The organism is Paenarthrobacter sp. NPDC089322 (assembly GCF_040684895.1).
Lineage (GTDB): Bacteria > Actinomycetota > Actinomycetes > Actinomycetales > Micrococcaceae > Arthrobacter.
Map to the genome: position 1 here is coordinate 57,672 of NZ_JBFBGW010000002.1, position 230,686 is coordinate 288,357.

Here is a 230,686-nt window from a genome sequence, read left to right on the forward strand (position 1 = left end):
ATTGCTCCCGCCGTGAACATGACCACCGGCGAAATCCTTGAATCTTAGCTAGGGTAAGAACTTGACCGGTGGCCGCACAGCCGCCGGTCAGGGCGTGCCTGCTTCCGGGCGGGGAAACGCGTGTGACAACTACTTTCGAAGGAAACGGGGACCACTGATGGACGAGGCAACGGCAGAATCCGGCACGGAGCAGGACGGCCTCACGCCCGTCAAGCCCGCGGAGGCGGAACTGCTGGTGGTCACCGGTATGTCCGGGGCCGGCCGTAGTACCGCATCGGATGCCCTTGAGGACCACGGCTGGTACGTCGTGGACAACCTGCCTCCGCAGATGCTGGGAACCCTGGCCGAGATCGTCTCGCACGCGCCGAAGTCGATTCCCAAACTTGCCGTCGTGGTCGATGTCCGCAGCAAGGATCTCTTCACTGATATCCAGACTGCGCTGGGTGCCTTGAGCGCCAGCGGCATTACGTTCCGCGTGTTGTTCCTGGATGCGAGCGACGACGTCCTGGTCCGGCGATTCGAGCAAGGCCGCCGGCCTCATCCGCTGCAAGGCGGCGGACGCATCCTCGACGGCATCGGCATCGAACGCGAAGTTTTGCGGGAACTTCGGGAGCATGCGGACGTCGTGCTGGACACCACCGAGTTCAACGTCCACGGCCTGGCCACGGCGATCACCGAATTGTTCAGTGACACCGGCCCGGTGACGCTGCGTCTCAATGTCATGAGCTTCGGTTTCAAGTACGGACTGCCGGTGGACGCCAACTTCGTTGCGGACGCCCGGTTCATCCCCAACCCCCACTGGGTACCGCAACTGCGGCCACACACCGGATTGGATGCGGACGTCAGTGACTACGTCCTGGAAGCCAACGGCGTGCAGGAGTTCGTCGACCGCTACGTCCGCGCGTTGGAGCCGGTCCTGGACGGCTACCGCCAGGAAAACAAGCACTATGCCACGTTGGCTGTGGGCTGCACGGGTGGCAAGCACCGCTCGGTGGCGGTCGCCGTCGAGCTTTCAAAACGCCTTGCCCAATATCCACGGGTCACCGTGACCACAACCCACCGCGACCTGGGACGCGAGTAATGGGGGTTCTCACGGGACCACTGCCGCTCATTCCGCCGAAAGGCGTCCCCGGTAGCCAGCAGCACAAAAGCCCGTCAGTGGTGGCGCTCGGTGGTGGACACGGCCTTGCGGCTTCATTGTCCGCCCTTCGGCTCCTCACCTCCGAACTGACGGCGGTTGTCACGGTAGCTGACGACGGCGGATCTTCCGGGCGCCTGCGCGACGAGTACGGCGTCCTCCCGCCCGGAGACCTGCGGATGGCACTGAGCGCCCTTTGCGACGATACGGATTGGGGCAGGACGTGGCGCGACGTGATGCAGCACCGTTTCACTGCGGGGAACGCCAAGGGCGGTTCGCTGGACCACCACGCCATGGGAAACCTGCTCATCGTGACCCTATGGGAGTTGCTCGGGGACACCGTGGCGGGACTGAAATGGGCGGGGGCGCTCCTGGGTGCCCGCGGCCAGGTCCTCCCGATGTCCAGTGTGCCTCTGACCATTGAAGGCCAGGCCCGGGTGGAATTACCCGGGGGAGGGCATGAACTCCAAACCGTCCGCGGGCAAGCGAAATGCGCAGTGGCGGGAAAGCTGGAGGAAGTCCGTCTCCTGCCCGAGCATGCGCCGGCCTGCACCGAGGCACTTACGGCCATCGAACTGGCAGATTGGGTCATCCTGGGTCCTGGATCCTGGTACACCTCGGTGTTGCCCCACCTGCTGCTGCCGGAGCTCCGGCAGGCTCTCGGCGAGACCACAGCCAAGCGTTGCCTCACCATGAACCTCGATGTCGAGACGAAGGAAACATCGGGCATGACGGCGGCGGACCATCTGGATGTACTGCGCAAGTACGCACCGGAATTCAGCGTGGACGTCGTCCTCGCCGATCCCAGCGCCGTCCAAGACCTCAAGGCCTTCGAGAAAGCGGCAGGGATGATCGGTGCTGAAGTGGTGTTGGGTAGAGTAGGGGCTTCGAGGCGCCGCCCCATCCATGATCCACTGCTGTTGGCAGCGGCCTACCACGATATTTTCGGGAACAGTTAGGAACACACACGCGATGGCACTTACCGCGTCGGTCAAGGACGAACTGTCCCGGCTGGACATCAAGAAATCTTCAGTACGCAAAGCTGAGGTTTCGGCAATGCTCCGTTTCGCAGGCGGCCTGCACATTATTTCGGGACGGATCGTCATCGAAGCCGAGGTGGACCTGGCCTCCACGGCCCGCAGACTGCGCGCCGCGATCTCGGAGGTCTACGGGCACCAGAGCGAGATCATCGTGGTGTCAGGTGGAGGCCTCCGCCGGGGCAGCCGTTACGTGGTTCGGGTTGTCCGGGACGGCGAGGCCCTTGCCCGCCAGACCGGCTTGCTGGATGGCCGGGGGCGCCCGGTGCGGGGCCTGCCTTCCGTTGTCGTCAATGGCTCGGCCGCGGACGCTGAAGCCGTGTGGCGCGGGGCGTTCCTGGCCCACGGTTCACTCACCGAACCGGGGCGCTCTTCCTCGCTTGAAGTGACCTGCCCGGGTCCGGAGTCGGCGTTGGCGCTGGTAGGTGCTGCCCGGCGCCTCGGCATCCAGGCAAAAGCCCGGGAAGTTCGCGGCGTGGACCGTGTAGTCATCCGCGACGGTGACACCATCGCAGCCCTCCTCACCCGCATGGGCGCACACGATGCACTCATGGTCTGGGAAGAAAGACGCATGCGCAAGGAAGTCCGCGCCACAGCCAACAGGCTCGCCAACTTCGACGACGCAAACCTCAGGCGCTCCGCCCAGGCCGCGGTCGCTGCGGGTGCGCGGGTTGACCGCGCCTTGGAAATCCTGGGGGATGACGTCCCGGAACACCTGAAGTACGCAGGGGAACTCCGCGTGGCCCACAAGCAGGCGAGCCTTGATGAACTTGGCCGCCTCGCCGATCCGCCCATGACCAAGGACGCCATCGCCGGCCGGATCCGCAGGCTCCTGGCCATGGCGGACAAACGCGCCGTGGATCTCGGCATTCCGGGTACGGAGGCAAATGTGACTCCTGAAATGATGGACGGGTAGTTCCCGCCCCTAGAATCGACAACGTGCGGAGGAAATACTGCAATGCCGCAGCGGGTTGTTCCGGTGGAGGCAGGACCAGGCTTCTTCCCCAAGGATTTCCGGCTGGCTTGCCAGCCGGATGGATAGTACGAGAGTTACCAAACCGGACTTCGGTCCACGACATTGGAGGATTTCGTGACAGAGTACGTTCTGCCCGAGCTCGGCTACGACTACGCAGCACTTGAGCCGCATATTTCGGCAAAGATCATGGAGCTGCACCACAGCAAGCACCACGCCGCTTACGTTGCAGGTGCCAACAACGCCCTCGCGCAGCTCGCCGAAGCCCGTGAGAAGGGTGACTTCGCCAACATCAACCGTCTTTCCAAGGACCTCGCGTTCCACACCGGTGGCCACATCAACCACTCCGTTTTCTGGAACAACATCTCCCCGGACGGCGGCGACAAGCCCGAAGGCGAGCTCGCAGCTGCCATCGATGACGCTTTCGGTTCTTTCGATGCTTTCCGCGCGCAGTTCACCGCCGCGGCCCTCGGCCTGCAGGGCTCCGGCTGGGCGTTCCTCGCTTACGAGCCGATCGGCGGCAACCTCGTGATCGAGCAGCTCTACGATCAGCAGGGCAACGTAGCCGTAGGCACTACCCCGTTGCTGATGCTGGACATGTGGGAGCACGCCTTCTACCTGGACTACGTCAACGTCAAGGCCGACTACGTCAAGGCATTCTGGAACATCGCCAACTGGGCCGATGTCGCCAAGCGCTTTGAAGCCGCCCGCACCAACGCCACAGGCCTCATTGTTCTGTAGCTTGTGAGGTTGGATTCACGCCAATGTAACAAAAGTCACATTTTCAGTGAATTCGGACCAAATGCTGGAAAGCCTGCCCCCGCAGTTGCGGGGGCAGGCTTAGTTAAACGTAAGATGGATCACGGAAGGCGGTTAGCCTTCAGCAACGTGGCTGGTCGCCCTCCGATCTGATAATCACCTCTGCCCAATGACGTGCGGGGTCTGTTGGTTGGAATATTTATCCGACTCACTAGGCGTGCTTGCAAGAGCACCAAGGAGATTGACACACAGTGACCACCCGTATTGGTATCAACGGCTTCGGCCGCATCGGCCGTAACTACTTCCGCGCAGCACTGGCCCAGGGCGCAGACCTCGAGATCGTCGCAGTGAACGACCTCACCAGCCCTGAGACCCTGGCCCACCTCCTGAAGTACGACTCCGTCGGTGGCCGCCTGACCCAGTCCGTGGAAGTCCTCGATGGAAACCTGGTCGTCGACGGCAAGTCCATCACCGTTCTGGCGGAACGCGATCCCGCCAACCTCCCGTGGGGCGAGCTCGGCGTCGACATCGTCATCGAGTCCACCGGTTTCTTCACCAAGGCTGCAGCGGCGCAGAAGCACATCGACGCCGGCGCCAAGAAGGTCCTTATCTCGGCACCTGCCAGCGACGAAGACATCACGATCGTCATGGGCGTCAACCACGAACTCTACGATCCCGCGGCACACCACATCATTTCCAACGCTTCCTGCACCACCAACTGCCTCGGCCCGCTGGCCAAGGTCGTCAACGATGCCTTCGGCATCGAGCGTGGCCTCATGACTACCGTGCACGCCTACACGGCCGACCAGAACCTGCAGGACGGCCCCCACGGCGATCTCCGCCGTGCCCGCGCTGCTGCCATCAACATGGTTCCCACGTCCACCGGTGCCGCCAAGGCCATCGGCCTGGTCCTCCCGGAGCTCAAGGGCAAGCTGGACGGCTATGCCATCCGCGTACCCGTCCCCACCGGTTCCGCCACCGACCTCACCGTCACTGTTTCCCGTGAAGTCACGGTTGAAGACGTCAACGCCGCCATCAAGGAAGCCGCAGAGTCCCAGCTCAAGGGCATCCTCAGCTACACTGACGCGCCCATCGTTTCCTCCGATATCGTTGGCGACCCCGCTTCGTCGATCTTCGACGCCGGCCTGACCAAGGTCATCGGCAACCAGGTCAAGGTTGTTTCCTGGTATGACAACGAATGGGGCTACTCGAACCGCCTCGTCGACCTCACGGAGCTTGTCGCATCCAAGCTGGGCTAGGGTAGACACATGACATCTCACACCCTCAACGAACTCATCGCTGAAGGTGTCCGCGGGCGGTACATTTTGGTCAGAAGTGACCTGAATGTGCCGCTCGACGGCTCTACAGTGACCGATGACGGCCGCATCAAGGCCTCCCTGCCGGTCCTCAAGAAGCTCTCGGACGCCGGTGCCCGTGTGCTCGTAACCGCCCACCTTGGCCGCCCCAAAGGAACCCCCGAGGAAAAGTACTCGCTGAAGCCAGCTGCAGCCCGCCTGGCGGAACTCGCGGACTTCAAGGTCCAACTGGCTGACGACACCGTTGGAGACTCCGCCAAGGAGCTCGCAGCAGGCCTGCAGGATGGCGAAGTCCTCGTTCTTGAAAACGTGCGCTTCGACGCCCGTGAAACGAGCAAGGACGACGCCGAGCGCGGAGCCTTCGCCGACGAGCTCGTTGCCTTGACCGGTGACAACGGCGCGTTCGTGGACGACGCTTTTGGCGCAGTCCACCGCAAGCATGCCAGCGTTTACGACGTCGCCACGAGGCTGCCGTCCTTCCTCGGCGACCTCGTGCACACCGAGGTCGAGGTCCTGCGCAAGCTCACTACGGACACGCAGCGCCCGTATGTCGTAGTGCTTGGCGGGTCCAAGGTCTCGGACAAACTGGCTGTCATCGACAACCTGATCGGCAAGGCAGACACCATCCTCGTTGGCGGCGGCATGCTGTTCACCTTCCTGGCTGCTGATGGCCACAAGGTAGCCGGCAGCCTTCTTGAGGAAGACCAGATTCCCGTAGTCCAGGACTACCTCAAGCGTGCTGCCGACGCCGGCACGTCGTTCGTGATTCCCACGGATGTCGTGGTGGCCAGCCGCTTCGCGGCGGACGCCGACCATGAGGTGGTGAAGGCTGACGCCATCGAGGAAAGCTCGTTCGGGACGTCCGGCATTGGCCTGGACATCGGCCCGGAATCCGCGTCCGCATTTGCGGCGCAGATCGAGGGTGCCAAGACCGTCTTCTGGAACGGCCCCATGGGAGTCTTCGAGTTCGAGGCATTCTCCGGTGGTACCCGGGCCATCGCGCAGGCCCTGACGGATACCGTGGCCTTCACCGTCGTCGGTGGCGGGGACTCTGCCGCAGCGGTGAGGACCCTCGGTTTCAACGACTCACAGTTCGGCCACATTTCCACCGGCGGTGGCGCCAGCCTGGAGTACCTTGAAGGCAAGGAACTCCCCGGCCTGAGCGTACTGGACCGCTAAGCAAGCAATCGGCCGGCAGGGCGCACGCGCGTCCTGCCGGCTGTTCCATTTATCAACGCATTTCTTTGGAGTTCATGTGACTACCTCTGCCAACGGCAACTTTGTCCGCAAGCCCTTCATCGCAGGCAACTGGAAGATGAACATGGACCACGTCCAGGGCATTACCCTGCTTCAGAAGCTTGCGTGGACCCTCTCGGACGCCAAGCACGATTACAGCCGCGTCGAGGTGGCAGTGTTCCCGCCATTCACGGATCTCCGCGGTGTGCAGACGCTCGTGCAGGGTGATGAGCTCGAGGTCGTCTACGGTGGCCAGGACCTGTCCCAGTTCGATTCAGGGGCTTACACGGGCGACATCAGCGGCCAATTCCTCAACAAGCTGGGCTGCGCCTATGTCCTGGTCGGCCACAGTGAGCGCCGCACTATCCACAACGAGTCCGACGACGTCCTGAACGCCAAGGTCAAGGCGGCCTTCCGCCACGGTGTTACTCCGGTGCTCTGTGTCGGCGAAGGACTTGAAGTTCGCCAGGCAGGCAACCATGTCGAGCACACGCTGGCGCAGCTACGTACCGGCGTTGAAGGTCTGACCGCCGAGCAAGCCGCGGACCTCGTGGTCGCCTACGAGCCGGTGTGGGCCATCGGTACGGGCGAAGTAGCTGGTCCCGGCGACGCCCAGGAGATGTGCGCCGCCATCCGCGCCGAGCTCGCGCAACTTTTCGACGAAACTGTTGCTGCAAGCACGCGCCTCCTTTACGGCGGCTCGGTGAAGGCGAACAACGCCGCGGCGATCATGGCTGAAAGCGACGTTGACGGCCTGCTTGTCGGTGGCGCCAGCTTGGACCCCGCCGAGTTTGCTAACATTGTCAGGTTCGAGAGCCACCTCGTTAAGGACTAGTCCGGCTCCCGTTTTCCGCTACTTCGAAAGGCCGTCGTGGACGTTCTTCAAGTTATCCTGCAGATCCTGCTGGGCGTGACCAGCCTTCTGCTGACCCTGCTCATCCTCCTTCACAAGGGACGTGGCGGCGGTTTGTCCGACATGTTTGGTGGCGGAATGAGCTCGGGTTTGAGCTCCTCCGGCGTTGCTGAGCGGAACCTTAACCGCTTCACGATCATCCTCGGCGTGACCTGGGGCATCGTGATCATCGGCCTCGGCCTCATCATGCGCTTTACTTCCGGCGGAGACTCCTAGCCTCCAGCGGGGCTCCCCAACATTTCCCGACGGCGGCACCATGGAATAGTGCCGCCGTCGAACCCCTCGCATTAGACTGGCCCTGTTGGCCGTAAGGCCTACGGGCCGTGACGGCCGACCACCGAGTCGCTAGGGGTTCGAAAATGGTTCATGGCACGCCTGGTTACCGTGGCACCCGTGTGGGTGTTGCACTGGGTTCCGCTCCGAAAAATCAGAGCGACCATAGCGATGCTGACCAACTGCCGCGGATTCGTGTTCCCTATTGGTGCGCCAAGGGACATGAGACGCGGCTTGTTTTTCTTAAGTTGCCTGACGATCAGATACCAAGGAACTGGGACTGTCCCAAGTGTGGCCTTCCCGCGTCAAGGGAGCCAGGGCACGCTGCGGCAACCCGGCCCGATGATGAGCTGTACAAGTCCCACCTGGATTACGTTAAAGAACGGCGCTCCAGCCAGGACGCGGAGATCGTCCTGGCTGGAGCGTTGGAGCGCCTACGCGCCCGCGGGGTCCTTCCGGACCAATTGCTGGGGGACACGTGACGCGGCGTTTTCGTCAATAAGCCACAACGTCCGTGAACGGCCGGCAGGGCCCGCTGCGGGAACCTGAACAGGATTGGCTCCTGCCAGGGCCAGTCCCACGGCACCGGCCTTGTCCTCGCCTGCCACCACCATCCAGATCTCTTGTGCCGTGTTGATTGCCGGCAATGTCAGTGAAATGCGCGACGGCGGCGGCTTGGGGGAGTTCTCGACACCCACCACGGTGCGGCTCTTCTCCCGGATAGCGGCCTGTTCAGGAAACAGCGAAGCAACGTGGGCGTCGGGTCCGACACCCAGCAGGAGGACATCGAAACGCGGTAGGTTGCCGGCCTCTTCCGGGCGATCGTCGGACATATCTGCCGCGTGTTCGCTTTCGGCCGCAGCTTTGAGACGGGCTGCATAGTCAACGGCAGCGTCGTCGGCTGTTGCGAAGTCATCGGATGAGCCGGGTTGGTGGACCCGCGCAGGGTCCACCGGCAGGTGCGACAACAATGCCTGGTAGGCCTGGCGGGTATTCCGGTCATCGCTATCCGCAGCGACGAACCGTTCGTCACCCCACCAGAAATTCACCCTTGACCAGTCGACGGCGGGAGCGGCGGCAGAGTCGGCCACCGCCTTCAGGGTGCCGATTCCGACGGTTCCGCCGGTAAGGACCACTGTGGCCTCGCCGTGTTTGTCCTGGACATCCACAAGCTTTGTGATGAGACGGGCAGCTATCGCCGCCATCAATACTTTGGAGTCGGGATGGATGCTTACTCTGGGCTCAGCGTGCACTGGTCTGGACTCTCCTCTGGCTGGTAAGTGGCAGTCCCATCGTAATCACTTCACCAAACACTTCGTCCGGATCGAGCCGGCGCAGTTCCTCGGCGAGGCAATCCTTCAGGCTGCGTCGCGGCAGGGTGATCCGCTGGGCAGGCTGACCGGGCTGCGTCAGTTCGGCCACGGAAAGCCCCGGGCGGAAGAGCTGGACGTCGCCGCTCGCGCGCGTCAGCCGCACGCGACGAATGCCGGTACCGGCCGGGTCCGCGACGATCGTGACCGGAGCCTGGAGCGCAAGACTCAGCCATGCTGCCAGGAGCAGTGTGCTGGGGGAGTCCGAGGCGCCCTCCACGGCCACGGCCGAGACAGGATCCCCGTCGACTTGGTCAAATACGGCTGCGAGTTGCATGCGCCAGTTCGTCAGGCGGGTCCAGGCGAGGTCGGTGTCGCCGGCTTTGTAGGTGGCGCGGATGTTCTCCAGTGCCTGGGCGGGGTCGGGCTCGTTCGCGGAGTCCGTGATCCGTCGGTGCGCGATCCGGCCGATGGAGGTTTCGCAGGCACTTTCGGGGGCGCCATGCGGCCACCACGCCACGATCGGGGCGTCGGGCAGCAGGAGGCCCGCGACCAGGGACTCGCTTTCGTGGGCCATTTGGCCGTAGCCGCGCAGCACGATCACCTCGGACGCGCCGGCGTCACCACCGACGCGGATCTGCGCATCCAACCGGTCCGGTGCTTCAACGCCTGCGTCTGCGAGGACGATGATCCGGCAGGGGTGTTCCCGGCTGGCTTCGTTCGCTGCCTCGATGGCGTCTTCTTCCTGCCCGGATTTGGTGACGACCACGAGGGTCAGCACACGCCCCAAGGCGATCACGCCGCCCTGTTCGCGCAGGGACATGATCTTCTTGGAGATCTTGGAGGTGGTTGTATCAGGAAGATCTACGATCATGGCCTTCTCCAGGTTCGTCCGTCACGGGCCAGGAGTTCATCGGCCGAGACCGGTCCCCAACTGCCCGGTGCGTAGGGTTGCGGTTGTTCATCCAGCCCGGCCCAGTAATCCTCGAACGGGTCCAGGATCTTCCAGGACAGTTCCACTTCCTGATGCCGCGGGAACAGCGGCGGCTCACCGAGCAGGACGTCCAGGATCAGCCGCTCATACGCTTCCGGGGAGGACTCGGTAAACGAGTGCCCGTACCCGAAGTCCATCGTCACATCACGGACTTCCATCTGCGTGCCCGGGACCTTGGACCCGAACCGGATCGTCGCGCCCTCATCGGGCTGAACCCGGATCACCACCGCGTTCTGGCCGAAGTCGTCCTCCCCATGGTCGCGGAAGAGCAGGTTGGGGGCGCGTTTGAAGACCACGGCAATCTCGGTCACGCGACGGCCCAGGCGCTTGCCGGCCCGCAGATAGAACGGCACGCCGTTCCAACGCCGGGTGTTGATGTCCACCCGGATCGCGGCGTAGGTCTCGGTCTTGCTGTCGGCGGGGATGCCGTCCTCGTCCAGATAGCCAAGGACTTCCTCGCCGCCCTGCCAGCCACCGGTGAACTGCCCGCGGGCCGAATGCGTCGAGAGGTCCTCGGGCAGCTTGACCGCGGCGAGGACCTTTTCCTTTTCCGCACGCAGGTCATCGGCGTTGAAGGAAATGGGTTCTTCCATCGCCGTGAGCGCCAGCAACTGCAGCAGGTGGTTCTGGATGACGTCACGGGCAGCACCCACGCCATCGTAATAGCCTGCACGGCCGCCGGTGCCGATGTCCTCGGCCATGGTGATCTGGACATGGTCCACGTAGTTCGCGTTCCACAGGGGCTCGAACAACTGGTTCGCGAAACGCAGCGCCAGGATGTTCTGGACAGTTTCCTTCCCCAGGTAATGGTCGATGCGGAACACTGCATCGGCCGGGAACACCGATTCGACGATGTCGTTCAGCTGCCGCGCGGACTCAAGATCATGCCCGAACGGCTTCTCAATGACCACACGACGCCACTGCCCGGGCTTGGCCTGCGCCAGGCCATGCTTGGAGAGCTGGCGGCAGACCTGTTCGAACGCCTTCGGGGGGATCGAGAGATAGAAGCCGTGATTGCCGCGGGTCCCTCGTGTTTCATCGAGCTCGTCAAGGACGTCGCCGAGACGCTCGAAAGCGTCGTCGTCGTCGAACTCGCCCTTTACGAAGCGGATACCGGAAGCCAACTGCTCCCACACCGCTTCGTCGAACTTCGTCCGGGCGTGTGCCTTAACGTTCTCCCGCACCTCGGCCGCGAAATCTGCGTTATCCCAATCGCGGCGGCCGAAGCCCACCAAAGCGAAGCTCGGCGGGAGCAGGCCGCGGTTGGCAAGATCATAGACCGCAGGCATGAGTTTCTTCCGGGCGAGGTCGCCGGTGACTCCGAAGAACACCAACGACGACGGCCCTGCAATTCGGTTCAGGCGGCGGTCCCGCGGATCCCGCAAAGGATTCCGCAGGCCCGCGCTCTTCCTGCCGATTTCAGTTTCTGGCATGTTCGGTTTTGTGCCTTAGCTTTCAAGAGCGCTGGCCTGCCCGGCCAACGCAGCGACGACTTCCTGGAGCTGGGCAACGCCAGCGGCACGCTCGGTGAGGTGCAGGCGCAACACGGGACGACCGTGGCCTTCGAGGACCTGGGCATCGCCCGAGGCCTGTGCAGCGATCAGCTCACCGAAGGTGAAGGGCCGCTCCGGAATTTCGAGGTCGGTGGATGACGCAGCGGTGATCTGCAGGAAGACGCCGATGGCGGGGCCACCTTTGTGGAACTGGCCTGTCGAATGCAGGAACCGCGGTCCCCAACCGAAGGTCACCGGACGGCCGCTGACAGCAGCCAGCTCGTCGCGGATTCCCTCCAGGGGAGCATGGGAAATCCGGTCCAGGTATGCCTGGACACTCAGGTATCCATCAGTGCCAAGCTGTCCCAGGAGAGCCTGGACAGCCTCCGCAGCGGTCGAGGCGGAACCCAGCCAGTCGCCACCGCGGACTTCCACCACGCCGTCGGTAAAGTTGGCGGGCGTGGGTTCCGGCCGGGCATCCAGCAGACCGCGGGCGGCTACCTTCGCTGCCTCGACGTCGGGCTGGTCGAACGGATTGATGCCCAGAAGACGGCCGGCAACGGCCGTGGCAAACTCCCACACGAACATCTGCGAGGCCAGGCCGCCAGCGACAGCAACTTCGTTTTCACGCAGTTCGACGTCGGCGTCCGCACCTACCAGCCGCACCACCAGGACGTCGTCGGCACCCTTAAGGGCCTCCGGCGAGTCCGGTCCGGCGACGACCGGGAGGACACCCGTGCCCAGCTTGCCCGTGGATTCGGCGATGAGTTGCTCTGCCCAGTCCGCGAAACCGACAATCCCGGAGCCGTCCTCGGCAATGACGATCTTGTTCCGCAGCGGATTGGTACCTCCCAAGGCAATCCCCAGTGCCAGGCCGATGTTGTCGTTGGAATCCTCATTGAGGATTTCGGCGGCTTCTTCCGCTTCATCTAGGAAGGCTTGGATGTCCACACCGGCCAGGCCACAAGGAACCAGGCCGAAGGCGGTCAAGGCAGAGAACCGACCCCCGACGTTCGGGTCGGCGTTGAAGACAGCGCGGTAGCCCGCTTCACGGGAAGCCTTGTCCAAGGGCGAACCCGGGTCAGTCACGATGATGATGCGGCTCTTCGCATCGATACCGGCGTCGTTGAACGCCTTCTCGAACACGCGGCGCTGGGAATCAGTCTCCACCGTGGAACCGGACTTGGAAGAAACAACGATCGCCGTTTCCTGCAACCGGTCAGCAAGGGCCGCACTGACCTGCTCGGGGTCGGTGCTGTCGAGCACGGTCAGCTCGACGCCGGCGGTGCCCGCGATGACCTCGGGAGCCAGTGAGGAGCCGCCCATGCCGCATAGGACGATGTGGGAGACACCTTCGGCCCGCAGTGCATCACGCAACTCCAGGATCCCTGCCACCAGGGGCTGCGAGACTGCCGCTGCCTCTACCCAGCCCAACCGGATAGCAGATTCCGATTCCGCGTCAGGGCCCCACAAGGTGTGATCCTTCGCGAAGATCCGGGTAGCGATCTTCTCATCGACCAAGCCGTCAATGTGCTGGGCAATAGCCTGCTGCGCGGCACCGCTGGCGTCGTAGCTGATTGTGCTCATGTGGGTTAGGAAGCCTTCCGTGCAGTGGCGAGGGCGCCTTCGACGTCGGCCAGGAGTTCCTTCCAGCTGGCCACGAACTTCTCCAGGCCCTCGGATTCGAGGAGTGCGACGACGTCGTTGTAGGAGACGCCCAGTGCTTCGAGCTTGTTCAGGACCTCGTTGGCTTCTTCGTAGGTGCCGCTGATGGTGTCACCCGTGACCACACCGTGGTCGAACGTAGCGTCGAGGGTCTTTTCCGGCATGGTGTTAACCACCCCGGCGGCAACGAGCTCGGTCACGTAAAGAGTGTCCGGGTAGGCCGGGTCCTTTACGCCTGTAGAGGCCCACAGGGGTCGCTGCGGGAGGGCGCCGGCCTCTGCCAGGACTGCCCAGCGTTCCGTGGAGAACAGCTCTTCGTAGACCTGGTAGGCCAGGCGTGCGTTGGCAACACCTGCCTTGCCCTTGAGGGCTTTGGCTTCCTCGGAACCGATGGCGTCGAGGCGCTTGTCGATCTCGGTGTCTACGCGGGAGACGAAGAACGAGGCCACGGAGTGGATCTTGGAAAGATCGTGTCCGTTATCCTTGGCCTGCTCCAAACCCGACTGGAAAGCGTTGATGACCGCGCGGTAGCGCTCGAGCGAGAAGATCAGGGTCACGTTGACGCTGATGCCGGCCGCGAGGGTGGCCGTGATGGCTTCAAGGCCTTCCAGGGTTGCCGGGATCTTGATGTGGACGTTGTCCTTGTTGACCTTGCCGTACAGGTGCTTGGCTTCGGCGATGGTGCCCTCGGTGTCCCAAGCGAGGCGGGGGTCCACCTCAATGGAGACACGGCCGTCCACACCGTTGGTGGCAGCGGCGATCGGAGCGAAGAGATCGCAGGCGTCGGCGACGTCCGTGGTGGTGATTTCGAAGATTGTCTCTTCAACGCTGGCACCGGCGGCTGCCTGCGCCGCGATGGTGGCGTCGTAGTCGGTTCCTGCAGTAATGGCTGCGTGGAAGATGGACGGGTTGGTGGTTACGCCGACCACGTTCTTTTCCTCGATGAGCTTCTGCAGGGTGCCGGTCTCAAGGCGGTTGCGTGAGAGGTCATCCAGCCAGATGGAAACGCCGGCGTCGGAGAGCTGCTGCGTGGGAGTGGTAGACATGTGATTTCTCCTGTAATGGGGTTTCAGACTGTTATGCGTCTGCGAGGGAGTCTTTGGCTGCGGCGGTGACGGCTTCGGCGGTGATGCCGAATTCGTTGAAGAGCCGCTTGTAGTCCGCCGAGGCGCCGAAGTGTTCCAGGGAGATCGAGCGGCCGGCGTCGCCGACGAATTCCCTCCAGCCCAGGGCCAGGCCGGCTTCGACGGACACTCGTGCCTTGACCGTGGCGGGGAGTACGGATTCGCGGTAGGACTCGTCTTGCTTCTTGAACCACTCCACGCAGGGCATGGACACCACGCGGGTGGGGATGCCTTCGGCTTGGAGTGCTTCGCGGGCGGCGACGGCGAGCTGGACTTCGGAGCCGGTGCCGATCAGGATGACCTGCGCGTCCACGGTGGCCCCGTCCCGGGAGGCTTCGGCCAGGACGTACCCGCCCTTGGCGACCCCGGCGGTGGAGGCGAAGGTGTCGCCGGTGGCGTCGCCTTCGCCGCGGGCCCAGGTGGGGATGTTCTGGCGGGTCAGGACAATGCCGGCGGGGTTTTCGTGGTTTTCCAGCATGGCCTTCCACGCCGCGGAGACCTCGTTCGCGTCACCGGGGCGGATGACGTCCAGGCCGGGGATGGCACGCAGGGAGGCGAGTTGTTCCACGGGCTGGTGCGTGGGGCCGTCTTCGCCCAGGCCGATCGAGTCGTGCGTCCACACGTACAGCGACGGAACACCCATGAGCGCGCCGAGGCGGATGGCCGGGCGCTGGTAATCGGAGAAGATCAGGAACGTGCCCGAGAACGCACGGGTCCTTCCGGCCAGGGCGATGCCGTTCACGATCGACGCGGCGGCGTGTTCGCGGATACCGAAGTGCAGCACCCGCCCGTACGGGTTGCCCTTCCACGCCTCGGTCGAACGCGAGGCCGGAATGAACGACGGGGACCCTTCGATGGTGGTGTTGTTCGACTCGGCCAGGTCAGCGGAACCGCCCCACAGTTCGGGCAGGACCGGGCCGATCGCGTTCAACACCTTCCCGGACGCGGCACGGGTGGACACGTCCTTGCCGGCCTCGAACACCGGCAGGGCAGCGTCAATACCGACCGGCAGTTTCTTCGCTTCGATGCGCTCCAACAAAGCAGCACCGTCCGGGTTGCCCTGCTGCCATGCCTCGAACTTGGCCTGCCAGGAGGCACGGGCCTCGGCGCCGCGTTCAACCACCTTGCGGGCGTGCGCCAGGACCTCCTCGTCCACCTCGAAGGACTTCGCCGGGTCGAACCCGAGCACACTCTTCAGCGCGGCGACTTCCTCAGCCCCCAGGGCCGAGCCGTGGATCTTGCCGGTGTTCTGCTTCTTCGGCGCCGGGTACCCGATGATGGTCCGCAACGAAATGATCGACGGCTTGGTCGTTTCGGCCTTCGCCGCCAGCAGCGCCGCGTACAGTTCCTGGACGTCCTCGACGTACTCGCCGGTCCGGGTCCAGTCCACCCGCTGGGTGTGCCACCCGTACGCCTCGTACCGCTTCAGGACGTCCTCGGTGAACGCGATGTCGGTGTCGTCCTCAATGCTGATGTGGTTCTCGTCATAAATCACCACGAGGTTGCCCAGTTCCTGGTGCCCGGCCAAGGACGACGCCTCGGACGTGACGCCTTCCTGCAGGTCACCATCGGAGGCGATCACCCAGATCGTGTGGTCGAACGGGGACTCGCCGGCCGGGGCGTCGGCGTCGAACAAGCCACGCTGGCGGCGCTGCGAATACGCGAACCCAACCGCAGAGGCCAGGCCCTGGCCCAACGGTCCCGTGGTGATCTCCACACCCGCGGTGTGCTTGTACTCCGGGTGACCCGGCGTCAGCGAACCCCACGTCCGCAAAGCCTCCAGGTCCTTCAACTCCAACCCGTACCCGGACAGGAACAACTGGATATACAACGTCAACGACGTGTGGCCGGGGGAGAGAATGAACCGGTCACGGCCAATCCACTCCGGGTTCTTCGGATCATGACGCATCAGCTTCTGGAACAGCAGGTACGCTGCCGGACCCAAGCTCATCGCCGTGCCAGGATGGCCGTTGCCAACCTTCTCCACAGCATCAGCAGCCAACACACGAACAGTGTCAACAGCCTTCTTGTCCAGATCGGTCCATGACAGTTCTTGCTCTTCCAAATGTGGCACGAAAACCGAGCCCCTCTCTGTGCTGACGGCAGGCGTGAAGACACGGCACGCAGGAAGCTCAGGATGGCGCCCGCTGCAATGTGTCTACCAGCCGTTCACCATTGAAACGTTGATCTCTCATCCAGACGCACGGATTTCCGAGAATACGGTTTCCCGGATTGTCGACGTGTGCTGTTCTGGTCAACAGCTTAGCCCCAAACGTGTCGTGGGACTCAGGGAATCCCACTTACTGGACAGAATTTCCCTTATATGAATCACGATGGCGCCGTGAAGGAGTGAAGTTTTGGAAACATTGGCGTATTTTGCGGACATCGGCGCGCATCCGGCCACGGTATGATATCTGGAGGCCAGCAGCGATTCATGCGCCCGGTTCCAGGACCGCACCGCTGCGAGAACCCCAGAGCATAGAACAGAGTGACTGCCGCCGTGAGCACAACCGACACGCCCCTCAACGCGTCCCCGGCCCGGGGAAGCATCGGAATTTCCCGTAAGTTCAAGGCGTATCTGGCTCTCACAAAGCCCAGGGTCATTGAGCTGCTTCTGGTGAGCACCCTGCCCACCATGATCTTCGCCCAGCGCGGTTTCCCCTCCATTGGCCTGATTCTTGCAACGCTGGTGGGCGGCGCTTTCGCTGCAGGCAGTGCGGGCGTTTTCAACTGCTACATCGACCGCGACATCGACAAATTGATGCACCGCACCGAAAAGCGCCCGCTTGTCACCGGAGAAGTGACCCCTCGTGAGGCCCTTGTCTTCGCTTGGGTCCTGGGCGCCGCGTCCATAGCAATACTTTGGTTCGGAGCCAACCCGCTGTCCGCATGGCTTGGTCTCGGCGCGATCGTGTTTTACGTCGTCATCTACACGATGATCCTTAAGCGCCGAACCGCACAGAACATCGTCTGGGGCGGTGCAGCCGGTTGCTTCCCGGTCCTGATTGCCTGGGCCGCCGTTACCAACACCGTCGAGTGGCCCGCGATCGTCCTGTTCATGGTCATCTTCCTCTGGACGCCCCCGCACTACTGGCCTCTCTCCATGCGCTACGGCGAGGACTACCGCAACGCCAACGTGCCCATGCTCGGTGCCATTGCAGGCGCCAAGGTGGTTTCTGTGCAGGTGGTCCTCTACGCGTGGGCCATGGTTGCATGCTCGCTCCTGATGATCCCTGTTGGCGGTGCCGGCTGGGTCTACACCATCGCCGCCGCGGCTGCAGGTGCCTGGTTCCTTTACGAGAGCCACGCCTTGTACAAGCGCGCGCAGGGCGGTGACGTCTCCAACAAGGGCGCCATGAAGGTCTTCCACGGATCCATCAGCTACCTGACGTTGCTCTTCATTGCCTTGGCAGTGGATCCGTTCGTCGGTTCGCCAATCATCGGCGGCTAGCCTCAGACGGCTCCCCCCCAACGATAAGTACGACGTCGGCGCTCGCACGAGTGCCGACGTCGTACTTTCTACCCCCAACCCTCGCTCACCAAACGCCCCTTTGGGCTGATCCCCTCTCCCACTGCGTGGCGGACAAAGGCCTGAAAGTGGCACGGGCCGGCCTGTGGATACGGATAGGAACTGTTCCGAGGAGCGCAACTGCTGGGTAGGGCGTGCCGGACAGATCGGACGGGAACATGACGTGGCCGATGCCACGACGTGGGTCGCCCGGCCTACTTGAGGGGGGCCGACTTCGCCAAGTCCGCGGCGTTGGTCGCCGCACTCATAAGCAGGGCAGCGCCGAGCATGTGGGCGCCCACCAGGAGGGCCGGAATGCCGTTGTAATACTGGGTGAACCCGATAACGGCCTGCAACGCTGTCACGGCAAGCAACAGGTAGGTACCGGTGCGGAACGGGCCCGCGATCCGATGCCGGACCACGAGGTACACCGCAAAAACAGTACCCGCGGTGATGAGGTAGGCCGGAATGGCGTGGATGTGGGAAAAGAGGTCCCAGTCGAGGTTGTTGCGGGGCGCGTCCGCGTCTCCGGCATGGGGACCTGCCCCGGTGACAACTACCCCAAGCATCACAGCGATGGCGGAGAACGCGGCAACGGCCATCATGACAGGACGGGCGACGGAGGGCAGCGCCGGCAAGGACCGGTTCATGAAGTGGCCGGTCCTCCCGAATGCACGGTTTACCAGCAGAGTCGCGAAGACGACCAGGGCCATGGACACCAGGAAGTGCAGCCCGACCACCCACGGGTTGAGTCCGGACAGGACCGTAATGCCGCCAATCACGGCCTGGGCCGGGATGCTGGCGAGCAGTCCGACTGCCAGCAGGAACAGGTCACGCCGCTCTTTGCGAAGGTTCCACAAGTACACAAGCATGAGTGCAGCCACTGCGGCCAGTGCGAAGGTGAGCAGACGATTGCCGAATTCGATGAATCCGTGGATGCCCATTTCCGGCGTGTTGACGAGGGAGTCAGCCGTGCACCGCGGCCAGGTCGGGCAGCCGAGGCCCGATGCGGTAAGGCGAACGGCACCGCCGGTGACAACCAGGACTGTCTGGCCGATGAGCGAGAGGACAGCCAGACGGCGGATGGTCCGGTTGACCTCGGTCGGCAGCTTTGATGTCAACCGCTGGACGGTCTTCGGTAGGCGTGATGCCGTGCTCACAGTTTCTCAGTCCTCAGTTCTTCTTGTTTGGTCAGTTCCACTTGAACCAGCGAATAGCGGCAGCGCCTGCCAGTAGGGTCCACAGCAGTAGCACCAGGACTCCGGCGAGGGGGACGGCGCCCGTAAGGAATGCATCCCGCAGTGCCTGCCCGAGCGCTCCGGACGGAAGGAAGTGGACTATGCCTTGCGCCGCTGCGGGGAGTCGTTCCGCAGGAACCACGATGCCACCCAGCGCACCCAAGAGAATCCACAGCAGGTTGGTGATAGCCAGGGTTGCTTCCGGCCGCACCGTTCCGGCCACGAGCAAGCCCAGTGCCGTGAAGGCTGCGGCGCCCAGGACAAGCAGCCCAAGACCCGGAAGCCATGCCTCCGGCCGCGGCTGCCAGCCAAGCAGTCCCGCCACCACGCCAACTACCAGTACTTGAAGGAGCAGCACCACGAGTACAGCCAGGATCTTGCCCGCAATGAGTCCACCCCGTCCCAGCGGCGTGGTGGAAAGGAACCGCAGCACGCCATAACGCCGGTCAAACCCGGTCGCGATACCTTGACCGGTAAAGGCCGTGGACATGGCACACAGGGCCAGGATTCCGGGGGTAGCAACGTCAACCCGGGAACCCCCCAGGCCATCCAGCAGGGGAGTGACTGTAAGTCCCGCCAAAGCAAGCAAGGGCAGGACAATGGCGAGAATCAACTGCTCGCCGTTACGGAGCATCGCGATGGTTTCGTACCGGCCCTGCTGGAGTATGCGCCGTGGCAAGGAAGCGGCACCGGCGGGAGCGGAGAGTAGCTTGCTCATCGGAGGTCCCTTCCGGAAATATCGAGGAAAACATCTTCCAGGCTGCGAGCCTCCAGCCGCAACGAGGCCGGCATGATGTCCCGCTCCGCCCACCAGGCTGCCAAGGAGGCAAGATCCTGGGGAGTCATGGAGCCCGTCACGGAGTAGCTGCCGGCCCGGGTCTCGAGGACTCTCAGGCCACTGCCAAGGACACCGGTGAAGTCAAGACCTGCGGGGGCGTCGAAATACAAGGTCCTGTCAGTGATGTCTGTTGAATGGTCTTGCCGCAGGAGCTCTGCGACTGTCCCCTCGGCGACGTTGTGGCCGCCGTCGATGATGTAAACGTAATCGGCCAGCCGTTCGGCGTCGTCCATCAAGTGCGTGGTGAGCACGATGCCCATGCCAGCGTCGCGGAGTTCAGCGATCAGCTCGAACACTATTTGCCGCGACTGCGGATCCAGTCCAGCGCTGGGTTCGTCGAGGAAGAGGATTTCGGGACTGCCCACCAATGCCGCAGCGAGGGCGAGGCGCTGTTTCTGGCCGCCGGAAAGGCGTCGAACGGTGGTCCTGCTGAACTGGTTGATCCCAAGACGCTCCACCAGGGCGTCGACGTCCATGGGGTTGCGGTACATCCCGGCGATGTGACGCAACAGCGGGAGCGGCCGGGCCGACGGCGGGAGGCCGCCGTCTTGGAGCATGACACCTACGCGGGCCCTGAGTTCGGCGCCCGCGGTGTCCGGATCGGCGCCGAGCAGCGAAATGCTGCCTGCGGTCCGCTTTTGAAGACCCTGCGCACATTCCAGGGTGGTGGTCTTGCCGGCGCCGTTGGCTCCCAGGAGCGCCGTGATCTGTCCCCGCTCGGCGACCAGAGAAAGGCCACTGACCACCCTCAGCATTTTGCCGTCCAGGGAGGCCAGGGGGCCAACGTCTTTTACGAGTCCGTCTATGGTGAGGACTGGGGAGTCGGGGGATCGCACCACAGTATTCTACGGGAAGTAGTACGGTCACACTTGGCCGGAGCTAAGGTCAGTCTTGCCTTACTGGAGGCATGAAACAAATTACGACATGATTGTGTTGTGTATTCCATGAGCAGTCCAGTTTCCATGCCCTCAAAGCGGCATGCTGCAGCGGCGGAGGCCCTCGTAGCTTCGCCTGCGCTGCCGGACGCCGAGGACCGCACACGCGACCGCGTCCTGAGCGCAGTGTTGGAGAACGGTCCTGTGAGCGCGGCTGAGTTGGGCGACCTGCTCGGTTTCACCCCCGCAGCGGTCCGCCGCCACCTGGATCACCTCGAACGCAACGGCGTCATTGAAGTCAAGCGCGTGGCCAAGGCCGGAGCAGGTGCGGGGCGTCCCGCCCGCCGGTACGTCCTGAGTTCGCAGGGTCAATCCAAGCTCGGCGACGACTACCTGAATATCGCAAGCTCCGCGCTTCGGCGCCTTCAGGAAATCGCCGGCGAAGAGTCCGTGCGGCAGTATGCCGAGGAACGTTTCAGCGAACTCGAAAAGCGCTACACACCGGAGGTGGAGGCAGCAGGAGAGGACATCACTGCCCGTGCCATGGCTTTGTCCAAGGCCCTGAGTCGCGACGGCTATGTGGCCTCGGCCCACTCCATCCAGGCCAAGGCACCATTGCCCGCCGAGTTCTCCAGCGTCCAGCTCTGCCAGGGACACTGTCCCATCCAGCAGCTCGCTGCGGAGTTTCCGGTTTTTTGCGACACGGAGACCAAGGTCTTCTCCCGCCTGGTTGGCGTCGATGTACGGCGTCTGTCCACGCTGGCGCAAGGCGGTCACGTCTGCACCACCCATATACCTACCGGGCGACCAGCTGCCACGGCATCCCCAGATACCGCCGAGCAGCCCGGAATCCCGTACCAGGAATCAAACAACCAGCAAGAAAGGCCGTGATGACGGGTCAATTAGCTGAAGGAACAGCGGAGAAAGCGGTAGCTGACGGCACTGTGATCTCGGAGATTCTCGAAAAGAATCCCGAACTGCACGGTATCGGCAACTACGAGTACGGCTGGGCCGACAAAAACGATGTGGGCGCCAACGCCCGTCGTGGCCTCGACGAGGAGGTCGTCCGGGACATCTCCTCCAAGAAGAACGAGCCCGAATGGATGCTCGACCTTCGCCTCAAGGGCCTGAAGTACTTCGACCGCAAGCCCATGCCCACGTGGGGTGCAGACCTCTCCGGCATCGACTTCGACAACATCAAGTACTTCGTGCGTTCCACCGAGAAGCAGGCTGCAACGTGGGAAGACCTGCCCGAGGACATCCGGAACACCTACGAGAAGCTGGGTATCCCGGAAGCTGAGCGCAACCGGCTCGTTGCCGGCGTGGCCGCACAGTATGAGTCCGAGGTTGTGTACCACCAGATCCGTGAGGACCTCGAAGCGCAGGGCGTCGTCTTCCTGGACACTGACACTGCGTTGAAGGAACACCCGGAGATTTTCCAGGAGTACTTCGGCACGGTCATCCCGGTGGGCGATAACAAGTTCGCTTCGTTGAACACCGCCGTTTGGTCCGGTGGTTCCTTCGTGTACGTCCCGAAGGGCGTCCACGTCGAGATCCCGCTGCAGGCCTACTTCCGTATCAACACGGAAAACATGGGCCAGTTCGAGCGCACGCTGATCATCGCCGATGAAGACTCCTACGTGCACTACATCGAGGGCTGCACCGCCCCGATCTACACGTCCGACTCGCTGCACTCGGCAGTTGTGGAAATCGTCGTGAAGAAGGGCGCACGCGTCCGCTACACCACCATCCAGAACTGGTCGAACAACGTCTACAACCTGGTCACCAAGCGTGCCATCTGCGAAGAAGGCGCCACCATGGAATGGATCGATGGCAACATCGGCTCCAAGGTGACCATGAAGTACCCGGCCGTCTACCTCGTTGGCGAGCACGCCAAGGGTGAAACGCTGTCCATCGCTTTCGCCGGCGAGGGCCAGCACCAGGACACCGGTTCAAAGATGGTGCACATTGCTCCGAACACCAAGAGCTCCATCATCTCCAAGTCCGTAGCACGTGGCGGTGGCCGCGCCGCGTACCGCGGCCTGGTCCAGGTCCGCGAAGGCGCCAAGCACTCCGCCAACACGGTCCGTTGTGATGCCCTCCTGGTGGACACCATTTCCCGCTCGGATACCTACCCGTACATCGATATCCGCGAGGACGACGTCGTTCTGGGCCATGAGGCAACCGTTTCCCGCGTCAGCGAAGAGCAGCTCTTCTATCTGATGTCCCGCGGCATGCCGGAGGACGAGGCCATGGCCATGATCGTGCGCGGCTTCATTGAGCCGATCGCCCGTGAACTGCCCATGGAATACGCCCTTGAGCTGAACCGCTTGATTGAACTTCAGATGGAAGGATCCGTCGGTTAACAATGACTGATATCACTACTGAGAAGGCACGCATCGGCGCGCCTTCGGCACAACCGTTTATCGACGGCTTCACCGAGGAAGGCGAGAACCTCTCGCCGATCAACACCGGTTCAAGCACGACGACGACGCAGCCTTCCGCTGGTCCGCTCGCCGGCGCTTCGGCCAAGGGACATTCGCACGGCGGCGGCGTCGGCGTTCCGGACAGCTCCCGCGCCGGTCGCCTCACGTCTTACGAGTTGGATGCCTTCAAGGCACTGACGGGCCTCGAAGAAGACTGGCGCTTCACGCCGCTGCGGCGCCTCCGCGGACTCCACACCGAGACCTTGGAAGGTGCAGCTCCGGCAGTTTCTGTGTCCGCGCCTGAAGGCGTCACGATTGAAACTGTGGGCCGCGATGACTCCCGGATCGGTTCCGCCGGCATCCCGGAAGACCGCGTCTCCGCCAATGCATGGGCCCACTTCAAGGAAGCCACCGTCATCACCGTTCCCGCGGAAGCTTCCCTGGAGTCCGAGGTCACGGTCACGTTGGCGGGCGCCGGAGCGGACGCTTCAGCCCAGCACATTGTGGTCGTCGCCCAAAAGTTCTCGAAAGCTGTTCTCGTCCTCTCCCACGAGGGTTCTGCAGTGGTCTCCGAGAACGTCGAAATCGTCCTTGAGGACGGCGCCGAGCTGACCGTTGTTTCTCTGCAGGAATGGAATGACGACTCCGTTCACGCTTCCTCGCAGCAGGCCAAGATCGGTCGCGACGCCAAGTTCAAGCACATCGTTGTCAGCCTCGGCGGCGACCTCGTGCGTGTTACCCCTACCGCCCGCTTTGCCGCCCCCGGCGGCGAGGTGGAACTGTTTGGGCTGTACTTCGCCGATGCCGGCCAGCACCTTGAGCACCGTACGTTCGTTGACCACGCCCAGCCCAACTGCGTGTCCAACGTCCTCTACAAGGGTGCGCTGCAGGGGAAGGGCGCTCACACCGTATGGGTGGGCGACGTCCTGATCCAGAAGCAGGCTGAAGGCACTGACAGCTACGAGAAGAACCAGAACCTCGTGCTGACCGACGGCTGCCGCGCGGACTCCGTTCCTAACCTTGAGATCGAGACCGGCCTCATTGAAGGCGCCGGACACGCGAGTGCGACCGGCCGTTTTGACGACGAGCACCTGTTCTACCTCATGGCACGCGGCATCCCGGAAGACGTTGCCCGCAGGCTTGTGGTCCGTGGCTTCCTCAACGAGATCATCCAGAAGATCAACGTTCCCGCCATCGAGGAACGTTTGACCGACGCCGTTGAGCGCGAACTCGCCGCAACGGACAACTAGCCAGAGGCAGTCAGGACAACCATGAGTGAACAACCCCAAGGCGAGCTGGTGTGCAGTGCCAATGACATCCAGGTCAAGCAGGCGCTGCGCATCCTGATCGATGACTACCCCGTAGCGATCGTGAAGGACTCGATGGGCGAAATCCATGCCATCGGGGACACCTGCTCCCATGCGGACATCTCGTTGTCCGAAGGCGAGGTGGAAGGCTGCGCCATCGAGTGCTGGGGACATGGTTCCCAGTTCGACCTGCGCAGCGGACAGCCCCTCCAGTTGCCTGCCTACGACCCCGTCCCTGTCTTCGCCGTCACCATCGATGGAGACGACGTCTACGTGGACGTGACCAACGTTGTGAACGGCGCCCCGGTCAACAACTACTGAGCGCCCAGTACCGCCAGACTTACGAACGGAAAGAAAGAAGAGCATGTCTACTCTTGAGATTAAGGACCTGCACGTCAGCATCGAGACGGAGCAGGGCACCAAGGAGATCCTGAAGGGCGTCAGCCTGACGATCAAGACCGGTGAGACCCACGCCATCATGGGTCCCAACGGTTCGGGCAAGTCCACCCTGGCTTCGACCATTGCCGGGCACCCGCGTTACACGGTGACCAGCGGCAGCATCACCCTCGACGGCGAAGACGTCCTCGAGATGAGCGTGGATGAGCGCGCCCGTGCAGGCGTGTTCCTTGCCATGCAGTACCCGGTAGAGGTACCGGGTGTCACCATGACCAACTTCCTGCGCACCGCCAAGACGGCCATCGACGGTGAAGCTCCTGCGCTCCGCACCTGGACCAAGGATGTCAAGGCTGCCATGCAGCAGCTGCGCATCGATGCCGACTTTGCACAGCGCAATGTCAACGAGGGCTTCTCCGGCGGCGAGAAGAAGCGCGTCGAGATCCTTCAGCTCGAGCTCTTCAAGCCGAAGTTCGCAGTCCTGGACGAGACCGACTCGGGCCTCGACGTCGACGCTCTCAAGGTTGTGTCCGAGGGTGTCAACCGTGCCCACGCAGAGGGCAACATGGGTACCTTGCTCATCACCCACTACACCCGCATCCTGCGCTACATCAAGCCCGACTTCGTACACGTCTTCGTTGACGGCAAGGTCGTGGAAGAAGGCGGCCCGGAGCTCGCAGACCGCCTTGAAGAAGAGGGTTACGACCGCTACGCCGCAGGTGCCGGTGTGGCCGTTGCTCCTGCCGTACAGGCCTAGTTAGGATCGTTCCATGACCGAAATCAACGCGGCGCGTACCAGCCTCGAGGATGTCGAGGAAGCGCTCAAGGACGTCATTGACCCGGAACTCGGCGTCAATGTAGTGGACTTGGGCCTGCTCTACGGCCTGAAGTACTCGGACGAAGACGGTGCCCTCCTCATTGACATGACGCTGACGACTGCGGCTTGCCCGCTGACGGATGTACTTGAGGAGCAAGTGGGCAAGTCCCTCGATGGCATCGTGGATGATTGGCGCCTGAACTGGGTGTGGATGCCGCCATGGGGTCCGGAACGGATCACCGACGATGGTAAGGACCAGATGCGGGCCCTCGGCTTCAACATCTGACCACCGATCTTTGCCCATCGGGGCACCAAGAAATGGTTCCCGGCGCTCTGCCGGGAACCATTTTTTGTGCCCGGGATGCCGCTTGACCACCGGGAACACCTACACTTCAGGTCCGGCCCGGAGTAGAATCCCGCCATCTAGGCGCAGTCGCCACCCCTTTCGGTCCCCTGACCCGGGAGGGCGGCAGTGTCTACTGGCTGGGGAGTGGCCGCATAACTGCGCTTTAGGTGCTGCTAATATCACTACTCGTTGATCAGAGGCACTCCCATGAAAGCCAGATACGCCATAACAGGAGTTATTGCGATTGCCACCGCGGGACTCCTGGCCCCACCCGCGTCGGCGGCTCCTCCAGCAGGTAGCCAGCTCTCCGGAGCCATCTTCACCACGGATGCCAGCGGTGAACCGGTGAACCTGAACATCTATCCGACCAAAGAGTCCGTTTACCTGAATGGCGGTCCCGGCATCAACGCCCCGGATGATGCGGCCGGCCTGCCGGCGGGAGATTACTACTTCCAGGTGACCGACCCGTCGGGTAAGGAGTTGCTCTCCTCGGACGACATCAGTTGCCGGCAGTTCACTGTGAACGGCTCCGGCGTCATCGTTGGCGTCGTCGATACGAACTGTGAACATGCAACCGGCGCCGACGGTGAAGACGGCGGGGCCACGGTCCAGCTGTTCCCCTACGACGACACCCCCAACAACGGCGGCGTTTACAAGGTCTGGGTCACTCCGGTTGATCAGTATGACTGCGATGCCGCCGGGAACAAGAACTGCTTCGTTCCGCGCTACAGCAAGGTGGACAACTTCAAGGTCCGTCACGAACTGATCGTTGAAATCGATGTCCGGTTCTTCAAGAACAATGTTGCCTTGGATGGCTATGCGGCCGAGTGGACCGACACCAACGGTGCAAGCAACATCAAGTTCTCGGAGTGGGACCCGTCCGTCAACGCATACCACGAGGCACACTTCGAAGCCACAGAACCGGGCCGTCATTCGGTCAAGGTAACCAGCCAGGACGGCTGTGCCTTGTCGACCGTGACCGCGCCGGACGGTTCGACGGCAAAGGTCAGGGGCAATAGCTCTGTTGTCACCTTTAACGTTGCCAACCACACGAGTGGCGCGCACACCTACTGGGTTGACGTCACCTGCAAGTAGTTAAACGAACCGGCCCGGACTGAATTGGTCCGGGCCGGTTCCATGTCAGGTGACGGGCAGAGTCCTAGGGAGCGGCGACACCAAAGGTGTCACACTTATTGATGTCTCCGGTGGAATACCCCTGATAGAACCATTTCTGCCGCTGCTCGCTGGAACCATGGGTCCAGGACTCCGGCGAAACGCGACCCGTGGCTGCTTCCTGGATCCGGTCATCGCCGACAGCGGAAGCAGCGGACAAAGCGTCCTGCAGGTCCTGCTCCGTGAGGGGGTCCAGGAATGGCTTGCCGGTCGCCGGATCAGCCTGGGTGGTGGCGTGCCGCACCCACAGGCCTGCAAAACAGTCCGCTTGGAGCTCCACTCGGACGGCACCGGATTGCGGCCCTTGAGGGTCCTGCTGTGCCTGATCCAACGTCCCCAGGATGTTTTGGACGTGGTGCCCGAATTCGTGCGCAACCACGTACTCCTGGGCAAGCGGTCCCCCCGATGAGCCAAAGCGGGTCACGAGATCGTCGAAGAACCCCGGGTCGAAATACGCCGTGGTGTCAGCGGGGCAGTAGAAAGGCCCCACCGCACTGGTGGCCGAGCCACAGCCGGTGTTCGTAGCCTGGCTGAAGATGACGGTTTCGGGCCGGGGATATTGGACGTTGTAGTCGGCGAGGTAGTCCGGCCAGAACGCGTTGAGGCTGTTGACCGTACCCAGGATCCTGCAGTCGAGGCGCTTGTCCGCATCGGCACCGGTCTTGCACTCCTGCACACCGCCAGTGGCGCCGCCACCTTCGACGGCGGGTGGCTGGCCACCGCCGGTGAGGTCCCCGAGGATATTCGGGTTGACGCCAAGCAGGACGAGCAACAGCGCGACGATGCCGCCGCCAATCCCGCCGCCGATCTTCGTTCCGCGGCCGATGCCACTGCCACGTCGGTCTTGTACTTGGGATGGATCGAGCTGTGCACCGTCATTGAAACTCATACAGCCAGAATAGACGTCACCATTGGTGACCGGTGGCGGACACTGCCGTAAAATTGGCTGGATGCCTTTCCTGGACAAACTGCAGCTCTGGGCCGACGAGTACCCTCACGACACCGCCGTCGTTGTAGGCAGCCGTCGGCTCAACTGGGCGGAGCTTCGCGATGCCGCAACGGGCCATCTCAGCGCCGCCGCTGCCACAACTGTGCTCGCCGAGCCAAACTCTGTCGGCTTCGTCGGGAAGTATGCGGCGGCCGTGGCGGGGGAGCGCCGCTGTGCTGTGCTGGATCCACAGTGGCCCCAGGCAATGATCGACGAAGTATCCTCACGAATTGTCCAACCGGTCATCGCGACCGGGGACGAACTGGTGGATGGCGATCCTTCCAGCACTTTCCTGATTGGCCTGACATCCGGAACGACCTCCGTGCCCAAGGCCTTCACACGTTCCCGCCGATCCTGGCAGGTATCGTTCAAGGCTTCCATTGAGTTCTTCGGGCTCACGCGGGACGACCGGACCCTCGCACCCGGTCCGCTGTCCGCCTCCTTGAATCTCTACGCCTTGTCCGAATGTCTGTATGCGGGCGCCGCCTGCCACACGCTCGAGAGCTTCGATGTCGGCGACGCCCACGCAGCCATTACGCACGACGGCATTACCCGACTGGTCCTGGCCCCTACGATGCTGCGTTTGCTCAGTGAGCGCGGTCTTGCGGGAGACGTGGACGCTTCCGGAATCCGGAGCATCATCTGCGCCGGTTCCAAGCTCGATGGCCGTACTCTGGAAGCCGCCCGCCGCTGGGCACCCAACGCAGCCATTTACGAGTACTACGGCGCCTCGGAACTCAGCTTCGTTTCCGGAACAAGGCTGGCTGCCGGTGAACCTTTGGATATCGGTGGCACGGGAATCGGTGCTCCTTTTCCCGGGGTGGAGCTGAGAATCCTGGATGATTCCGGCCGTGTACTCCCGGACGGAGCCCACGGGAACATCAGCGTGCGCAGCGGCATGGTCAGTAACGGCTATTTGTGGGGCGACGACGGCCAGGCCCTGCGCTGCCTCGATGGTTGGTACACGGTGGGCGACCAAGGCTATATGGACAACGGCACCCTGCACATCCTGGGTCGCAGGTCAGACATGATCATCACCTCCGGCAAGAACGTCTATCCGCACGAGGTCGAGCTGGCGTTGGCTTCCGTGCCGGGCATTGAGACCGCAATTGCCGCAGGCGCCCCGGACGATATCCGGGGCCAAAAGGTGATTGCCGGCGTCGTACCCGCCTATGGGGCCGTGACGGCAACGCAACTCCGCACCGGCCTGGATGGCTTGTTGGCGCGGGACAAGTGGCCGCTGCAGTACTTCGTACTTTCCGAGGTGCCCATGACGGACCGCGGCAAGGTCAGCCGCAAAGTGCTTTTGGATTGGATCAAGAACCACGACGCGCGGGCCAAACCCCTTGGCTAGCATCCGTCAGGCGGTAACAGCGCGCGACGAATCCCGCCAGCCAGTGATTATTGCAGCGCGCAGGTCGCCGAACTGCCGCGCGAACGGCCAGCTCAAGCATCTTCGCGCGCCCGGGCTTTTGGCCCCTGTCCTGGCTTCCTTGCTGGATTCGACCGCTGCCGACCCTGCCGACGTTGATGACGTCATCATCGGAAACGCCGTTGGTGGCGGCGGCAATGTTGCCCGCTTTGCCGCGCTGGAAGCCGGACTGCCCGTCACGGTTCCGGGCATCACAGTGGACCGCCAGTGCGGATCAGGCCTGGACGCCATCGCTTTTGCGGCTCAGCTCGTCGCGGCGGGCGGCAATCCATTGTTCCTCGCCGGCGGTGTGGAAAGCATCAGCACCGCTCCAGCGCGCGCCAACAGAAACGACGACGGCGGCCTGGACTTCTATTCGAGGGCGCCCTTTGTGCCGCTCGCGTACGGCGACCCGGATATGGGCGTCGGCGCGGAAAACGTTGCGGTCACGTTCGGCGTCAGCAGGGAACGCCAGGACGAGTACGCGCTCCGCAGCCATCAGCGCGCACTGGCTGCGGCCGCTGCCGGCAGGTTTGTGGACGAGATCGTTCCGCTGCAGGGCACGGACCACCTTGTAGACGCAGACGACGGCCCCAAGCCTTCGCTGCGGGCGCCGCTGATGGCAAGGTTCCCGGCTGCGTTCGTCCCCAACGGTACTGTCACCGCAGCAAACTCGTGCTTCGACGCGGACGCTGCCTCCGCCGTCGTGATGACGTCCGTGGAGCGGGCACGGGCCATGGGCGCGATCGACGGGTTGCTCGTCCTGGGGTGCAATACCAGGGGAGTGGACCCGCGACTTCCGGGGATTGGCGCCGCGCATGCCGCCGAACGACTGCTGAAGGGGCATGGCGTCAGCGTGGATGGCGTGGACCTTTTCGAGTTCAACGAGGCTTTCGCTTCACAGACGATTGCATGCCTGGACCACCTTGGAGTCGATCCTGGGCGGGCGAACCTTGAGGGCGGAGCCTTGGCTTTGGGTCACGGTTATGGTGCTTCCGGGGCTGTTCTGGTCACGCGCCTCTTTGCGCAGTCAAGGAACCGGTACCGGGAGTCGGGCCAAGGATCGCTTTGCCTTGCGATGATCAGCAGCGCAGGCGGCATGGGCACGGCCGCACTCCTGCAGCATGCGCGCTTCCAACCCGGCTGATCCGTCACTCCGCAGTGTCCGGTTCCTCAGGCTCGCCGAGTCCGCGTGCTGCCAAGGCGTCGCCGGTCTGGCGGGCGTAGGCAACCGTGCTGATGAAGACGGGAAGTACGAGGGCTCGCGGATTGCGTTCCAACCCGCGTGCCCTCGCCGAATCGCGAACGTCCGAGAAGGCGCCGGCGATGAAAGGGATACTCCTGAGCATCACCGCGATAGTGAGGGCGAAACGCTCAGGGTCGGCGCCCAGGCGACGGAAGGGGCTGGCGAGGGCCACTACTCCATCCAGCAAGTCCTGAACCGGAGTTGTGGCGGTGAGCACGGAGGCCGCCACCACGCACACCAGAACGTTGAGGACAATGCGTGCAGCTGTGGGTCCGCCCAGTTGCCACCACTGGAACAACCCGATCACCACGAGGATGGGTGCCACCATCCCGATGGCACGGGCTAGCCGCCGCGCTCCGGCGCCACTCATCAGGAAAAGACTGCACACAACGGCCAGGACCGCCAGCGAAACAGTCCACTCCACGATCAGGAACGACGCAGCACCGCACGCAGATACCACGAGGAATTTCAGCCACAGCGGAGTGCGGTGGATCAGCGAACTACCCCGTACATAGTTGGCCAGCAGGAAACCCTGGCCCCTCACTTCGACACCCGTCCGTCCGGCGCGTCGCCCAGCGCAGCCTCGCAGAGTGCCTGGTAACGGGCGACGCCCTCCGCTGCTCCGCCGTCGAACGCGATGCGGCCGGATTCAACCACGAGGACGCGATCCATATCCAGTGCAAGGTCCAGATCGTGGGTGGACATGATCACCTGCTGGTCCAGCCCGGCGATAGTGCGTCTCAGAAGCTCACGGTTCCGGAGGTCAAGAAGCGTCGATGGTTCATCCAGCACCAGGACCTTTGGGTTGACGGCGAGGACCGCTGCCAAGGCGAGAAGCTGGCGCTCCCCGCCGGAAAGTTCGTAGATGCTTTGGTCTGCCAGATGCAACAGGCCGAACCGGTTGAGGACTGCTTCGGCGCGGGCAGCACGCTCTTTTGCGTTTTTCACTGAACGGCGCAGCGATAATTCCACGTCTTCCCGGCCCGTGGGCATCACCAGTTGCGACAGGGGATCGGTGAAGACGAACCCAACATTGCCCCGGACACGACGCACGGCTGCAACAGTGTTGTCCCCGTGGACTTCCACCGTCCCCTCGCTTGGTTCCACCAAGCCGTTGAGCAAGCGGAGGAGAGTGGATTTACCGGAACCGTTCGCGCCAATAACCCCAATACGCTGCTCGGTGAGGTGCAGGGAGACGTCGTGCAGCAGGGTCTTCGGCGTGTCGCTGCCATCGATGGCAACCCGTACCGCGACCCTGCTGAAGTTGATTGAAGCCATGTACTGATTTTCCCCGCTGCGCCCCGCGATCAGAACTTCTTGACCCTGCGCACCAAGACATCCGGGAAGGCCTTGTGGAGGGCTACCGCAATCAGCACAGCCAGAACGTTCTTCAGGATGTCGCCGGGGTAGAACGGCAGATCTGCCAGAAAGGCCTTGGGGAAGTCCAGTTTCGCGTTGACCATCATGCCCAGGATGCCGAGGCCGTGGATGATCACGACGCTGCTGGCCATGGCCGCCCCGAAGAGCAGGACCGCCCTGTACTTGTTCGTCGTACGAATGATCAACGCGGCCAGGTAGCCCGTCGCCGCTGCCGCGAGGGGGAATGCGATGATGTAACCGGCCGAGGGCGTAGCGAGGATACCGAGACCGCTGCGGCCTCCGCTGAAGATCGGCAGGCCGGCAAGGCCCAGCAGGACATACAACCCCACGGCGGCAAAACCGCGGCCCGGCCCCAGCACGAGGCCGCTCAACATCACCGTCAACGTGACAAGCGTGATCGGCACGCCCAGGGCACCAACGGGAATCCCGGGAATGATTGACGACGTCGCCACGAGGGCTGCGAAGACGGCGACGAGGCCGAGGTCAGTGGCGTTCCAGCGGCTGCGCGAAGAAGTAGTGCGCTCCGTGGCGGAGTCGGTCTGGCTCATGACGGGTCCTATCAGGAGTGGTGCGATGCGATGGAATAATCCCCCTTGTCGAGGATACGGAGCCCAACAGGGCCCGATTTTGGAGCCTCTCCACAAGTGCGCCGGGCAGTTTTTTGGCGCGTAGGTACAGTTTTGCCCAACTCCAGGTGGTGTCAGCCCGTGGTCAGTGTGCCGGTAGACTTGAACAGGCTGTTCTCATGGCCGTCCCCGCCGCATCGTTTGGACCACCGGTCCCTGCAGGCGTTCCCCATTGAAAGGCATGACCCGAAGTGATTACCGTCCAGGACCTCGAACTCCGCGCCGGCGCACGCCTGCTTATGGACCAGGTCAACTTCAGGGTGGACAAAGGGGACAAAATCGGCCTCGTGGGCCGCAACGGCGCCGGTAAGACCACCCTCACCCGCGTTCTCGCAGGCGAGGGCCTGCCTGCGGGCGGCAAAGTGACCCGCAGCGGCGAGATCGGTTACCTGCCGCAGGACCCGCGTACCCCTGACATGGAGCAGCTTGCCCGCGACCGGATCCTGTCTGCTCGTGGCCTCGACATCGTGGTGGGCAAATTGAAGAAGGCGCAGGCGGAGATGTCCAGCGAGGACCCGGCTGTCCAGCGCAAGGCGATGAGCCGCTACGACCGCTTGGAAGCTGAATTCCTGGCCGGCGGCGGATACGCTGCTGAAGCGGAAGCTGCTGCGATCTCCTCCAACCTTGCCCTGCCGGAGCGCATCCTCAACCAGCCGCTCAAGACATTGTCCGGTGGCCAGCGTCGCCGTGTCGAGCTGGCCCGGATCCTCTACTCATCCGCGGAAACACTGCTGCTGGACGAACCCACCAACCACCTCGATGCCGACTCCATCACGTGGCTGCGTGACTTCCTCAAAAACCATCAAGGTGGACTGATCGTCATCAGCCACGACGTCGAACTGCTGGAAGCAACAGTCAATAAGGTGTACCACCTGGACGCGAACAGGGCCCAGATCGACTACTACAACATGGGCTGGAAGCGTTACCTGCAGCAGCGGGAAACCGATGAACGAGCCCGCCGGCGCGAGCGTGCCAATGCAGAAAAGAAGGCCCAGGTCCTGATGGACCAAGCCAACAAGATGCGGGCCAAGGCCACCAAGGCTGTTGCTGCCCAGAACATGGCCAAGCGCGCCGAAAGGCTCCTTGGTGGACTCGAGGCAGTTCGCGAGCACGATCGCGTGGCCGCGCTGCGCTTCCCTGATCCCTCACCGTGCGGCAAAACACCCTTGACTGCCGAAGGGCTTTCAAAGTCCTACGGATCCCTGGAAATCTTCACCGATGTGGATCTCGCGATCGACCGGGGCTCCAAAGTCGTCATCCTGGGCCTCAACGGTGCCGGCAAGACTACGCTGCTGCGCATGTTGGCCGGCGTGGACAAGCCCGACACCGGTGACATTGTGCCTGGCCACGGACTCAAAGTGGGCTATTACGCGCAGGAGCACGAAACCCTCGACCACGACCGCACCGTGTTGGAAAATATGCGATCCTCCGCACCGGACATGAAGGACGCCGAAGTCCGTGGAATTTTGGGTTCGTTCCTGTTTTCCGGCGACGACGTCGACAAGCCCGCCGGCGTGCTCTCCGGTGGAGAGAAAACACGCCTGGCACTTGCAACGATCGTGGCATCCAGCGCCAACGTACTGCTCCTCGATGAACCCACCAACAACCTTGACCCGGCCAGCCGCGCCGAGATTTTGGGTGCACTCAAGAACTACACCGGCGCTGTAGTCATGGTCAGCCACGACGAAGGCGCAGTCGCCGCCCTCAACCCGGAGCGCGTCGTGCTGCTTCCGGACGGCGTTGAGGACCACTGGAACGAGGACTACCTGGATCTGATTACGCTGGCGTAAACAGTCGTCTACGTCCGCTGCGCGGCGCCTCTGCGGCAGCTAACGAACTCTCAGCGGCTCTGCGCTGGTGATGCGTGCCAGGTCCTCATAGGTGATCGAGAACATGGAGTTGTGGTCGCCGGCTCCTGCCCAGAGGACCGGGTGTTGCTCCAGCGAGAAGTCCAGCAGGGTCCGGATTCGCTGCGGGTGGCCAACGGGGGCTACTCCGCCGACTTCCTGGCCGGTGTGCTTGAGGACGAAATCTGGCTTCGCGCGGCGGATCTTCCCGGTTCCCAGTTGACCGGCAACCAGTGCGGTGTCCACCCTCGCTGCTCCACTGGCGAGGATCAGCAGTGGTTCTCCATTGAGCTCGAAAATCAGGCTGTTCGTGATGGCCGCGACCTCGCAGCCGAGGACTGACGCTGCGGCGGCTGCGGTGGGCACCTTCTCACTGAAGGTGCGCACGGTGTCCGTCGCGCCGGCCGCGATCAGCGCAGACTTCACGTTACGCACGGGGTCCGGAATCACATCAATATCCTTGGGCATCCAGGATTGCGTCTTCCTCTTCTTCGGATGTGGGCCGCTTGTTCTTTCGTTGGGCGGCAACCCGCCGCTTGGACGGACCGGCCGCAGTCATGATGCCATCTTCCTCGTCTTCTTCGGCATCGATGGCAGCGTTGCGGGCTTGCTGCCGCGCCGCATATCCGAAACCGATGAACATAAGCACCCCGAACGCGAACCACTGCAGCGAGTAGGAAAGATGGGTGCCCTCCTCCGTAGCCGGTTTCGGGAACGGGGTGGGCATGGGCTGGACCGCAGGATTCTCACTCGCCAATTGCCCGTACGCCCCCGTAGCAATGGGGTAGGGAAGTTCCTCGGCAAAGCCGGGAAGATCAATCGAGGCGAGCTGCCCGTCCACGGCGCCACGGTCCAACTTCGGTTCTGACGGCTTGAGGCGGGCAACCACGGTGACTTCGCCTTCGGGAGGCGCCGGAACGACGTCGGGACGTCCCGGCGTATTGTTCCCGATCGGCAGCCAGCCGCGGTCAATGACCACCGCTTCGCCGGTGGCCAGGCGGAAGGGCACCACGACGTCGTAACCCGGCTGTCCGTTCAACGGCCGGTTCCGCACCACCCGCTGGCCCTCGACGTCGTACGTGCCCCGCAACTCAACCTGGGTCCACTCGCGCTCGGGATCCATCGATGCGAACTGGTCCTTAATGTCCTGGAAGGGGACCGGTGTCGCGGAATAATTGCTGATGACCCGATCGATTTCAGCCAAAGTCTCTGCCCGCCGGTCCATCTGCCAACGGCCGAGGAACACACATGCGGTGGCGAAAATGAGGGCAAGGACGAAGTATCCCAGCCACTTGCTGGAGAAAAGGAAGCGATACATTCAGTTGCCCTCACCAACGGATGCTTCGCCGGCCTCGAAGGGGACAGTTTCCTTCCAAAGTCCGCGGGTTTGGAGGTAATCCTCAAGCCAAGGCCGGTGTTCATCGCAGGACAGCCACACTTTGCGGCGCTCGGGCGCGTGAATGCGTGGGTTGTTCCACAAGAGTTGCCAGTCGGCTCCTTCGCGGCAGCCCTTACGTGAGCAGACCGCCGCGCCGATGGCGCGTTCGGACTCCTGGGCGCCCAGCCCCGGGCCGCCAAGGTTAAAAATGTTCATGAAGCCGCCCGTTCGTCGCCGGGATCGCCGGCCTTCGTTGTTGTTGCATCATTCATGCTGCCGGCCTGTCCTGCGGGCGGCTCGTCCTCGACTATTTCGCCTTGGAGAACGGTGACATCGTTCGATGCGTCCTCTTCTTCCGGATGGCTGGAACCCTCGATTTCCGCCGCTGCCACGTCGTCCAGCAAGGACTCACTGTGGTCCTCGGCTTTGTCACTCCCGTTGGCGATGACAACAGCTATCCAGGGGAGAAAGACAGCGCCGGCTACAGCAATGATCTTGAACCAGCCATCCACGACGAAGATCAGGATGATGCAGACCATACGGATGCCCATGGCCACTGCGTATTTGATTATGCGATCGCGCATGTCTTCCGAGTGCGCCGCCGCGGCATCCGTAATGCTGTGTACCTCGGGGTCGCTGGAAACAGCGTCCGGATCCCCGGGCACCTGCTGCAGGGGACTGTTCTTACGTGTCACAGCTGAATCATCACACTCCAAAGGCTTGCCTCAATTCTCTCACCAAGGCGGTACCGGCCCAAACCGCGGAATGTGCGGTTACCGACGAGTTGATCTACACCGCGGATAAGATCAAGACAGGAAATCCCCTTTCACAGCGGCTCACCCATGCCGCAGATCCTGGAGTCAAACTATGTCTGAAGCAGTATCGACTGGCCGCAGCGTGCTCATCACCGGCGGCAACCGGGGTATCGGCCTTGCAATCGCCGAGTCGTTCCTCGCCAACGGCGACAAGGTGGCGGTCACCTACCGAAGTGAAACCGAACTGCCCGAAGGCATTCTGGGCGTGAAAGCCGATGTCACCGATGAGGCTTCCATTGACGAAGCGTTCAAAGTCGTCGAAGAAGCCCACGGCCCGGTGGAAGTGCTGGTGGCCAATGCCGGCATCACCAAGGACACCTTGCTGCTGCGCATGAGCGAGGATGACTTCACTTCGGTGCTCGACACGAACCTCACCGGCGCGTTCCGCGTGATCAAGCGTGCGTCCAAGGGCATGATCCGGCTCCGTAAAGGCCGCGTTGTCCTGATCTCCTCGGTGTCCGGCCTGTACGGAGCCCCCGGCCAGATCAACTACTCGGCATCCAAGGCCGGCATGGTTGGCATTGCCCGCTCGCTGACCCGCGAACTGGGAAGCCGCGGTATCACCGCGAACGTGGTCGCCCCGGGCTTCATCAACACCGACATGACGGCCGAACTGCCGGAAGAGACCCAAAAATCCTATCTGGCCAATGTTCCTGCCGGACGTTTTGCCGAGGCCTCCGAGGTCGCCGACGTCGTTCGCTGGGTGGCCAGCGACGAGGCAGCCTACATTTCCGGCGCAGTCATCCCTGTCGATGGTGGCCTCGGGATGGGCCACTAGGTCCCGGCATCTCACGGCGCCGAGCACTTTTTGTGTGGGCCCGACAACGGATTTTCCCCATGCCGCTGGCATGATGGAAGCCGAGCCCACGGAATTTGGATGAAGTGAACAAAAGGAGCACGAATGGGAATGCTGGATAACAAGACCGCGATCGTCACGGGATCATCCCGGGGCATCGGCGCCGAAGTTGCCAAGATCCTCGCAGGCGAGGGTGCCGCCGTCGTCGTCAACTACCGCCAGAAGGCGCCCCGCGCGAACAAGGTCGTGGCAGAGATCCAGGCTGCCGGTGGGCGCGCTGCCGCCGTAGGAGCAGACCTCACCACGGATGAAGGTGTCCACGCCCTCGCGAGCACGGCCATGGAGGAGTTCGGTTCGCTCGACGTCCTGGTCCTTAATGCGTCCGGTGGCATGGAGTCCGGCATGGAAGAGGGCTACGCCCTCAAGCTCAACCGCGATGCCCAGATCAACATGCTCAACGCAGCCGTGCCACTCATGCAGGAAGGCTCGCGCGTAGTGTTCGTGACCAGCCACCAGGCACACTTCATTGATTCCGTGCCCACCATGCCCGAGTACGAGCCCGTTGCCCGGAGCAAGCGTGCCGGGGAAGACGCGCTCCGTGCGCTTCTTCCCAACCTCGCGGACAAGGGCATCTCCCTGGTTGTTGTCTCAGGCGACATGATCGAGGGAACGGTGACGGCGACGCTGTTGGACCGCTCGAATCCGGGAGCCATCGAGGCGCGTCGTGCTGAGGCAGGAAAGTTGTACTCCGTGGAAGAGTTCGCCGCGGAGGTCGCCAAAATGGTCACGGCAGACGTGGAGTCCGGCCATACAGAATATGTTGGCGGTGCCGACTACTTCGGCAAGACCGCACAGTAGGTCAGTGTTCGACTCAATGCGGCCCGGGACTTCGGTTCCGGGCCGCTTTGTGTTTGCGGCGACTCGTGGAATTAGGTGACATTTCCATAAAGATTGGATTTTCTGCGACACGAATTGCGAAAACCTGTTTCATTGATCGTGATTTGGCAAGGTGTTCATAATTCTGGTTAACTCTGAAAGTCGCTATCTCCGGTAATTCCCACGGATCTTTCGGGCGGCAATTCATGAGTTGCGTTCGCGGACCGCCTGCGCATTACTGTGAACCAGGAGATTCTTTGGACCTGCTACTGCATGCTGATGACATCCATGCATCCTACGATCAACGCCGGATCCTCAAAGGCGTCGGCTTTTCCCTGCATCGAGGGGAAATCCTCGGTCTGATCGGCACAAATGGTGCCGGCAAAAGCACCCTGATGGGCGTATTGGCCGGATCCCATCAACATAACGGCGGTCGAATGACGTTGGCGGGAGAAAACTACGGGCCGGACTCCATGGAGGAGGCCCAAGCCTGCGGTGTTGGTCTCATCCCCCAGAATTTCCGGCTTGATCCCGGCCTCACCATCGCCCAGGCGATTTTCCGTGGAACATTTCAAAGTTCAAAGCCGCATGCTGAACTTCGCGCGCAGGCGGCAGCCTTGATCACGCAGGTGGGCGTCGACCTGGATCCCGATATGAAGGTCGGACAACTGGTACGCGCCGAGCAGACACTTGTGGAAGTTCTCAGGATGGTCGCTGAAGAAGCACAGCTGGTGATCATGGACGAGGTGGCTGCCTCGCTGCCGGACCACGACGTGGCAGTGCTGCATAAGGTTCTGCGAATGCTGACCCGCCAGGGTCGGGCAATCATCTACATCACGCACAGGCTGGACGAAGTACGCTCCATCGCCCATCGGATTGCCGTCCTAAGGGAGGGCAAGGTCCACAGGGTCCTCGACGCCAACCAAACCGACGTGGACGAATTGGCTTTCCTGCTGCTCCAGAAACGACTTGAAGGCACGTCCCGGCCCACCGAGCTGGCACCAGGCGGGGAAGCGCTGCGCGTGGCCAACCTTCGCGTGGATGAAAGCGTCCGCGATGTGAGCTTCAGCGTGGCCAAAGGAGAAATATTCGGTCTGGTCGGAACGCATCGATCCGGAATCTATCCCTTGGTGGAAGCCCTTGTTGGCCTGAACCCCAGCACCTCCGGACACCTCTACGTTGGGGGCGAGGAAGCGGTGATCAGGAACCAGCAGGATGCCCAAAAATTGAAGATCGGCTTCCTGTCAGACACAGCGGACAACCTTGGCTCCGAAGCGATCAGCATCGTCAATGGCCTGGACCAAACCCTGGATTCAGCGTCCGACAGCCTGCAGGATGAAGTCATTCAATTGCGTGGTGTCATCGAACTCGTGCGCCGCATGCGGATCAACACCACCAACATCCACAGCACCATGACCACCCTGTCCGGTGGCGACCGGCAGAAGGTCCAGCTGGCGAGGTGGATGACCGCTGGTTGTGACATTCTGATCCTGAGCCACCCAAGCCGCGGAATCGATATAGGTGCCAAGGAAATCGTCTACAGGATGCTGCACGAACTCAGCCAGACGGGGGTTGCCATCATCCTCCTGTCATCGGACCTGTCAGAGCTGGTTGGTTGGTGCCACCGTATTGGTGTGATGCGGGACGGCGAATTGGTCTCCATCGAAGCCAATGCGAACACGAACGAAGACGTCCTGGTGCACCACATGCTTGGCGACAAGTTCGAAGCGGACCGCGGACAGGCCCGGCGCCTCAAAGGCTAGTCCCCAACGTAAAAGGGGTGGTCGCTGCACACGGCGACCACCCCTTTTCATGCTTGGCCGGATGTCAAATGGTGATGCCCTTGGCCAGGTTCTTGAGTTTGTGCCGGGCCAAAGCAAGATTCGCGTACGTCCTGTCGAGCACGAGGTATACGAATAGGCCCTGTGACCCTGTGGAGTTCAGGACGTTGATCAGGTGGTATTGGGAATCAAGGGTGATCAGGACGTCCTCGATATCGCCGTTCAGACCAAGGTCGGCCATGGTGCGCAGCTTGGCGCTGACGACGTTGGAGTTACCGGCGGCTGCTACCCCCAGGTCGAAACCTGGACTACCGCCCTGCGCCAATGCCATGCCGCTCGTGTAGTCGACGACCGCTGCTCCCGTGGCGCCTTCAATGGACAGCAGCTGCTTCACCGCTTCATCTAGAGAACTCATGCTGGACCTTTCCTTTGCTGTTGTGTTGCCGGTGGTCCTGGCAAAGTGTTCGCTGCCGTCATCCGGGGGCAAGGGAATCATTAAGTCCAATCCCCAGTCACCCGTAGCCCGCTGTGGTGCGGCGACAATCCCCTGCCCGTCACCGAATATCTCCTGTAGTGCGATGGGCGGCTCGTCCGGAGATTCCGGTGGGATTCCCATTGGCTCGAGCCCCACGTGGCGTTTCCACCATTTCCATGAGTGCTGGGAAATGCTCACTTTCTTCCTTCGCGCCATTTCAGTCGGCAGCCACGTTTGCAAAGCAACGCCCCGGTGAAAAATCACCAGGGCGCCGCAGATCCACCGGCCAGTTACACAAATAAGTGGCCGGAATCCCGATTCATGACGTTGTTCGGACTAACGAATTCCAGCTCACACGTTGGCTATATGCCGCACAGCGTCGAGGTAAGGCATGTTGATGGCAGCATCGGCTACTTCACGCACTGCGGGCTTCGCGTTGAATGCAACGCCGATTCCGGCCGCGCCAAGCATGTCGAGGTCGTTGGCGCCATCGCCCACGGCGATCGTGTGTTCCAGGTCGATGCCTTCCGCTGCAGCCCACTCCCGGAGGTACTTCTCCTTGGCTGCCCGGTCGATAACCGCACCGAGCACCTTGCCTGTCAACGCGCCGTCGACAATTTCAAGCTCGTTGGCGATCCAGTAGTCAAGGCCAAGCTCATCGGCGATCGGCCCCAGAATCTGGTTGAATCCGCCGGACACGACAGCCACAACGTGGCCCGCCGCCTTGAACGCGGCTACGAGTTCTGCCGCGCCCAAGCTGAGGCGCACCTCCTGGCGTACAGAGTCGACGACGGCGGCAGGCAGACCCGCGAGGACGGCAACCCGGGCGTGGAGGCTCTGGGCGAAGTCCAGTTCGCCGCGCATGGCCGCCTCGGTGACCGCCGCGACTTCCTCGCGCTTGCCGGCGTAGGCGGCCAGGAGCTCAATAACTTCCTGCTGGATGAGCGTGGAATCGACGTCCATGATGAGGAGCTTGCGGGGCGCTTGGCGCAGGGCTTCGGACACGATGGCTGTGTCAACACCGGTCAGGCCCGCGTCGGCTACCTTGCGGCGAAGTGCTGTGAGGTCGGCTGCCGTCTCCGCATCAACAGTGAGGCCCGCGGTGTGAACGCCGAACCGGTTGTCACCGGAGTGTGATTCCGATGACATTGTTGCACCGGCGCCAGCCAGCAGGGTGCGGACGCTTTCCAGCGATTCCGGGGACAAATTCACGCCATAGCTGACCGCAGCCAAGTTCGAAGTCATGGCCTCAATCCTATCGAGTGCAAGTCATGCCCTCGAATTCGTTTCATACCGGCAAATGGGCAGAACAGCCGGTTATCAGTCACATGCCTTTTTGTCCTAGTGTCTACTGCTATGAGTGATGTTCTGGAGATGGCTTCCGTCAGCGTTGTCCGAGGCAAGAAGACCCTGCTGGACAAGGTGGACTGGCAAGTCAATGAAGGCGAACGCTGGGTCATCCTGGGACCGAACGGCGCAGGCAAGACCACCCTTCTCCAGATCGCGGCCGCACGCCTTCATCCGAGCAGCGGCAAGGCCGGAATCCTCGACGAAGTCCTTGGTCGGGTCGACGTCTTCGAACTGCGTCCCCGCATCGGCCTCTCCTCGGCAGCTTTGGCATCACACATTCCGGAACACGAGAATGTCCTGAACGTCGTCGTGACCGCCGCCTATGGCGTCACCGGCCGCTGGCGCGAAGGTTATGAGCGCGACGACGAGCGGCGCGCCTTCGCGTTGCTCAACGACTGGGGGATGGGTCCGCTGTTAAACAGGACGTTTGCCACGTTGTCGGAGGGTGAGCGCAAGCGGGTCCAAATTGCCCGTGCCCTCATGACGGACCCCGAATTACTGCTCCTGGACGAACCGGCCGCGGGCCTGGACCTTGGCGGCCGTGAAGAACTCGTGCACAAGCTCGGTGAACTCGCGAGCGACGAAGCAGCTCCGGCGATGGTCCTGGTGACCCATCACCTTGAAGAAGTCCCCCCGGGCTTCACCCACGCGATGCTCCTGCGCGAAGGGGGAGTAGTGGCTGCCGGTCCGATCAAGGATGTCCTGACGGACGAGCACCTCAGCACCACCTTTGGCCTCACTCTCGACGTCGCAGAGAACGGCGGCCGTTACACGGCCACTGCCCGCCGCTAGGCAGGTTCGGTCCTTACCCGTGGAGATCCTTAGCAGCGTCCTGGTCTTTTTTGCGGGCTTGTGGGCAGGCACCATCAATGCGGTGGTCGGCTCCGGCACGCTCGTTACTTTCCCCGTACTGATTGCCTTGGGCGTCACTCCGGTAGTCGCCTCCATGAGCAACGCCATGGGGCTCGTTGCCGGCAACGCGTCCGGAGCCTGGGGGTATCGCCGCGAGCTTGCCGGCCGCGGACGGCAGTTGGCAAAGCTCCTCCCCGCTTCGCTTCTTGGGGGCATCACAGGAGCCTGGCTGCTGCTGCACCTCCCGGAGAAAGTCTTCCACTATGTGGCGCCGGTCCTGCTGGTCCTTGCCCTTTTGATGGTGGTATTCCAGCCGCGGCTTCAGTCCTGGGTCCGCAGCCGGGAAGAAAACCCCGAGCATGCCCTTCGTGACCGTAGCCACGGCATCCTCTTGGTGGTGCTCGTCTATCTGGCCGGCGTCTACGGCGGCTACTTCGTTGCTGCGCAAGGCATCCTGCTGGTGGGAATCCTCGGAGTGTTCCTTACCGGCACCATGCAGAACGCCAACGCCATGAAGAACATCCTGGTGTTGGGCGTCAACATGGTTGCGGCGGTGTCCTATTTGGTCTTCGCCTTCGACCGCATCAACTGGCTTGTGGTGCTGCTCATCGCAGTGAGCTCCACCATCGGCGGCCTGGTGGGCTCCAAGGTAGGTCGAAGGTTGTCACCCCCCGTCCTCAGGGCAGTGATCTTCACCCTCGGAATCGTTGCCCTAGGCTTCATGATCGCCAATCTGTTGAAATGATCCAGCCGTGACTTTTCACTATCTGGAATCCGCTGACGACCCGCGGGTTACGGACTACACCAGTCTTACCGACGTGCACCTTCGCAAGCTCCGTGAGCCCGAGGAAGGAATGTACATCGCAGAGTCCTCCCGGGTACTCCGGAGGGCGTTGGCGGCAGGCCACCAGCCACGCTCCTTCTTCCTTGCCGAAAAATGGCTGGACGATCTGCGCGACGTCTTCGAAGAGTACCCCGACGTTCCCGTCTTCATTGGCAAAGCTGCACTCCTGGAAGAAATCACGGGCTTCCACCTCCACCGCGGCGCCATGGCCGCCATGCACCGGCCCGCACCTGTCCCGCTCCGTGAACTTTTGGCCAAGGCGGCCCGCGTTGCCGTGCTTGAAGACATCGTCGACCACACCAACGTCGGTGCCATCTTCCGCTCCGCGGCGGCGCTCGGCGTAGATGCCGTGCTCGTTTCGCCACGCTGCGGTGACCCGCTGTACCGTCGGAGTGTCCGCGTCAGCATGGGCACTGTCTTCCAAGTACCGTGGGCGCGCCTGGAAAGCTGGCCGGGGGACCTCAACGTGTTGCACGAAGAGGGCTTCACGGTGGCAGCCATGGAGCTGACCGACGATTCCCTGGACCTTGATGAGGTAGCTGCCCGCCGGATCCCGAAACTCGCATTGGTGCTGGGGACGGAAGGCGCCGGCATGAGCGCAGGCACGCTTGCCGCCGTCGACCTCGCCGTCAAGATTCCCATGCGCGCCGGCGTGGATTCCCTCAACGTTGCTGCCGCCTCGGCGGTGGCGTTCTGGGAATTGCGGCCCAGGGACTGAGCGCTTCGGACGGACCGTCAGTGCCGGTTAGTTTCCGATGAGGGTTTCAGCTATGATTGGTTGTTGGCCCGGCCACTTGAATTGATATTCGGCGGCAAAGGACCACCTCCATTCATACCTGGCAGCTGGCAAAATCCAGTTGCGCGAACAAAGGTCCCATTATGAAGTCTGATATCCACCCGAAGTACGAAGCTGTTGTTTTCAACGACCTGGCTTCCGGCGTCAAGTTCCTGACCAAGTCCACCGTGTCTTCTTCCAAGACCATCGAGTGGGAAGACGGCAACACCTACCCGGTCATCGACGTCGAAATCTCCTCCGAGTCCCACCCGTTCTACACGGGCAAGCAGCGCATCATGGACTCCGCAGGCCGCGTCGAGCGCTTCAACGCTCGCTTCAAGGGCTTCGGCGGCAAGAAGTAATCCACTTCTCCCCAAGTCTTATCGAAGGCCCGCATTGCCTGATTCCGGCAATGCGGGCCTTCGCCTTTTCCGGCAAGATGGAACCCATGACTTCGCACCCGGCCCAGGAAATGCACGACCACGGCACCCGGCTTCACGGGGAATACAAAGTTCCCGGGGGCAAACTGGTGGTGGTTGACCTGGACGTCCATGATGGCCTGTTGGCCAATGTCTCGGTCAGCGGAGACTTCTTCCTTGAACCTGATGAAGCGCTGCTGGATATCAATATGGCCCTGACGGGGTTGGCTGTAACCTCATCCGCCGCCGATATCGCAGCAGCCGTGGGTGCGGGGCTTACGGACGGTGCGGTGCTGTTCGGTTTCTCCGCAGAGGCTGTAGCCGTGACCGTTCGCCGTGCCTTGTCCAAGGCAACCGGCTGGGCCGATCATCAGTGGGACATCATTCCGCCCTCCGTGCTGCCCACGCCGGTTAACGTTGCCCTGGACGAAGTCCTCACGGAGGAAGTCGGTGCAGGGCTTCGCAACCCTACGTTGAGGTTCTGGGACTGGGAAGAGCCGTCCGTGGTCATCGGCAGCTTCCAGTCCGTCCGCAATGAAGTGGATCCGGAGGGCGTTGCCAGGCATGGCATTACGGTTGTCCGGCGGATCAGCGGTGGCGGAGCGATGTTCATGGAAGCCGGCAACTGCATCACGTACTCCCTTTACGTGCCCCAAACGCTCGTGGACGGGATCAGCTTCGCCGACTCCTACGCGTTCTTGGACGCCTGGGTCATGGCAGCCCTGGAGAAGCTGGGGATATCGGCCTTCTACGTGCCCCTCAATGACATTGCCACCGATCAAGGCAAGATCGGGGGAGCCGCCCAGAAGCGCCTGGCCAACGGCGGGATGCTGCACCACGTGACCATGAGCTACGACATCGACGCCGACAAGATGGTGGACGTCCTCCGGATAGGCAAAGAAAAGCTTTCTGATAAAGGGACACGGAGCGCCAAGAAGCGTGTGGATCCGCTGCGCCGTCAGACAGGAATGGCACGGGCCGCCATCATCGGTGCCATGCAGGAAGTCTTCACCGAGCGCTACGGGGCGGTTGAGTCCGCGTTGACCGAGGCGGAGTTGACTGAGGCACGGAAACGGGTTGATGCGAAGTTCGGCACGGAGGAGTGGCTGAACAGGGTCCCCTAAGCCTTGGCCGCTTGGGCCGTCAACGCCCGCATCAGGTGGCTCCGCTGCTCGATGACAATGCGGCGAAGTGCCCGGGGTGCATCGGCGTGGTCATGCAACCACTTGTCCGTCCGCAGCAACACCGGGTGCCCTGCCGGTTCGGTCCCTTCGTCCAGATCCTGCGTGCCCGGGAATAGACCCCGCACGATCCTGCCGGCAATCTCGATGCTGCGCTCCGCCCAAACGTGCTCCAGGCATTCGAAGTACGGCTCTATATACGGATGCAGCATGGATGCGGGGGCAATGGTGAATCCGGTGATGGTTGCGCTGAGGATTTCGTTGGAGAGCCCAGAAGAGTTCACGGCTGCGTCCCAGGCCGCGGCCTTGACGGCGGCATCCGGCCGTGCGGCCGCCGCCGTCGCATGTCCTTCCCGCCCCGACGCCGTCCTGTCGGAAGCGAGTTCGGCATCCAGCTCAGCCAAGGAAGCCTGTCCGTGCGCTGCCAGCGCCTGCCAAAGACCCCACCGAAGTTCAGCATCAACGGCCAAGCCGTCAATCACGGTACTGCCGTCCAGGATGCCTCGAAGCAAGGTGAGTTCACTATCCCCATGGCGCGATACGTCGGACAACGTCCGTGCCCAAGCCAGTTGCTGGTCGGATCCCGGGGCTGCTGCGAGCAATTGGGATGCAGCCACGGCCAGGAAATCTTTACGGACGCCGTCCCGGATGGCCGCCGGAACGTACCGTTCAAGGGCGCCTGCTGCGTTGCCGAGCACGTTGGACAGTACGCCGATGCCCGTTTCCGCCGGTGCGAAACGTTCGACGGCGGCGATGTACCGTGCCGCGGGGCTCACGCCATCGCGTGCCGAATCCCAGAGGGCAGTCCAACACAGGGCGCGGGCCATCGGGTCCTTGACTTTGTCGAGCGAAGTCCGGACGGTTTCTTCCGAGGCTTCGTCCAGCCGGACCTTGGCATAGCTAAGATCGTCATCATTGACCAAGAGCAGCGCCGGGCGCGGTTTCCCTGCCAATTCACCCACAAGAGTGCTCGGACCGGTTACGTCCATCTCGATGCTTTCCCGGCGGATGAGGTGTCCGGCGGTGTCGGGATCGTACAAGCCCAGGCGCATCCGATGGGGACGGAGTTCCTGCTTTCCGGTCAGGGGGTCAATGGCATCCTGGCGGAGGGTCACTGCGCCCATCAAGCCGCCATCCTCAACGATTTCCGCTGTCAACGTTGAGATGCCCGCCGTCTGGAGCCACTGCCTGGCCCAGACGGCAAGGTCCCTTCCGGAGGCGGCGCCAAGGGCTTGCAGAAGATCTTCCAGGGAGGTGTTGCCGAATTCGTGACTCCGGAAATACTGGCGTGAGCCCTCGATGAACGCCTCGAATCCCACATAGGACACCAACTGCTTCAGGACCGACGCGCCCTTGGCATAAGTGATGCCGTCGAAGTTTTGTTTGGCAGCTTCAAGGTCGGGAATGTCCGCCACGATGGGGTGGGTCGTGGGCAATTGATCCTGTACGTAGGCCCAGGCCTTGCGTTTGTTGGCGAAGTTCACCCACGCCGTATCCCAGTCAGTAGCGCGGTCCACCCCGAGGGTTCCCATGTAGTCGGCAAACGATTCCTTGAGCCACAAGTCGTCCCACCACGTCATGGTGACAAGGTCGCCGAACCACATATGGGCCATCTCGTGCATGAGCGTATTGGCGCGGCCCTGGTATTGGGCGTCGGTGGCCCGCGAAGCGTAGACGTACTTTTCGGTGAAAGTCACCAGTCCGGGATTTTCCATGGCGCCAAGGTTGTACTCCGGCACGAACGCTTGATCGTATTTCCCCCACGGATAGGGGTAATCGAAGAGTTCGTTGAAGAACTCCAAGCCGTTCTTCGTCAGCCTGAACAGTTCGTCGGCATCGAACGAGTCCGAGAGTGATGCGCGGCAGTAAAGGGCCAGCGGCACCTCAAGGTTGGTGCCGTCGTCGAACGTTTTGCCCCAGTGGTCCACCGCCTTGAAGTACGGCCCCGCGAGGATGGTGGTGATGTAGGTGGACATCCGCTTGGTGGTGGCGAAGTCCCACCGCTGCGCTTGGGCGTCGCCAGGGACAGGGGAGCGCGATACCTCATGTCCGTTGGAGGCCACTTCCCAGCCGGACGGCGCGATGACATGGAAGGTGAATTCAGCCTTGAGGTCGGGCTGCTCAAAGTTGGCGAAAACGCGACGACTATCGGCCGGTTCGTACTGCGTGTAGAGGTAGCACCGGCCGTCGGCGGGGTCCACGAAACGATGCATTCCCTCGCCGGACCTGCTGTACAGCGCGGTTCCGCTCACCGTCACCTCGTTCTCAGCGGCGAGGCCTTCAAGGACGATCCGGTCACGGTCAACCACCCTTGTGACATCCAACGGGACGCCATTGAGGACAACGCTGTCCACGCCGCCGCTGATGAAGTCCAGGAAAGTGGCCGACCCGGGCTCGGCCGAGAAGAGGATGGTGCTGGTGCTGGGGTATCCGGCGACTGCGGGATCTGCCGCGTCGCGGACATCAAGCGTGACGTCGTAGCTTTGGGTGGTAATCAGGGCTGAACGGATGGCAGCTTCGTCGCGGGAAAGATTGTGATTCGACACACAGCTATCTAATCATGATCCACGCGGCGCACAGGCCGAGTGTGGCGATCAGCAGCCAGGAGCCCAAAGCAACGATCATCGCACGGCCGCCCGTATGGATCAGGGTACGCACGCGTACGGCCGAACCCAGGCCGAACAAGGCTGTTGCCAGCAGGATGTCCTGGAGGGCCGCTGCAGCTTCAAGCACCGCGGGTCCCGCCCAGCCCATGGTCCGGATCCCCACCATGGCGATGAAACCAAGGACAAACAGCGGGATGATGGGCGGAAACTTCCCGTCGGCGTCCGCTTGGTTGGCGCGCCGACGCACGTGGAGAAGCCGCTGCTGGAGCCCCGCCGCTGCCGCAATGGGCGCGAGCAGGACCACCCGTGTCAGTTTGACGACGACGGCGACCGCCAGTGCCGCTGGACCGGCGGTTTGCGCTGTGGCGACCACCTGGCCTACGTCGTGGACGGACGCGCCGGTCCACGCCCCGAACTGTTCAGGTTCCAGGCCGAGCGGGTGCATCAGGAGCGGCAGGACGCCGATCGCCAAGGTCCCGCACAGCGTCACCAGGGCGACCGGAAGGACCGTGTCCTGATGCTTGATCCGACGCACAGCAGCCATGGCTCCAATGGCGGACGCGCCACAAATGGAAAACCCCGTGGCGATCAGGAGGGCGGCCTCGCCGGGAAGGCGCAGCACGCGGGCGAGCCCATAGGTCCCGGCGAGGCTCAGCAGCACCACGCCCGTAATCAGGAGCAGCGCCAACCAGCCCAGCCCCAGAACGTCACCCATGCTGACCTTCAACCCCAACAGGACGATCCCGGCACGCATCAAGTGCTTCCCGCCGAAGTCCAGCCCGGGACGGGCACGCCCCGCAGCCCACACGGCAGTCCCCGGTATATTTGCTGAGAGGAGCCCCAAAGCCACAGCAAGCGTCATGGCCGGAATGGCCGGGATGAGCGCATGGATGGTGAAGGCAAGCCCCGTCGCGGCGATGCTGAGGACCACCCCCGGCCCCAGCCGTCTGAGCTGGGGCACATAACTGTTGAAGGGCATGCGTCAACCCTGCCGGATGAGGGCACGGATTGGCGAACCGGGCTACCTGCGAAACTGCGACACAATCAGTGCGAAATGCGCTCGACCCAAAAAGGTGATTGTCTAATTCCCATGTCTGACCTCTTCCAGGATTACTCAGAGGCCGCTGCACGCAGCGGTGCCTACGACGAGATGTTTGCCCCGGGCCACGTGGCCCGAAGATCCTACGGTCAGGTTGCCGGCGCCCTGCGGGAACTTTCCCTGGCGGATGTCACGGCCCGCGCTGACTCCATGGCGCGTACCTTCCTGGACCGGGGCGTCACGTTCGACTACGCGGGGGAGGAACGGCCATTCCCCCTGGACATCGTTCCCAGGGTCATTCCCTCGGACGAATGGGATGTCCTGGAACGCGGCGTCGCCCAGCGGGTCAAGGCACTCGAGGCTTTCCTCAACGACGTCTACGGGCGGATGGCGGTTGTCACGGACGGGGTGATCCCGCGCCAGTTGGTGACGACGAGCGCGCACTTCCACCGCGCCGTCCATGGTTTCGAACCGTCAGGCGGCGTGCGCGTCCATGTTTCCGGGATCGACGTCGTCCGCGATGCGGCCGGCACGTTCCGGGTACTTGAGGACAATGTCCGGGTTCCCTCCGGGGTGAGCTACGTGTTGGAGAACAGGCGGGCCATGGCAAAGGGCCTGCCCGAAGCATTCGGCCAGCAGCACATCCGGCCAGTGGAAGAATACCCCCGCCGGCTACTGTCTGCGTTGCGCAAGACCGCGCCCGCGGGCGTGGACGACCCCACGGTCGTCGTCCTGACCCCTGGCGTCTTCAACAGCGCATACTTTGAGCACACCCTCCTCGCCGGGCTCATGGGCGTGGAACTGGTGGAAGGACGCGACCTCATCTGCCGCGGCAACCGCGTCTACATGCGGACCACGGCCGGAGAACAGCGAGTCGATGTCATCTACAAGCGCATCGACGACGACTTCCTGGACCCCCTGCAGTTCCGCTCCGATTCCATGCTCGGTTGCCCCGGGCTCGTCAATGCGGCCCGAGCCGGGGGAGTGACCATTGCGAACGCCGTCGGCAACGGTGTCGCAGACGACAAGCTCGTGTACAGTTACGTGCCTGACCTCATCCGGTACTACCTTCACGAAGAGCCGATCATCGCCAACGTGGACACCTTCCGGCTCGAAGAAAAGGAGGCCAGGGAACACGTCCTGGACCGACTGGAGGAACTGGTGGTCAAGCCCGTGGATGGCTCCGGGGGCAAGGGCCTCGTCATTGGTCCGGACGCGTCCAAGGAGGAGCTCGATGCCTTGCGCAAGCGCGTGATTGCCGATCCCCGGGGTTGGATCGCCCAGCCCGTGCTGCAACTCTCCACGGTGCCCACGCTTTCCGGTGACAAATTCGGTCCCCGGCACGTGGACCTTCGGCCCTTTGCCGTCAACGACGGCGACGACGTGTGGGTCCTTCCGGGCGGACTCACGCGTGTGGCGCTCAAGGAAGGCTCACTCATCGTGAATTCGAGCCAGGGTGGCGGCTCCAAGGACACATGGGTGGTGGCTAACTCGCCGCAAATGCCGGCGGAAGTCATCCCGCGCCAGTCAGTAACCGTTCGTGAGCAGGTCTCCGTGTGGCCTGTGGAAAGCAATTGGCGGGACCGCCAGTCGGAGCAGCAGCAGTGAACCGGGAAACCCCCCATGCACCACGTAAAGGAGGCACAGTCCAATGCTGAGCCGTATTGCCGAGTCACTTTTCTGGATCGGACGCTATGTAGAGCGTGCGGACGGCACCGCAAGAATCCTGGACGTGCACCTGGAACGCTTGAACCACTTGCCTTTGGAGGAACAGCGCAGCGTCGCCCGGGAACTCCTCGCCGTCATGGGCGCGAAACCCCAGAATGAAGAGTTCGGCCTGCCCGAACTGCTGCATGCCCTGGCCTATGACAAGCAGAGCGCGTCATCGATCGCAGGATCCTTGGGCGCTGCCCGCGAAAATGCCCGCAGGGCACGGGAGACAGTCTCGCAGTCGCTTTGGGAGAGCTTGAACACCACCTATTACGGACTCAACCAGCACCGCAAGGACGTTGTGGGAACGTACAGGTTCTGCAACTGGGTGCTTGAGCGGACGGCGATGGTGAGGGGCCTGGCCGATACCACGGTGAGCCACGATGAGAGCTGGTTGTTCATGGTGCTTGGACGCTCGCTGGAGCGCGCAGACATGACGGCCCGCATGCTGTCCACGCGCGACGTCCAGTCCGCCGGGATGTCCTGGGTCAACATGCTGCGCTGTGCCGGGGCCTACGAGTCTTTCATCCGCACCCGGCGGGCAGCTTTCGGCGATCAGCACGCGGCAGAGTTCCTCCTCCTGGACCGGTTGTTTCCGCGGTCCATCGTGTACGCCCTCCGCGACGCGGATGAGTGCTTGGCCAAACTGGATCCGTCAGCACAGCGCGTCGGCTTCATCAACGATGCCCGTCGCATAGTGGGGCAGGCGCGGACCTTCCTTGAGTTCCACCGTACGGACGACCTCATGTCGGAACTGCCTGAGCACATGGAACGGGTGCAGAAGGCAGTAACCCAGGCGTCCGACGCAATTTCCCGTAAGTACTTCAATCAGGCCGATGAGCATGCCTGGGTGGGAGAAGTTTCATGACCCGGCTGAGCATCGTCCACAAAACGGCATACAAATACAACCGCCGCGTGACATTGTCCTACAACGAGGCCAGGATGACTCCGCTGACAGATGGACAGCAGGTTGTGCTCGAGTCCTCCTTGAAGGTGTCGCCCAACCAGGCTTCCGTCAGCACCTACAGGGACTATTGGGGCACCCGTGTCACTGCCTTCGACATGCAGATGCCCCACGAGAACCTCGAGGTCCTTGCTACGGCCACCGTCGAGGTCCACCGCGTGGAACGTGTAGCCAGCGAGGACGACATCGTCGGATGGGATGTGCTGTCCTCAGGGAAGGTCCAGGACGAATTCAGCGACTGGTTGCCGCAATCCCGTCTCAGCGGGCCCGGAGACGAAGTCCTTGGCATTGTCCCGGGGGTCGTCGACGGCAGGAACCCGCACGAGGCAGCGCTGGCAGTCTTCTCGTGGATGGCCGGCGAGATGACCTACATGAAAGGCACCACCGGCGTCACCACCAATGCCGAGCAAGCGTGGACGCAGCGGCAAGGCGTCTGCCAGGATCTTGCCCATCTCGCGATCGGCTCATTGAGGAGTTGTGGCATCCCTGCGCGCTACGTGTCGGGTTACATTCACCCCAGGTCCTCGGCGGATGTCGGAGAAACTGTAGCTGGCCAGTCGCATGCATGGTTGGAGTGGTGGGACGGTGAGTGGCGTAGCTGGGACCCCACCAACCACAAGCCGGCCGGGGACTACCACGTGACTGTGGCGCGGGGACGGGACTACCGGGACGTCCCGCCGTTGAAGGGTATCCTTTCAGGCGGCGGTGGTTCAGGACTGTCCGTATCGGTGGAAATCACCCGGCTCGCGTAGGAGCCTAAAAGACCAATGGCCCTTTGGAGTTTTCCAAAGGGCCATTGCTGTGAGCCGCGCCGATTTACCAGGGGGAGGGCTTGTAGTCCTTCAGGAAGACGCCATACTGATCCTCGCCCCGTTCGCCCATGACGATGGGGTCGTATACACGCGCGGCGCCGTCCACCAGGTCCAGTGGCGCGTGGAAGCCTTCTTCCATGAGGCGAACCTTGGTGTAGTGGGGGCGTTCGTCCGTGATCCAGCCGGTATCCACAGCGGTCATCAGGATGCCATCGGATTCCAGCATTTCCTGCGCGCTGGTCCGGGTCATCATGTTCAATGCCGCCTTTGCCATATTGGTGTGGGGGTGGCCCGGTCCCTTGTATGCTCGGGAGAACTGGCCCTCCATGGCCGAGACGTTCACGATGTACTTACGGCGCGCAGTGGACCGCTTCATCGCTTCACGCAACCGGCTGACCAGCAGGAAGGGAGCGGTGACGTTGCAGAGCTGCACTTCGAGCATTTCGAGGGGATCCACCTCGTCCACCACTTGAGTCCAGCTGTTGATCGTGGCCAGGTCCGGCACGAGCCCACCGGCGTCGATCGCCGTACCGGCTTCGATCCTGGCCAGGGAAGCCGAGCCGGTGGAGAGCGCCAACGAGGTGATCGCATCGCCTGCAAGGACAGGATGCTCCGTGACGCTGCTCGCCAAGGCCAGGGGATGCTTGTCGTGCGCGTGGCCGAAAGTGACGAGCTCTGGACCGCCGTTGCCTGCTTGCAACGCGGGCGGCAGCGGCTCGTCCTCGGCATCTACCAAAGGCTTGTAGGCGTTACCGGAGCGACGAACGGTTTGGGCGGCATTGTTGATGATGATATCCAGGGGACCGGCCTCGTTGAGGGAGTCTGTCAGGGCCATCACCTGGGCGGGGTCGCGGAGGTCTATGCCGACGATCCGCAGCCGGTGCAGCCACTCTGCAGAGTCTTCCATCGCGGCAAAGCGACGTGCCGCGTCCTTGGGGAACCGGGTAGTAATGGTGGTGTGCGCGCCATCCCTGAGGAGCCGGAGGGCGATGTACATGCCGATCTTTGCCCGGCCCCCGGTGAGCAATGCCCTTCGTCCTGTCAGGTCCGTCCGGGCGTCCCGCTTGCTGTGGCTGAACGCCGCACATTCCGGGCACAGCTGGTGGTAGAAGGCGTCCACCTGGGTGTAATGCTGCTTGCAAATGTAGCAGGGGCGTGAACGGATCAGGTGGCCGGCAATTTCTCCCGTTGCTGATGTGGCCAGCTTGTTGCCGCGCGTTTCATCATCGATACGGTCGGGAGCTGCAGTTGCGGTCAGCGCAATCACGGCTCGATCGGCTTCTGCGATCTGGTCACGTTTGGTGACCCGGCGATGCCGCTTGACTGCCTTGAACATCTTGCCCGTGGCACGGCGGACTGCGATGTAGTCCGGGTGCTCCTCGTCATAGACGTGGATCGTGGTCAGAACCTTGAGGCAGGCCTGGATCTCTTCAGGCGTCAGATCGGTGGAGCTCATTGACCTGATTTTACAGCCTTGGGAGCCTTGGGCCTGCCTCCGGTTCTGCTAGCGTCCGGCTCCTTGCGATGCTGTGTCGACCACCCGGGCCTGGATACCGGCGGCCACCTTCTCGGCAGAGTCGCGGATGGCGGGGTCGCCCTGGGTTGCTGCCTTGACTGCCTCCGGCAGGCTGCGGCGATACTCCGCGGACAACGCGAGTTCCGCTTCGTCCGGCTCGGGAACAACCTGCCCCTTGGCAAGGACGGTGATGCCGGATTCCGTGACCTTGTAGCCCCTGGCCTTGTCCAACGCCGGATCAAGGCCGATCGCGGCCCCTGCCGGAACCTTGACGTTCTTGTCCAGGATGGCGCGCTTGATCACGGCGCCTTCGCCGACGCGGACCTTGTCCATCAGCACGGAGTCCTGAACGCGGCTCCCGGATTCCACAAAGACGTCGTTCGACAGTACCGAGCCCTCAACGATGCCGCCGGAAATTACTACACCGCTGGCCACGATGGAATCGAGGGCTGTTCCAACGGTGTTGTTCTCGCCGCGCACGAACTTCGCGGGCGGGGAAATGCTCTGGCGCGTGTAGATAGGCCATTCCGAGTTATAGAGGTTGAAAATCGGGACCGGCGAAATGAGGTCTACGTGGGCGTCGTAGAAGGAGTCGATAGTACCCACGTCGCGCCAGTAGGTGCGGTCCCGCTCGGTAGCGCCCGGGATGTCGTTCAGGGTGAAGTCATAGACTCCGGCTTCGCCCTTGTCCACGAAGTAGGGAATGATGTCCCCGCCCATGTCGTGCTTGGTGTCCAAGCGCTCTGCGTCCACATGCAAAGCCTCCACAAGGGCGTCGGCATTGAACACATAGTTACCCATGGAGGCCAGGAATTGCGTGGGGTCGGCGGCCAGGCCGGGAGTGCTGGCAGGCTTTTCCACGAACGCTGCGATCTTTTGGGGATCGTTCTGGTCGACTTCGATCACGCCGAATTGGTTTGCCATGTTCAGGGGCTGGCGGACGGCTGCCACGGTCGCTTTGGCGCCGCTCGCAATGTGTTGCTCCACCATCTGCGAGAAGTCCATGCGGTACACGTGGTCGGCGCCGACGACTACTACGATGTCCGGGGCGTCGTCATGAATAAGGTTCAGCGATTGGTAGATGGCGTTGGCGCTGCCCAGGAACCAGCTCTTGCCGACGCGCTGTTGGGCGGGCACGGAGGCTACGTAGCGGCCCAACTGCGTGGACATCCGCCAGGTCTCGGAGATATGGCGGTCAAGGCTGTGCGATTTGTACTGCGTCAGGACCACGATTTTCAAATATCCCGAATTGACCAGATTCGATAGTGCAAAGTCAATAAGTCTATAGCCGCCGGCAAACGGAACGGCCGGTTTGGCCCTGTCCGCCGTCAACGGCATCAGGCGGTTGCCTTCCCCGCCTGCCAAAACGATCGCCAATACTTTCTTCAACGCCATGGTCATAGCTCCCCGTACGTCTTCGTAGCCCCCAAAAGTCCGATTTTCCGGACTCTTTCACACTAGAACACATAAGCCGGAACGACTACGTTGGGTAACGTGCGAATAGACATTGTGACTAAAGAATTCCCTCCGGAAATTTATGGCGGTGCCGGTGTCCACGTGGCCGAGCTCAGCCGCGTGCTGGCAAAGCACGTTGACCTTCACGTCCGGGCGTTCGGGGCGCCACGGGATGAGGACTACCATGGCGCCACGGTGGCGTCGTACGGTACTCCAGAGGACCTCGGTGACGTGAACGCCGCCATCCAGACCCTGGGTGTCGATCTGCGGATCGTTCCGGATATCGCGGGAGCGGACCTGGTCCACTCGCACACTTGGTACGCCAACATGGCCGGACACCTCGCTTCGCTTCTCCACGGCATTCCGCACGTGCTCAGCGCCCACAGCCTCGAGCCGCTGCGTCCGTGGAAGGCCGAGCAGCTCGGCGGCGGCTACGCACTGTCCTCGTGGGTCGAGAAGACTGCCTATGAAGCCGCGGCGGCCATCATCGCCGTCTCGGATGGAATGCGCCAGGACATCCTTCGCAGTTACCCGAACGTCGATCCCGCCAAGGTCCGCGTCGTTCATAACGGCATCGACGTGTCCCTGTGGGAGCGGGACGAGGAAGACGATGCCATCCGGGCCTTGGGCATTGATCCTGCCAAGCCCAGCGTGGTGTTCGTGGGCCGCAACACCCGCCAAAAAGGCGTTCCCTACTTGCTGCGCGCCGCGTCCAGCCTGCCCGAAGACGTACAACTGGTCCTGTGCCTCGGCGCTGCCGACACTCCCGAACTGGCAGCCGAAACAGCCCGCCTCATCGAGGATCTGCAGAGTAAGCGCGAGGGTGTGATCCTCATCGAGCGGATGCTTCCCCGCCGCGAACTCATCCAGGTACTGAGCCACGCCACGGCTTTCGCTTGCCCCTCCATTTACGAACCCCTGGGCATCGTCAATCTTGAAGCAATGGCATGCGGTGCCGCAGTGGTGGCCAGTGCAACCGGCGGCATCCCGGAGGTTGTCCAGCATGGCGAGACGGGGCTTCTGGTGCCGTTGGAGCAGGTCACCGATGGGACCGGCACCCCGCTTGACCCGGAGAAGTTCGTCAGCGACTTCGCCGCGGCTCTCAACGACGTGGTTGCCAACCCCGCCAGGGCGCGCGAGATGGGGGCCGCCGGGAGGCGGCGCGCCGAGGAGCACTTCTCCTGGGAGTCCATTACCCAAACAACACTCGAGGTCTACCGTTCGGTCCTTAACTAAACATTGAGCCCGGGATATCGTCCCGGTAGCAGTACCAACAACGACGGCGTCGCCCCCTTAGCGGGGACGGCGCCGTCGTTCTTGCAAGACTTCCGCAAGAATTCACCGCTTGGTCATCCGGTGCTGCTAGCGGGAGTTTGCAGCCTTCAACGCCAGCAAAGACTTCTCATCGGCCGGGGCGGAACCACTGGCACGTTGCTCACGGAAATGCTCCCGGGCTTCGTCCTGGCGTTTCGCTTCCGCCCCCGTGGCGATCGCCGCGCGAAGATGCTCCGGTCCATAGCCGAAAGCGTCCACCAAATGCAGGGCGTGGGGGCGGATCTTGACCAGCAAGCGGTTGATATAGGTGCCTACGGTTCGGCCGCGCTGCATGGAGAGGCGACCGTTCATGAGGTACCAGGACAGGTGCTTTTCGATGAGCGACAGCCCGAACAGGTCGCGCAGCCAGGTGAGAACCTGCTTGGTACCTTGGTCCGGAACCACCGCAAGGGCCTCCGTGAAGGCTTCCCATTGAAGAAGCTCCGCGTGTGCCTGAGCAGCTTCGATGAGTTCGTGCTGATGCTGGTTGAACAGCGCCGCTGCCTGGTGCTGGGGCAATTTATTGGCGCCCTTCAACGCCGCGCCTACCTCGGCAACCATGGACTGCACACGATCGGCAAGCAAGGTGCGCTGGCCTTCCTCGTCGCGCAATGCCAAAGCTGCCTTCTGCACTGACCCCGTATCCGCCACGAACTGCGCCACTTGGCGCAGACCTGTGCGGTGCAGGGCAACACCCGCAGCCTGGTCCACCACGTAGCGGGCCAGCACGCCGAAATCAGCGCTGCGGAATTCCTTGGCGTAGTCAGCCAGCAGTCTCTTGGCCACCAACTGAAGAAGCACGGTGTTGTCGCCCTCGAAGGTCACGTAGACATCCAGGTCTGAACGCAGCGAAGCGAAGCGGTTCTCGATCAGGAATCCTGCGCCGCCGCAGGCCTCCCGGCATTCCTGCAGGGTGTCCAAAGCGTGCCACGTGCTCAGCGGCTTAAGGGCGGCCGCGAGCGTCTCCAAGTCCTGGCGGTCGGCGTCGGTGTCATGCGCGCCGGAGAAAACGTCGTCGAATTTCTGCAGGAGTTGTTCGTGCGCAAAGCCGGCGGCGTAGGTGGTCGCAAGCCGCGTAAAGAGCCGGCGCTGATGGCGCTGGTAGTCCAGCAGCACCTCTTCGTCAGTGGCGGAGGAAGCGTTGAACTGGCGCCGCTCGGTAGCGTAGTGAATGGCAGTCTTCAGCGCTACCTTGCTCGCCGCGACGGCTGCCCCATCCAAGGAGACGCGCCCCTGGACCAAGGTTCCGAGCATGGTGAAGAAGCGGCGGCCCGGGCTCGGGATGGAGGACGAGTACGTGCCGTCCACCGCGACGTCGCCATAGCGGTTCAACAGGTTGGTGCGGGGGATGCGCACCTTGGTGAAATGCAGGCGGCCGTTGTCAATGCCGTTGAGTCCACCCTTGATTCCGTCGTCTTCACCGCCGATACCCGGCAGGAACTCTTTGGTTGCCGGATCACGAAGTTCCACGTAGAAGGCGTGGACGCCATGGTTCACGTTCCTGGTCACAAGTTGGGCGAACACCACGGCAGCCAAGCCGTCGTTTGCTGCATTGCCGATGTAGTCCTTCCATGCAGCCCGGAAAGGCGTATCGATAACGAACTCCTGGCTTGCTTCGTCGTACGTCGCGGTCGTGGCAATGCTGGCCACATCGGAACCGTGACCGGTTTCCGTCATCGCGAAGCAGCCGGGTATGTCCAAAGCCATGATTCCGGGGAGCCATTTATCGTGATGCTCCCGGGTCCCCAGGTGCATCACTGCGGAGCCAAAGAGTCCCCATTGAACGCCCGCCTTGATCTGGAGTGACGGGTCAGCCGTGACGAGTTCCTCGAAACCCGCGATGTTGCCGCCGTGATCGTCCGAACCGCCAAGCCTCGCGGGAAATGCGCGGTGCACGGCGTTGTTGTCCACCAGGAACTTCAATTGGCCGAAGACACGTTCGCGGTGTTGGGTATGGGTGAGTCCTTCAATCTTTTGCACCTCGGGACGTCCCGCCAGGCTACGGGCCTGATGCCGGACGCTTGCCCACTTTCCGAGGAGTTGTTCGCCGAGCGCAGCGACGTCGACCACCGGTTCGCCGCTGTTGCCTTGGAACCCGTTCTTGCCTGCCACGGCGTCATCGCGCCCGGCAGGTTGCCGGGCTGATGATGCCCGGTCCACTACTTCAGTCATGTTGTTTCCTTCGTTGGTTCCTACAACTGATGGGTCATTGCTGTCAGGTGGCGCCCTTGAGTGCGGGGGCTATGCCCAGGCAGAGCCAGTCTGTGATGTGTCCGGCCATGGTTGCCTGGTCCGGTTTTGACGACGACGCCGGGCTGCCCAGCCACATCTCACCGGCATTCCGGACCAGACCGATGGCGGCCGTAGGCCAGTAGTCGATCAAGGCCTCGTTATCGGCACCCAGGTATTGCCTCATGGGAGTAGCCAACATCTCGCTGATTTGCTCGAAGAAGTTGCCCAAAGCTCCGGAGGCTGCGAGGGCATCCTGGGCGGACGCTTCCCCTGGAGACAGCCGCGTAATGAATGCATAGACGTTGGGACTGGATTCGGCCATTTGAAGGTAGGCGGACACCATGGCGAACAACCCTTCCCTGGGCGTCTGTGCGAGCTGGGCTGCTTCCCGCATGCGACGCTGCATTTGCCCCAGCACCACCTCACCCATGGCCTGCTGAAGTCCGGCCTTGTCACCGAAGTAGCGGTAGTAGACGGATTTCGAAGTGCCGGCCGCGGTGGCGATGTCCTCCATCGAAGCATCGCTGCCGAGTGCATGAACAGCCTTCCGGGCCGCCTTGATGAGCTCCCTGCGCCGTTCTTCCCTGTGGTTTTGCCATCGCGCAGCACGCCCGTCAACCACCTCAACCGGGGCGCCGCCCGCAGCAGCGCCGGGAGCTGCGGAGTAATCAGGGAAACCCTTACTGGCAGTGTTCACGATACCCAGCGTATCAGGTACGCTGGGTATCAGTAACTGGCATTGACCAAAGGAGACAGCCATGGCTGCAGACATGACCAGCGTTGGCGGGCCGGCGAACGGCGCACGCCCGCTCCGCCCGGCAGTTATCGTGGGTGGCAACCGAATCCCCTTTGCCCGAACAGGGGGGGCCTACACCAAGTCCTCCAACCAGGACATGCTTACCGCAGCATTGGACGGGCTGATCGCCCGCTTCGGGCTCCAGGACGAACGGATCGGCGAAGTTGCGGCCGGTGCCGTACTCAAGCACTCCCGGGATTTCAACCTCACGAGGGAAGCCGTCCTGGGCTCGGCGTTGTCGCCCGAGACACCGGCCTACGACCTCCAGCAAGCATGCGCCACCGGACTGGAAACCGTCCTCGGGTTGTCCAACAAGATCAAATTGGGCCAGATCGAATCCGCCATCGCCGGGGGAGTCGATTCCGCCTCGGACGCACCCATCGCCGTCAGCGAGGGACTGCGCCAAATCCTGCTGGACTTGAACCGCGCCAAAACCCCGGTGCAAAGACTCCGGATCCTCAGCCGGATCCGTCCCAAGGATCTCGCCCCCGACGCCCCGAACACCGGTGAACCCCGGACCGGCCTGTCCATGGGAGAACATCAGGCAGTCACCACTGCCCAGTGGAACATTTCGCGCGAGGCACAGGACGAACTTGCCTTCAACAGCCACCGCAACCTGGCCGCTGCGTACGACCGGGGTTTCTTCGATGACCTCATGACGCCCTACCGCGGGCTTGGCCGGGACTCCAACCTCCGGGCTGACACGACGCTCGAGAAGCTCTCCACGTTGAAGCCCGTGTTCGGGAAGAACCTTGGAGGGGAGGCCACCATGACGGCAGGCAACTCCACCCCACTTACCGACGGGGCGTCCACGGTTCTGTTGTCCAGCGAGGAGTGGGCTGATACCCACGGCCTGCCCAAGCTTGCCACGGTCCTCGACGGCGAGGCGGCCGCTGTTGATTTCGTCCATGGCAAGGATGGCCTCCTTATGGCCCCGGTTTTCGCCGTACCCCGTCTGCTTTCCCGCCATGGGCTGACGTTCGAAGACATTGACTACTTCGAAATCCATGAGGCTTTCGCCGGCACTGTGCTCAGCACCCTGGCAGCATGGGAAGACGAAGAGTTTGGGCGGACAAGGCTCGGACTTGACGGTGCGCTGGGCAAGGTCGATCGGGCAAAACTCAACGTCAACGGATCGTCGTTGGCGGCGGGCCATCCCTTTGCCGCCACCGGTGGCCGGATCGTGGCCTCGTTGGCAAAGATGCTGCACGAGAGAGGCAGCGTGGACGGCCGGCCCGCGCGCGGCCTCATCTCGGTATGCGCTGCCGGCGGGCAGGGCGTGGTTGCCATTCTGGAAGCGGCTTAGGGGAGTCATGACAGACAAGTACATCGACCTTGTGAGCCAGGGCCTGGGGAAGAACGTGGCCAAGAAGCTCGGCCTTCCCCAGCCTGTTGTGCTTCGGCGCCATCAGCCCGGCGCACCACTCGTCGAGGGCCCTGTCCTGGTTAACGGAGACAGCGTCGGCGCCGACGACCTCGCCACGACGCTTTTGGGCTGGGGCCTGGATGTCCGCCGAAACGCGCTTCCCAAGGAGAAGCTCGGTGCCATCATCCTCGTCATGGATGCTGTCCAGCACCCCGAAGACCTGGGCAAGCCGGTGCTGACGGTGGGTGCATCGTTGCGGGACCTGGCTCCCAACGCCCGAATCATCACGGTGTCCAGGACTGCCCACTCGGCGTCGACGCCCGCTGCAGCGGCCGCGCGGCAGGGCATTGATGGACTACTGCGTTCCCTGGCCAAGGAGCTGCGGGCAGGTACTACCGGCAACGGCATCATTCTGTCGGAGGACCTGGCCACCACAAGTCCCTCCGTCCTGGGCTCACTGCGTTTCTTCCTCTCGGGCCGATCGGCATACGTGGACGGCCAGTTCCTGACGGTCACGGGCCCGTCCGGCAGCCTGCCGGCCGACTTCGACAAGCCCCTGGCCGGCAAAGTCGCCGTGGTCACAGGGGCGGCCAGGGGCATCGGCGCGTCTATTGCCCGGACGCTGCACCGCGACGGCGCGAAGGTTGTAGCCGTGGATATTCCTGCAGCGGGGGACCATTTGGCAGCAGTAGCCAACGAGGTCCACGGGACAGCGCTCCAGCTGGACATCAGCCGCGAAGATGCCGGGCAAAGGATCATAGGCCACGCAGTGGAACGCCACGGCAGGCTCGACATCGTGGTGCACAACGCGGGGATCACCCGGGACCGCCTGCTGGCGAACATGGATGAAGGCCGCTGGCAATCGGTCATTGCGGTCAATATCGCCGCACAGTTGAGGATCAACGAAGCTTTGCTGGCATCCGAACACTTCAAGGCGTCACCCCGGATCGTTTCGGTTGCTTCCACCAGCGGCATCGCCGGCAACAGGGGCCAGACGAACTACGGGGCATCCAAAGCGGCCGTGATCGGCATGGTCCGTTCCACAGCGCCGCTGATGGAACCGTGTGGCGGAACCATCAACGCCGTGGCTCCCGGGTTCATTGAAACGGAGATGACAGCGCGCATGCCGCTGGCCATCCGGGAAGCTGCCCGAAGGGCTAATACGCTCAGGCAGGGCGGCCAGCCGCAGGACGTGGCTGAAGCCATCGCTTTCCTTGCGAGCGACTCCGCCGGCGGCATCTCGGGCGAAGTCCTGCGCGTCTGCGGACAGCAATTGGTGGGAGCATGAGCCAACCCCAGCCGGTCATCCTCGGGGAACTGCCCTCACTGTCCAAGCTCTACGTCAATGCGGCCGCAACCGCTGCCCGGCGACGCGTCCTTGGTCCATCAACCGGTAAACAGAAGCTTCCGTCGGTCATCCATGAGGTTCGTGGGGTCCGGGCGGACGTGGGAAACCTGACTGCCTACCAGCACTTGGTAGGGGAGACGGCAAGCGATGTCCTTCCTGCCGGGTTCATCCACGCGTTGGCCTTTCCCGTTTCCATGAGCGTGATGAACCGTGATGACTTTCCCCTTCCTCTGCTTGGCATGATCCATCTCAAGAACCATGTAGAGCAGCGTGCACCCGTCCTGTTTACGGAGGCCCTCGATATCCGGTCCTGGACGGAAAACCTCTCGGGCCACCGTGCAGGCACGCAGGTGGACATCGTGGCAGAGGTCCGTTCGGGCAGCTCAACCGGGGACGTCCGGTGGCGGGGAGTTTCGACCTACCTCGCCAAAGGGGTCTTCCTGCCCGGTATCGACAAGGCGGGCGGCCCCAACGGCGCCGCCGGGTCCAAGGATTTTTCTCCGCCCGTTCCCACAGCACTGTGGAAACTGGGATTGGACACCGGCAGGAACTATGCCGCGGTGTCAGGCGATTTCAATCCGATCCACCTGAGTGTACTGTCCGCCAAAGCATTGGGTTTGCGCGGTTCGATTGCCCACGGCATGTACCTTGCTTCGCGGGCATTGGCTGATGTCGGTGCGGTCAAGTCCGATGCTTTCACCTGGGATGTGGCTTTCGAGGCGCCGGTGTTCCTCCCTGCACGGGTGGCGCTGGATATCGCCACCGTGCAAACGGACGACGGCGAGTGGGGGCGTTCGGATTACGTAGCGTGGAACCACCGCAGCGGCCGGCGACATTTCAGTGGAAGCGTGGCATCACTGGGCTAAGCAGCAAAATACGTCCAACAGGGCTCTCCCATGCTGTTGACCGGACAGCTATTCTCTTGGCAAGACCCGGAAATGAAGTGGACGGTGGACCTTGAACGACATCGGTTTGTGCGTTTCCACCTACAATCGTGTCGAGGACCTGAAGAGACTGCTGTCCAGCGCAGTGCGGCAAGTCCCGCCGATACCGATCCTTGTGTACGACGACGCGTCCACCGACGGCACCGCTGAAACAGTTCGGAAGCACTTTCCGGAGGTTCGCCTCATCGTTGGCCAGCGGAACGTTGGGCTCATTGCCGCCCGGAACATTTGCCTCCGGGAAGCGTCCACGCCTTTCGTGATCATCCTGGACGATGACGCCTACTTCACATCCGTCCACACAGCCCGACAGACGCTGGACGACTTCACGTCACCCGGCATCGCAGCAGTCGCCATCCCGTTCAAGGAGAACGGTTCCCTCATGCAGGGTGATACCTCCGGCCACTGCGTCGAGCTGGCGCGCAGCTTCATAGGTGCTGCGCATGCGCTGCGCCGGGATGCGGTCCTGGCCTGCGGCGGCTTGCGTGAATCCTACAGGTTCTACTGTGAGGAGTCGGATGTCTCCATCCGCCTGCTGGCAGAAGGCTACGTTGTCCGGCACGGCACGGCGGACCCTGTCGAACATTGCCCCAATCCTGACCGCGAACCCCTCAGGCGCCGACAAATGAGATGGCGAAGTGAGCTTCGGTTCAAGTGGTACCACTCTCCGGCGGTGTTGCTCGCCCCTGTGCTCATGGGTCACACGGGTCGTCTCATCATCCGCAGCAGGCAATTTGGTGGACTGAAGCAGTCGATCAGTCTCGGAGTCAACGCGTGGAGGGATGTTATGAACTCCACGGCCGAACGAAACGGTGTGGATCTTGAGGTGTATGCGTTGTGGAGACGGCTGGCGAGGACGCCCCGCCTGACCTTGGAGGGCGTTGAGGACAAGTTGGCGGTCCGTCGTGATCGCGAAAGGGTATCTCCCTGAGACGCACGACAAGTACTGCAACAATGTGACCAAAGTCCTAAAGGCTCTAACGGTCAGATCACAGAACAACCCGACAAACAGCCAAGGCCTGGAATCCGTGGATTCCAGGCCTTGGGTTCGTGCGCGGAGGGGGACTTGAACCCCCACCCCCTTTCGAGGACTAGCACCTCAAGCTAGCGCGTCTGCCATTCCGCCACCCGCGCAGGTGGTGTCCGGAGTACTTCGGCGCCTTCCGGCGCTTCGCTTTCCTCCGAAGCAGCGAGAAAAACTCTAACACGGTTCAAGGTGAACTTGAAAATCGTCACGGTGATGCCCGGGCGGCGGTTGCCCGCAGTGGACAGCCGCGGCGGTCCTCTCCACCGGTACCACCTCTGGTGGGTAGGCTGAGGAGAACGGTACGGGACAGTTGCGGGATCCGCACTGCGCGTCATCGGGACCTGCAGCCTAACCACGCGAGGAGAATTTCCATGTCCGACATACGCCCCGAAGACGAAGTTGTCAGGATCTGCCAGGAGCTTATCCGGATCGACTCGACCAACTTTGGCGATGGAACCGGCCCTGGTGAACGCGCTGCAGCGGAGTACACGGCAGGCCTCATTTCCGAAGTGGGCTTGGAAGCGGAAATCTTCGAATCTGCGCCGGGGCGGGCCAACGTCGTGACCCGCATGGCGGGGGAGGACCCGTCGGCAGACGCACTCGTGGTGCATGGCCACCTGGATGTGGTGCCCGCACTCAAGGACCAATGGACAGTGGACCCGTTCAGCGGCGAACTCAAAGACGGGTTGATCTGGGGGCGCGGCGCTGTGGATATGAAGGACATGGACGCCATGATCCTTTCCGTGATGCGGGACTTCGCCCGTTCCGGCCGTAAACCCAAAAGGGACATTATTTTCGCGTTCTTCGCGGATGAGGAGGCAGGCGGCACGTATGGCGCCCGGTATGCGATTGAGCACCGGCGCGAACTTTTCGACGGCGCCACCGAGGCAATTTCTGAGGTCGGTGGTTTCTCCGCCACAATAGGCGGCCAGCGCACCTACCTGCTGCAGACTGCAGAGAAGGGCCTTTCGTGGCTGCGGCTGGTAGCCCACGGCAGGGCGGGGCACGGCTCGCAAATCAACACGGACAACGCGATTACCCGCTTGGCCGCTGCTGTCACGAGGATCGGCGAACACAAGTGGCCGGTGGAGCTGACACCGACCACACGGCAATTCCTGGACGGCGTCACCGAGCTCACGGGAGTCGAGTTCGACGCCGACAACCCGGACATCCTCCTCAAGGAGCTTGGAACAGTAGCCCGGTTTGTGGGTGCGACCCTGCAGAACACCTCCAACCCGACGCTCCTGCGCTCCGGCTACAAGCACAACGTCATTCCGGAGTCGGCCGAGGCATTCGTGGATTGCAGGACTCTTCCCGGCCAGCAGGAACTCGTTTTCGAAACCATCAAAGAACTGGCCGGAGACGGCATCGAGCTCAGTTACGTCAACAAGGATGTCTCCTTGGAAGTTCCGTTTGCCGGAAACCTCGTGGACTCCATGATCGATGCCCTGCACTCGGAGGATCCCGGGGCCAAAGTGCTGCCCTACACGTTGTCCGGCGGCACGGATAACAAGTCCCTGAGCAAGATCGGCATTACCGGTTACGGTTTTGCCCCGCTGATGCTCCCGGACGAGCTCGACTTCACGGGAATGTTCCACGGCGTGGACGAACGCGTTCCGGCCGAATCGCTCCGGTTCGGCGCACGGGTCCTCAACAGGTTGCTGAGCAACTACTAGGAACAGGGCAGGAGAGATCCAGCATGAATACCGAGGAAATCCTTCCGGACGCGTTGCTGGAACGCCTGCGCGGCCGCGCTGCCGGTTATGACCGGAACAACCTGTTCTTTCACGAGGACCTGGAGGAACTTGCTGCGGCCGGTTACCTGAAGTTGTTCGTACCGGAGGTCGACGGCGGTCCGGGACTCGGTCTCGAAGCGGTGGCCGCGCTGCAGCAGCGCCTTGCCACGGCTGCGCCGGCCACAGCATTGGCTGTCAACATGCACCTGGTGTGGACCGGCGTCGCGCAGGTGATGGCCGCAAGGGGTGACAGCTCCCTCGACTTCGTGTTGAAGGAGGCCGGCCAGGGCGAAGTGTTCGCCTTCGGTATCTCGGAAGCGGGCAACGACTCGATGCTGTTTGACTCGGGCACGGTGGCTGAGCCCCTTCCCGACGGAAGCTATCGTTTCACCGGGAGGAAGATCTTCACGAGCCTTTCGCGCGGCTGGACCAGGCTGGGGACCTTCGGCAAGGATCCGGACGCCCGCGAGGGCGAGGGCGAGCTGGTGTTTGGGTTCATCCGGCGTGACGAACCCGGTCACGAAACCCTCAGCGACTGGGACACGCTTGGCATGAGGGCCAGTGCCTCGAACACCACGCTGCTGCACGGTGCGGTGGTCCCTTCGGAGCGGATCTTCCGCAAATTACCCGTTGGCCCCAACCAGGACCTCCTGATTTTTGCGATCTTCGCATGCTTTGAGACCTTGCTGGCGGCGGTCTACACAGGAGTGGCGGAGCGTGCCTTCAAGCTCGGCGTTGACAACGTGAAGCGCCGCGTCTCGGCCAAGCACGGAGGACGGAATTTTGCCCAGGACCCGGACATTCGCTGGAAGGTGGCTGACGCTGCCTTGGCCATGGACGGTATCCAGCCACAGATATCAATGATCGCCCGCGATATCGACAACGTCGTGGACCACGGTCCGCAATGGTTCCCAAAGCTCGTAGGGCTCAAATCCCGGGCCACGGAAAACGCGCGCTATGTGGTGGACCTGGCCATCCGCGTGACGGGCGGGTCAAGCTACTTCCGTGGTTCGGAGATGGAGCGGCTTTACCGGGATGTTCTCGCGGGAATCTTCCACCCCTCCAACGACGAATCGGCCCATAACACCGTGGCCAACGCCTGGCTGGGGCCGTTGGAAAGCTGAAGGCCGTTAGACGGTCCGCTGGATCGAGTACACCTTGCGCCGCAACCAGAAGCGTCTTCCTCCGCCCATGTAGAGCCGGCTGCGTTCCAGCTCCCACTTGCCGTACTCCGAATGCTCGGCAAGCCGTCGGCGGGCCTCCGGCAGGGAATCGTCAGGTCCAACCGTCAATACGAGGTATTCGTACTGACGTCCGTAGTCTCGTTGGCGCTCAACGGAGCCGCCCTGAAATTGTTCCTTCATCCCTCTCCATTTTCGTCCTTTTCCGGCTAACGTGAAGTCATGAGCATCGATCCGCGTGTCGCGCTGCAATCACTGACTGCTGCGCTCGAAGAGCACCTGGCCGCCGCTTCCGCCCGGCGTGGCGAAGGCGACCCTGCTGTTGAGGCGGCGTTCTTCGCCGTCGCCGATGCTTTCGAAGTCTATGAGGACGCGCTTTACGAATCGTATTCCGAGGTTACTCCGCTCCAGGTGTTTGACGAGGAGGAAGAGGACGACGAAGACGTCCTCGATGAAGACCTGGAAAGCCTGGAGGACTGACCTCGCAGTAGCCGGCCACCTCAGGTGGCCGGTTTTTTGTGCCGTTTTTCAGCAGGCTTTGTGCTGGCCAGGCCACTGGATTCCGGATTTCTTGCGTGCTGGGAGCAGCTTGAAACCACGTAGTCCTGCCTGGGCCAGCTAGGTACTCGCACGTAGGGGCATTGGGTAATCCTGCGCAAACTTGAGTACTGACTACTGGTGCGCCTCCTGACCGCCGCAGCTTCACTGGGTTGTAGGCAATGGCAGGTCTGCGAAGAAGGCTGACATGGTAAGAGTTCCAGTCTTGCGTATGGGCAAGGTGGCACCCAACGGTGCACACCAGCTACCCACAGGTGCAGCTTTCACCGGCACTCCTGCCATCACCGACGTCAATCCGCCGGTGTCTCCCTGGATTGACAAGTCCGTTGCTGCACAACGGACTGAAAAGGCGGGACTGGCGGCATTGGGGGCAGATGTCACCCTGAATCCCATGCCGCCAGTCACCCAATCTCTTGTTCCAACGATGACCGGTCGCAGATCCCGCCCGCGGCGCGGGGGCTCCAGCTGGACGCAGTTGCTCACCGGCGCCCTCTGCTTGGCGGATACCGCGCTGGTGGCTGTCGCTGTCCTCGCCGGCTTCATCCTTAACACTGACGGGCCCGTTGTTGCCCCTGGCGGCGCGGGCCAGGGGCAACACGTCATGATCGGGTGCGTGCTGGCAGTTGCTTGGATCGCAGCCTTGGAGGTTTACCGGAGCCGGGATCCGAAGGTCCTGGGCGTAGGTCCCGAAGAATACAAGCGTGTTCTTACTGCCAGCCTTCGGGTGTTCGGCTTCCTGGGCCTTGTCGCTGTGGTGTTCCGGCTCGAATCAGTCAGTTCCTTCGTCGTGGTGTCCCTGCCCCTGGGCGTGGTGGCACTCACGGGCAACCGTTGGATTTTCCGGCGCTGGCTGAACGGGCAAAAGTCACGCGGACGCTGCCTCTCACGCGCGATCGTGGTGGGGGAGCCGCAGGATGTCAGATATGTCGTCAAACAGATCAACCGCAAATCCGGGGCTGCGTACGACATTGTGGGTGCCTGCCTTCCCGGTGCCCGGCGGGGCGCCGTGCTCGTGGTGGACGACGCCCGGGTGCCTGTGCTGTCCTCCATTTACGGTATCGCCCATACGGTCCGGCAGACCGGTGCAAACGCAGTGATCGTTGCCGGCCCCGTGCCGGGCGGCAACCAGTTCATCCAGGAACTGGGCTGGCGTCTCGAGGAGGATGCCGCCGAACTGGTTTTGGCGGCCACGCTGACCAACGTGGCCGGCCCCCGTATCCACTGGCGTCCGGTGGAGGGCCTGCCGCTGATGCATGTGGACATTCCGCATTACTCGGGCGGAAAACACACCCTTAAACGGCTCATGGACATCTTTGTCTCCTCTGCCGCGTTGCTGGTGTTGGCGCCGATCCTGCTGGTCCTGGCCTTGATAGTCAGGCTTGACAGTCCTGGCCCTGTGCTGTTCAAGCAGGAAAGGATCGGGAAACAGGGAACCACCTTCCGGATGCTGAAATTCCGCTCCATGGTGGTCGATGCCGAAGCCCGCCTGGCCGAACTCACGGGGCAGGACGAAGGTGCAGGCGTGCTGTTCAAGATCCGGGGAGACCCGAGGATCACAGCCTGCGGGCGCTGGATGAGGAAGTACTCCCTGGACGAGTTGCCCCAATTCTGGAATGTGCTCGTAGGGAACATGAGCCTGGTTGGTCCCCGGCCGCCGCTTCTCCGCGAAGTCAGCGGGTACGAGCGCCACACGCACCGGCGGCTGCTCATCAAGCCCGGTATCACGGGACTTTGGCAAATCAACGGACGCTCCGACCTCCCGTGGGAAGAAGCAGTCCGGCTGGATCTTTACTACGTCGAAAACTGGTCAATAGCGGGGGATTTGATGATCATGTGGCGGACCTTCAAGGCGATGATCCAACCGTCAGGTGCCTATTGACCTCCGCAAAGCTCCAACCCAAAAAGAAGCCGAGCCATCCATCACAGAATCCGAGTGGAAAATGAGCATTGGAACCATCCCAACGAGCCACCTCAATGGCCACGGGCTGACGCAAAAGTTGAAAATCGCCGTGGTCGGAGCGGGTTACTGGGGTCCCAACCTCGCCAGGAACCTGAAAGCGAGCCCGGACTGGGAACTCGTGGCCATTTGCGACCTCGACGTCGAGCGCGGCCTTCGGCTGGCGGAAACGGTAGGCGGGGTCGCCGTCGTCGAGTCCTTGGACGAACTGTTGGACACCTACAACCTTGACGCGGTGGCCGTCGCAACGCCGGCCCATACGCATCACGGCGTAGTGATGACTGCGTTACGTGCCGGCAAGCACGTCCTGGTGGAAAAGCCTCTTGCGGACAGCCGTGCCAAGGGCCTGGAGATGGTGGAGGAAGCCAAGTCCAAGGGGTTGGTCCTCATGGCGGATCACACTTACTGCTTCACGCCGGCGGTCCTCAAGATCCAGGAGCTGGTTTCAACCGGAGCGCTGGGTGACATCCTGTACGTCGACTCCGTCCGCATCAACCTGGGCCTGGTCCAACCGGACGTCAATGTCTTTTGGGACCTCGCGCCGCATGACCTTTCCATCCTGGACTTCGTCCTTCCGGGCGGTCTGCACCCTACCGAGATCTCCGCCCACGGCGCCGACCCGCTGGGTACCGGCAGGGACTGTGTCGGGCACCTGACCTTTGGACTGCCGAACGACGCCATGGTCCACATCCACGTCAATTGGCTCAGCCCCACCAAGATCAGGCAAATGATCATCGGCGGGTCCAAGAGGACCCTGGTTTGGGACGACCTCAACCCGCAGCAGAGGTTGAGCGTCTATGACCGCGGTGTCAGCCTGGAACAGCAGCCAAGGTCCGCCGCGGACAGGAAGACGTCGGCTATTTCCTACCGGCTCGGCGATACGTGGTCGCCGGCGTTGCAGGAACGTGAACCGCTGGGCCAGGTGGTGGCCGAGCTGGCGGCATCCATCAGGAACCACACCATGCCGCGCACCAGCGGCGAATCGGGCCTCAGGGTCCTGTCCGTGCTTGAAGCCGTTACCCAAAGCCTGGGGACTGACGGGCAGTCAACCATCGTTGCAGGCAACGAGGTCACGCTCCAGGTTGCCCGGTGAACGCGCTGCTCGGTGCGAATGTGCTGGTCACCGGAGGCGCCGGAACCATCGGTTCCACACTCGTTGACCAACTGCTCGACGCCGGTGCGGGGCACGTTGACGTGCTGGACAACCTCGTGCGGGGACGCCGGGCAAACCTCGACGACGCGCAGCGCACCAACCGCCTGCGGCTCGTGGAGGGTGACCTTCGTGACCGGGACCTCGTTCACGACCTCGTCCGGGGCAAGGATTTGGTCTTCCACCAGGCTGCCATCCGGATTACGCAGTGCGCGGAAGAGCCCCGCTTGGCGCTTGAGGTCCTTGTGGACGGAACGTTCAACGTTTTTGAAGCAGCTGTGGAGCACCGGGTAGGCAAAGTCATCGCTGCGTCGAGCGCCTCCGTCTACGGCATGGCCGAAAGCTTCCCCACGAACGAAAACCACCACCACCACAACAATGACACTTTCTATGGTGCCGCCAAGTCATTCAACGAGGGCATGGCCAGGAGCTTCCGGGCCATGTCCGGACTGGATTACGTCCTGCTGCGCTACTTCAACGTCTACGGGCCACGAATGGACGTCCACGGCCTCTACACCGAGGTCCTGGTCCGCTGGATGGAGAGGATTGCCGATGGCCTGCCGCCTTTGATCTTCGGCAGCGGGCAGCAGACCATGGACTTTGTCCACACCGCGGATGTAGCCAGGGCAAACGTCCTGGCTGCAGCGAGTGACGTGAGGGAAGGCGTCTACAACATAGCCAGCGGGGTCGAAACCAGCTTGGCCGGACTCGCCGAGACCCTGTTGCGAGTGATGGGGTCGCCGCTGCACGTCGAACACGGACCGGAACGTGCCGTGAACGGGGTTGCCCGACGGTTGGCAGACACCGTCGCGGCCAGCCGGGACCTGGGCTTCGAAGCGGCAGTGGGGCTGGAAGACGGCCTCGCCACTTTGGTGTCGTGGTGGCGACCATTGCGCGAGGAGATCGCGGCAACGCGGTCCGTGCCCGGTTCCGAAGCACCGGTTGTGGGTGCACGATGACCACCTACGAAACCTCCGTAGCACGAATCGATGTCATGAAACCGTGGCTGGGCGCCGAAGAGGCCCAGGCCGTCGCCGAGGTCATAGCCTCCGGATGGGTAGCCCAAGGACCCAAAGTGAAGCAGTTCGAGGAAGCCTTCGCGCTGAAACAGGAGTCGGCCTTTGCCGTCGCCGTCTCCAGCTGCACCTCTGCCCTCCACCTCGCCCTGGAAGCCGCCGGGACAGGCGCCGGAGACGACGTGGTGGTTCCCTCGTTCTCCTTCATTGCAACAGCCAACGCCCCAAGCTACGTGGGCGCCCGTACGGTGTTCGCGGACGTTGACCGCATGACCGGTTGTGTCACCGCTGACACCATCGCAGCAGCGTTGACGCCGGCAACAAGGGCGGTCATTGTCGTAGATCAAGGAGGGGTGCCGGTAGACCTTGAGCCTATCCGGGCACTTTGCGATCCGCTCGGCATCACGGTGATCGAGGACGCGGCCTGCGCCATCGGTTCGCGGTACCGCGGACGGCCCGTAGGAGTCGGCGCTGACATAGCCGCGTGGTCCTTTCATCCTCGGAAGATCCTGACCACAGGCGAAGGCGGCATGCTCTCGACATCCCGCCGGGAGGTGGCAGACCGGGCGGGCCGGTTACGTGAACATGCCATGAGCGTCTCCGCCGCCGACCGGCATGCCAGCATCCTGGCACCGGCCGAAGAGTACCTCGAAGTCGGGTTCAATTACCGCATGACCGACCTTCAGGCCGCCGTCGGGATCGTTCAATTGGGCCGGCTGGAAACAGCGGTCCGGCGCCGCCGGGAACTGGCGGCCGGCTACGCCGAGGCTTTCGCGGGCGTGGAGGGCCTGCGCCTGGTGGCCGACCCGCACTACGGAACCGGAAACTACCAGTCGTGCTGGCTTGAGGTAGGACCGGCCTTCCCCTTGGGGAGGGACGCCCTGATGGCCCGATTGGCCGAAGACGGTATCTCGGCCAGACGGGGCATCATGGCCGCACACCGGCAACCCGCGTATGCAGGCAGGGACACCGGAGGTGCCGCACTGGAAGCGACCGAGTGGCTCACAGACCACACCTTGATCCTGCCCCTGTACCACCAACTCACGCTGAGCGATCAGCTCCGCGTCATCGATTCGGTACTCCGCGCGGCAGGAGAGCGAAAATGAGCGAACTCCTGCTGATAGCCGCCAGCGGGCTGGCCCGCGAAGTACTCGCCATGGTTCGCAACAGCGGACAGTACGACGTCATAGGGATCCTCGACGACGACGAGGACAAGCTGGGCCGGGTCGTTGACGGCGCCCACGTCCTGGGACCCATCCGCGATGCACTCACGTTCCCGCACGCCTTGCTTCTGGTCTGCATCGGGTCCGGAAGCGGACGGGAGAGCGTGGTCATGCGGCTGCGAACGCTGGGCCTCGCCGAAGACCGCTACGCCACCGCCGTGGATCCATCGGTTCACCCTCCGGAAGGATGCAGGGTTGGACTCGGAAGCATCATCCTGGCCAACGTCACCATGACCGCCTCCGTCACCGTCGGCAGCCACGTTGTGACAATGCCGGGAGTCACCCTCACCCACGACGACGTCGTCAGCGACTTCGCAACACTGGCCGCCGGCGTCTCCCTCGGCGGCAACGTCCACATCGGACGGGCCGCCTACCTGGGCATGAACGCCAGCATCCGCGAGCGCCGCTCCGTCGGAGCAGGAGCAACGATCGGCATGGGAGCTGCAGTCCTGGAAGACGTGCCCGAAGCCGAGACATGGGCTGGTGTGCCGGCGCGGGTTATCCGCCGCGGGTACTCGCCCGAACTGGAAGGCGTTCTGTGACCCTGAAGAGTTCTTCAGTGACGCGACGAACGCCCACGCCAACGCGGGCGTTCGTCATCAGCGTCCTGAACGCTCTGGTCACCCGCATCGGAACCATAGGAATAGGCATCGCCCTCGCCCGGTTGCTCGGACCCGAGCAATTCGGAACCTACGCCATCGCGTTCGTGGCGTTGATGGCAGTGCTGAGTTTCAACGAACTCGGTGTCAGCCTTGCCATTGTCCGCTGGCCGGGGGACCCCAAAGAAATCGCCGCCACGGTAACGACCATCTCCACGGCGTGCAGTCTGCTTCTGTTCGCGATCTCCTACGCTGCGGCTCCCTACTTCACAGCAGCAATGGGAAACGAGCAGGCAACAGACGTCGTCCGCGTCCTCGCTGCCTGCATCGTGCTGAACGGCCTGGTCTCAACTCCCGCCGCCCTGCTGCAGCGAAACTTCCGGCAGGGCCAACGCATGGTGATCGACCAGGTCAATGTATGGCTGGGCGCGGGAGCCTCCCTGCTGCTGGTCATCCTCGGCATGGGTGCCATGAGCCTCGCCGTCGGCCGAGTGGCCGCGAGCCTCGTCTCGGGCATCCTGTTCCTCATCTACTCACCCTTGCCTTACCGTTTCGGATTCTCCCCGTCCTCCGCGAGGCAACTGCTTCTCTTCGGTTTGCCGTTGGCCGGCGCCAGCATGGTGGTCTTCGCTGTGGGGTACCTGGACCAGCTCACCGTGGGAAAAATGCTTGGGCCGGTTGCGCTGGGATTCTACGTCCTGGCCCTCAACATGGCGGGGTGGCCCTCCAGCCTCGTGTCCCAACCACTCAGAAGCGTCGCGCCGGCCGCGTTCGCCCGGTTGCAGGACGCGCCCGCGCAAATGCGGACAGTCATGGCGTCCGTTGTTGGAGTCATGGGGTCGGCGATGATGCCTGTATCTGCAGTGCTGGCTGCCGGCGCCGTACCCGTCGTCACCCTCCTCTACGGCGAGGAATGGTCACCCGCGGCAGTCGTCCTTGCCTGGCTGGCCCCCGTCGCCGTCTTCAAAGTCCTTCACGAGCTCATCTACGACTTCCTCGTTGTCCTCAAGAAATCCGTTTCCATCCTGGGCGTCCAGGTCCTGTCGCTGCTGGTCCTGTTCCCGGCGCTGCTCTTCGGCGCGAACATCGCCGGACTCACCGGACTCGCAGCCGCCCCCTTGGTGGTGGCCGCGGCAGTGACGACACCGTTGTACTTGAAGGCGCTCGCAGGAGCCGGTATGCCACTTGGTGCACTCCTCTTGCCGCTGGGGGCACCGCTTGCCATCTCCGTTGCAGCCGGTGCAGTGACCTTTCTCGTTGCATCGTCGATCGCGGATCCCCTCCTGGCGGTAGGCGCGTGCCTTGTGGTCGGCTTGCCGGCCATCGCGGCATCGATCGTGCTGCGGCTAGGGGACATCAAGCTCCTGCGCCGCATCACCCATGGACAAGAGGTCCCCGCATGAAAATCCTCGTGTACCCACATGACCTCCGCATCGGTGGCAGCCAGCTTAATGCCATCGAACTGGGAGCCGCGGTGCGGGATCTTGGCCACCACGTCATCGTTTTTGGCCAACCAGGCCCCCTGATGCACAAGGTGCGGGAACTGGACCTGGAATTCGTGGCGGCCCCTACGCCACGGAAGCGTCCCTCACCTTCTGTCTGCCGGGCGCTACGCCAACTGGCCCACGACAGGGGCATTGACGTCCTCCATGGTTACGAGTGGCCGCCCGCGTTGGAATGCCTCCTGGCATCACGGGTGATGCCGGGCACCATCAGCGTTGCAACCGTCATGTCCATGGCCGTTGCCCCGTTCATCCCCAAATCGATGCCGCTGCTCGTGGGCACCGAACAGATACTCCAGGTCGAGAAGGCCTATGGCCGCCGACGGCTGGGTCTGCTGGAACCTCCCGTAGACACCTTCGCCAACCACGCCGCAGCGATTGACGTGCCCGGCGAATTTCGGGAACGCTTCGGTTTGACTGACGGAGCGTTGACCGTCGTTTGCGTCTCGCGACTGGCCCGGGAGCTCAAACTGGAGGGAATACTGTCGGCGATGGACGCCGTCGCAAAATTGGCCCTCCACAAGGATGTCCGGCTGGTCGTCGTGGGCGATGGACCCGGAATGGGCCAAGCGCTTGAGCGGGCCGCAGCCATCAACAACAGGCTCCAACGGTCCGTTGTTGTCCTGACCGGTGAAATTCCGGATCCCCGGCCGGCGTACGCCGCGGCCGACGTCGTCGTGGGCATGGGCAGTTCCGCGCTGCGCGGAATGTCATTCGGCAAACCGCTGATCGTCCAAGGGGAATCCGGATACTGGGAGCTGTTGACCGCCGAAACCCTGGGGGAATTCCTATGGCAGGGGTGGTACGGCCTTGGCAAGGGAGCCGCGACCGGCACCCAACGGCTGGTTTCCATCCTCGGACCGTTGCTCACCAGCAAGACCGAACGGGAGCGGTTGGGCGCATTTGGACGCGCCGTGGTTGAAGACAGGTTCTCTCTGAGCAATGCCGCGAGGGTTCAGGTCAGTTTCTACCAAAACTTGCTGCACGACGGCGGCTGGACGTCTTCATCGTTCGTCGCCGAAACAGCAGGGGCCCTCAGATACGCCGCCTATGTGGGCCGGCGCCGGTATAACAAGCATTTCGGCAGCAACACCGCCGACGACTTCAATGCGGTGCCCGTGGCAGCACAGGCCACTGCCGCTGCCCGTGGACGGAGTCTTTGATGGACACGATCATCTACATGTCAGGAACCCGTTGGGACAGCCTCCCGGGAACCGACAAGATGCTGGCCAGGTCCCTCTCCCGCAGCAACAACGTCCTGTGGGTAGATCATCCGGTTCCCCTCCATGGCTATGCCGACGTCCGTTGCCACCTCCTACGCAGCCTCCGCGGAGCGCCGGAGGACGTGGAACCCGACATCGCCCGGCTCCGCGTTCCAGCGCTGCCAGGCGTCAGCAAGCCAGTGGTCCGGCACTCAACAGATGCCGTGGTGCGGCGTTGCATCGATGCGGCAATCCGCAGGGCGGACAGCCGCATCGCAGGGATCGTGAACGCCTCGCCGATCATGCTGTTCCCATCACAACCGGGCGGCACACGCCTCCTTCACCTGACCGATGACTGGTTGGCCGGGGCGAGCCTCATGGGCTTCGCCCCGTCCCACCTGCTGCAAGTGCTGCAAGCGAACATCCGCTCCGCGGACGTCATCTCCGCCGTTTCCGAAGGACTCGCCGCCAAGATCTCGAAACTCTCCGGAAGGCCCGTGGAAGTCCTGCCCAACGGCTGCGGCCCCGCAGCGGCACCAAACGGCACAGAACGCCGTCCCGTAGTTGCCTTGGTTGGCCAGCTCACCCGACGTTTGGACCTTGACATGCTGGAATCTGTGGCGGAGACCAACGTGCCGCTTCTCGTCATCGGGCCGCGGGCCGACGAGGACCCGGCATTCCGGTCACGGCTGGACGCAATATTGACCCGGCCAAACGTGGATTGGCGCGGCCTCACCCCGCAAGATGAGGTCACACGGTTACTGCACACAGTAGCGGTCGGTATCACGCCATATGCCGACACAGAGTTCAACAGGTCCAGCTTTCCCCTCAAGACCCTTGAATATCTTTCCGCGGGGCTTCGGGTAGTAGCCACGGACTTGCCATCCACCCGGTGGATCGACTCCCCGGCCATCGCCCGCGCAACGTCACCCGCCATGTTCACGCGGCACGTCCTCGAGGCCCTCCACCAACCCATGTCCCCGGAACTTCGGCACGATGTCCGGGCCGTCGCCAGCGCCCACAGCTGGGATGCCAGGGCAACCACAATCGAGCGTTTCCTCTCCGGGGAAGACCAAAACCGGAACAGGCGCGGCGCCGCAACGGATCTACTCCCGCCCGGCGACGCAACAACCGACCGGTCCGCCGCCGTCGACCACGTCCTCCTGACCCGCTTCAACCTTCCCTCAAAAGGCTTCGAAAGCTTGATCCGCGCAAAAGACGGATGGCTTCGGGAACGGGTGGAACTCTTCGAGAAGTACTGCGTCCCTTCCGTCCGGGCCCAAACAGAAAAGGCATTCCACTGGATCGTCTACTTTGATCCGGAAAGCCCCGAATGGTTGACCAAACGAATCCACACCCTCAACACGGACGGCATCTTCACCCCAGTATTCCGCGCCGAGGTCTCCACTGACGAGCTCCTTGAGGACATCGCGCACGTTACCGGCAGGCGCTCGCCGGAACTGCTGACCTCCAATGTCGATAACGACGACGGCTTGGCGGTCGATTTTGTGGCGCGCGTCCAAGCCGCTGACTGCGAGCAGCTTCCCACCGCGATCTACCTGGCTTCAGGACTGGTCAAGGAAGGTCCCTCGGTCTACCTGCGACGCGACCACCGGAACGCCTTCTGTTCAGTAAGGTCCGTGTGGTCCGCTCCCGCCACGTGCTGGTCCGCCTGGCATGACCAGCTCGGCAAGGCCATGGCGATCAAGGACATCGATGGACCCCCGGCTTGGTTGCAGAGTGTCCACGGTTCCAATGTCAGCAACAGGGTTCGCGGACGGCTGGTTTCCCCGCGGCCCTTTGTCCGCCGGTTTCCCGGGCTGCTTGACGACGCCGGCAGCGTCACGAGCATCGACCTTGTGCGCGATGCCCTTTTCCGACGCCCCTCCCGCATGCTCCGGGACACTCTCAGGAGTGCAGTCAAAGCGGCCATCGTCCGGCTGCTCGGGCCTGCGGGAATTGACAAGGTGAAAGTACTTCTGAGGAACACCCGGCGGGAGAATACACGATGCAAATAAAATCAATATTGAAAAGCCTCGCGCGGAGATGGTACTTAGTGGTGCTCGGCCTTCTTATGACGCTTGCCCTTTGTCTCCAGGTCCAACAGAACGCACCGGAGAAATACAAAGCACAAGCTAGCCTCGTGATCATGCCGTCGAGCAACAGTGTCGGGCCCGAAGGAAATCCATACCTCAACCTCGGTGGCATGGGTGAAGCACTCGACATCCTGACCCGGCGACTCTCATCCGAAGAAATCCGCGGCAGGATCATGGCCGGTTTCTCCGACGCGACCTACACTGCCGAGACCGACCGTAATACGAGCGGCGCCATCCTGCTCATCACGGCCACCTCGTCCAACCCGGACGAATCAGTGGCTGTCATGCGGGCGGTCATGGCACAGGCTCCTGTCTCCTTGACCGGCATGCAGGAAGCCCTCAACGTCCCGGAAGAGTCGAGGATTTCCACCATGACCCTCCTGGCTGATAGCCGGGCGGTCCCGGAGGCGAAAGCACGTACCCAACTCCTTCTCGTCTCGGGAGCCGGAGGTGTTGGTCTTACACTGGTTGCGAGCGTCCTGCTCGATGGACTGCTGAGGGCTCGCAGGGAGCGAGCCGGTACCGGAACGTCCGGCACGTCCAAAAGGCGTCGACGCAGCATCGGGAACGCTGCGGACGCCGGCCACCCGGGTTCGGACAGGGTTCCTGCACTGGCCGGTTCCGCGGCCACGTCTTCGATGAAGGAGGGCTCCGCACGGACTCGGACGGCCCGCATCATGAGCCGGTCCACCCCCCAAGTGTCCCTGTCCAATGAAGTGACGCCGCCGGTCCCGTTGACGCAACGGCCCTCGTGACCATGACCTCCCATACAGTTCTCCGGATTCTGCGAAGGCGGTGGTATGCCGCCGTTGCAGTCCTGCTGCTGGGTTTGGCCGGGCTGGGCGTCATACGCTCCCTGGAACCGGTGTATTGGGCGCAGGTGGAAGTTTCGTTCGTGGCGGGGAACAGCGACCCTGCCTACTGGATTCCAGGCGGAGATATTGCCGCGCTCGTGCCCTTCGCCGCGTTGGTGGAGAGACGCGTCAATGATGACTCTGATTCGGTCAATCTCGTCATGTCGCGTGGCACCCTCCACGGAGCCGGCGTCAAGCAAGGGTTCTCCGTGACTCTTCCCAACGCCGGAGGGCAATGGACCAAGAGTTTCAGCCGACCGGTCCTGGTGGTGCAAGTGGTCGATTCCAGCGCAGAACGGGTCAACCAAGTCCTCGCGGGAGTCATTGAACGGATCAATGACGAAACTGCCACCCTGCAGGAGGAAGGCAACGTCCGCTCCAGCCTGATCTCGACCGTGACCACGCCATCGAGTCCGGAGATCATTTTCGGCGGCGGAACCCAAACCGACCGGCTCAAGGGTGCCGGCGCTTGGCTCTTCCTGACGGGAGCGGCCGCCGTGGCGGTCTGTGTAGCCCTGGACAACCTCCTGGCTTCCCGCCGCCGCCTCAGTGAAGCGACGGTGGTGTAGGAGCATGCGGGAACTGTCGAGAACCCCCGGAATGGGGGAACAAACGGTAAACCGGGACGGCCAGTCCCCGGAGCGTTCGGACGTGGTTACCTTCGCCACGGTCTTCCTCGTCGTGACGTGTGCCGTTCCTTCCCACCTGACAGTTGCCGCCTTGGGCACCGTGGGGCGCTTAACCACACTGTGGGCGCTGCTTGCCCTGATGTGGTGGATTTTGTATCAGGTGAACCGCACCACCCCCGAAGCGGTGGGGCGCCGCCCCGTACGCCTCGCCCTGGCACTCTTCCTTGGAGTCGCTGTCGCAAGTTACGCCATCGCCATGCTGCAGGGCTTGCCCGAGAAAGAGTCCAGCCCCGCCGACGGCGGACTCATCCGGCTGCTGGCATGGGCAGGAATACTCCTCCTCATCCACGACGGCGTAAAAAACCGCCGTGGATTGTTCGCGATCATGCGCAGAGTGGTGCTCGTGGGTACATTTACGGCAGTCCTTGGCTTGCTCCAGTTTGCCACCGGCGCGTCGCTCATCGACTGGATTTCCATCCCGGGGTTGTCACCGAGCGCCGAACTCGCCAACATCGACGTCAGGGGCGGCTTCATCCGGGCCGCAGGTATGGCCGCCCATCCACTGGAGTACGGTGTTGTCCTGTCCAGCTCCTTTCCCATGGCCCTGACCTTGGCTATCACCGACACCGGGAGGAATCTCCTCCTCCGATGGCTGCCAGTGGGCGCCATCGCGGTCGCCTCAGTGATGTCCGTCTCCAGGTCCGCATTGATCGCCGTTGCGATAGCCTTTATATTCTTGGTTCCCGCCTGGAGCCGGACGATACGGCGCCGGGCCTACGTGGCGCTCGTCGGCATGCTCGGAGTGATCTACCTCGTCACGCCCGGGATGCTCGGGACCCTTAGGGGGCTCTTCACAGTTGGCGCGGACGACACCAGCATCACCTCCAGGACGAACGGCTACTCCACAGCGTTCGGCATGGTGGAAAACAACCCCATCTTCGGGCGCGGTTTTGGAACCTTCCTGCCCGAGTACGTCATCGTGGACAACCAGTACCTGGGGCTCCTTGTAGAACTTGGAATAGTCGGCTTGTGCATGTTTGTGATCTTGATAGTCGCCGGACTTGCGTGCGCTTGGCGTGCCCGACGCAACGCCAAGGGAGACGAGCTGCGTCAGGCCAGCCAGGCCGTCCTGGCATCCCTGACGGCAGTTGCCGTAACTTTCGCCTTCTTCGACGGACTCTCATTCCCGATGGCGGCGGCGATGCTGTTCTTCATGCTGGGCATGGCCGGTGCCGTGTGGAGGATCGTGCAGGATGAGCTCGGGGGAGATGCCCCCGCCGACTCGCGGCTCTTCCCTGCAAACAAGCTAATGGAGCATGTCTTCCGACGTGCAAAGAAGGGCGCGTGATGTTTCCAACGGAGCGGGGAACCAGCGGCGGGGAACCCGGCAGCACAGCGCCGAGGATCCTTCTCGTCAAAACCCGCGGACGTTCGACCGTTACACGTGAGGAGCGCCGCCGCATGGAGCTCTCCGGAGCCGGGCCGCGGAGCTTGCTCTTCGAGGAAACGCTAAATTGCGATGTCCTTGACGAGAACGCACTTGAGCAGGTCACAGGATTGAGGTCCCGGCTCTACAAGCGCCTACCGTCGTTCGCGGCACAAGCCTTGGAAGCCACCCGCCTCAGCCCCTCCTACGACGTGGTCATCACCTGGTCGGAGCGCCACTCTGTGGCGCTTGCGGCCCTGTTCGCTATCCTTCGCGTCAAGACGCCGCACCTGGCGCTCATGTTTTGGTTGTCGAAACCGGCCGTCCGTTGGCCCTTGAAGTTCGTCCGCGCCGGAATCGACAGAATCGTGACGTGGAGTTCGATCCAGCAGGGCGTTGCCGTCAACCACATCGGCTTCAAACCGGAGGACGTCGTCCTCGTTCGGCATCCCGTCGACTTACAGTTCTTCGCCCCGAAGCCATCCCGGCACAGCATCATCTTTTCGGCCGGATCAACGCAAAGGGATTTCCCGACTTTCGCCAAGGCAGTCGCCGACCTGGACGTTCCGGTCCGGATAGCTGCCTCGTTGGTTGTCGCCCTGAACGGGTACAAGATCATCACGACCGACGTGCGCGAAGAGACAGGCTGGCCCCGGAACTGTGAAGTCCGGTCCCACAGTCCGCTCGAGCTCCGCGAATCGTATGCCGCCGCAAAAGTCGTGGTGGTCCCTCTGCTGCCGACAGACATCGACGCGGGGGTGAACGTGATCCTTGAGGCCATGGCCATGGGAAGACCGGTTGTTGCGTCCCGGACCGCAGGCCAGGTGGACGTCATCAAGGACTCGGTCAACGGCGTGTTCGTTCCACCCGGGGACGCGACAGCACTGAAGGAATGCATCGCGTCCCTCCTGGCCGACCCGGAGTCGGCCGAAGAGATGGGTCGTCGGGGACGCGCCTATGTTGAGCAATATCACCGCCTGGAAGACTTCATCGACAAAGTCCACGCCAATGCCGTCGAGCTGTCGCAGGCACCGGCCAAACGAGGTTTCCGGGCCGGACGGAGCAGCGTCGCCGCGGAGACCAGCTAGCCCCTGCTGCTCTCATCGCGTTCCCAGGAACCTGCGCCAAGGTATGCCCGCCTGGCTCCACGGCGACCGAGAACGGCGAAGACCATGTAGACAAGGGCATCGAGTGCGCTCACGGGGCCACGGGTGGCGTGCATCAGCTGCACCAACGTCAGCACGGAGGAAGGCATGCTCGACGCCGCCGGCGAAGCGGCAGGCCCTATGGCAGCTCTGTGCTCCGCGTTACCGCGGTAGCCCCGCCGCAGGACAGCGAGCAGGTCACCCGCTGTACGGGGCGTCCTGACCACCACGGGTTCGGTCGCCAAGACGGCTTTCTCGTCGGGCTGGAACAACTGGTCCACGTGCAGGTCGTCGCCGGTCAGAGCTGGAAATTCACCAAGTCTGGCATGCCCGTGGAAGCTCAGACCGTACGCTCCGGCACCCCAGAGCCCCTGCGCATTGCCGGGAATCCGGTTTCGAGCCCTGTAGTAGGACCTGACGATCCGCGATGCGCCGCTGGTGTCGTAGCGGAAGGCGGGCCTTGCGGCCAGGAGCGGGCCCGCCTTAAGGGCCAAGAAAACATCGCGCAACGCGAGGGGGCTGAGCTCAATGTCCGCATCCAGGTAGAGTCGGGGCCACCGGTCCGTAGCCCTGTCCGCCGCGTTCAAGGCAGCAATTTTGGAGGCGACGGGCACTGTGAGGACCTTCACGCCGGAGTACCGGGAAGCAATGGACTCGGTGTCGTCGGTGCAGCCATTGCACGCGACGATGACATCAACCGTGCCGGTTTCGATGACTGGCTTGAGGCTGTCGAGCGCGCGGGCGATGACCGTGGCCTCGTTATGCGCCGGAATAATGACAGCCCCTGAAAGCAGACCCACCTCCGGAAAAACTTTCTGCGTGGCGTGCGGGAGAGCACTCCAACGCCGTCGATCCATCACAGCCGCTGCGGCTTCCCGATGGCCGGGCTTGCTTAGCCGTGCCACTTCGGCGGCGCACACGGCAGCCCTGAAGAGCCAGGCCCGGCCACGCGGCTGGTGCTTCGCTGCGTAGCGAACCCGGTTCACGGACAGGAGCGCAGTCAATTGTGGAGACGTTCCCGAGCCGCCGCGTTCATGCCACATCCTTGCCCTGGGCTCGAACCACACCGGGTGTCCGGCTTGCCGTGCCCGACGGCAAAAATCGGTCTCTTCCGAATACAGGAAAAACTGCTCATCCCAATCACCCACTGTCGAGGCAGTGTGTTCGCTGATCAGCAACGCCGCCCCGGTAGCCCAGTCGACGGTATGCGGGTACCTGTAGCTCTCATCGTCGAAGTCCATTTCGGAGAGCCAACCCGGCCTTCCAGGAAGACGGCTGCCAAACGCCGCATCCCCCAAAGCCCGTGTCACGCTGGGCTCACGCCGTAAAGAGGGGTAGATGCTGCCGTCATAGTCAAGCAATGCAGGGACCACCACTCCCGCTCCGGAATCGCGCATCCTTCGCCTCATTGCTGCCACCGCGCCGCTCTCAAGCCGCAAATCAGGATTCAGCACGAGGTAGGCGCCGGCCTTGCCGGCAGCCCTCATCCCTGCATTGATCCCGCCCGCGTAGCCGAGGTTTCCACCGGTGCTCACCGCAATAACGTCCGCGTGGTTCGCCAGCTCCGCCAACGTCCGGTCATCGGGGGAGTTATCAGCCACGACGACTTTCATCGTCTGGTCGGCGGTTTCGCGCCTCAGGCTTGAGATCAGGGGACCGACGTCGTCGGAATTGTTATAGGTCACAACGACGACGGCGACGTCGGCGTCCGCTGATGCCGGCAGGAACGGGTGGACCTGGCGATTGGGAGGGCTCGTTGGTACGTCCCCGGGATCCGCCTCCTGTGAATCCCCATAAGTGCTTCCGGCAACCCCAACGTCCGGCACCATTGAAACGGAGCTGTCCCTACGCAACCGCAGATAGGCCTCGGGGCCGTCCACCAGGTATCGGCGGGCGAGCCTTCGAGGTTCGAGCATGAGCCGCCAAGCCCACTCCAACCCGTGGCTTTGGATCCATCGGGGCGCCCGCCGTACGTGTCCGGCAAGAAAATCCACCACTGCACCAAATGCCAGCAGCACCTTCGCTCCAGTCCGGTGTCCGTATGTGCTGATCCACAATTCCTGCCGGGGCTTGCCAAAGCCCACCACGAGGATGTCCGGCGCAGCTTCCGCTATCCGCGCCGCAAGTTCCAACGACGCCCGCTCATCGCTGATGACAGCGCGCTCCGGAGCCCACCATCCAACAACCTGGAGGTTTGGGCGGTCCAACGCGAACCTGTCACGGATCAATTCCTGGGCGCGCTCAGAACCGCCAAGGAAGCCCACTGTGAGGCCGTGACGCTCGGCCTCATCCAGGAGCGGTTGCACGAGGTCGCTTCCCGCCAAGCGCGGCCATTGCCGTCCGGTAAGCCGGGCTGCCTGGGCCACCAGCGGGGCTCCGTCAACCAACGTTAACCACTCAACGGAGGTATGCGCTTCCATGGCGCCGTTCCATCGGCCTCCTGCACCAAAGTGAAGGATGTGGTCGAGATTTGCCGAACAGACGCCCAACGGGGGCGAGTCCGCGTCACCGGCGCGGGCCGTTATTTCCTGCAGCGCATCCTGGAATTCCATCAGCTTCACCGGGACACCGCCCAAGCCCACCCATTGTCGGGCACGTGCTGATACAGGGGCAGGGACGGTCCAGGACGGCATAATCCGTGGTTGCAGCATTCTCGGCTCCAGGTTCCGGGTTTCAAGCGCATGACATGGCCATGTTCTGTGGTCCAAACTGCTGCACTGCCTGGACCACAGCAGGCCGGACAGCGTGCGCCGACCGACCGGTTCTCTTGAATTGTCTCCCTGGCCACCTCTTGGAGGCTGCCGTAGGACAACTGTAGGACCATCTGCCGATGTGCGCCAGAGCCGGAACAAGGCCGGCATCGGGTATTGCATGATGGCTCCTGCCGGGGGAGGATGCCCTGTGTCGGCACAGGCGGGTAACCCGGACCTCATAAGGATGGCAATGGGCAGCGAGATCACAGACTGTTTGGACGGTTCTGCAACACACTTTGTGCTTACCCGCTTCAATGTCCGCAGTTTTTACCATAAAGCGGAGCCCACCGATGCTTGGCTGCAGGAACGCGTCCGTCTATTCAAGGACTACTGCATTCCGGGCTTTCGACACCAGACCGAAAATCGGTTTACCTGGCTGGTCTTCTTCGATTCCCTCAGCCCAACCTGGCTGCGCGAGGAAATTGACGGGCTCGCTGAGGACACTTTTCACCCCGTTTACGTGGATGGGCCATTTTCGCAAGAGTTTTTGAGCGAGACGATAGGACGTCTTTGTTCTACCCCCTACGTCATCACCACGAGGGTGGACAACGACGACGCGGTTGCAAATGATTTCATTGAGACGATACAAGGATGCTTTGAAAGCCAGGAAGCAGCCTTCATAAACCTTGTGAACGGCGCGCAATACGCCGAACGAAAACTATATTTGCGCCCATACACCATGAATCCCTTTTCAAGCTTGATCGAGAGGTCGGCAGACAATCGTCCCGCAACGGTTTTCGTCGAACACCACTACCGCATCGACGCCCACGCTCCCGTGCTGAACGTCCGCACCAAACACCCCATGTGGCTGCAGGTCATCCACGGAGGAAACGTCCTCAATGAGGTGGTCGGCCTCCGGACCAGTGCCGGCGCCGTCGCCCCGCATTTTTCCGTGCAACTCGATGTCGACGATAGTCTCCCCGCCCGCATCTACGATCAAATCCTTGGGACGGCCAGGATTCTCCTCCGGCTCCTTCGTAAGCCTTCCCGGCTGAAGGACCTGGCGAAGACCTTGGTCGCACGACGGGCGCGGACCTCCTCCTAGCTCGGAGTTTCAGATAGCACATACGCTTCCAACCGCGAATGCGCCGGGGGCGGGCTGAATCCTGTGTCCTTGATTTTCGACAGGTCCAGGACACTGCTCCTTGGACGCGGAGCGGTCCCGGGTTTTGCGTACTCGGCTGTGCTGATGGGCGAGACTTTCCCGGGGTCGGCCCCGCACAGGCGGTACACGTCCTGCGCGATGGCCGCCCACGTCTGGGGTTCACCCTCATTGCTGATGTTGTACGTGCCATAGGGTGAATTGCCGGTCAGAAGGTGACGAATTCCCGCGGCAATGTCCGACGCGAACGTCAAACGACCCCACTGGTCATCAACCACAGCGGGCGTGGCACCCTGCGCAGCAAGTGCCGCCATGGTTCGCACAAAGTTACGCCCGGCTCCCACAACCCAACTGCTCCGCACGATGTAGTGGCGCGGGACTGCGGCAACTGCCGCGTCTCCGGCAGCCTTCGTCTGGCCGTAGACGCCAAGTGGACTCGGGGCCTCCTCCTCCTGGTGGACCGGCGCAGTGCCATCGAACACGTAGTCACTGGACACATGCACCAGAGTCAAAGAATGTTCGACGGCGGTTCTCGCCAGGCGGGCGACCGCGCCTGCGTTGATGCGCCAGGCCGCCGCGCGACCTTCCGCCGTCTCCGCCGCGTCCACAGCGGTGAAAGCTGCGGCGTTGATGATGGCGGAGTACTTACGCCACTCTGTACTGCGGTACGGCTCTTCGGCCGTGATATCGAAGTCCGCCCTACCTGCAAAGTCCACCGTGGGGTCGCCCTGGAACTCTTGCCGCAGCGCCCGTCCGAGTTGCCCGTCCGCTCCCAGCACCAGTGTCCGGCGGGCCTGCATGGGCGTCACATCGGATAAGGCCGGATGCCCGCGGTCCTGCGGCGAAAGGATGGCTCGATCCAAAGGTATCGGCCACGGCACAGCCACATCATGGTCACCGACGTTCAAAAAGGTGTACTCCGCCTGCGCGTCCAGGCTCCAATGGTCGTTGACCAGGTAGGTGTAGGCAGTGCCGTCTTCAAGTGTCTGAAACGCATTTCCCACGCCGCGGGGAACAAACACAGCATCCTCCGGCGTCATCTCTGCATGGAACAGCGTCCCGAACGTGGGACCGTCGCGGAGGTCAACCCAAGCGCCGAAAATGCGGCCGGATGCCAAGGAGACGAACTTATCCCACGGCTCAGCATGGATGCCCCGGGTGGTACCGCGCAGGGAGTTGAAGGAGATGTTGTTCTGCACCGGACCGAAATCCGGCACCCCCAAGGCCATCATCTTGCTCCGGTGCCAATTCTCCTTGAACCAGCCCCGATCGTCTCCGTGAACCGGTAACTCCAGCAGGACCAGCCCGGGAATGGGAGTGGTTTTGGTCTTTAACCCGCGGGCTTGTTCCATTGCTAGTGGCCCTGTCCGACGTACTTGCTTTCGGTCGCAGCCTTATGCGGCCGCCACCAATCTTCGTTCTCCCGATACCACTGAACAGTGTCCGCCAGACCCGCATCGAAATCACCAAACCGGGGCACCCACCCGAGCTCTTCGCGCAGCTTACTGGAGTCGATTGCATAGCGGAGGTCGTGGCCGGGCCGATCCGTCACGAGGTCGTAGTCTTCCGGCCCCCTTCCCATGAGGATGAGCAGCTTCTCCACGACCTCCCGGTTGGAGCGCTCTCCGTCGGCGCCAATCAGGTAGGTTTCTCCAATGCGACCATCCAGAAGGATTGTGGCCACCGCCGATGAGTGATCCTCCACATGGATCCAGTCCCGGACGTTGCGACCCTCACCATAGAGCCGGGGCCTGTTGCCGTCCAGCAGATTGGTGATTTGCCTCGGGATGAACTTCTCGACGTGCTGGTAAGGGCCGTAGTTGTTCGAGCAATTGCTGATGGTCGCCTTGAGCCCGAAGGACCGAACCCACGCGCGTACCAGCATGTCGGATCCGGCCTTTGTAGCAGAGTACGGACTCGTGGGACGGTAGACAGAGTCCTCCGTGAACCGCCGGGGGTCGTCGAGGGACAGATCGCCATAAACCTCATCGGTGGAGATGTGGTGGAAGCGCGTTCCGTGCTTCCGTGCAGCCTCGATGAGCGTGAAGGTTCCCACCACATTGGTGTCGACAAAGGGACGCGGCTCCTCCAACGAATTATCGTTATGGGATTCGGCTGCGAAGTGGACAACGGCGTCGACCCCGGCAGTCAGCGCTTCTACCAGCTCCGCATCACAGATATCTCCCCGGACGAATTCACAGCGTCCCGACGGCAACCCGGACAAGGATTCGAGGTTGCCGGCGTAAGTCAGTTTGTCCAGGACCGTGACATGAAGGCGTGTGTGCTCCATGATGTAGTGGACAAAGTTGCATCCGATGAATCCGGCCCCGCCGGTGACAAGGATTCTCTGCATGGCCATAGCGTAGCCGCGAATTGCGGCTGTGTGCAGCGGGAGGGACAACTAAATGCGCGGAATCGTCCTGGCGGGTGGCACCGGCTCCAGACTTCATCCGATTACGCTTGGAATCAGCAAGCAATTGGTGCCTGTATTCGACAAGCCCATGATTTATTATCCTTTGTGCACGCTGATGCTTGCGGGCATTAGGGACATTCTGGTAATAACTACTCCCACTGACGCACCCCAGTTCAAGAATTTGCTGGGGGACGGTTCCCAATTCGGGATTAACCTCAGCTACGCCCAGCAACCCACGCCCGACGGATTGGCCCAGGCATTCATTTTGGGAGAACGGCACATCGGCAACGGGAAGGTTGCGTTGATCCTCGGAGACAACATCTTCAACGGCCCCGGTATGGGCAACCAGTTCCGCAAATATGCCGACGTAGAGGGTGGAGCCATCTTTGGCTACTGGGTGAAGGATCCTTCAGCGTACGGCGTGGTGGAGTTTGACGAGGACGGCTTGGCCATCTCCATCGAGGAGAAACCGTTGCAGCCCAAGAGCAACTACGCCGTGCCCGGTTTGTACTTCTACGACAACGACGTCGTGTCCATGGCGAAGGACCTGGAGCCGTCCGCTCGCGGGGAACTGGAGATCACGGACATCAATCGCCAATACATGGAGCTTGGCAAGCTGCATGTACAGAAGTTTCCCCGTGGCACGGCGTGGCTGGATACCGGTACTTTCGGAGACCTGAATGACGCATCCAACTACGTCCGCACTACCGAGAACCGGCAGGGCCTGAAGATCGGCGCGCCTGAAGAGGTGGCGTGGCGCATGGGCTACCTGGATGATGACGAGTTACGCCGGCAGGCCGCAAAACTCTCGAAGAGCGGTTACGGCAATTATTTGCTGGACATCCTTGACAGGCGATAGAACGGGAACCGTGACGTTCAGCCCGAAGACGAAACGTCTTCGAGCGCCCGGGAAATTTCCGCAGGCAGAATGGTTAATTGTGCATCCAGCAATTCCTTGAGCTGGACTGCGTTCCGTGCACCGACGATGGCTGTTGCAACGCCCGGACGCGAGAGCAGCCAGCTCAGGGAGACGTCCAAGGGTGAACGGCCAAGCCCGCGGGCTGCCATGGCAACGGCCTCCACCACCCGGGAAGCATGCGCTTCCAGGTACGGCTCAACGTAGCCCGCCAAGCGGCCTTGGGCGGCGCGGGAATCGGCGGGAAGTTGTCCGCGGTATTTACCGCTGAGCACACCCCGGCCAAGCGGGGCCCAAGCCATCAAACCGAGTCCTGCGTCTTCAACGGCCGGAATGAGTTCGTTCTCGGCCTTGCGCTGCACCAGGGAGTACTCGGATTGATTGGCAACCAGGGTGAATCCCGCCACGGCCGCCGCCTTCGCAGTCTGCCATCCGTTGTAGTTCGAGATCCCCACGTACCGGGCGCGCCCGGAACGTTGGGCGAATTCCAGCGCCGAAAGAGTTTCCTCCAAGGGCACGTTTGCATCCCATTCATGGACGAACCAAATGTCGATGTAGTCCGTGCCGAGCCGCGCAAGGCTGGCGTCGAGCGCGGACAACAGCTCCCCCCGAGAGGCATTCACGCTGCGTCGAGATTCCGACGACGACACACCGGCTTTCGTGGAAATGACCACTTCGGAGCGGGCGACAACGTCGCCAAGCATCGATCCCAGCATGGCTTCCGCCTGGCCCTGGGCGTACGATGCGGCGGTGTCGATGACAGTGCCGCCTGCCCCCACGAATGCCTGGAGCAGCTCGGCGGCGTCCTGTTCGTCCGTCTCGTGGCCCCATGACATTGTGCCAAGGGACAAAGAGGAGACCCGGAACCCGCTGTTGCCGACATAGCGCTGCTGCATGCTGCTAGCTTACGGGGAGTTCCCGGTCTTCATGACGTAGGGTCTATTCACGTGAACTGGATAGAAGCAGCCTTGCTGGGCCTGGTGCAGGGCCTCACCGAATTCCTCCCGATCTCGTCAAGTGCGCATCTGCGGATCGTGGGCTCGTTCCTCCCGAACGCTGCCGACCCCGGAGCTGCCTTCACGGCCATCACCCAGTTGGGCACCGAGACCGCGGTCATCGTGTATTTCTGGCGGGACATCGTACGCATCATCGGCGCATGGTTCGGCTCCTTGACCGGGAAAGTCGAGAGGAACAATCCCGATGCCCGCATGGGATGGCTCGTGATCCTGGGCAGCCTCCCCATCATTGTTCTCGGCCTGTTGTTCCAGGACCAGATCGAGTCGGTCCTGCGGAGCATGTGGATCGTCGCCACAATGCTCATTGTGTTTGGCATGATCCTTGCCGTGGCAGACGCCATCGGCCGCCAAGAGCGGGATCTCACCCAGCTAAGCTACAAGCACGGCATCCTGTACGGCTTTGCCCAGGCGATGGCCTTGATTCCCGGGGTCTCCCGCTCCGGAGGCACGATCACAGCCGGCCTCCTCATGGGCTATACCCGCGAGGCCGCCGCACGCTATTCCTTCCTCCTGGCGATTCCGGCCGTCTTCGGCAGCGGCCTTTTCCAGCTTTACAAGACCGTTTCCAATGAGGGACTTGCCGGCCCCTATGGCCTGCCGGAAACCGCGCTGGCCACAGTCATCGCTTTCGTCGTGGGCTACATCATCATCGGCTGGTTCCTGAAGTTCGTTTCAACGCGCAGTTACCGGCTCTTCGTTTGGTACCGGATACTCCTCGGCCTGGCCTTGTATGTCCTGCTCGGTTTCAATGTGATCAGCCCCTAGCACTAAGGTTGACTCGTGAAATCGTGGACCTCCCGCCCTGTTCCTGACCTGCCCGGCAGCATGCCGGCACTTCGTCTTTATGACACGGCCCTCGGCCGCGTGATGGAAGTCGAGCAGCATGCGGAGCAATCAATGTATGTCTGCGGCATCACGCCGTACGACGCCACGCACATGGGCCACGCAGCCAGTTACGTCGCATTCGATCTCTTGAACCGCGCGTGGCGGGACGCCGGCGTCCGGGTGGACTATGTCCAGAACGTCACGGACATCGACGACCCCCTGCTTGAGCGTGCCACGGCCACGGGCGTGGACTGGCGTAAGCTGGCGCAGAGCCAGATCGAACTGTTCCACACAGACATGGACGCCTTGAACGTGGTGGCACCTGACCATTACATCGGGGCCGTGGAGTCCATACCGGACATTGTCCCCGCCATTGAGCGCCTCATCGCCGACGGCGTCGCCTACCGCGTGCCCGGTTCTGACGGCGAGCCGGACGGTGATGTCTACTACGACGTCGAAGCTGCAGGCAAGCGCTCTGACGCCACAGATGCCTGGACGCTGGGAGACGTTTCCCGACTGGGCGAAGCAGAGATGCTGGCCTTGTTTGCCGAACGCGGAGGCGACCCCGGCCGGCAGGGCAAGCGGCACCCCCTCGATCCTTTGCTGTGGCGGGTCGCCCGGGACGGTGAACCCAGCTGGCCTGGAGCGTCCCTCGGAGATGGCCGGCCCGGCTGGCACATTGAATGTACCGTCATTGCCCAGAAGTACTTGCCCGCGCCTTTCACCGTGCAAGGTGGAGGCTCGGACCTCGTCTTCCCCCACCACGAAATGGGAGCCGGCCACGCATACTCGCTGTCCGGAGTGCCTCTGGCAAGCCACTATGCGCATGCCGGAATGGTGGGCTTGGACGGCGAGAAGATGAGCAAGTCAAAGGGAAACCTGGTCCTTGTTTCCAAGCTCCGGGCAGCAGGAGAGGAACCGGCCGCGATTCGTCTGGCGATCCTGGCACACCACTACCGCTCGGACTGGTCCTGGACTGACGGGGAATTCGAAGCGGCCAAGGACCGGCTTGCCCGTTGGCGCAAAGCCTTGGAAGGTGCTCCCGCCGGTTCGGCGGCGCCGCTCCTGGCCTCCATGCGGCAAGAGTTGGCCGACGACCTCAACGCTCCGGCGGCCATTGCCGTCGTCGACCACTGGGCGAACGAAGCACTGAAGAACAACGGTGAGTCTTCCCCGGCGGACCGAACCGTGGTTCGTGACGCCGTCAACGCGTTGCTCGGCGTGGAGCTCTAACCCCAACAGCAAACCCGTTTCCAAACACCAACGGCCCCGACGAACAGTCAGGGCCGTTGGTGTTTGGTCCATCAACACAGCTGCGCTATGACCAGCCGGTCAGTCAGGGCCGTTCCTTGCCGCGTCGCTTCAGGTAGCGCTCGAATTCCCTGGCGATGGACTCGCCGGAAGCCTCCGGAAGGTCTGCCGTGTCTTTTGCCTCCTCCAATTGCCGCACATAGGCCGCAATCTCGGGGTCTTCCGTGGCGAGTTCATCCACACCCCGTTCCCAGGCTTCGGATTCTTCTGCCAGCGCCCTGCTGTCCACGGGTACCTGCAGCAGGTCTTCGATCCTGTGCAGGATGGCAAGCTGGGCCTTGGGGGAGGGGGGCTGGGCAACATAGTGGGGGACCGCCGCCCAAAGGGAAACCGTCGGCAGCCCCGCCAGCATCGCGAACTCCGCCAACACACCCACGATTCCCACCGGGCCCTCATACTGGGAGGCTTCCAGGTTGAGCCGTTCGCGAAGCCCGCTGTCCTCAGTGGTGGTGCTCACGGGAATGGGCCGGCTGTGCGGTACATCGGCGAGCAGCGCGCCCACCAGGATGACCGAGTCCACTTTCAGTGCTTCGGCATGTACCAGCAACTCCGTGGTGTAGGCACGCCAGCGGTAGGAAGGCTCCGTGCCGAGGACAAACACGACGTCCACGTTGCTCCCCGGAATGGCCGCCTTGTAGATCCGGGTCGAGGGCCACTTGACCTTCCTGGCCCCCGAGGAGGTGCGACGCACGGTTGGCCGGGTGAATTGGAAGTCGTAGTACTCCTCGGCGTCCACCGTGGCGACCTTCTTGCCGTCCCACAATTTGTTCAAATAATGCAGGGCATCACTCGCAGCCTCACCGGCGTCGTTCCATCCTTCAAAAGCGGCAATCATGACGGTGACGCGCTGGCCGTCCGCGGGTTCCTTGAGGAATCGCTCAGGCTCAGCGGCGATGTCCTGTCCTTCGGGGGTCCCGTCCACACTGTTCATCCATTCACCCTACGTCCAAGACCCTCGCGTATGCATGGCATTTCACGCGGAAGCGTGTCCCTCTTCGCCTACAGCGCAAGCACGGCAAGCCGGGCGTCTGCTTCCACGTAGACTTGAAGCCATGCATTCCTCACCCAGCCAGCCCCTTCTCAAAGCCGTGCTCTGGGACATGGATGGCACCCTTGTGGACACCGAGCCCTACTGGATAGCCGCAGAGCGGTCACTGGTGGAGGCCCATGGAGGCAATTGGTCGCACCAGCAGGCAATGCAACTTGTGGGACAATCTCTGCTCCACTCGGCTGCTGTCCTGCAGGCGGCGGGTGTCCGCCTCGAAGCCAGGGAGATCGTGGACACCCTTAGCGGCCAGGTGATTGAACAGATCCGCAAAGAGGTCCCGTGGCGTCCCGGCGCACGTGAACTGCTGGACGAACTCCACACGTCAGGCATCCCGTGCGCCCTGGTCACGATGTCGGAGGGTCCGATGGCCCGGGTGGTGGTGGAAAGCCTGCCCAAGCCCTACTTTGAATTCCTTGTCACGGGGGACACCGTCACCCACGGTAAGCCCCACCCGGAGGCGTACCTCACGGCCGTCGAGCGGCTCCGCCTCGAGGACCCGTCCTTGACGATCGACCACTGCGTTGCTTTGGAAGACTCCGTTCCGGGTGCTACGGCAGCCATCGCATCAGGAGTGGTCACAGTGGGCATCCCCCACCAGGTACCCCTTCCGGAACATCCTGGAATGGTCCTGTGGGACACCCTTGTGGGCCGATCTACAGCTGATGTTGACCGCTTGGTGTGTGATCGCTTCGCGGCCCGGCGCGCTTCCGGACGTACGGGGCAGGAAACCAGTGCCGGCCTGCTTGAAGGGGCCAACTAGGTGAGCAGTTCCTCCGCGCCTCATCATGCGGCCCCTAAGAGGGCAGGCATACCACTGGGGAAAATTGCCGGAATTCCCGTGTATCTGGCCTACTCATGGTTCATCATCGCGGGCTTCACCATCATCGCCTACGGTCCGGCCGTGCTCCACGACTTCCCCTACTTGGGTGGCTGGGCGTATTTCGTCGCATTCGCTTACGCCCTGCTGCTCGCTGTGTCGGTGCTGATCCACGAACTCGCCCACGCACTGAGCGCCAAGGCCTTCAACTGGCCCACAGAGAAGATAGTGCTCAATCTCTGGGGCGGCCATACGCAGTTCCAGAACTTCACCGCGTCTCCGGGGCGGGCAGTCGTGGTGGCCATGGCAGGTCCGGCGGCAAATTTCGTCCTGGCTGCAGCCTTGGCACCTTTCGTCCTGAGTCGCTCATTCGAGGGCGTTGCGGACATGCTTGCCAACATCCTCATGTGGGCAAACTTCCTCATCGGCATCTTCAACGTGCTCCCGGGAACGCCGCTCGACGGCGGAAGACTGGTGGAATCCGCGGTATGGAAAGCCACCGGCAGCCAGGACAAAGGAGCGATCGCCGCAGGCTGGTCGGGACGCCTCGTGGCCGTTGCCCTGTTCTTGTGGTTCGTCGTCCTGCCTTTGCTGAGGGGGGTACGCCTGGACATCACATTTACGCTCATCACCTTGCTGGTCTGCGGATTCCTCTGGATGGGCGCCTCAGGTTCCATCCGCCACGCACACTTCCGCAGCCGCCTTTACCTCGTGAGCGCATCAGGGCTCGCAGAACCCGCCGTGGGCCTTCCGAATGCGGCCTCCGTGGCGGATGTGGTGGCCATTGCCCCGTCGGGGAGTCCCGCCGTCGTGGTTTGTGGGCCGGACGGCAAGCCGCAAGGGCTTGTGGACCCGCGGGCGGCCGCCGCGGTACCTCATGAAGCACTGGCAACCACGCCGGTCACTGCGGTTTCCCATGCACTGGCGCCGGGGGCCTATGTCCCCGAATGGTCCAAGGGGCAGGAGTTGATCCAATACCTCGCCAAGCTGGAGGGCGGAGAATATGCCGTCGTGGACCACAACGGCACCGTCACCGGCCTGCTCCGCCAACAAGCTGTGGTGACGGCCATAACAGGCAAGGAAGCCCGGCGCGGCGGGCGCGCATGACACGCTTGCCGGTAGAGTTACCTGCCGGCCGTTAAAAAACAAAACCCATCCATTTTTGGCGCCTCAAAGGCAGCAACACATGGCGGCCCAGCCGCACAGGAGCGAGGAACACCACATGAGCAGCGAAACCGCCGCCCCCGAAGCAAGCGCAGGAGCTGACCATGCAGCCACTGCCGTCCAGCCTACGGGTGCCGCTCGTCGGCGGGGACCTTTCCGTGTAGGTGAGCGCGTGCAGCTTACTGACGAGCGCGGCCGCATGAACACCATTACGCTCGAGGTCGGCGGAGCCTTCCACACGCACCGCGGATTCCTGAACCACGACGAAATCATCGGCAAGGTGGACGGTTCGGTGGTCAGCAACAACATCGGACAGCAGTACCAGACACTGCGGCCGCTGCTCTCGGACTTCGTCCTCTCCATGCCCCGCGGTGCTGCTGTCGTTTACCCGAAGGATGCCGGCCAGATCGTCACCATGGCGGACATCTTCCCGGGCGCCCGGGTTGTTGAAGCGGGCGTGGGGTCAGGCGCGCTGTCTATTTCATTGCTCCGCGCGATCGGCGACGGTGGCTACCTTCACTCCTTCGAACGGCGTGAAGAGTTCGCGGACATTGCCCGCGGGAACGTGGAAACCATCTTCGGCGGGCCGCACCCGGCTTGGCAGATATCTCTCGGCGACTTCCAGGAAGAAGTGGTGAAGGCCGAGGAGCCCGGTTCCGTGGACCGTGTGGTGCTGGACATGCTGGCCCCTTGGGAGTGCCTTGATGCCGTCGCGACTGTGCTGGCACCGGGTGGCGTGTGGATCAACTACGTCGCCACCGTTACGCAGCTTTCGCGCACCGCTGAAGCCATCCGCGCCGACGGGCGTTTCACGGAACCCGACGCCTGGGAATCGATGGTCCGCGGTTGGCATCTTGAAGGACTCGCTGTCCGCCCCGACCACCGCATGGTCGCCCACACGGGCTTCCTGCTGGTCACGCGGCGCCTTGCTGACGGCGTGACGGGCATTTCCGTCAAGCGCCGGCCGTCCAAGACGGAATTCAGCGAAGAGGACCTGAACGCCTGGACACCGGGCGCGGTAGGCGAGCGTTCAGTTTCAGACAAGAAGCTTCGCCGGGCCGCCCGCGACGCCATCGCCGGCACCAACGTGCAGGACGACCCCTCGGTCACAAACTGACAAAGGTCACAATAGGGTCCGCATTCCGGATGTCACCAAGCACCCTGAGCTTTTCGGGACTAAGGTCTTGTTAAGCGCAGGAAGGGGCTGATGAATCGTGGATACGTCGAACAACGATATTGGACGGCCGACACCGGAGGAACCGGATACCGCAGCGGAAGAGGCAAGCAGGGGACTTGCTGCCATCCAGCCGCCGGACCCCTCAAGTGAACTGACAGTCGCCGAGCGGCAGATCAACATCCTTCGGGACAAGCTCCGCCACATTGACCGCCAGCTTGCTGCAGCTACCCAGAACAACAGCAAGCTTGTCAGCATGCTGGAAACGGCAAAGGCTGAAATCCTGCGCTTGAAGGGTGCCCTGGAGCAGGAAGGGCAGCCCCCGTACAGCTTCGGCACTGTAGTTCAGATCAACCCCCGCAGGCAGCCAACCCCGGGCAGCTCCGGGCAGGCGGCCACGGAAGAATCCGTCGATATCTTCAACGCGGGCCGGAAGATGCGTGTAGGTATCAGCCCCCTGGTCAACGTCAATCAACTCGCCGTGGGCCAGGAAGTCCTCCTGAACGAGGCGCTGTTGGTGGTTGCCGGTCTCGGCTACGAACGGGCAGGCGAACTTGTCACGCTCAAGGAACTGCTCGGCAGGGACCGCGCACTGGTGGTCGGCCGCGCCGACGAAGAACGCGTGGTCCGGCTCTCCGGGGCCCTCCAAAGCGTGCACTTGAAGGTGGGCGACGCTTTGTCGCTGGACTCCCGTACCGGCTATGCACTGGAGAAAGTTCCACGTGCCGAAGTGGAAAACCTGGTCCTGGAAGAAGTTCCGGACATCACGTACCAGGACATCGGCGGCCTCGGCCCCCAGATCGAGCAGATCCGCGACGCCGTGGAACTCCCGTTCCTGCACCCGGACCTCTACCGCGAACACGGGCTGAAGGCACCCAAGGGCATTCTTCTCTACGGTCCGCCCGGCTGCGGTAAGACCCTGATCGCCAAGGCCGTGGCCAACTCACTGGCAGCCCGCGCTGCTGAACGCGCAGGCAACACCGATCTCAAGAGCTACTTCCTCAACATCAAGGGGCCGGAGCTTTTGGACAAGTACGTCGGCGAGACCGAACGGCATATCCGGCTGATCTTCTCCCGCGCACGCGAAAAAGCCTCGGACGGCAGCCCCGTGGTGGTCTTCTTCGACGAGATGGATTCACTGTTCCGCACCCGCGGCACCGGAGTATCGTCCGACGTCGAGACCACAATCGTTCCCCAGCTGCTGAGCGAGATCGACGGCGTCGAACGGCTGGACAACGTCATCGTCATTGGTGCGTCCAACCGCGAGGACATGATCGATCCTGCCATCCTGCGGCCGGGCCGCTTGGATGTGAAAGTGAAGATCCAGCGCCCAGATGCCGAAGCCGCGGCAGACATCTTCGGGAAGTACATCACCACTGACCTTCCATTCCACGCCCAGGACCTGGCGGAATACGGGGGCGACGTACAGGCCACCGTGGACGCCATGATCCAGCGGACGGTTGAGGCGATGTACTCCACCGAGAAGTCCAACGAGTACCTTGAAGTGACCTATGCCAACGGCGATACCGAGATGTTGTACTTCAAGGATTTCAACTCCGGTGCCGTCGTCCAGAATGTGGTGGACCGGGCCAAGAAGTACGCCATCAAGGATCTGCTGACCAATCACCAAAAGGGCATTCGGATAGACCACCTCCTGAAGGCCGTGGTTGATGAGTTCCGTGAGCACGAGGACATGCCCAACACCACCAACCCGGACGACTGGGCACGGATTTCCGGCAAGAAAGGCGAACGGATCACCTACATCCGCACCATCGTTCAAGGCAAGGCCGGACAAGAGCCGGGCAAGTCGATCGAAACCACTGCCAACACGGGCCAGTACCTGTGACAGCCCGCGTGGAGGGTGCCCCCGGGGAATCGTTGCCGGCGGGCGGGGCCATGCGTGTCATGGGCTCCGAAACGGAGTACGGGATCCATGCCCCGTCGGCACCTGGCGCCAATGCAACCATGATGTCGGCACGGATCATCCAGGCCTATGCCACCGTCACGCGCCAGCGCGCCGCCGGCGGAGCGGAAACGCGCTGGGATTACACGGACGAAGAGCCGCTGCACGACGCCCGCGGCTGGACCGTTGACCGGGCCAGTGCCGATCCCAGTCAATTGACGGACCAGCCGCCGGTCCTCGACGCCGAGGCAGTCGCCTTGGCATATGGCCGCCAGGAGCTGGAACTCGACGGCGCGGACGAGTCCGGCTCGCTGCTCATGAACATGGTCCTCGGGAACGGCGCACGCCTCTACGTCGATCACGCGCACCCGGAGTACTCCAGCCCCGAAGTCACCAACCCCCGGGATGCCGTTGCCTGGGATGCGGCAGGGGATCTGGTTGCCCTTGCAACCGTCAGGAAGGTGGCGGCAGACACCAGCCTTCCCCCGATCAACCTCTATAAGAACAACACGGACAACAAGGCAGTGTCCTACGGTTCCCACGAGAATTACCTCATGCCGCGGTCAGTGCCGTTCGGGGACATCATCAGGGGACTGACACCGTTCTTCGTCGCCCGGCAAGTCACCTGCGGCGCCGGCCGGGTGGGGATCGGGCAGGACAGCTCCACCCCCGGATACCAGATCAGCCAGCGCGCGGACTTTTTCGAGGCCGAGGTTGGACTGGAAACCACCATCAGGCGTCCCATCATCAACACCAGGGACGAGCCCCATGCGACCGCCGACAAGTATCGCCGCCTCCACGTCATCATCGGCGACGCCAACCTCAGCCAGGTTTCCAACTACCTGAAGTTCGGAACCACAGCCATGGTGCTGAGCCTCATCGAAGCAGGGCAGGCGCCGAGGATCGAAGTCCATGAGCCTGTCCAGGCGCTTCAGGCTGTCAGCCATGACACCACCCTCACCGCGACAGTCCGCCTTCTGGACGGGCGCCGCGTCACTGCCTTGGATATCCAGTGGATGTATTTCGAGGCCGCGGCAAAACTCGCCCAGGAAGCCGGTGTTGCGGACTCCGTGACGGGCGACGGGCACACGCACGGCGTCCTGGAACGTTGGGAGGCCACCCTGTCGGCGCTGGGCAAAGACCCCGCGTCCGCAGCATCTTCCGTGGAGTGGGTGGCAAAAAAGTCCCTCCTCGAGGGCTACCGTAACCGCGACTCGTTGTCCTGGGATGATGCCCGGCTTGGACTGGTGGACCTCCAATGGTCGGATATCCGTCCGGAGAAGGGGCTCTACTACAGGCTGCTGTCACGGGACCGGATGACACGGATCGTCGACGACGCCGACATCACCAGGGCGGTCGGCGAACCGCCATCGGACACCCGGGCATACTTTCGTGGACGCTGCGTTTCGAGCTTTGGCAAGGACGTGGTGGGGGCCAGTTGGGACTCCGTGATCTTCGACGTTCCCGGGCTCGGGAAACTCCAGCGCGTTCCCACCCGCGAACCTTTGCGTGGCACCCAGGCGCTCACCGGCGCGCTGTTTGACAGGCACCGGGAGGCAGGCACGTTCCTGGCAGAACTCCTGGGCCAGACGCCCCCGCCTCCCAAGAGCTGACCGTCCCCGGCACAACGAAATTGGTGGACTGGGAAAGCCGGGCGGAGCGGCCCGTAGCGTGGCAATATGGCAGTAGGAAGTCCCCAAACTCAGGGGGCTGACAGTAGGGAGAAAGAAAATGGCAGGTCAGGAGCAACAGCAACCGCAGTCACGGGATACCGAGACTGAAGTCGACGTCCCCGAGGCCCCGCCGGCAGCGCCCGAGGCCCAGGCTTCGGACGCGACGCAAGGCGTGGACGATCTCCTCGACGAAATTGACGGCGTTCTCGAATCCAACGCCGAAGAGTTCGTCAGGGCCTTTGTCCAAAAGGGTGGCCAGTAAGCGGACCCGACACACGAGGTACTGCCCGGCCGGCGAGAGGCCGCCGGGCATCGGAATGCAGAGTCGAAGGAGTGCAGCAATGCAGGACCCGTCAACCGGCCCCCTGGCCACACAGGCAACGTCTTCGTTCACGGAGCATCTTCAACGCTCGCGTCCCGAACTCCTTCCTTTCAACCAAACACTGCCGGCAGGGACGGTACCGTCTGCGCCTCACGCCACCACGATCGTCGCCTTGACGTACGCCGGAGGTGTCCTGATGGCGGGGGACCGGCGGGCTACCATGGGCAACGTCATTGCAAGCCGCCATATAGAGAAGGTCTTTCCCGCGGACCAGTACTCGGTGTTGGGCATCGCCGGCACTGCCGGACTCGCAATCGACATCACGCGCCTGTTCCAGGTAGAGCTGGAGCACTACGAAAAGATTGAAGGAACACTTCTTAGCCTTGTCGGCAAGGCGAACCGTCTGGGTGCGATGATCCGGGGCAACCTGCCCATGGCGATGCAGGGCATGGCGGTCATCCCCTTGTTTGCAGGTTTCGACCACGTGTCCGCAACCGGACGCCTGTTCTCCTATGACGTGACGGGCGGCCGATACGAAGAGCAGGAACACCATTCGGTTGGATCGGGATCCGTCTTCGCACGCGGCGCATTGAAGAAACTCTGGCGCCCCAACCTGACAGAGGATGAAGCTGTGGCCGTGGCCGTCGAAGCCCTCTATGACGCCGCAGACGACGATTCGGCCACGGGTGGCCCTGATCCTGTCCGCCAACTCTGGCCGGTGGTCTACACGGTGAACCGCGCCGGTAATCGCCGTGTACCCGAACGCGACCTCGCCGGAATAGCCGGTGCCATCGTCGAATCGCGCGCCATCGCCGGACGGGAGGCCTGACATGACACAACAGTTCTATGTCTCGCCCGAACAGTTGATGAAGGATCGTGCGGACTTCGCACGGAAAGGCATCGCCCGCGGACGTTCCGTGGTGGTGATCAGCTGCGCTGACGGCATTGCCTTGATTGCGGAGAATCCTTCGCCGTCGCTTCACAAGATTGGTGAAATCTACGACAAAATCGCCTTCGCCGCAGTGGGGAAATACAACGAATTTGAAAGCCTCCGTCAAGCCGGTGTCCGGTACGCCGATGTCCGCGGCTACTCGTATGACCGTGAAGATGTGACTGCGCGCGGACTAGCCAGCGTCTATGCCCAGAGCCTCGGCGCCGTGTTCACGGCAGAGCAGAAGCCCTTCGAGGTGGAACTGGCCGTCGCGGAAGTGGGACTGACGCAGGCGCAGGACCACCTCTACCGGCTGACGTTCGACGGTTCCATCGCCGACGAAAACGGCTTTGTCGTGATGGGCGGGCTTGCCGATCAGATCTCGGATGTCGTCAGCGGGTCCTGGCAACCGGAGTTGGGCTTTGCCGACGCCATGCGCCTGGCGCTGCGGGGCCTGGCCACCGGTAAGGAAGAGGAATCCCTCATGGCAACTGCCGTGGAGGCCGCAGTCCTGGACCGCGCTTCGGAGAGCCACCGTGGTTCACGCAGGGCATTTCGTCGGTTGCGTTCAGAGGACATGAAACAGCTGCTCTCCGAGGAGGCCTGAAATGGACAAACGGATATTCGGGATCGAAACCGAATTCGGAATCTCGTACTCCAGTCCCGATTCGCGGCCCCTGGCACCGGAAGAAGTGGCTCGCTACCTTTTCCGCAAGGTGGTCAGCTGGGGGCGCTCCTCCAATGTCTTCCTGACCAACGGCTCCAGGCTCTACCTGGATGTTGGTTCGCATCCGGAATACGCCACGGCTGAATGTGACGACCTCGCCCAGTTGATCGCCCATGACAGGGCCGGCGAGCTGATCCTCGACGACCTCGTTGACGAGGCGCAGGCACGGCTGGCAGCGGAAGGCTTCAACGGTACCGTCTATCTGTTCAAGAACAACACCGACTCCGCGGGAAACTCGTACGGCAGCCACGAGAACTACCTCATTCCCCGTCGTGGAGAGTTCTCCCGGCTGGCAGAGATCCTTATCCCGTTCCTGGTGACCCGGCAACTCATTGCCGGAGCGGGGAAGGTCTTGAAGACACCGCACGGGGCAACCTTCGCCTTCTCACAGCGGGCCGACCACATCTGGGAGGGTGTTTCCTCGGCAACCACCAGGTCAAGGCCAATCATCAACACGCGCGACGAGCCCCACGCCGACGCCGAGTTCTACCGCCGCCTCCACGTCATCGTCGGCGACTCCAACATGTCCGAAACCACTGCACTTCTCAAAGTGGGCACTGTCGACCTCATCCTCCGCATGATCGAGGCGGGCGTCATCATGCGGGACATGCGCATGGAGAATCCAATCCGCAGCATCCGTGAGATCTCCCACGACCTTACGGGCCGTGCCTTGGTTCGGCTGGCCAATGGCAGGCAGCTTTCGGCCTTGGACATCCAGCGGGAATACCTCACAAAGGTCACGGAGTTCGTGGCGGCGAACGGGGCGCATAATGCACATGTGCCGCTCATCCTCGACTTGTGGAAGCGGACTCTCGACGCCATCGAAGGTGGAGACTACAGCAGCATCGACACCGAGGTGGACTGGGCGATCAAGAAGAAGCTGATGGATGGCTACATGCAGAGGCACGACCTCAGCCTCGACTCGCCGCGCATCGCCCAGTTGGACCTTACTTACCATGACATCTCGCGGCAGCGTGGACTGTTCTTCCTGCTGCAGTCGCGGGGCGCGGCCAAGCGCCTGGTGACCGAAACGGAGGTCAAGGATGCCGTGGATGCGCCGCCGCAGACAACGCGCGCCAAGCTTCGTGGTGACTTTGTCCGCCGCGCGCAGGAACTGGGCCGGGACTACACCGTGGACTGGGTCCATTTGAAGCTGAACGACCGCGCCCACCAGACCATCCTCTGCAAGGACCCCTTCCGGAGCGTCGATGAGCGCGTGGACGGGCTCCTTGACTCTATGAGCTGACTCCCAGCTTCACGGGCTATTCTGGATAGTGGCCTCTTTCCAAGGGGGCCACTTGCTTGGTTGCACGAAGTGCCGTTCCAAGCGTCCCTTGCCCCGACGAAAGTGTCTTTTTGTGCGCCGACTCCTAGCAATTCTTTTTCCTGTCCTGCTGCTCATCACCGCTTGTGGGGGAGGAAGCACCCCGGCAGCCGAGCCCACCAGCCAGTCATCGGGAGATGTTTCCAAGCTCGATTCCGTGAAAGTAACGGACAACGGCAATGACAAAGCTCCCGGCGTCGAATTCAGCAAGCCGCTCACTGTAGCCGAGCCCACCATCAAGGTGGTCAGTGAAGGGGACGGCGAGCGGATCAAGGCAGGCCAGGTGGCCGAGCTGGCCTATGTTGCCGTAGACGGCAACGATGGCAAGACCCTTGAGGATGTGTATCAGAACGGACCCCAGCCGGTTGAGCTGAACGACAAACTCAAGGAAGGGAACGAGCTTATCTACAACGCCATTGTGGGCGCGAAGCTCGGTTCGCACGTGGCCTTCGCGGCCCCCGGCTCCGCCACGGGCACTGAGGCGGGGTCAACCCAACTCGTGATCTTCAAGCTCATCTCCGCCAAGGATCCTGCACCCGTGCTGGAGAAGCCGGAAGGCGAAACAGTGACGCCGCCGGCAGGATTGCCCACGGTCAAGGAAAACGATAAGGGTATTCCCGAGATCAACGTCGAAGGAGCTGCGGCACCCACGGAACTCATTGCGCAGGACCTGATCAAGGGCAACGGCGCAGCAGTCAAGGCGACGGATACGCTTACCGTCAACTATGTGGGCGTTAACCTGGTTGGCGGCACCAAGTTCGACTCCAGCTTCGACCGCGGTGAGACAGCGAGCTTCGCGCTCACCGGTGTCATCAAGGGGTGGACCCAGGGCTTGGAGGGCAAGACTGTCGGTTCGCGTGTCCTTCTCGTCATCCCCCAGGACCTCGCCTACGGCGAAGCCGGCCAGGGTGAAGCCAAGGGCGACCTCGTTTTCGTCGTCGACATCCTCGGCGTCAGCTAGCCAGCCCACATTTCCGGGCGCTGGCTTAAGCTGGTTCCTGACACCATTCGTCCCCAACCAAGGAGCATCCATGTCATTTGGTCAGCGCGACTACGACCGCACCAAGCCGGAAATCGACTTCCCTGAAGGCGACGTCCCCACCGAGCTCGTCATCACGGACCTCATTGAGGGCACCGGCGCCGAGGCCAAGGCCGGCGACACCGTCTCAACGCACTACGTTGGCGTCGCCTGGTCCACGGGCGAAGAATTTGATGCTTCGTGGGGCCGCGGCGCTCCGCTCGACTTCCGGGTGGGCGTCGGGCAGGTCATCCAGGGTTGGGACCAGGGCCTCCTCGGCATGAAGGTAGGCGGTCGCCGCCGTCTGGAGATCCCCTCCGAGCTCGCCTATGGCTCCCGTGGGGCCGGTGGAGCGATCAAGCCCAACGAAGCCCTTATCTTCGTCGTCGACCTCGTAGCCGTCCGCTAGGACAGAGCTTCCTGCAAGGCGCGTTGCCTTCCGGTTTGGCCGGAGGATGACGCGCCTTGCTGTTTTCCCCCGGGTCTTTAGTAACGTAGCAAGCGTGTCCGCATCCCGCACTGAACGCCTGCTGAACCTCCTACTGGCTTTGCTCAACACCAAGGTGGGGCTTTCCCGTGCCGTCCTGCGTGAAAAGGTCTATCACGGTTCCGCCGAGAATGATGTCGCCTTCGGGCGGATGTTCGAACGCGACAAAGTGGACTTGAAGCAGTTTGGCTTCGATATCGAGACCTTGACGGACCCGGGTTTCGGCGGTGACGACCCCGCCTCCACCCGCTACCGCATCGGCAAGGACTCCAATGTGCTTCCCGACGTCAACCTGACTCCTGCGGAGTGCACGGTCCTGCTGCTTGCCGCGCAACTGTGGGAGCGCGCCGCACTGGGCACCGCCGCGGCCAACGCAGTGCGCAAGCTGCAGGCAGCCGGCGGGTTCGCCGATGTTGACCTGCCGGCCGGGGTCCAGCCAAGGATCAAGCCCGCCGGTCAGGCGTTCGACGACGTCGTCGCAGCCATGCATGCCAGGCATGCGGTCCGCTTCGGCTACCTTGCCGGAAGCACCGGCCGGGAAGAAACGCGCGAAGTCGAGCCTTGGGGCTTGGGCAGCCGCTTTGGGCAGTGGTACCTCGTAGGGCTGGACCGGGGGAGGGCTGCCAAGAGGATTTTCAGGCTCTCCCGCATGACAACTGCGGTCACCGCGGTGCCGGGAAGTGTGTTCGAAACACCGGCAGGCTTTAATGCCCGGGAAGAGCTGGACTCGCTCAATGAGCTACCACTGCAGCGAGCCGTCCTGGAGGTCGACGCAGGGCGTTTGCTGGCCTTGCGGAAGCGCGCCGTTGCCGGAGGCACGGGCACGCCGTCGGCGGAGACCTCCAACCGCGACCGCATCGTTGTGGAATTCCGCGACCCTGAGCAACTCGCAGAGGAGTTGGCTTCTTATGGGCCGCATGTTCAGGTGACGGAACCCGCCGAGCTGCGTGCCGCCGTCGTACGCCGGCTGAAAGGTGCGGCAGAGTTCAACGGCCAGCCGCCGATTCCTGTGCAATTTCCGGAGGCAGGCCGCGCGCCGCGGTCCAGGAAGCGCACCTCCGAGGACCAACTGGCCCGGATGCTTCAACTGGTGCCCTTCCTTGTCCACCACCAGGGTCTCCACATTCAGCAAGTTGCTGACCACTTTGGCGTCACTCGAAAGGCGCTGATCGATGACCTCAAGATTCTTATATGTTCCGGCCTGCCGGAGGGATACCCGGACGACCTCCTGGATATCCAATGGGAGAACGACCATGTGTACATCACTGAGCACCTGGACCTGAACCGCCCTGTACGCTTCAGCGAGGACGAAGCTGCAGCCCTGTTGACCGGACTTGCCATGCTCGGCGACCTCCCGGCACTGGCAGGCATGGCCGGCGACGAATCGGGGAACGCCCTGGAGTCGGTCACCATCAAGCTGACAGGTGCCGCAGGGCAGGCCGGCCGCCTGGCCGGGGCGGTCGCGGGACAATCCGTGGCGCCGGAGCAATCGAAGGCCTTCGGCACCATCACCCAGGCCATCAGGGACGGCCGGCAGCTTCGGCTGAGGTACTTGTCTCCCCAACGCGATGAGGTGACGGAGCGCGACGTGGATCCCCTTCGCCTCTTCTCGTTGGACAACACGTGGTATTTCGAGGCCTACTGCCACAGCAAGACCGGGCTTCGGAATTTCCGACTGGACCGGGTGGAGTCCTTGGGGCCGAATGGTCGCCCGGTCGCCGTCGCCGCTCCTGCCGGTGAGGACTTTCCGGCGCGGCTGTTCACGCCGAGTGACGACGACGTCCAGGTGGTGCTGGAACTCACCAGACAGGGGGCTGGCCTGGCGGACGATTACTACGCCGAGCGCACGGCGCCTCTGCCGGGCGGTGGCCTGCTGGCGGAGGTGCGGTTCGGCAATGCTGATTGGCTCCCGATGTTCGTTTCCCAACATGGAGGTGCAGTGCGGATCATTGATCCGGAGGAACTCCGCCACGCAGCACATGAGTGGCTTGAGGCTGCGTTGGCGCCTTATGGCGGACATTCAGCGTCGGACACTGCGACTGGCTAGACTACTCAGATGCCTTGGTGGTTTTGGGTCCTGTTGTGGATCGCGCTCATAGCCCTTTCGCTCCTCCTGCATGTGACGCTTGGATACCGGCTGTTCAGAAAGTTCATGGCAACTGTTCATGATCTGGGCGACGCCGGGAAACGTTTCAGCAACTTTGCTCCAGGGGGAGAAACCTCCGACGTTGAAGCTCCGGTAAACACGGCGGAACCCGGTTCTGCGATTTTTGCCTCGCCGGAACAGATGCGTCATGATTACCTGACGGCCAAAGCCTTCCGCCAGGAAGTTCGTCGCCAGAAGCGCGTCCAGCGCAAAGCCGAGCGGGGACAACCCCAATCCCTGCACGACATAGAATTCAGATAGACGTAGGATGTATCCAAAAGGAAAGGACCTCCCCACATGAGGCTCGAAGGCTGGCATCTCATCATCATCATCGTCCTGGCCCTGGTGCTGTTCGCCGCACCAAAGCTGCCTTCCATGGCGCGCAGCATCGGTCAGTCAATGCGTATCTTCAAATCCGAAGTCCGTGAAATGAAGAAGGACGGAGCGTCCGAGTCCAAGGACACCTCCGCAGCTTCCGACGCCGTCGAAGGCAAGGTCGTGGACCACCCGGACGTGAAGGCCAAGAACAACGGCGAAACCGACGTTCCGCCCTCCAACCGCGTCTAAGAAGAAGTGGTACAGACGAAGGGGCGCAAAGCCAACCCCGAAGCCCGGATGGCGCTCCTTGACCATCTGAAGGAGTTGAAGAACCGGCTCTTCAAGGCTGCCATCGGCATCATTTTGGGTACGGTGGTGGGCTTCATTGTCTACCAGCCCCTCCTGGAGGCCTTGATCAAACCGATCAAGGACCTCAATGAGAAAGAAGGCCGGGCGGCAACACTGAATTTTGACGGTGTTGCCAGTTCCTTCGACCTCATGGTGCAGGTCTCGGTTTTTCTCGGAATCATCATTTCCAGCCCTGTCTGGATCTATCAGTTGTGGGCTTTCATCGTGCCCGGCCTGCACAAGAAGGAACGCCGGTTGGCCCTTTCCTTCGTCGCGGCCGCGGTTCCGCTGTTCGTCGGTGGCGTGCTGCTGGCCTGGCTGGTGCTGCCAAACGCCGTCCGGGTACTGACTGACTTCACCCCTGTGGGCGGTTCAAACTTCATCAGCGCCGAAATCTACCTGGCATTCGTCCTACGCCTACTGCTGGCCTTTGGAATCGCGTTCCTGGTGCCCGTGGTGCTCGTTGGGTTGAACCTTGCCGGAATCATCAAAGGCAAGCAGCTCATCAAGAGCTGGCGTATCACGATCTTCCTGGTCTGCCTTTTTGCTGCGATGGCAGCCCCCGGCGCGGACGCCATGAGCATGTTTTACCTTGCCGCACCAATGCTGCTCCTGTTCTTCGCGGCCATTGGCTTATGTGTCCTGAATGACCGCAGGCGGGAACGCCGCGCCATCAAGCGGGCCGCTGAGACCGAAGCCACGGCCGATATCGCCACCCCGGCCTCGGATCTGGAGAATCTGTAGACTCCAGCGCACTAGGCTTGATGCATGTCCACCATTTCCGGGTCTCCATCACCATCAGAGCGCTACCAGGCGGCCACACAACGGGCCGCTGAGGCCAGGACCTATCTGGGCGCCTTTGCCCGCTCCTTGGATTTTGAACTGGACGATTTCCAGAGCGAGGCCTGCCGCTCGCTCCAGGAGGGCCGGGGTGTCCTCGTCGCAGCACCCACAGGTGCAGGCAAAACGATCGTTGGCGAATTCGCCATCTACCTCGCCTTGGAGCGGGGCCTGAAGGCTTTCTACACCACGCCCATCAAAGCTCTCAGCAACCAGAAGTTCTCGGAACTCGCTGCCAAGTATGGCGCCGCGAAAGTTGGCCTGCTGACCGGCGACACCACCATCAACGGTGAGGCGCCCGTCGTTGTGATGACCACGGAAGTCCTGCGAAACATGCTGTATGCAGACTCCGAAACCCTCGACGACCTCGGTTTCGTCGTGATGGACGAGGTCCACTACCTCGCAGACCGCTTCCGCGGTGCGGTATGGGAAGAAGTCATCATCCATTTGCCCAGCGAAGTGCAGGTCGCTTCGCTGAGTGCCACAGTGTCCAACGCAGAAGAGTTTGGCGCCTGGCTGGACACCGTACGGGGTGATACGGATGTCATTGTTTCCGAGCATCGCCCGGTTCCGCTGTGGCAGCACGTCATGGTGGGCCGCGAAATCGTGGACCTCTTCGCCGGGGACACCACGTTCGACCAGATCGCTCCCGTTGTACCGGACACCGAAGTACCTGACCTCAGCGACACCGACGACGCCTCGGACGAGGCTGTCCTCCCGGCAGCCTCACGTAGAACCCTTGCCAAGCGTTCCACAGGCCCGGTGGCCCGCCAGGCGGTAACCGGCCCGGAGTTCGAGGTCAATCCGGATCTGCTGGCCATGGCCCGCTCTGAAAGCCGCATGAACATCAACAGCAGGTTCGGCCACGGCGGCAGGAGTCGCCGCCGCCAGGACCGCAACCGCGATGACCGCCACAACACCGAGCAACGCAGCCCCGTACGGAAGGCAAGCCGTCCCCATGTGATTGAAAGCCTCAACCGCCAGGGTTTGCTGCCCGCCATCACGTTCATTTTTTCGCGGGCGGGTTGTGATGCTGCCGTTGCCCAGTGCGCCGCCTCGGGTCTGTGGCTGACCACCGAACGTGAACAGCTCATCATCGCCCAGCGGGTGGATGAAGCAAGCCACGAGATACCGGCCGACGATCTTGACGTCCTGGGATTCTGGGGCTGGCGCGACGGCCTCATCAGGGGCTTTGCAGCACATCATGCCGGCATGCTGCCCACGTTCAAGGAAGTGGTGGAGAAACTTTTCGCCGATGGACTCGTTAAGGCAGTCTTCGCCACGGAAACCCTTGCCCTCGGCGTCAACATGCCGGCACGTTGCGTGGTTCTCGAAAAGCTCGAGAAGTTCAACGGCGAGGCCCATGTCAACATCACTGCGGGGGAGTACACCCAGCTCACGGGTCGGGCCGGGCGCCGTGGCATCGACGTCGAGGGGCATGCCGTGGTCTTGTGGCAGCCAGGAACTGATCCGGCAGCAGTCGCGGGTCTGGCTTCGCGTCGAACCTACCCCCTGAACTCGAGTTTCCGGCCAACCTACAACATGAGCATCAACCTGATTGCCCAGTTCGGCCGGGCGCGTGCCCGTGAAATCCTGGAGTCGTCGTTTGCGCAGTTCCAGGCGGACCGTTCCGTCGTTGGCCTTGCCCGGCAGGTTCGTGGACGGGAAGAATCCCTGGCCGGCTACGCCAAGTCGATGGAATGCCACCTGGGTGACTTCACCGAGTATGCACGGTTGCGTCGGGAGCTTGGCGATACCGAGCAGTTCGCTGCCCGCGACCACCAGCGCGCACGCAAGTCGAGGGTCGCGGATTCACTCACGCGCCTTCTTCCCGGCGATGTCATCAGTGTGTCCGGCGGCAGGCTTGCGGGCTACGCCGTCGTGCTTGATTCCGACGCCAACGCGCGCGAGCCGAGGCCTTCCGTCCTCACCGCCGATAGCCAACTTCGCCGCATCGGCGTGCACGATGTCGATGCGCCGGTTTCCCCCGTAACGCGGATCCGGATTCCCAAGTCTTTTAACGCGAAGGTTCCCAAGTCCCGACGCGATCTGGCTTCATCCATGCGCCACGCCGTCAGCGACGACGTTCCCAAGGCCCGCCGCCATAGCCGGCACGAGGACTTCGGTCTGGGATCGCGCATGCCTGACCAGGAGAAGAAGATCACCGAGCTTCGGAGGGCGCTCCGGGCCCATCCATGCCACGGCTGCAGTGAACGCGAAGATCACGCCCGATGGGCAGAGCGCTGGTGGAAGCTCCGTAAGGAAACCGACGGCTTGGTGCGCCAGATCCAAGGCAGGACGAATACCATCGCCAAGACATTCGACAGGGTCTGCGATGTGCTCTCCGCGTATGGTTACCTGGAATCGAACGACGACGGCCGCGTCACCATCAGTGCCGACGGCCAGCGACTCCGTCGCATTTACGGGGAGAAGGACCTGCTGATTTCACAGTCCATCCGTCGCGGCGCCATCAACGACCTCGACGCAGCGGAGCTGGCCTCCCTGGCGAGCACGCTGGTTTACCAAGCGAAGCGTGAGGACCGGGGGTTGCGGCCCAGAATGCCTTCCGTCGCGCTGGAGTCTGCCGTTGATATCGTCGTGCGTGAATGGTCCCGGCTGGAGGACACCGAAGAACAGAACAGGCTCCCCTTGACCGGCGAGCCCGAGCTTGGCCTCGTGTGGCCCATGTACAAGTGGGCCAGGGGCCGTCATCTGCAGGATGTCCTCAACGGGACCGACCTCGCGGCCGGCGATTTTGTCCGGTGGGCAAAGCAGGTAGTGGACCTCTTGGACCAACTTGCCAAGATTCCGCAGCTGGATCCGCGTTTGGCCAGGATCTGCCGGGAATCCATCGACTTGGTCCGCCGCGGAGTCGTGGCGTATTCCACCGTCGCCTGACCCTTAAGACTGATATCACGCTCAGGAGCGCTAACGCATGAACAAGACAGGCCTTCCGGCCGAGCAGACCGGCGGAGGCAGGGAACGTAAAGTCACCCTGTACCGGAACGGTTCCATCTATACGGCGGCGGATCCTTTCGCCACGGCAATGGTGGTGGATGGGGACACCGTGGCCTGGGTTGGTTCAGAGCAGGCCGCCGCCTCCATCGCAGATGATTCCATGGAGGTCATCGATCTCCGGGGTGCCCTCCTTGCACCGGGTTTCGTCGACTCGCATATGCACCTCACGGAGACGGGCATCGCCCTCGCGGGGCTTCAGTTGGGCGGTACCCGGTCTGCCCGGGAATTGCTCGACGCCGTTGCTGCCGCCGGCGGAGCAGGAACAGTGGTTGGCCATGGCTGGGACGAGACAACGTGGCAGGATCCCACCCTTCCTTCGCCCGAGGAGCTCGACCGCGCTTCGGGTGGACGGCCGGTCTATCTCTCCCGCATCGACGTCCATTCGGCTCTCGTTTCGGCCTCGCTTGCCCGTTCGGCGCGGCTTGAGGAACTGGACGGATATACGGGGAGCGCTCAGGTGGTAAGGGCAGCTCACACTGCCGCCCGGTTGGCAGCCAGGAGTTTTACTGACGCCGAACGGATCGGCTACCAGGAGCATGCCCTTCGCCATGCAGCGTCCAACGGGTATGTGGCGTTGGCCGAAATGTCCGCCCCGCATATTTGCGGACCTGAGGACCTCCGCATGGCGATGTCGTGGAACAAGCAGGCCGGAACTCCCTTGGTGCTTCCGTATTGGGGCGAGCTGGCATCCTCGGAACAGCATGCGCGCTCGATTCTTGAGGGTTTCGGACCCGGTGTCCTTGGCCTTGCCGGGGACCTCAACATTGACGGTTCCATAGGGTCGAGGACGGCGGCCCTGAGTGCAGATTATGCCGACGCGCCCGGCCAGCGTGGCAGCTTGTATCTCTCGGTTGACGAGGCGGCCAACCACCTTGCGGCGTGCTCGTTGCTGGGCGTGCAGGCCGGATTCCACATCATAGGTGACGCCGGACTCTCAGCGGCCCTGGACGCCGTGGATGCTGCGGCAGCGGAGGTGGGGGAGCAGCGGATCCGGGCGGCGGGCCATCGTTTTGAACACGTGGAACTCGCCGACCCGGCCTCGGTGGAGAGGCTTGCGAGGTACTCCATCACCGTCAGCGCCCAACCGGGATTTGATGCCGCTTGGGGTGGCCCGGGTGGCCTCTATGAGAAGCGACTGGGGGACCGCCGCTATTCCATGAATCTTTTTGCATCGTTCTACTCAAGCGGCGTCCCGATCGCCTTTGGTAGCGACAGCCCGGTGACCCCCCTTAGTCCTTGGTCCAGCGTTCGCGCCTGTCTGGAGCACAGCAACCCTGCTCAGCGCATTTCGGCACGCGCTGCCTTCCTGGGACATACGCGTGCCGGCTGGCGGGCCAGTAAGCACCGGAACCCGTTGATGGGCCAGCTTGTCCCCGGTGCCCCTGCCAGCTTTGCTGTGTGGGAAGTCGAGGAACTCATGGTCCAGGTGGCCGATAGCCGCGTTCAGTCGTGGAGCACGGACCCCCGGGCCCGTACGCCGCTGCTTCCGGCGCTGGACACGGGCAGCGACCCGGTGTGCCTGCAGACCGTGAGGGAAGGCCACGAGCTCTTTGCCCATGAGTCCCTGCGCGTCTAACCGGCTGTGATCCCGTTAATTCAGACCCACGGATTGCCGCCTGAACTGGGAAGACGCGCGAACGCGCAGGTCACGAGGCGGTTGACAGCTTTTGTAAAGTCCGTAGCATTGAGGCTCAACGGATCGTCGCGGCCCGGGCTCGGGGCGTGATTGTCCTGGCCGCCGCCGGGAATGGTCGCGGTGGCGGTACGCGAGTGGGCAGGTCCATAAGGCCCCGGAAAACGGTTCGTTCGGCACACTGACTGCCCGGACGGCACTGGTCCCGGGCTTATGGACCTGCCACAACGCTTCCCCCCAGCTGTGTCCCGGACCACACGTGCCCTGAGGAGCGCCCGGGGTCGCCCTATAATGGAGAGTTGCGCCAGAAAGCCAGCCTCCGCTGCTGGTCCGGCACACTGACCGCTCCATCAAGGAAAGGCCTCTTCTTGCGTGTCCTGACGATCATCCCAACCTACAACGAGCTGGAATCGCTCCCCAAGACGCTGGGTCGGCTGCGCGCAGCAGTTCCCCACTCGGACGTACTTGTGGTTGATGACAACAGCCCGGACGGCACGGGACAGCTTGCCGACGGTATCGCAGCCGAGGACAGCCAGGTGCATGTACTGCACCGCAAGGGCAAAGAAGGCCTCGGCGCAGCCTACATAGCAGGCTTCAAATGGGGCCTGGCTGCTGGTTACGACGTCCTCGTCGAGATGGATGCTGACGGTTCCCACCAGCCCGAGCAGTTGCCCCTCCTGTTGGACGCCGTCAAAGACGGCGCCGACCTTGCCATGGGCTCACGTTGGGTGCCGGGTGGCAGTGTCGTCAACTGGCCGTTGTACCGCCAGGCCATCTCCCGAATCGGCAGCACCTACGCCCGCATCATGCTGGGCGTGAAGATCAAGGACGTCACCGGCGGTTACCGTGCGTTCCGCCGCAGCACGCTCGAGGCCCTGAAACTCGATGAGGTCGAGTCGGTTGGTTACGGCTTCCAGGTAGACCTGGCGTGGCGCGTGGCCAAGTTGGGGCTTCGGATCGAAGAACGGCCCATAACTTTCGTAGAGCGCGAACTCGGGGCATCGAAGATGAGCGGCAACATTGTGGTGGAAGCCATGATCAACGTGACTAAGTGGGGTCTCGCTGCCCGCTGGGCGAAGCTCACGGGCAAGCAACCGTCGATGGCCAGGTAGCCAGTTCAGCCGCGGCCAAATACTGATTAACGTCAAAGCCGGGCCGGTTCCCTGAGGAGCCGGCCCGGCTTTGACGTTCGGGCTTGCGACTACGCGGAGCGGCGCTCTCCGCGGCGCTCACGAAGGATGTTCAAGCGGTCCTCGAGGATCTGCTCCAGCTCAGGAAGCGTGCGGCGTTCCAGCAGCATGTCCCAGTGCGTACGGACTGCTTTCTCGTTGGCGTCCACCGGTCGTTCGCCGTCCACGAGCAGGGCTTCCTTGCCGGTCTTGGAGACCCAGACAGGAGGAATCTCGGCCTCGGCGGAGAAGGTCACGAAGACTTGCTCTCCATCCTCACAGCGGTACTCGACCCGCTGGCGCGGTGCCGGTTCAACGCCGGATTCGGTTTCCATGCTCTGGGCGCCAAGACGCATACCCCGCAGGCTGCGATCGCTCATGATTACTCCCTCTGTCTGTTCGCGGAGCCTGAACTCCGCGCTAGCCGTAAGCCGTCTTCACGTTCCTTACGGACTACTTCTGCACACCTTGCATCACTTATTGCAACGCCCGGCCAAGCCTTAATGTTCCATCCACACTGAACCAGCCGGACAAATACTCTATTATACGCCGATGACCGGCCACTCCTCAAAAGTGCTTCCAATGCAGCGAGCGGCCAGCCGCAATGGCTGACCGCTCGCTGATCCTACGCTGCTGATCCCACGGACCTGGCTACTCCAGGGGCTTGGCATGCTCCCCGGGTGCTGCAGGGGACGAGGCGCCGGCTGTTTCCTTTCCTGCGAAGAGCCCGGCGACCGAAGAGTCACCGTTGGTGCCTCCCAGTGCACCACCGATACCCTTCAGCGCTTCACCCACCTCGCTGGGAATGATCCAGAGCTTGTTGGAGCTGCCTTCGGCAAGCTTGGGGAGGGTTTGCAGGTACTGGTAGGCAAGGAGCTTCTGGTCCGGGTTGCCCTTATGGATTGCATCGAACACCTTCTGGATGGCCTGAGCCTCACCGTCGGCCCTGAGGATGGCCGCTTTGGCGTCGCCTTCTGCGGCCAGGATGGCTGCCTGCCGTTGGCCCTCGGCCGTCAGGATCTGCGACTGCTTGGTACCTTCAGCCGTCAAGATCGCCGCGCGACGGTCACGCTCTGCGCGCATCTGCTTTTCCATCGAGTCCTGGATGGAGTGGGGCGGATCGATCGCTTTCAGTTCAACGCGCGAGACACGTATGCCCCACCGACCCGTCGCCTCATCCAGGACGCCACGCAGCTGGCCGTTGATCTGATCACGGGATGTCAGGGCCTCTTCCAGGTTGAGCCCACCCACCACGTTGCGAAGCGTGGTGGTGGTCAGTTGCTCTACAGCCTGGATGTAGTTGGCGATTTCATAGGTGGCTGCCCGTGGATCAGTCACCTGGAAGTAGACGACCGTATCGATGGAGACCACCAGGTTGTCTTCGGTGATCACGGGCTGCGGAGGAAAAGACACCACTTGTTCACGGAGGTCGAGCAGCGGCAGGAGCCGGTCCACGAATGGAATCAGGATGGTGAGTCCCGGGTTGAGCGTCCGCTGGTACTTGCCGAGGCGTTCAACGACGCCGGCACGCGCCTGCGGGATGATCCTCACCGACCGGACCAACACGATGATCACAAAAATAACGAGAACAATCAGCACAATTGCTGCCGCTGTTCCTCCCAAGCCGTCCATACATCTCCTTCGTTCCCCAATTGCGTGGTTGATACGGCGAGCCGGCTGCTGCCAGGCAACCCGGCGGCGTCGGCAAAATATCCGGTGGTTCTAGCGCGGGCTGTTTTCGGCAGGCGAGGCGACTACCGCCGTCGCGCCGTCAATCCTGGTGACCTGGACGGTAGCGCCGGCGTCCAGCACACCGGCGGTGCTGCGGGCGCTCCACACATCCCCGCCGATCTTGACGAGCCCGCTTGTCCCACTGACAGGTTCAATGACGATGGCCGACTGGCCGATCAGGCGGTCAACGTTGGTTCGCTGTTCCACCGGGCCTTTGCGCAGGTGTTTCAGGGCGACAGGCCGGACGAAAGCAATCATCAAGAGTGAAACGACGCTGAAGATGACGATTTGCAGCCAGAAGTCAGCGCCGGCGAAGTCTGCTATCAGTCCAGCCAGGGCTCCGCCGCCAAGCATGATGAAGAAGAGGTCGAGGGTCAGCATCTCCACCACCGCGAACGCGAGGAATACAGTGAGCCAGAGAGCCCACCAATTATCGCCGAGCCATTCAAACATCGTTCCCCCTTGGTCCCCGACCCCCATGAGGGTCGCAGTCGCTGTTCCTCCATCCTAGCCCGGGTTTAAGCCCACGTCAGGCGGGGGAATCGCCCACTGAAAAGAGGCTCACCTCGAATTTGGCAGTGGCGGAAACCATGCCCTCGACGCTCGCTATTGCCGACCGTTCATCCGGATCAAGATGGTGTCCCGCGGGTCCCATGTATGCGAGGTCAGCCATTTCAACCCCAGTGAGCTGCAACGGTATGTCCAGGCTCAGTCTGTCTTCCCCGCGGAACAGCCCGCTGAGGGAGTCCGCCAGTCTGTCTGCCTTACCCTCTTCGATGCCGAGCATACGCGTCCTGTGTGCAATCTCAGCCAAGTGCCCTGGCCTTGGTGTGACGATAATCAGCCTGCCGCCCGGGCGGAGGACCCGGGCGAACTCGGCGGGGTTGCGTGGCGCGAACACCACCATGACCACATCTACTGCGTTGTCTGCGATGGGCAGGGGCCGCCAGATGTCCCAGACGAGGTTGGCCGCCTGCGGGTTGAGCCGGGCCGCGCGCCTCAGTGCGTATTTGGAGATGTCCAGCCCGATTGCTGCAGCGGGAGCCGTGGCGAGAACTTCGTGCAGGTAGTAGCCCGTCCCCGTGCCCGCGTCGAGGACCAATGGGTTCCGGTCACGGAGTCCTTCCGATGCGTAACCGGCGACCGCATCTGCCAAGGCCGCATAGTGTCCGGCCTCAAGGAATCTTTGGCGGGCAGCAACCATTTCCGCCGAATCAGCTTCGAATTCGGTGCCCTTGCCGGTAAGCATGTTGAAGTATCCCTGCTTCGCTGCGTCAAATGCATGCCCCGATTCGCAGCGCAACGCCCTTTGCAAAGTGTCCCCGGGCTGGAATTTGCCCTTGCAGACTGGACAACGGAGGGCGGCAACGGCGTGGGACAACATGGCCTCAATCCTACGGCGGACCGGAGTGTCAGGTGCCTGCTGCCGGGGCCGGCAGCTAGGCTCACCAAGGTGAAACCCGAGCAATTGCCCTTGCTGAATTCCGTGTCCGCCCCTGCCATCCACCCGGACGGCACCAAAGCCGTAGTGGCCGTCACCAGGCCGGACTTTGATGCCGACTCCTACGTTGGTCAGCTCTGGAGCGTTCCCTTGGACACCACAAAGCATCCGAGGCGAATTACCCGCGGTTTCAGGGATACCTCGCCCGCCTTCTCACCTGATGGCCTGGTTCTGGCCTTCCTGCGGTGCGACCCCGACGGCAAACCACAACTATTCGTCGTAGAGGCAGCCGGCGGCGAGCCGCAACGGATCACTGACCAGCATGCGGGAGTGGGCACCTTCACGTGGGCACACGATTCCCACCGGATTGTTTTTACTTCCAGGGTCCCGGAACCTGGCCGCTATGGAACAGTCGACGGCGTCACTTCCGGCAGCGAGGACGCCCGGTTTATCGCCGTGAACCAGTACCGACTGAACGGAATCGGGTACCTTGCAGATCAACGTCAACAGCTTTTCATAGTTGACGTTCCGGAGCTGGGCGGCGAGCCTGCTGTGATTCCGCGTGGCCGCGCGGCCCACGAAAAACCGCAGGAGAAAGTCTCCGGTGTCCCTAAAGCCAGGCAGGTCACTTTTGGCGACGCTGACCACGAAGCCCCGGTGTTCTCGGCCGATGGTTCCCACGTCTATTTTGTCGGCGCCCTCCATGATCGCCGCGACGACGACCTCGTTACCTCCATCTACAGGGTGGCTGTGACCGGGGGCGACCCTGAAGCAGTGCATCCGGCCGGCGCAGGCCTGCAGACCGTAACGGGCGTCAGGCAATCGGCCAACGGAGAGTGGCTCTTCTTTTCCGCGCAGGACCTGGGTGCCAGTGGGCGGGATTTCGTGGCACGGAATGCCGTGCTCTATGCCATGCCGTCCGCCGGGGGAGATGCCGTGGCGCTGACCGACGTCGAACACTTGGACATTTCAGGTCCTTTGGAGCCGAGCGGACCGGACAGCGTCCTTGTCCTCAACACGGCATTGGGAAGTGTGGAACTCCTTGATGTCACAGCAAGCGGCAGCATCACACCACTCGTGCACGGACCTAGGGTTGTCACGGGGGCTACCGTGGCAGCCAACGGTGAGATCGCGGTGAGCTACCTTGATGCTTCAACAGCCGGGGACGTGGCCTCTTTGGAGCGCGGAGAACTTCGCCTCCTGACAGACTTCTCTGCTGCGTTGCGAAACAACTCGCGGGTAGCTGAACCGTTGGATTTCCATGCGGAATCCGGAGACGGACACCTTGTCCATGGATGGGTGGTGCTACCCGACGGGCCCGGGCCGCACCCTGTGCTGCTGGCCATCCACGGCGGACCCTTCTCCCAGTACACCGGGGCCTTCTTCGACGAAGCCCAGGTTTACGCAGCCGCGGGGTATGCCGTGGTGATGTGTAATCCACGAGGCTCGGCGGGTTACGGCCAGGCCCATGGTCGTGCCATTAAGGAGCGCATGGGCACGGTGGACATGCAGGACGTCACCGCTTTCCTCGAGTCAGCGTTGTCCACCTTCACGACCTTGGACAAGGAAAACCTGGGCATCATGGGCGGCTCCTACGGCGGTTTTCTCACAGCCTGGATCATTGCCCACGATCATCGTTTCAACGGCGCAATTGTTGAACGAGGCTTCCTGGATCCTGTCAGCTTCAGCGGGTCCTCGGACATCGGCTGGTTCTTCGGAGGCGAGTACACCGGAGGGACACCGGCGCAGCTGGAAGCGCAAAGCCCCATGGCGGTGGCAACTGAGGTGAAGACTCCGACACTGGTGATCCACAGCGAGAACGATCTGCGCTGTCCCATCGAGCAAGGACAGCGCTACTACGCAACCCTTAAGGACAACGGGGCGGAAACCGCCCTTCTTGTTTTTCCCGGCGAAGACCACGAGCTGTCGCGTTCCGGGACACCGCATCACCGCAAACAGCGCTTCGAGCACATTCTCGGCTGGTGGGCGCGGCATCTGCCCTCCTTCCTGAACCGTGTGGAGGACTGAGGCGCCTTAAGGCGTTAGGGTCAGCAAAGAAATCCAAGTGTTCGCCGTGCCTCGGCAATGTCGGGCTGGGCCCAACGGGCAGCGTGCTCGCCGTTGCTGGATAGCGACCGCATCTCGGCCCGGTCCAGATACAGGGTTCCGTGAAGATGGTCCGTCTCGTGCTGGACAATTCGTGCCTGCCATCCGGAGAACCATTCCTCCACTGCCCGGCCCTCTGGATCCGTATAGTTCAGTTCGACGTTACGGAGCCTTGTGACAACTGCCTGGTAGCCGACGACTGACAGGCACCCTTCATAGAAGGACGCCGTTTCGCTGCCCAGAGGTCTGTAGGTGGGGTTGAGCACTGCCATGAACTCCAGCGGTTCCCGATGCCGCTCGGCGGCCGAGGCTGGATCCAGCTCGTACTTGTCCTCAAGGACGGCAAGCTGCAACGGGACGCCAAGCTGTGGAGCGGCCAATCCGACTCCCGGCGCGGCATGCATGACAACCCGCATGAGCTCGATGAACGCTTCCAATTCGGAGGCATCAAGCTGGCCGTCGTATTCGGCGGCGCGTTGCCTGAGGACGGGATGACCGGCCTGGACGATTGGCGGCAGCTCTTCGGCCTCGAGCAGGCGCCGAACGGAGTCCCGGATCCGGACGGGAGTGAAATCTGTGGCCGGACCGGCAAAGTCTGCGTGCGGGTGCTGCGTCATGCCATGAGCCTATCGCCAAGCTTGACCTTGGTGCCGCGAACGCCCGCCGGCGGTGGGTTAGGCTCGTCGGATGAGTGATGCCAACCCGCTGGACCTTGTCCTGTCGTTTGTCCGTACCGTTGAAGCCGGTGGTGGTGCGAATGACATCAGTCCCTTCCTTGCTCCGGACTTCACGCTCACTGAGTGGCCCCATGCCCTCTCGAAAACGGGTTCCATTAGGACCCTGCAGGAGACCTTGACGGGCGCCGACCACAGTAAGAGCATCGTCGCCGACCAGCGCTTTGAGGTGGTCCGCAGCACCTGCGAGGGCGACCGCGTTGTTCTTGAGATGAACTGGTCAGCGACTTTGCTTTTGGATCTTCCCCACTGGGACGCCGGGGACACGATCCGTGCACGGAGCACCGCTGTCTTCCAATTGCGCGATGGACTGATCGTCAGCCAGGACACGTACGACTGCTACTACACGCTTCCTGAGGGTACGGTCATGAGCTAGCGCATGGTGAAGCGCTTCTCCACAAAATCCGAGACCGACGTCGCCTTCAGGACGTGAGTGAAAAGATCGTTCCGGAGGGACATGAGAACCGGCGGCAACGGTCTTCCCAAGGCCATGTTCAACCCGGCTTGCAGCGACGCCCGCGACGCTGCCGTGCGTCGGTTCTTCTCGAATGCCCGAAGCTCCCGTCCGACGCACCGGCCCTTCAGGTACCCGTCGATAAGGGGTACCAGGGCGGCCGCATCCAGCCACCCCAGGTTCATGCCTTGGCCCCCGATGGGGCTGATCTCATGGGCCGCATCGCCGAGGAGAACCGTCCTACCGTGGATCATGCGGCCCGCCAACCTGGACCGCACGCTAAAAGAGCTCAACATCGTGTTGCTGTGCGCATCCAGCACCTCACCGGTCCTGGCCCCTACCAGCGCAGCCAAACCAGCCGCCGTCGAGCCTTTGTCCGGTGCGCCTAGCCGGGCGACCCACCGGCGCACACCCCCGGGAAGGGGGAAAGACTCAACGATTCCGTCGGGTTCGAGGTACAGGATGGCATCCCTGCCGTGTCTCGTCGAGTCCGTGAAGTCTCCCATGAGATAGCTGTCGGGATAGCTCCGGGCCGGAAGGCAGGGGAGAAGCTGACGTCGGATCATCGAGTGGGCACCATCAGCCGCCACCAGTAGCCGGCAGCCCAAGGCGATTTCTTCCGAAGGTGAGCTGGCCGCGACCCTCACGCTGACGCCGTCGTCGTCGAATCCCTGAACGTCTGCCCCGCGGACGATGCTGTCCGGGTCGAGCGCCAGTACCGCCTGCTCAAGGACGTGCTCAGTCACCGGCTGCGGCACGGCAAGGATGAAGGGAAACTCCGCATCCCCGTGGAACGGCAGCTCTGCCACTTTCCGGCCCCGGCTGTACGCGACGCCCTTCCGGATACGCACGCCAGCCTGCATCAGAGGCTCCGCCAGGCCAGCCCTATGGAGTTCCTTCAGCGCGGGGGGATGGATACCGATTGCCCGCGTGTTGTCGCTCCGGCCTTGGCGGCGTTCCAGAATGCGTATCCTGTGTCCACGGCGCAAGAGGAGTACCCCCATGAAGAGCCCCACGGGGCCGGCGCCCACAATCACCACGTCAGTCATGGTGATCCCGCGCCGATGCACCCTCCCCGTAGGCGAGCAGGTGATGCCACGGCCCGTTGGCCTCCACCCTCCAGCCGGGCGGAGCAAGCGCTTCAAGCTCCGAAGACGTGTAACTGCGTTTGATCGAGACCAGACCGTCCCCGCAAATGAAGGAGCCGATGCCCAAGGGCCAGAACCCTGCTTTGAAGAGCAGATAGGAGGCATTGCTTCTTTTGAGGTCATTGTGGAGGACCAGTCGCCTGCCCAAGCTTTCGGAGTCTCGCAATACGGCGGCAAGCCCCTCTGCGTCCAAATGGTGGAGTATGTGGTTGGATAACACGACGTCGAAGGCGCGCCCCTCGGCCACCATGTCACTGCTGTGGGCCTGCCGGTACGTGACCCCTTCCACTGCCGGGACGTTGGCCGCAAAAGTGTAGGCGCGTTCGTCCGGGTCGATGGCAGTCACCTCCAAGGTGAAACCGTCCTTCTTCGCCCACATAACCAGGCTGCGGGCAATGTCCCCACCGCCGCATCCGATGTCCAGCACCGACGCCGTGCCGCGGGACGCCAGCAAAGGCCGGAAGCGATTCCGGTACGTCTTGTGCCACCCCGACAGCAGCCGGTTCACCACAGGAAAGCGGGCGTAGCTGCGATTGAGCCGTTCACGGTCGCAATCCGGCCGGTCCATGTCCTCCACGGCGTGCAGGTCCCTCTCCTTGAGGGCGCCCCACGGACTCACAGCGCAGGGGAGACCAAAGTAAACAGGCCAGTCTCCACGGTCAGACCGGGGCCGAAGGCCATGGAGCAGATGCGCTCTTCGCGTTCCACTGCGGCCCTGCCAAGCATGTACTTGAGGACGAAGAGAACAGTAGCGCTGCTCATGTTGCCATACTCCCTGAGAGTCTCGCGGGCTGGAACCAGTTGCTCTTGCGTAAGTTCAAGCTTGGACTCGACCTTGTCAAGGATGCTGCGCCCGCCGGGATGGATGGCCCAGTGTTCGATGTCCCGATAGGGCACTCCCGCCAAATCCGGCTCCTTGGCGAGCAACGGTTCGAGCGCACCCGTGATGTGCTCCTCGATGATGTGCGGCACATAGGAGCCCAGTACCATCTCGAAGCCCTCATCCCCGATGTTCCAAGCCATCGCTTCTTCACCGACAGGCGTCAGGACGGTTTCGAAGTGGTTAAGCCTGATCACAGGGTCCGGTCCTTCCGGTTCCCGCGCCGTCACGATTGCTGCGGCAGCGCCGTCGCCGAAGATGGCCGATCCCATGATGGTGTCGGGATCGTTGGACGTACGCACATGCAGCGAACAGAGTTCAACGCAGATCACCAGGACCACCGCCGCGGGATCTGCGAGGCAGAACTGTTTGGCGGCTTTGAGGGCAGGGAACGCGGCGTAGCAGCCCATGAAGCCCAGGTGGTATCGCTGCACGGCAGGATTCAGCCCCAACGCGCGGACCACCTTGTAGTCAGGGCCGGGGTTGAAAAAGCCCGTGCACGACACTGTGACCACATGGGTGATCTCGTCCAAGTCGATGTCGGGCACACGGGCTATGGCTGCTTTACCCGCCTCGATGAAGAGCTTCGTCGCTTCTGTGGCGAAGATCTCATTACGTGTCTTTGTGCTGGGGCTCAGCACCAAATTGCTCTTCGGATCGAAGAAGCGCGGGTTTTCCGGGTGGGCGTCAAGGCTGAGTTCCTCAACGGCGGTGTAGCGGGTGTCGATGGCTGCGGAGTCAAAACAGGTGGATACCAGGCGGGATCCGAGGCGGGTCAGGCCCGGCTGGGCGGCGAAGACGTCACGTGCCTGCGACTGCACGAGGATGGTTGGCGGAACTGCGGTTTCAAGGGACCTCATGTATACCGGCATGCTTCATTCTTAGTGAGTCTGCCGCGTAAGACAATGGCCCGGTTCGGTCGCGGTCCTTGTGCCTGAGTCTTTCCTGCCGGTTGTGGGGCTGCCCGTTAGTGTGGTCGGAGACCGTTGCCGCATCGGCGACGACGAACGAGAATCGAACCTACTGACCGAGGCCGGCCAGTACGAACCAGGCGACGCCGACGGGGGACTGTTGGGCAGCGCCGCCTAACAGATGGAGAGATCATGAGCATTGCCGCGAGCACGGACACGCAGTCGTCTGCGTCGCATGTCGCCGACACCCACGACCTCATCCGGGTTCAGGGTGCCCGTGAGAACAACCTGAAGGACATCAATATCGAGATCCCCAAGCGCCGCCTGACGGTGTTTACCGGTGTCTCGGGTTCAGGGAAGAGCTCGCTGGTGTTCGGTACCATCGCTGCCGAGTCGCAACGAATGATCAACGAGACCTACAGCGCTTTCGTTCAAGGCTTCATGCCGTCATTGTCACGACCTGACGTGGACATGCTGGAGGGCCTCACCACGGCAATCATCGTTGACCAGGAACGGATGGGTTCGAACCCGCGCTCCACAGTGGGAACCGCTACAGACGCAAACGCCATGCTCCGGATCCTCTTCAGCCGGCTGGGGCAACCCCACATCGGTTCGCCCAACGCCTACTCGTTCAACGTACCCACCGTGAAGGCCAGCGGTGCCATCACCGTGGACCGCGGCGAGGGCAAGACCAAGACCGAGAAAGCGTCCTTCAACCGGCTCGGAGGCATGTGCTCCCGATGTGAAGGCATGGGGTCTGTGAGCGACTTCGATCTCACGGCGCTCTATGACGACAGCAAGTCCTTGAGCGAGGGCGCACTCACCATCCCGGGATACACCATGGATGGCTGGTATGGACGTATCTTCAGCGGCTCCGGTTTCTTCAATATGGACAAGCCCATTGCCAAGTTCACGAAGAAGGAACTCCACGACCTCCTGTACCGGGAACCGACCAAGATCAAAGTTGAAGGCATCAACCTTACCTACGAAGGCGTCATACCCAAGATCCAGAAGTCGATGCTCTCCAAGGACGTGGACGCGCTGCAACCGCACATCCGGGCCTTTGTGGAGCGGGCCATCACGTTCACGACGTGCCCGGAATGCGAGGGAACCCGCCTGAGCCCCGAAGCCCGCTCGTCCAAAATCAAGGGCAAAAGCATCGCGGACGTGTGCAAGATGCAGATCAGCGACCTTGCAGCGTGGATCCGCGAGCTCGACGAACCGTCAGTAGCTCCGTTGCTCAAAGGCCTGCAGCACCTGCTGGACTCCTTCGCGGAAATCGGCCTGGGCTATCTTTCCCTCGACCGGCCCGCAGGCACGCTGTCCGGGGGTGAGGCGCAGCGGACCAAGATGATCCGCCACCTCGGTTCGTCACTGACGGACGTAACTTACGTCTTTGATGAACCGACCATTGGCCTGCATCCCCATGACATCGAACGGATGAACCAGCTGCTCCAACAACTGCGGGACAAGGGCAATACAGTGCTGGTGGTTGAGCACAAGCCGGAAACCATCGCCATTGCCGATCACGTGGTTGACCTCGGCCCGGGCGCGGGTACCGGCGGCGGTACCGTCTGTTTTGAAGGTGACTTGGACGGCCTGCGGGAGAGCAACACCATCACCGGGCGCCACCTCGACGACCGTGCGTCCATCAAGAAGACCGTCCGTGCAGCTTCCGGCCATTTGGAAGTCCGTGGCGCCTCCACCAATAACCTGCAGAACGTGGATGTCGACATTCCCCTTGGCGTGCTGTGCACCCTCACAGGCGTCGCCGGTTCGGGCAAAAGCTCCTTGATCCACGGTTCTGTGGCAAAGCGTGAGGGCGTTCTGGTCATCGACCAAGGAGCCATCCGCGGCTCCCGGCGCAGCAATCCGGCGACGTACACGGGCCTCCTGGAGCCGATCCGCAAGGCGTTTGCGAAGGCCAACGGCGTGAAGCCGGCCCTGTTCAGCTCCAACTCAGAGGGAGCGTGTCCCACGTGTAACGGAGCGGGTGTCATCTACACCGACCTGGGCGTGATGGCTACCGTGGAGTCAACGTGCGAGGAATGTGAAGGCAAGCGTTTCCAGGCTTCCGTTCTGGAGTACAGGCTGGGGGGCCGCAATATTGCAGACGTGCTTGCAATGTCTGTCAACGAAGCCGAAGAGTTCTTCGGTGGTGGCGAGGCCCGCACCCCGGCAGCACACAAGATCCTTGACCGCTTGGCCGACGTCGGGCTCGGCTACCTGACGCTCGGCCAGCCGCTCACCACGCTGTCCGGCGGCGAACGCCAAAGGCTCAAGCTGGCCACGCAGATGTCGGAAAAGGGCGATATCTACATCCTGGACGAACCAACTACCGGGCTGCACCTCGCCGACGTGCAAAACCTCCTGGGGATGCTGGACCGCCTGGTCGACTCCGGAAAGTCGGTCATCGTGATCGAACACCACCAGGCAGTAATGGCGCACTCGGACTGGATTATCGATCTCGGCCCGGGAGCGGGTCACGACGGCGGCAGGATCGTCTTTTCCGGAACGCCGGCTGACCTTGTGGCTGACCGGGCGACGCTGACGGGCAAGCACCTGGCGGCGTACGTCGGGGCTTGAGCTTGAGGCGGCCATTTCGATGGTCGCCTCAAGAGTGTTCCCAGCAGTGTCGCCGCACAGCGATTCCCATATGCCTTGGTGACGATCCTTGGCCTCGCTAGGTCGTAACACCTAGTGTGGCCTGAAAACAGGCCAAACTCTCGCGAAATACGGAGCCGTACGCAATGGGAGCTGAAGTAATCTTGCCCTAGTCCTTGACTAGCAGCAGTGATATACCACACACTTACTCTTGATTTATGGACTATTTATAGACCTTTAAGAGTAGGGGATTGCATGTTCAGTTCTTCTTCAGGACAGCGCGTTGCGGGAGTCACCGGCCTCAGGAAGGCAGGCCCCAGGTGTCAATACTTCCGTTTTGCTACGGCAGTGGCGGTGGTGACGGCACTCTTGGCCACCACCTCGTGCGCCACCTCCGCTGCAAACAACGCCGGAACAACAGCCGCATGCCGCACCCTGGAGGCACAACTGCCGTGGCCAGAAGGAGTCCGGGAACAATTACAGAAGACGATTGACGCCCACAGCAGCTGCACGGGAACAGCGCGCGGCGACAAACCCCCGGCAGCGATCTTCGACTGGGACAACACGGTGGTGAAGAACGACATCGGCTATGGAACAAACTTCTGGATGCTGCGAAACGACAAGGTCCTGCAACCGGCCAACAAGGACTGGAAAAGCACAAGCCGCTACCTGACGGAGGCGGCAGCGAAGGCCTTGACAACGGCATGCGGTACCGAGACACCCGCAGGCCAACCGCTAAAGACCAGCAGCAACGTGGACTGCGCGGACGAAATCCTCGCCATTCTCGACGAAAAAACCCGCTCTGGCGAACCGGCCTTTGAAGGCCTCAACGCGCGGCGCCTTAATGGCGCCTACGCTTGGGGTACCGCCTTATCAGCCGGCTATTCCGAAGAGCAGCTCGGCCACTTCGCACTGGCAATGAAGCAGGAAAACCTTTCGGCAGCAGAAGGCAGCACGCAAACAGTTGGAAGTCAGCAGGTGGACGGATACATCCGGATCTATCCACAGATCAAGGACCTCATCGGAACCCTTCAGGCACACGGGATCGAAACGTGGGTGGTGTCCGCCTCGCCTGAGCCAGTCGTCAAGGCGTGGGCAGGGGACGTCGGTATCGACGCGAAGCACGTTGTGGGCGTCCGCAGCGTTTATGAGAACGGCATCCAGACCACCCACCTGAAAGGCTGCGGGGGAGTACCTGACGGAGAAGATTCCGTCATGACTTACATTGAAGGAAAACGATGCTGGGCCAACCAGGAGATCTTCGGCGTCGCGGGGCCTTCCGCATTTGAGCAGCTGCCCGCCGAACGCCGCCAAATCCTGGCAGCCGGCGACTCAGGTACGGACGTGACGTTCGTGGCCGACGCTACAGAAGCCAGGCTGGTTGTGAACCGGAATAATGCCGAAATTATGTGCCGCGCCTACGACAATGAAGGGGGCAACTGGCTCATCACTCCCATGTTCATCGACCCCAAACCACAGCGTAGCGAGCCATATGCATGCGCCACGGAGGCCTACACCAATCCGGACAACAGCAAGGGACCCGTGAAACGCGAGGACGGCAGTATCATTCCGGACCAAATGGATCGAGTCCACTGAAGAAGCGTTCTCGCAGCGACTCCCGCTCCCGCGGGCCCTGCATGGGCACGGCTGGTGGCCTCATTTCTCCACCAGCCGTGCCGGTCCAAGGCGGCCCGCCAAGCATTATGTCAAGTAGCTGGACCGTTCGGGCCGGGCGGAAGGTCAACGTCAGCATAGTGTCCGTAGGCCGCGATCCGCTTATTCGTTTGAATCGACCATCAGGCGCAGGAAACCTTCAGGCAAAAGCGACCCAAGCGCAACACCCAAGCGCAAACCCGGCTGATGGACGAGAACGTTGGTTCCGTCGATGTTGAACCGATCCGCGGGATCGTCGGATTCGTTTGCTGGGACGGGAGTTCTCGCAGCTACTTCTAACCCCGTACTTTAACTGGCATGCACGGGTATTCGTGAGCCGGGAGTAGACGAATCGGAGGGCGATAGGTCCGTCGGCGCGTGTCTGCCGAGCATCAGTCCTTCGGAGGGTGCCGTCCGCCTTATCGTTACATCGTGAGATTCATAAGAACGCGTCGAAGCCACGTTGCCCGTCGGGCGCCCCGTGCAGACACCTTCAGATCCCGGGACTTAGTCGAGGTTCTTCGGACGGGTTTAGGACCTTGGCTGAAGGAAGAGGGGTTCAAGCGACTGGGCAGCAATGCCTGGACTCGGCCGTGGGGCGATGATCACCTCATCGTTGCCGTCCAGTGTGGCCAAAGCGGTTGGGATCCCCGCGCAGGCAACCGATTCATAGTCGAGTTCGAGCGCTCAAAGACACCCGAACGCGCAACCGGCTTCAAGCGTGCTCGGGTTTGGCAGCTCCTCGATGAAGTTGGCCGGCGAGAAGCGCTCCAGATCAACAGCCAAGTCGCCGTCACGTTGCCGACACCAGATGAGCAGTTCCTTTTCCAACTTCCTCCTGATGTGCGAGAGCACTACCTTCGATCGTTTGCAGCAACGTCCGCAAGAGTCGACTCAAGCGATGTTTGGTTCGCATACTACGACGAGCATGACGCGTCGATCTGGACGGAGTTTCTCGGCCGCGTCTTGGGACCGGCCCTTCATGAGTTCCTCGATCGTCCGGCACCGTAATCGCTCCGCCGGTCACGGTCTCCCGTGGTCCGCGACTCGTGAGCGGCCGCTATGTAGCGAGCGTATGTGGCGGCTGAGTCTGTTGCGTGGCGTTCGATGGTTGTGGGGGAGTAGCCGAGGGTTTCGGCGATGATGGCCACGGGTGCGAGTTTGGTGAGTTCGTGGAGTGTTCCGAGACGTGCGGCGCGGGTGCTGAAGAGTTTGCTGAGGCGGGTTGTGAGGTGTCCTGGGTGGATGTGGCGTCCGGGTGATGCTCCTCGGAACACCCATTTGGTGTTGGGGTGCGCGGCGGTCAGTTCGTGGCCTGGGTTTGCGGCGAGCTCCCGCCATGGCTGCGCTAGGGGGTCTGGCAGTGCGATCTGGATGGTCCCGAGCTGGATGGTGACTAGGTCGTCGGTGACGGTGACGTCGTCCCAGGTGAGGCGTGCAATGTTTTCGGCTTGTTGTCCGAAGACGAGGATGAGGATGGCGGCGGCGCGGTCGCGGGTTTCCAGTTCTTTGGTGTGGATGACTTGTTGGAGTGCTTGGTCTTGTCCAGCTTTGGGGAGTCGTGGGCTGGTGCCGCGGCGGTGTGGAATGATGGTGAGCCCAGCTGGGGCGGCTTTGGTTTTGATGGCCCATTTGAGGAAGCGCTCAGCGATGCGCCTGGTTGTGGGCCCTTCGGCTTGCCAGACGTCCAGGTGGGCCTGTTGCAGGCCGGGCAGTTTGATGTCATGACTGGTGAGCCAGTTCAGGAAGTCGATGGCGACGGTGACTTCCTGCTTGGCACGAAGAAAAGTGCCGCGGGTGACTTCTTCCATGTGGTTCATGCGCCGTTGGTGGTGCCAGCGGATGTAGCGGCGGATCACGTCAAGGTTCTGGGGGTCGCTGACGCGGTTCATGGTTTGGGTGGCCCAGCTGTCGTAGCGGGTCAGGAAAGCATTTCGTTGGGGGAGCACCCCGTGTTCGATGAGGAGCCCCCGGACGTATTCGCGGGTGCGTGAGTCGGGTAGTTCGTCGAAGGTTTCGTGGCTGATGGTGGGTGCGGTGGCGAGGTTTCGAAGGAAGTCTGTGACGTGCTTTTGTCGGATCCAGGTCATGCCGCTGTTGGCCCGTTTCATAGTCTTTAATGCCGCTGCCAGCGGGATCAGTTCCGTGGCCATGATTCCCGTGGCCGGGTTGGTCAGCAGGTCGTCCACGACGTCGCCGAGGATGCAGCCCCAGCAGCGCGCACCGGTATAGAGTTCGTCTTCGGCGCCGCAGCCCTGGCAGTCGATATTGAGCCGAACGCCCGAGCAGTTCCGGCATGCCGGCTGTCCATCGATGATTCCGGGCAGGATGCCGTCGTGGCCGCATTCGCAGACCCCGCGGGTGCGTTTTGCCTGCTGATAGCAGTAGCCGCAGACTCCGCCGTCGGGCCAACGCGCGACTGTTTGGTGGTGCTGGCCGCAGCGGCCGCAGGGGACCGGCCAGCGGGTGGGGTCCTCTGCTTTGCGTGGCCTACTCACCGTCTTCGGGAGCGACGAGCCGGACGCGTCGAGCGATGGGGTTTCCTGGTTGGATGCCGAGGTCTTCGCTGCGTTTCGGGGCGTTCGCTGTCGCTGCGGCGCGCATTTCCACGAAGGGTTCGAAAAGGTCGTTTGGTGTGCAGTCCAGGATGTCGCAGAGCGCGGCGAATGTCCTTGCCGGAATGCGCTCCGGTGTCGAGGTGACCAGCCTGTAGACCTGGCTTTCGGAAAGGTTGATGCCTCGGGATTTCAGCAGCGGCATCAATTCGGTGGTCTTCCAGAGGTTCTGCTTTGCCATCAGGGCTCGCAGGTTCCAGCGGTAGCCGATCCGGCGCTGTTCAGGCATCTGGGTCCTCCAAGTTCGCGATGCGGCGTGCAATCATCTGCTGCACTGTTTTCTGCTTGAAGTCCGACGATACCGAGGTATAGAGCCCGGTAGTCGATGCATAGGAGTGGCCAACCTGCGTCTGCACGAAGGCCGCGTCATAACCGGCTTCGATCAGGTGGGTCACGTAGGAATGCCTGAGGCAATGCAGGCCCAACTCCGGCGGCAGACCAACGGCATCCCGCGCGGCAGCGAACGCATCACCGAACGAGCCCAGGGACATCCGGGCGCCACGCTCGCTGGGCCACAACGCCGAGGATCGTTCAGCGGTCGGAAACTGTTGCCGCATGCCGCCGGCTGTCCAGGTCTTGAGCTGGTCCACGACCCAGTCGAACTCCGGAACGGTCAACACGGTCCGCCTTCTGGGTCCTGAGCCTGCCGTGCCCTTAGCGAATCGAACCTGGACCGCTCCGAACCGGCCGTAGTCACTGACGTGTGGGTTCGGGCCGAAGTCCTCCAGGTCCAGCATGGTCATTTCACGGCGGCGAAGCCCGTAGGCGTAGCAGACCTTGAACGCCACCGAGTCCCGGAACAGGGGCAGCCAGCGTTTGCTGCCGGCGGCATATTCCCTGTCAACAAGGTCATCGAGGTAGTCGAAAAGCCGCTGCAGTTCCGCCTTCGTGAACGAGCGCTTCTTCGCCGGGACAGCATCATCGGTGGTGTGCCGTGGCATGTTCCACTCGAAGCAGATCTGGCTCGGAATATCACCGAATGTCCGTTCACAGAACTCGCCCCAGCCATAGCCAGGATGCGTCAGGAATGAACAGAACATTGCTACGGCGTTGCTGTACGAGCGCAACGTCTTCAGGCTGATCGGCTTGTCGCCAGAACGCAGATCGGCCAGGAAATCATCGATGTCCGCGGGGCGCCATTGCCACGGAAATTCACCCGTGAACCGCTGAAAACGCTCCAGCAGCTGGCAACGCTGCTTGATGGTGTCCGTCGTGAGGCCACGGGCAAGCATCTGTGCCCGCCAGCCATCCAGCATGGCCGTAAAAACCCGTTCATCAGCACGGAACAGCCCAATGTCCGGATCCACCAGCATCCGCGGGACGAAACCCGGAACGGCACCACTCACAACGACCCCTAAACCATGGAAACATGCATTAGATGCAGGAAACCTACAGGCGCAAAGGATCCGGGCGCAAATTCAAGACCAAGCCGAGAACACTTTCTTCCTCGTCAATGCGTTCTGACCTGCGCAAACGTTGGATACGTCGCGGGACGGGAGTTCTCGCAGCTACTTCCACTCCCGTTGTTTAAACGCCGATAATCTACATTATGTAAAGTTGAACAGTGAGTATTGCATCTGATGCACGATGTCCGCAGGGACGCAGCTAGAAACGTGGTTAATGCTGAGGATGCAAGATCGTTCCCCCGGCCCCTGTGCCCCGCGCGCTATCCGCCCTGGCCTCCATGGCCGCTTTATGGTCAAGCAAGCCCACGTCGAGTGCCTGTGCCACGCCACGCGCTGGGGTGCCAATATCAGGGCACTTTTGGAATGGCAATCTCACGGGCTGGCATGACGGCGGCGTTGAGGACGGCGCGATCTCCTAGCGGCTGCTCGAGATCGACCGTGAACGGCGTGGCCGGGTTTCCCTGACAGGATGCCACCTGGGCAATTGCGGGCCGGACCCCGATCACGACCTCGACCGTGGACTCGGTTTCGATGAGATTTACGACTTCCACCCGCCCCTCGGCGTTCTGGCCGGAATTGCAGTCGGACTCCGTGACGAGCAATGCGAGGCGATCGGATTCAGGAACTGGCGGTGAAGCGGGATCAAGTGTGACTCCTCCGGCACGCAGTTCGCCGAGGTCGAGCGTCGGCGTACAGGTCGATGACTCAACTACAGCCCAGACCGGCTTGCCTGGTTCCGACATCATGGAGTGTGTGGAAATGACAATGTAGGTGTAATCGCGGACATCACCTTGGCCGCTATCTTGGGGAGCTGCGAGCTTATTCATGAGCATCACACGATCGCTGCTCTCCTGCGCAATCAGCCATGTGCCGGGGTTGAACTGTTCGACATTGAGCCCGCCGAGGGCAGGTGCGGCCTCCGGCGCAAGCTCGCTCGCTCGCCTCGGGTTCTCCAGCGCGTAAACCGGCACCTTGTTCCCCTGACACAGCACCACATCGGGTTTGTTGTACGTGGCCGCGGCACTGGCCGGGCTACCCGTCGACGGACCATGGGAGGCGCAGCCGCTCCCCAACAAGATCACGGTCCCGCAGACCGCCGGAAGTCGAACTACGGCTGTTGACAGGTTCCCCATGCCACCTAGGGTACGGCCTTCCATTGACACGGGTTCGCAATTGAGTGCCGTACAGGGATAGCGCAGCGAAGCTCCCCTGGCAATCTGCCCGCGGCCACGACGACGCACTGCGCTAAAATGGAGCGATCATGACCGGTGCACCAGCCCGTCTTCTGGCTTGGCTTGCTGTCCTCGCGGGCCTTGTTACCGGCTGCGTGCCCGAGGCCGGACGCGATAACTCCCCACCCACTCAGCCAGCCCCGGTCTCCTCCGTACCCGCACTCTCGTCCGGCGGCCCCTCTCCCACGCCCCTTGTGCCGGAGGTCCTGTCAGAGACTCCCGCGCCAACCCCTATCGCCGCTCCTCCCCCGGTCCCCCAGCCTTTTGCGCTCAATCTGTATCAAGAAGGCGACTTCGTGCCGCAGTACACGTTCGATTGGTGCGTTGCCGCGAGCATCCAGATCGCCCACAACCTCGTCGATGACACCGGAGGCGGAACGTGGGCGGATCGCGCTCAGCAGAACGAATTGTGGAACATGGCGCGGGCGCGGTCGTCCAACTCCTTCAACGGCGCCAATCCCCTCGGTTGGGCACAGGTGCTGACGGAGGTCGGAATGGGGCCTTACAGCGTCGTCAGCATCGCCGGCTACGAGGACGCGCTGCAAACTGCGGCTCGTGCCATCACTGAAACCGGACGCCCCGTGGGCCTGGTCATGTGGAGCGGCCGTCATGCGTGGGTGATGAGCGGCTTTGAGTCCCTGGGTGAGCCCGGCCAAGTCCCGGACTTCTCCGTTACAGGGGTCCGCGTACTGGATCCGCTGTATCCGCACGGCAGCGGACAATGGGGCCCTTCACCCGCGCCCAATAGCCTGCTTACTCCTGAACAACTGGCAACCCAGTTCGTCGTCCGTGAGCCGAGGCGTTGGAGCAGCGATCTTTCCGCCGGCTACCTGCTGGTGCTGCCGCGAAACACCTACTGATTCCCCAGAAACACAGGAGCGCCCCGTCCGGCAACGCCGGACGGGGCGCTCACAAACCGGTCTACTGCTGTGCTTGCTGGTCCCCGGCAATATTGACCAGCCACGCTATCCCGAACTTGTCGACGCACATCCCGAACGTATCGCCCCAGGGCGCGCTCTCGAGCGGCATGGTGACCGTACCGCCGTCGACGAGTTTGTCCCAATAGCCGCGCAGCTCGGCCTCGTCCGAGGAGTCCCCACTGAGCGACACGGACATGTTGTTTCCGGGGTTATAGTCCATCCCGTTGGGAGTGTCCGCAGCCATCAGCGTTAACCCATTGGGTGTCACGAGCATGGAATGCATCACTTTGTCGGCTTCGGCTGGATCCTGGCTTGCCTGATACTCGCCGAACGTACTGAGGCTGAGTTCGCCACCGAACACGGACTCATAAAAATTGATCGCGTCCCGGGCGTTGTCGCGGAACGAGATATACGGATTGAGGCGGGTGGTCATCTGTTCTCCTCATGGTTGTTTATCTTGTGCGCACGTCACCGTGCAGTACCTCCGGCGCCAAGCGGCGCCTGCCGCCGGACTTTCAGTCGCCGTCGTAAGCCTTTTGCAAGACGTTAATGTCCAACTTCCGCATCTTCAGCATCGCTTCCATCGCCCGCTGGGATCCTGCGGGATCGGGACCGTTGAGCAGTCGGGGCATGGCCGTAGGAACTATCTGCCAAGAGAGCCCGTACTTGTCCTTCAACCATCCGCACTGGCTCTCCTCTCCCCCTTCCAGGAGGGCGTTCCAATAGCGGTCCACTTCTTCCTGGTTGTTGCAGTTGACCACCAGTGAAACCGCCTCATTGAAAGTGAAGGCGGGGCCCCCGTTGAGAGCCAGGAATTGCGTGCCCTCAAGCGTGAAGTCAACGGTCAGGACGTTCCCGTCAGGTCCCTTCATCGACTCCCCAAGGGAAGAATCATCAAACGTCGACGTGTAAAACTCCGCAGCCTCGGCCGCTTGGCCGTCAAACCACAAACAGGTGGAAATCTTCTGCATACCGCAATCCCTCCAAGCTGGTCAGGAAACCGTCGTCCCCCGAATGAGGCTAGTCGCGCGGGTTCGCGCACACAACGCCCGACGGCGGTACACCCTCATGTGTTTTTCCAACCTTCGTTTGGGCTGCTTCGGGTGCCGTGCTAATCACCGGCAGCCAGGGTATGACTGACCAGACCTACCGTGTTCGATTCGCTGTCTTCGATGAACGCCATCCATTCCTCGGAATTCGACGGCCCGAGTGTGTTGTCGTCATGGGTATAGATCAACTGAGGGTCTTGGACGATCTTGACGCCACGACTACGAAGTGCTGCGACCGTGCCATGAAGGTCGGCCACCTCGAAATACAGGAGTGACGAAGGCGCGCCCTTCTCGAGAAGAAGCCGCACGCCCCCGACATCGAAGAAGAGCAGGCCGGGAGGATCGAACAGCGCCGCGGGTTCGACATCAAAAAGTGCCGCGTAAAAAGCTGCCGCCCTTTTCAGATCGTCAGCATGCTGGGCTACCTGCACGAATCTCATGGCTTCCTCCTGGCCGATCCTCCGAGGGTCCTGCCAGAATAGTTGCCTTGAGGCCGCACCTTGGCAAGGGGCATGCGGCCCACAGAGTCAACTTCGCTTTCGGGAGTCTCCCACGGATACCCTCGAATCCATGCACACACCAACGAGAACCTGGATTCTTGCCGCCGTCGGAGACCTCGTCCTGATTCTTGTCTTCGCTGCCATCGGCCGCGACGCTCACGCTCGCGGAGACATCGTCACGGGTGCATTCGCCACGGCATGGCCCTTCCTGGTGGGCGGTGCGCTTGGCTGGATGATCGCCCGGGCTTGGCGGAAGCCCCTGGCCATCCGGCCGTCAGGCTTGCTGATTTGGTTGGCAGCCGTAGGCGTGGGCATGCTGCTCCGAGCAGTGACCGGACAAACAGTGGTTATCCCCTTTGTCATCGTTGCCCTGCTAAGCCTGGGAACTTTCCTGCTGGGCTTCCGCGTCGTGGCCGGCGCGACTCTCCGAACACTCGCCCAGCGGCAACGCCGGGACTGATCCGCTGAGGGACAGACCCGATGCACTACGCTGGAGAGCGTCCGCAACGATGCTTTTCCGGAAAGGCCCCACGTGATCACCGCATTCGTCCTGATCAAGACCGACGCCTCACGCATACCGGAGACTGCCGAGCAAATTTCGGCCATCCAGGGCATCAGTGAGGTTTACTCGGTTACCGGCGAATGGGACCTCATCGCCGTAGCAAGGGTCACGAAACACGAAGATCTGGCCGACGTCATCGCCGACCGCCTTTCCAAGGTTCCGTCGGTGGTGCACACAACCACCCACATCGCCTTCCGCGCTTACTCGCAGCATGATCTCGATGCTGCGTTTTCCCTCGGCTTCGAGTAAATCGCCCTAGGCTCTCGCTCCTTAGGGCCTCGCCTGCATGCAGGTTCCGGGGAGGCTCAGCCTTGGCTGAGCTCAACCCACTTGGCGAGCACCCCGGCGGCCTTGCCCGAATCCACCGACTCAGCAGCCCGTGCGAACGCAGAACGCATCCGATCCAGCAATGGACCTTCGGCCTGCAGGTCCGCTGCTACCAGCCCCGCCGCGGCATTCAAGAGCACCGCGTCGCGTACAGGTCCCGTTTTGCCGTCCAGGATCTCCCTGACAACCTCGGCGTTGGCGGCAGCGTCACCTCCACGCAGGTCCGCCACCGTGGAGGGGCTGATGCCAAGTTCCGTGGGCGAAAAGACCTGCTCGGCCACGGTACCGTTCCTGATTTCCCACACAGTCGAGGGACCTGTCGGGGTCAGTTCGTCCAATCCGTCGTCGCCACGGAAAACCAGGCCGCGGCTGCCTCGTCGTGCAAGCACCCCCGCCACCAGTGGAGCCATCCGTGCGTTGGCGACACCTACCGCCGAAGCCTGAACGTGTGCAGGGTTGGTCATGGGACCCAGGAAGTTGAACGCGGTGGGAACGGCCAACTCTCGGCGTGGAACTGCCGTGTGGCGGAACGAAGGATGGAAGACCTGGGCGAAGCAGAAGGTGATTCCTGCCTCTTCGGCGTTTCGGGCGACCTGTTCAATCGATAGGTCGAGCCGAACGCCCAGCGCTTCCAATACGTCAGCCGACCCGGAGGTCGACGACGCCGCGCGGTTGCCGTGCTTGACCACCTTTGCACCAGCACCGGCGGCAACGAGTGCAGCCATGGTAGAGATGTTGACGGTGTTGAGCCGGTCCCCGCCTGTTCCCACAATGTCCAGCTTCTGGCCGGAGATTGTGATGGGATTCGCGTTGTGGACCATGGCCTCCACAAGGCCGGCCAACTCTTCGACGGTTTCGCCCTTGGCGCGCAGAGCGACCAGGAATCCGGCTATCTGCGCCGGCGTCGCTTCGCCGGCCATGATCGTGTTCATGGCCCACTCGGTGTTGCTCACTGCAAGGTCGTCGCCGTTGATCAGTGCTGAGATGAGTCCAGGCCAGGTATTGCTGGCTGCAGGTGCCGATGCCGGAGAAGTCACCTCCTGATGCTATCGACCGAGCCGGGCCCATGACCAATGTGAACCGCACCGGGAACTTTTCCGCGCGATTTCGCGTCTTTGTAGAAAAAGTCTCCCGAATCGGTGGTTTGCATTGGGAACTCTGGACTTTTACAGACATAATGTCCTTGTGACATCTGCGACCCATGCCCCCAGTACCCCGGCGCACCCGACGCTGAACCGCCCCAACTTGGTTTCTGTTGGAACCGTAGTTTGGCTGTCCAGTGAGTTGATGTTCTTCGCCGGCCTCTTTGCCATGTACTTCACCCTGCGCTCCACATCCGGCGTGATGTGGGCTGAGGAGACGGCCAAGCTCAACTTCCCGTTTGCGCTCGTCAACACGATCGTCCTGGTTGCAAGTTCCTTCACTTGCCAGATGGGCGTCTTCGCTGCTGAGCGCCTCGAACCGCGCCGCACGGGCGGACCGCTGCAGGTGACCCGCTGGGGTATGAACGAATGGTTCATTCTCACCTTCATCATGGGTGCCTTCTTCGTCGCGGGCCAGACTACTGAGTACGCCATGCTCGTCTCCGAGCATGTCTCCCTCTCCTCCAACGCGTACGGCTCTGCGTTCTACATGACCACGGGCTTCCACGGCCTGCACGTCCTCGGCGGTTTGATCGCATTCCTCTTCATCATCGGCCGCGCCTTTGCGGCCAAGAAGTTCGGGCACTTTGAAGCAACGTCGGCGATCGTCACCTCGTACTACTGGCACTTCGTCGACGTTGTGTGGATTGGCCTCTTCCTGGTCATCTACGTCCTCAAGTAGCCCGGCTTTGACTCTTTTTCTACAAGAGGCAGAATTTCAAGAAGCGGCTCACGGAGCCGACGCAGGATCGAATAAAGGAACCACCACGTGAAGGCACTCTCGCAGAAGCGACGTCACCCACTGGCAGCCATTGCGCTGCTGCTGATGGGCCTCCTCCTCACTGGTGGGCTTTACGCCGTTGCCACATCTGTCAACCAGGCCAAGGCCGACACCACAAGCTACAGCGCCAGTGACGTAGAAGAAGGCGGCAAGCTCTTTGCCGCCAACTGCGCCACCTGCCATGGCATGGGTGCCAGCGGAACCCAGGACGGCCCCTCGCTGGTCGGCGTGGGTGCCGCAGCTGTTGACTTCCAGGTTGGCACCGGCCGTATGCCCATGCAGATGAATGGCCCGCAGGCACAGAAGAAGCCCGTCCAGTTCAACGAAGAGCAGACCACGCAGCTCTCCGCTTACGTTGCATCGCTCGGCGCAGGTCCGGCCATCCCGGAGGAACACCTTCTGGACGAAAAGGGGGACGCAGCCAACGGTGGCGAACTCTTCCGCGTCAACTGCGCCATGTGCCACAACGCCGCTGCTGCTGGTGGAGCCCTGACCCGCGGTAAGTTCGCTCCGGCGCTGGCCGATGTCACCGGCAAGCACATCTACGAAGCAATGGCTACCGGCCCGCAGAACATGCCTGTGTTCAGCGACTCCAACGTCACCCCCGAAGACAAGCGCGACATCATCACCTTCCTGAAGACCATCGAAGCAAACGGCTCCCCTGGCGGTGCTGACCTTGGATCGCTGGGTCCGGTTGCTGAAGGCCTGTTTGTCTGGGTAGCCGGTCTGGGCGTCATCATTGCCTTCACGATTTGGCTGACATCCCGCACTTCCTAGTCCGGGCGCTGCAAAAACTTCTGCTGCACGGTCAGCAGTTTGGAACTGAAAATTACTCGGCTCAGGCCGAGACAACGAGAGAAGGATGAGGCGAATTATGGGCAACCATAGTGACGGCAGTCCGAACCACTCGGGCACCGTAGCTACGGCTGGTCAGAATGAGGTGGAGAAGTTCCAGGATCCTGGTCTTCCTCCGCATCGTTTGCGCCTGGCTGACACGGACCCGGTAGCCGCAAAGCGAGCCGAGCGTCAGGTAGCCATTCTGTTTGGCACCTCCGTCATCGGCACGTTGGTCTTCCTGGTGGCTTACTTTGCCATCGATCTGGGTGGCGATGAGTCCACAATTGCAACCATCCGGACCCAGAACCTGCTTCTGGGCCTGGGTACCGCGTTCGCAATGCTCGGCATCGGTACCGGCATCGTGCACTGGGCCAAGGCCCTGATGCCCGATCACGAAGTCTCTGAAGAGCGCCATGCCATCCGCACCGAAGAAGACCGCCAGGCCGCTGTCCGCATCGTCGACGACATCGTCGAAGAGACCGGCATCAAGCGCCGCCCGCTGATCCGCAACACCCTTCTTGGTGCCGTTGCTTTGGCACCCCTCCCCGCGATCGCCATCTTTGGCGACCTGGGACCTCGTCCGGACGACAAGCTCGCACACACCATGTGGGCTCCTGAAGGCGGCAAGCTCAAGCGACTGACGCGCGACCCCGACGGCACGCCGATCAAGGCATCGGATGTCACCATCGGTTCGGCATTCCACGTCATCCCCGAGGGCCTGAACGAGCTCCACGAAGGAAAGCTGAACGAGAAGGCCAAGGCAGTAGTCCTGCTGATGCGTCTGGACCCGGACTCACTCAACCCTTCCGAGGGCCGCGAAAACTGGGGTTACAACGGCATCGTTGCCTACTCCAAGATCTGCACGCACGTTGGCTGCCCGGTTGCTCTGTACGAGCAGCAGACGCACCACCTTCTGTGCCCCTGCCACCAGTCCACGTTCGACCTCACGCAGGAATGCAAGGTCATCTTTGGACCGGCAAGCCGTCCGCTCCCCCAGCTGCCCATCGCAGTTGACGCCGAGGGCTACCTCGTCGCTACCAGCGACTTCAAAGAACCTGTAGGACCGAGTTACTGGGAGCGTGACGAGCATGAGCGCCTCATCAACAGCTGAAGCCCCCTTCGTAGCGAAGACCAAAGTTGGCCGTTTCACTGACTTCGTAGACCAGCGTGTAGGTGGCTCCGGCATCCTCCGCGAATTCGGCCGCAAAGTCTTCCCGGACCACTGGTCATTCATGTTCGGTGAGGTGGCGCTGTATTCCTTCGTCATCCTGCTGTTGTCAGGTACCTTCCTGACCTTCTTCTTCGATCCTTCGATGGCGGAAACCCACTACCAGGGTTCCTACACGCCGTTGTACAACGTCGAAATGTCCGTTGCCTACAGCTCGTCGTTGAACATCTCGTTCGATGTCCGCGGTGGCCTCTTCATGCGCCAGGTGCACCACTGGGCGGCTCTGCTGTTCGTGGCTTCCCTTGGCGTCCACATGCTGCGTGTCTTCTTCACGGGTGCTTTCCGCAAGCCCCGTGAAATGAACTGGGTAGTCGGCGGAGTGCTCCTCATCCTCGCGATGGCAGCAGGCTTTACCGGTTACTCCCTCCCCGATGATCTGCTGTCCGGCAACGGCCTCCGCATCATCGACGGTGTGATCAAGTCAATCCCGGTTGTTGGCACGTACATATCGTTCTTCCTCTTCGGCGGAGAGTTCCCCGGCACTGCCATCATTGGCCGCCTGTACGTCCTTCACATCCTTCTGGTTCCGGCCCTCATTCTGCTGATGATCGTTATCCACCTCTTCATGGTTGTCGTTCACAAGCACACCCAGTACCCCGGCCCGGGCCGCAACGACGGCAACGTCGTCGGCTACCCTCTTGGCCCTGTCTACGCTGCCAAGGCCGGCGGGTTCTTCTTCATCGTCTTCGGCGTGCTGGCCCTCATGGCAGCTGCCTTCACGATCAACCCGATCTGGAACTACGGCCCCTACGACCCCTCTCCTGTCTCTGCTGGTACCCAGCCTGACTGGTACATCGGCTTCGTTGACGGTGCCCTGCGTCTCATGCCGGGTGTCATCAACGACTTCCACTTCGAGTACGTCATCTTCGGCTACACGCTGACTCTTAACGTCCTGCTCCCGGCACTTGTGCCTGCAGGCATTATCTTCACTGTGTTGTTCATGTACCCGTGGATCGAACGCTGGATCACCAAGGACGACCGCGAGCACCACGTCCTCGACCGGCCGCGCAACGCTCCCACCCGTACTGCGATTGGTGTTGCAGGTTTCACCTGGTACTGCGTTATGTGGGCAGCTGCAGGTTCCGACCTCATCGCGACGCACTTCCACGTCTCACTGAATGACGTCACGTACTGGCTCCGCGCACTGTTCTTCGTCGGCCCGGTCATCGCATTCATCGTCACCAAGCGCATAGCCCTGGCTCTCCAGCGCAAGGACCGCGAGATTGCCCTGCACGGCCGTGAGACCGGTCGTATTGTCCGACTCCCCCACGGTGAGTTCATCGAAGTACACGCGCCCCTGGACGAGTACAAGCGCTACAAGCTCGTCGGATTCGAGTCGCCGGCTCCCCTGCCGGCAGTGCCGAACGAACACGGTGTGGTTACCCGTAAGGAAAAGCGCCGCGCGGCTCTTTCCAAGTGGTTCTTCGAGGACCGCGTTGCCCCCGCTACTCCGGCAGAGCTGGAAGCGGCACACGCCCACGGCCACCACGAGGCCATCGAGGCAGGCGAAGGTCAGAAGACCCTCAGCCACTAACGGCAGGTAATGCAAAAGCGGGGCCCGGTCCACATGGACCGGGCCCCGCTTTTGCATTTAAGCGATGTACGAAAGCACTAAAGCAGGACACCAATTGCTACTGCGTACGGTAACCGGAGGAATAGTTCCGGGTGGGGCGTACGCCTGGCCGCTGTAGCGGTACCCACAGCTTGTACCGATCGGCCCTGTAGTAGGAAACGGAGTAATCCACCATGGCGCGGGCTACGAAAGCGTGACGCTGAATCTTCAACAGCGGCGAGCCGACGTCCACGTTGAGAAGACGCGCGGTGGACGGAGAAGCTGCTGTAGCCTCGATCATGTCCTCACCCCATTCCATGACCAGGCCGAAACGTTCACTCAGGACGTTATACAGCGAAGTCGGTGGCGCCTCGTCCAGCAACCCGGGAACACGGTGGGCCGGAATGAAGTTCTCGTCCACGCTCATGGGCTCATTGTCGGCAAGGAGCAAGCGCCGGAAACGTACCAGCGGCGTACCTTCTTCCAGCTGCAGCTCACGCGCGAGGAAAGCGCTGGCAGCAATTTGCTCAAAACTGAGGACTTTGGCGGCCGGCACCATGCCTCGACGCTGCATTTCCTCGCTGTAGGACGTCAGCTTAACTTGGAGATCCAACTTCGGCTTCCTGACGAACGTGCCGAGACCCACCACCCTCTCGATGACTTCTTCACCCACCAAGGCATCGATGGCCTGCCGGACTGTCATGCGTGCAAGGCCAAATCGTATGGACAAGTCCCGCTCGGAGGGCAACGAGGAACCTGGCGGACATGACTGAGCAATGAATGTCCGGAGTATTTCCCGAAGTTGAATGTAGATCGGCGTGCTGCTGGTTCGGTCGATCTCGCCGGTGATGCTCGCTGCCTCAGCCATGAGGCATCTCAGACTTCGCTTGGGTCATATATCAAGGGTAAAACAGCACAGGTTCAGGTCTAGACCACCGTGACTCACGAGTGTGGCTCTTCGCCCCGTGCCCGTTACGCTTGAATGGACAAAATTCCCGGGCGGACGATCCGTCTTAGCAAAGGAGCTGGCTTGCCGCAGCAGAAATCTTTCGTGGCCGCGGAGATCGGCCTGCACGCCCGCGCGGCGGCGACGTTCGTCCGGGCTGTTACCGAGACCGGACTTCCCGTCACCATCCGAAAGCACGATGGTCGGCACGTCGACGCCCGCTCACTCTTGGAGGTCATGACAGAGGACTTCGAGCACGGGTGCGAAGTCCTGCTTGAGCTGCCCCTGGAGGCCCTGCAGGAAGGCCAGAGCGCCTCGGAGGCTCAGGAGGTCCTCATCAGCCTTTCAGCGGTCCTGGAGGGCGCTCAAGCCCGCTAAGGCCCCTTCGGAGACTCGCAGCGAAGCCGGGCAAACAACGCTATACGCATTAACGACGGCGGGCCCCACCAGAAGGTGGGGCCCGCCGTCGTATGGGTTGTTGCTAGTGGGCGTGATCGCCGCGGCTGTATTCGAAGACCCAGCCGATCAGGGCGACGAGAGCGAGACCGCCCGCAACGTAAGTTACCCAGAACCCGACTGCCAGGCCGAGGAAACCTCCGGCGCATGCCAGGCCGAGAACCAGCGGCCACCAGCTCCAGGGGCTGAAGTGGCCCTGCTCGCCGGCACCCTCGTGGATTTCGGCGTCAGGACGGTCCTCAGGACGCATACCGATGCGCTTGCCGGTGAATCCGAGGTAAGCGCCGATCATGCCGGCCAAACCACCGACCAGCAGAATACCCATGATGCCGACCCACTCAGCCCATTCCGTCAGGAACCCGTAGGCAATCGCGACAGGGACGAAGAAGAAGACTCCGGCTCCGAAGAGCCACGATTCGATTTTCACTTACGGACGTCCTTCTGGTCAGCGTTACCGAGCAGCACTGCTGCCGGGTCCGGGGACTGGGCGGTGTGAACCTGGGCCAACTCCGGGTGGTGGAGGTCCAGGGCAGGGCGCTCAGAGCGGATACGGGGCAAGGATGTGAAGTTGTGGCGCGGCGGCGGGCAGGACGTAGCCCATTCCAGGGAGGCACCGAAGCCCCAAGGATCGTCCACTTCAACCTTCTTGTTGCTGCGCCACGTGATGTAGACGTTCCAGAAGAACGGCAGCAGTGAAGCACCCAGGACGAAGGACGAGATCGTGGAGAACTGGTTCATCCACGTGAAGTTGTCCTGCGGCATGTAATCGGCGTAACGACGAGGCATGCCTTCAACACCCAGCCAGTGCTGGATAAGGAACGTGCCGTGGAAGCCGAGGAAGAGGAGCCAGAAGTGAATCTTGCCAAGGCGCTCGTTGAGCATTTTGCCCGTCCACTTCGGCCACCAGAAGTAGAAGCCTGCGAACATTGCGAACACGACGGTACCGAAGACGACGTAGTGGAAGTGGGCCACAACGAAGTAGGAATCCGAGACGTGGAAGTCCAGGGGCGGGGAAGCCAGGATGATACCTGTCAGACCACCGAAGAGGAAGGTGACCAGGAAGCCAATGCTCCAGAGCATCGGGGTTTCAAAGGTGATGGAACCCTGCCATAACGTACCGATCCAGTTGAAGAACTTCACACCCGTTGGGACAGCAATCAGCATGGTCATGAAGGCGAAGAACGGCAGCAGAACCGAGCCCGTGACGTACATATGGTGTGCCCACACGGTGACGGAAAGTGCAGCAATCGCAATGGTTGCGTAGACAAGGCCCTTGTAGCCGAAGATCGGCTTACGGCTGAAGACCGGGAAGATCTCCGAGACGATGCCGAAGAACGGCAGGGCAATGATGTACACCTCGGGGTGTCCGAAGAACCAGAAGAGGTGCTGCCAGAGAACGGCACCGCCGTTCTCAGGATCGAAGATGTGGGCACCAAAGCGGCGGTCTGCACCGAGGGCGAACAGTGCTGCAGCGAGCGGCGGGAAGGCCATCAGGACCAGGATCGCCGTAACCAGCGTGTTCCACGTGAAGATCGGCATGCGCCACATGGTCATGCCCGGGGCACGCATGCAGATGATGGTGGTGATGAAGTTGACGGCACCAAGGATCGTACCGAAGCCCGACAGCGCCAGGCCGAAGACCCACAAGTCTCCACCAACGCCAGGACTGAACGTGGTGTTGGACAGCGGCGCGTAGGCAAACCAACCGAAGGATGCCGCACCCTGCGGCGTGATGAAGCCGGACACCGCGATGGTGGAACCGAACAGGAAGAACCAGAAGGCCAGCGCGTTCAGACGCGGGAAGGCGACGTCGGGAGCACCGATCTGGAGCGGCATGATGACGTTGGCGAAGCCGGCAAACAACGGCGTGGCAAACATCAGGAGCATGACGGTGCCATGCATGGTGAACATCTGGTTGTACTGCTCTTTGGTCTGCAGGATCTGCATGCCAGGCTCGAACAGTTCAGCACGGATCAGCAGCGCCATGACGCCACCGAGGCAGAAGAACACAAACGACGCGATGAGGTACATGTACCCGATGGTCTTGTGGTCGGTGGAGGTGATCCAGTTGACGACGATGCGTCCCTTGGACTTAGGAACTACGGGAGCCTCGAGGGTCCCGGCGGATTGAGTGTAAGTAGCCACGTCGCTCCCCTTACTTTTCGTTCAGGTTCGGATTGCGGTCATATTCCGCACCGAGCAGGCCCGTGTTGCCTTCCTGGCGGAGCTTGTCCATGTGAGCCTGGAATTCAGTCTCGGAGACAACCTTCACGCGGAAGAGCATTTCGGAGTGGTATTCACCGCAGAGTTCGGCACACTTGCCGTCGAAGGTGCCCTCCTTGGTGGGGGTGAACCTGATGTAGTTTGTCTTGCCCGGGATCATGTCGCGCTTCTGAAGGAAGGCAGGAACCCAGAAAGAGTGGATGACATCGCGGGAGTTGAGCTCAAGGTCAACCGACTTGCCAACAGGCAAGTACAGGGTGGGGAGCAGGTCCATGTTGACTTCAGCGCCGGTCAGGTGCGCCTGCACACCGGCCTCGTGGACGTCCTCGGAGATGACGTCACCCTGCTTGTAGTTGAAGTCCCAAGCCCACTGCTTGCCGCGGACGTCAACAACGACGTCGGCCGGCTGCGAGCGGTCATCGATCGCGCGCTGGTCCTGGTCGGTGAAGTAGAAGAACACAAGGACCATGAAGAGCGGGATGGTCAAGTAGAAGACCTCAAGCGGCAGGTTGTAGCTCAGCTGCTTGGGGAAACCAGTGGTGCCTTTCCGGCGGCGGTAGGCAATGATGCACCAGACCAGCAGGCCCCACGTGATGATACCGACTGCCAAGGCGGCGATCCATGAGTTGACCCAGAGGTCCATGATCCGGTCAGTGTGGTTGGTGGTACCGCGCTCAGTCGGCAGCCAACCCTTCTCTACCTCTGGTGAACATCCGGTCAAAACCAACGCGCCGGCTAGTGCCAAGCCAGTGATCGAGGTGATCTTTATGCGTCGGCTGCCGGTTCGGTTCTGCGAACTCACAGACGGCCCTTCCTCTTGTTGCTGTCTCCCGGCAGGCCAAAGGCCCACCGGGCACACTAAAAGTTTTACTACCCGATGTAGAGCTTACCGCTATCAAGCGGTTTTCGCGCACATGTCGGCGCCGTGGCTCCCGATGCGTGGAAACGCATCAAGAGAGGCGCCGACATGCGGCGAATGGCTCACGTCAGTGGAACGAATCGCCGCAGGCGCAAGACCCGCCCGCGTTCGGATTGTCGATGGTGAAGCCCTGCTTCGAGATGGTGTCCTCGAAGTCGATGCTCGCGCCGCTGAGGTAAGGAACGCTCATCTTGTCGACGACGACTTCAACACCGTCGTAGTCGCGCACGGCGTCTCCGTCGAGCAGCCGCTCGTCAAAGTAGAGCTGGTAGATCAAGCCGGAGCAGCCGCCCGGCTGGACTGCAACGCGCAGCCGCAGATCAGTACGCCCTTCCTGTTCGAGGAGGCTACGGACCTTGCCTGCTGCGACATCGGTCAGATTGACCTCGTGCGTGGGAAGCTCCTCGCTGGGGGCGAGCTGTGCTCCGGTGCTGTTTTCGTTGGTTGCAGTGCTCATTGGCCTACCTTCTTATGACGCTTTTGGCGGCCGCGTCGAAACGCAACCTGCCCTTACCCAATTACGTACGGGTTATAGCTCCATGCTACGTCGCGCAGACGCTTAGCTATAACTCCTAACGTAACCAGCCACAGCAATTGGTTGTTCCCGGACAGGAGCGATACCCGGGTGTGGTCACCCCAGGCCTTCGGCGTTAAGACGTGCCAGCATCAAGGCTTCTGCCAAAACAGCATGTCGGAAATCGCCAATGTGCAGCGACTCATTGGCGCTGTGGGCGCGCGAGTCCGGGTCCTCGACGCCGGTCACCAGGATCTGCACGTCCGGGTAAACCTCGGTGAGGTCGGCAATGAACGGAATGGAACCGCCGATTCCCATCTCCACCGGCGCCACCCCCCAAGACTCTCCGAGCGCCCAAAGAGCCACTTGTGCGGCCGAAGATGCGGTGTCGGTGGCGAACGCGTTGCCCCGCTCCCCCGGTGTGAATGTCACCGTTGCTCCAAAGGGAGCATGCGACTCCACGTGGTGTTTCAGCGCTTCCATGGCGGCATCGGGATCCTGCCCGGGAGCGAGCCGCATGCTGAACTTCGCACGGGCGGATGGGATGAGCGTGTTGGAAGCGACATCCACCGCTGGAACGTCCATTCCGATGATCGATAGGGCCGGCTTGGTCCACAAACGCGAAGCAATGGTCCCGCTCCCGGCGAGCTTCACGCCGTCGAGGACTGAAGCGTCGGCGCGGTACTCTGCTTCGGTGAGGTCTACGGCAACATCGTCTTTTGCCACCAACCCGGAAACCGCAACGTTGCCGTCGTCGTCGTGCAGCGTTGCGATAAGGCGCGACAGGAGCGTCGGGGCGTCCAGGACGGGTCCACCGAACATTCCTGAGTGGACAGCGTGCTCCAGCACGCGCACTTCAAACGTCCCGTCTACCAGTCCCCGCAGGCTGGTGGTCAGCGCCGGAACGCCGACCTTCCAGTTGCTGGAGTCCGCCACGACGATGACGTCTGAGTTCAGCAGCTCCCGGTGTTCTTCGAGGAACGTTCGGAAGGTGGGTGAGCCCGCCTCCTCCTCGCCCTCGAAGAAGAAGGTTACGCCCAGGCCAAACTCATCGCCCAACACCTTGCTCACAGCGCTGTAAGCGGCGAGGTGCGCCATGATGCCTGCCTTGTCGTCCGCGGCTCCGCGACCGTAAAGGCGTCCATTGCGCTCCTCGGCCACGAAGGGCTCGGAGTTCCAGAGGCCGCGGTCCCCCGGAGGCTGGACATCGTGGTGGGCGTACAGAAGGATTGTCGGCTTGCCGTCACGTGCAGGTCGGCGCCCGACGACGGCAGGACCACCGGGATTACCGTCCGCCTTGTTGCACCGCAGGATCCGGACGTCCTCCAGTCCGGCGTCCTTCACCAGCGCAGCAACTTCTTCTGCACTCCTGTCCAAGTCGGCGGGGTCGAAGCTGGTCCAGGCTATCCCGGGGATGCCAACGAGGTGTTTCAACGCCGCGAGGGTCTGGTCGAAGGCCGAGTCGACCGCTTGGGCCAGGTCCTGCATGGCCGGGAAGTCGCCGGAAGTCCGGTGCTGATTCTGCGGGATCTCCGCATGTGCTGAAGTCATGCCCAAACTTTACAGCGAGGCCATGCCCGCGTCCGTGATGGGTTCTACAGCTGGTCCGGGGCTGGTGCTGTGAGGATCTCTGCGCCATCCTCAGTGATCGCGATGGTGTGCTCACTGTGGGCTGTCCGGCAGCCGGTAGCACTACGCAGTGTCCAACCGTCTCCGTCGGTCACCAGCTCTGCCGTATCCGCCATGACCCATGGTTCCAGTGCGAGCAACAACCCCGGCCTGAGCTTGTATCCCCGTCCCGGTCGCCCGGCGTTCGGTACATGCGGATCCTGGTGCATCGTGGATCCGATGCCGTGCCCTCCGTACTGGGTGTTCACTTGATAACCGGCGTCCTCCAGCACGGATCCGATGGCATAGGAGAGGTCGCCAATCCGCGCACCGGGTTTTGCGGCAGCTATGCCCGCCCTCAGGGCAGTTTGCGTAGCCTCGATCATGGCCACACTCGATGGGTGGCTGGACTCCCCCACAATAAAACTGACGGCGGAGTCAGCGGCAACACCATCAAGGGTGATGGCGATGTCGAGCGACAGGAGATCCCCGTCAGACAGGGAATAGTCGTGTGGAAGACCGTGAAGCACGGCGTCATTGACCGATGTGCAGATGTAGTGGCCGAACGGTCCCCTACCGAAGGACGGCGCGTAATCGACGTAGCAGGAACTTGCGCCGGCTTCCTCGATCATGGCCGCCGCCCAGCGATCGATGTCCAACAGATTCGTTCCCACTACGGTCCGGTTTCTCAGCGTTTGCAGAATCCGGGCTACGAGCTTGCCGGTCCTTCGTGCCCTGGCTAGTTCTGTGGGGCCAAGTATCTCGATCACCGGCGTGCCTCCTCGTAAGTCCCATAACTATACCGGCGGACTTCCCCGCGTGATCTCTCAGGAAGCTGACCTACGGGTATTCTGTAGTGGTGTTCGGACGCAAAAAGGAAGAGCCCAGCGCTCAAGCAGTAGTAGACCAGGCCCGCGCCGCCCAGGAGCCGGGTGCCGGAAAGGGCGCCCCCACCCCCAAGCGGAAAGACCAGGAGGCAGCGCGCAAGCGGCCGCTGGTGCCCAACGATCGCAAGGCATCGAAGGAGGCCGAACGCGTCGCGATTCAGGATCAGCGGCAGAAGATGCGTCAAGCCCTGGACACAGGCGACGAAAAGTACCTCCCGCTCAGGGACAAGGGTCCCCAGAAGCGCTTTGTCCGGGACTACGTGGACGCACGATTCAGCCTTGGCGAATACTTGATGTTCGGTGCCCTGCTCTTCGTCGTGATCTCCCTGATCGTTCCATCCACAAGTGAACAGATCACCTACGTGCTGGTGGGCTTCTGGATCATGTTCCTTGCAGTTTTCGTGGACGTTTTTATTCTTTCCCGCAAACTCCGCAAGCGGCTGACGGACAAGTTCGGTGACGTAGAGCGCGGAGCCGTATGGTACGGCTGCATGCGGGCCCTCCAGTTCCGCAAGCTCCGTTTGCCCAAACCACAGGTCAAGCGCGGCCAGTACCCCTCCTAGCATTTGGACGGGAATCACCCACCGACTGCCGCAAAGGCGACAACTTCACTAGTGCCACAAAGGCCCCGGACCGCTTCATTCAGGTCCGGGGCCTTTATGTTGATCACACAGCGGCGGCTTAGCCTTGACGGACGTTACTCCTGGCCAGCTTCACAAGGCCTTTGTTGATGCGGGATGCCCAGAACGGGCCTTCATACAGGAATGCCGTGTAGCCCTGGACGAGTGTGGCACCGGCATCCAGCCGGTCCTGCACGTCTTGGGCCGATTCCACTCCGCCCACTGCGATGAGCACCAACTGATCCCCGACTGCGTCCTTCAGCCTCCTCAGGACTTCAAGTGACCGTTGTTTCAGCGGAGCACCGGAAAGGCCGCCCGCGCCCAATGATTCGACCTTGGAAGCCTCGGTAACGAGGCCGTCACGGGCGATCGTGGTATTCGTAGCGATGATGCCGTCAAGTTTCAGGTCGAGCGCAAGCCGGGCAACGTCGTCGATGTCCTCATTGCTCAGGTCCGGCGCGATCTTGACCAACAGCGGAACGTGGCGGCCGGCAGCTTCGTCGGCCGCGTCTCCGACTGCCCTCAGCAGCGGCCTGAGTGTTTCCACGTTCTGGAGCAACCGGAGCCCTGGCGTGTTGGGCGAGCTCACGTTGACCACGAGGTAGTCAGCCGCCGGAGCGAGGCTGCGGGCACTGATCAGGTAGTCCTCTACGGCGTCGTTGAGTTCAACCACCTTCGTCTTGCCGATATTGACACCGATCACTGGCCTGACGTCGGAATGAACCCGCTGCAGCGCTGCCCTCGCGGACTTAAGCCTGGGAGCCACGGCTGCTGCACCGTCGTTGTTGAAGCCCATGCGGTTGATCACTGCACGGTCTTCAATAAGACGGAACAACCGGGGCTTCTCGTTTCCTGGCTGCGCTTGTCCGGTAATAGTGCCCACCTCGACGTGACCGAATCCCAATTCAGACAGGGCTTCAATGCCATGGCCTTCCTTGTCGAAACCCGCGGCCAGTCCGAAAGGAGACGGGAAGGTCAGCCCAAGGGCCTCGGTGCGAAGCGATGAATGGGGCGCCGTCACCCTGGAAAGAAGCCGGCCCGCGCCGGTTCGATGAACCGCCCGGATTGCCTGGAAGCCAATCTTGTGTGCTTTCTCGGCATCCATCCAGGAGAAGGCGAGCTTGAAGAAGGTAGGGTAAACGCGCATGTTCCTAGTTTTCCGGTTTACCGGCGGCTGACCAAACCGGTGACCCGCCGGAGACCGCTTCCGGGACCTCGACACCGCCCGAGTGTCTAAGCTGAAGGCATGGATTGGTCGACTGACATCCTGGGGACGGACTTTCAGTCCTGCGCGTTCAACGCCATAGGACGTGACGGCGCCCTTCGCCGCGCAACACTGGTGCGCCACCGACCGGAGCCCGCGTCAGAAGATCCGGACCGTGTGGTCAAAGGAGCGGTGCTCTTTCTTCACGGATGGAGCGACTACTTCTTCAATGTCGAACTAGCAAGGTTCTGGGCCAAGTATGGCTACTCCTTCTACGCCTTGGACATGCACAACCACGGCCGCAGCCTCATGACGGACACACCGGGCGGCTACGTGGCCAACCTCAATGACTACGATGCCGAAATAGATCACGCCATTGACGTGATCAAGAGCGAAGTATCAGCATCGGCCAGGACGAACATTGCGATGATGGGGCACTCCACGGGCGGACTGGTGGCGGCGCTATGGGCGAGCCGTCACGCCGGGAAAGTTCAGTACCTGGTCCTGAACAGCCCCTGGCTCGAAATGCACGGCAGTTCGCTGGTGCGGCGTGCCGCCCAGGCAATGGTGGCGCCGTTGGCCAAGCTCAGGCCGGAGTTAGTGCTCCGGCTTCCGGAACGCGGCTTCTATTTCCGCAGCATCAGCAACACCGCCGAGGGGGAATGGCCACTGGATGAGAAGTACAGGCCTCCCCTCGCATTCCCGGTCAGGGCCGGATGGCTCAGTGCAGTCCTATCCGGGCATGCCCAAGTGGCCCGTGGACTGCGGCTTGATATCCCGGTCTTGGTCCTTACCTCCGCGGCCAGCGCCAACGGCATGGTGTGGCAGGAGTCGATGCGGCGGTCGGACGCGGTGTTGGACGTTGGCATCATCGCCCTGCGTGCCATGGCGTTGGGCAGGAGCGTAACGTTGGAGCGCATTGACGGCGCACTTCACGACGTATTCCTGTCCGCACCGGAAGTGCGGTCAGACGCCTATTCGCGGCTTTCCCGTTGGATCCGCGGGTACATGGACGAGGAGTTGCGGGCGCATGGGCAGGAGGGGGACAGATGACCACCACGGAGGAAACAGTCAATCTGTGGCTACCGGATTTCCTGGGCCACGGGTACGAATACAGACACCTGCCGCTGGAGCCGGACGAAGAAGGTGCCGTCGCGGCCACCCTCATCCGGCACGCCCCGCCGTCAGCAACCATGCACCCCCACGGCATCCTCGATTTCCTCTCCTCGTTTTCGCAGCGGAGGCGCCGGCCCGTTGCATCGGATCCGATGGGAGCACCGCGCGTCGTTCTCTACCTCCACGGATGGGCTGACTACTTTCTCCAGACAGAGCTCGCCGAATACCTCACCGCGTCCGGCTTTCACTTTTATGCCCTGGACCTCCGGAAGTTCGGTCGGAGCCTGAGGCCGGGGCAAACACCCGGCTACACCACGGACCTGTCGGTTTACGACGAAGACATCGCGGCGGCATTGCACGAAATCGAACGCGATGTCGCGGCCCGTACCAACAGTCCCGCCGCTCCAACAATCCATCTGCTCGCCCATTCCCTCGGCGGCCTCATTGCCTCGCTGTGGGCGGACCGGCACCCGGGCCGCATTGGGACACTTGTGCTGAATTCCCCATGGCTTGAGCTCCAAGGCAGCAGCCTCGTGCGCAGCATTGCCATGCATCTGGTAGAGCCATTTGCCCGGACAGATCCCAAAAGGCCTTTCCGGTTCCCCGAAATGCCCGCCTACTGGGAGAGCGTGAGCAACGAAGCCCATGGGGAATGGGTCCTGGATCCCGCATGGAGGCCACGGGCATCATTTCCCATACGTGCCGGATGGACGAAGGCCGTCCTTGCCGGGCACAGGACAGTCGAGCGCAAACTCAACATCGACGCACCCGTCCTGGTGCTTCTGTCAGGGCGTACCAGGATCCAGGCGGAGTGGACGGCTGATCTTATGAGGGCGGACGCGGTTATCGATGTTGAGGAGACATCCAGGCGCGCGCTGGGGCTTGGCCGGCGAACTGCGGTTTTTCGGTACCCCGGCGCACTCCATGACGTCTTTCTGTCACGGCGGTCGATCCGACAGCAGGCATACAGGGACGTGGCAGTCTGGCTTGCGGCCTACCCGTATTGATTTAGTAGGCGTGTGCTACTTCGCGGGGGCTGCGTCCACAGCTCCGCCGTAACGACGGTCCCGCTTCGCGTAGATCTCCACAGCGTCCCACAGGGTGCGCCGGTCGACGTCAGGCCACAGCGTATCCATGAACACAAACTCGGCGTAGGCGGACTGCCATAAGAGGAAGTTGGAAAGCCGCTGCTCCCCTGAACTGCGGAGGAAAAGGTCCACATCCGGCAGGTCGGGCTCATCCAGATACTTCTGGATGAGCCGTTCGGTCACCGCCCCTGGCTTCAACTTTCCGGCGGCAACGTCTTCCGCGATCGCCGAGACTGCGTCGGCGAGCTCTGCCCGGCCTCCGTAATTAACACACATGGTCAACGTGCAAGTGTCGTTGGCCCGTGTGTATTCCTCTGCCTCCTCCAGTTCCCGGATAACAGAGCCCCAAAGACGGGGCCGCCGCCCGGCCCAACGGATCCGCACGCCCCACTCGTCGAGCTGGTTCCGCTGGCGACGTAGTACGTCTTTGTTAAATCCCATAAGGAAGCGGACTTCTTCAGGTGACCGCCGCCAGTTTTCCGTAGAGAAGGCGTAGACGCTGACGTACTTGATGCCAAGCTCAATGGCACCGGCCATGACGTCCAGCAGCGCCGGCTCACCGGCTTTGTGCCCTTCAATCCGGGGCAATCCCCGCTGGTTGGCCCAACGACCATTTCCATCCATGACGATTGCCACGTGCTGTGGAATGAGTTCACCGGGAATGGACGGTGGAACCGCACCTGATGGGTGCGGATATGGCGCTTTAACGGGCACGGTCCTGGCCGCAATTGCCTTGCTTTTCTTTCCAAGTGCCACTGTCAGCTTCGCTCCACATGTTTGAGTGATTTCACGGCACGTTCCAGATGCCATTGCAAGTAGCTGGCCACAAGCCCGGCAGCTTCCCTTCGGTGCCTGGAATCCGAAGCGTCGGCGACGATCCAGTTTCCGGTCAGGAGCGCACCAAGCAGCAGGACTGTTTCTGGTGCCGGTGCGGGCGAGCCGGGAGGACGGCAGTCACCACAGACCATGCCACCCAACGGCGCCGCAAAAGCTGTGTGTGGACCCGGACACCCGCATCGGGCACAGTCCGTAAAACTCGGCGCCCACCCGCCGGTTGCCAAAGCCCTCAGCAGATAGGAGTCCAGGATGAGTTCGGGCGGATGATCGGAACGGCTGAGCGCCGCGAGTGCACCCACCAACAGGTTGTATTGCGCGGTTCCCGACTCAGCGTCAGCATCCGTAAGCTTCTCCGCCGTCTCAGTCATGGCAGCCGCAACCGTGAAGCGGGAGTAGTCCGCCGCAATGCTGCTGCCATAAGCCCCTTTGGCCACTGCTTGGGTGACAATGTCCAGTGTGCGGCCCGATACCAACTGCAAGTCGGCAACCATGAACGGCTCAAGTCGTGCGCCAAAGCGGCTGCTTGTTCGCCGTACACCCTTGGCAACAGCACGCACCTGGCCGTGATGTTTGGTCAACAGGGTGATGATGCGATCCGCCTCACCAAGTTTGTGGGTGCGCAACACCACGGCATCGTCCCGGTAGGAGCGCGCTGCAAACGACGACGGATTGGCCACATCTAATCTTCGCACTAAAGCCGAAGCAGCCCGGGACGTCCACGATCGTGTGGCGGCGTTATGCACGCCGCCACACGGTGGATGCCTCTATGCCTGCGCGTCCCGGACCGCCCGGTTCACGGCCGAAATCAGGGCTTTGAGCGACGAAGTAGTGGTGCTGGGGTCGATCCCAACACCCCAGAGCACACGCTCACCCACAGCACATTCGACGTAGGCGGCCGCGCTCGCGCTGCCGCCTTCCGAAAGTGCGTGTTCGCTGTAGTCGAGGACGCGGACATCGACACCGTCGTGGTGCAGGATGTCCAGGAGCGCGGCGATTGGACCATTGCCGTGGCCGGTCCGGCGCACCTCGACGCCATCGATGCGCAAGTTTGCGTTCATCGTCATCGCACCGGACTCGTCCGTTTCCGTGCTGACGCTGCCCAGGGAATAGCGACCCCACTGGGCCTGTTCCTCGTCCGACGGCAGGTATTCGTCCTGGAAGATTTGCCAAAGCTGGGCACCGCTCACTTCACCGCCGACAGCATCCGTTCGCCGCTGGATGACTCCCGAGAACTCAATCTGCGCACGGCGCGGGAGATCCAGGTTGTGTTCGTTCTTCAACAGATACGCGACACCACCCTTGCCCGACTGGGAGTTCACCCGAATGACTGCTTCGTAGCTACGGCCGAGATCCTTGGGATCGATGGGCAGGTAGGGAACCTGCCATGTGAAGTCGTCCACGGGAACGCCAGCCGCGGCGGCATCCTTTTCCAGCGCTTCGAAGCCTTTCTTGATGGCATCCTGGTGCGAACCTGAGAAGGCCGTAAACACGAGGTCGCCGCCGTAGGGTGAACGCTCCGGAACGGGCAGCTGGTTGCAGTACTCCACCGTGCGGCGGATTTCGTCAATGTCCGAGAAGTCGATCATCGGGTCCACACCCTGGACAAACATGTTCAAGCCCAAGGTCACGAGGTCGACGTTGCCGGTCCGTTCGCCGTTGCCGAACAAGCAACCTTCGATGCGGTCTGCGCCTGCGAGGTAGCCGAGTTCAGCGGCAGCAACACCCGTGCCGCGATCGTTGTGAGGGTGCAGGGAGATGATGATGCCCTCGCGGGGATGCAGATTACGGTGCATCCATTCAATGGAATCCGCGTAGACGTTGGGCGTCGCCATTTCGACGGTGGCCGGCAGATTGATGATGACCTGCTTGTCCGCGGAAGCCTCAAAGACGTCTGCAATGGCATTACAGACGCGGGCTGCATATTCCAACTCAGTCCCGGTGAAGGATTCCGGTGAGTACTCGTAGGTGATGTGCGTATCCACCAAGGTCTCTTCGTACTTCTTGCACAGGCGGGCACCCTGCAGGGCGATATCCAGGATGCCGTCTTCGTCCTGGTTGAACACCACGCGGCGCTGCAGGACAGAGGTTGAGTTGTACAGGTGCACGATGGCCTGCTTGGCGCCTACCAGGGATTCGTAGGTCCGCTCGATCAGGTGTTCACGGGCCTGGGTCAGCACCTGGATGGTGACGTCATCCGGAATGTGCCCGCCCTCAATCAGCTGCCGGACAAAGTCGAAGTCTGTTTGAGACGCCGACGGAAAACCAACTTCGATTTCCTTGAAGCCCATCTTCACGAGCAACTGGAACATTTTCAGCTTGCGGGCAGGGCTCATGGGGTCGATCAACGCCTGGTTGCCGTCACGCAGGTCAACCGCGCACCAACGGGGTGCCTTGGTGATGACCTTGTCAGGCCACGTGCGGTCCGGAACCTCCACGGTGATCTGGTCCTGGAACGGCAAGTAGCGGTGGATCGGCATACCGGAGGGCTTTTGTGCATTACGCATGTCGTGTGGCCTTTTCTCTAAGAACTCAGTGAAAGCTTAGCCGGGCACAACGAAACTCCGCGGCGAGGATGGCCCAGCGTCAGATAGCTTTCAGGCCTCGCCGCGGCAGCTAAGAAGAAGCATTCCCGCACGCACAAGTTCACAGTAACACGGTGCGTATGATGACAGTGCAACACCTCATGCAACGTCCACTATGCAGACGCAGCGACGGTGGGAACGCCGGCCGCAATGTCGATTCAAGGAGCCACAGTGCCACAGTCGGGGATCACACTTTCCAACATCGATCACAGTGTCAGGCCGCAGGACGACCTTTACCAGCACGTCAACGGCGCGTGGCTCAACAGCACGACGATTCCGGACGACCGACCCCTCGAAGGCACATTCACAGCGCTGCGGGATGAAGCCGAACTCGCCGTCAAGGCGATCATTGAGGAAGCTGCCAACAAGGGTGCGGCCGCGACCGGCGTCGAACAAAAAGTGGGTGGGCTGTACGCGAGCTTCATGGACGAAGCGGCGGCAGAGGCCAAGGGCCTGGACCCCGTCCGGGCGCGGTTGCAGGAGATCAGGAGTGTGGGATCCACGCAGGACCTCGCAGAACTCATGGGCCGCCTCTTTCGTTGCGACGTGTCAGGACTGTTCTCCATCTATCCCGCTCCCGATGCCGGCAACCCGGAACGGATCCTGCTATACATCGGCCAAGGCGGGCTCGGGCTCCCGGATGAGTCCTACTACCGCGAAGAAAAGTTTGAGCCCATTGTGGAAGCCTATGGGGCTTATGTTGCCAAGCTGTTCGGCCTGGCGGGCATTCCCGACGCGGAAGCCGCTGCCGGGCGAATAGTCGCCCTGGAAAAGGCCTTGGCGTCCCATCACTGGGACAACGTCACGCTGAGGGATCCGCAGAAGACCTATAACCTCAAAACGGCAGATGAGGCGCGCGGACTGTTTCCGCTTCTGGACACGTGGTTTGAATCGGCACGTGTGGAGGCAGGCAAGAGGAGCGAAATCGTTGTCAGCACGCCGGACTTTTTCGCCGGAGCCGCAGCGCTGCTGGAATCGGAATCGCTCGGCGTGTGGAAGGAATGGCTGATGCTCCGTGTGCTGAACTCAGCGGCGCCGTATCTGTCCTCCGAGTTTGTGGACACCAACTTCGATTTTTACGGGACCACCTTGAGCGGAACCCCGCAGAACAAGGAGCGGTGGAAGCGCGGCGTGGCCGTGGTGGAAGCTGCGCTGGGCGAAGCTGTCGGCCAGATCTACGTGGAACGGCATTTCCCGAAAGGCCATAAGGCAAAAATGCAGACACTCGTCGCCAACCTCATAGAGGCCTACCGGGACAGCATTTCCTCGCTCGAGTGGATGGGTGAGGAAACCAAAGCCGAGGCACTCAAGAAGCTGGAAGCTTTCCGGCCCAAGATCGGCTTCCCCGAGAAATGGATTGACTACTCCGCCGTGGAGATCGATCCATCCGACCTCCTCGGAAACGTAGAACGCGCCCACGACGCCGACGTGGACCGGCACCTGGACGAGATCGGCAAACCGGTCGATTTGAACAAGTGGCTTATGACACCGCAGACCGTCAACGCCTACTACCACCCAATGCTGAACGAAATTGTCTTCCCCGCGGCCATCCTGCAGCCCCCGTTCTTCAACGCCGAAGCGGATGACGCGGTCAACTACGGCGGCATCGGTGCGGTGATCGGCCACGAAATCGGTCACGGTTTTGACGACCAGGGATCTCAGTTTGATGGCAGCGGCGCCCTGCGGAATTGGTGGACAGAGGAAGACCGCACTGCTTTTGAGGCACGCACAGCAAAGCTGGTAGCCCAATACGATGCCCTGTCTCCCTACGCCGCTCGGGATCACAAAGTCAACGGCAAACTGACGCTCGGAGAGAACATCGGAGACCTCGGCGGCCTCACAATCGCGTACAAGGCGTACATCCTCAGCCTGGATGGTGCCGAGCCGGAGGTCATCGACGGCTTTACCGGACAGCAGCGTTTCTTCATGTCGTGGGCTGCCGGCTGGCGGCAGGTCATCCGTACCGAGGAAGCTATCCGCCGGCTGGCCACAGATCCCCACTCCCCCAACGAATTCCGGACCAACGCCATTGCCCGCAACCTCGATCCCTTCCACGAGGCGTTCGCCGTCTCGGAGAAGGACAAGATGTGGATGGATCCTCAGGATCGGGTCAGCATTTGGTAGTTCCACTAAAAAGTATGGCCGGACCCGATATGGGTCCGGCATCTTTTTGCTGCTGACTGTCAGTGCATAACCGCTTACTGCGTGATGTAGAGCGGGTTTACCTGCTGGCACACGGCGTCGCTGGCGGTCTGATTAACAACATCCGACGGCACCGAAGCCTCACCATACGCCGTACCGGAGCCGAAGTCCGTGCCCGCGTAGAGTTGCACACCTGAAACACCCGGGGCTTCCTGGACCTGGGCCGCCGGGATACCGAACACCGTAGCTACGTCCGTTGCCACATCAGCGAAACCCGCGCCGTAGTAGATGACCGTCTGCTCCACGGGATTGGCAAGATACGAAACAGACTGGTTGAAGCCGTTGCTTGTCAGCACGGCCATGATTTCCTGGGCCCTGGTGGCAATTCCGGTACCGTTCGCCACTGCAACGGGCTGGATGGCCTTGTTGTACGCCGGAACCGCGGGTGCAACAGTCGCCGGAGGGGCCGAAGGAGTCTCGCTCGCCGGGGCCGTCGCCGCTGGACTCGATGTCGCTCCCGGATTCGTCAGGTCGAGGTCTGCACGGAGGGCGGCGAACAATTGCGAGGCCTGGGGCTCCACGAGCTCAAGGCGGTTGGGGTCAAGGGCCGCAGCCTGGGTGGGCACGGCAACGAAGGCCACTTTGGAAACATCGATGTCTTTGAGCCTGCCACCAATGGTCAGCAGGGACGGAACTGATGCGAGGCCCTCATCAACAGTCAGGTTCTGGGTCACGACGTCTGCAATCTGCAATAGCCTCTGGGGGTTGCCCAGAGTCCCATCAGCCTTCAGCTTGCGGGTCAACGACGAGAGGAACGCCTGCTGGCCCTTGATTCGGCCAAGGTCGCCGCCGTCGCCAAAAGCGTGGCGGGTTCGCAGGAACGCGAGAGCTTGCTCGCCCTCGACCTGCGAGTTCCCCTTTGCCAGTCGCAGGCCCGAGTCGGGGTCGAAGACGGGGTCGCTGACGCAGACATCAACGCCGCCCACAGCCTTCGAAAGCTCCTTGACTGCATTGAAGTCGGCCATCATGAAGTGGTCGACTTCAAGGCCGGTGAGGTGGTTGACCGTATCCACGGCACAGCCGATGCCGGCCTCTGCCATGGCTTCGTTGATCATCACACCGCTTCGGGCGGGGAAGGTCTGGTTGTTTGTGTGGTCCGTACATTGGGGTACGTCAACCAAAAGGTCGCGGGGAAAGCTCATGACACTAACGCGCTTGTTGTCAGCCGAGATGTCCAACAGCATCATGACGTCTGAGTGTCCGTAGCCGGTGGAATCCTCGGCACTGCCATACTGTGAGTTCTTGCCGTCACGGGTGTCGGATCCGAGGATGAGGATCTGCAAACGGTCCGATTTGTCGTTGACGACGGCTTCGCCGGTATCACGTGTTTCCCCTGCGCTGAGCGGGGCTTTGGTGATGTTGTTCTGGAGCCGGAGGAACCAAAAGGCGGCGAAAGCAACACCTGCCACGAGCGCAACCGAGACAACACCGGTTACGATCTTCAGCCAAAGGGGAAGTCCCTTGGGCGCATTCATATGGCGTGGAGTGCCTTCGGCCTCCCCGCCATGGCGCGCCGCACCGTGAGCAGCGGTGCCGGGGCCCTCCAGTCGGGCGTCACGACGTCGCACTATTCGGTTACCTTTCCTCAAAGACGTAGATCCCCGCAATCATAGTGGCCGAATCTGGGAAGTTCCTTATCGAGCAGATGCCACGCCGATGCCGTGACGCCGATCAGAAGCCGAGCTTGACCAACTGCTTGGGATCCCGCTGCCAGTCCTTGGCCACTTTGACGTGCAGATCAAGGTAGATCCGCGTCCCCAAAAGCGTCTCGATTCCCTTCCGCGCATTCGTGCCGACCTCGCGCAGCCTGCTGCCGCCCTTGCCGATGATGATGGCCTTTTGCGACGGACGCTCCACGTAGAGATTGACCCTGACGTCCAGTAATGGATTGTCCTCCGTACGTCCCTCCCGGGGAACGATTTCCTCGACAACCACGGCCAGGGAGTGGGGAAGCTCATCCCGTACGCCCTCCAAGGCTGCTTCACGGATGAGCTCGGCAATCATGACCGCCTCAGGCTCGTCCGTCAGCTCACCATCCGGATACAGCGGCGGTGACGGCGGCATGTGTCCAATGAGTACGTCGGCAACTGTTGAGACTTGGAAACCGTCGGCCGCCGACACCGGAACGATGTCCGCCCAGCCCTGTTCACCAAGGACTTGCCTGCCCAGTTCAGCCACCGCCAACAGCTGTTCGGTCAGCGCCTGGCGGTCCACGAGGTCCGTCTTGGTGACGATGGCAACGATGGGTTTGCGCCCTACGGCAGCCAGTTGGGCAGCGATGTACTTGTCCCCCGGACCGATCTTCTCGTTGGCCGGCAGGCAGAAGCCAATGGCGTCGACCTCAGCAAGGGTGTCTGCGACAAGTTCGTTGAGCCGCTTGCCCAGCAGGGTGCGCGGACGGTGCAGCCCGGGAGTATCGACAAGGATCAGCTGGGCGTCATCCCGATGCACGATGCCGCGGATCGTGTGACGTGTTGTCTGCGGTTTGGCGGAGGTGATGGCGACTTTTTGGCCGACCAAGGCATTGGTCAAGGTCGACTTACCTGCGTTGGGCCGGCCAACCAGGACAGAGAATCCGGCGTGGAAGCCACCGAAAGCATCCTCGGCGTCGTTTTTCTTACTTTGCTTGCTCACGTGGAACTCCCTGTTGCGTTGTGTCAGCCTCGTCGAGAAGGTCTTCAAGGTCAGTGTCTTCCTTTGGCATGGCTGCCGCAATGATGTGGCTGACCCGGTTTCGGCGACCTTCCAGCCTATCTGCCTTCAGCGAGATGCCGTTAACCTGAACCGAGCTGCCAACGATCGGCACCTGGCCGAGCGCTTTGGCCAGGAGGCCGCCCACGGAGTCCACTTCGTCGTCGTCGAGGTCGATATCGAACAGCTCACCCAGGTCATCGATGCTCATGCGGGCGCTCACACGGTACGTTCCGTCGCCCAGATCAACGGCTTCTTCGGCGGCAGCATCGTATTCGTCCACAATCTCCCCTACGATCTCCTCGATGAGGTCCTCGAGGGTGACCAGGCCGGCCGTGCCGCCATACTCATCGATGACAATGGCCACGTGGGTGGATTCCTTTTGAAGCTCCTTCAGGAGATCGCTGACCGGTTTGGATTCCGGTACGTAGCGGACCTCGCGGGCCAGCGAGTCGACGTCGTGGGGCTGCAGGCCCTGCTCGCCCCGATGCATCGCGGCAGCCACGTCCTTAAGGTACAGAATCCCGCGGATCTGGTCCGTGTTCTCACCGATCACCGGAATCCTCGAATATCCGGAACGGAGGAAGAGTGCCATGGCTGCTTCGAGGTCCGAACCTGTGCCGATGCTGACGATGTCCGTACGGGGAACCATGACTGAGCGCACCAGCGTATCGCCGAAGTCGAAAACCGATTGGATGAGCTCCGCCTCGTTGTCTTCGATCATGTCCGATTCCGCGGCGCGGTCAACGAACTCCCGGAATTCCTCTTCGCTCACGAAAGCATCATCCCCGCCCGGAGCACCGGGCGCTACTGCAGATCCCACAGCTACCAGCCAGCCGGGAATGGGGCCCAGAATCCAGCAAAGGAACCTGATCAAAGGTGCCGTGAAACGGACAACCGGCCCGGAATGGGCACGACCCAGTTGCCGGGGCGAAACGCCGACCAGTACGAAGCCGATGACGGCCATGATGCCGGTAGCGGCAAGGCCGGCCAGCCACACATTGCCCAGAAGACTGTGCAGGACAACGGCGACGGCGACCGCAGCCGCCATTTCGAACCACACCCGCCAGAACCGAAGGGCACGCATGTGGGATGTGGGGTGCTTCAGGATGCTCCCCAAGGCCTTGCCTTTACTGCGCACCACCGACTGTTCGGCTTCGTGGCGGGGAATGAAGTTGAACGCAGCCTCGGCGGCGGTCAGGAGGGCGACGAAGCTCAGGAAAACCAGAGCCATGCCGACCAGGATGATCGACGTCACTGCATGGTCTCCATGGGGGCATCCTTGCCCAGGAACTCTGACAGCAGCTCACGCTGCAAACCGAACATTTCCGCTTTTTCTTCCGGCTCTGCATGGTCAAAACCGAGCAGATGAAGGATGCCATGGGTTGTCAGCAAAAGCATCTCATCCTGCGTTGCATGCCCCGCGTTCCGCGCCTGGGTCTCGGCAACTTGCGGGCAGATGGCAATATCACCGAGCATGCCCTGCGGCGTTGGTTTGTCGGGTGTCCCGGGCGTCAACTCGTCCATCGGCACCGAGAGCACATCAGTGGCTCCCGGTTCGTCCATGAGTTCGATGTGGAGCTTTTCCATCGCCGCTTCATCCACCAGGAGGATGGAAAGCTCTGCTTGGGGATGGATGTACAGCCGCTCGAAGATGAAGCGGGACAACGTCACCAGTTGGGCCTCGTCCACCTCCACACCGGATTCGTTGTTGACCTCAATGCTCATTTACGTTCTCCACGTTTGTGATGTGTGTTGGCGCTGTTGTCCACGCGATGGGCGTCGTCCCACTTGCTGTAGGCGGACACGATGTCGGCAACCAGGCGGTGGCGCACGACGTCAGCAGCTTCGAGGATCGAGAAGTTGACGTCATCGATCCCTTTGAGGATTTCGCGTACGATCCGCAATCCGGACGTCGCACCAAACGGCAGGTCTACCTGGGTGACGTCCCCGGTAACTACCATCTTGGAGCCGAAGCCAAGGCGCGTCAGGAACATCTTCATTTGTTCCGGGGTGGTGTTCTGGGCTTCGTCGAGGATGATGAACGCATCGTTGAGCGTGCGGCCGCGCATGTAGGCGAGAGGCGCAACTTCGATGGTGCCGGCCGCCATGAGCCGGGGAATCGACTCAGGGTCCATCATGTCGTGCAAGGCGTCGTAGAGCGGCCGCAGGTAGGGGTCGATTTTGTCGCTGAGGGTTCCCGGGAGGAAGCCGAGCCGCTCCCCCGCTTCGACTGCCGGCCGCGTCAGGATGATGCGACTGACTTCCTTCAACTGCAGTGCCTGTACAGCCTTGGCCATCGCCAGGTACGTCTTGCCGGTACCCGCCGGCCCAATGCCGAAGATCACGGTGTTGGCGTCGATGGCGTCCACGTAGTTCTTTTGGTTAAGCGTCTTGGGCCGGATGGTCCTGCCCCTGCTGGAAAGAATGTTGTGGGTGAGGACGTCCACAGGGTTCTGGACGGATTGCGACCTGAGCAGGGAAACCAGCTGCTGCAAGACGTCCGGCGTGACAACCGTGCCCTTCGCCACAAGCCCGCGGACTTCCTCGAGTAGGCGCATGATCCGGGGTATGACAGTGGCGGGGCCCGACATTGACAGCTCGTTGCCGCGGACATGGAAGTTGACGTCCGGGAACTGTTCCTCGATATAGCGCAAGGCTTCGTCATGGCTTCCCAATGAGTGAACCATCTGATCGGAGTTGTCGAACGTGACGATTTCCGTGCGCGTGCCCGGTAAAGTGTGCGGGAACTCGGTGGCAGCCGGGTTCCCGTTGCCGGTCCGCAGCCGCCCATTCAGGGATTCACTCATAGTGTTGGCCGTGCGGCCTTTTCTCCTCCGGTTGGTTCACGTTATTCAAAGGTTTCGACATAAGGACCACTTGGTGCGCCAGTCCGTTTGCCGGAATGCCTTCAATCCTACGCCAGCCGGGGCTCCGGCGGTCTTCTCAGCGCATCACCCTCGGACGCTGGACCAGGCTGCCATGAAATATTGTCTCAACTCGGCATCAAGCGGGTATCAATCCTGTTTCAGTTGCGGCCAGTCCTTCGAATCCCTGCCAGTCGCCGTCGACCGTATGCCAAGCTGGCATAGCGGGTAGGAAACAGAATCCGCGCACGAAAACCGGCCGGCTGAATCGCCGGCCGCAAGGCTAGGAACCCCCATCACGCAGTCAGCCAGTCAAAAGCCCAGCGTGCGTCGGCGGACGAAGTCCGTTGTGGCGGCGCCGGCGATGCTGGCTGTCCTTTTGCTGACGGGTTGCATCGCTAACGGCGGCGCCCCATCGGCGACCACCGCCCCGCCGCAAGTCAATGTCCAGGAGGCCCCTGCCAGCAACGCCCCGCTGGAAACCACGCAGGCATCCACCAAGATCCCCGTGTACTGGATTGGCCGAAGCGAGGATGAGGTGTACCTCTACCGGGAGTTCAGGGACATTTCCGGAGACGGGAACCCTGTAACCACGGCATTGCGAATCATGATGGCCGAGAAACCCCTGGACCGCGACTTCTTCACGCCATGGCAGGAGCCCGGCAACCTGGCCACCTCCATTTCGGGTAAGAATGTGATCACCGTTGACATCTCGCGTGATGCCTTCAACTCCAACCTTGACGCCGGGATGGCGCAGCGTGCTGTGCAACAGCTCGTTTACACCGCCACCGCAGCGGCGTCTTCCTCGGGACTGATCAATTCCGGGCAGCAAATCCAAGTGGTCATCCTGGTTGATGGTCACACTGACTTCATGGCGTTCGGCCAGGTACGCCTGGGCCAACCGATGTCCAGGGATGCGTCCTTGGTGGCACCGCTGTGGATCATCGACCCGCAGGAAGACACTTCACTACCGGCCGGGACGGTGAAGTTCAATGGCCGGAGCACGGACAGTTCCAAGCCGGTGAGCTGGCGGATCCTGCAGGAGAACGGCAGTGGCGAAAAGACCGCGGTCCTCACGGGACAGGCGAAGGCAACGGGTGACACCGGTCAATTGGGCGTGTTTACGTTCAGCGCGACGCTGAAGCCCGGCAAATATGAACTGCGGGTTTCCCAGGTGGACGCCTCCGGGCAAACCGACGAGTCGAGCACTGATACGCGGTTGTTCAGCGTCAGCTAACCGAAAAGTCCGGGCTCCGGACCGGGTCGGTGCGTCGTCCCCTACCAGCGACCCAAGACATCGCTGGCGAGTACGACGGCGGCAGGACCCGCCGTCGACGACCGCAACACGTGGTGACCCAACAGTGCCGTAACGGCTCCAGCGTCACTCAGGCGGGTTACCTCGCGTGGCGAGATACCGCCCTCGGGTCCCACAATGAGCATGACCTCCCGCGGTGTATCCGGTTCGGCGCCCTTCAGGACTGGTGAGTCTTCCAGCACGGAGCGCAAGGGGTTCTTCGCGTCCTCATGCAGGATGACAGCCATGTCGGCGCCGGCAACAGCCTTGGCCAACGCAGCTGAATCCATGAGGGGACGAACCACGGGTATCCATGACCTGCGGGCCTGCTTGGCCGCTGCCGTGACCACCGATTGCCACTTCGCGTGGGCTTTGGCTGCGCGGTCAGCTTTCCACCGGACGATGGACCGTTCCGACTGCCACGGGATGACCGCGTCGATTCCCAGCTCGGTAGCTGTTTCGATGGCCAGCTCGTCACGGTCGCCCTTGGCCAACGCCTGGACCAGCACCAAGCGCGTTGCCGGTTGCCCCTCATACGTGACCTCGGTGGCTGTGACCGACAGCGTGCCCTGACCGACTTCAGCCACCGTTCCCGTCAGCCGTGCGCCTGCTCCGTCGGCAAGGTCCACAGCTTCGCCTGCCGTGAGCCGTTTCACGGTGACGGCGTGCCTGGCCTCCGGACCGTCCAGGACAAACACAGAGCCAGGACCCACACCGTCCAAACTGCCGGCGGGTGTGAAGAAGACGGGGTTGCTCACCGCTACAGGTTACCGAGCTTGTCCCGCAGCTTGGCGAACATGCCGCCGCTGGCAACGAGCTTGCCGTCGGTGAACTGCTCGCCGCGCAACTTGGCCAGCTGTCGCAGAAGCTCTTCCTGGGCCGGGTCGAGCTTGCCGGGGGTCTCCACATGAAGGTGCACTTTGAGGTCTCCACGGCCGTAACCCCTTAAGTGCGTCACGCCCAGCCCTCGAAGGGTAATGACCTCGCCGGATTGCGTGCCGGCCTTGACGTCGATCTCCTGCGGTCCGTCGAACGTCTCAAGGCTAAGTTCCGTGCCCAAGGCAGCGGCCGTCATGGGAACGCTCAGGGTTGCATGAAGGTCGTCCCCCTCGCGGATGTAGGTGGAATCGTTGTTAACGCGGATCTCTACATACAGGTCGCCCGCCGGTCCGCCCGCCGGTCCTGCTTCACCCTGCCCCGACAACTGGATGCGCGTTCCGGTGGCAACACCGGCCGGAACCTTGATGGTGAGTGACCGGCGGCTGCGGATACGGCCCTGGCCGCTGCACTCGTTGCAGGGATCCTTGATGATCGTGCCGAAGCCCTCGCAAGAACCACACGGCGCCGTAGTCATAACCTGACCAAGGATGGAACGGACAGCCCGCTGCACTTGGCCGCTGCCGCCGCAGATATCGCACCGTTCGGGATGAGTGCCCGGCCGGCAGCAACTGCCATCACACGTTGGGCAAATGACTGCAGTATCGACTTCGAGCTTCTTGTTGACGCCGAACACGGCATCCTTGAGGTCAATCCGGACGCTAATGAGGGCATCCTGGCCGCGGCGCACCCTGGATGCAGGACCGCCGTGACCTCCGGCTCCGCCACCGAAGAAGGTGTCGAAGATGTCCTGGAAAGCAAAGCCCTGGCCGGAGTAGCCCCCGCCGAAGCCGTTGTCTGTGCCGTTCTCGTTACCGGTGGCATCATAGACGCGGCGCTTTTGGGGGTCGGACAGCACCTCATAGGCATGGGTCACTGCCTTGAACTGCTCAGCGACGTCCTCCCCCGGGTTGACGTCCGGGTGTAGCTTTCGCGCCAACTTGCGGTACGCCTTTTTGATCTCTTCCCCGGTGGCTTCCGGTGAGACTCCCAAAACGTCATAGTGGCTGCTCAAAGTCGGTTTCTCTTCCTTGTTGTACTGCGGTTCTTAGCCCCGGGGCTGGCTCAGCCGCCGAGAATTCGGGACAGGTATCGGGCCACGGCACGCACGGCTGCCATGGTGGTTGGATAATCCATACGGGTGGGCCCCAGGATCCCCACTTTCGCGCCCGAGCCATAGCCTGTGGCCACGACTGATGCCTCGGCCAGGCCATCGTACGGATTCTCGCGGCCGATGCTGACGGTAACACCGCGCGGATCATCCCCCATGTCCGACAACAACCGGAGCATGACGACTTGTTCCTCAAGCGCCTCAAGCACGGGGCCGATGCTGAGCGGGAAGTCCACGTTGGACCGGGCAAGGTTGGCCGTACCGGCCATCAGGATGCGCTCTTCACGGCTTGTGTCACTCAGCGTTTCCAGACCGTGGGCAAGGACCTGCGCCAAGCTGCGGAGTTCCGGCGGGCACAAGGCCACAACGGACGGAAGCACTTGCGACAGAAGAGCCAACTGAGTGCCGGAAATGCTTCCCAGGAACCGCGCACGCAACGCCATCAGAGCCTCGTTGCTGACATCCGAGCCGGCGTCGATGACCTTTTGCCCAACGCTGCCGGTATCTGCGATCAGCACCACCAGGACCTGCTTGGGCGCCAGAAGGACGAATTCGACGTGGCGCACCAAGGCCCGGTTGGAGTGCGGGTACTGCACGACGGCGACCTGGTTGGTCAGCTGCGACAGGAGCCTTACGGTTCGTTCCAGGATGTCGTCGAGGTCGTCCGGCCCTTCCAGCAAGGAGTGGATGGCCCGACGCTCCGCTGCGGACAGGGGCTTGACCTGGGAAATCCGGTCCACGAACAACCGGTATCCCTTATCCGTCGGAATCCGGCCGGCGCTGGTATGCGGCGCGGCAATGAGGCCTTCTTCTTCCAGGACGGCCATGTCGTTGCGGATGGTTGCGCTGGAAACCCCCAAATGGTGCCGTTCCACGAGAGCCTTGGAACCGACTGGTTCCCGGGAGTGTACGTAATCCTCAACGATGGCGCGCAGCACTTCCAGCTTGCGTGGCTCACTCATTGCAACACCTCCTGACGGCTGTCCAATGCCGGGTATCCCAGGCTGCGGGGACCACCAGCTACAACGTACTTAGCACTCAACATGCCCAAGTGCTAATAAGTCTAGTATGAGCCAGCCCGTTGCTAGCATTGAAACCGGCCCGCCGGGAGTTGACCGCAGCGGGCGGCAGCAGCAGCGGCCCTGTCAAAATTTCCAGCGCGAAGAGGTATGAAGGTTTGGCTTTTGACACATGGGGTCCCCGGGACCTGAGCGCGCCCGTGAAGACGACGCTGCCGGAGGTACCTGTCCAACGCGGGATGGTCCTTGAAGACGTCCAGTCCGGATGGGTTGGTGAAGTAACCAGGGTCGAAAAGTCCGGCGGGATGCACATTGTCTCCCTGGAGGACAGACAAGGTAAGACCAAGTCCTTCCAGCTCGGGTTTGGATTCCTGCTTGAAGGCCAGGCCATACGCCTCATGCCCCCGGCCGCGAAAACACCCGCCGGTTCATTGCCGCCGGGCCGAACAGCGTCCGGTTCCGTGCGGGTCCAAGGGCAGCGTGCCCAAGTGGCAAAAGCAAGCCGGATCTGGGTGGAGGGCAAGCACGACGCCGAACTGGTGGAGAAGGTCTGGGGTGATGACCTGCGGGTGGAGGGCATCGTCGTCGAGCCGCTGCATGGCGTCGACGACCTCAAATCGGCCATCGCGGACTTCGCGCCGGGCCCCGGGCGCAGGCTCGGCATCCTGGTGGACCACCTTGTTGCCGGTTCCAAAGAGTCCCGGATCGCCCAGGATGCCATGACGCTGCCAGGTGCTGCCGGAAACGTCCTGATTGTGGGCCACCCGTATGTGGATGTTTGGCAGGCAATCCGTCCGAAGGTGCTGGGAATCGAGGCGTGGCCCGAGATCCCGCGCGGCGTGGATTGGAAGACCGGGATCCTGACTGCCTTCGGGTGGCCCCATGACACCGCCGAAGACATTGGCCTCGGCTGGCAACGGTTGCTCGGCGCTGTGCGGAGCTACGCGGATCTCGAGGCATCGTTGCTTGGCAGGGTGGAGGAAGTCATCGACTTCCTTACAGTGCCCTAAGGCCGCATGGTGAGCTGAAGCTGCATCACCGGCGAAGCCATGATGCGTTTTGTCCCGTGAAGCCCGCCGGACCCAGTATTCTGGGACAGCAAGACTGCAGCATCTTAAAGCAAAGGGAAGACACCGTGGCAGACAACGCCCCAGACGAACCGGGCCAGGCCGCAGGCCAGCCCCAGTATCATGGCGCACCTGCAAATGCACTCCCCCTGACCGCCAGCGAAGACCGTCAATGGGCTACTTTGGCGCACTTCGGCGGCATTCTTGGGTGCCTGCCGTCGCTATTGATCTACCTGATTTTCCGCGACCGTGGTCCATTCACCGCACAGGAATCCAAAGAAGCACTGAATTTCACCCTGCCGCCGACCATCGCCGCAGTCGTGGCAAACATCCTGGTCCTGCTGCCAGTCGTCGGCAACATCTTCGCGGTGATAGCTACGGCAATTTGGGTGGCACTGACGTGTTTCTCGGTCTCGGCCGGGATCCGGGTAAACCACGGCCAGCCGCACCGTTACCGCATTAATCTCCGCTGGATCAAGTAGTCGGTGCCCGGCCAGGACTCAGTCCGGCAGGATCCTGCGAACCACGGCATCGGCGAGCAGCCGCCCCTTCAGGGTCAGGACCAAGCGGCCCTTGAATGCCGCCACAGGATCAACAAGGCCATCAGCAATGAGCCCGGCCATGGCGTGGCGTCCTACCTTGTCCAAAGCGTCCACCGACAGACCGGTCCCAAGGCGCGCCTCAAGCATGATGCGCTCAACCTCCCGGGTACCGGCGTCGAGCGTTTCACGTCCGGCGGCCGGCGAGGAGCCCGCTGCCAGCCTTGATGCATAAGCAGTGGGGTGCTTGACGTTCCACCACCGAACGCCGCCCATGTGGGAATGCGCTCCCGGGCCTACGCCCCACCAGTCATCGCCGCGCCAATAAGCGAGATTGTGGCGGCACGCCTGCTGCGGCGTCCTTGACCAGTTGCTGACCTCGTACCACTTCAGCCCGGATTCCGAAATCAATGTGTCCGCCAGTTCGTACTTTGCTGCGTGATCGTCGTCGTCGATTCCGGGGACTTCGCCGCGCCGGATCTGCGCAGCGAGCTTGGTGCCGTCCTCCACGATCAGAGCGTAGGCGCTGATGTGGTCCGGCTCGTAGGAAAGCGCTGTCTCCAAGGACTCCTGCCAGTCAGCCATGGTCTCGCCGGGTGTGCCGTAGATGAGGTCCAGGCTGACGGCCAGTCCTGCTTTCCGGGCCCACTGCACCACCAAGGGGACACGGCTCGGCGTATGCGTACGGTCAAGCACCTTGAGGACATGCGGCACAGCGGATTGCATACCGAAAGAGACCCGGGTGAAGCCGGCGTCAGCCAGGAGCTTCAAGGATTCGGGCGTGACGGAGTCGGGGTTCGCTTCCGTAGTCACCTCGGCTCCCGGCTCGAGCCCCCAATGAGCAACAGCCGCCCGCAAAATTCGCGCTAAATCAGCCGCCGGAAGCAGCGTGGGCGTCCCACCCCCGAAGAAGACCGTGCTGAGTGGCCTCCGGGGCACCCCTGAAGCGTCGAGGGCGGCGACAGCAAAATCCAGTTCCGCCACAGCTGTGCCCGCGTAGGCATCCTGGGATGCACCACCACCAAGTTCGGTAGCCGTGTAGGTGTTGAAGTCGCAGTAGCCACACCGCACGGCGCAGAACGGGATATGCACGTACAAGCCGAACTTGCGATGTTCGACGCCGGCAAGCACCTGCGGGGGCAGCAAACCGTCCGCAGGTGCCGGGTCGCCCAAGGGAAGGACGCTGGGCATCTACTTCTTGGCCTTGTCCTTGGACTCGTCAGTGGTCAGCGCGGCAATGAACGCCTCCTGGGGCACTTCCACCCGGCCCACCATCTTCATGCGCTTCTTGCCTTCCTTCTGCTTCTCCAGCAGCTTGCGCTTACGGGTGATGTCACCGCCGTAGCACTTGGCAAGGACGTCCTTTCGGATCGCGCGGATGTTCTCGCGGGCAATGATGCGGGAACCGATGGCAGCCTGGATAGGCACCTCAAACTGCTGGCGCGGAATCAGTTCACGCAGCTTGCCGGTCATCATCACGCCGTAGGCATAGGCCTTGTCGCGGTGGGTGATGGCGCTGAAGGCATCCACCTGTTCGCCCTGGAGGAGGATATCGACCTTCACGAGATCAGCAACCTGCTCGCCGTCGGCCTTCCAGTCCAGCGACGCGTAGCCGCGGGTCTTGGACTTCAACTGATCGAAGAAGTCGAACACGATCTCAGCCAAGGGGATCCAGTAACGCATCTCGACGCGGTCCTCGGACAGATAGTCCATGCCCCGCATTTGGCCGCGGCGGCTCTGGCACAACTCCATGATGGCGCCAACGAATTCGTTGGGGGCGAGGATGGTGGCCGCCACCATCGGCTCGCGCACCTCATTGACCTTGCCGGTCGGAAATTCGGACGGGTTGGTCACAGTGGCGACGGACTTGTCTTCGAGCGTTACCTCGTAGACCACGTTGGGGGCTGTGGAGATGAGGTCCAGGTTGAACTCGCGTTCCAGGCGCTCACGGACAATTTCCAAGTGGAGCAGGCCAAGGAAGCCAACACGGAAGCCGAAGCCAAGCGCAGCGGAGGTTTCGGGCTCGTACACCAAGGCGGCGTCGTTGAGCTTGAGCTTGTCCAGCGCCTCGCGAAGATTGGGGTAGTCGGTCCCATCCAGTGGGTAAAGCCCGGAAAAGACCATGGGCTTAGGGTCCTGGTAACCGCCGAGGATCTCCGAGGCGGGCTTGGCAAGGTTGGTGACGGTGTCGCCTACCTTGGATTGCCGCACGTCCTTGACGCCGGTAATGAGGTAACCCACTTCACCCACTCCGAGCCCCTTGGAAGGAACCGGCTCGGGCGAGCTCACCCCTATCTCCAAGAGCTCGTGGCTGGCCTTCGTGGACATCATCTGGATACGTTCGCGGGGACTCAGTTGCCCGTCCACCACCCTGACGTAGGTCACAACTCCACGGTAGGTGTCGTAGACAGAATCAAAAATCATGGCGCGAGCGGGAGCGTTGGCATCGCCTACAGGGTTCGGGATGTCCCGGACGATCCTGTCCAGGAGCGCCTCCACGCCGACGCCGGTCTTGCCGGACACACGCAGGACCTCTTCAGGATCGCCACCAATGAGGTTGGCAAGTTCCTCGGCATACTTTTCGGGCTGCGCGGCCGGAAGGTCGATCTTGTTCAGGACCGGGATGATCGTGAGGTCATTTTCCATGGCCAGGTACAGGTTGGCCAGGGTCTGTGCCTCGATGCCCTGGGCGGCATCGACGAGAAGCACCGCGCCTTCACACGCAGCCAGGGATCGCGAAACTTCGTAGGTGAAGTCCACGTGTCCGGGAGTATCGATCATGTTAAGGGCGTACGGGGTGCCGTCGACTTCCCAAGGCATGCGGACAGCCTGGGATTTGATGGTGATGCCGCGCTCCCGCTCGATATCCATGCGGTCCAGATACTGCGCCTTCATGTCGCGCTGTTGAACGACGCCGGTGAACTGCAGCATTCGGTCGGCCAGGGTCGACTTGCCGTGGTCGATGTGGGCAATGATGCAGAAGTTCCGGATGATGGCCGGATCTGTTGCGGCGGGCACCGGTGCGGTGCGGGCCATGGGAGACACGCAGGATCCTTACTGTCGAAACTCACACGGCTTTTCCACCGGCCGCCGAGGGGCTGGCCGGGACACGCCGTATCTCTGATCCTCTAGTCTCCCATGAACCCGCGGTTCGCCGTACATTTCTCCCGGATGTAGCGTTGGCTCCATGGCATTGGACTTGCGCCCGCTGGGCAAACTCCTCTTGCGCTCCCTTAGGGCGCTCGGCGGCAACACCACAAAACCCGCTGCCCCGACAGCCTCGACCAGGCAACCGGGCGGCCAGGCCGCCGTCGAACGTCAACAGGGCTCCTACCCGGGGGACTTTGCGGGCCGTGCGAAGCTGCGCTACTCCCCCAAGCCGGATGGCCAGCCGGACCCAGGCGAGATCGTGTGGGGCTGGGTTCCCTTCGAGGAAGACCATTCCCGCGGCAAGGATCGCCCTGTTCTCCTGGTAGGGCACGATGGCCCGTGGCTCCTTGGCCTCATGCTGACGTCCAAGGACCACGACAATGGTTTCCGGTCGGAGGACTACGTTGATGTCGGAGCCGGGCCCTGGGACCGTCAAGGGCGGCCAAGCGAAGCGAAACTGGACCGCGTCATTCGACTGGACCCCACGTCTGTCAGGCGCGAGGGAGCCGTGCTCAGCCAATCCCGTTTTCGAGAGGTCGCCCGGGCTCTGCAAGCGCACCACGGCTGGAGTTGATGGCCAGGTCGGCGCGGCGACCTGCTTTCTGCTATCCTTTATAGCTGTGTGTCCGTGCAGGTCGACGGCCACGCATGGTTGGCTGCCATAGGCATCCCCACGCCGCTCAGTCGATGGCCAACCTGATAACCCTCTAGACCATTTCCGCATTAAAAAGAGAGTTCATACGTGGCTAATATCAAGTCCCAGAAGAAGCGCATCCTCACCAACGAGAAGGCTCGCCTGCGTAACAACGCCGTCAAGTCCGAGCTGAAGACGGCCATCCGCGCCGTCAACACCGCCGTTGCGTCTGCTGACAAGGATGCTGCTGCAACTGCACTTGTTGCTGCCAGCCGCAAGCTGGACAAGGCTGTCAGCAAGGGCGTCATTCACAAGAACAACGCTGCAAACCGCAAGTCGGCGATCTCCAAGAAGGTCAACGCACTCTAAGGTTTTTCCAGTTCGACTGAGCTGATCAACAGGCCGGCACCCCTGGGTGCCGGCCTCTTGGGTTTAACGATCACAAACGAGACCACGGAGCCGATCTGCGGACGCCGGTGGCAACGCAGTGTGCCGCAGCTTCGTGGTTCTAGCGTCCCCGGGCTGACGTGGCAATGACTGTCACGGCATGCTCCACGGCATACACGGGATCCCGGGACAGGCCTTTCACCTGCGCATCTGCCTCGGCGACCACCTGGATCGAGCGGATGAGGCCCTCCGGTGTCCATCGCCGGACGTCGCGCTGGGCTTGTTCCACGAGCCACGGTTGCATGCCGAGGTTCTTGGCAATGCTTGCCGAGGAGCCCTGGGCGCCGGCAACTTTGGCAAGGGTCCGCAGCTTGGCGGCCAGCGCCGCCACCAAGGGGACGGGATCCACACCCGTTGAAAGGGCATGCCGCAGTGTGGACAGGGCCAGCGGACCGTTGCCGGCCATGGCGGCATCGGCCACCTTGAACGCTGTGGCCTCCACGCGACCGCCGTAATACCGTTCAACGGTTGCCGCATCAACCGCCGTCGTGGCGTCAGCGATCAACTGGTTGCAGGCCGCCGCGAGTTCCGACAGGTTGGCCCCGACCGCATTGACGAGCGCCTGGACTGCTTCGCCGTCGATACGGCGGCCCCCTGCTTTGAACTCCGCCACGACGAATGCCGTCTTGTCTGCGTCCTTCTTGAGCGGCTGGCAGTCGATCAGCGGCCACCCTGCGGACTTCACAGCATCGAGCAACTTCTTGCCGCGGACCCCTCCCGCGTGGCGCAACACCAGGACAACGTCCTGTTCCGGGTGGGACAAATACGACAACGCGTCAGCCAGGAAGGCATCGTTCATGGCTTCCAGGCCATCAACCTCGATCAACTTCCCTTCTCCGAAAAGTGAAGGGGTGACCGTCATGGCAAGGGACCCGGCCTCATAGGAGCCCGCGCTAAGCCTGCTGAGTTCAACGTCCGGAGTTGCAACTCGCACCTTGCTCCGAATGTGGTCCATTGCACGGATGCCGAGGTACTCCTCGGGTCCGCTGACGAGCACTACGGGGGCCGGCGCTGCCTCCCGCCAACTGATGGTGTTCGCAGCGGCGCTCTTGGCCCGGGTGTTTTGGGCAGCAGCCAAGGGTGATTCCTTCCGGACGATTTCTTGCAGGTTTCAAGTCTCCCATGCCTGGGCGGGCGCCTCGCCCAACGCCCCCGCAACCCCCGGTCGCTCAGGTTGCGGGTTTCCGTGGCTTCGAGTTTTTCGAGAACCTTCACCAGCCTGTCATGCAGTGCGAAAACCATCCGGATCACGCCGGCAGGATGCAGGAGTGCCCACGTCAAACCCATCGTCAGAACGGAGAGGAGGGCCATGGCCACGATGCCGGGCGCTCCCTCCGCCCATGGCAGGGCCGCACCGGGCAGGCCCGCAAAGAACCTGGCCACACCGGCCACCATGCCGGCACTCGTACCTGCCAAGGCAACCGGAACTGCCGCGCCGGCAGGATGGATCACTGACAAGGGAACGGCTAGGGTGCCCATAATGGTCACCGGTGCCACCAAGGGACCGGCCAGCACGTTGGCGATGAGCGCATACGGAGATAATTGAGGTTGCAGGGCGACAAGGACAGGTCCGCAAAGCACTTGGGCAGACAGAGGAACTGACAGCCCCGCCGCGAGCCATGGGGGCATACGCGAAGGCAACCACGTTGCAATCCGACCAGCAAACAAGACGATGCCCAGTGTTGCCAGGACTGACAGGAGGAATCCATAAGTTCCGGCCAAGGTGGGGTCCAACAGGAGCAGGACAACCGTTGCCAGGCACAGGAATGTAAGGGACCTTCCCCGCAAACCACCGGTCATCGCCATCAACCCTACGAATCCCATGACGGCTGCCCGAAGGACGCTGGGTTCGGGCCCTACCAGCACGACGAAGGCTGTGAGCCCGGCACCCGCCGCGGCCGCAGCCAGGGGCCGTGACAGGCGCAGTGACCGTGCCAAGATGAGGAACGCACCCATGATGAGGCTGCAGTTGGCTCCGCTGACAGCCGTCAGGTGCGTCATTCCTACTGTTTTCATGTCGGCCTCAAGTTCCTCCGGCAACGCACTTGTGTCCCCCGCGACCATTCCCGGCAGCAGGCCGGCGGCGTCCGGAGGCAGCCAAGAGGCGGCTCCGCGGAACGACGTACGCAGCTGCGCGGCTGTATGATTCACGTCGAAGCCGCTTTCAATGATGACCGGGCCCGAAGAGGCGGAGAGCACGGCTGCTTCGGATTGGCCGGGTCTTGCTTCCTTGAGGGTCCCGGTGGTCCTTATCCCCTGTCCGGGCTGGACGTCCCGCCATTCGTCCCCTCCGACGACCACGAGCTCCGCAGCGCCACGGACGACTTGCTCGTGGGATGTCAGCTGGATGAGACTCGCCGCAATGATCCATCTGCTGTGGCCTGAATTTCCGGACGCCACGGAGGCGGGCGTTCCCTTCACCATGATGTGAATAAGAACACCTTCCCCTTCCCCTACTGCCCCAGCCAGCGGACCGTGCTCACGCATTCCCGCAGTCAGCGCACAATGACCGGCCGCGACGGCGCCCGAGATGCACGCGATGGCAAGCGTGGCTGACAGTGTCCGAGCGGCTGCCCGGCCCGGTTCAGGCCGCCCCGCCCCAGCCAACAGGAAGACGGCCGCCAACGCGAGGACGGCACAAACACCGCCGGACGCCGGACCCGGGATGAACCCGCCAACAAGGGAAGCTGTCCACGTAGCCACTACCGCAGGGATAAGGCGCAGATCCACGCGCTTTCGCACCACGGAGTCCGCTGCAGCTTCAACCACCCTGCACCGTCACCAGGTCCTGCAGCGATTCCATGAGTTTGGGTCCTATGCCGCTGATCGCATCCAACTCATCCACCGAAGCAAAAAGTCCATGTTCCTTGCGCCAGTCGACGATCCGTTGGGCCATGACAGGCCCAACCCCGGGTAGTGTTCCGAGCTCTTCGACGGAGGCTGTATTGATGTTAATGAGTGTGCCGGCAGGAGCCGCTCCGGTGCTGCCCGCCTGTTCGGAAGCGCCGGCGGATCCTCCACCTTCCACCGTTTCAGGCATTGGCGGCTCCCCGGCAGCAGGGACGTGGATTTTGGCCCCATCAGTCACTGTTGCCGCAAGATTGAGCGAATTTACGTCTGCTGCGGCTGTTGTTCCGCCTGCTGCGTCGATTGCTTGGAACACACGGCTCCCTGGTGGAAGAGAGACGACTCCCGGCCTTTGCACCGCCCCGGAAACATGCACCAGAAGTTTGGCGGCCTCATCCGTTGCCTTGGGCGCCTCGGATGCATCCGAGGGAGTTGCGGACGTGCCCTCACCTTCCGCGCCGGAGTGTTGCTTCGCGCCACCCTCGATGGATTCCGACTGGCCGAGGGGCTCGATTGACGGCTGCCCGGTGGCCGATTGCCAAAAATACCAAGTCACCATGGCGGCGCCTGCAAGGGCCAACAGTACCGCTACCCGCCACGGCGTCCGCAACCGGAGCCGGGGACCACGCGACGTATGCTCCGGGAGGAAGCGGGAAGCGTCTTCCTCGGTTTCCTCCGCCGGTGACAGCGACAGCAAAGGTCCGCCGTCACCGGAGTGCCCCATTCGTGTGGCGAACCGCTGCCGCACGGCCTGCGCTGCGGCGTCCGGGGACGCGTCGGTGTTCCAGCGTGGCATGAAGTGAGCCTACGGTGGATGCAGTTTGAGTGGCGCACGTTGCTTGGGCTATGTGGATAACCGGGCTTCTCAGCCCGCCGGCGTACTGCTCTCCCCCACAATCACGGCCAGGACACCCAACCCGGCGTGGGCCGCCAGGACTGCGGGAAGTGCGCTGATCTGCGCCGGTGGGCAGTCCGGACAATTGTCCCGTAGCCTCAACGCCAAAGTCTCCGCTTCGGCCTGGTTGCCGAAGTGGTGAACCGCCAACCTTGATTGCCCGGCCGGACGGGATGCGACATCCTCCGCGACGATTTCTTCCAACCGCGCCACCGCACGCCCAGCCGACCGCACCTTTTCCAGCGGCACGATCTTGCCGCCGTCGACAGCGAGAATCGGTTTAATGGCAAGTACCGTGCCCAGCAGCGATGCTGCAGCGCCTATACGCCCTCCCCGCCTCAGCTGCTCCAGGCTGGGAACGTAAAAGTAGACCTTCGTCCGGCTCATGCGCCGCTCCGCAAACGCACGGACTTCATCCGCCGCTTGGCCATCTGCGGCAGCAACAACAGCGCTTTGGACACCCATGCCTTGTGCCATCCCCACCGTGCGTGAGTCGAGGACTTCCACCGGGATCTGAACGCGTGCAGCAGCAAGGCGCGCCGCATCAGCGGTGCCCGACAACTCGGCTGAAATGTGGATGGACACGACGGACTCGAAGCCACGACGCTGGGCAGCAAGGTACGCCTGCTCGAATTGGCCCGGCGAGGGACGGGAAGTGCGCACTGCTGTGCCCGACGCCAACGCAAGGGCCAGTGTCTCGGTAATGTCGTCTTCGCCCTCGCCGTAAATTTCGTCCCCCACCATGACGGGCATGGGAACAACAGCAAGCCGACCATCTGCTGCGAAGGCAGCCACCCAGTCAGCAGGCAAAGCGGCCGCGGAATCCGTCACCACCGCGGTCTTGACGACGGCGGCCAGCAGTTCGTCGGGATCGGCCACCGGGACTGAGGGCTGCTTGAGCCGGGAAAGTCGTTCCTTGAGCCACATCCAGGCAGGTGGTTCACGTTCAGGCACACAACCTCCAACGACGGCGACCGGCCGCCGGCATCTGCCGACGGCCGCAAATGTCCTTGCGCCCCTTTCCTCGCTTATCAGGCCGGGACGATGTTCACCAGTTTAGGCGCGCGAACAATCACCGTGCGGATGCCACGGCCGTCCATGGCCCGCTGCACGTTCCCGGAAGCCAGGGCCAGTTCACGCAGGTCGTCCTCGCTGATGTCCGGCGAAACTTCCAGGCGGTCACGGACCTTGCCCTGGACCTGAACCACAGCCGTGACTGTGTCCTGGACCAGCAACGCGTCGTCGTGCCGGGGCCATCCGGCGTTGGCTACCGATGCCGGGTGACCGAGGGCGCTCCACAGGTCCTCTGCCGTGTAGGGAGCAAACAGGCTCAGGATGACAGCTACGGCTTCAACAGCCTCGCGGACAGCTGGATCCGCCCCGCCGGCACCGGAATCGATGGTCTTACGGGTGGCATTGACCAGCTCCATGAGTCGGGCCACCACGACGTTGAACTTGTTGTTGTCCAGCAGTTCGGCGGCATCGGCGATGGTCTTGTGGGTCACCGTACGCAGAGCGCGGTCACCCGTGGCGGGGTCGACGCCCGGTTCGCTGCTGACATCCTGGCCAAGGCGCCAGGCGCGGGCAAGGAACTTAGCCGAACCGGACGGGGAAACGTCTGCCCAGTCCACGTCGTCTTCCGGCGGCGAGGCGAAGACCATGGTCAGACGGACTGCGTCCACGCCAAACTTATCCAGTTGTTCACCGAGGTCAACGCCGTTGCCGAGGGACTTGCTCATGGCCTTGCCGCCGTTGAGCACCTGGCCCTGGTTGAGCAACGCGCTGAACGGCTCGCTTGCCTCGATCAGCCCGATGTCTTTGATGACCTTGGTGAAGAAGCGGGCGTACAGCAAGTGGAGGATGGCGTGCTCAACGCCGCCCACGTACTGGCCGACCGGCATCCAGTCATTGATCTTTTCCGGATCGAACGGACCCTCGGTGTAGTTCGGTGACACGAACCGCAGGAAGTACCAGGACGAGTCCACGAAAGTGTCCATCGTGTCGGTGTCGCGCTGTGCGGCACGGCCGCAGTTGGGGCACTCGACGTTGACCCACTCGACGGCGGCAGCCAGCGGAGAGGTGCCCTTTGGCGCCAGCGCCTCGCCACGGAGGTCCTCGGGCAGCCGGACAGGTAGTTGGTCGTCAGGAACAGGCACTTCCCCGCATTCGGCGCAGTGGATGATGGGAATCGGAGTGCCCCAGAAGCGCTGGCGGCTCAGAAGCCAGTCCCGGAGCCTGAAGTTCACGAACTTCTCACCGGTTCCGAGCTTCTCAAGGATCCCGATCGCGGCAGGAATGGCCTCGGACTTGGAAAGACCGTCCAGCTGCCCGGAGTTCTTGAGCGTGCCTTCGCCTGCCGTGGCCACGCCGGTTTCGGCGGGATCTTCGTCGCCGGTATCCAGGACAGCCCTGACCGGCAGGTCGAACGCCTTGGCGAAGTCGAGGTCGCGCTGGTCGTGTGCAGGAACGGCCATGATGGCACCCGTCCCGTAGTCGGCCAGGACGTAGTCCGCTGCCCACACGGGGAGCTTCTCACCGTTGAGGGGGTTCACGGCATAGCGGCCTGTGAAGACGCCGGTCTTTTCGCGCTCGGTGGATTGGCGCTCAATTTCGGAGAGGGCCTTGACCTTTTCCCGGTAGGCCATGAGTTCGTCGTGCTGTTCGGGTGTCACCAGGTCCAGGGCCAGATGGGCATCCGCTGCCACGACGAAGAAGGTGGCACCGTAGAGCGTGTCCGGCCGGGTGGTGAAAACGGTGACTTCGCGTTCCGCGCGGTCCCCGGCAGCTTCAATCACGAACCGGACGTGGGCGCCCTCCGAGCGGCCGATCCAGTTGCGCTGCATGGCGAGCACACGCTCGGGCCAGTGGCCTTGCAGCTGGTCCATGTCCTCCAGAAGCCGGTCTGCGTAGTCGGTGATTTTGAAGTACCACTGGTTCAGCGACTTCTTGGTGACGGCGGTACCGCAACGTTCGCAGGCGCCGTTGACCACCTGTTCGTTGGCGAGCACGGTGAGGTCTTTGGGGCACCAGTTGACGGGCGAGTCCTTGCGGTAAGCCAGGCCGCGCTCATGGAACCGCTTGAACAGCCACTGGGTCCAGCGATAGTACTCAGGGTCGGACGTGTGGAGGCGGCGGGACCAGTCAGCAGAAATGGCGTAGCGCTTGAAGGAGGCCGCCTGCGTGTCGATGTTGGCATAGGTCCACTCGCTGGGGTGGGCGCTGCGTTTGATGGCGGCGTTTTCAGCGGGCAGGCCGAAGGAGTCCCAACCGATGGGGTGCAGGACGTCGAACCCCTTCTGCCGGAGGTAGCGCGCTACGACGTCGCCCATGGCGAAGGCCTCGGCGTGGCCCATGTGGAGGTCGCCGGAGGGGTAGGGGAACATATCGAGCACGTAGCGGCGTTCCCGCGATCCATCGTCTGCAGGCGTGAACACTTTGAGGTCGTCCCAGACCTGCGGCCACTTTGCTTCCATCGCAGCGAAGCTGTAGACGCCTTCTTCAGGCGCTCCGGCTGCGGCTGTCTGTGCTGTTCCGGTCTCTGTCTCCGGCTGAACGCTCACTGCTGCCCTCTTCTGTTCTTCGATGGCGGTATATTCCTCCTGCTGTGTTCCGGAAACCCCCGGACACACAAAAGCCCCTCGACAATGGAGGGGCGGCCGCACGGCTGGTAAAAACCGGGCGGCTAGCTAAGCAGAAGGATCGCACGCATAGATCTACAATAGCGCACCTCCACCATTCATCTCGCCGACAAGTCCGATGGGCCTGCGGCGCGCGGGTCAGGTAGCTGACGGTTGAGTTGATGGCAGCCGCGCCTCGCCCGGGTGTGGTGGGCACCGCGAAGCGGGCGGGGCAGGCGCGGCTGCCATCAACGTCAGGTCAGGCTACTTCACATCTTCGTCGACCCAGTCCATCGACTTGGTTACGGCTTTCTTCCACAACCGCAGCTGTCGCTCCTGCTCCTCAGCCGGCAGTTGCGGCTCCCATCGCTTGTCTTCGCCCCAGTTGGCACTGAGTTCGCCGAGGTCCGTCCAGAACCCCACTGCGAGTCCGGCAGCATAGGCGGCTCCGAGGGCGGTTGTTTCGACGACCTTCGGACGGACCACCGGGACGCCCAGGATGTCGGCCTGGAACTGCATGAGCGCTTCATTGGCGACCATGCCGCCGTCGACCTTCAACTCGGTGAGCGGAACGCCCGAGTCCGCGTTGACCGCGTCAAGCACCTCGCGGGTCTGGAAAGCCGTTGCCTCCAGTGCTGCCCTTGCAATGTGGCCTTTGTTGGCGAAGCGGGTGAGTCCTACGATGGCGCCGCGGGCGTCTGCCCGCCAGTACGGCGCGAACAGGCCGGAGAAGGCCGGAACAATGTATACGCCGCCGTTGTCCTCGACTGAGGCTGCCAGTTCCTCGACTTGGGGCGCGGAGCTGATCATGCCAAGGTTGTCACGCAGCCACTGGATCAACGATCCGGTGACGGCGATGGAACCTTCCAACGCGTAGTGGGGTTTGTCGTCGCCCAGTTTGTACCCCAGCGTGGTGAGCAGTCCGTTCTTCGAGTGGACGATCTCTTCCCCGGTGTTGAAGATGAGGAAGCAGCCGGTGCCGTAGGTGTTCTTGGCTTCGCCGGGCTGGAAGGCGGCCTGCCCGAACGTGGCGGCCTGCTGGTCCCCCAGGATGCCGGCTACAGGTACTTCGCGCAGCAACTGGGAGGTGTGGACGTGCCCGTAAACTTCGGAAGAGGACTTGATGGCGGGCATCATGGACGCCGGTACGCCGAACACATCCAGGATGTCCTGGTCCCACTGGAGGGTTTCCAGATCCATGAACAGCGTGCGGGAAGCGTTGGTCACGTCTGTGACGTGCACTCCGCCGTCCACACCACCGGTCAGGTTCCAAAGCACCCATGCGTCTGTATTGCCGAAAAGAAGGTCGCCGGCTTCCGCGCGTTCACGGGCACCGTCAACGTTGTCCAGGATCCACTTGATCTTCGTTCCCGAGAAGTAGGTCGCCAAGGGCAGGCCGACCTTTTCTTTGAAGCGCTCCGCTCCCCCGTCCTTGGCGAGCTCGTCAACGATCGGCTGGGTACGCGTGTCCTGCCAGACAATGGCGTTGTACACCGCTTCACCGGTGTTCTTGTCCCAGACAACAGCGGTTTCCCGCTGGTTGGTGATTCCGACGGCGGCAATATCGTGCCGGGTCAGGTTCGCCTTGGACAGGGCGGAACCGATGACTTCCCGGGTGTTGTTCCAGATTTCGGCGGGGTCGTGTTCCACCCATCCGGCCTGCGGGAAGATCTGCTCGTGTTCCATCTGGCCTGTTGAGACGATGTTGCCTGAGTGGTCGAAGACGATCGCACGGGAGCTGGTGGTGCCTTGGTCGATTGCGATGACGTATTGATTCATGGTGACGTCCTTGTCTGCTTGGGTGGTTGGTGTTGGTCGATCAGAAGGGCACGGCGTACCGCGCGGGGTTGCTTATTTCTAGCCGGCGATTGCAGGCATGATGTCCGGCACGAGGAGCGCCACGAGGCCGGCGAGTGCACCGCCGACAAGCGGACCAACAACGGGAATCCAGGAGTAGGCCCAGTCGCTGGAACCCTTGCCGTGGATGGGCAGGACAGCATGCGCAATGCGTGGGCCCAGGTCACGTGCAGGGTTGATGGCGTAGCCGGTGGGACCGCCGAGCGACACACCGATACCGACAACCAGGAGGGCGACGGCCAGGGGGCCAAGGCCCGAAGGAGTGCCACCGAACGTCAGGATGACGAAGACGAGGACAAACGTGCCAATGATTTCGGTGATCAGGTTCCACGGTGTGGAGCGGATGGCCGGGCCGGTGGAGAAAGTTCCCAATTTGTTGGCTGCCAGCGGTTCGGCGTCGAAGTGCTGTTTGTAGGCTGCCCAGCACACCACGGCGCCAAGGAAGGCGCCCAGCATTTCACCGCCGAAGTAGGTCAGCGTTGACGCGAAATCGACAGGGACATCGGGGGCATATTCCTTGCTCCCCTTGACAAGCAGGCCCAGGGTGACTGCGGGGTTCAGGTGCGCGCCGGACTTTGCGGCCACGAAAACGCCCGCGAAGACCGCAATTCCCCAGCCCCACGTCACCATCAGGAATCCGCCGTTGTTGCCCTTGGTGCCTTTGAGCGCAACGTTGGCCACGACGCCGCAACCCAACAGGGTCAGCATCGCGGTTCCGAAAACTTCGGAAAGGAAAACTATTCCTAGAGACATCTTTGACTCCTCATTTTTCTGTTATCAGCCCCCTCGCGGGTTGAAGAGGCTGTTGGGACGGCACCGGGTTGCCGGCGCCGTCCCGGCGGCGGGTCATCACGAACCCGCCTCCCCCACTCCGTCCATACCGCTCAGGACGGAGGAGTTTTGTGCTTGCCCGGGTCAGGCTACGAGGCTGTGCACCTCCACGTTGTGGAATCGTTGGAGGACTTCCTGCGCATGACGGATCTCCTTCTCCCGGGTCGCGGCATCCCAACCCAGTGGACCCGCCAGTGCTGCAGCGAGCTCATTGAGCAGCTCACCGGTGACGAGGCCACGGAAAGCCAGCGAAGTCCGGCGAATGAGCACATCCACCAAATGGCCGATCTGTTCGTGTACGGCCATGAACTCCACCTCGCGGACGCTGAGTTCGCGCGTGGAACGCAAGGGCATGTCATGTCCTGCATTGAGGTAGGCGATGACGGCTTCCGCCCTTGTCCCGTAGCGCGTCAACAGCCCTTGCACACGGTCGGCATCCAATCCCGGACCCATGTGCTTCTTGATCCATTCCTGCTCGCCTTGGGGCGTGGCCGGGAAGCCGGCACCGCCACCTATGGCGAGTTTCGCCGTCGAGACTTTCCGTTCCTTGCCAAGTTCGCGAAGGACGTCGTCGGTCATGTGTTCGGCAAGGGCGCGGAACGTGGTCCACTTGCCGCCCACCAGGCTGAGTACGACGGCGGCCTTGCCGCCTGGCGTAGCGACGGCACCTTCACCTGCCCGGACAGTGCGTTCGATGCGATAGTCCCGGGAGACGAAGCCCGGCTGCGTCGCGTCGTGGCGCGGCAAGGGCCTGACGCCGGAGAAGCTGTACACGATGTGCCCGCGGTCCACGGAGATCGTGGGGAAGACGTGGCCGACGAGGTCAAAGAAGTAATCAACCTCGGCTTCGGTGCAGACGGCGTCTTCGGACATGTCGGCGTCGACGTCCGTGGTGCCGACCAGTACCCGGTCCCCCATCGGGTAGATGAGGACGATGCGGCCGTCGGTGTGTTCGAAGAAGATTTCGCGGCCGTTGCACGCCGCCAGTAGTTCCGGGTGGTCGAGCACGATATGTGAACCTTTGGTTCCTCCCATGAAGTGGCTCGCGGCACCCATCGCCTTGTTGGTGAGGTCTACCCAGGCGCCGGTGGTGTTGACGATGACGTCTGCTTGGAAGTCGAATTCCCCGCCAGTCAGCTCGTCACGGAGCCGCACACCGTTGGCGCCCATCGACACCACGGAAAGGTAGTTGCTGGCACGGGCGGATCCCCCGGGAAGGCCGCCGCCACGTCCTGCTTTTTCGCCGTCCTGGAGGACGTCCAGGGTGAGCCGCTCCGGGTTATGCACGGACGCATCAAAGTACGTAGCGGTGTACTTGATTCCGGGATGCAGCCGCGGCAGTTCTGCCAGGGCTTTGTCACGCCCAAGGAATTGGTGCCGCGGAACGCTTCCGCCGTCCCGTGAGAAGAAGTCGTACATACTCAGGCCGAGCTTGATCAGGAAGGCGCCGCGTTCCTTCGGTTTACCCTGCTTGTGCGTCAGGAAACGCATGGGTGCCGACAGGATGCCGGAGAAAGTGCTGAAAACCGGAATGGTGGTCTGCAGGGGTTTGACATAGTGCGGGGCGATCCGCAGGAGCCTGTTGCGTTCCACTACCGATTCCTGCACCAGGCGGAACTCTCCGTTTTCGAGGTAGCGGATCCCGCCGTGGATCATATGCGACGAAGCGCCGCTGGCACCCTGGCAGTAGTCGCCGCGCTCAACGAGGGCCACGTCCACGCCTTGGAGTGCCAGGTCCCGGAAGGTTCCGACCCCGTTGATCCCGCCCCCGATAATAAGTACCTGGGCCGAGGGCCGTTCACGCAAAGACGCTGCAGCTTCGCGGCCATGCCCGCCAGTCGGTGTACCGGAATTCGTGTTGTGTCCCAAAACTGCTCCCTTGGGCTTGGTTCGCCTTGTCTGTGCGCGGCACTCCCGCCGCTGCACCTTTCACCACTAATCTGGCGAAGGTGGAAAATGGAGTCAAGCTATTTGCACAAACGTGCAGAAAGGAAACGAGATGGGACGATCACGTCATTCGGATGCGCTTCGGGCCGCACAAATGTATTACTTGCAGGACCTGACCATGGACGCCATCGCGCGCGAACTCAGGACGTCGCGGTCAACGGTCTCAAGGCTGCTGTCCTCCGCCCGCGAGACGGGCCTGGTGCAGGTGCAGATCCGAAGCCCCTTTGACACGGCGCCTGAGTTGGAAAGCCAGATCCGGAACCAGTTCGGCGTGGACGTCCATGTGGTGCCCGTCCTCGACACGCTCAATGAAGCCGAAACCCTGGACCGTGTTGCCATGCAGGCGGCGCGGACCATCGGACCCCTGGTGGACTCGAATGCGATCATCGGTGTGGCTTGGGGTGCCACGCTCAGCGCCGTCAGCCGGCACCTTACAAGGAAGGTCACCCACGACAGCATCGTGGTCCAACTCAACGGCGCCGGAAATATGCAGACCACGGGGATCACCTACGCGAGCGACATCATGAGGCGTTTCGGAAACGCCTACGGCGCGCGGGTGGAACAGTTCCCCGTGCCGGCATTCTTCGATCACGCGGCAACCAAGACAGCCATGTGGAATGAGCGAAGCGTTCAGCGGATCCTGGATTTGCAGGCACGCATGAGCATCGCCATCTTTGGTGTCGGTTCCGTGGACTCGGACTATCCGAGCCATGTGTATGCGGGCGGCTACCTCGACGAGCACGACCTCAGCATGTTGGCTGCCGATGATGTGGTGGGTGACGTGGCAACGGTCTTTTTCCGGAGTGACGGATCCTCGGACGGCATCACCTTGAACGAACGGTCCACCGGTCCCAGCCATGAACAATTACGCCAAGTACGGCGACGGATCTGCGTCGTGTCCGGAGCCTCGAAAATCAACGGACTCCAAGGAGCCTTGGCCGCCGGCCTTGCCACCGACCTCATCCTCGACGAAGCGTCAGCCCGCCGCCTGGTGAGTTTCAACGCCCAGTCCTGAGGCATTCCGCTTCGGAATGGGTAGAGTCGTTGCTATGAGATTCCCGGCCCGGCTGCCCCTGAACAATGGCGTGATGATGGATCGTCTGGGCTTTGGACTCTACAAGGTGCCCCCGAAGGAAGCCGAAGCCTTGGTGAGCACCGCCTTGGGCGAAGGTTACCGCCGCTTCGATACCGCCGCGATGTACCGCAACGAGGTCGGTGTCGGCCGGGCCATCGGCGGCGCCATTGGCGATGCCAACGAAGCAAACCTCGGGACGGGAGGATCCGGAGAATCCGTTCACGCGCTGGGCCGTGAGGATATCTTCGTCACCACCAAGGTCTGGAATGACGACCAGGGCTACGACGCAACGCTCCGTGCCTTCGATTCGTCCATGGCCAACCTTGGTCTCGATTACGTGGACCTATATCTGATCCACTGGCCGTGTGCCGGCCGTGGACTCTTCGTGGAGACCTACCAAGCGATGGAGACCTTGTATCGTGAGGGAAAAATCCGGGCGATTGGTGTCTCGAACTTCCAACCCGGACACTTGGAAGAACTCATGCAAAAGGCCGAGGTCGTCCCGGCCGTCAACCAGATCGAGCTCCACCCCTGGCTGCAGCAGTCAAGGCTCCGCACGCTTCACGACCAGCTCGGGATACGAACAGAGGCCTGGAGTCCCCTTGGTCGCGGGCAGGTACTTGCCGATCCTGCGATTGTCGGCCTGGCAGAGAAGTACGGCAGGACACCTGCCCAGGTAGTCCTCCGCTGGCACCTCCAACTCGGAAACCTGGTCATTCCCAAGGCCAGTTCAGCCGGGAGGATCAAAGAGAACTTTGGCGTCTTCGATTTCGAATTGGACGCGGCTGACATGGAAGGCATCGCCGGACTGGAACGCCACCACCGCACGGGTTCGCATCCGGACAACGTGAATTAGGAACTGCCGTATGGAAAAAGTGGACACCGCGCACACCCCTGAAGGTGCACAGGCCCAGGTCGGGTTCTTCAGCAAGACCCTCGCCGGGCGAACGTCCGCCTCGGATGTGGACGTGGACGGCAGCAACGTAGCTTATTGGACGTACGAACCGGTGGTGAAGAACCGGAAGACCCGCACTATCTTGGTCATCCACGGTTTCCGCGGTGACCACCACGGATTGCTGCGCGTTGCCGACCAACTCCAGGACATGCGCATCATCATGCCGGACCTCCCGGCCTTCGGCAGCTCGGAGCCCTTCCGCACCGGCGAACATACCGTGGAACGCTATGGCCGCTTCATCTCAGGCTTTATGTCCGCCCTCGGCCTGGGCCAGGACACGGTGCTGCTGGGCCACTCCTTCGGTTCCATCATTGCCAGCCACTTTGCCGCCGCCAACCCTGGCGCGGTGCGGCCCCTGATCCTCATCAATCCCATCGCAGCGCCGGCCTTGGAAGGGCCCAAGGGCGTCATGACCAAGCTTGCGGTGTTCTATTACGAAATCTCCGCCAGGCTGCCCAAGGCAATGGGACTGGCCGTCCTTCGGAACCCTGCCATTGTTCGTCTGATGAGCATCACCATGGCCAAAACCAAGGACAAGGACCTTCGCCGGTTCATCCACGGTCAGCATCATGCCTACTTCAGCGCCTTTGCGGACAGGAAAAGCCTGCTGGAATCCTTCAAGGCCTCTGTATCGGGGACTGTGACAGACGTCGCCGACAAGTTGCGGCTGCCCGTCCTGCTCATCGCGGGCGAAAAAGATGAGATCGCCACGCTCCCCACGCAGTACAAACTCAGGGAGCGCCTACCGGATGCGACGCTGGAAGTCATCCCCGGCGTCGGGCATCTTATCCACTATGAGACGCCGGTCCCGGCGGCTGCAGCCATTCGAACCTTCCTGGAGGATCATCCAAAGTGAAAATCGTCATCGACGCCCGCTTTACCCGAACGGACCACCACGATGGCATCAGTCGCTACGGATCAAGCCTCATTGCCGCGACGTCCAAGCTGGCGGATGTCACCATGCTCATCAACGACAAACGGCAGCTTGCCTTGCTGCCGGATGTCCCCTACGTCATGGTCAACAGCCCTTTGTCCCCTGTGGAACTCTTCGTCGCCCGCAAGGTCAACGCCCTGGGTGCCGACGTCGTGGTCTGCCCCATGCAGACGATGGGCACTTTGGGCCGACGATACTCATTGATCCTTACCCTGCACGACCTCATCTACTATGAGCACCCGGCTCCCCCGGGCTTCCTCCCGGCGCCCGTGCGCCTTCTGTGGCGTCTGTACCACAAGGCATACTGGCCCCAGCGCCTGCTTCTGAACCGTGCCGACGTCGTGGCCACTATCAGCCGGACCACCGAGGCCTTGATCGCCAAATACAAACTGACGACGCGACCCGTGCGAATCGTTGGCAACGCCCCGCAACCCGGCCAAACGCCGCGCGATCCGGCAGCAGGCGCAGACAAGACACTGTTGTACATGGGATCCTTCATGCCTTACAAAAACGTGGAGACCATGATCCGGGGCATGGCGGAACTGCATGATTACACCCTGCACTTGCTGAGCCGGATCACTCCGCAGCGCAGGGCCGAACTTGAGGCGATCGTTCCCGCGGGTGCCGACGTCCAGTTCCACAACGGCGTCACGGACGCCGAGTACGGAAAGCTGCTCGACAGGGCAACGGCCCTCATCAGCCTGTCGCGTGCCGAGGGCTATGGCTTGCCGTTGGTCGAGGCCATGTCCTTGGGAACCCCGGTGATTGCCAGTGATATCCCGATCTTCCGCGAAGTAGGCGCCGACGCCGTCAGCTACGTCGATCCCGAATCACCGGCAGATTTCGCCGCCGCTGTCCGGACACTCGGCAACGACCCAGTATGGCAACAGCACTCCCGGCGGTCCGTGAAAAGGGCGGCAGAGTTCGACTGGGACAACTCAGCCCGTCAGCTGCTGACTGCGGCCGAAGAAGCCATCGCCCTCCGCAAGCGCACAAGCCAGGGGTCGCGGCGGACGGACTAAAGGACGTCCACGCCATCGAGCCTCAACTGCACCGGGCCCGACGCCCGTTTCGCTGCGTTTGATGCTTTGACGGAGCGCATGGCCTTGGTGGTATCAGCTGCGTCTGCATAGGGGATGAAGTAAAGTGTCCGGACTTCTGCAGCGGCCTCCCGGGTAACGGCATTCGTTGGTTCACCGGCTGGCATAGCTGCCCCGGCGTACGAGTGCACAGGGGCAGGTCCCACACTGCGGAGCTTTTTGCCCACCGGGACTGCCGCTTCCAGGCTGGCGGAAAAGCGCTCGACGTCGGCCCTGGGCCCTGTCACGGAAGCTACCCTCACGGCGGGGGGCAGCTGAAGCTCCTTCCGGAGCGCAAGCTCGCGCGAAGCATAACCCGCAGCGTCCCAACGCAACAATGCGCCGGTGGCTGTGGTGTCGTCCGCGGTGATGACTACCAAGCCGCCTCGAGTGGCGGGTTGAACCAAAGCTGCCGCATTGAACCATCTGCGGACCGTATCCTCGCCCGCCCGAAGGTTTTCCCGGCGGAGCAGCGAATTCCCGTCCAAAAGCAGTGCCGCCGCATAACCGTTGGGCGCCACGGGCTCAGCCCCCACCGTGGCAACCACGAGTGCGGGAGCATCGGGAACCGCGGCTCTCACATGCTCCCCGGACGATGTAATGACCGAATAGCCAGGGAAAGCCCTCCCGAGTTCCTCTGCCGTGCGGAGTGCGCCCGCCGCTCCCCGGCGGAGCCGCGTGCCGCCGCAGTGGTGGCACCGCCATTGGGGTGCCGGGGTGGAGCACCAGCGGCAGGCAGGAATTGCCGATGTACCTGACAATGCCAGGGGGCCCTGACACGTAGTGCAGCGGGCAAGTTCCCGGCACGTTTCACATACTAGCGAAGGTGCGTATCCGGCACGGGCCACCTGGACCAGGACGGGCCCGCGCTCCAGGCCCTCCTTGGCCGCCCGCCACGCAGCGCCGGGCAAGCGCGCGATGCGCGCCAACGGGTCACGTTCCTGTTCGAAACTGTCGGCAGTGTTCAGGACGCGGGGCGCGACGGCGCGGAGGACGGTTCGTGGGGCTTCAAGTGGCACCGCCCAACCAAGCTCCACCAAGCGCTGGAGTTCGGTACTGCGATTGTGCGAGGCCATGAGGCATGCGGCGTTCTCCTGTTCCGCGCGCAGGAGGAGGACTTCCCGTGTGTGTGCATACGGGCCACGCTGCTCGATGTGGAGGTCGTCACCGTCGTCCCAGCAAACCACGAGCCCGAGGTCGCGGACCGGTGCGTACGCCGCGGAACGCGTGCCGATGGCCACACGCGCTTGCCCCGTAAGCAGCCGGACGAAATTCCTGTAACGGGGTGTTTGGCCGTCGTCAGCTGTCAGTCGGGCAACGTCATCGGCCGGCAGAACCTTGGCAAGAGCCGCTTCCAGTTGCTCGAGGTCACGATAGTCCGGCACCACCACTACGGCACCACGGCCTGAAGCGCGCACAGCGGACACGGCCGACGCAATGAGTGCCGGCCATCCTTCCGGCCCATACCCCTGCAGGGCCGTCAGCACTGCTTTGGGCGAAGCTCCTGCGCCAAGGTGCTGCAGGAAGGCCGGACCATTGGAATAGGGCGCCCACACGCCGTGGTCCGAGGTTCCACTCAATTCCGGTGGCGTCGGGATGTCCACCTCAAGGTCCGCGGACAGCACTTCCTTCTCGATCCTGGCCACGCGGGGAGGAATCGCCGTACGCAGGACATCGCTCACGCTGCCGGCATACCGCGCCGCGATGGTACTTGCCAGCGCAGCGATCCCGGCTGTAAGGACGGGAAGTGGTGAAACCACCTTATGGAGCGGAGTCAATGGATGTCCGGCGTCCGAGTCCTCGCGCCTCTCCAGCACGTAGCCGTTGAGCTCCTGGCCATTGAACTTCACCTTGACGCGTACGCCGGGGACGGCTGAGTCATCCAGTTCGGCCGGCACGCCGTAATCGAAAGGCCTGTCCAAATGGGGCAGGGAGGACTCAAGAAGCACCCGTGCCACCGGGTTGCCCGCAGCCAGGGGAGGACCAGTCACGGGCGCCGTGTCCGGGAAGCCTTGGAGCAAAGAGGGTTGCAGCATGGGCTGCCGGGCTCCATGTCCTGCCACGCCGGTCACCTCCGGTTCCTTTCGACTCTCTCCGGGTATTAACGCAAGTGCCCGCAGCGGGATTGACCCACTGCGGGCATCTCTGTGGCTCCACACAATCATGAGCCTATGACAAAAAGGCCCGGTGCCAGCGAGCGGACCCGGTCCCTTCAACCATCAGGCGTTGAAGAATTCCTTCAGGTCGGCCACCCGGTCCAGTCGCTCCCACGTGAAATCGGGTTCGTCACGGCCGAAGTGACCGTGGGCCGCGGTCTTGGTGTAGATGGGCCGCTTGAGGTCCAAAGCGTCGATGATGGCCCGGGGACGGAGGTCGAAAATCTCGTTGATTGCCTCGCTGATACGTGCGGGGTCCACAGTTTCCGTGCCGAACGTCTCGACGTATGTTCCCACGGGGCGCGCTTGGCCGATTGCGTAGGCGATCTGGATTTCCGCGCGCTTCGCCAGACCTGCGGCCACGACGTTCTTCGCTACCCAACGCATGGCGTAGGCTGCGGAACGGTCCACTTTGGACGGATCCTTACCCGAGAAGGCTCCGCCACCGTGACGCGAGAAGCCGCCATAAGTGTCAACGATGATCTTGCGGCCGGTGAGTCCCGCATCACCCACCGGGCCACCGATCACGAAAGCACCCGCAGGGTTGAGAATGTTGGCCGCCCGTGAAATATCCAGGTTGGAGGTTGCCAGGACCGGATCAATGACATGGCTGGCGAGGTCGGCGCGCAACTGCTCCAAGGACGTTTCCTCGGCGTGCTGGCTGGAGATGACCACCGTTTCAACGGAAACCGGCCGGTCGCCGTCGTACCCTACCGTGACCTGCGTTTTCCCATCCGGACGGAGGTACGCCAGTTCGCCGCTCTTGCGGACTTCGGTGAGCCGCTCCGACAAACGGTGGGCAAGCCAGATGGGCGTCGGCATGTACGATGCCGTCTCGTCGCTGGCATAGCCGAACATGATGCCCTGATCGCCGGCGCCCTGGAGGTCGTAGTCGTCCTCCTGGCGGCCTTCGCGCGCCTCAAGCGAATTGAAGACGCCCCCGGCGATGTCGTTGGACTGCTGGCCGATCGAGACCGACACGCCACAACGGGCGCCATCGAAGCCGTTGGCCGAGGAGTCGTAGCCGATTCCCAGGATGGTTTCGCGGACGATCTGCGGGATCTCTACGTAGGCGTCAGTGGTGACTTCGCCCGCGACATGTACCAGACCGGTTGTGGCCATGGTCTCAACGGCCACGCGGGATTCAGGGTCGGCTGCCAGGAGCGCGTCCAGAATGGCGTCGCTGATTTGGTCGCAGATCTTGTCCGGGTGCCCTTCAGTGACCGACTCGGACGTGAAGAGCCGGAGCTTGGACGGGGTGCCGTGGTGTTCATGGTGCAGCGGTAAAGTCACGTGACTACCTTACTGTGTTGAGGGTCAGCGGCTTTTGCCGTGTGTCCCTTTGCTAAGAATCGGTAAGTGCAGGCAGTTACGGCGAGGGAAAGACCCGCGCCAGCTCGGCGCCCACCCGGTCCACCACGGCGGCAGCAACGTCAGCCTTCGAACCGGACGCGGATTGTGGCTCGGCACCGCGGCCGGAGAGGATCACAACGGAGTTGTCGTCCTGCCCGAATACCCTGCCGACACCTACATGGTTGACCACGAGGAGGTCGCAGCCTTTGCGCTTGAGCTTGGCCGTCGCATGCTCCAGGACGTCACCCTGGGCGTCTCCGGTTTCAGCTGCGAATCCCACGATCAGCTGCTGGCCGCCCTCAGCGTTCCGCCGTTCCACCAGTTCGTGCAGGATGTCCGGGTTGCGCACCAGCCGGACCAACGGTGCGTCCTCGCCGTCGACCTTCTTGATTTTGGTTTCGGAAGTTTCCGCCGGACGGAAGTCGGCAACTGCCGCTGCCATGATGACGACGTCGGACCCGGCCGCCGCTTTCAGCGCCGCCTCACGCAGTTCCAAGGCTGATTCAACGCGAACAAGCTCGACACCTTCCGGTGGTTCGACGTCCATGTGTGCTGCAAGGAAACGAACAGTTGCTCCGGCCGCCAGTGCAGCTGACGCCAAAGCCGCTCCTTGCTTGCCGGAGGAACGGTTGCCGAGGAACCTCACGGGGTCCAGCGCTTCCCTGGTTCCGCCTGCTGAGATGGTCACTGTGCGGCCGGCCAGCGGGGTGTGCGCGCGGCCCTGCGGTACTGCGCCGGACTCCGTATCGACCCCTGCCAAAGCGATTGCCGCGGCAAAGATTGCCTCCGGTTCGGGGAGGCGGCCGGGTCCCGAGTCGGCACCCGTCAGGCGCCCGCTGGCCGGCTCGAGGACGGTCACTCCACGGCTGCGCAGCGTTTCCACGTTGGCCTGAGTGGCAGCGTGCTGCCACATTTCGGTATGCATGGCCGGCGCGAACAGCACCGGTCCGTGTGCCATCAGGAGGGTGTTGGTGAGCAGGTCCCCGGCTTGGCCGGTAGCGGCCTTGGCCAGCAGGTCTGCGGTGGCCGGGGCAACGACTATGAGGTCAGCCTCATGTCCGAGGCGGACATGGTTGACCTTCTCGACGTCGTCAAAGACGCTGTTGCTGACGGGGTTGCCGGAAAGTGCCTCCCAGGTAGCCACGCCCACAAACCTGGTGGCGGCTTCGGTGGGGATGACCGTGACTTTGTGTCCGGCTTCAGTAAAAAGCCGGAGGAGCGATGCAACCTTGTAGGCTGCAATCCCTCCCCCGACCCCGAGGACTATGCGCACGTGACCTCCGTCAACAGGCAGTCTGTCTATTCTGCAGGCTCGATCGGCGTGGACACCAGGAGGCCTTCGTTGATCTCGCGGAGCGCGATGGAGAGGGACTTCTCGTTCAGCTTGGTGTCAACCAAGGGACCGACGTACTCAAAGAGGCCCTCGTGGAGCTGGGCATAGTACGCGTTGATCTGACGGGCACGCTTGGCGCCAAAGATCACCAGGCCGTACTTGGAATCGGCAGCCTCAAGCAGCGAATCGATCGGCGGGTTGATGATGCCTTCAAGGTTCGTGGACACGAAATCTCCAAATTCTAGCGGGCCGACAAATGCAAGCGCTTAGCGCTGGTGCGGGGTTAGCCCCATGAGTGAAACAAGCTCGTCCGCTGCCCGGCGAACGTCGTCATTGATGACGGTGTGGTCAAACTCCGGTTCAGCAGCAAGTTCCAGTTTAGCGGTTTCCAGCCTGCGCTGCTGTTCTTCGGCAGTTTCAGTGCCGCGTCCCACAAGCCGACGGACCATTTCTTCCCAGCTGGGCGGGGCCAGGAAGACGAATTTAGCGTCCGGCACCGCAGCCTTGACCTGCCGCGCGCCCTGGAGATCGATCTCCAGCAGGACGGACTTGCCCTCTTCGATAGCCGCGTTGACGGTGCTCCGCAGGGTCCCGTAGCGGTTCTGGCCATGGACGACAGCCCATTCCAGGAGCTCGCCCTGGGCCACCAATGCGTCGAACTCGTCGGCCGACTTGAAGAAGTAGTGCACGCCGTCCTTCTCGCCGGGCCGTGCTGCACGGGTTGTGGCCGACACGGACAGCCAAACCTCTGGATAGTTGTCCCTGATGTAGGTGGATACGGTTCCCTTGCCAACAGCAGTGGGGCCTGCAAGGACAGTCAGTCCAGGTTTCTTGCTCACGGATTCCTTCGGGGAGATGCGTCAAACGCTTTGCTGGGTCTCCATAAAATCTACCAGCGCCCGCGCCTGGTGAATTCCCAATCCGCGGATACGCCGGGACCCGGCTATCCCGATCTCCGCCATGATGCCTGCCGCCCGTACCGGACCTATGCCAGGCAACGCCTCCAGCAACTCGACTACGCGCATCCGTGCTATGGCGTCGTCCGTGGTTCCTGCCGAGATGAGTTCGGAAATGCTGACCTCGCCGCGTTTAAGCTTCTCCTTGGCAGTAGCACGCGTAGCCCGTGCCTTGGCAGCCTTCTCCAAAGCGTCGGAACGTTCCTGCGGCGTCAGCTCTTTAAGGGCCATTGCACACTCCCTCACCTCGGAAATCGCGATGCGGATCACACGACTGATGCTGAACCTACCGGCAGGGGGCCCGTTGCGCAATGAGATTTGATGCGCAACGGGCCCCTGGTCGCGGTACCGGTACGGATCCTAGGCGCGGAGTCCCGCCAATGTCTCTTCCGTAGCTGCCCGCAAGGCTGCCACCGTAGGTCCTGCTGCCAGGATCCCGCGGCTGGACGTGGCCAGGACGGCCGGATAGGCACTGCCAAAAGTTGCCCGAAGGTCAGCCGGCGTAGCCCCCTGGGCTCCAAGGCCGGGAGCAAGGATCGCTCCCCGGAGTGGACCGAGATCAACCTCCAGGTCTTCCAGGGCAGAGCCGATCGTGGCCCCTACAACCAACCCCACTGATCCCAAGGCGCCCGCGTATCGCTGGTTCTCCTCCGACGCGGCAGCCACAATCCGCCGGGCAACGGAGTCGCTGCCGCCAACATGCTGGACGGATTTGCCTTCCGGGTTGGACGTCAACGCGAGCACGAAGACTCCCCTGCCGTTCTGCGCTGCAAGGTCAAGTGCCGGCCGCAGCGACTCAAAGCCCAGGTAGGGGCTCAGGGTAACGGAGTCCGCGGCCAAGGCTGAACCGTCGCGAAGCCACGCATCGGCATAAGCTGCCATGGTGGAACCGATGTCGCCCCGTTTGGCGTCGGCGATGCTGAGCACCCCGGCATCCGAAGCGGAGGCCAGCGTACGCTCCAAAACGGCCATGCCGGCTGAGCCGTGACGCTCATACAGTGCCACCTGGGGCTTCACCGCGGCAGCGAGGGAAGCCACCGCCTCCACGACAGTGAGGGAAAAACGCTCCAGCCCCGCGACGTCGTCGTTCAGTCCCCAATCAAGCAGTAACTGCGGGTGGGGGTCGATCCCGACGCAAAGCGGACCCCGCGCGGCCATGGCCGCGGCCAGCCGGGAGCCAAACGACTCCCGGGCCGGCTGCTGTGCTCCGTGCGACTCAGGCATTCGTGGCTTCCAGGGCGGCCGTCAGGTTGGCTGCGTGCTCCTGCAGGCTGGTGACGGACCACTCGTAGGTCCTCAGTGCCTCGATTGCCTGCACAGCAGCATTGAATTCAGCCACCGTGGTGATGCAGGGAATGCCGATGGAGGTTGCCGCTGCGCGCAGCTCGTAGCCATCACTGCGCGCTTCGCCGCCGGACGGCGTGTTGAAGACCATGTCGATCTCACCGGCGACCACGAGGTCGGCAATGGTGCCCTCTCCCTCAGCGCTGCTTCCCTCTGCTACCTTGCGGACAGGAGTTGCCTGGATGCCGTTGCGCCGCAGGACATCGGCGGTGCCACCCGTGGAGACAATCTCGAAGCCAAGGTCCGAGAGGCGCTTAACGCCCATGATTACTGAGCGCTTGTCGCGGTTGGCCACGGAAACGAAGATCTTGCCCTCCGTAGGCAGCGCGTTATTGGCACCGGCCTGGCTCTTCGCGAACGCGGTGTCGAAGTGCTTGTCGATGCCCATGACTTCGCCGGTGGAGCGCATTTCCGGGCCAAGGAGTGAGTCCACAACCTTGCCTTCGGGAGTGCGGAAGCGGCTGAAAGGCAGGACGGCTTCCTTGACGGCAACGGGCGCTTCCAAGGGCAGCGAGGAGCCGTCACCGGTTTCCGGCAGCATCTTGTAAGCGCTGCGGAGCTGGTTGATGGTGACCCCAGTGCCGATGAGCGCTGCGGCCTTGGCCATCTGCACGCCGGTGGCCTTGGAAACAAACGGAACCGTACGCGAGGCACGCGGATTGGCTTCAAGGACGTAGAGGACGTCCGAAGCCAGCGCGAACTGGATGTTGATCAGGCCACGCACCCCAACACCTTCAGCGATGGCGCGCGTCGCCGTCCGGACCCGCTCAATCACGTTGCTGCCCAAGGTGATCGGTGGAAGCACGCAGGCGGAGTCGCCGGAGTGGACGCCGGCTTCCTCGATGTGCTCCATGATGCCGCCGAGGTACATGTCATTGCCATCGAACAAGGCGTCGACGTCAATTTCGACAGCGTCTTCCAGGAAGCGGTCGATCAGCACCGGGTGGTCCGGCGTGATTTCCGTTGCGTTGGCAATGTACCGGGACAGGTTGGCTTCGTCGTAGACGATCTCCATTCCGCGGCCGCCCAGGACATAGGAAGGACGGACCAGCACGGGGTAGCCGATTTCGTCGGCGATCTTCTTGGCGTCCTCGAAGGAGACAGCCGTACCGTTCTTCGGGGAGGTCAGTCCTGCCTCATCCAGGACGCGGGCAAACGCACCACGGTGCTCGGCGAGGTCGATCGCTTCGGGGGACGTGCCGAGGATGGGGACACCGGCGTCGGCCAGCTGCTGGGCGAGCTTCAACGGAGTCTGGCCACCCAGCTGCACGAATACGCCCATGACGCCGCCGGTACGCTCTTCGGCGGCGATGACTTCAAGGACGTCCTCAAGGGTCAGCGGCTCGAAGTAGAGGCGCGTGGAGACGTCGTAGTCGGTGGAGACAGTTTCCGGGTTGCAGTTGACCATGACGGTCTCGTACCCGGCCTTGCGGAGCGCCATGGAAGCATGGACGCAGGAATAGTCGAACTCGATACCCTGGCCAATGCGGTTGGGGCCGGAACCGAGAATGATGACCGACGGCTTGGAGTGCAGGCCTACTTCATCTTCCTCGTCATACGCCGAGTAGTGGTACGGCGTGTAGGCAGCGAACTCTGCAGCACAGGTGTCCACCGTCTTGTAGACCGGACGGATTCCCAAGGCCTGGCGGACGCCGCGGACGACTGCCTCGGAGTTGTGCGTCAGAGCACCGATCTGTTCGTCGGAGAAGCCGTGGCGCTTGGCGTTGCGCAGCATGTCCTCGCTGAGGACGCCGGCTTTCCGGATGTCCTGGGCGGTCTCGTTGAGCAGTTGCAACTGGTCGAGGAACCAAGGGTCGATCTTGGTGGCGGCATAAAGGTCTTCGACGCTGGCACCGCCCAGAAGGGCACGCTGCACCTGGTACAGGCGGTCGGTGGTGGGGCGCTTGGCCTTCTCCACGAGCTCCGCGACTTCGTACTCGGGCACGGGGCTGAAGTCCAGCTGCGAACCCTTCTGCTCGAGGGAGCGCAAGGCCTTCTGGAGGGCTTCCGTGAAGTTGCGGCCCATTGCCATGGCCTCGCCCACGGACTTCATGGTGGTGGTCAGCGTGTTGTCGGCAGCCGGGAACTTCTCGAATGCGAAACGCGGAACCTTCACGACGACGTAGTCGAGCGTCGGTTCGAAGGATGCAGGGGTCTTCTGCGTAATGTCGTTCGGGATCTCGTCCAGCGTGTAGCCAAGGGAAAGCTTGGTGGCGATCTTGGCGATGGCGAATCCGGTGGCTTTGGAGGCCAGCGCCGAGGAACGGGAAACACGCGGGTTCATTTCGATAACCACGACGCGTCCGGTGTCCGGGTGGATGGCGAACTGGATGTTGCAGCCACCGGTGTCAACGCCGACTTCACGGATCACGGCGATGGCGACGTCACGGAGCTTCTGGTACTCACGGTCCGTCAGGGTCAGTGCAGGGGCAACGGTGATGGAGTCACCTGTATGCACGCCCACGGGGTCGAAATTCTCAATGGAGCACACAACAACGACGTTGTCGTTTTTGTCGCGCATCATCTCGAGCTCGTATTCCTTCCACCCGAGGATGCTCTCTTCGAGCAGGACCTCGGTGGTGGGGCTGTACTGCAGGCCCTGGCCAACGATGCGGCGGAGGTCGTCCTCGTTGTAGGCCAAGCCCGAACCCAGGCCACCCATGGTGAAGGAGGGACGGACGACCATGGGGTAACCGAGGTCCTCGGCCGCAGTGAAAGCTTCCTCCATGGTGTGGATGATGTGGCTGCGGGCAGATTCGGCGCCACAGCGCTCCACGACGCCCTTGAATTTTTCACGGTCCTCACCGAGTTCGATGGCAGCGATGTTGGCACCGATGAGCTCGACGTTGTATTTCTCCAGCACGCCGTTCTTGTCCAGCGCAATGGCCGTGTTGAGTGCGGTCTGGCCACCCAGTGTGGGCAGGACGGCGTCCGGACGTTCCTTGGCGATGATCTTCTCCACCACCTCGGGCGTGATGGGTTCAACATAGGTGGCGTCAGCGAATTCGGGGTCCGTCATGATCGTGGCGGGGTTCGAGTTCACCAGGATGACGCGGAGGCCTTCGTCCTTGAGGACGCGAAGCGCCTGGGTACCGGAGTAGTCGAACTCGGCCGCCTGGCCGATGACGATCGGGCCCGAACCGATGACAAGGACGCTCTTGAGATCTGTACGCTTGGGCATTACTTCTTGTCCTCAGTCTTGGATTCGGTGGAGTTTTCAGCGCCGGCTTTGGTTTCGGCCATCAGGTCGATGAAGCGGTCAAAGAGGTAGGCGGCGTCGTGCGGTCCCGCGGCAGCCTCGGGGTGGTACTGGACAGAGAACGCAGGGATGTCCAGGCAGGCAAGCCCTTCAACGACGTCGTCATTCAAGCTGACGTGGCTGACCTCGACACGGCCGTAGCGCTCTTCCGGGGCGACCGTGGCACCGTTCATGGGTGCATCCACGGCAAAGCCGTGGTTCTGAGAAGTGATCTCCACCTTGCCGGTGCGCCGGTCCATGACCGGCTGGTTGATGCCGCGGTGGCCGTAGCGGAGCTTGTAGGTGCCGAACCCGAGTGCCCGGCCGAGGATCTGGTTGCCGAAGCAGATGCCGAAGTACGGGAGCTTCTCGTCCAGCACCGAACGGAGCAGCTTCACCTGGTGGTCAGCCGTTGCGGGGTCGCCGGGGCCGTTGGACATGAAGAAGCCGTCCGGGCTAACGGCGTTCACCTCTTCGAGGGTGGCCGTCGCTGGAAGGACGTGGACGCGGACGCCGCGCTCCGCAAAGCGTACCGGCGTCATGGCCTTGATACCGAGGTCGACGGCGGCAATGGAGAACCGTGGTTCGCCTTCCCAGCCGTGGTCCTTGGGTTCCACGACGTAGGCTGCGTCGATGCTGACTTCCTCGGCGAGGGCGGAGCCTTCCATCGGGGCGCTGGCCAGGACGATGTCAAGCAGTTCCTTGTCGGAAGCCTTGGCGGCATCCCCGGAGAAGATGCCTGCACGCATGGTCTTGTGTTCGCGGAGGTGCCGGGTGATGGCGCGGGTGTCCACGCCTTGGATGCCCACGATTCCCTGGGCTACGAGTTCATCGTCAAGGCTCCGCTCGGAGCGCCAGTTGGAGGGACGGCGGGCGGCGTCGCGGACGACGTAGCCGGCCACCCAGATCTTGCGGGATTCAGCGTCTTCGCTGTTGACGCCCGTATTGCCGATGTGCGGTGCCGTCTGCACCACAAGCTGGCGGGCGTAGGAGGGATCGGTGATGGTCTCCTGGTATCCGGTCATGCCGGTGGCGAAGACCGCCTCGCCGAGGGCAGTTCCCTGGGCACCGTAACTGCGGCCGCGGAACATGCGGCCGTCTTCCAGTACCAGTACTGCTGCTGAGGGGGTGGGTGTGGTGGCTGCGTTACTGTCCGTCACTTTATTACTTTCCACTATCGGCATCTGCCTGAGGGGCTGCGGAGATCAATTCTTGGATGGCTTCGAGGAGGAGTTGCTTGTCGGCGGCGTGTCTGGAACGGAAGCCGGTATCCAGTTCCCGGGAACCGAGCTTCCAGCTGATAACCAGGAGTCCGCCCTTTTCGACGAACTTTCCAGCCATGCCATCGGTTTCGTGGCTGTCCGTGAGGGCACTGCGGGGAATGAACACCGGTGCGCCGCCGGAACGGTCGAAGAGAACACCTTCCCGGTGGATGCTCAATTCCGCGTTGGTTCGGATTCCCAGGCCCTGCACCGCGATCCGGTCCAGCCAGTCGCCGGCCGTCGTGGTGGCAACGTATTGTCCTTCCGCCACCACGGTGGCGGGCGTCAGCTGTTCCGGCACCTGCGGGAGGCGTTCGACGTCGGCCTGCCGCCTCAGCCGGTTCCGCCACCCTGCGGCGATGAGCGCGAAGGCGACGATGATGACGGAGAGGACCAGCAAGCCGGGGAGGATTTTGTCCATTATTTACCGCTGACTGCCCCGGCTGTTTCCGGGGTGGTGGTGTCTTCGGAATACCGGTACGGCGTGTTCAGCTTGCCGTTGAGGACCGTGGGGTGGCCCTTGAAGAACGTGGCCACGACGGATCCGGGCAGCTCTTTGCCCTTGAATGGTGAGTTGCGGCCCATGGTTGCCATCTTATGGGGGTCCACCGTCCAACGCGCAGCGGGATCCACCAGGATGACATTGGCCGGTTCCCCGACTTCCAGCGGCCTTCCTTGATCAGCAACCCGGCCAATGACGGCCGGTGTGAAGGAGGTCACCCGGGCAAAGTCCGCCCACGTCATCAAGCCGGTTTCGATCATGGTCGCTTGGACTACCGACAACGCGGTCTCCAGGCCGGTCATGCCCATCGCAGCCTGGGCCCACTCGCATTCCTTGTGTTCGCTGGGGTGCGGGGCGTGGTCCGTTCCGACGACGTCAATGGTTCCGTCAGCAAGGCCCTCGCGGAGTGCCTGGACGTCGGCATCCGTGCGCAGCGGCGGATTGACCTTGTAGACAGGGTCATAGCTGCGGACCAACTCGTCGGTAAGGATCAGGTGGTGCGGGGTGACCTCGGCGGTCACGTTGATGCCACGAGCCTTGGCCCACCGGACTATTTCAACGGAACCTGCCGTGGAGACGTGGCACACGTGCAAGCGGGAACCCACGTGCTGGGCAAGGAGGACGTCCCGGCCAATGATGCTTTCCTCGGCAACAGCCGGCCAGCCGGCCAGTCCCAGCACCGCCGAAACGGCCCCCTCATTCATCTGTGCACCAGCGGTAAGGCGCGGCTCCTGCGCGTGCTGGGCCACGACGCCGTCGAACGCTTTGACGTACTCCAGTGCGCGACGCATGAGAACGGGGTCATGGACGCAAATGCCGTCGTCGGAGAACATCCGCACCTGGGCGCGGGAATCGGCCATGGCGCCAAGCTCCGCGAGCTGCTCGCCCGCGAGTCCGACAGTTACCGCGCCCACAGGGCGCACATCAACCCAACCCGAGGCGCGGCCGAGGCTGTGTACCTGTTCAACGACCCCGGCCGTGTCAGCGACCGGATTGCTGTTGGCCATGGCGTGCACGGCCGTGAAGCCGCCCAGGGCAGCGGCTCGCGTGCCGGTCTCCACAGTTTCGGCGTCCTCACGGCCTGGCTCGCGCAGGTGCGTGTGCACGTCCACCATGCCGGGAAGGGCAACGAGGCCGCTGCCGTCAATGACGGTGGCCCCATCTTCCTTGAGGTCCTTGCCTTTGGCAGCGATGAATCCGTCGCGGATGAGCAGGTCTTCGGCTTCGCCGCCGAGAATGGCGGCCCCACGGATCAAGTACGTGTTTTCGGCCATCAGTTGCTCTCCTTGGTGGGCTGGGTTGCGGAGGTGGGGGCTGCGTCCCGGGAATCGCCGGAAAGCAGGAGGTAAAGAGCTGCCATGCGGACGGACACACCATTGCGTACTTGAGCAAGCACGGTGGAACGCGGCGAATCTGCGGCAGCTGAAGAAATTTCCAGGCCGCGGTTCATCGGGCCCGGGTGCATGATGATGGTGTCCTTCATGCCGAGGTCGTCCAGGGCCTGGAGCCGGGCATCGTCGAACCCCCAGCGGCGCGAGTACTCGCGGGTGGACGGGAAGAACGAGGCGTTCATTCGTTCACCTTGGACCCGCAGCATCATCATGGCGTCCACGCCGGCTTCCAGCGTCCTGTCCAGGTTGTAGCTGACTTTGCAGGGCCAGTGCTCGACGCCGATCGGCAGCAGTGTGGGCGGCGCAACCAAGGTGACGTCGGCACCCAGGGTGCGGAGCAGCCACACATTGGAACGGGCGACCCGGGAGTGCAGGACATCGCCGGCAATGGCCACCCGCATACCCTTGAGGTCGCCGCCCGTGGAGGAAGTTCCGTTCAGCTGCGACCAGTGCCTGCGCATGGTGAACGCGTCAAGAAGGGCCTGCGTCGGGTGCTCGTGGGTGCCGTCACCGGCGTTGATGACGGCGGCATCGATCCAGTCCGTGGCGGCGAGGCGGTGCGGTGCGCCGGATGCCCAATGTCGAATGACAACTGCGTCGGCGCCCATGGCAGCCAGGGTCTGGGCGGTGTCCTTCAGCGACTCGCCCTTGGAGACAGAAGAGCCCTTCGCCGCGAAATTGATGACGTCCGCCGACAAGCGCTTCGCTGCGGCTTCAAAAGAAATCCGTGTGCGGGTCGAATCCTCGAAAAAGAGGTTGACCACAGTACGGCCGCGGAGTGCGGGCAGCTTTTTGACTTCCCGGTCGCCCACAGCGGACATTTCCTCGGCTGTGTCCAGGACACGTATGGCATCCCGGGCGCTGAGGTTTTCGGTGGAGAGGAGGTGCTTCACTTGCCGGCCTCGATTACTACTTCGTTGACCGGCACGCCGTCCACGGAGTCGGTTTCCTCAAGGTGGACGCGCACTTTTTCGGCGGACGAGGTGGGCAGGTTCTTGCCCACGTGGTCGGCGCGGATGGGCAGCTCCCGGTGGCCCCGGTCAACCAGCACCGCGAGGCGGACAATCCTGGGCCGGCCCAGGTCCACCAGCGCATCCAAGGCGGCACGGATGGTGCGGCCGGAATACAGAACGTCATCTATGAGCACCACGACCTTGTTGTCGATCCCGCTCAACGGCAGGCGGGTGTGGTGCGGAGGGCGGGTCGGCTGGTGTGAGAGGTCGTCACGGAACATTGTGACATCGAGTTGGCCGACAATTGTCTCGGCGTTGACCGTGGGGTCGGCTGCAGCGATCTTGTTCGCGAGCCGTACAGCCAAGGGATAGCCGCGGCTGGGAATGCCCAGGAGAACCAGGTCCTGGGAGCCCTTGTTGGCTTCGAGGATCTCGTGGGCGATACGAGTAAGCGCACGGTCGATATCCGCCTGGTTGAGGACAACCCGCGACGGCACCTGCGCTGACGTGACTTCAGTCATCGCTCGTCTCCCCTTTCCCCGCCTCACGGGACGGAATTAAAAAAGGAATATTTGCCTTTCAAAACTACCACAGCAGCCCGTTCGCACCTCACCGGGTCAACGGGGCGCCAGTGAGTTTAAGCTCACACTTCCGGCGGTGGAATAGGCTCTAAACCATGAGCACCAACCATCCCGGCCATCCTGGTGGACACCAGCCATACCCGCGACCGTACTTGGAACCGGCAGCGAATCCGACGTGGATCGGCCGCGTGCAGCCTGGCAACTACCAACCGGCCCCTGGCAACCCCGGAACGCTCCCCCGCCAGACGTGGGCAGTCCCGGCCGCACAGCCCCGCCGCTCACCGGGCACCCTTCCCCTGCTCCTGGCAGGAGGCGTGTTGGTGTTCGGCAGCCTCTTGCTGGTGGTCCCCTTCCTTCTGGGCAACACCGGCATTACAGGCTTCGTCGTCGGATTCGTTGCTTCGCTGATTCCGCTCTCGGTCGTATTGCTGACAGTCCGACTCATTGATCGGTGGGAACCCGAACCGAACAGGTTGCTCTGGTTTGCCTTCACGTGGGGTGCAGCAGTCTCGATTGCGGGCACCCTTTTGATCCAACCCGTCTTTGCCCTCGCCGCTCCCACCACCAGCGAAGAAGCGTTCACCTACTTCATGGCAACGGTGCAAGCGCCGATCGTCGAGGAATTCACCAAGTCGTTGGGCCTGTTGTTGCTGGTCCTGGCGGCACGCAAATACTTCGACGGGCCTGTTGACGGGGTGGTGTTCGCATTCACCATTGCTGCCGGCTTCGCGTTCACGGAAAACATCCTCTACTTCGGTCGGGAGATCGCCTCATCGTCCGATCCCGGCACGGACCTGGTGCGGATCTTCATCCTTCGCGGGGTCATGTCACCCTTCGCCCACGCCATATTTACCGGGACCACGGGCTTGATCATGGGCTTTGCCGCCCGCAGATGGCACTCCGGTTACGCGGTACTTGCCTTCTTCATCGGCCTGTTGCCGGCCATGTTCCTGCACAACCGATGGAACAGCATGGGACAGGACTTCCTGGTTGACTACTTCGTGGTCCAGGTGCCCATCTTCCTTGTGGCTGCCCTCGGCATCATCTTCCTTCGACTCGCGGAAGGCAAGCTCACCCGGCAGCGTCTGTTGGAATATGCCAGGGCCGGCTGGTTCACTCCGGCCGAAGTGGAGATGCTTGCGACAACCCGCGGGCGTCGCCAGGCGATACGCTGGGCAGCATCGCGCGGCCGTGCTGCACAGATGCGGGCCTTCATCAAGGGGTGCACTGCGCTGGCCTTCACTCGGCAACGAATCCTGAGCGGCCGCGACGTGCCCGTCCACCAGCACGACGAACTCGAACACCTCCGCGCCATCCCGGCTTTGAGGGCGGCCGTCCTGACCTAGTTTTAGCCGCGAGGGTAGCCGTGGCCGCGAAAAAACCCGCTTCCACACTAACTGTGGAAGCGGGTTCTTCATGTCAGGGACACAGCCCTGATGCCTACGCCAGGAGCGAGGGCTTGAGCTTTTGGAGCCTGCCGAGCAGTCCGTTGATGAACGTCGGGGATTCGTCGGTGGACATCGACTTCGCCAGCGCTACGGCTTCACTGACGGCAACACCATCAGGGACGTCGTCGTTGTAAAGCAGTTCCCAGGCGCCGATGCGGAGGATGATGCGGTCCACCGAAGGCATCCGCTCCAGCGTCCAGCCCTGCGCATAGGTCTGGAGGAATTCATCAATGGTGGGCTGCATCGAAACCACGCCCTCCACGATTTCCACGGTGTAGGGATTGATGACGAGATCAGTCTTCTCCCGACGGGCCTTCAGCGCGTCAAATGCCGAGACGGAACGCTGTTCCGCCTCGAAAAGTACCTCAAGGGCCCTGTTACGGGCTTTACCGCGTGCACTCACTAGTCGTTGACCCGGCCAAGGTAGCTGCCGTCACGGGTGTCGACCTTGACCTTGGTGCCCTGCTCGACGAACAGCGGAACCTGGATCTCGTAACCCGTTTCAACGGTTGCCGGCTTGGTGCCTGCGGACGAACGGTCGCCCTGGAGGCCTGGCTCGGTGTAGGTAATTTCGAGAACGACGCTCGGGGGGAGCTCGATGTAGAGCGGCGTGCCCTCGTGGATGGCGATGTTGACCATCTGGTTCTCAAGCATGAAGTTGGTGGCATCGCCAACGGTTGCCCCGGAAACGTGGATCTGGTCGTAGTCCGTGGTGTCCATGAACACGAAGTCTTCGCCGTCCTGGTACAGGTACTGGTAGTCGCGGCGGTCCACGGTGGCGGTCTCGATCTTAAGGCCGGCGTTGAAGGTCTTGTCGACCACCTTGCCGGACATGACGTTGCGCATCTTGGTACGGACGAAAGCGCCGCCCTTGCCCGGCTTGACGTGCTGGAACTCAAGGACGTTCCAGAGCTGGCCTTCGAGCTTCAGTACGGTGCCGTTTTTGATGTCGTTTGTGGTTGCCACTTGTATCCTCTGGTTTCTCTCACTGGGTCCTGCTGCGTTGTGCAGCGTCCAGCCGTGTATGCCAAGCCAGCATGCCAACGGCCCGCCAGCGCGTATTTATCAAAAATCCAACAACCATTCTACCGGCAAACCGGCAGTGGCTCGTCGTCGGCCCGTGTCAGAGGATCAGGACGCAAGTTCCAACACGTTGCGTGCGCGTTGCAGCGCCACCGCCGATGAGTAGATCAGCGCCGCGTCAGCAGCCATGGCAACCCTCAGGTCCAGGGCCTTGGCGAACTCCTCGGAGGCAGCCAGGGCGTTGCCGCTGACGAAGTAGGCCCGGCCCAGGTACTGGTGCACCACGGCTTCCTTTGTACTGCCCTGTACTTCCTGCAGAAGCTGACGGAACAACTGCACGGCACGGTCCGTGCGGTTCGTCGCGCGGTGCACCTCGGCCTCGAAAATCCGGAGCCGGAACGATTCGGGATCCTTGTAGCGGGCTTCCGCCAGGAGTTCCGCAGCTTCTTTGGGCTGGTTGTCCAGCAAAAGGGCCATAATCCGGTCCGCGGGATCCTCGGAGGCCTGCAGCGCAGTCTCCATGGCGTCCTCGTTGACGATCACGGGAAGGAGGGTGTCCGGATTCATGCGGACGCCAGGGAAGCCTGCAGTAGGCCAGTCGCTGATTCCCTCAGTCATTGTGGCCGTCATGATGCGATCTCCTGGTAGGCGGCGAACAGCAGCGATGTGTCAGGAACATCGAGGATGCCCGGCTTGGCGATACCGTCCAGGACGACGAAACGCAGCAGGTCACCTCTTGATTTCTTGTCCCTGCGCATGCCGTCAAGCAAACCCTGCCAGCGGTCGTTGCGGTAAGTGGTCGGCAGCCCCAGGCTTTCGAGAATGGCGCGGTGCCTGTCGGCGTCGGTGTCGGTGAGCCTTCCGACGCTGCGCGACAGCTCGGCGGCGAACATCATGCCGACGGAAATTGCGGCGCCGTGCCGCCAGGAGTACCTTTCCACCAGCTCGATGGCGTGGCCAAGGGTGTGCCCGTAGTTGAGAATCTCCCGAAGCCCGGATTCCTTGAGGTCCTGCGACACCACGCTCGCTTTGACGCTGATGGCCCGCTCGATGAGCTCCCGAACGACATCCGAGCCCGGGTCGGTCACGGCGTCAGTATTCTTCTCGATAAGGTCCAGAATCGCGGGATCGGCGATGAATCCACACTTGATGACTTCTGCCATCCCGGAAACCAATTCGTTTTTGGGCAGGGTCTGCAACGTGTCCAGATCGGCGAGGACCGCCGCTGGCGGGTGAAAGGACCCCACGAGGTTCTTGCCTTCGGCTGTATTGATTCCGGTCTTGCCGCCAACCGAGGCGTCAACCATGCCGAGGAGGCTCGTGGGCATGTGGATGACCTTGACCCCGCGAAGCCAGGTCGCTGCAACGAATCCCGCAAGGTCGGTGACTGCACCGCCGCCAACAGCCACAATGGCGTCCGAACGCGTGAAGTCGTTTTGGCCAAGAACCTGCCAGCAGAAGGCCGCCACCTGGATGTGCTTGCCTTCTTCAGCGTCCGGGATCTCAGCTGTCAAGGCTGTGAAGCCGGCGGACTCAAGCTCGTCACGCACCGTATCGCCAGTGAGGCGCAAGGCCCGGGGATGGATGACAAGGACCCGCCGGACCCTCTCACCGAGCTTGGCGGGAAGGGTCTCCAAGAGGCCGCGGCCCACGACGACGTCGTAGTTCTCCCCGGCGGACTGGCCGGTCACCTTGATGACAGTTGCTTCGTTGCTCACTTTTCAACTTCCTCTTTCAAGGCTGCATGCTGGCGCAGCCGCTCCTCCAGCAGGAGGCCGATTTCCGCGATGGATCCGGAACGGACGTCCAACACGATGTCTGCGAGGCGCTCATAGACGGGACGCCTGGTGGCGAACAAAGCTTCCCACCGGGACATAGCGTCCCCCTGCAGCAACGGGCGCCCCGTGTTGCGCGCTATCCGGTCTGCGACGGTCTCAGCGTCACATTCGAGGTAGACCACTGTGCACTCCCCCAGCAATTGCTGGGTCCCTGAATCCAGCACGGCCCCGCCACCAAGGGAGATGACCGCCGGTTCGTTCTTGGCGGACTCGATGGCCTTCGCCACTGCCCTGGCCTCAATTTCGCGAAAGGCGTGTTCTCCCCTCCCGGCAAAAATGTCGGCGATACTCCCGTGGGCAGCAACGACAACAGCGTCCGTATCAACGAATGGAATGCTGAGTTGCTGTGCCAGTTGCTGGCCGATCGCGGACTTGCCGACCGCCATGGGACCCACGAGGACAACGGGACGGCCCACTGAACCGTCCGGGATTGCACCCGCCACTACCGGCCGACCGAGTCCAAGGTAGCCGGGATGTTCTCAAGGTAGCCCTGCAGGTTCCGCGCAGTCTCCGCTACGGAATCACCACCAAACTTCTCCGCGATTGCTTCGGCCAGGACGAGGGCCACCATTGCCTCGGCGACGACACCCGCTGCGGGAACGGCACAAACGTCCGAGCGCTGGTGGTGTGCCTTGGCAGGCTCTCCCGTGCTGACGTCAATCGTGCGCAAGGCGCGGGGAACGGTAGCGATGGGCTTCATGGCTGCACGGACACGCAGCACTTCACCAATGCTCATGCCGCCCTCGATCCCGCCGGCCCGATTGGTCTGGCGGATGATCTTGCCCTTTTCATCTTTGACGATCTCATCGTGGGCGGCGGAACCGCGGCGGGCCGCGGTGAGGAACCCGTCCCCGACCTCGACGCCCTTGATGGCTTGGATTCCCATGAGTGCAGCCGCGAGTCGGGAATCGAGGCGCCGATCCCAGTGGACGTAGCTGCCGAGTCCGGGCGGAAGCCCGTAGGCCAGTACTTCGACAACGCCACCGAGGGTTTCCCCTTCCTTGTGGGCAGCGTCCACCTCGGCAACCATGGCATCGGAGGTCTCGCGGTCAAAGCACCGCAAGGGGTCCGCGTCCAGAGCAATGACGTCCTGCGGCGAAGGCAGTGGTCGGCCTTCAGGTACGGTGACGCTGGCAATGGAAACCGTGTGGCTGACCAGTTCGACGCCCAACTGCTTGAGGAATTGGGCGGCAACAGTCCCCAGGGCAACGCGGGTGGCCGTCTCGCGGGCACTGGCACGTTCAAGAACCGGACGTGCTTCATCGAAGCCGTATTTCTGCATGCCGGTGAAGTCGGCATGGCCGGGGCGCGGGCGGGTCAGCGGTGCATTGCGTGCCTGGTCGGCCAGAAGTTCGGCATCCACGGGGTCAGCCGACATGATCTGCTCCCATTTGGGCCACTCTGTGTTGCCTACTTGGATGGCAACGGGACCACCCTGGGTGATTCCGTGGCGGACCCCGCCGAGGATTGTGACTTCATCCTGTTCGAACTTCATTCGGGCGCCACGACCATAGCCCAGGCGGCGGCGCGCCAAGGCATCGCGGATCTGCCCGCTGGTGAGTTCCACACCGGCAGGCACGCCTTCAACAATTCCGATCAGAGCCGGACCATGGGATTCACCGGCAGTCAACCAACGCAACATATAACCAATCCTGCCATGTAAGGCTTCTAGAACACCCGCCGGGGAAGCCCGACTGAGTCGCACATCACATCTATGACAGCGGCGTCGACGTCACAGCCGCTGAAGCGACGGATCTGCTCCGCCGCTTGGTACATCAGCATTTCGAGGCCGGGGACCACCGCCCCGCCCTGCCCGTGCCAGACTTCCGCCAAGCGGCTGGGCCAGGGGTCGTAGGCGACGTCCAGTAGAACACCTGCTCCGGTTCCGGGCTGCGTCGCGAGTTCCTCGGCAAGGGCATCTGCAGCGCGCGGCGGAAAGGTGGAAATCACGAGGTCGCATCCGGCGATGGCGGTGGCCGCCTCAGTCAGCGGGCGCAAGGCCATGGAAATCCCGACGGCGGTCGCGGCCGCCTTGGCGTCGAGCGCCCGCGATGCGTCGCGCACAAAGACGTCAACATGGCGGGCGCCAAGCTCTTGCAGCGCAGCGATGGCGGCCGCAGAGGTTCCCCCGCCACCGAGGATGGCCGCGTGTGGTGCCGCGGAGACCCCGGCGTAGCGAACCGCCTCAACGATACCGGCCACATCCGTGTTGTATCCCACACGACGGGTGATGCCGCCGTCGTTCTCGAAGGCGACTGTGTTGATGACGCCCAGGTGGGCACCTGCACCGCGCACTTCGTCCACCTCGCGGACCATGGCCGATTTCAGCGGCATGGTGACGGAGAGGCCGCACCATGATCCGTCCGCGCGGACAGATTCCATGAAGGCGGGAAGCTTGTCCACCGTAAGGTCAATGGCCGAATACGCGATGTCCACACCGAGCTTGGCATAAGCTGCCGTGTGCATCGCCGGGGACTTCGAGTGTGAGATCGGGTGTCCGAGGACGGCAGCGCGACGACTCACACGCACCGTCCGGCATTGGCCTGGCACCAGGCGTTGTACTGCTCCACATAGGTGCTGTGCTCGGCCAGTGTCTTGGAGAACTTCGTTTCCTTGGTGTCCAGGTTGATGGTCACCCAGTAGAGGTAGTCGTTTTGCGTTGGCTTGGCCGCTGCATCGATCGCGGTCTTTCCCGGGGATCCGATGGGCCCCGCGGGCAGGCCAACGTTCGCATACGTGTTGTACGTGTTGGACTTGTCCGCCTTTTCCTCCTCAGTGAGGTGGAAAGACTTCTTCCCCAGTCCATACGTGACAGTAGCGTCGGACTGGATCAAGCCGTTGGTTTCGGTGTTGTTGGGCTTGAGCCTGTTGTAGATTGCGCCTGCGACGTTCCCGTAATCAGCCTGGCCACCCTCGGCCTGCACGATGCTCGCGATGGTCACGGTGTCGTATTGCTTGGCGGGATCAGTGATTCCCTGGGCCTTGAGTTCATCGAGGGTGGTACTGACGAGCTTCTGGATGATGTCCTGGCCGGACGTTCCCAGCGGGAAGCGGTATTCCCCGGGTGCAAGGAAACCTTCCAGGTTCTTTGCCTTGGCCGGTACCCCGAACTGGGCCGGCGCCTCGTTGAAGCCGTTGAGCTGGGCCATGGGGATGCCCGAACCCTTGGAGATGGCCTCCAGCGATTCGTTGATGCGGAGCCCCGCGCTCAGTGCAAAGTAGATGACCTTGGAGGCGTCCTTGTTGACGAGTACCGCCACAGCATCGGAGTTCTTCATCTCGGTGCGGAACGTGAATTCGCCCGGTGACAGTTCGCCTCCGTCATTCATGAACTCCTTCACGAAGGCATCGGCATCGGCAACGACCTTGTTCTCCACGAGTGCGTTGGCAACAGCTTTTGGCCCGGCTCCCTCCGGCACAGTGATGCTGACCGAGCCTGAGCCAGGGCCCGGATAATCGGTGACTTTGTCCATGCCCAGGAGCGGTTTCAGGAACTGGGCGCCGATCGCCATAGCCGCGATGAAGACACCCAGGGTGATCAATAACGCAAGGACACGACGACGGCGTCGCGCCTTTTTGGCCGCCGCTTTGGAAACCGGGGGCTCCATGGCTGCGATGAGCGCGTGGGGATGCTCGTCCTGGTGGCTGCCGTGATCCTCGTAATCGTAGTGGGCTTCGTGTTCGGCAAACCCGTGCACGTCGGAGTGAGCGGCATCGTCGTGATGGTCGTAGTCATGCCCGTGGTGGGGATCCGCGTGTTCGAGCTCAACGTGGCCCGCATCCACATGCACCGCTTCGCCGGGGTGTGCCGCATCAACGTGTCCGGCGTCGGCATGGCCGGCAAAGGCATGCACAACCACCGGCTCGGGGTGGGCATCCGCTACGTGCTGGTCCGCGTCCACATGCTGTTCACTGTCTGCGGAGACGTGGCGGACCGGGTCAACCTGGGCAGGGACAGGATCCTCCACAGGTGCCGGTGCTACCGTCGGCGGCTCCACTGGAACGGGAGGAGCGGCAACTGCCGGGACAGGACGGGGCAGTTCGGGCTCAACACGGGGCAATTCGGGCTCAACCGCGGCGGGCGTGGCCGGCTCACCGGGAGTGGCTTCAGGAACGGGTACGACGTTTTGGTTCTGCGTGGCGAGGAATCTCTCCCGCGCCCGCAGTTCCTTGCGGGTCAGCGGCATGCCGCCACCGGCGGTACCGCTGGAGGGGTCGTTGTTGACCGGGCTCACAGTTGCAGTCCCCTCGTAGAAGAATCGGGTTCACAGCCGGAGGCAGCCCGCAGCGTTGGGGCACTGCTGGGCTTTTCGGATGGCGCCGGTGCCTGTACGCGGCGGCCTACGTCCGTTCCTCTGGCTTTTTGCATGTCGATCGCGTGCTGAAGTATTCCAGCAGCGGCAACCTGATCAACCACTTTACGGTGGTTCTTGCTGCTCATGCCAGCTTCGTGCAGGTTGCGGTGCGCCGTTACCGTGGACAAGCGCTCATCCACGAGGTTGACCGGGACTTGCAGACCGGAACGAACGAGCTCGTTGGCCAACAGTTCGGCGTACTCCGTCGCCATCTGCGCCGAGCTGCGTTCCTCGCCTTTCATGGTCCGTGGAAGGCCCACGAAAATCTGCACTGCCCCCAGTTCAGCGGCTTGCTTCACCACAACGCGGACGTCGGAGTTCTTCTTGGCGTCCCGCCCCAATGTTTTGAATGGAGTGGCGAGGATTCCGTCGGGATCGCAGATGGCAAGCCCAACCCTGACGGTGCCGACGTCTACCCCCAGCTTTATGCCCTGGGGGTAGACGTCGCTGTTCGTACTGGAATTCACCGTTAGCGCTTGGCTATCGCATCCACCACCGCTGTGAGGGCCTCGGGGACCTTCCCAGCGTCGGTTCCGCCACCTTGCGCGACGTCATCCTTGCCACCACCGCCGCCGCCGAGGATGCCTGCGGCCAGGCGGACCAGTGCACCGGCCTTCACGCCTGCTTCGCGGGCGGCCTCATTCGTAGCAACCAAGATGACAGGGCGATCGTTGCTGACACCGGCAACCGCAACCGTGGACGCATCCGACCCCAAGCGGTTCCGAAGGTCCAGTGCAAGGTTCCGGAGGTCGTCAGCTCCACCCACCTGCCCGGCGTCGTGGGCGACAACGCGTACACCGGCAGCATCGCGCGCCGTGCCCACGAGGTTGGCGGCGGCAGCAGCAAGCTGTTCCTTGCGGAGTCGGTCAAGTTCTTTTTCCGTTGCCTTCAGTTTGTTCAAGGTGCTGGAAATACGGTCAGCGAGCTGGCCCGAGGGAACCTTCAACAACTCCGTCAGCTCCGTGACGAGTGCTCGTTCGGCAGCGAGGTGCCGGAAGGCGTCGAGCCCCACAAACGCCTCCACGCGGCGGTTCCCGGAACCCACGGACTGCTCGCCGAGAAGTGAGAGGCTGCCAATCAGCGAGGTGTTGGAAACGTGCGTTCCACCACACAGCTCGCGGGACCACGCGCCGTCGATCTCAACAACACGTACCTCGCTGCCATAGTTCTCGCCGAACAATGCCATGGCACCAAGGGCCTTGGCCTCGGCAAGGGCCATGACCTTGGTATCCACCCGGAAGTTGTTCCGGATGGCGATGTTCGAAACCTCTTCGATTTCAGAGCGCGTGGCAGCACTCAGGCCCTCGCCCCAGGCGAAGTCGAAGCGGAGGTAGCCGGCCTTGTTGTAGGAGCCGCGCTGGGTGGCTTCCGGGCCGAGGATCTGATGCAGGGCGGCGTGCACGATGTGCGTACCGGTGTGCGCCTGCTCGGCGGCGTGGCGGCGTTCACGGTCGACGGCGGCGCGCACCAACGCGTCCGCGGCGATTTCACCTTCGCGGACAATCGCCTTATGAACGCTGAGCCCCTTGACGGGACGCTGCACATCCAGAACCTCGACGACGAAACCGTCACCCGTAATGAGGCCCGTATCTGCGGACTGGCCACCGGCCTCCGCATAGAAGGGGGTCTCGTTGAGCACCAGCTCAATCTCGTCGCCGGTGGAAGCGTGGGCAACCCGCTGGCCGCTGCTGACAATGCCGCGGACCCGTGATTCACCGTCGAGTTCGTCGTAGCCGGTGAAGACGGTGTCGCCCTCGCCCAACAGTTCCTGGTAGGCGCTGAGGTCGGCGTGACCGCCCTTCTTTCCCTTGGCATCAGCCTGGGCACGCTGGCGCTGCTCGAGCATCAGGGCGCGGAAGCCTGCTTCGTCCACCTTGAGGCCGGCTTCTTCGGCCATTTCCAACGTGAGGTCGATCGGGAACCCGTAGGTGTCGTGAAGGGTGAACGCATCAGCACCGGACAAAGGAGTGCCGGCAGCCTTGGACTCAGCCACGGCATCCTCCAAGCGGGCGGTGCCGGAGGCAATGGTACGCAAGAATGCCTTTTCCTCGGCGTACGCGATTCGGCTGATACGCGCGAAGTCCGTTTCAACCACGGGATAGACGCCCTTCATGGCGTCGCGGGATACCGGCAGCAGTTCGGGAAGGCAGGCCTTCTCCACGCCAAGCAGGCGCATGGCGCGCACGGCACGGCGGATCAACCGGCGCAGTACGTAGCCACGGCCTTCGTTGGACGGCGCGACGCCGTCGGCAATAAGCATGAGCGCCGAGCGGATGTGGTCAGCCACGACGCGCATGCGGACATCGTCCGTGTGGTGGGGATCGTCGTCGGACTCGGCGGAGGTGTACTCCCGACCGGACAATTCAGCGGCTTTGTCGATGACGGGACGTACCTGGTCCGTCTCGTACATGTTTTCGACGCCCTGCAGGATCATGGCAAGACGTTCCATGCCCAGGCCGGTATCAATGTTCTTGTTCGGCAGCTCACCGACGATGTCGAAGTCCACCTTGGAGCGGACATTTTCGATCTGGTATTGCATGAACACCAGGTTCCAGATCTCGATGTAGCGCGTTTCGTCCGCGATGGGGCCACCCTCGATGCCGTACTCCGGGCCACGGTCGTAGTAGATCTCGGAGCAGGGACCGGCCGGGCCGGGCTGGCCGGTGTGCCAGTAGTTGTCGGACTTGCCCATGCGCTGGATGCGTTCTGCGGGAATCCCGGTGTTCTTGAGCCACAGTTCCTTGGCTTCGTCGTCTTCTTCGTAGACCGTCACCCAAAGGCGTTCAGCGGGAAGACCGTAACCACCGTCGGCGACGCTCGTGGTGAGGAGTTCGAAGGCGAACTTGATGGCGTCTTCCTTGAAGTAGTCGCCGAAGGAGAAGTTGCCGCACATTTGGAAGAACGTGCCGTGACGGGCTGTCTTGCCGACTTCCTCGATATCACCGGTGCGAATGCACTTCTGGACACTCGTGGCCCGCTGGTAGGGCGGCTCTTCACGTGCAGTCAGGTAGGGGATGAACGGGACCATGCCGGCCACGGTAAAAAGCAGAGACGGGTCGCTGGAAACGAGCGACGCGGAGGGAACGGCGGTGTGGCCCTTGCTGACAAAAAAGTCCACCCAGCGCTTGGTGATCTCCTGCGACTTCATTAGCTGATTACTTACCCTTCTCAATTCACTGCACACGTTGTGCGCGGAACCGGCTGTTGCTGTTCCGCAGCTTTCTATTCTGCCCTGTCACGGGCGCAGGGGCGAACGGCGTCCGCTAGCGGCGGCCGGCGTCGGACCCTGCTACCCCAAGCGCGGACCGCAATTCCTCTTCGCGTTCGTGCATGCCCGACCGCACCGCATCGGCGAACTCAAACATGCCGTCAGCCAGGCGTCCAACGGCACGGTTCAAGCCGTCAGGACCGATTGCGGCCTGGGCCTCGTTGAATTTGCGGAAGGCAATGACGCCGATCGCGACACCAATGCCCATCCAGACGATTCTTTTCATTGCTGGGATCTTTCGTTTGTCAGCGGCTGCGGCGGCCGGAAGAAGGGCTTGGGCGGCGGCCGGCGAGAGCCGAACGGACCCCGTAGCTGAATGCTGCAACCTTGATCAGCGGCGAGCCGACCGTGGCAGCCACCAGCGAGGACAGCGCCGAGATGTTGGCCGACGCGTCTGAAACGTTGGAGGCGATGCCATCCACTTTCTTCAACTGCTGGTTGGTTGTGGAGACCGTTGCCGTCACTTCGTCCATGAGCGGCGTAGCGCCGTCGCTGATGGAGCGGATGGATGTGCGAACTTCGTCAAAGACGCCGCCGAGCTTCAAGATAGGCACGGCCAGCAGCAGGACCAGGAGTGCAAACACTCCCGCTGCGATCAGGCCGGCGATGTCGCCACCAGACATAAAACTCATCTCCTAGGATTGTTGCGCTGCCAGGCACGAGCCGGAACCCGGCATCGGCCAAAGCCTCCCCCAGTACCTTACCCACAATGAAGCCGGACCCGGCATCCGAAGAGATTCCTGCACACGAAGAAACCTTTTTGATGCAAAGAAGCCCGCGGCGTATGCCACGGGCTTCTTTACAGCGCTGCTGGATTTAGCGAGCGTAGAATTCGACGACGAGCTGCTCTTCGCAGATCACGGGGACCTCGGAGCGCTTCGGGCGGCGAACGAGGCGTGCCTGCAGGGAGTCGATCTTGACATCCAGGTAAGCCGGGGTGTTGGCCAGGACGTGCGCACCGGCAGCTGCTGCCTGGAACGGAGCCATGACCTCGGAGCGGCTGTGGACGTGGATGAGCTGGCCTTCGCCGACGCGGAAGGACGGGCGGTCCACGCGGACACCGTCAACCAGGATGTGGCGGTGCACAACCAGCTGGCGGGCCTGGGCGATGGTGCGGGCGAAACCAGCACGCAGCACGAGAGCGTCCAGACGCATTTCGAGCAGCTCAACCAGGTTCTCACCGGTCAGGCCCTTGGTGCGGCGGGCTTCTTCGAATGCACGGGTCATCTGTGCTTCGCGGATGCCGTACTGGGCGCGCAGACGCTGCTTCTCGCGCAGACGAACGGCGTAGTCGGAGTCCTGCTTCTTGCGGGCACGGCCGTGCTCACCGGGGCCGTACGGGCGGCGCTCCATGTACTTGGCGGCCTTGGGGGTCAGAGCAATGCCGAGTGCACGCGACAGGCGTGCGGTACGGCGAGCACGAGTGTTGTTAGCCACTTGTGTCCTTCCAAATTACTGCGGTGTATCAGTGTTACTGGCCTCCATCAGGGAGAGCATCGGCCAACCGCTGCCTCTTGCTACTGGCCCGAGGCACAGCACCATGGAAGAAATCTTCGGTGGGATTGTGCGTCGGGTCATGCCAGACAAAGATCCATCCTACCATGCGTCCGCACTTAGCAGCATGGGCCGTGACCCGGCGCCTGCGCATCAGCGACTACTGGCCCCGCACGATCTTCCGGAGCTTCTCCAACCGGGCAGCTATGTCCCGTTCCGCGCCGTTGTTGGTGGGTTCGTAATAGTCCTTCCCCACAAGGTCGTCCGGCGGGTACTGCTGGGCCGCAACGCCGTGCGGTTCGTCATGGGCGTACTTGTAGCTCTTGCCATGGCCCAACTGTTTGGCACCGGGATAATGGGCGTCCCGCAAATGCAGGGGAATCCCGCCACCGAAACCAGCCCGGACATCGGCAATCGCCCTGTTGATGCCCATATAGGCGGCGTTGGACTTAGGCGCCGTAGCTAGATGGACCACGGCCTCGGCCAGGATAATGCGGCCTTCCGGCATGCCGATCAGCTGCACGGCCTGCGCAGCAGCAACAGCCGTCTGCAAAGCGGTGGGATCCGCCATGCCGATATCCTCGGCGGCTGAGATGACAATACGCCGGGCAACAAAGCGCGGGTCCTCCCCCGCCTCCAGCATGCGGGCAAGATAGTGGAGCGCGGCATCCACGTCAGAGCCGCGGATGGACTTAATGAAGGCGCTGGCGACGTCGTAGTGCTGATCGCCCGCACGGTCGTACCGCACAGCAGCCGCGTCGAGTGCCCGCTCAGTGTGTCGAAGTTCCACCAATACCGGAGCGTCAGGAGGGCCGTCGTCCGCAAGGCCGGGTTCGCCGTCGTCGTCTGTTTCGTCCGGCATATCGACGGCGGTACTGTCACCGAACGCAACGCCCGCGGCGGCCTCAAGCGCCGTGAGCGCCCGCCGGGCGTCACCCCCGGAAAGCCGCACCAAGTGGTCCAACGCCTCGGGGCTCAGCTCAACCCGGCCGGCGAGGCCGCGGGCATCCACGACGGCCCGCTGCAGTAGGCCCGATATGTCGTCATCCGTGAGCGGCTTCAGCGTTAGCAGCAAGGAACGGGACAACAGCGGTGAAACCACGGAGAACGACGGATTCTCGGTAGTGGCGGCCACCAGAACCACCCAGCGGTTCTCGACACCCGGCAACAAAGCATCCTGCTGCGCCTTGTTGAACCTATGGATCTCATCCAGGAACAGGACCGTGGTCTTCTTGTACAGGTCCCGGGCCGTCAAAGCCTCGTCCATGACCCGACGCACATCCTTGACGCCAGCCGTAATGGCAGACAACTCAACGAACTTCCGGCCGGGGCCGCGGGCAATCACATGCGCCAAGGTGGTCTTGCCGGTTCCGGGAGGGCCCCACAAAATCACCGAACTCGGACCGGCCGGACCGGATGCTTCGACCCCTGCAGCGAGCTGTCGCAACGGAGAACCATGGCCCAGGAGATGTTGCTGGCCCACAACATCGTCCAACGTCCGCGGGCGCATCCGGACAGCCAACGGACTGCGCTGGGAAGCCATCCACGCGGCATCCGAAGGTCCCCCGGCAGTAGGCACATCTACCGGCTCGTCGTCGTTGACAGCACCGGCACCAAAGAGATCTTCCACATGGATAGGCTACTCATAGTTCCAGCAAAGGAGACATTCACGTGGACCGCCCCCGCACCATCCCGCAGCGCCAGCCCACCAGCCGCACGGCACTGGTACCGGCGGCACGGCTCCACGGCTGGGTGGAACGTTTTGCCGCAAGCCACGGTCCCCTCGGAGAAAGCTCCGACGACGGCAGCTTGCTCCTCCGCGCGGCCGACGGCAGCATGCTCCTCCGCGCGGCCGACGGCGCGACCGCCCTTCTGCGGGCGCCATGGCCTGCCGACGGCCGGCCCGGCCGCGGAGCAACAGACCTCGACCGTCTTGCTTCCCTGGCAACACAAGAACGGGGCCTCGGCATATTGCTGGTGCGCCGGGGCGGCTACGCGGTGGCTGCTGCCAGCGGAAGCACGCTGCTGGCGTCAAAGAGCGGCGACCGCTACGTGCAGGGCCGGACGGCTGCCGGCGGGCAATCGCAGCAACGCTATGCCCGGCGGCGATCAAACCAGGCGGACGCCTTGGTGGTGACTGCCGCGGAACACGCAGCGCGCATCTTCGCCGACTATCGCATCGAATACATCGTCCCTGGCGGCGACCGTTCCATGGTGGAACATGTCCTCGCACAACCCGCGCTCCAGGCAGTGGCTCGTCGGACCCGCCTCCCGTTCCTCGACGTTCAAGAGCCCAGGACGGCGGCACTCCCCAAGGCCGCGACCGACGCCTGCTGCATCCGCATCACCGTCACGGATGCACCGACCTGAGTACCTCAGCATCCGTGAGGGGCGCGCCTCAAGGGCGCTTGGCGGTAGAGATAACCACCGTGATCCGTGAATCCAGCACGTGAATACAAAGCCTGTGCAGCCGCGTTGGACGCGGTCACCAATAGCCAGAATCCAAAGAGCCCACGGGAAGCGCCCTCGTTCAACAAGGCAGCCAAAAGCCGCGTGCCGTATCCCCGCCTTCGGTGACCCGCCGACGTCGCCATGCTGTAGATACCGCCCCAGCCATCCACGAGGGCAAGACGCCCGACGGCGGCAGGGACACCGTCGTCGTCCCTCACGAGGGCGTACACCGACTCGCAACCGGCAAGTATGCGGCGGGCGACGTCCAGCTCTGCCTCGCCGCCGCGGCCGTCGACAGACCACCACAGACGAAGCCATTCTTCGGAAGGTTCCGGGGACATTTCCACTCTTCGGGCAACCGTGTTCGTGGGCAAACCCCTCACATCGCGCACCATGATCCGGGTCTCGGATTGCCTGGTGAAACGCTGCCCGTCAAGAACCGCGTTCAGACCGGCGCTGCGGGCGTCATCGAAAATCTGGAAGATCAGCGGAAGGCGGCGTCGCCCGTACCAGTCGGACGCTGAACGGACTGCAGCGAGGGTGTCCTTTTCATCCCCGGCGTTGGATGGGATCCTCGGCCACACCGAATTGGCCCTTTGAGTGACACCATGCGAAGCCCGGAAGACCCACTCACCTTCCTCCTGTCGCTCGCAGGCAGGCCAGGCTTTGTCCATCAAATTCTCGATCAGTAACTGATCCGGCATCACGGTGGGCACCTTTCGAAAGGAACACTCGGCGGGAAATGCCAAAGGCTCCCCGCGCGCGCTCAGTTCAACGCGACGGGGAGCCTTTGCAGGTGGACTATTCCGGCTTGGCAGCAGGCTTGGCCTCAGGCTTGAAGTCGACGCCGGCCTCCTTGCGCTGCTGTGCCGTGATCGGCGCGGGCGCGGCGGTCAGCGGGTCAAAGCCGTTGCCCGTCTTGGGGAAGGCAATGACGTCCCTGATGGACTCGACGCCGGCGAGCAACGCGACCACGCGGTCCCAACCGAGAGCCATACCGCCGTGCGGAGGCGCGCCGTACTTGAATCCCTCCAGCAGGAAGCCGAACTTGGTTTCGGCGTCTTCCTTGTCCAGGCCCATGAGCTGGAAGACCCGCTCCTGGACATCGCGCTCATGGATACGGATGGAACCGCCGCCGATTTCATTGCCGTTGCACACGATGTCGTAGGCGTAGGACAGGGCAGACTCCGGATCCTTGTCAAAGGTGTCAAGGAACTCAGGCTTGGGCGAGGTAAAGGCGTGGTGTACGGCCGTCCATTGGCCTGCGCCAACAGCGACGTCACCGGAAGCAACAGCCGCGGCGGCGGGTTCGAACATGGGGGCGTCCACGATCCAGACAAAAGCCCAGTCGGTGGGGTCGATCAGGCCAGTACGGTGCCCGATCTCCACGCGGGCCGCGCCGAGCAGTGCACGGGACGCCGACTTCTCACCGGCCGCGAAGAAGATGCAGTCACCCGGCTTGGCGCCGACGGCGTCTGCCAGCCCCGCACGTTCTTCGTCAGTGAGGTTCTTGGCCACCGGGCCGGCCAGCTCGCCGTCTTCCTTGAACAGGACATAAGCCAAGCCTTTGGCGCCACGCTGCTTCGCCCACTCCTGCCAGGCATCCAACGCGCGGCGCGCCTGGGAGGCGCCACCGGGCATGACCACGGCGCCTACGTAGGGGGCCTTGAACACGCCGAAGTTGGTGTCCTTGAAGAACTCAGTCAATTCCGTCAGTTCGAGGCCGAAACGCAGGTCAGGCTTGTCCGAGCCATACTTGGCCATCGCCTCCAGATACGTCATGCGGCGGATCGGCGTCGGAATTTCGACGTCGATCAGTTGCCACAGTGCCTTGACGAGGGCTTCGCCGAGCTCAATGACGTCGTCCTGGTCCACGAAGCTGGCCTCAATGTCCAGCTGGGTGAATTCCGGCTGGCGGTCCGCGCGGAAGTCCTCATCCCGGTAGCAGCGGGCGATCTGGTAGTACTTCTCAAATCCACCCACCTGGAGCAGCTGCTTGAAAAGCTGCGGTGACTGCGGCAGTGCGTACCAGGAACCCGGAGCCAAGCGGGCCGGGACAACGAAGTCGCGGGCGCCTTCCGGCGTCGAGCGCGTCAGCGTGGGCGTCTCGATCTCGACGTAGCCGCGCTGGTGGAGCAGCTCACGCGCAACACGGTTGGCCTCTGAGCGCAGGCGCAGGTTGCGGGCCGGGCCCGGCCGGCGAAGGTCAAGGTAACGGTGCTTGAGTCGCGCTTCCTCGCCGACCTCCACGTGCTCGTCGATCTGGAACGGCAGCGGATCCGAGGTGTTGAGAATGACCACTTTGTCGGCCATGACTTCAATGTCACCGGTTGCCAGCGCAGGGTTCTCATTGCCTTCAGGACGCTTGTTGACCGTGCCCGTGACCTGCAGGACGTATTCATTCCGCAGGCCGTGGAAGACCTCTTCCTCGCGGACGACTACCTGGGCGACACCGGACGCGTCACGCAGGTCGACGAATGCAACGCCACCGTGATCACGGCGGCGGCCCACCCAGCCGGCCAGGGTAACGGTTTGTCCAATGTGCTCGGAACGAAGTGATCCGAGGTCATGTGTGCGCAGCACAGCATTCCTTTCAGCATGAATTTTCAAAGGATCTCTGCAAAGACGATCCCGTCCGAGTTTACCCGCCCCGGCCACGGGCCCCGCCATCCGGTCACCGGCGGGAGGAGATGATGCCAGTGCCCGTCAGGCAGTGGTCACCCGAACGTGCAAGTCTTCGTCCGACGGCGACCAACTGGCCGGATCGGCATCCACCTGGGCGCCGGACCGGATGTCCTTGACCTGGTGCTTGCCGTCGTCGTCGGTGAACCATACGAACGGGATGCCGCGGCGGTCGGCGAACTTAATCTGCTTGCCGAACTTTTCGGCTTTGGCGGCTACTTCCGTCGAGATGCCGCGGCCGCGCAGCTGCGCAGCCACATCCTGGGCGGCAGACCAGCTTTCATCATCATTCAAGGCAACCAGCACAGCAGTGGGAACCGAGCGTGTGGCCGTGGCGAGCTCCTGGCTCAGGATCCGCGAAACGAGGCGCGTCACACCAATTGAGAGGCCGACACCGGGGAATTTCCGGTTCCCCTTGCTCGCCAAGGCGTCATAGCGGCCGCCGGAGCAGATGGAACCCAACTGCTCGTGTCCCACCAACACGGTCTCCACTACGGTTCCCGTGTAGTAGTCCAGCCCCCTGGCGATACTGAGGTCTGCCACTACCTTGCCGGGCGCCCGCTGCACTGCGGCTTCAATGACCTGCTGCAACTCGCTGAGGCCTTCCTCAAGCAGGTCATCCTTCACTCCAAGGGCACGGACCTGTTCGACGAAGGACGTGTCCTCGGTGCGGATCGAGGCAAGCTTGAGTGCCAGGCCGGCCTGTTCCTCTGTTGCCCCGAGCTCGGTCCGGAGCAGTTCGGCCACCTTGTCAGCACCGATCTTCTCCAGCTTGTCGATGCTCCGCAGAACACCTGCCGTATCGGTCAGGCCAACCCCGCGGTAAAAACCCTCCGCCAGCTTGCGGTTGTTGATCCGTAGCCTGAAGTCCGGAATCGGAAGGGCAGTCAGCGCCTCAGCGATGACCAAGGCGATTTCGACGTCGTAACGGAACGGCAGCTCCCCGTCGCCTACGACGTCGATGTCAGCCTGCGTGAATTCACGGGCGCGACCCTCCTGCGGCCGCTCACCCCTCCAGACCTTTTGGATCTGGTAGCGACGGAACGGGAACGCCAGGTACCCGGCGTTCTCCACAACATAGCGGGCAAAGGGGACGGTCAGGTCGAAGTGGAGCGCCAAGGCGTGCGGGTCGGACTTGCCTTCCGCACCCGCCTGTTCGCCTTCCTCATCCTGCAGCCTCCGCAGGCCATACACCTCTTTGTCGATCTCACCCTTGCGCAACAACTGGCCAACAGTTTCAACGGCGCGCGTTTCGATCGATGAGAAACCGTGGAGTTCAAAGGTCTTCCGAAGCGTGTCCAGCACATGAAGCTCCACCAACCGTTCCTGGGGAAGCCACTCAGGGAATCCGGACAGGGAGGCGGTACGTGCCATGGTGGATTAATCTCCTCGAAGAAAGCTGAACCAAGGACCTGGACGCGGGCTTAAAACGCCGATTCGGCGTTTAGGGGGCGGGCGTCCAGCCGGTCATGCATAAACTATGTGCGGCAGCCAGTTTATGCTTTCCACGCGTGCACATCTAATGCAGCGTGCCCGGTTGCCGGCAGGCACCCGCAGAATGTGGACACAATCAGGAGGACTCTTGGCAACAAGGTCGCGGGACGACCGCGAAGCGAGACGGCGGATCCGGCAGATGGAAGCCAAGCGCGCCCTGAGGTCTGAGCAGGGCAAGCGGCGGAAACGCGACAATATTATCGCCACGAGCGCTGCAGCAACCGCCCTTGTGGTGGCGGTCGTCCTGCAGTTGACGGTTTTCAGTTCCAATCCCACTGAAGCCGAGTTTGCTGCCGCCGAAGCCGGACTCCGCTCCCCCTCGCCTTCACCCACCGCTTCCAACAGTGCCGACATTCCCGGCCCGGACACTGCAGCCGGCAAGACTTTCACAGGAGAGCTCGCGCTTAACAGTGGAGTCGTTGGCGTGGAACTCAATGGAAATGCGGCGCCCCAGGCTGCCGCCGTCTTCAAGTCCTTGACTGACGCAAACTACTACAGTGGAGCCTTCTGCCACCGCCTCACCACTTCGGAAACCTTCGGGCTGCTGCAATGCGGGTCGAAGTCGGAGGACGGCGCCGACGACCCCAATTATCGCTGGGGTCCGCTGGAGAACACGCCCGCCGACAACCTCTACCCGGCGGGGACCATCGCTGTGGCGCGTACGGGAAACAACGCCTACGGCAACGGTCACCAGTTCTTCATCGTCTACAAGGACACCACCATCCCGGCTGACACTGCGGGCGGATATACCGTGGTAGGCAAGGTCACAAGCGGTTTGGATGTAGTGACGAGCATCGCCGCAGCAGGCCTCAAGCCCGGTGAAAACGCAAGCGACGGCGCTCCTGTGGCACCTGTCACGATAGACTCGTTTTCTCTGAAGTAACCAGCGCCAGGCCCCTGCCCGGGGTGCATTACCTTAGCAGTCCCTCCAAGCGAAAGACTTTTAGCGGTGACAGACAGTCAGAAATCCGACGAAACAGCAGTAGCAGCCAACGAAGAAGCAGTCGAGGCGAACAACCCGAACGGAACCGAAGCCGTGCCCGCGGTAGAGGCTGCACCTGCCGACGAGTCCGTCCCGGCAACCGAGGCCGCACCCGCCACAGAAGCTGCGCCCGCCGACGAGTCCGTCCCGGCAACCGAGGCCGCACCCGCCACAGAAGCTGCGCCCGCCGAAGAAACTGCGTCAACGGCAGAGGCCACCCCGGGCTTCAAGCCCGCGGCTCCCCGCCCCGCCCCCACCCCGGCTGCCTTCGCGGCCCGGCCCAAGGCTCCTGCCGCCGTCGTTCCCGCCGCGCCCGCGGTATCCGCCGCATCGCTGGCCGAGGCAGCAAAGTGGGGCCGCGCCGAAGGCGACGGGCACGTCTTCCTCACTTTGGATGGCGAGGAGATTCCCGTTGGACAGTATCCCGGCGTCAGCCCGGACGAAGCACTGGGTTACTTCGCCCGGAAGTTCGACGACGTCATCGCCCAAGTTGTCCTGCTGGAACACCGGGTTGAGTCCAAGGCTCCGGCCACGGACATGCAGAAGACCGTGACGCACCTGCGCGAGCAATTGGCAGAGCGCAACATGGTTGGCGACATCCGTTCGGCTGAGGCACGCCTCGACACTTTGTCCGCCCAGATCGTGGAGTTGGAGAAGTCCGAGAAGGCTGCCCACGAAGCCGTCCGCGCCAACGAACTCGCCGCACGCGAAGCCATTGTTGCTGAAGCTGAATCAATCGCCGGCCAGGACCCCGCCCAGATCCAGTGGAAGACGTCCAGCGCGCGGATGAACGAGCTGTTCGAGTCCTGGAAGACAGCGCAAAAGAGTGGTATCCGCCTCGGTCGCAGCAATGAAGACGCGCTGTGGAAGCGCTTCCGTTCGGCCCGCACGGTATTCGATCGCCACCGCCGTGCGTACTTCTCCCAGCTGGACAGCAACAACTCTGCAGCCAAAGCCGCGAAGGAAGCCCTGATCGCTGAAGCCGAGGCACTTTCCTCCTCTACCGACTGGGGTTACGCCGCCGGCGAATACCGGAGGCTCATGGACCAGTGGAAGGCCACTCCACGGGCAAGCCGCAAGGACGACGACGCCCTCTGGGGCCGCTTCCGCGCAGCCCAGGACGTGTTCTTCAGCAACCGCCAGGCAGCCAACGACCAAATCGACCAAATGTACACGGCCAACCTCGCGGTCAAGGAACAATTGGTGGCAGAGGCCCAGGCGCTCTTGCCCATCAATGACCTCAACGCAGCCAAGAGGGCCCTCCAGTCCATCCGTGACCGGTGGGAGGATGCCGGCAAGGTACCTCGGGCCGATATGGGACGCATTGAGGCAGGTCTTCGCAAAGTCGAAGACGCTGTCCGTGAGGCCGAAGAAGACAAGTGGCGGCGGAGCAATCCCGAGACCAAGGCCCGTACCAACAGCGCCCTGTCCCAGTTGGAGTCTGCAATAGCCGGGCTCAAGGAAGACCTCGAGAAGGCTGAAAAGGCGGGCGACCAGCGTCGCGTCAAGGCCGCCCGTGAAGCCTTGGAGGCACGTCAGGCGTGGCTGGACCAGATCCAGCGTTCAGCCAGCGACCTCGCCTGACCCGCCCGCAACGGTAGACAAACAGGCGCCGTAGCAGCCAACAGGCCCCGGACCGGTTATCCACATAACCGGTACGGGGCCTGTACGCTTTTGTCCGGGGCACGGAATGATCAATGGATGGACCACGCTGCCAAGTCCCTTCCCCTGCAAGAACCCGTTCTTCACGAGCTCTACGCTCCCAGTCCCCTCTTTACGTGGCCCGAACTGCAGTGCATGGCTTCTGACGGCATCCTTCGGCCCCTGTACGGGAGGAGCTTTGTCGC

The 230,686-nt window shown here is 62.5% G+C and carries 212 protein-coding genes and 1 tRNA gene (2 of these 213 only partly in view); 105 read left to right on the forward strand and 108 right to left on the reverse strand.

Annotation, left to right across the window (positions count from 1 at the left end):
• From uvrC to AB0N65_RS02355, 10 genes are all read left to right on the forward strand, one after another.
• On the forward strand, positions 1-48 hold the 3' portion of the coding sequence (gene uvrC, locus AB0N65_RS02310; RefSeq protein ID WP_364157143.1) for an excinuclease ABC subunit UvrC. The gene continues 1,965 nt to the left of window position 1, outside the view; the window shows 48 of its 2,013 coding nt (coding positions 1,966-2,013); its start codon lies beyond the left edge, outside the window; it ends in the stop codon at positions 46-48.
• A gap of 109 nt (positions 49-157) precedes the next feature.
• A complete protein-coding gene (rapZ, locus tag AB0N65_RS02315; RefSeq protein ID WP_364157146.1) occupies positions 158-1,081 on the forward strand; it encodes an RNase adapter RapZ in 924 nt (307 codons plus the stop codon).
• Entirely contained in the window at positions 1,081-2,097 is a 1,017-nt protein-coding gene (gene yvcK / locus AB0N65_RS02320) for a uridine diphosphate-N-acetylglucosamine-binding protein YvcK (RefSeq protein ID WP_364157149.1), read from the forward strand. Before rapZ ends, yvcK begins: the two co-directional genes overlap by 1 nt.
• A 13-nt stretch (positions 2,098-2,110) precedes the next feature.
• On the forward strand, positions 2,111-3,091 hold the full coding sequence (whiA, locus tag AB0N65_RS02325) for a DNA-binding protein WhiA (protein ID WP_364157152.1): 981 nt from the start codon (positions 2,111-2,113) through the stop codon (positions 3,089-3,091).
• Between the two features lie 174 nt (positions 3,092-3,265).
• Entirely contained in the window at positions 3,266-3,889 is a 624-nt protein-coding gene (locus AB0N65_RS02330; protein WP_364157155.1) for a superoxide dismutase, read from the forward strand.
• Positions 3,890-4,158: 269 nt separating this feature from the next.
• Entirely contained in the window at positions 4,159-5,166 is a 1,008-nt protein-coding gene (gap, locus tag AB0N65_RS02335) for a type I glyceraldehyde-3-phosphate dehydrogenase (RefSeq protein ID WP_364157158.1), read from the forward strand.
• Between the two features lie 9 nt (positions 5,167-5,175).
• Positions 5,176-6,402 carry a phosphoglycerate kinase gene (locus AB0N65_RS02340; protein WP_364157161.1) on the forward strand — a complete coding sequence of 409 codons (1,227 nt, stop codon included), beginning with the start codon at positions 5,176-5,178 and terminating at the stop codon, positions 6,400-6,402.
• A 76-nt stretch (positions 6,403-6,478) separates the two neighbouring features.
• The gene (tpiA, locus tag AB0N65_RS02345) at positions 6,479-7,294 is read left to right on the forward strand and encodes a triose-phosphate isomerase (RefSeq protein ID WP_364157164.1); all 816 of its coding nucleotides are present in this window, start codon (positions 6,479-6,481) and stop codon (positions 7,292-7,294) included.
• A gap of 36 nt (positions 7,295-7,330) precedes the next feature.
• Positions 7,331-7,588 (forward strand): preprotein translocase subunit SecG, encoded by a 258-nt coding sequence (gene secG, locus AB0N65_RS02350; RefSeq protein WP_364157167.1) that lies wholly within the window; start codon positions 7,331-7,333, stop codon positions 7,586-7,588.
• 143 nt (positions 7,589-7,731) lie between these two features.
• Positions 7,732-8,127, forward strand: a complete 396-nt coding sequence (locus tag AB0N65_RS02355; protein ID WP_364157170.1) for an RNA polymerase-binding protein RbpA — start codon at positions 7,732-7,734, stop codon at positions 8,125-8,127.
• Here AB0N65_RS02355 and pgl read toward each other — a convergent pair.
• Genes pgl through tkt form a run of 6 tightly spaced genes read right to left on the reverse strand, consistent with a single transcriptional unit; the run spans position 8,080 to position 16,305 of the window.
• Positions 8,080-8,898 (reverse strand): 6-phosphogluconolactonase, encoded by an 819-nt coding sequence (gene pgl, locus AB0N65_RS02360; protein WP_364157173.1) that lies wholly within the window; start codon positions 8,896-8,898, stop codon positions 8,080-8,082. The genes AB0N65_RS02355 and pgl overlap by 48 nt on opposite strands.
• Positions 8,888-9,829 carry a glucose-6-phosphate dehydrogenase assembly protein OpcA gene (locus AB0N65_RS02365; RefSeq protein WP_364157176.1) on the reverse strand — a complete coding sequence of 314 codons (942 nt, stop codon included), beginning with the start codon at positions 9,827-9,829 and terminating at the stop codon, positions 8,888-8,890. The genes pgl and AB0N65_RS02365 overlap by 11 nt, the downstream gene beginning before the upstream one ends.
• Positions 9,826-11,382: a glucose-6-phosphate dehydrogenase gene (gene zwf / locus AB0N65_RS02370; RefSeq protein WP_364157179.1), complete on the reverse strand. Its 1,557-nt coding sequence runs from the start codon at positions 11,380-11,382 to the stop codon at positions 9,826-9,828. Before zwf ends, AB0N65_RS02365 begins: the two co-directional genes overlap by 4 nt.
• Positions 11,383-11,397: 15 nt before the next feature.
• Positions 11,398-13,029 carry a glucose-6-phosphate isomerase gene (locus tag AB0N65_RS02375; protein WP_364157182.1) on the reverse strand — a complete coding sequence of 544 codons (1,632 nt, stop codon included), beginning with the start codon at positions 13,027-13,029 and terminating at the stop codon, positions 11,398-11,400.
• A 5-nt stretch (positions 13,030-13,034) separates the two neighbouring features.
• Positions 13,035-14,153, reverse strand: a complete 1,119-nt coding sequence (tal, locus tag AB0N65_RS02380) for a transaldolase (RefSeq protein ID WP_364157185.1) — start codon at positions 14,151-14,153, stop codon at positions 13,035-13,037.
• Between the two features lie 31 nt (positions 14,154-14,184).
• Positions 14,185-16,305, reverse strand: coding sequence for a transketolase (gene tkt / locus AB0N65_RS02385; protein ID WP_364157187.1), 2,121 nt, complete (start codon positions 16,303-16,305; stop codon positions 14,185-14,187).
• 414 nt (positions 16,306-16,719) lie between these two features.
• Here tkt and AB0N65_RS02390 point away from each other — a divergent pair, with 414 nt between their 5' ends.
• On the forward strand, positions 16,720-17,682 hold the full coding sequence (locus AB0N65_RS02390; RefSeq protein ID WP_364157190.1) for a heme o synthase: 963 nt from the start codon (positions 16,720-16,722) through the stop codon (positions 17,680-17,682).
• A gap of 272 nt (positions 17,683-17,954) precedes the next feature.
• On the opposite strand, the gene AB0N65_RS02395 is transcribed toward AB0N65_RS02390, so the two are convergent.
• The 3 genes from AB0N65_RS02395 to AB0N65_RS02405 are packed head-to-tail and all read right to left on the reverse strand — an operon-like array spanning position 17,955 to position 20,651.
• Positions 17,955-18,899 (reverse strand): COX15/CtaA family protein, encoded by a 945-nt coding sequence (locus tag AB0N65_RS02395; RefSeq protein WP_364157192.1) that lies wholly within the window; start codon positions 18,897-18,899, stop codon positions 17,955-17,957.
• 31 nt (positions 18,900-18,930) lie between these two features.
• Positions 18,931-19,695 (reverse strand): ABC transporter permease, encoded by a 765-nt coding sequence (locus AB0N65_RS02400; protein ID WP_364157194.1) that lies wholly within the window; start codon positions 19,693-19,695, stop codon positions 18,931-18,933.
• Positions 19,692-20,651 carry an ABC transporter ATP-binding protein gene (locus AB0N65_RS02405; protein ID WP_364157197.1) on the reverse strand — a complete coding sequence of 320 codons (960 nt, stop codon included), beginning with the start codon at positions 20,649-20,651 and terminating at the stop codon, positions 19,692-19,694. The genes AB0N65_RS02400 and AB0N65_RS02405 overlap by 4 nt, the downstream gene beginning before the upstream one ends.
• A 108-nt stretch (positions 20,652-20,759) precedes the next feature.
• Here AB0N65_RS02405 and AB0N65_RS02410 point away from each other — a divergent pair, with 108 nt between their 5' ends.
• The 7 genes from AB0N65_RS02410 (at position 20,760) to AB0N65_RS02440 (ending at position 27,074) form a co-directional block, all read left to right on the forward strand.
• Positions 20,760-21,581: a helix-turn-helix domain-containing protein gene (locus tag AB0N65_RS02410; protein ID WP_364157199.1), complete on the forward strand. Its 822-nt coding sequence runs from the start codon at positions 20,760-20,762 to the stop codon at positions 21,579-21,581.
• The gene (gene sufB, locus AB0N65_RS02415; RefSeq protein WP_364157202.1) at positions 21,581-23,056 is read left to right on the forward strand and encodes a Fe-S cluster assembly protein SufB; all 1,476 of its coding nucleotides are present in this window, start codon (positions 21,581-21,583) and stop codon (positions 23,054-23,056) included. Before AB0N65_RS02410 ends, sufB begins: the two co-directional genes overlap by 1 nt.
• A gap of 2 nt (positions 23,057-23,058) precedes the next feature.
• Positions 23,059-24,366 (forward strand): Fe-S cluster assembly protein SufD, encoded by a 1,308-nt coding sequence (gene sufD / locus AB0N65_RS02420; RefSeq protein ID WP_364157205.1) that lies wholly within the window; start codon positions 23,059-23,061, stop codon positions 24,364-24,366.
• A gap of 21 nt (positions 24,367-24,387) precedes the next feature.
• Complete coding sequence (locus AB0N65_RS02425; protein ID WP_364157208.1) at positions 24,388-24,744, forward strand: non-heme iron oxygenase ferredoxin subunit; 357 nt, start codon at positions 24,388-24,390, stop codon at positions 24,742-24,744.
• A 43-nt stretch (positions 24,745-24,787) separates the two neighbouring features.
• The gene (gene sufC / locus AB0N65_RS02430) at positions 24,788-25,573 is read left to right on the forward strand and encodes a Fe-S cluster assembly ATPase SufC (RefSeq protein WP_364157210.1); all 786 of its coding nucleotides are present in this window, start codon (positions 24,788-24,790) and stop codon (positions 25,571-25,573) included.
• A gap of 13 nt (positions 25,574-25,586) precedes the next feature.
• Positions 25,587-25,919: a metal-sulfur cluster assembly factor gene (locus tag AB0N65_RS02435; protein ID WP_021470428.1), complete on the forward strand. Its 333-nt coding sequence runs from the start codon at positions 25,587-25,589 to the stop codon at positions 25,917-25,919.
• A gap of 267 nt (positions 25,920-26,186) precedes the next feature.
• The gene (locus AB0N65_RS02440; RefSeq protein WP_364157214.1) at positions 26,187-27,074 is read left to right on the forward strand and encodes a hypothetical protein; all 888 of its coding nucleotides are present in this window, start codon (positions 26,187-26,189) and stop codon (positions 27,072-27,074) included.
• Positions 27,075-27,138: 64 nt separating this feature from the next.
• Here AB0N65_RS02440 and AB0N65_RS02445 read toward each other — a convergent pair whose 3' ends face one another.
• Positions 27,139-28,041, reverse strand: a complete 903-nt coding sequence (locus tag AB0N65_RS02445; protein WP_364157217.1) for a neutral zinc metallopeptidase — start codon at positions 28,039-28,041, stop codon at positions 27,139-27,141.
• Positions 28,042-28,102: 61 nt separating this feature from the next.
• Here AB0N65_RS02445 and AB0N65_RS02450 point away from each other — a divergent pair, with 61 nt between their 5' ends.
• Together AB0N65_RS02450 and AB0N65_RS02455 are read left to right on the forward strand one after the other, a co-directional pair.
• Complete coding sequence (locus tag AB0N65_RS02450) at positions 28,103-29,494, forward strand: AMP-binding protein (RefSeq protein WP_364157220.1); 1,392 nt, start codon at positions 28,103-28,105, stop codon at positions 29,492-29,494.
• Positions 29,487-30,698: a thiolase family protein gene (locus AB0N65_RS02455; protein ID WP_364157223.1), complete on the forward strand. Its 1,212-nt coding sequence runs from the start codon at positions 29,487-29,489 to the stop codon at positions 30,696-30,698. The genes AB0N65_RS02450 and AB0N65_RS02455 overlap by 8 nt, the downstream gene beginning before the upstream one ends.
• A gap of 4 nt (positions 30,699-30,702) precedes the next feature.
• Here the strand turns inward: AB0N65_RS02455 and AB0N65_RS02460 are convergent, their stop codons facing one another.
• From AB0N65_RS02460 to AB0N65_RS02470, 3 genes are read right to left on the reverse strand one after another with little or no spacing between them, the layout of a single operon-like run.
• Positions 30,703-31,341, reverse strand: coding sequence for an energy-coupling factor transporter transmembrane component T (locus tag AB0N65_RS02460; RefSeq protein ID WP_364157226.1), 639 nt, complete (start codon positions 31,339-31,341; stop codon positions 30,703-30,705).
• Positions 31,338-32,075: an ABC transporter ATP-binding protein gene (locus AB0N65_RS02465; protein WP_364157228.1), complete on the reverse strand. Its 738-nt coding sequence runs from the start codon at positions 32,073-32,075 to the stop codon at positions 31,338-31,340. Before AB0N65_RS02465 ends, AB0N65_RS02460 begins: the two co-directional genes overlap by 4 nt.
• A 29-nt stretch (positions 32,076-32,104) precedes the next feature.
• Positions 32,105-32,725: a biotin transporter BioY gene (locus AB0N65_RS02470; protein ID WP_364157230.1), complete on the reverse strand. Its 621-nt coding sequence runs from the start codon at positions 32,723-32,725 to the stop codon at positions 32,105-32,107.
• Between the two features lie 269 nt (positions 32,726-32,994).
• Between AB0N65_RS02470 and AB0N65_RS02475 the strand changes: the two genes are divergently transcribed.
• Entirely contained in the window at positions 32,995-34,593 is a 1,599-nt protein-coding gene (locus tag AB0N65_RS02475; RefSeq protein ID WP_364157233.1) for an ABC-F family ATP-binding cassette domain-containing protein, read from the forward strand.
• Between the two features lie 39 nt (positions 34,594-34,632).
• Here AB0N65_RS02475 and AB0N65_RS02480 read toward each other — a convergent pair whose 3' ends face one another.
• Genes AB0N65_RS02480 through AB0N65_RS02495 form a run of 4 tightly spaced genes read right to left on the reverse strand, consistent with a single transcriptional unit; the run spans position 34,633 to position 36,744 of the window.
• The gene (locus AB0N65_RS02480; RefSeq protein ID WP_364157236.1) at positions 34,633-35,118 is read right to left on the reverse strand and encodes a YbaK/EbsC family protein; all 486 of its coding nucleotides are present in this window, start codon (positions 35,116-35,118) and stop codon (positions 34,633-34,635) included.
• Positions 35,102-35,968 (reverse strand): SURF1 family protein, encoded by an 867-nt coding sequence (locus AB0N65_RS02485; RefSeq protein ID WP_364157238.1) that lies wholly within the window; start codon positions 35,966-35,968, stop codon positions 35,102-35,104. The genes AB0N65_RS02480 and AB0N65_RS02485 overlap by 17 nt, the downstream gene beginning before the upstream one ends.
• Positions 35,969-36,244, reverse strand: a complete 276-nt coding sequence (locus tag AB0N65_RS02490) for a hypothetical protein (RefSeq protein WP_364157241.1) — start codon at positions 36,242-36,244, stop codon at positions 35,969-35,971.
• Positions 36,241-36,744, reverse strand: a complete 504-nt coding sequence (locus AB0N65_RS02495; protein ID WP_364157243.1) for a DUF3099 domain-containing protein — start codon at positions 36,742-36,744, stop codon at positions 36,241-36,243. Before AB0N65_RS02495 ends, AB0N65_RS02490 begins: the two co-directional genes overlap by 4 nt.
• A gap of 151 nt (positions 36,745-36,895) precedes the next feature.
• On the opposite strand from AB0N65_RS02495, the gene AB0N65_RS02500 reads away from it, so the two are divergent.
• The 3 genes from AB0N65_RS02500 to AB0N65_RS02510 all read left to right on the forward strand — a co-directional run bounded on the left by AB0N65_RS02500 (position 36,896) and on the right by AB0N65_RS02510 (position 40,278).
• Positions 36,896-37,621 (forward strand): beta-ketoacyl-ACP reductase, encoded by a 726-nt coding sequence (locus AB0N65_RS02500; protein WP_364157246.1) that lies wholly within the window; start codon positions 36,896-36,898, stop codon positions 37,619-37,621.
• 123 nt (positions 37,622-37,744) lie between these two features.
• Entirely contained in the window at positions 37,745-38,497 is a 753-nt protein-coding gene (locus AB0N65_RS02505) for an SDR family oxidoreductase (protein ID WP_364157249.1), read from the forward strand.
• A 275-nt stretch (positions 38,498-38,772) separates the two neighbouring features.
• Positions 38,773-40,278 (forward strand): sugar ABC transporter ATP-binding protein, encoded by a 1,506-nt coding sequence (locus tag AB0N65_RS02510; protein WP_364157252.1) that lies wholly within the window; start codon positions 38,773-38,775, stop codon positions 40,276-40,278.
• 64 nt (positions 40,279-40,342) lie between these two features.
• Here AB0N65_RS02510 and AB0N65_RS02515 read toward each other — a convergent pair whose 3' ends face one another.
• Entirely contained in the window at positions 40,343-40,711 is a 369-nt protein-coding gene (locus tag AB0N65_RS02515) for a hypothetical protein (RefSeq protein ID WP_364157255.1), read from the reverse strand.
• Positions 40,712-41,122: 411 nt separating this feature from the next.
• The gene (gene serB, locus AB0N65_RS02520; RefSeq protein WP_364157258.1) at positions 41,123-42,016 is read right to left on the reverse strand and encodes a phosphoserine phosphatase SerB; all 894 of its coding nucleotides are present in this window, start codon (positions 42,014-42,016) and stop codon (positions 41,123-41,125) included.
• Positions 42,017-42,127: 111 nt separating this feature from the next.
• Here serB and AB0N65_RS02525 point away from each other — a divergent pair, with 111 nt between their 5' ends.
• The 5 genes from AB0N65_RS02525 (at position 42,128) to AB0N65_RS02545 (ending at position 46,135) form a co-directional block, all read left to right on the forward strand.
• A complete protein-coding gene (locus AB0N65_RS02525; protein ID WP_364157260.1) occupies positions 42,128-42,913 on the forward strand; it encodes an ABC transporter ATP-binding protein in 786 nt (261 codons plus the stop codon).
• A 19-nt stretch (positions 42,914-42,932) separates the two neighbouring features.
• Entirely contained in the window at positions 42,933-43,718 is a 786-nt protein-coding gene (locus AB0N65_RS02530; RefSeq protein WP_364157262.1) for a sulfite exporter TauE/SafE family protein, read from the forward strand.
• A 7-nt stretch (positions 43,719-43,725) separates the two neighbouring features.
• Positions 43,726-44,535 carry an RNA methyltransferase gene (locus tag AB0N65_RS02535; RefSeq protein ID WP_364157264.1) on the forward strand — a complete coding sequence of 270 codons (810 nt, stop codon included), beginning with the start codon at positions 43,726-43,728 and terminating at the stop codon, positions 44,533-44,535.
• A 161-nt stretch (positions 44,536-44,696) separates the two neighbouring features.
• Entirely contained in the window at positions 44,697-44,954 is a 258-nt protein-coding gene (locus AB0N65_RS02540; RefSeq protein WP_009358283.1) for a type B 50S ribosomal protein L31, read from the forward strand.
• Positions 44,955-45,040: 86 nt separating this feature from the next.
• Positions 45,041-46,135 carry a biotin/lipoate A/B protein ligase family protein gene (locus tag AB0N65_RS02545; protein ID WP_364157268.1) on the forward strand — a complete coding sequence of 365 codons (1,095 nt, stop codon included), beginning with the start codon at positions 45,041-45,043 and terminating at the stop codon, positions 46,133-46,135.
• Here the strand turns inward: AB0N65_RS02545 and pepN are convergent.
• Both pepN and AB0N65_RS02555 read right to left on the reverse strand, forming a co-directional pair.
• Positions 46,132-48,738: an aminopeptidase N gene (gene pepN, locus AB0N65_RS02550; protein WP_364157271.1), complete on the reverse strand. Its 2,607-nt coding sequence runs from the start codon at positions 48,736-48,738 to the stop codon at positions 46,132-46,134. The two genes, AB0N65_RS02545 and pepN, sit on opposite strands and share 4 nt — an antisense overlap.
• 4 nt (positions 48,739-48,742) lie before the next feature.
• The gene (locus AB0N65_RS02555; protein WP_364157274.1) at positions 48,743-49,777 is read right to left on the reverse strand and encodes a putative sulfate exporter family transporter; all 1,035 of its coding nucleotides are present in this window, start codon (positions 49,775-49,777) and stop codon (positions 48,743-48,745) included.
• A gap of 111 nt (positions 49,778-49,888) precedes the next feature.
• On the opposite strand from AB0N65_RS02555, the gene AB0N65_RS02560 reads away from it, so the two are divergent.
• The 3 genes from AB0N65_RS02560 to AB0N65_RS02570 are packed head-to-tail and all read left to right on the forward strand — an operon-like array spanning position 49,889 to position 53,263.
• Positions 49,889-51,445, forward strand: coding sequence for a circularly permuted type 2 ATP-grasp protein (locus tag AB0N65_RS02560; protein WP_364157277.1), 1,557 nt, complete (start codon positions 49,889-49,891; stop codon positions 51,443-51,445).
• A 43-nt stretch (positions 51,446-51,488) separates the two neighbouring features.
• On the forward strand, positions 51,489-52,415 hold the full coding sequence (locus AB0N65_RS02565) for an alpha-E domain-containing protein (protein WP_364157280.1): 927 nt from the start codon (positions 51,489-51,491) through the stop codon (positions 52,413-52,415).
• The gene (locus AB0N65_RS02570) at positions 52,412-53,263 is read left to right on the forward strand and encodes a transglutaminase family protein (RefSeq protein ID WP_364157282.1); all 852 of its coding nucleotides are present in this window, start codon (positions 52,412-52,414) and stop codon (positions 53,261-53,263) included. Before AB0N65_RS02565 ends, AB0N65_RS02570 begins: the two co-directional genes overlap by 4 nt.
• A 64-nt stretch (positions 53,264-53,327) precedes the next feature.
• Here AB0N65_RS02570 and AB0N65_RS02575 read toward each other — a convergent pair whose 3' ends face one another.
• Complete coding sequence (locus AB0N65_RS02575; protein ID WP_364157285.1) at positions 53,328-54,779, reverse strand: SDR family NAD(P)-dependent oxidoreductase; 1,452 nt, start codon at positions 54,777-54,779, stop codon at positions 53,328-53,330.
• Positions 54,780-54,827: 48 nt separating this feature from the next.
• On the reverse strand, positions 54,828-56,240 hold the full coding sequence (gene glgC / locus AB0N65_RS02580; protein ID WP_364157287.1) for a glucose-1-phosphate adenylyltransferase: 1,413 nt from the start codon (positions 56,238-56,240) through the stop codon (positions 54,828-54,830).
• 93 nt (positions 56,241-56,333) lie between these two features.
• Between glgC and glgA the strand changes: the two genes are divergently transcribed.
• A complete protein-coding gene (gene glgA / locus AB0N65_RS02585) occupies positions 56,334-57,530 on the forward strand; it encodes a glycogen synthase (protein WP_364157290.1) in 1,197 nt (398 codons plus the stop codon).
• Between the two features lie 126 nt (positions 57,531-57,656).
• On the opposite strand, the gene AB0N65_RS02590 is transcribed toward glgA, so the two are convergent.
• Together AB0N65_RS02590 and AB0N65_RS02595 are read right to left on the reverse strand one after the other, a co-directional pair.
• A complete protein-coding gene (locus AB0N65_RS02590) occupies positions 57,657-59,780 on the reverse strand; it encodes an acyl-CoA dehydrogenase (protein WP_364157293.1) in 2,124 nt (707 codons plus the stop codon).
• A 43-nt stretch (positions 59,781-59,823) separates the two neighbouring features.
• Positions 59,824-60,600: a TetR/AcrR family transcriptional regulator gene (locus AB0N65_RS02595; RefSeq protein ID WP_364157982.1), complete on the reverse strand. Its 777-nt coding sequence runs from the start codon at positions 60,598-60,600 to the stop codon at positions 59,824-59,826.
• Positions 60,601-60,610: 10 nt separating this feature from the next.
• Here AB0N65_RS02595 and AB0N65_RS02600 point away from each other — a divergent pair, with 10 nt between their 5' ends.
• From AB0N65_RS02600 to AB0N65_RS02615, 4 genes are all read left to right on the forward strand, one after another.
• Positions 60,611-61,942: an acetyl-CoA C-acetyltransferase gene (locus AB0N65_RS02600; protein ID WP_364157985.1), complete on the forward strand. Its 1,332-nt coding sequence runs from the start codon at positions 60,611-60,613 to the stop codon at positions 61,940-61,942.
• Between the two features lie 7 nt (positions 61,943-61,949).
• Positions 61,950-63,290: a 3-oxoacyl-ACP reductase gene (locus tag AB0N65_RS02605; protein WP_364157295.1), complete on the forward strand. Its 1,341-nt coding sequence runs from the start codon at positions 61,950-61,952 to the stop codon at positions 63,288-63,290.
• The gene (locus tag AB0N65_RS02610) at positions 63,287-64,216 is read left to right on the forward strand and encodes a MaoC/PaaZ C-terminal domain-containing protein (RefSeq protein ID WP_364157297.1); all 930 of its coding nucleotides are present in this window, start codon (positions 63,287-63,289) and stop codon (positions 64,214-64,216) included. The genes AB0N65_RS02605 and AB0N65_RS02610 overlap by 4 nt, the downstream gene beginning before the upstream one ends.
• A gap of 91 nt (positions 64,217-64,307) precedes the next feature.
• Complete coding sequence (locus AB0N65_RS02615) at positions 64,308-65,222, forward strand: glycosyltransferase (protein ID WP_364157299.1); 915 nt, start codon at positions 64,308-64,310, stop codon at positions 65,220-65,222.
• Positions 65,223-65,342: 120 nt separating this feature from the next.
• On the opposite strand, the gene AB0N65_RS02620 is transcribed toward AB0N65_RS02615, so the two are convergent.
• Positions 65,343-65,425 (reverse strand) — tRNA-Leu (locus AB0N65_RS02620).
• 264 nt (positions 65,426-65,689) lie between these two features.
• Between AB0N65_RS02620 and AB0N65_RS02625 the strand changes: the two genes are divergently transcribed.
• Positions 65,690-66,994 carry a M20/M25/M40 family metallo-hydrolase gene (locus AB0N65_RS02625; protein ID WP_364157301.1) on the forward strand — a complete coding sequence of 435 codons (1,305 nt, stop codon included), beginning with the start codon at positions 65,690-65,692 and terminating at the stop codon, positions 66,992-66,994.
• Positions 66,995-67,017: 23 nt separating this feature from the next.
• Positions 67,018-68,178, forward strand: a complete 1,161-nt coding sequence (locus AB0N65_RS02630) for an acyl-CoA dehydrogenase family protein (protein WP_364157303.1) — start codon at positions 67,018-67,020, stop codon at positions 68,176-68,178.
• 6 nt (positions 68,179-68,184) lie between these two features.
• Here the strand turns inward: AB0N65_RS02630 and AB0N65_RS02635 are convergent, their stop codons facing one another.
• Complete coding sequence (locus AB0N65_RS02635; protein WP_364157305.1) at positions 68,185-68,418, reverse strand: DUF5703 family protein; 234 nt, start codon at positions 68,416-68,418, stop codon at positions 68,185-68,187.
• Between the two features lie 39 nt (positions 68,419-68,457).
• On the opposite strand from AB0N65_RS02635, the gene AB0N65_RS02640 reads away from it, so the two are divergent.
• From AB0N65_RS02640 to AB0N65_RS02700, 13 genes are all read left to right on the forward strand, one after another.
• The gene (locus tag AB0N65_RS02640) at positions 68,458-68,715 is read left to right on the forward strand and encodes a hypothetical protein (protein ID WP_364157307.1); all 258 of its coding nucleotides are present in this window, start codon (positions 68,458-68,460) and stop codon (positions 68,713-68,715) included.
• Between the two features lie 265 nt (positions 68,716-68,980).
• Complete coding sequence (locus AB0N65_RS02645; RefSeq protein WP_364157309.1) at positions 68,981-70,672, forward strand: sugar transferase; 1,692 nt, start codon at positions 68,981-68,983, stop codon at positions 70,670-70,672.
• A 61-nt stretch (positions 70,673-70,733) separates the two neighbouring features.
• Positions 70,734-71,843: a Gfo/Idh/MocA family oxidoreductase gene (locus tag AB0N65_RS02650; RefSeq protein ID WP_364157312.1), complete on the forward strand. Its 1,110-nt coding sequence runs from the start codon at positions 70,734-70,736 to the stop codon at positions 71,841-71,843.
• On the forward strand, positions 71,840-72,859 hold the full coding sequence (locus AB0N65_RS02655) for an NAD-dependent epimerase/dehydratase family protein (RefSeq protein WP_364157314.1): 1,020 nt from the start codon (positions 71,840-71,842) through the stop codon (positions 72,857-72,859). The genes AB0N65_RS02650 and AB0N65_RS02655 overlap by 4 nt, the downstream gene beginning before the upstream one ends.
• Positions 72,856-74,022 carry a DegT/DnrJ/EryC1/StrS family aminotransferase gene (locus AB0N65_RS02660; RefSeq protein ID WP_364157316.1) on the forward strand — a complete coding sequence of 389 codons (1,167 nt, stop codon included), beginning with the start codon at positions 72,856-72,858 and terminating at the stop codon, positions 74,020-74,022. The genes AB0N65_RS02655 and AB0N65_RS02660 overlap by 4 nt, the downstream gene beginning before the upstream one ends.
• Positions 74,019-74,681 (forward strand): acetyltransferase, encoded by a 663-nt coding sequence (locus AB0N65_RS02665; RefSeq protein ID WP_364157319.1) that lies wholly within the window; start codon positions 74,019-74,021, stop codon positions 74,679-74,681. Before AB0N65_RS02660 ends, AB0N65_RS02665 begins: the two co-directional genes overlap by 4 nt.
• A complete protein-coding gene (locus AB0N65_RS02670; RefSeq protein WP_364157322.1) occupies positions 74,678-76,141 on the forward strand; it encodes an oligosaccharide flippase family protein in 1,464 nt (487 codons plus the stop codon). The genes AB0N65_RS02665 and AB0N65_RS02670 overlap by 4 nt, the downstream gene beginning before the upstream one ends.
• Positions 76,138-77,403, forward strand: coding sequence for a glycosyltransferase (locus AB0N65_RS02675; RefSeq protein WP_364157325.1), 1,266 nt, complete (start codon positions 76,138-76,140; stop codon positions 77,401-77,403). Before AB0N65_RS02670 ends, AB0N65_RS02675 begins: the two co-directional genes overlap by 4 nt.
• Positions 77,403-79,460: a glycosyltransferase gene (locus AB0N65_RS02680; RefSeq protein ID WP_364157328.1), complete on the forward strand. Its 2,058-nt coding sequence runs from the start codon at positions 77,403-77,405 to the stop codon at positions 79,458-79,460. The genes AB0N65_RS02675 and AB0N65_RS02680 overlap by 1 nt, the downstream gene beginning before the upstream one ends.
• Before the next feature lie 131 nt (positions 79,461-79,591).
• Positions 79,592-80,293: a hypothetical protein gene (locus AB0N65_RS02685; protein ID WP_364157332.1), complete on the forward strand. Its 702-nt coding sequence runs from the start codon at positions 79,592-79,594 to the stop codon at positions 80,291-80,293.
• Positions 80,294-80,295: 2 nt separating this feature from the next.
• The gene (locus AB0N65_RS02690) at positions 80,296-80,961 is read left to right on the forward strand and encodes a hypothetical protein (RefSeq protein ID WP_364157335.1); all 666 of its coding nucleotides are present in this window, start codon (positions 80,296-80,298) and stop codon (positions 80,959-80,961) included.
• A gap of 31 nt (positions 80,962-80,992) precedes the next feature.
• Positions 80,993-82,369 (forward strand): O-antigen ligase family protein, encoded by a 1,377-nt coding sequence (locus tag AB0N65_RS02695; RefSeq protein ID WP_364157337.1) that lies wholly within the window; start codon positions 80,993-80,995, stop codon positions 82,367-82,369.
• Complete coding sequence (locus AB0N65_RS02700; protein WP_364157987.1) at positions 82,369-83,535, forward strand: glycosyltransferase family 4 protein; 1,167 nt, start codon at positions 82,369-82,371, stop codon at positions 83,533-83,535. The genes AB0N65_RS02695 and AB0N65_RS02700 overlap by 1 nt, the downstream gene beginning before the upstream one ends.
• Here AB0N65_RS02700 and AB0N65_RS02705 read toward each other — a convergent pair.
• The gene (locus AB0N65_RS02705; protein ID WP_364157340.1) at positions 83,532-86,243 is read right to left on the reverse strand and encodes a WecB/TagA/CpsF family glycosyltransferase; all 2,712 of its coding nucleotides are present in this window, start codon (positions 86,241-86,243) and stop codon (positions 83,532-83,534) included. The two genes, AB0N65_RS02700 and AB0N65_RS02705, sit on opposite strands and share 4 nt — an antisense overlap.
• Positions 86,244-86,535: 292 nt before the next feature.
• Between AB0N65_RS02705 and AB0N65_RS02710 the strand changes: the two genes are divergently transcribed.
• Positions 86,536-87,390 carry a glycosyltransferase gene (locus AB0N65_RS02710; protein WP_364157343.1) on the forward strand — a complete coding sequence of 285 codons (855 nt, stop codon included), beginning with the start codon at positions 86,536-86,538 and terminating at the stop codon, positions 87,388-87,390.
• Here the strand turns inward: AB0N65_RS02710 and AB0N65_RS02715 are convergent.
• Together AB0N65_RS02715 and rfbB are read right to left on the reverse strand one after the other, a co-directional pair.
• Positions 87,387-88,799: a sugar nucleotide-binding protein gene (locus tag AB0N65_RS02715; protein WP_364157346.1), complete on the reverse strand. Its 1,413-nt coding sequence runs from the start codon at positions 88,797-88,799 to the stop codon at positions 87,387-87,389. The genes AB0N65_RS02710 and AB0N65_RS02715 overlap by 4 nt on opposite strands.
• 2 nt (positions 88,800-88,801) lie before the next feature.
• Positions 88,802-89,800 carry a dTDP-glucose 4,6-dehydratase gene (rfbB, locus tag AB0N65_RS02720; protein WP_364157349.1) on the reverse strand — a complete coding sequence of 333 codons (999 nt, stop codon included), beginning with the start codon at positions 89,798-89,800 and terminating at the stop codon, positions 88,802-88,804.
• A 52-nt stretch (positions 89,801-89,852) separates the two neighbouring features.
• On the opposite strand from rfbB, the gene rfbA reads away from it, so the two are divergent.
• Positions 89,853-90,719, forward strand: a complete 867-nt coding sequence (rfbA, locus tag AB0N65_RS02725) for a glucose-1-phosphate thymidylyltransferase RfbA (protein WP_364157351.1) — start codon at positions 89,853-89,855, stop codon at positions 90,717-90,719.
• A gap of 17 nt (positions 90,720-90,736) precedes the next feature.
• On the opposite strand, the gene AB0N65_RS02730 is transcribed toward rfbA, so the two are convergent.
• Positions 90,737-91,672: an aldo/keto reductase gene (locus tag AB0N65_RS02730; protein ID WP_364157354.1), complete on the reverse strand. Its 936-nt coding sequence runs from the start codon at positions 91,670-91,672 to the stop codon at positions 90,737-90,739.
• 51 nt (positions 91,673-91,723) lie between these two features.
• Here AB0N65_RS02730 and AB0N65_RS02735 point away from each other — a divergent pair, with 51 nt between their 5' ends.
• The gene (locus tag AB0N65_RS02735) at positions 91,724-92,557 is read left to right on the forward strand and encodes an undecaprenyl-diphosphate phosphatase (protein ID WP_364157357.1); all 834 of its coding nucleotides are present in this window, start codon (positions 91,724-91,726) and stop codon (positions 92,555-92,557) included.
• A 15-nt stretch (positions 92,558-92,572) separates the two neighbouring features.
• On the forward strand, positions 92,573-93,850 hold the full coding sequence (mshC, locus tag AB0N65_RS02740; protein WP_364157360.1) for a cysteine--1-D-myo-inosityl 2-amino-2-deoxy-alpha-D-glucopyranoside ligase: 1,278 nt from the start codon (positions 92,573-92,575) through the stop codon (positions 93,848-93,850).
• A 103-nt stretch (positions 93,851-93,953) separates the two neighbouring features.
• Here the strand turns inward: mshC and AB0N65_RS02745 are convergent, their stop codons facing one another.
• The gene (locus tag AB0N65_RS02745) at positions 93,954-94,859 is read right to left on the reverse strand and encodes a PAC2 family protein (protein ID WP_364157363.1); all 906 of its coding nucleotides are present in this window, start codon (positions 94,857-94,859) and stop codon (positions 93,954-93,956) included.
• A 121-nt stretch (positions 94,860-94,980) separates the two neighbouring features.
• On the opposite strand from AB0N65_RS02745, the gene AB0N65_RS02750 reads away from it, so the two are divergent.
• The 18 genes from AB0N65_RS02750 (at position 94,981) to AB0N65_RS02835 (ending at position 115,931) form a co-directional block, all read left to right on the forward strand.
• Positions 94,981-95,736, forward strand: a complete 756-nt coding sequence (locus tag AB0N65_RS02750; protein WP_364157365.1) for an HAD family phosphatase — start codon at positions 94,981-94,983, stop codon at positions 95,734-95,736.
• A complete protein-coding gene (locus AB0N65_RS02755; RefSeq protein WP_364157367.1) occupies positions 95,737-96,900 on the forward strand; it encodes a site-2 protease family protein in 1,164 nt (387 codons plus the stop codon).
• Between the two features lie 115 nt (positions 96,901-97,015).
• On the forward strand, positions 97,016-98,074 hold the full coding sequence (locus tag AB0N65_RS02760) for a tRNA (adenine-N1)-methyltransferase (RefSeq protein WP_364157369.1): 1,059 nt from the start codon (positions 97,016-97,018) through the stop codon (positions 98,072-98,074).
• 97 nt (positions 98,075-98,171) lie between these two features.
• The gene (gene arc / locus AB0N65_RS02765; protein WP_364157372.1) at positions 98,172-99,977 is read left to right on the forward strand and encodes a proteasome ATPase; all 1,806 of its coding nucleotides are present in this window, start codon (positions 98,172-98,174) and stop codon (positions 99,975-99,977) included.
• Complete coding sequence (gene dop / locus AB0N65_RS02770) at positions 99,974-101,647, forward strand: depupylase/deamidase Dop (RefSeq protein WP_364157374.1); 1,674 nt, start codon at positions 99,974-99,976, stop codon at positions 101,645-101,647. The genes arc and dop overlap by 4 nt, the downstream gene beginning before the upstream one ends.
• Before the next feature lie 118 nt (positions 101,648-101,765).
• Positions 101,766-101,969, forward strand: a complete 204-nt coding sequence (locus tag AB0N65_RS02775) for a ubiquitin-like protein Pup (protein ID WP_364157377.1) — start codon at positions 101,766-101,768, stop codon at positions 101,967-101,969.
• 79 nt (positions 101,970-102,048) lie between these two features.
• Positions 102,049-102,858 (forward strand): proteasome subunit beta, encoded by an 810-nt coding sequence (gene prcB / locus AB0N65_RS02780; RefSeq protein WP_364157379.1) that lies wholly within the window; start codon positions 102,049-102,051, stop codon positions 102,856-102,858.
• A 1-nt stretch (position 102,859) separates the two neighbouring features.
• Positions 102,860-103,567 (forward strand): proteasome subunit alpha, encoded by a 708-nt coding sequence (gene prcA, locus AB0N65_RS02785; protein WP_364157382.1) that lies wholly within the window; start codon positions 102,860-102,862, stop codon positions 103,565-103,567.
• 1 nt (position 103,568) lies between these two features.
• Positions 103,569-104,933 (forward strand): Pup--protein ligase, encoded by a 1,365-nt coding sequence (gene pafA / locus AB0N65_RS02790; RefSeq protein ID WP_364157385.1) that lies wholly within the window; start codon positions 103,569-103,571, stop codon positions 104,931-104,933.
• Positions 104,934-105,045: 112 nt separating this feature from the next.
• A complete protein-coding gene (locus AB0N65_RS02795; RefSeq protein ID WP_364157387.1) occupies positions 105,046-105,972 on the forward strand; it encodes an FKBP-type peptidyl-prolyl cis-trans isomerase in 927 nt (308 codons plus the stop codon).
• A gap of 70 nt (positions 105,973-106,042) precedes the next feature.
• Positions 106,043-106,438 (forward strand): FKBP-type peptidyl-prolyl cis-trans isomerase, encoded by a 396-nt coding sequence (locus AB0N65_RS02800; RefSeq protein ID WP_364157389.1) that lies wholly within the window; start codon positions 106,043-106,045, stop codon positions 106,436-106,438.
• Positions 106,439-106,532: 94 nt separating this feature from the next.
• On the forward strand, positions 106,533-108,563 hold the full coding sequence (locus AB0N65_RS02805) for a WYL domain-containing protein (protein WP_364157392.1): 2,031 nt from the start codon (positions 106,533-106,535) through the stop codon (positions 108,561-108,563).
• A gap of 9 nt (positions 108,564-108,572) precedes the next feature.
• Positions 108,573-108,923, forward strand: a complete 351-nt coding sequence (locus tag AB0N65_RS02810) for a hypothetical protein (protein WP_364157395.1) — start codon at positions 108,573-108,575, stop codon at positions 108,921-108,923.
• Positions 108,924-108,959: 36 nt separating this feature from the next.
• A complete protein-coding gene (gene tatA / locus AB0N65_RS02815; RefSeq protein ID WP_364157397.1) occupies positions 108,960-109,229 on the forward strand; it encodes a Sec-independent protein translocase subunit TatA in 270 nt (89 codons plus the stop codon).
• Between the two features lie 6 nt (positions 109,230-109,235).
• On the forward strand, positions 109,236-110,072 hold the full coding sequence (gene tatC / locus AB0N65_RS02820) for a twin-arginine translocase subunit TatC (protein WP_364157399.1): 837 nt from the start codon (positions 109,236-109,238) through the stop codon (positions 110,070-110,072).
• Between the two features lie 24 nt (positions 110,073-110,096).
• Complete coding sequence (locus AB0N65_RS02825) at positions 110,097-113,066, forward strand: DEAD/DEAH box helicase (RefSeq protein ID WP_364157402.1); 2,970 nt, start codon at positions 110,097-110,099, stop codon at positions 113,064-113,066.
• Between the two features lie 37 nt (positions 113,067-113,103).
• A complete protein-coding gene (locus AB0N65_RS02830; RefSeq protein WP_364157405.1) occupies positions 113,104-114,762 on the forward strand; it encodes an amidohydrolase family protein in 1,659 nt (552 codons plus the stop codon).
• A 425-nt stretch (positions 114,763-115,187) separates the two neighbouring features.
• Entirely contained in the window at positions 115,188-115,931 is a 744-nt protein-coding gene (locus tag AB0N65_RS02835) for a polyprenol monophosphomannose synthase (protein WP_364157407.1), read from the forward strand.
• An 89-nt stretch (positions 115,932-116,020) separates the two neighbouring features.
• Here the strand turns inward: AB0N65_RS02835 and AB0N65_RS02840 are convergent, their stop codons facing one another.
• The 4 genes from AB0N65_RS02840 to AB0N65_RS02855 form a co-directional block, all read right to left on the reverse strand.
• Positions 116,021-116,368, reverse strand: a complete 348-nt coding sequence (locus AB0N65_RS02840; protein ID WP_214863997.1) for an RNA polymerase-binding protein RbpA — start codon at positions 116,366-116,368, stop codon at positions 116,021-116,023.
• 271 nt (positions 116,369-116,639) lie between these two features.
• Positions 116,640-117,620 carry an SPFH domain-containing protein gene (locus tag AB0N65_RS02845; RefSeq protein ID WP_364157410.1) on the reverse strand — a complete coding sequence of 327 codons (981 nt, stop codon included), beginning with the start codon at positions 117,618-117,620 and terminating at the stop codon, positions 116,640-116,642.
• Between the two features lie 90 nt (positions 117,621-117,710).
• Positions 117,711-118,172 carry an NfeD family protein gene (locus AB0N65_RS02850; RefSeq protein ID WP_364157414.1) on the reverse strand — a complete coding sequence of 154 codons (462 nt, stop codon included), beginning with the start codon at positions 118,170-118,172 and terminating at the stop codon, positions 117,711-117,713.
• A 76-nt stretch (positions 118,173-118,248) separates the two neighbouring features.
• Positions 118,249-119,103, reverse strand: coding sequence for a methyltransferase domain-containing protein (locus tag AB0N65_RS02855; protein WP_364157417.1), 855 nt, complete (start codon positions 119,101-119,103; stop codon positions 118,249-118,251).
• A gap of 69 nt (positions 119,104-119,172) precedes the next feature.
• Here AB0N65_RS02855 and AB0N65_RS02860 point away from each other — a divergent pair, with 69 nt between their 5' ends.
• Positions 119,173-121,188: a S9 family peptidase gene (locus AB0N65_RS02860; protein ID WP_364157420.1), complete on the forward strand. Its 2,016-nt coding sequence runs from the start codon at positions 119,173-119,175 to the stop codon at positions 121,186-121,188.
• 20 nt (positions 121,189-121,208) lie between these two features.
• Here the strand turns inward: AB0N65_RS02860 and AB0N65_RS02865 are convergent, their stop codons facing one another.
• Positions 121,209-121,883 carry a peptide deformylase gene (locus tag AB0N65_RS02865; RefSeq protein ID WP_364157423.1) on the reverse strand — a complete coding sequence of 225 codons (675 nt, stop codon included), beginning with the start codon at positions 121,881-121,883 and terminating at the stop codon, positions 121,209-121,211.
• Between the two features lie 70 nt (positions 121,884-121,953).
• On the opposite strand from AB0N65_RS02865, the gene AB0N65_RS02870 reads away from it, so the two are divergent.
• The gene (locus AB0N65_RS02870; RefSeq protein ID WP_364157425.1) at positions 121,954-122,376 is read left to right on the forward strand and encodes a nuclear transport factor 2 family protein; all 423 of its coding nucleotides are present in this window, start codon (positions 121,954-121,956) and stop codon (positions 122,374-122,376) included.
• Here AB0N65_RS02870 and AB0N65_RS02875 read toward each other — a convergent pair.
• Genes AB0N65_RS02875 through AB0N65_RS02885 form a run of 3 tightly spaced genes read right to left on the reverse strand, consistent with a single transcriptional unit; the run spans position 122,373 to position 125,354 of the window.
• The gene (locus tag AB0N65_RS02875) at positions 122,373-123,503 is read right to left on the reverse strand and encodes an NAD(P)/FAD-dependent oxidoreductase (RefSeq protein WP_364157427.1); all 1,131 of its coding nucleotides are present in this window, start codon (positions 123,501-123,503) and stop codon (positions 122,373-122,375) included. The genes AB0N65_RS02870 and AB0N65_RS02875 overlap by 4 nt on opposite strands.
• Positions 123,496-124,221: a class I SAM-dependent methyltransferase gene (locus AB0N65_RS02880; RefSeq protein ID WP_364157429.1), complete on the reverse strand. Its 726-nt coding sequence runs from the start codon at positions 124,219-124,221 to the stop codon at positions 123,496-123,498. Before AB0N65_RS02880 ends, AB0N65_RS02875 begins: the two co-directional genes overlap by 8 nt.
• On the reverse strand, positions 124,218-125,354 hold the full coding sequence (locus tag AB0N65_RS02885) for a type III polyketide synthase (protein ID WP_364157431.1): 1,137 nt from the start codon (positions 125,352-125,354) through the stop codon (positions 124,218-124,220). Before AB0N65_RS02885 ends, AB0N65_RS02880 begins: the two co-directional genes overlap by 4 nt.
• 58 nt (positions 125,355-125,412) lie before the next feature.
• Between AB0N65_RS02885 and AB0N65_RS02890 the strand changes: the two genes are divergently transcribed.
• The 3 genes from AB0N65_RS02890 (at position 125,413) to AB0N65_RS02900 (ending at position 129,593) form a co-directional block, all read left to right on the forward strand.
• Entirely contained in the window at positions 125,413-125,571 is a 159-nt protein-coding gene (locus AB0N65_RS02890) for a hypothetical protein (protein ID WP_364157433.1), read from the forward strand.
• Between the two features lie 14 nt (positions 125,572-125,585).
• Positions 125,586-127,979, forward strand: coding sequence for an excinuclease ABC subunit UvrA (locus tag AB0N65_RS02895; RefSeq protein ID WP_364157436.1), 2,394 nt, complete (start codon positions 125,586-125,588; stop codon positions 127,977-127,979).
• A 273-nt stretch (positions 127,980-128,252) separates the two neighbouring features.
• Positions 128,253-129,593, forward strand: coding sequence for a haloacid dehalogenase-like hydrolase (locus AB0N65_RS02900; RefSeq protein ID WP_364157439.1), 1,341 nt, complete (start codon positions 128,253-128,255; stop codon positions 129,591-129,593).
• Between the two features lie 744 nt (positions 129,594-130,337).
• Here the strand turns inward: AB0N65_RS02900 and AB0N65_RS02905 are convergent.
• From AB0N65_RS02905 to AB0N65_RS02925, 5 genes are all read right to left on the reverse strand, one after another.
• On the reverse strand, positions 130,338-130,481 hold the full coding sequence (locus AB0N65_RS02905; RefSeq protein ID WP_364157441.1) for a hypothetical protein: 144 nt from the start codon (positions 130,479-130,481) through the stop codon (positions 130,338-130,340).
• 149 nt (positions 130,482-130,630) lie between these two features.
• Positions 130,631-132,148 carry a Fis family transcriptional regulator gene (locus AB0N65_RS02910; protein WP_364157443.1) on the reverse strand — a complete coding sequence of 506 codons (1,518 nt, stop codon included), beginning with the start codon at positions 132,146-132,148 and terminating at the stop codon, positions 130,631-130,633.
• Positions 132,141-132,494, reverse strand: a complete 354-nt coding sequence (locus AB0N65_RS02915; RefSeq protein ID WP_216925664.1) for a helix-turn-helix transcriptional regulator — start codon at positions 132,492-132,494, stop codon at positions 132,141-132,143. Before AB0N65_RS02915 ends, AB0N65_RS02910 begins: the two co-directional genes overlap by 8 nt.
• A complete protein-coding gene (locus AB0N65_RS02920) occupies positions 132,487-133,611 on the reverse strand; it encodes a tyrosine-type recombinase/integrase (protein WP_364157447.1) in 1,125 nt (374 codons plus the stop codon). The genes AB0N65_RS02915 and AB0N65_RS02920 overlap by 8 nt, the downstream gene beginning before the upstream one ends.
• A gap of 407 nt (positions 133,612-134,018) precedes the next feature.
• On the reverse strand, positions 134,019-134,804 hold the full coding sequence (locus tag AB0N65_RS02925) for a hypothetical protein (protein ID WP_364157449.1): 786 nt from the start codon (positions 134,802-134,804) through the stop codon (positions 134,019-134,021).
• Between the two features lie 128 nt (positions 134,805-134,932).
• On the opposite strand from AB0N65_RS02925, the gene AB0N65_RS02930 reads away from it, so the two are divergent.
• Positions 134,933-135,763 carry a hypothetical protein gene (locus tag AB0N65_RS02930; RefSeq protein WP_364157452.1) on the forward strand — a complete coding sequence of 277 codons (831 nt, stop codon included), beginning with the start codon at positions 134,933-134,935 and terminating at the stop codon, positions 135,761-135,763.
• 61 nt (positions 135,764-135,824) lie between these two features.
• Here the strand turns inward: AB0N65_RS02930 and AB0N65_RS02935 are convergent, their stop codons facing one another.
• From AB0N65_RS02935 to AB0N65_RS02945, 3 genes are all read right to left on the reverse strand, one after another.
• Positions 135,825-136,256, reverse strand: coding sequence for a VOC family protein (locus AB0N65_RS02935; protein WP_364157454.1), 432 nt, complete (start codon positions 136,254-136,256; stop codon positions 135,825-135,827).
• Between the two features lie 82 nt (positions 136,257-136,338).
• Positions 136,339-136,794: a VOC family protein gene (locus tag AB0N65_RS02940; protein ID WP_364157456.1), complete on the reverse strand. Its 456-nt coding sequence runs from the start codon at positions 136,792-136,794 to the stop codon at positions 136,339-136,341.
• A gap of 140 nt (positions 136,795-136,934) precedes the next feature.
• The gene (locus AB0N65_RS02945) at positions 136,935-137,312 is read right to left on the reverse strand and encodes a VOC family protein (RefSeq protein ID WP_364157458.1); all 378 of its coding nucleotides are present in this window, start codon (positions 137,310-137,312) and stop codon (positions 136,935-136,937) included.
• Positions 137,313-137,442: 130 nt separating this feature from the next.
• Here AB0N65_RS02945 and AB0N65_RS02950 point away from each other — a divergent pair, with 130 nt between their 5' ends.
• Together AB0N65_RS02950 and AB0N65_RS02955 are read left to right on the forward strand one after the other, a co-directional pair.
• Positions 137,443-137,832, forward strand: a complete 390-nt coding sequence (locus AB0N65_RS02950; RefSeq protein ID WP_364157461.1) for a DUF3054 domain-containing protein — start codon at positions 137,443-137,445, stop codon at positions 137,830-137,832.
• A 72-nt stretch (positions 137,833-137,904) separates the two neighbouring features.
• A complete protein-coding gene (locus AB0N65_RS02955) occupies positions 137,905-138,183 on the forward strand; it encodes an Lrp/AsnC ligand binding domain-containing protein (protein WP_364157463.1) in 279 nt (92 codons plus the stop codon).
• A gap of 56 nt (positions 138,184-138,239) precedes the next feature.
• Here the strand turns inward: AB0N65_RS02955 and trpD are convergent, their stop codons facing one another.
• Entirely contained in the window at positions 138,240-139,298 is a 1,059-nt protein-coding gene (gene trpD, locus AB0N65_RS02960) for an anthranilate phosphoribosyltransferase (RefSeq protein ID WP_364157466.1), read from the reverse strand.
• A gap of 148 nt (positions 139,299-139,446) precedes the next feature.
• Here trpD and AB0N65_RS02965 point away from each other — a divergent pair, with 148 nt between their 5' ends.
• The 4 genes from AB0N65_RS02965 (at position 139,447) to AB0N65_RS02980 (ending at position 143,783) form a co-directional block, all read left to right on the forward strand.
• The gene (locus AB0N65_RS02965; RefSeq protein WP_364157468.1) at positions 139,447-140,085 is read left to right on the forward strand and encodes a heme-copper oxidase subunit III; all 639 of its coding nucleotides are present in this window, start codon (positions 139,447-139,449) and stop codon (positions 140,083-140,085) included.
• Positions 140,086-140,172: 87 nt separating this feature from the next.
• On the forward strand, positions 140,173-140,961 hold the full coding sequence (locus tag AB0N65_RS02970) for a c-type cytochrome (RefSeq protein ID WP_364157471.1): 789 nt from the start codon (positions 140,173-140,175) through the stop codon (positions 140,959-140,961).
• 97 nt (positions 140,962-141,058) lie between these two features.
• Positions 141,059-142,132 carry a Rieske 2Fe-2S domain-containing protein gene (locus AB0N65_RS02975; RefSeq protein ID WP_364157473.1) on the forward strand — a complete coding sequence of 358 codons (1,074 nt, stop codon included), beginning with the start codon at positions 141,059-141,061 and terminating at the stop codon, positions 142,130-142,132.
• A complete protein-coding gene (locus tag AB0N65_RS02980; protein WP_364157476.1) occupies positions 142,110-143,783 on the forward strand; it encodes a ubiquinol-cytochrome c reductase cytochrome b subunit in 1,674 nt (557 codons plus the stop codon). The genes AB0N65_RS02975 and AB0N65_RS02980 overlap by 23 nt, the downstream gene beginning before the upstream one ends.
• Positions 143,784-143,880: 97 nt before the next feature.
• On the opposite strand, the gene AB0N65_RS02985 is transcribed toward AB0N65_RS02980, so the two are convergent.
• A complete protein-coding gene (locus AB0N65_RS02985) occupies positions 143,881-144,669 on the reverse strand; it encodes a GntR family transcriptional regulator (protein WP_364157479.1) in 789 nt (262 codons plus the stop codon).
• A gap of 162 nt (positions 144,670-144,831) precedes the next feature.
• On the opposite strand from AB0N65_RS02985, the gene AB0N65_RS02990 reads away from it, so the two are divergent.
• Positions 144,832-145,125 (forward strand): HPr family phosphocarrier protein, encoded by a 294-nt coding sequence (locus tag AB0N65_RS02990; protein ID WP_364157482.1) that lies wholly within the window; start codon positions 144,832-144,834, stop codon positions 145,123-145,125.
• Positions 145,126-145,228: 103 nt separating this feature from the next.
• Here the strand turns inward: AB0N65_RS02990 and AB0N65_RS02995 are convergent, their stop codons facing one another.
• The 6 genes from AB0N65_RS02995 to map form a co-directional block, all read right to left on the reverse strand.
• Complete coding sequence (locus tag AB0N65_RS02995; RefSeq protein WP_364157485.1) at positions 145,229-145,630, reverse strand: cytochrome c oxidase subunit 4; 402 nt, start codon at positions 145,628-145,630, stop codon at positions 145,229-145,231.
• Positions 145,627-147,348 (reverse strand): cytochrome c oxidase subunit I, encoded by a 1,722-nt coding sequence (gene ctaD / locus AB0N65_RS03000; RefSeq protein ID WP_364157488.1) that lies wholly within the window; start codon positions 147,346-147,348, stop codon positions 145,627-145,629. Before ctaD ends, AB0N65_RS02995 begins: the two co-directional genes overlap by 4 nt.
• Positions 147,349-147,358: 10 nt before the next feature.
• Positions 147,359-148,228, reverse strand: coding sequence for a cytochrome c oxidase subunit II (gene coxB, locus AB0N65_RS03005; protein WP_364157491.1), 870 nt, complete (start codon positions 148,226-148,228; stop codon positions 147,359-147,361).
• Positions 148,229-148,412: 184 nt separating this feature from the next.
• Positions 148,413-148,802, reverse strand: coding sequence for an iron-sulfur cluster assembly accessory protein (locus AB0N65_RS03010; protein WP_364157494.1), 390 nt, complete (start codon positions 148,800-148,802; stop codon positions 148,413-148,415).
• Positions 148,803-148,976: 174 nt separating this feature from the next.
• Positions 148,977-150,410 carry a dipeptidase gene (locus tag AB0N65_RS03015; protein WP_364157497.1) on the reverse strand — a complete coding sequence of 478 codons (1,434 nt, stop codon included), beginning with the start codon at positions 150,408-150,410 and terminating at the stop codon, positions 148,977-148,979.
• Between the two features lie 44 nt (positions 150,411-150,454).
• Positions 150,455-151,237, reverse strand: coding sequence for a type I methionyl aminopeptidase (map, locus tag AB0N65_RS03020; RefSeq protein ID WP_364157500.1), 783 nt, complete (start codon positions 151,235-151,237; stop codon positions 150,455-150,457).
• An 89-nt stretch (positions 151,238-151,326) separates the two neighbouring features.
• On the opposite strand from map, the gene AB0N65_RS03025 reads away from it, so the two are divergent.
• Positions 151,327-151,917, forward strand: coding sequence for a DUF3043 domain-containing protein (locus AB0N65_RS03025; RefSeq protein ID WP_364157990.1), 591 nt, complete (start codon positions 151,327-151,329; stop codon positions 151,915-151,917).
• 118 nt (positions 151,918-152,035) lie between these two features.
• Here AB0N65_RS03025 and AB0N65_RS03030 read toward each other — a convergent pair whose 3' ends face one another.
• On the reverse strand, positions 152,036-153,121 hold the full coding sequence (locus AB0N65_RS03030; protein ID WP_364157503.1) for a quinone-dependent dihydroorotate dehydrogenase: 1,086 nt from the start codon (positions 153,119-153,121) through the stop codon (positions 152,036-152,038).
• A gap of 99 nt (positions 153,122-153,220) precedes the next feature.
• Here AB0N65_RS03030 and AB0N65_RS03035 point away from each other — a divergent pair, with 99 nt between their 5' ends.
• Positions 153,221-154,231: an alpha/beta hydrolase gene (locus AB0N65_RS03035; protein WP_364157506.1), complete on the forward strand. Its 1,011-nt coding sequence runs from the start codon at positions 153,221-153,223 to the stop codon at positions 154,229-154,231.
• Positions 154,228-155,301, forward strand: a complete 1,074-nt coding sequence (locus AB0N65_RS03040; protein WP_364157509.1) for an alpha/beta hydrolase — start codon at positions 154,228-154,230, stop codon at positions 155,299-155,301. The genes AB0N65_RS03035 and AB0N65_RS03040 overlap by 4 nt, the downstream gene beginning before the upstream one ends.
• A gap of 15 nt (positions 155,302-155,316) precedes the next feature.
• Here AB0N65_RS03040 and AB0N65_RS03045 read toward each other — a convergent pair whose 3' ends face one another.
• The 3 genes from AB0N65_RS03045 to leuA all read right to left on the reverse strand — a co-directional run bounded on the left by AB0N65_RS03045 (position 155,317) and on the right by leuA (position 158,723).
• On the reverse strand, positions 155,317-156,138 hold the full coding sequence (locus tag AB0N65_RS03045) for an isoprenyl transferase (protein WP_364157512.1): 822 nt from the start codon (positions 156,136-156,138) through the stop codon (positions 155,317-155,319).
• 2 nt (positions 156,139-156,140) lie between these two features.
• A complete protein-coding gene (gene recO / locus AB0N65_RS03050) occupies positions 156,141-156,896 on the reverse strand; it encodes a DNA repair protein RecO (protein ID WP_364157515.1) in 756 nt (251 codons plus the stop codon).
• Positions 156,897-156,983: 87 nt separating this feature from the next.
• A complete protein-coding gene (gene leuA, locus AB0N65_RS03055; protein WP_364157518.1) occupies positions 156,984-158,723 on the reverse strand; it encodes a 2-isopropylmalate synthase in 1,740 nt (579 codons plus the stop codon).
• 249 nt (positions 158,724-158,972) lie between these two features.
• On the opposite strand from leuA, the gene AB0N65_RS03060 reads away from it, so the two are divergent.
• Positions 158,973-160,925, forward strand: coding sequence for a M13-type metalloendopeptidase (locus AB0N65_RS03060; RefSeq protein ID WP_364157521.1), 1,953 nt, complete (start codon positions 158,973-158,975; stop codon positions 160,923-160,925).
• Between the two features lie 74 nt (positions 160,926-160,999).
• On the opposite strand, the gene AB0N65_RS03065 is transcribed toward AB0N65_RS03060, so the two are convergent.
• The 5 genes from AB0N65_RS03065 to AB0N65_RS03085 form a co-directional block, all read right to left on the reverse strand.
• Positions 161,000-162,571, reverse strand: coding sequence for an LCP family protein (locus AB0N65_RS03065; protein ID WP_364157524.1), 1,572 nt, complete (start codon positions 162,569-162,571; stop codon positions 161,000-161,002).
• 103 nt (positions 162,572-162,674) lie between these two features.
• On the reverse strand, positions 162,675-163,637 hold the full coding sequence (gene era, locus AB0N65_RS03070; RefSeq protein ID WP_364157527.1) for a GTPase Era: 963 nt from the start codon (positions 163,635-163,637) through the stop codon (positions 162,675-162,677).
• The gene (locus AB0N65_RS03075) at positions 163,621-164,952 is read right to left on the reverse strand and encodes a hemolysin family protein (protein ID WP_364157530.1); all 1,332 of its coding nucleotides are present in this window, start codon (positions 164,950-164,952) and stop codon (positions 163,621-163,623) included. The genes era and AB0N65_RS03075 overlap by 17 nt, the downstream gene beginning before the upstream one ends.
• Positions 164,949-165,422 (reverse strand): rRNA maturation RNase YbeY, encoded by a 474-nt coding sequence (gene ybeY, locus AB0N65_RS03080; protein ID WP_364157533.1) that lies wholly within the window; start codon positions 165,420-165,422, stop codon positions 164,949-164,951. The genes AB0N65_RS03075 and ybeY overlap by 4 nt, the downstream gene beginning before the upstream one ends.
• The gene (locus AB0N65_RS03085; protein WP_364157535.1) at positions 165,419-166,504 is read right to left on the reverse strand and encodes a PhoH family protein; all 1,086 of its coding nucleotides are present in this window, start codon (positions 166,502-166,504) and stop codon (positions 165,419-165,421) included. Before AB0N65_RS03085 ends, ybeY begins: the two co-directional genes overlap by 4 nt.
• 421 nt (positions 166,505-166,925) lie before the next feature.
• On the opposite strand from AB0N65_RS03085, the gene AB0N65_RS03090 reads away from it, so the two are divergent.
• Positions 166,926-167,798 (forward strand): GerMN domain-containing protein, encoded by an 873-nt coding sequence (locus tag AB0N65_RS03090; RefSeq protein ID WP_364157993.1) that lies wholly within the window; start codon positions 166,926-166,928, stop codon positions 167,796-167,798.
• Positions 167,799-167,839: 41 nt separating this feature from the next.
• Here AB0N65_RS03090 and AB0N65_RS03095 read toward each other — a convergent pair whose 3' ends face one another.
• From AB0N65_RS03095 to hrcA, 3 genes are read right to left on the reverse strand one after another with little or no spacing between them, the layout of a single operon-like run.
• A complete protein-coding gene (locus AB0N65_RS03095; RefSeq protein WP_364157538.1) occupies positions 167,840-168,613 on the reverse strand; it encodes a 16S rRNA (uracil(1498)-N(3))-methyltransferase in 774 nt (257 codons plus the stop codon).
• Positions 168,614-168,615: 2 nt separating this feature from the next.
• Positions 168,616-169,746: a molecular chaperone DnaJ gene (dnaJ, locus tag AB0N65_RS03100; protein ID WP_364157541.1), complete on the reverse strand. Its 1,131-nt coding sequence runs from the start codon at positions 169,744-169,746 to the stop codon at positions 168,616-168,618.
• 50 nt (positions 169,747-169,796) lie between these two features.
• The gene (gene hrcA / locus AB0N65_RS03105) at positions 169,797-170,804 is read right to left on the reverse strand and encodes a heat-inducible transcriptional repressor HrcA (protein WP_364157544.1); all 1,008 of its coding nucleotides are present in this window, start codon (positions 170,802-170,804) and stop codon (positions 169,797-169,799) included.
• Positions 170,805-171,019: 215 nt separating this feature from the next.
• Here hrcA and AB0N65_RS03110 point away from each other — a divergent pair, with 215 nt between their 5' ends.
• Both AB0N65_RS03110 and AB0N65_RS03115 read left to right on the forward strand, forming a co-directional pair.
• Positions 171,020-171,871: a DUF3097 domain-containing protein gene (locus AB0N65_RS03110; protein ID WP_364157547.1), complete on the forward strand. Its 852-nt coding sequence runs from the start codon at positions 171,020-171,022 to the stop codon at positions 171,869-171,871.
• Between the two features lie 125 nt (positions 171,872-171,996).
• Entirely contained in the window at positions 171,997-172,410 is a 414-nt protein-coding gene (locus tag AB0N65_RS03115; protein ID WP_364157550.1) for a DUF4870 domain-containing protein, read from the forward strand.
• A gap of 18 nt (positions 172,411-172,428) precedes the next feature.
• On the opposite strand, the gene hemW is transcribed toward AB0N65_RS03115, so the two are convergent.
• Together hemW and lepA are read right to left on the reverse strand one after the other, a co-directional pair.
• Positions 172,429-173,658: a radical SAM family heme chaperone HemW gene (gene hemW / locus AB0N65_RS03120; RefSeq protein WP_364157552.1), complete on the reverse strand. Its 1,230-nt coding sequence runs from the start codon at positions 173,656-173,658 to the stop codon at positions 172,429-172,431.
• Complete coding sequence (gene lepA, locus AB0N65_RS03125; protein WP_364157555.1) at positions 173,659-175,512, reverse strand: translation elongation factor 4; 1,854 nt, start codon at positions 175,510-175,512, stop codon at positions 173,659-173,661.
• A 142-nt stretch (positions 175,513-175,654) separates the two neighbouring features.
• On the opposite strand from lepA, the gene AB0N65_RS03130 reads away from it, so the two are divergent.
• On the forward strand, positions 175,655-176,191 hold the full coding sequence (locus AB0N65_RS03130; protein ID WP_364157558.1) for a type II toxin-antitoxin system PemK/MazF family toxin: 537 nt from the start codon (positions 175,655-175,657) through the stop codon (positions 176,189-176,191).
• Between the two features lie 168 nt (positions 176,192-176,359).
• Positions 176,360-176,620 (forward strand): 30S ribosomal protein S20, encoded by a 261-nt coding sequence (gene rpsT, locus AB0N65_RS03135; RefSeq protein WP_021470575.1) that lies wholly within the window; start codon positions 176,360-176,362, stop codon positions 176,618-176,620.
• Between the two features lie 139 nt (positions 176,621-176,759).
• On the opposite strand, the gene holA is transcribed toward rpsT, so the two are convergent.
• The 8 genes from holA to AB0N65_RS03175 all read right to left on the reverse strand — a co-directional run bounded on the left by holA (position 176,760) and on the right by AB0N65_RS03175 (position 188,614).
• The gene (gene holA, locus AB0N65_RS03140) at positions 176,760-177,776 is read right to left on the reverse strand and encodes a DNA polymerase III subunit delta (protein WP_364157562.1); all 1,017 of its coding nucleotides are present in this window, start codon (positions 177,774-177,776) and stop codon (positions 176,760-176,762) included.
• Positions 177,695-179,467 carry a ComEC/Rec2 family competence protein gene (locus tag AB0N65_RS03145; RefSeq protein ID WP_364157565.1) on the reverse strand — a complete coding sequence of 591 codons (1,773 nt, stop codon included), beginning with the start codon at positions 179,465-179,467 and terminating at the stop codon, positions 177,695-177,697. The genes holA and AB0N65_RS03145 overlap by 82 nt, the downstream gene beginning before the upstream one ends.
• Positions 179,460-180,341, reverse strand: a complete 882-nt coding sequence (locus AB0N65_RS03150; RefSeq protein ID WP_364157567.1) for a helix-hairpin-helix domain-containing protein — start codon at positions 180,339-180,341, stop codon at positions 179,460-179,462. The genes AB0N65_RS03145 and AB0N65_RS03150 overlap by 8 nt, the downstream gene beginning before the upstream one ends.
• 69 nt (positions 180,342-180,410) lie before the next feature.
• Positions 180,411-181,394 carry a DegV family protein gene (locus tag AB0N65_RS03155; RefSeq protein WP_364157570.1) on the reverse strand — a complete coding sequence of 328 codons (984 nt, stop codon included), beginning with the start codon at positions 181,392-181,394 and terminating at the stop codon, positions 180,411-180,413.
• A 77-nt stretch (positions 181,395-181,471) separates the two neighbouring features.
• A complete protein-coding gene (gene leuS / locus AB0N65_RS03160; RefSeq protein ID WP_364157573.1) occupies positions 181,472-184,000 on the reverse strand; it encodes a leucine--tRNA ligase in 2,529 nt (842 codons plus the stop codon).
• A 321-nt stretch (positions 184,001-184,321) separates the two neighbouring features.
• On the reverse strand, positions 184,322-185,836 hold the full coding sequence (gene glpK / locus AB0N65_RS03165) for a glycerol kinase GlpK (RefSeq protein WP_364157575.1): 1,515 nt from the start codon (positions 185,834-185,836) through the stop codon (positions 184,322-184,324).
• Positions 185,837-185,914: 78 nt separating this feature from the next.
• A complete protein-coding gene (locus AB0N65_RS03170) occupies positions 185,915-186,667 on the reverse strand; it encodes an MIP/aquaporin family protein (RefSeq protein ID WP_364157577.1) in 753 nt (250 codons plus the stop codon).
• Positions 186,668-186,829: 162 nt separating this feature from the next.
• Positions 186,830-188,614: a glycerol-3-phosphate dehydrogenase/oxidase gene (locus tag AB0N65_RS03175; protein ID WP_364157579.1), complete on the reverse strand. Its 1,785-nt coding sequence runs from the start codon at positions 188,612-188,614 to the stop codon at positions 186,830-186,832.
• 130 nt (positions 188,615-188,744) lie between these two features.
• Between AB0N65_RS03175 and AB0N65_RS03180 the strand changes: the two genes are divergently transcribed.
• Genes AB0N65_RS03180 through AB0N65_RS03195 form a run of 4 tightly spaced genes read left to right on the forward strand, consistent with a single transcriptional unit; the run spans position 188,745 to position 192,678 of the window.
• A complete protein-coding gene (locus tag AB0N65_RS03180; RefSeq protein ID WP_364157581.1) occupies positions 188,745-189,707 on the forward strand; it encodes a sugar-binding domain-containing protein in 963 nt (320 codons plus the stop codon).
• 34 nt (positions 189,708-189,741) lie between these two features.
• The gene (locus tag AB0N65_RS03185; RefSeq protein ID WP_364157583.1) at positions 189,742-190,623 is read left to right on the forward strand and encodes an aldo/keto reductase; all 882 of its coding nucleotides are present in this window, start codon (positions 189,742-189,744) and stop codon (positions 190,621-190,623) included.
• A 10-nt stretch (positions 190,624-190,633) separates the two neighbouring features.
• Entirely contained in the window at positions 190,634-191,578 is a 945-nt protein-coding gene (locus AB0N65_RS03190; RefSeq protein WP_364157586.1) for an alpha/beta hydrolase, read from the forward strand.
• Positions 191,575-192,678 (forward strand): glycosyltransferase family 1 protein, encoded by a 1,104-nt coding sequence (locus AB0N65_RS03195; protein ID WP_364157588.1) that lies wholly within the window; start codon positions 191,575-191,577, stop codon positions 192,676-192,678. The genes AB0N65_RS03190 and AB0N65_RS03195 overlap by 4 nt, the downstream gene beginning before the upstream one ends.
• Here the strand turns inward: AB0N65_RS03195 and AB0N65_RS03200 are convergent.
• The 13 genes from AB0N65_RS03200 to pyrR form a co-directional block, all read right to left on the reverse strand.
• On the reverse strand, positions 192,675-194,771 hold the full coding sequence (locus AB0N65_RS03200; RefSeq protein WP_364157995.1) for a primosomal protein N': 2,097 nt from the start codon (positions 194,769-194,771) through the stop codon (positions 192,675-192,677). The two genes, AB0N65_RS03195 and AB0N65_RS03200, sit on opposite strands and share 4 nt — an antisense overlap.
• Positions 194,772-194,954: 183 nt before the next feature.
• Entirely contained in the window at positions 194,955-196,184 is a 1,230-nt protein-coding gene (gene metK / locus AB0N65_RS03205; protein WP_364157590.1) for a methionine adenosyltransferase, read from the reverse strand.
• Between the two features lie 76 nt (positions 196,185-196,260).
• Positions 196,261-197,517: a bifunctional phosphopantothenoylcysteine decarboxylase/phosphopantothenate--cysteine ligase CoaBC gene (gene coaBC, locus AB0N65_RS03210; protein ID WP_364157593.1), complete on the reverse strand. Its 1,257-nt coding sequence runs from the start codon at positions 197,515-197,517 to the stop codon at positions 196,261-196,263.
• Between the two features lie 26 nt (positions 197,518-197,543).
• Positions 197,544-197,804, reverse strand: a complete 261-nt coding sequence (gene rpoZ, locus AB0N65_RS03215) for a DNA-directed RNA polymerase subunit omega (RefSeq protein WP_017197559.1) — start codon at positions 197,802-197,804, stop codon at positions 197,544-197,546.
• 39 nt (positions 197,805-197,843) lie between these two features.
• Positions 197,844-198,416 (reverse strand): guanylate kinase, encoded by a 573-nt coding sequence (gmk, locus tag AB0N65_RS03220; RefSeq protein WP_364157596.1) that lies wholly within the window; start codon positions 198,414-198,416, stop codon positions 197,844-197,846.
• A gap of 21 nt (positions 198,417-198,437) precedes the next feature.
• Positions 198,438-198,764 carry an integration host factor, actinobacterial type gene (gene mihF, locus AB0N65_RS03225; protein ID WP_364157599.1) on the reverse strand — a complete coding sequence of 109 codons (327 nt, stop codon included), beginning with the start codon at positions 198,762-198,764 and terminating at the stop codon, positions 198,438-198,440.
• A 129-nt stretch (positions 198,765-198,893) separates the two neighbouring features.
• Complete coding sequence (pyrF, locus tag AB0N65_RS03230) at positions 198,894-199,757, reverse strand: orotidine-5'-phosphate decarboxylase (RefSeq protein WP_364157602.1); 864 nt, start codon at positions 199,755-199,757, stop codon at positions 198,894-198,896.
• Entirely contained in the window at positions 199,750-203,058 is a 3,309-nt protein-coding gene (carB, locus tag AB0N65_RS03235; protein WP_364157605.1) for a carbamoyl-phosphate synthase large subunit, read from the reverse strand. The genes pyrF and carB overlap by 8 nt, the downstream gene beginning before the upstream one ends.
• Positions 203,058-204,299, reverse strand: coding sequence for a glutamine-hydrolyzing carbamoyl-phosphate synthase small subunit (gene carA, locus AB0N65_RS03240; RefSeq protein ID WP_364157608.1), 1,242 nt, complete (start codon positions 204,297-204,299; stop codon positions 203,058-203,060). The genes carB and carA overlap by 1 nt, the downstream gene beginning before the upstream one ends.
• Positions 204,280-204,798, reverse strand: a complete 519-nt coding sequence (locus AB0N65_RS03245; RefSeq protein ID WP_364157611.1) for a hypothetical protein — start codon at positions 204,796-204,798, stop codon at positions 204,280-204,282. Before AB0N65_RS03245 ends, carA begins: the two co-directional genes overlap by 20 nt.
• Entirely contained in the window at positions 204,798-206,153 is a 1,356-nt protein-coding gene (locus AB0N65_RS03250; protein ID WP_364157614.1) for a dihydroorotase, read from the reverse strand. The genes AB0N65_RS03245 and AB0N65_RS03250 overlap by 1 nt, the downstream gene beginning before the upstream one ends.
• Positions 206,153-207,163 (reverse strand): aspartate carbamoyltransferase catalytic subunit, encoded by a 1,011-nt coding sequence (locus AB0N65_RS03255; RefSeq protein ID WP_364157617.1) that lies wholly within the window; start codon positions 207,161-207,163, stop codon positions 206,153-206,155. The genes AB0N65_RS03250 and AB0N65_RS03255 overlap by 1 nt, the downstream gene beginning before the upstream one ends.
• The gene (gene pyrR / locus AB0N65_RS03260; protein ID WP_364157620.1) at positions 207,160-207,744 is read right to left on the reverse strand and encodes a bifunctional pyr operon transcriptional regulator/uracil phosphoribosyltransferase PyrR; all 585 of its coding nucleotides are present in this window, start codon (positions 207,742-207,744) and stop codon (positions 207,160-207,162) included. Before pyrR ends, AB0N65_RS03255 begins: the two co-directional genes overlap by 4 nt.
• Before the next feature lie 155 nt (positions 207,745-207,899).
• Between pyrR and AB0N65_RS03265 the strand changes: the two genes are divergently transcribed.
• Positions 207,900-209,150 carry a PrsW family glutamic-type intramembrane protease gene (locus AB0N65_RS03265; protein WP_364157622.1) on the forward strand — a complete coding sequence of 417 codons (1,251 nt, stop codon included), beginning with the start codon at positions 207,900-207,902 and terminating at the stop codon, positions 209,148-209,150.
• A gap of 94 nt (positions 209,151-209,244) precedes the next feature.
• Here AB0N65_RS03265 and nusB read toward each other — a convergent pair whose 3' ends face one another.
• From nusB to AB0N65_RS03335, 14 genes are all read right to left on the reverse strand, one after another.
• The gene (nusB, locus tag AB0N65_RS03270; protein WP_364157625.1) at positions 209,245-209,655 is read right to left on the reverse strand and encodes a transcription antitermination factor NusB; all 411 of its coding nucleotides are present in this window, start codon (positions 209,653-209,655) and stop codon (positions 209,245-209,247) included.
• Entirely contained in the window at positions 209,655-210,218 is a 564-nt protein-coding gene (gene efp / locus AB0N65_RS03275; protein WP_364157627.1) for an elongation factor P, read from the reverse strand. Before efp ends, nusB begins: the two co-directional genes overlap by 1 nt.
• Positions 210,219-210,383: 165 nt before the next feature.
• Positions 210,384-210,905 (reverse strand): tetratricopeptide repeat protein, encoded by a 522-nt coding sequence (locus AB0N65_RS03280; protein ID WP_364157630.1) that lies wholly within the window; start codon positions 210,903-210,905, stop codon positions 210,384-210,386.
• On the reverse strand, positions 210,902-211,993 hold the full coding sequence (gene aroB / locus AB0N65_RS03285; RefSeq protein WP_364157633.1) for a 3-dehydroquinate synthase: 1,092 nt from the start codon (positions 211,991-211,993) through the stop codon (positions 210,902-210,904). Before aroB ends, AB0N65_RS03280 begins: the two co-directional genes overlap by 4 nt.
• Positions 211,990-212,556, reverse strand: coding sequence for a shikimate kinase (locus AB0N65_RS03290; protein WP_364157636.1), 567 nt, complete (start codon positions 212,554-212,556; stop codon positions 211,990-211,992). The genes aroB and AB0N65_RS03290 overlap by 4 nt, the downstream gene beginning before the upstream one ends.
• Entirely contained in the window at positions 212,556-213,755 is a 1,200-nt protein-coding gene (aroC, locus tag AB0N65_RS03295) for a chorismate synthase (RefSeq protein WP_364157639.1), read from the reverse strand. Before aroC ends, AB0N65_RS03290 begins: the two co-directional genes overlap by 1 nt.
• 26 nt (positions 213,756-213,781) lie before the next feature.
• Complete coding sequence (locus AB0N65_RS03300; protein ID WP_364157642.1) at positions 213,782-214,636, reverse strand: shikimate dehydrogenase; 855 nt, start codon at positions 214,634-214,636, stop codon at positions 213,782-213,784.
• Positions 214,633-216,348 (reverse strand): endolytic transglycosylase MltG, encoded by a 1,716-nt coding sequence (mltG, locus tag AB0N65_RS03305; protein WP_364157645.1) that lies wholly within the window; start codon positions 216,346-216,348, stop codon positions 214,633-214,635. The genes AB0N65_RS03300 and mltG overlap by 4 nt, the downstream gene beginning before the upstream one ends.
• The gene (gene ruvX / locus AB0N65_RS03310; RefSeq protein ID WP_364157648.1) at positions 216,345-216,935 is read right to left on the reverse strand and encodes a Holliday junction resolvase RuvX; all 591 of its coding nucleotides are present in this window, start codon (positions 216,933-216,935) and stop codon (positions 216,345-216,347) included. The genes mltG and ruvX overlap by 4 nt, the downstream gene beginning before the upstream one ends.
• 2 nt (positions 216,936-216,937) lie before the next feature.
• The gene (alaS, locus tag AB0N65_RS03315; protein ID WP_364157651.1) at positions 216,938-219,616 is read right to left on the reverse strand and encodes an alanine--tRNA ligase; all 2,679 of its coding nucleotides are present in this window, start codon (positions 219,614-219,616) and stop codon (positions 216,938-216,940) included.
• A gap of 115 nt (positions 219,617-219,731) precedes the next feature.
• Positions 219,732-219,962: a DUF6167 family protein gene (locus AB0N65_RS03320; RefSeq protein WP_364157654.1), complete on the reverse strand. Its 231-nt coding sequence runs from the start codon at positions 219,960-219,962 to the stop codon at positions 219,732-219,734.
• 19 nt (positions 219,963-219,981) lie between these two features.
• Positions 219,982-220,359: a DUF948 domain-containing protein gene (locus tag AB0N65_RS03325; RefSeq protein ID WP_364157998.1), complete on the reverse strand. Its 378-nt coding sequence runs from the start codon at positions 220,357-220,359 to the stop codon at positions 219,982-219,984.
• 193 nt (positions 220,360-220,552) lie between these two features.
• Positions 220,553-221,173, reverse strand: coding sequence for a 30S ribosomal protein S4 (rpsD, locus tag AB0N65_RS03330; protein ID WP_364157657.1), 621 nt, complete (start codon positions 221,171-221,173; stop codon positions 220,553-220,555).
• A 217-nt stretch (positions 221,174-221,390) separates the two neighbouring features.
• Entirely contained in the window at positions 221,391-222,860 is a 1,470-nt protein-coding gene (locus AB0N65_RS03335) for a replication-associated recombination protein A (RefSeq protein ID WP_364157660.1), read from the reverse strand.
• Between the two features lie 41 nt (positions 222,861-222,901).
• On the opposite strand from AB0N65_RS03335, the gene AB0N65_RS03340 reads away from it, so the two are divergent.
• Complete coding sequence (locus AB0N65_RS03340) at positions 222,902-223,600, forward strand: acVLRF1 family peptidyl-tRNA hydrolase (protein WP_364157663.1); 699 nt, start codon at positions 222,902-222,904, stop codon at positions 223,598-223,600.
• A 5-nt stretch (positions 223,601-223,605) separates the two neighbouring features.
• Here AB0N65_RS03340 and AB0N65_RS03345 read toward each other — a convergent pair whose 3' ends face one another.
• The 3 genes from AB0N65_RS03345 to hisS form a co-directional block, all read right to left on the reverse strand.
• Positions 223,606-224,385: a GNAT family N-acetyltransferase gene (locus AB0N65_RS03345; protein WP_364158001.1), complete on the reverse strand. Its 780-nt coding sequence runs from the start codon at positions 224,383-224,385 to the stop codon at positions 223,606-223,608.
• A 97-nt stretch (positions 224,386-224,482) separates the two neighbouring features.
• The gene (aspS, locus tag AB0N65_RS03350) at positions 224,483-226,264 is read right to left on the reverse strand and encodes an aspartate--tRNA ligase (RefSeq protein ID WP_364157666.1); all 1,782 of its coding nucleotides are present in this window, start codon (positions 226,262-226,264) and stop codon (positions 224,483-224,485) included.
• A 123-nt stretch (positions 226,265-226,387) separates the two neighbouring features.
• A complete protein-coding gene (gene hisS, locus AB0N65_RS03355; protein WP_364157669.1) occupies positions 226,388-227,737 on the reverse strand; it encodes a histidine--tRNA ligase in 1,350 nt (449 codons plus the stop codon).
• Between the two features lie 208 nt (positions 227,738-227,945).
• On the opposite strand from hisS, the gene AB0N65_RS03360 reads away from it, so the two are divergent.
• The 3 genes from AB0N65_RS03360 to AB0N65_RS03370 all read left to right on the forward strand — a co-directional run.
• Positions 227,946-228,740 carry a peptidylprolyl isomerase gene (locus AB0N65_RS03360; RefSeq protein ID WP_364157672.1) on the forward strand — a complete coding sequence of 265 codons (795 nt, stop codon included), beginning with the start codon at positions 227,946-227,948 and terminating at the stop codon, positions 228,738-228,740.
• Between the two features lie 66 nt (positions 228,741-228,806).
• Positions 228,807-230,423, forward strand: coding sequence for a DUF349 domain-containing protein (locus tag AB0N65_RS03365; RefSeq protein WP_364157675.1), 1,617 nt, complete (start codon positions 228,807-228,809; stop codon positions 230,421-230,423).
• A gap of 117 nt (positions 230,424-230,540) precedes the next feature.
• Positions 230,541-230,686 carry the beginning of a hypothetical protein gene (locus AB0N65_RS03370; protein ID WP_364157678.1) on the forward strand. 490 nt of this gene lie beyond the right edge of the window, so the window shows 146 of its 636 coding nt (coding positions 1-146); it begins with the start codon at positions 230,541-230,543; the stop codon falls past the right edge of the window.

Coding starts and splice junctions, on each gene's coding strand:
- carB (WP_364157605.1), bottom strand. CDS start 203,058: ATGCCCAAGCGTACAGATCTCAAGAGCGTCCTTGTCATCGGTTCGGGC.
- hrcA (WP_364157544.1), bottom strand. CDS start 170,804: ATGAGTGAGCCACGCAAGCTGGAAGTGCTGCGCGCCATCGTTGAGGAT.
- zwf (WP_364157179.1), bottom strand. CDS start 11,382: ATGCCAGAAACTGAAATCGGCAGGAAGAGCGCGGGCCTGCGGAATCCT.
- alaS (WP_364157651.1), bottom strand. CDS start 219,616: ATGAAGTCGCAGGAGATCACCAAGCGCTGGGTGGACTTTTTTGTCAGC.
- AB0N65_RS02925 (WP_364157449.1), bottom strand. CDS start 134,804: ATGGGGAACCTGTCAACAGCCGTAGTTCGACTTCCGGCGGTCTGCGGG.
- AB0N65_RS02540 (WP_009358283.1), top strand. CDS start 44,697: ATGAAGTCTGATATCCACCCGAAGTACGAAGCTGTTGTTTTCAACGAC.
- AB0N65_RS02850 (WP_364157414.1), bottom strand. CDS start 118,172: ATGTTTGAATGGCTCGGCGATAATTGGTGGGCTCTCTGGCTCACTGTA.
- AB0N65_RS02630 (WP_364157303.1), top strand. CDS start 67,018: ATGAATACCGAGGAAATCCTTCCGGACGCGTTGCTGGAACGCCTGCGC.
- AB0N65_RS02640 (WP_364157307.1), top strand. CDS start 68,458: ATGAGCATCGATCCGCGTGTCGCGCTGCAATCACTGACTGCTGCGCTC.
- AB0N65_RS02885 (WP_364157431.1), bottom strand. CDS start 125,354: ATGCCGGTATACATGAGGTCCCTTGAAACCGCAGTTCCGCCAACCATC.
- AB0N65_RS03190 (WP_364157586.1), top strand. CDS start 190,634: ATGGAAAAAGTGGACACCGCGCACACCCCTGAAGGTGCACAGGCCCAG.
- AB0N65_RS02665 (WP_364157319.1), top strand. CDS start 74,019: ATGAGCGAACTCCTGCTGATAGCCGCCAGCGGGCTGGCCCGCGAAGTA.
- AB0N65_RS02705 (WP_364157340.1), bottom strand. CDS start 86,243: ATGCTGCAACCACGGATTATGCCGTCCTGGACCGTCCCTGCCCCTGTA.
- AB0N65_RS02435 (WP_021470428.1), top strand. CDS start 25,587: ATGACCGAAATCAACGCGGCGCGTACCAGCCTCGAGGATGTCGAGGAA.
- AB0N65_RS02565 (WP_364157280.1), top strand. CDS start 51,489: ATGCTGAGCCGTATTGCCGAGTCACTTTTCTGGATCGGACGCTATGTA.
- AB0N65_RS02930 (WP_364157452.1), top strand. CDS start 134,933: ATGACCGGTGCACCAGCCCGTCTTCTGGCTTGGCTTGCTGTCCTCGCG.
- glpK (WP_364157575.1), bottom strand. CDS start 185,836: ATGAATCAATACGTCATCGCAATCGACCAAGGCACCACCAGCTCCCGT.
- AB0N65_RS02505 (WP_364157249.1), top strand. CDS start 37,745: ATGGGAATGCTGGATAACAAGACCGCGATCGTCACGGGATCATCCCGG.
- AB0N65_RS02900 (WP_364157439.1), top strand. CDS start 128,253: ATGTTCAGTTCTTCTTCAGGACAGCGCGTTGCGGGAGTCACCGGCCTC.
- AB0N65_RS03320 (WP_364157654.1), bottom strand. CDS start 219,962: ATGAAAAGAATCGTCTGGATGGGCATTGGTGTCGCGATCGGCGTCATT.
- sufD (WP_364157205.1), top strand. CDS start 23,059: ATGACTGATATCACTACTGAGAAGGCACGCATCGGCGCGCCTTCGGCA.
- AB0N65_RS03180 (WP_364157581.1), top strand. CDS start 188,745: ATGGGACGATCACGTCATTCGGATGCGCTTCGGGCCGCACAAATGTAT.
- AB0N65_RS03030 (WP_364157503.1), bottom strand. CDS start 153,121: ATGCGCGTTTACCCTACCTTCTTCAAGCTCGCCTTCTCCTGGATGGAT.
- AB0N65_RS02575 (WP_364157285.1), bottom strand. CDS start 54,779: ATGAGCTCCACCGATCTGACGCCTGAAGAGATCCAGGCCTGCCTCAAG.
- AB0N65_RS02610 (WP_364157297.1), top strand. CDS start 63,287: ATGAGCCAACCCCAGCCGGTCATCCTCGGGGAACTGCCCTCACTGTCC.
- pafA (WP_364157385.1), top strand. CDS start 103,569: ATGGACAAACGGATATTCGGGATCGAAACCGAATTCGGAATCTCGTAC.
- AB0N65_RS02685 (WP_364157332.1), top strand. CDS start 79,592: ATGCCGTCGAGCAACAGTGTCGGGCCCGAAGGAAATCCATACCTCAAC.
- AB0N65_RS02710 (WP_364157343.1), top strand. CDS start 86,536: ATGGGCAGCGAGATCACAGACTGTTTGGACGGTTCTGCAACACACTTT.
- AB0N65_RS02975 (WP_364157473.1), top strand. CDS start 141,059: ATGGGCAACCATAGTGACGGCAGTCCGAACCACTCGGGCACCGTAGCT.
- AB0N65_RS02950 (WP_364157461.1), top strand. CDS start 137,443: ATGCACACACCAACGAGAACCTGGATTCTTGCCGCCGTCGGAGACCTC.
- AB0N65_RS03170 (WP_364157577.1), bottom strand. CDS start 186,667: ATGTCTCTAGGAATAGTTTTCCTTTCCGAAGTTTTCGGAACCGCGATG.
- AB0N65_RS02355 (WP_364157170.1), top strand. CDS start 7,732: ATGGTTCATGGCACGCCTGGTTACCGTGGCACCCGTGTGGGTGTTGCA.
- AB0N65_RS03010 (WP_364157494.1), bottom strand. CDS start 148,802: ATGAGCACTGCAACCAACGAAAACAGCACCGGAGCACAGCTCGCCCCC.
- mihF (WP_364157599.1), bottom strand. CDS start 198,764: ATGGCCCTTAAAGAGCTGACGCCGCAGGAACGTTCCGACGCTTTGGAG.
- AB0N65_RS03245 (WP_364157611.1), bottom strand. CDS start 204,798: ATGGACAAAATCCTCCCCGGCTTGCTGGTCCTCTCCGTCATCATCGTC.
- whiA (WP_364157152.1), top strand. CDS start 2,111: ATGGCACTTACCGCGTCGGTCAAGGACGAACTGTCCCGGCTGGACATC.
- AB0N65_RS02660 (WP_364157316.1), top strand. CDS start 72,856: ATGACCACCTACGAAACCTCCGTAGCACGAATCGATGTCATGAAACCG.
- AB0N65_RS02445 (WP_364157217.1), bottom strand. CDS start 28,041: ATGAGTTTCAATGACGGTGCACAGCTCGATCCATCCCAAGTACAAGAC.
- AB0N65_RS03085 (WP_364157535.1), bottom strand. CDS start 166,504: ATGAGTGAATCCCTGAATGGGCGGCTGCGGACCGGCAACGGGAACCCG.
- AB0N65_RS02830 (WP_364157405.1), top strand. CDS start 113,104: ATGAACAAGACAGGCCTTCCGGCCGAGCAGACCGGCGGAGGCAGGGAA.
- AB0N65_RS02940 (WP_364157456.1), bottom strand. CDS start 136,794: ATGCAGAAGATTTCCACCTGTTTGTGGTTTGACGGCCAAGCGGCCGAG.
- AB0N65_RS02840 (WP_214863997.1), bottom strand. CDS start 116,368: ATGAGCGATCGCAGCCTGCGGGGTATGCGTCTTGGCGCCCAGAGCATG.
- ybeY (WP_364157533.1), bottom strand. CDS start 165,422: ATGAGCATTGAGGTCAACAACGAATCCGGTGTGGAGGTGGACGAGGCC.
- AB0N65_RS02375 (WP_364157182.1), bottom strand. CDS start 13,029: ATGAGCACAATCAGCTACGACGCCAGCGGTGCCGCGCAGCAGGCTATT.
- prcB (WP_364157379.1), top strand. CDS start 102,049: ATGCAGGACCCGTCAACCGGCCCCCTGGCCACACAGGCAACGTCTTCG.
- AB0N65_RS02810 (WP_364157395.1), top strand. CDS start 108,573: ATGCCTTGGTGGTTTTGGGTCCTGTTGTGGATCGCGCTCATAGCCCTT.
- AB0N65_RS02750 (WP_364157365.1), top strand. CDS start 94,981: ATGCATTCCTCACCCAGCCAGCCCCTTCTCAAAGCCGTGCTCTGGGAC.
- AB0N65_RS02730 (WP_364157354.1), bottom strand. CDS start 91,672: ATGCAGCAGCGCTATGTCGGCAACAGCGGGTTCCGGGTCTCCTCTTTG.
- hemW (WP_364157552.1), bottom strand. CDS start 173,658: ATGCCCAGCGTCCTTCCCTTGGGCGACCCGGCACCTGCGGACGGTTTG.
- AB0N65_RS02895 (WP_364157436.1), top strand. CDS start 125,586: ATGAGCATTGCCGCGAGCACGGACACGCAGTCGTCTGCGTCGCATGTC.
- AB0N65_RS02845 (WP_364157410.1), bottom strand. CDS start 117,620: ATGGACGGCTTGGGAGGAACAGCGGCAGCAATTGTGCTGATTGTTCTC.
- AB0N65_RS03090 (WP_364157993.1), top strand. CDS start 166,926: ATGCTGGCTGTCCTTTTGCTGACGGGTTGCATCGCTAACGGCGGCGCC.
- AB0N65_RS02500 (WP_364157246.1), top strand. CDS start 36,896: ATGTCTGAAGCAGTATCGACTGGCCGCAGCGTGCTCATCACCGGCGGC.
- AB0N65_RS02470 (WP_364157230.1), bottom strand. CDS start 32,725: ATGAGCCAGACCGACTCCGCCACGGAGCGCACTACTTCTTCGCGCAGC.
- AB0N65_RS02590 (WP_364157293.1), bottom strand. CDS start 59,780: ATGACTGAAGTAGTGGACCGGGCATCATCAGCCCGGCAACCTGCCGGG.
- AB0N65_RS03265 (WP_364157622.1), top strand. CDS start 207,900: ATGAGCACCAACCATCCCGGCCATCCTGGTGGACACCAGCCATACCCG.
- pyrR (WP_364157620.1), bottom strand. CDS start 207,744: ATGACTGAAGTCACGTCAGCGCAGGTGCCGTCGCGGGTTGTCCTCAAC.
- AB0N65_RS02855 (WP_364157417.1), bottom strand. CDS start 119,103: ATGTTGTCCCACGCCGTTGCCGCCCTCCGTTGTCCAGTCTGCAAGGGC.
- AB0N65_RS02700 (WP_364157987.1), top strand. CDS start 82,369: ATGTTTCCAACGGAGCGGGGAACCAGCGGCGGGGAACCCGGCAGCACA.
- AB0N65_RS02625 (WP_364157301.1), top strand. CDS start 65,690: ATGTCCGACATACGCCCCGAAGACGAAGTTGTCAGGATCTGCCAGGAG.
- rfbB (WP_364157349.1), bottom strand. CDS start 89,800: ATGCAGAGAATCCTTGTCACCGGCGGGGCCGGATTCATCGGATGCAAC.
- AB0N65_RS02465 (WP_364157228.1), bottom strand. CDS start 32,075: ATGGCTTCAATCAACTTCAGCAGGGTCGCGGTACGGGTTGCCATCGAT.
- AB0N65_RS02450 (WP_364157220.1), top strand. CDS start 28,103: ATGCCTTTCCTGGACAAACTGCAGCTCTGGGCCGACGAGTACCCTCAC.
- AB0N65_RS02675 (WP_364157325.1), top strand. CDS start 76,138: ATGAAAATCCTCGTGTACCCACATGACCTCCGCATCGGTGGCAGCCAG.
- serB (WP_364157258.1), bottom strand. CDS start 42,016: ATGACTTCGAACTTGGCTGCGGTCAGCTATGGCGTGAATTTGTCCCCG.
- AB0N65_RS02485 (WP_364157238.1), bottom strand. CDS start 35,968: ATGTATCGCTTCCTTTTCTCCAGCAAGTGGCTGGGATACTTCGTCCTT.
- AB0N65_RS02635 (WP_364157305.1), bottom strand. CDS start 68,418: ATGAAGGAACAATTTCAGGGCGGCTCCGTTGAGCGCCAACGAGACTAC.
- AB0N65_RS02865 (WP_364157423.1), bottom strand. CDS start 121,883: ATGACGCAGCACCCGCACGCAGACTTTGCCGGTCCGGCCACAGATTTC.
- AB0N65_RS02480 (WP_364157236.1), bottom strand. CDS start 35,118: ATGCCCAAGGATATTGATGTGATTCCGGACCCCGTGCGTAACGTGAAG.
- AB0N65_RS02680 (WP_364157328.1), top strand. CDS start 77,403: ATGGACACGATCATCTACATGTCAGGAACCCGTTGGGACAGCCTCCCG.
- AB0N65_RS02985 (WP_364157479.1), bottom strand. CDS start 144,669: ATGGCTGAGGCAGCGAGCATCACCGGCGAGATCGACCGAACCAGCAGC.
- rapZ (WP_364157146.1), top strand. CDS start 158: ATGGACGAGGCAACGGCAGAATCCGGCACGGAGCAGGACGGCCTCACG.
- AB0N65_RS03015 (WP_364157497.1), bottom strand. CDS start 150,410: ATGACTTCAGCACATGCGGAGATCCCGCAGAATCAGCACCGGACTTCC.
- AB0N65_RS02825 (WP_364157402.1), top strand. CDS start 110,097: ATGTCCACCATTTCCGGGTCTCCATCACCATCAGAGCGCTACCAGGCG.
- AB0N65_RS02775 (WP_364157377.1), top strand. CDS start 101,766: ATGGCAGGTCAGGAGCAACAGCAACCGCAGTCACGGGATACCGAGACT.
- AB0N65_RS02870 (WP_364157425.1), top strand. CDS start 121,954: ATGAGTGATGCCAACCCGCTGGACCTTGTCCTGTCGTTTGTCCGTACC.
- AB0N65_RS03035 (WP_364157506.1), top strand. CDS start 153,221: ATGGATTGGTCGACTGACATCCTGGGGACGGACTTTCAGTCCTGCGCG.
- yvcK (WP_364157149.1), top strand. CDS start 1,081: ATGGGGGTTCTCACGGGACCACTGCCGCTCATTCCGCCGAAAGGCGTC.
- AB0N65_RS03040 (WP_364157509.1), top strand. CDS start 154,228: ATGACCACCACGGAGGAAACAGTCAATCTGTGGCTACCGGATTTCCTG.
- AB0N65_RS03200 (WP_364157995.1), bottom strand. CDS start 194,771: ATGCTGCAACCCTCTTTGCTCCAAGGCTTCCCGGACACGGCGCCCGTG.
- AB0N65_RS02525 (WP_364157260.1), top strand. CDS start 42,128: ATGAGTGATGTTCTGGAGATGGCTTCCGTCAGCGTTGTCCGAGGCAAG.
- AB0N65_RS02645 (WP_364157309.1), top strand. CDS start 68,981: ATGGTAAGAGTTCCAGTCTTGCGTATGGGCAAGGTGGCACCCAACGGT.
- AB0N65_RS02560 (WP_364157277.1), top strand. CDS start 49,889: ATGTCTGACCTCTTCCAGGATTACTCAGAGGCCGCTGCACGCAGCGGT.
- AB0N65_RS03150 (WP_364157567.1), bottom strand. CDS start 180,341: ATGCCACGCTGGAACACCGACGCGTCCCCGGACGCCGCAGCGCAGGCC.
- AB0N65_RS02545 (WP_364157268.1), top strand. CDS start 45,041: ATGACTTCGCACCCGGCCCAGGAAATGCACGACCACGGCACCCGGCTT.
- tal (WP_364157185.1), bottom strand. CDS start 14,153: ATGTCTACCACTCCCACGCAGCAGCTCTCCGACGCCGGCGTTTCCATC.
- rfbA (WP_364157351.1), top strand. CDS start 89,853: ATGCGCGGAATCGTCCTGGCGGGTGGCACCGGCTCCAGACTTCATCCG.
- carA (WP_364157608.1), bottom strand. CDS start 204,299: ATGCCGATAGTGGAAAGTAATAAAGTGACGGACAGTAACGCAGCCACC.
- AB0N65_RS02800 (WP_364157389.1), top strand. CDS start 106,043: ATGTCATTTGGTCAGCGCGACTACGACCGCACCAAGCCGGAAATCGAC.
- AB0N65_RS02570 (WP_364157282.1), top strand. CDS start 52,412: ATGACCCGGCTGAGCATCGTCCACAAAACGGCATACAAATACAACCGC.
- AB0N65_RS02425 (WP_364157208.1), top strand. CDS start 24,388: ATGAGTGAACAACCCCAAGGCGAGCTGGTGTGCAGTGCCAATGACATC.
- AB0N65_RS02600 (WP_364157985.1), top strand. CDS start 60,611: ATGACCAGCGTTGGCGGGCCGGCGAACGGCGCACGCCCGCTCCGCCCG.
- AB0N65_RS02935 (WP_364157454.1), bottom strand. CDS start 136,256: ATGACCACCCGCCTCAATCCGTATATCTCGTTCCGCGACAACGCCCGG.
- AB0N65_RS03130 (WP_364157558.1), top strand. CDS start 175,655: ATGGCATTGGACTTGCGCCCGCTGGGCAAACTCCTCTTGCGCTCCCTT.
- hisS (WP_364157669.1), bottom strand. CDS start 227,737: ATGGCACGTACCGCCTCCCTGTCCGGATTCCCTGAGTGGCTTCCCCAG.
- AB0N65_RS03280 (WP_364157630.1), bottom strand. CDS start 210,905: ATGACGGCCACAATGACTGAGGGAATCAGCGACTGGCCTACTGCAGGC.
- AB0N65_RS03345 (WP_364158001.1), bottom strand. CDS start 224,385: ATGCCGGATCAGTTACTGATCGAGAATTTGATGGACAAAGCCTGGCCT.
- pyrF (WP_364157602.1), bottom strand. CDS start 199,757: ATGCCTGAGTCGCACGGAGCACAGCAGCCGGCCCGGGAGTCGTTTGGC.
- AB0N65_RS02555 (WP_364157274.1), bottom strand. CDS start 49,777: ATGCCCTTCAACAGTTATGTGCCCCAGCTCAGACGGCTGGGGCCGGGG.
- AB0N65_RS03250 (WP_364157614.1), bottom strand. CDS start 206,153: ATGGCCGAAAACACGTACTTGATCCGTGGGGCCGCCATTCTCGGCGGC.
- leuA (WP_364157518.1), bottom strand. CDS start 158,723: ATGCGTAATGCACAAAAGCCCTCCGGTATGCCGATCCACCGCTACTTG.
- AB0N65_RS02760 (WP_364157369.1), top strand. CDS start 97,016: ATGAGCAGCGAAACCGCCGCCCCCGAAGCAAGCGCAGGAGCTGACCAT.
- AB0N65_RS02515 (WP_364157255.1), bottom strand. CDS start 40,711: ATGAGTTCTCTAGATGAAGCGGTGAAGCAGCTGCTGTCCATTGAAGGC.
- AB0N65_RS02945 (WP_364157458.1), bottom strand. CDS start 137,312: ATGAGATTCGTGCAGGTAGCCCAGCATGCTGACGATCTGAAAAGGGCG.
- AB0N65_RS02595 (WP_364157982.1), bottom strand. CDS start 60,600: ATGGCTGTCTCCTTTGGTCAATGCCAGTTACTGATACCCAGCGTACCT.
- AB0N65_RS02490 (WP_364157241.1), bottom strand. CDS start 36,244: ATGAACATTTTTAACCTTGGCGGCCCGGGGCTGGGCGCCCAGGAGTCC.
- AB0N65_RS02340 (WP_364157161.1), top strand. CDS start 5,176: ATGACATCTCACACCCTCAACGAACTCATCGCTGAAGGTGTCCGCGGG.
- AB0N65_RS02715 (WP_364157346.1), bottom strand. CDS start 88,799: ATGGAACAAGCCCGCGGGTTAAAGACCAAAACCACTCCCATTCCCGGG.
- AB0N65_RS02915 (WP_216925664.1), bottom strand. CDS start 132,494: ATGCCTGAACAGCGCCGGATCGGCTACCGCTGGAACCTGCGAGCCCTG.
- AB0N65_RS02605 (WP_364157295.1), top strand. CDS start 61,950: ATGACAGACAAGTACATCGACCTTGTGAGCCAGGGCCTGGGGAAGAAC.
- AB0N65_RS02400 (WP_364157194.1), bottom strand. CDS start 19,695: ATGAGCAAGCTACTCTCCGCTCCCGCCGGTGCCGCTTCCTTGCCACGG.
- sufB (WP_364157202.1), top strand. CDS start 21,581: ATGACGGGTCAATTAGCTGAAGGAACAGCGGAGAAAGCGGTAGCTGAC.
- AB0N65_RS02410 (WP_364157199.1), top strand. CDS start 20,760: ATGAGCAGTCCAGTTTCCATGCCCTCAAAGCGGCATGCTGCAGCGGCG.
- AB0N65_RS02365 (WP_364157176.1), bottom strand. CDS start 9,829: ATGATCGTAGATCTTCCTGATACAACCACCTCCAAGATCTCCAAGAAG.
- AB0N65_RS02440 (WP_364157214.1), top strand. CDS start 26,187: ATGAAAGCCAGATACGCCATAACAGGAGTTATTGCGATTGCCACCGCG.
- AB0N65_RS03325 (WP_364157998.1), bottom strand. CDS start 220,359: ATGTCTGGTGGCGACATCGCCGGCCTGATCGCAGCGGGAGTGTTTGCA.
- AB0N65_RS02650 (WP_364157312.1), top strand. CDS start 70,734: ATGAGCATTGGAACCATCCCAACGAGCCACCTCAATGGCCACGGGCTG.
- prcA (WP_364157382.1), top strand. CDS start 102,860: ATGACACAACAGTTCTATGTCTCGCCCGAACAGTTGATGAAGGATCGT.
- AB0N65_RS02745 (WP_364157363.1), bottom strand. CDS start 94,859: ATGAACAGTGTGGACGGGACCCCCGAAGGACAGGACATCGCCGCTGAG.
- AB0N65_RS02690 (WP_364157335.1), top strand. CDS start 80,296: ATGACCTCCCATACAGTTCTCCGGATTCTGCGAAGGCGGTGGTATGCC.
- sufC (WP_364157210.1), top strand. CDS start 24,788: ATGTCTACTCTTGAGATTAAGGACCTGCACGTCAGCATCGAGACGGAG.
- AB0N65_RS03185 (WP_364157583.1), top strand. CDS start 189,742: ATGAGATTCCCGGCCCGGCTGCCCCTGAACAATGGCGTGATGATGGAT.
- aroC (WP_364157639.1), bottom strand. CDS start 213,755: ATGTTGCGTTGGTTGACTGCCGGTGAATCCCATGGTCCGGCTCTGATC.
- tatA (WP_364157397.1), top strand. CDS start 108,960: ATGAGGCTCGAAGGCTGGCATCTCATCATCATCATCGTCCTGGCCCTG.
- AB0N65_RS02980 (WP_364157476.1), top strand. CDS start 142,110: ATGAGCGCCTCATCAACAGCTGAAGCCCCCTTCGTAGCGAAGACCAAA.
- AB0N65_RS02695 (WP_364157337.1), top strand. CDS start 80,993: ATGGGGGAACAAACGGTAAACCGGGACGGCCAGTCCCCGGAGCGTTCG.
- AB0N65_RS02875 (WP_364157427.1), bottom strand. CDS start 123,503: ATGACTGACGTGGTGATTGTGGGCGCCGGCCCCGTGGGGCTCTTCATG.
- glgC (WP_364157287.1), bottom strand. CDS start 56,240: ATGACCATGGCGTTGAAGAAAGTATTGGCGATCGTTTTGGCAGGCGGG.